184 protein-coding genes, 7 tRNA genes and 3 riboswitches (1 of these 194 only partly in view) are annotated in these 230686 nt (G+C 43.4%); of the genes, 50 read left to right on the top strand and 141 right to left on the bottom strand.

Features of this window, described 5'->3' with window-relative positions; genetic code table 11:
- Positions 1–49: 49 nt before the first annotated feature.
- The 13 genes from C6Y06_RS14855 to C6Y06_RS14795 all read right to left on the bottom strand — a co-directional run bounded on the left by C6Y06_RS14855 (position 50) and on the right by C6Y06_RS14795 (position 8174).
- A tRNA-Leu gene (locus C6Y06_RS14855) sits at positions 50–133 on the bottom strand.
- A gap of 48 nt (positions 134–181) precedes the next feature.
- Positions 182–264: transfer RNA gene (locus C6Y06_RS14850), tRNA-Leu, on the bottom strand.
- 7 nt (positions 265–271) lie between these two features.
- A tRNA-Lys gene (locus tag C6Y06_RS14845) sits at positions 272–347 on the bottom strand.
- 31 nt (positions 348–378) lie between these two features.
- Positions 379–453 (bottom strand) — tRNA-Gln (locus C6Y06_RS14840).
- 20 nt (positions 454–473) lie between these two features.
- Positions 474–545 (bottom strand) — tRNA-Glu (locus tag C6Y06_RS14835).
- Between the two features lie 9 nt (positions 546–554).
- A tRNA-Ser gene (locus tag C6Y06_RS14830) sits at positions 555–645 on the bottom strand.
- Between the two features lie 4 nt (positions 646–649).
- A tRNA-Asn gene (locus C6Y06_RS14825) sits at positions 650–724 on the bottom strand.
- A 211-nt stretch (positions 725–935) separates the two neighbouring features.
- The gene (locus C6Y06_RS14820; protein ID WP_106037130.1) at positions 936–2783 is read right to left on the bottom strand and encodes a sigma-54-dependent Fis family transcriptional regulator; all 1848 of its coding nucleotides are present in this window, start codon (positions 2781–2783) and stop codon (positions 936–938) included.
- 108 nt (positions 2784–2891) lie between these two features.
- A complete protein-coding gene (lpdA, locus tag C6Y06_RS14815) occupies positions 2892–4271 on the bottom strand; it encodes a dihydrolipoyl dehydrogenase (RefSeq protein WP_106037129.1) in 1380 nt (459 codons plus the stop codon).
- Positions 4272–4289: 18 nt separating this feature from the next.
- Positions 4290–5420 (bottom strand): dihydrolipoamide acetyltransferase family protein, encoded by a 1131-nt coding sequence (locus C6Y06_RS14810; protein ID WP_106037128.1) that lies wholly within the window; start codon positions 5418–5420, stop codon positions 4290–4292.
- Positions 5421–5437: 17 nt separating this feature from the next.
- Positions 5438–6475 (bottom strand): alpha-ketoacid dehydrogenase subunit beta, encoded by a 1038-nt coding sequence (locus tag C6Y06_RS14805; RefSeq protein ID WP_066031289.1) that lies wholly within the window; start codon positions 6473–6475, stop codon positions 5438–5440.
- A gap of 20 nt (positions 6476–6495) precedes the next feature.
- The gene (locus C6Y06_RS14800) at positions 6496–7473 is read right to left on the bottom strand and encodes a thiamine pyrophosphate-dependent dehydrogenase E1 component subunit alpha (RefSeq protein ID WP_060595598.1); all 978 of its coding nucleotides are present in this window, start codon (positions 7471–7473) and stop codon (positions 6496–6498) included.
- Positions 7474–7700: 227 nt separating this feature from the next.
- Positions 7701–8174: a SprT family protein gene (locus C6Y06_RS14795; RefSeq protein ID WP_106037127.1), complete on the bottom strand. Its 474-nt coding sequence runs from the start codon at positions 8172–8174 to the stop codon at positions 7701–7703.
- 99 nt (positions 8175–8273) lie between these two features.
- Here C6Y06_RS14795 and cmpA point away from each other — a divergent pair, with 99 nt between their 5' ends.
- The gene (gene cmpA, locus C6Y06_RS14790) at positions 8274–8408 is read left to right on the top strand and encodes a cortex morphogenetic protein CmpA (RefSeq protein WP_095286213.1); all 135 of its coding nucleotides are present in this window, start codon (positions 8274–8276) and stop codon (positions 8406–8408) included.
- A 19-nt stretch (positions 8409–8427) separates the two neighbouring features.
- On the opposite strand, the gene C6Y06_RS14785 is transcribed toward cmpA, so the two are convergent.
- The 14 genes from C6Y06_RS14785 to acpS form a co-directional block, all read right to left on the bottom strand.
- A complete protein-coding gene (locus C6Y06_RS14785) occupies positions 8428–10587 on the bottom strand; it encodes a Tex family protein (RefSeq protein ID WP_106037126.1) in 2160 nt (719 codons plus the stop codon).
- Positions 10588–10663: 76 nt separating this feature from the next.
- Positions 10664–11263 (bottom strand): PP2C family serine/threonine-protein phosphatase, encoded by a 600-nt coding sequence (locus C6Y06_RS14780; protein ID WP_034663944.1) that lies wholly within the window; start codon positions 11261–11263, stop codon positions 10664–10666.
- The gene (sigB, locus tag C6Y06_RS14775; RefSeq protein WP_012009000.1) at positions 11263–12051 is read right to left on the bottom strand and encodes an RNA polymerase sigma factor SigB; all 789 of its coding nucleotides are present in this window, start codon (positions 12049–12051) and stop codon (positions 11263–11265) included. The genes C6Y06_RS14780 and sigB overlap by 1 nt, the downstream gene beginning before the upstream one ends.
- Positions 12017–12505 carry an anti-sigma B factor RsbW gene (gene rsbW / locus C6Y06_RS14770; RefSeq protein WP_060595595.1) on the bottom strand — a complete coding sequence of 163 codons (489 nt, stop codon included), beginning with the start codon at positions 12503–12505 and terminating at the stop codon, positions 12017–12019. The genes sigB and rsbW overlap by 35 nt, the downstream gene beginning before the upstream one ends.
- Positions 12502–12831 carry an anti-sigma factor antagonist gene (locus C6Y06_RS14765; RefSeq protein ID WP_060595594.1) on the bottom strand — a complete coding sequence of 110 codons (330 nt, stop codon included), beginning with the start codon at positions 12829–12831 and terminating at the stop codon, positions 12502–12504. The genes rsbW and C6Y06_RS14765 overlap by 4 nt, the downstream gene beginning before the upstream one ends.
- Before the next feature lie 59 nt (positions 12832–12890).
- Complete coding sequence (locus C6Y06_RS14760) at positions 12891–13898, bottom strand: PP2C family protein-serine/threonine phosphatase (protein WP_060595593.1); 1008 nt, start codon at positions 13896–13898, stop codon at positions 12891–12893.
- 10 nt (positions 13899–13908) lie between these two features.
- A complete protein-coding gene (locus tag C6Y06_RS14755; protein WP_060595592.1) occupies positions 13909–14310 on the bottom strand; it encodes an anti-sigma regulatory factor in 402 nt (133 codons plus the stop codon).
- A 2-nt stretch (positions 14311–14312) separates the two neighbouring features.
- Positions 14313–14681, bottom strand: a complete 369-nt coding sequence (gene rsbS, locus C6Y06_RS14750; RefSeq protein ID WP_003214235.1) for an RsbT antagonist protein RsbS — start codon at positions 14679–14681, stop codon at positions 14313–14315.
- Positions 14641–15516, bottom strand: coding sequence for an RsbT co-antagonist protein RsbRA (locus C6Y06_RS14745; protein WP_045210228.1), 876 nt, complete (start codon positions 15514–15516; stop codon positions 14641–14643). Before C6Y06_RS14745 ends, rsbS begins: the two co-directional genes overlap by 41 nt.
- Positions 15517–15633: 117 nt before the next feature.
- A complete protein-coding gene (gene ndoA / locus C6Y06_RS14740; RefSeq protein ID WP_003214169.1) occupies positions 15634–15984 on the bottom strand; it encodes a type II toxin-antitoxin system endoribonuclease NdoA in 351 nt (116 codons plus the stop codon).
- A gap of 4 nt (positions 15985–15988) precedes the next feature.
- Positions 15989–16270 carry a hypothetical protein gene (locus C6Y06_RS14735; RefSeq protein ID WP_012008995.1) on the bottom strand — a complete coding sequence of 94 codons (282 nt, stop codon included), beginning with the start codon at positions 16268–16270 and terminating at the stop codon, positions 15989–15991.
- 293 nt (positions 16271–16563) lie between these two features.
- Positions 16564–17745, bottom strand: a complete 1182-nt coding sequence (gene alr / locus C6Y06_RS14730) for an alanine racemase (RefSeq protein ID WP_106037125.1) — start codon at positions 17743–17745, stop codon at positions 16564–16566.
- 136 nt (positions 17746–17881) lie between these two features.
- Positions 17882–18898: a LolA family protein gene (locus tag C6Y06_RS14725; RefSeq protein WP_106037124.1), complete on the bottom strand. Its 1017-nt coding sequence runs from the start codon at positions 18896–18898 to the stop codon at positions 17882–17884.
- A 160-nt stretch (positions 18899–19058) separates the two neighbouring features.
- Positions 19059–19424, bottom strand: a complete 366-nt coding sequence (acpS, locus tag C6Y06_RS14720; RefSeq protein WP_034663960.1) for a holo-ACP synthase — start codon at positions 19422–19424, stop codon at positions 19059–19061.
- A gap of 94 nt (positions 19425–19518) precedes the next feature.
- Here acpS and C6Y06_RS14715 point away from each other — a divergent pair, with 94 nt between their 5' ends.
- Positions 19519–20124, top strand: coding sequence for a rhomboid family intramembrane serine protease (locus tag C6Y06_RS14715; RefSeq protein ID WP_060595589.1), 606 nt, complete (start codon positions 19519–19521; stop codon positions 20122–20124).
- A 56-nt stretch (positions 20125–20180) separates the two neighbouring features.
- Here the strand turns inward: C6Y06_RS14715 and C6Y06_RS14710 are convergent, their stop codons facing one another.
- From C6Y06_RS14710 to C6Y06_RS14680, 7 genes are all read right to left on the bottom strand, one after another.
- A complete protein-coding gene (locus C6Y06_RS14710) occupies positions 20181–21680 on the bottom strand; it encodes a PH domain-containing protein (protein WP_066031292.1) in 1500 nt (499 codons plus the stop codon).
- Complete coding sequence (locus C6Y06_RS14705; RefSeq protein WP_003214135.1) at positions 21670–22149, bottom strand: PH domain-containing protein; 480 nt, start codon at positions 22147–22149, stop codon at positions 21670–21672. Before C6Y06_RS14705 ends, C6Y06_RS14710 begins: the two co-directional genes overlap by 11 nt.
- Positions 22150–22259: 110 nt before the next feature.
- On the bottom strand, positions 22260–23750 hold the full coding sequence (cshA, locus tag C6Y06_RS14700) for a degradosome RNA helicase CshA (RefSeq protein WP_142395341.1): 1491 nt from the start codon (positions 23748–23750) through the stop codon (positions 22260–22262).
- 165 nt (positions 23751–23915) lie between these two features.
- On the bottom strand, positions 23916–24254 hold the full coding sequence (locus tag C6Y06_RS14695; RefSeq protein WP_034663966.1) for an avidin-fold protein: 339 nt from the start codon (positions 24252–24254) through the stop codon (positions 23916–23918).
- 127 nt (positions 24255–24381) lie between these two features.
- Complete coding sequence (locus C6Y06_RS14690; protein WP_034663968.1) at positions 24382–25074, bottom strand: alpha/beta hydrolase; 693 nt, start codon at positions 25072–25074, stop codon at positions 24382–24384.
- A 27-nt stretch (positions 25075–25101) separates the two neighbouring features.
- Positions 25102–26466, bottom strand: a complete 1365-nt coding sequence (locus tag C6Y06_RS14685) for a UDP-N-acetylmuramoyl-tripeptide--D-alanyl-D-alanine ligase (protein WP_106037122.1) — start codon at positions 26464–26466, stop codon at positions 25102–25104.
- An 81-nt stretch (positions 26467–26547) separates the two neighbouring features.
- The gene (locus C6Y06_RS14680) at positions 26548–27630 is read right to left on the bottom strand and encodes a D-alanine--D-alanine ligase (RefSeq protein ID WP_106037121.1); all 1083 of its coding nucleotides are present in this window, start codon (positions 27628–27630) and stop codon (positions 26548–26550) included.
- 184 nt (positions 27631–27814) lie between these two features.
- Here C6Y06_RS14680 and C6Y06_RS14675 point away from each other — a divergent pair, with 184 nt between their 5' ends.
- Positions 27815–28135: a thioredoxin family protein gene (locus C6Y06_RS14675; RefSeq protein WP_034663973.1), complete on the top strand. Its 321-nt coding sequence runs from the start codon at positions 27815–27817 to the stop codon at positions 28133–28135.
- A 350-nt stretch (positions 28136–28485) separates the two neighbouring features.
- Positions 28486–28635: a Fur-regulated basic protein FbpB gene (gene fbpB / locus C6Y06_RS14670; RefSeq protein ID WP_106037120.1), complete on the top strand. Its 150-nt coding sequence runs from the start codon at positions 28486–28488 to the stop codon at positions 28633–28635.
- Between the two features lie 103 nt (positions 28636–28738).
- On the opposite strand, the gene C6Y06_RS14665 is transcribed toward fbpB, so the two are convergent.
- The 8 genes from C6Y06_RS14665 to C6Y06_RS14630 form a co-directional block, all read right to left on the bottom strand.
- A complete protein-coding gene (locus C6Y06_RS14665) occupies positions 28739–29074 on the bottom strand; it encodes a hypothetical protein (protein ID WP_003214381.1) in 336 nt (111 codons plus the stop codon).
- Between the two features lie 117 nt (positions 29075–29191).
- Complete coding sequence (locus C6Y06_RS14660) at positions 29192–29959, bottom strand: ABC transporter permease (protein WP_066031294.1); 768 nt, start codon at positions 29957–29959, stop codon at positions 29192–29194.
- Positions 29937–30863 (bottom strand): ABC transporter ATP-binding protein, encoded by a 927-nt coding sequence (locus tag C6Y06_RS14655; protein ID WP_106037119.1) that lies wholly within the window; start codon positions 30861–30863, stop codon positions 29937–29939. The genes C6Y06_RS14660 and C6Y06_RS14655 overlap by 23 nt, the downstream gene beginning before the upstream one ends.
- A gap of 126 nt (positions 30864–30989) precedes the next feature.
- Positions 30990–32231 carry a dicarboxylate/amino acid:cation symporter gene (locus tag C6Y06_RS14650; protein WP_060595581.1) on the bottom strand — a complete coding sequence of 414 codons (1242 nt, stop codon included), beginning with the start codon at positions 32229–32231 and terminating at the stop codon, positions 30990–30992.
- Between the two features lie 77 nt (positions 32232–32308).
- Positions 32309–32442, bottom strand: a riboswitch (cyclic di-AMP (ydaO/yuaA leader).
- Positions 32443–32506: 64 nt separating this feature from the next.
- Positions 32507–33529: an AI-2E family transporter gene (locus C6Y06_RS14645; RefSeq protein ID WP_034663979.1), complete on the bottom strand. Its 1023-nt coding sequence runs from the start codon at positions 33527–33529 to the stop codon at positions 32507–32509.
- A 211-nt stretch (positions 33530–33740) separates the two neighbouring features.
- Entirely contained in the window at positions 33741–35009 is a 1269-nt protein-coding gene (gene dctP, locus C6Y06_RS14640; RefSeq protein WP_034666695.1) for a C4-dicarboxylate transporter DctP, read from the bottom strand.
- Between the two features lie 124 nt (positions 35010–35133).
- Positions 35134–35817: a response regulator gene (locus tag C6Y06_RS14635; RefSeq protein WP_060595580.1), complete on the bottom strand. Its 684-nt coding sequence runs from the start codon at positions 35815–35817 to the stop codon at positions 35134–35136.
- Entirely contained in the window at positions 35814–37433 is a 1620-nt protein-coding gene (locus tag C6Y06_RS14630; RefSeq protein WP_066031785.1) for an ATP-binding protein, read from the bottom strand. Before C6Y06_RS14630 ends, C6Y06_RS14635 begins: the two co-directional genes overlap by 4 nt.
- 67 nt (positions 37434–37500) lie before the next feature.
- Between C6Y06_RS14630 and C6Y06_RS14625 the strand changes: the two genes are divergently transcribed.
- Entirely contained in the window at positions 37501–38598 is a 1098-nt protein-coding gene (locus C6Y06_RS14625) for a DctP family TRAP transporter solute-binding subunit (protein WP_034663982.1), read from the top strand.
- Between the two features lie 24 nt (positions 38599–38622).
- On the opposite strand, the gene C6Y06_RS14620 is transcribed toward C6Y06_RS14625, so the two are convergent.
- A complete protein-coding gene (locus C6Y06_RS14620) occupies positions 38623–39453 on the bottom strand; it encodes an EcsC family protein (protein WP_106037118.1) in 831 nt (276 codons plus the stop codon).
- A 157-nt stretch (positions 39454–39610) separates the two neighbouring features.
- Between C6Y06_RS14620 and C6Y06_RS14615 the strand changes: the two genes are divergently transcribed.
- The 4 genes from C6Y06_RS14615 (at position 39611) to C6Y06_RS14600 (ending at position 42375) form a co-directional block, all read left to right on the top strand.
- The gene (locus C6Y06_RS14615) at positions 39611–39871 is read left to right on the top strand and encodes a GlsB/YeaQ/YmgE family stress response membrane protein (protein ID WP_034663984.1); all 261 of its coding nucleotides are present in this window, start codon (positions 39611–39613) and stop codon (positions 39869–39871) included.
- Between the two features lie 224 nt (positions 39872–40095).
- Positions 40096–41373 carry an Nramp family divalent metal transporter gene (locus tag C6Y06_RS14610; RefSeq protein WP_106037117.1) on the top strand — a complete coding sequence of 426 codons (1278 nt, stop codon included), beginning with the start codon at positions 40096–40098 and terminating at the stop codon, positions 41371–41373.
- Between the two features lie 70 nt (positions 41374–41443).
- Positions 41444–42013, top strand: a complete 570-nt coding sequence (locus tag C6Y06_RS14605) for a GNAT family N-acetyltransferase (protein WP_034663987.1) — start codon at positions 41444–41446, stop codon at positions 42011–42013.
- Positions 42014–42111: 98 nt separating this feature from the next.
- Positions 42112–42375, top strand: coding sequence for a hypothetical protein (locus C6Y06_RS14600; protein WP_034663988.1), 264 nt, complete (start codon positions 42112–42114; stop codon positions 42373–42375).
- A gap of 39 nt (positions 42376–42414) precedes the next feature.
- On the opposite strand, the gene C6Y06_RS14595 is transcribed toward C6Y06_RS14600, so the two are convergent.
- The 15 genes from C6Y06_RS14595 to C6Y06_RS14520 form a co-directional block, all read right to left on the bottom strand.
- On the bottom strand, positions 42415–42639 hold the full coding sequence (locus tag C6Y06_RS14595; protein ID WP_003214145.1) for a hypothetical protein: 225 nt from the start codon (positions 42637–42639) through the stop codon (positions 42415–42417).
- A gap of 82 nt (positions 42640–42721) precedes the next feature.
- Positions 42722–43423, bottom strand: coding sequence for an endonuclease V (locus C6Y06_RS14590; RefSeq protein WP_106037153.1), 702 nt, complete (start codon positions 43421–43423; stop codon positions 42722–42724).
- A gap of 10 nt (positions 43424–43433) precedes the next feature.
- Entirely contained in the window at positions 43434–43883 is a 450-nt protein-coding gene (locus C6Y06_RS14585; RefSeq protein WP_106037116.1) for a toxin-antitoxin system YwqK family antitoxin, read from the bottom strand.
- Entirely contained in the window at positions 43873–45579 is a 1707-nt protein-coding gene (locus C6Y06_RS14575; protein WP_411265987.1) for a T7SS effector LXG polymorphic toxin, read from the bottom strand. The genes C6Y06_RS14585 and C6Y06_RS14575 overlap by 11 nt, the downstream gene beginning before the upstream one ends.
- A 235-nt stretch (positions 45580–45814) precedes the next feature.
- Positions 45815–47536, bottom strand: a complete 1722-nt coding sequence (locus C6Y06_RS14570) for a pyruvate oxidase (RefSeq protein WP_106037115.1) — start codon at positions 47534–47536, stop codon at positions 45815–45817.
- A gap of 70 nt (positions 47537–47606) precedes the next feature.
- Positions 47607–49433: an APC family permease gene (locus tag C6Y06_RS14565; protein ID WP_106037114.1), complete on the bottom strand. Its 1827-nt coding sequence runs from the start codon at positions 49431–49433 to the stop codon at positions 47607–47609.
- 112 nt (positions 49434–49545) lie between these two features.
- Positions 49546–49690, bottom strand: a riboswitch (cyclic di-AMP (ydaO/yuaA leader).
- Positions 49691–49756: 66 nt separating this feature from the next.
- A complete protein-coding gene (locus tag C6Y06_RS14560) occupies positions 49757–51847 on the bottom strand; it encodes a cellulose biosynthesis cyclic di-GMP-binding regulatory protein BcsB (RefSeq protein WP_106037113.1) in 2091 nt (696 codons plus the stop codon).
- 4 nt (positions 51848–51851) lie between these two features.
- On the bottom strand, positions 51852–53075 hold the full coding sequence (locus C6Y06_RS14555; RefSeq protein ID WP_249117116.1) for a glycosyltransferase family 2 protein: 1224 nt from the start codon (positions 53073–53075) through the stop codon (positions 51852–51854).
- Positions 53076–53112: 37 nt separating this feature from the next.
- Positions 53113–54828, bottom strand: a complete 1716-nt coding sequence (locus tag C6Y06_RS14550) for a DUF2334 domain-containing protein (RefSeq protein ID WP_106037112.1) — start codon at positions 54826–54828, stop codon at positions 53113–53115.
- Complete coding sequence (locus C6Y06_RS14545; RefSeq protein WP_106037111.1) at positions 54818–55669, bottom strand: GGDEF domain-containing protein; 852 nt, start codon at positions 55667–55669, stop codon at positions 54818–54820. The genes C6Y06_RS14550 and C6Y06_RS14545 overlap by 11 nt, the downstream gene beginning before the upstream one ends.
- A complete protein-coding gene (locus tag C6Y06_RS14540; protein WP_066031303.1) occupies positions 55650–56732 on the bottom strand; it encodes a glycosyl hydrolase family 8 in 1083 nt (360 codons plus the stop codon). The genes C6Y06_RS14545 and C6Y06_RS14540 overlap by 20 nt, the downstream gene beginning before the upstream one ends.
- A 197-nt stretch (positions 56733–56929) precedes the next feature.
- Positions 56930–59116 (bottom strand): DNA topoisomerase III, encoded by a 2187-nt coding sequence (locus C6Y06_RS14535; protein ID WP_106037110.1) that lies wholly within the window; start codon positions 59114–59116, stop codon positions 56930–56932.
- Positions 59117–59188: 72 nt separating this feature from the next.
- Positions 59189–60244: a tartrate dehydrogenase gene (locus tag C6Y06_RS14530; protein WP_066031305.1), complete on the bottom strand. Its 1056-nt coding sequence runs from the start codon at positions 60242–60244 to the stop codon at positions 59189–59191.
- 99 nt (positions 60245–60343) lie between these two features.
- On the bottom strand, positions 60344–61276 hold the full coding sequence (locus tag C6Y06_RS14525) for a DMT family transporter (RefSeq protein ID WP_060595572.1): 933 nt from the start codon (positions 61274–61276) through the stop codon (positions 60344–60346).
- Entirely contained in the window at positions 61266–62093 is an 828-nt protein-coding gene (locus tag C6Y06_RS14520) for a helix-turn-helix domain-containing protein (RefSeq protein WP_060595633.1), read from the bottom strand. The genes C6Y06_RS14525 and C6Y06_RS14520 overlap by 11 nt, the downstream gene beginning before the upstream one ends.
- Positions 62094–62247: 154 nt before the next feature.
- On the opposite strand from C6Y06_RS14520, the gene C6Y06_RS14515 reads away from it, so the two are divergent.
- Together C6Y06_RS14515 and C6Y06_RS14510 are read left to right on the top strand one after the other, a co-directional pair.
- Positions 62248–62922 (top strand): GntR family transcriptional regulator, encoded by a 675-nt coding sequence (locus tag C6Y06_RS14515; protein WP_060595571.1) that lies wholly within the window; start codon positions 62248–62250, stop codon positions 62920–62922.
- A 136-nt stretch (positions 62923–63058) separates the two neighbouring features.
- Positions 63059–63355, top strand: coding sequence for a DUF3817 domain-containing protein (locus C6Y06_RS14510; protein WP_034664017.1), 297 nt, complete (start codon positions 63059–63061; stop codon positions 63353–63355).
- Between the two features lie 76 nt (positions 63356–63431).
- Here the strand turns inward: C6Y06_RS14510 and C6Y06_RS14505 are convergent, their stop codons facing one another.
- Positions 63432–65681 carry a hypothetical protein gene (locus tag C6Y06_RS14505; protein WP_223251456.1) on the bottom strand — a complete coding sequence of 750 codons (2250 nt, stop codon included), beginning with the start codon at positions 65679–65681 and terminating at the stop codon, positions 63432–63434.
- Positions 65682–65840: 159 nt separating this feature from the next.
- Here C6Y06_RS14505 and C6Y06_RS14500 point away from each other — a divergent pair, with 159 nt between their 5' ends.
- Complete coding sequence (locus tag C6Y06_RS14500; RefSeq protein WP_060595569.1) at positions 65841–66059, top strand: hypothetical protein; 219 nt, start codon at positions 65841–65843, stop codon at positions 66057–66059.
- Between the two features lie 13 nt (positions 66060–66072).
- The gene (locus C6Y06_RS14495; RefSeq protein WP_106037152.1) at positions 66073–66255 is read left to right on the top strand and encodes a hypothetical protein; all 183 of its coding nucleotides are present in this window, start codon (positions 66073–66075) and stop codon (positions 66253–66255) included.
- Positions 66256–66734: 479 nt separating this feature from the next.
- Here C6Y06_RS14495 and C6Y06_RS14490 read toward each other — a convergent pair whose 3' ends face one another.
- The gene (locus C6Y06_RS14490) at positions 66735–67157 is read right to left on the bottom strand and encodes a pyridoxamine 5'-phosphate oxidase family protein (protein WP_034664024.1); all 423 of its coding nucleotides are present in this window, start codon (positions 67155–67157) and stop codon (positions 66735–66737) included.
- A 293-nt stretch (positions 67158–67450) separates the two neighbouring features.
- A complete protein-coding gene (locus C6Y06_RS14485; RefSeq protein ID WP_034664026.1) occupies positions 67451–68320 on the bottom strand; it encodes an SDR family oxidoreductase in 870 nt (289 codons plus the stop codon).
- 155 nt (positions 68321–68475) lie between these two features.
- Between C6Y06_RS14485 and C6Y06_RS14480 the strand changes: the two genes are divergently transcribed.
- Positions 68476–69087: a class I SAM-dependent methyltransferase gene (locus C6Y06_RS14480; RefSeq protein WP_060595568.1), complete on the top strand. Its 612-nt coding sequence runs from the start codon at positions 68476–68478 to the stop codon at positions 69085–69087.
- A 17-nt stretch (positions 69088–69104) separates the two neighbouring features.
- On the opposite strand, the gene C6Y06_RS14475 is transcribed toward C6Y06_RS14480, so the two are convergent.
- The 3 genes from C6Y06_RS14475 to C6Y06_RS14465 all read right to left on the bottom strand — a co-directional run bounded on the left by C6Y06_RS14475 (position 69105) and on the right by C6Y06_RS14465 (position 73124).
- Complete coding sequence (locus tag C6Y06_RS14475) at positions 69105–71192, bottom strand: BglG family transcription antiterminator (RefSeq protein WP_106037108.1); 2088 nt, start codon at positions 71190–71192, stop codon at positions 69105–69107.
- 130 nt (positions 71193–71322) lie between these two features.
- Positions 71323–72405: a C45 family autoproteolytic acyltransferase/hydrolase gene (locus C6Y06_RS14470; protein ID WP_106037107.1), complete on the bottom strand. Its 1083-nt coding sequence runs from the start codon at positions 72403–72405 to the stop codon at positions 71323–71325.
- Positions 72406–72494: 89 nt separating this feature from the next.
- Positions 72495–73124, bottom strand: coding sequence for a GDSL-type esterase/lipase family protein (locus tag C6Y06_RS14465; protein WP_106037106.1), 630 nt, complete (start codon positions 73122–73124; stop codon positions 72495–72497).
- A gap of 403 nt (positions 73125–73527) precedes the next feature.
- On the opposite strand from C6Y06_RS14465, the gene C6Y06_RS14460 reads away from it, so the two are divergent.
- Positions 73528–74163 (top strand): FMN-dependent NADH-azoreductase, encoded by a 636-nt coding sequence (locus C6Y06_RS14460; RefSeq protein ID WP_034283819.1) that lies wholly within the window; start codon positions 73528–73530, stop codon positions 74161–74163.
- 45 nt (positions 74164–74208) lie between these two features.
- Here C6Y06_RS14460 and C6Y06_RS14455 read toward each other — a convergent pair whose 3' ends face one another.
- The 8 genes from C6Y06_RS14455 to C6Y06_RS14420 form a co-directional block, all read right to left on the bottom strand.
- The gene (locus tag C6Y06_RS14455; RefSeq protein WP_106031653.1) at positions 74209–74970 is read right to left on the bottom strand and encodes an IclR family transcriptional regulator; all 762 of its coding nucleotides are present in this window, start codon (positions 74968–74970) and stop codon (positions 74209–74211) included.
- A gap of 14 nt (positions 74971–74984) precedes the next feature.
- On the bottom strand, positions 74985–75998 hold the full coding sequence (locus tag C6Y06_RS14450) for a 5-oxoprolinase subunit C family protein (RefSeq protein WP_060595563.1): 1014 nt from the start codon (positions 75996–75998) through the stop codon (positions 74985–74987).
- A complete protein-coding gene (pxpB, locus tag C6Y06_RS14445) occupies positions 75995–76741 on the bottom strand; it encodes a 5-oxoprolinase subunit PxpB (protein WP_106037105.1) in 747 nt (248 codons plus the stop codon). Before pxpB ends, C6Y06_RS14450 begins: the two co-directional genes overlap by 4 nt.
- A gap of 18 nt (positions 76742–76759) precedes the next feature.
- Complete coding sequence (locus C6Y06_RS14440) at positions 76760–77551, bottom strand: putative hydro-lyase (RefSeq protein ID WP_095285971.1); 792 nt, start codon at positions 77549–77551, stop codon at positions 76760–76762.
- Positions 77552–77556: 5 nt separating this feature from the next.
- Positions 77557–78774, bottom strand: coding sequence for an NRAMP family divalent metal transporter (locus C6Y06_RS14435; protein WP_066031313.1), 1218 nt, complete (start codon positions 78772–78774; stop codon positions 77557–77559).
- A gap of 26 nt (positions 78775–78800) precedes the next feature.
- Entirely contained in the window at positions 78801–79559 is a 759-nt protein-coding gene (locus C6Y06_RS14430) for a LamB/YcsF family protein (protein ID WP_034664046.1), read from the bottom strand.
- Between the two features lie 175 nt (positions 79560–79734).
- The gene (locus C6Y06_RS14425; protein WP_370876201.1) at positions 79735–80514 is read right to left on the bottom strand and encodes a Cof-type HAD-IIB family hydrolase; all 780 of its coding nucleotides are present in this window, start codon (positions 80512–80514) and stop codon (positions 79735–79737) included.
- A gap of 103 nt (positions 80515–80617) precedes the next feature.
- Positions 80618–80887 (bottom strand): excalibur calcium-binding domain-containing protein, encoded by a 270-nt coding sequence (locus C6Y06_RS14420; protein WP_080769491.1) that lies wholly within the window; start codon positions 80885–80887, stop codon positions 80618–80620.
- Between the two features lie 184 nt (positions 80888–81071).
- Between C6Y06_RS14420 and C6Y06_RS14415 the strand changes: the two genes are divergently transcribed.
- From C6Y06_RS14415 to C6Y06_RS14405, 3 genes are read left to right on the top strand one after another with little or no spacing between them, the layout of a single operon-like run.
- Entirely contained in the window at positions 81072–81452 is a 381-nt protein-coding gene (locus C6Y06_RS14415) for a VOC family protein (RefSeq protein WP_106037104.1), read from the top strand.
- Positions 81453–81476: 24 nt separating this feature from the next.
- Positions 81477–81770, top strand: coding sequence for a DUF5316 domain-containing protein (locus tag C6Y06_RS14410; RefSeq protein WP_106037103.1), 294 nt, complete (start codon positions 81477–81479; stop codon positions 81768–81770).
- Between the two features lie 25 nt (positions 81771–81795).
- Positions 81796–82035 (top strand): DUF2651 family protein, encoded by a 240-nt coding sequence (locus tag C6Y06_RS14405; protein WP_106037102.1) that lies wholly within the window; start codon positions 81796–81798, stop codon positions 82033–82035.
- Between the two features lie 32 nt (positions 82036–82067).
- Here C6Y06_RS14405 and C6Y06_RS14400 read toward each other — a convergent pair whose 3' ends face one another.
- The 5 genes from C6Y06_RS14400 to C6Y06_RS14380 form a co-directional block, all read right to left on the bottom strand.
- The gene (locus C6Y06_RS14400; RefSeq protein ID WP_106037101.1) at positions 82068–82460 is read right to left on the bottom strand and encodes a RidA family protein; all 393 of its coding nucleotides are present in this window, start codon (positions 82458–82460) and stop codon (positions 82068–82070) included.
- A 228-nt stretch (positions 82461–82688) separates the two neighbouring features.
- Positions 82689–84437 (bottom strand): methyl-accepting chemotaxis protein, encoded by a 1749-nt coding sequence (locus C6Y06_RS14395; RefSeq protein ID WP_106037100.1) that lies wholly within the window; start codon positions 84435–84437, stop codon positions 82689–82691.
- A gap of 98 nt (positions 84438–84535) precedes the next feature.
- On the bottom strand, positions 84536–85657 hold the full coding sequence (locus C6Y06_RS14390) for a mannitol-1-phosphate 5-dehydrogenase (protein ID WP_106037099.1): 1122 nt from the start codon (positions 85655–85657) through the stop codon (positions 84536–84538).
- Between the two features lies 1 nt (position 85658).
- Positions 85659–86093 (bottom strand): PTS mannitol transporter subunit IIA, encoded by a 435-nt coding sequence (locus tag C6Y06_RS14385; protein WP_106037098.1) that lies wholly within the window; start codon positions 86091–86093, stop codon positions 85659–85661.
- Positions 86094–86189: 96 nt separating this feature from the next.
- The gene (locus tag C6Y06_RS14380; RefSeq protein ID WP_034664061.1) at positions 86190–87632 is read right to left on the bottom strand and encodes a PTS mannitol transporter subunit IIBC; all 1443 of its coding nucleotides are present in this window, start codon (positions 87630–87632) and stop codon (positions 86190–86192) included.
- A 507-nt stretch (positions 87633–88139) separates the two neighbouring features.
- On the opposite strand from C6Y06_RS14380, the gene C6Y06_RS14375 reads away from it, so the two are divergent.
- From C6Y06_RS14375 to C6Y06_RS14365, 3 genes are all read left to right on the top strand, one after another.
- Positions 88140–89774 carry a copper resistance CopC/CopD family protein gene (locus C6Y06_RS14375; RefSeq protein ID WP_106037097.1) on the top strand — a complete coding sequence of 545 codons (1635 nt, stop codon included), beginning with the start codon at positions 88140–88142 and terminating at the stop codon, positions 89772–89774.
- Between the two features lie 16 nt (positions 89775–89790).
- The gene (locus tag C6Y06_RS14370; RefSeq protein ID WP_034664065.1) at positions 89791–90405 is read left to right on the top strand and encodes a YcnI family copper-binding membrane protein; all 615 of its coding nucleotides are present in this window, start codon (positions 89791–89793) and stop codon (positions 90403–90405) included.
- Between the two features lie 198 nt (positions 90406–90603).
- A complete protein-coding gene (locus C6Y06_RS14365; RefSeq protein WP_060595549.1) occupies positions 90604–91200 on the top strand; it encodes an NAD(P)H-dependent oxidoreductase in 597 nt (198 codons plus the stop codon).
- Between the two features lie 48 nt (positions 91201–91248).
- On the opposite strand, the gene C6Y06_RS14360 is transcribed toward C6Y06_RS14365, so the two are convergent.
- The 3 genes from C6Y06_RS14360 to gabT are packed head-to-tail and all read right to left on the bottom strand — an operon-like array spanning position 91249 to position 95344.
- Positions 91249–92643 carry an NAD-dependent succinate-semialdehyde dehydrogenase gene (locus C6Y06_RS14360; protein WP_106037096.1) on the bottom strand — a complete coding sequence of 465 codons (1395 nt, stop codon included), beginning with the start codon at positions 92641–92643 and terminating at the stop codon, positions 91249–91251.
- A complete protein-coding gene (locus C6Y06_RS14355) occupies positions 92618–94006 on the bottom strand; it encodes an APC family permease (RefSeq protein ID WP_034664075.1) in 1389 nt (462 codons plus the stop codon). Before C6Y06_RS14355 ends, C6Y06_RS14360 begins: the two co-directional genes overlap by 26 nt.
- Before the next feature lie 21 nt (positions 94007–94027).
- The gene (gene gabT / locus C6Y06_RS14350; protein ID WP_106037095.1) at positions 94028–95344 is read right to left on the bottom strand and encodes a 4-aminobutyrate--2-oxoglutarate transaminase; all 1317 of its coding nucleotides are present in this window, start codon (positions 95342–95344) and stop codon (positions 94028–94030) included.
- 108 nt (positions 95345–95452) lie between these two features.
- Here gabT and gabR point away from each other — a divergent pair, with 108 nt between their 5' ends.
- Positions 95453–96877 (top strand): MocR-like transcriptional regulator GabR, encoded by a 1425-nt coding sequence (gene gabR / locus C6Y06_RS14345; protein WP_095285966.1) that lies wholly within the window; start codon positions 95453–95455, stop codon positions 96875–96877.
- Positions 96878–96906: 29 nt separating this feature from the next.
- Here the strand turns inward: gabR and C6Y06_RS14340 are convergent, their stop codons facing one another.
- Entirely contained in the window at positions 96907–97218 is a 312-nt protein-coding gene (locus C6Y06_RS14340) for an ArsR/SmtB family transcription factor (protein WP_034664461.1), read from the bottom strand.
- A 478-nt stretch (positions 97219–97696) separates the two neighbouring features.
- On the opposite strand from C6Y06_RS14340, the gene C6Y06_RS14330 reads away from it, so the two are divergent.
- The 4 genes from C6Y06_RS14330 to C6Y06_RS14315 all read left to right on the top strand — a co-directional run bounded on the left by C6Y06_RS14330 (position 97697) and on the right by C6Y06_RS14315 (position 102573).
- Positions 97697–98563, top strand: coding sequence for a TetR/AcrR family transcriptional regulator (locus C6Y06_RS14330; RefSeq protein ID WP_066031326.1), 867 nt, complete (start codon positions 97697–97699; stop codon positions 98561–98563).
- A 16-nt stretch (positions 98564–98579) separates the two neighbouring features.
- A complete protein-coding gene (locus C6Y06_RS14325) occupies positions 98580–100013 on the top strand; it encodes an MDR family MFS transporter (RefSeq protein ID WP_106037094.1) in 1434 nt (477 codons plus the stop codon).
- A gap of 173 nt (positions 100014–100186) precedes the next feature.
- Positions 100187–101563, top strand: a complete 1377-nt coding sequence (locus tag C6Y06_RS14320) for an aspartate kinase (protein ID WP_034664088.1) — start codon at positions 100187–100189, stop codon at positions 101561–101563.
- A 164-nt stretch (positions 101564–101727) separates the two neighbouring features.
- A complete protein-coding gene (locus tag C6Y06_RS14315; RefSeq protein ID WP_044140502.1) occupies positions 101728–102573 on the top strand; it encodes a GAF domain-containing protein in 846 nt (281 codons plus the stop codon).
- Between the two features lie 54 nt (positions 102574–102627).
- On the opposite strand, the gene C6Y06_RS14310 is transcribed toward C6Y06_RS14315, so the two are convergent.
- The 8 genes from C6Y06_RS14310 to C6Y06_RS14275 form a co-directional block, all read right to left on the bottom strand.
- Entirely contained in the window at positions 102628–103962 is a 1335-nt protein-coding gene (locus C6Y06_RS14310; RefSeq protein ID WP_106037093.1) for an MmgE/PrpD family protein, read from the bottom strand.
- On the bottom strand, positions 103953–105101 hold the full coding sequence (locus C6Y06_RS14305; RefSeq protein ID WP_162839384.1) for an amidohydrolase: 1149 nt from the start codon (positions 105099–105101) through the stop codon (positions 103953–103955). The genes C6Y06_RS14310 and C6Y06_RS14305 overlap by 10 nt, the downstream gene beginning before the upstream one ends.
- 42 nt (positions 105102–105143) lie before the next feature.
- Positions 105144–105890 (bottom strand): amino acid ABC transporter ATP-binding protein, encoded by a 747-nt coding sequence (locus C6Y06_RS14300; protein ID WP_106037092.1) that lies wholly within the window; start codon positions 105888–105890, stop codon positions 105144–105146.
- A 12-nt stretch (positions 105891–105902) separates the two neighbouring features.
- Positions 105903–106577 carry an amino acid ABC transporter permease gene (locus C6Y06_RS14295; protein WP_060595532.1) on the bottom strand — a complete coding sequence of 225 codons (675 nt, stop codon included), beginning with the start codon at positions 106575–106577 and terminating at the stop codon, positions 105903–105905.
- Positions 106578–106601: 24 nt separating this feature from the next.
- Positions 106602–107393: an amino acid ABC transporter substrate-binding protein gene (locus C6Y06_RS14290; RefSeq protein WP_034664099.1), complete on the bottom strand. Its 792-nt coding sequence runs from the start codon at positions 107391–107393 to the stop codon at positions 106602–106604.
- 22 nt (positions 107394–107415) lie between these two features.
- On the bottom strand, positions 107416–107919 hold the full coding sequence (locus C6Y06_RS14285; protein ID WP_095285964.1) for a GNAT family N-acetyltransferase: 504 nt from the start codon (positions 107917–107919) through the stop codon (positions 107416–107418).
- 17 nt (positions 107920–107936) lie between these two features.
- On the bottom strand, positions 107937–109262 hold the full coding sequence (locus tag C6Y06_RS14280) for an LLM class flavin-dependent oxidoreductase (RefSeq protein WP_106037091.1): 1326 nt from the start codon (positions 109260–109262) through the stop codon (positions 107937–107939).
- Between the two features lie 200 nt (positions 109263–109462).
- On the bottom strand, positions 109463–111247 hold the full coding sequence (locus C6Y06_RS14275) for a right-handed parallel beta-helix repeat-containing protein (protein WP_066031332.1): 1785 nt from the start codon (positions 111245–111247) through the stop codon (positions 109463–109465).
- A 263-nt stretch (positions 111248–111510) separates the two neighbouring features.
- Here C6Y06_RS14275 and C6Y06_RS14270 point away from each other — a divergent pair, with 263 nt between their 5' ends.
- Positions 111511–113004 carry a peptide MFS transporter gene (locus C6Y06_RS14270; RefSeq protein WP_060595527.1) on the top strand — a complete coding sequence of 498 codons (1494 nt, stop codon included), beginning with the start codon at positions 111511–111513 and terminating at the stop codon, positions 113002–113004.
- Between the two features lie 44 nt (positions 113005–113048).
- Here the strand turns inward: C6Y06_RS14270 and C6Y06_RS14265 are convergent, their stop codons facing one another.
- A complete protein-coding gene (locus C6Y06_RS14265; RefSeq protein ID WP_081311447.1) occupies positions 113049–114482 on the bottom strand; it encodes an amino acid permease in 1434 nt (477 codons plus the stop codon).
- A gap of 325 nt (positions 114483–114807) precedes the next feature.
- Here C6Y06_RS14265 and tcyA point away from each other — a divergent pair, with 325 nt between their 5' ends.
- From tcyA to C6Y06_RS14240, 5 genes are all read left to right on the top strand, one after another.
- On the top strand, positions 114808–115623 hold the full coding sequence (gene tcyA, locus C6Y06_RS14260; protein ID WP_003213831.1) for a cystine ABC transporter substrate-binding lipoprotein TcyA: 816 nt from the start codon (positions 114808–114810) through the stop codon (positions 115621–115623).
- A complete protein-coding gene (locus C6Y06_RS14255) occupies positions 115610–116302 on the top strand; it encodes an amino acid ABC transporter permease (RefSeq protein WP_106037090.1) in 693 nt (230 codons plus the stop codon). Before tcyA ends, C6Y06_RS14255 begins: the two co-directional genes overlap by 14 nt.
- A 12-nt stretch (positions 116303–116314) precedes the next feature.
- Positions 116315–117058 (top strand): amino acid ABC transporter ATP-binding protein, encoded by a 744-nt coding sequence (locus C6Y06_RS14250; protein ID WP_106037089.1) that lies wholly within the window; start codon positions 116315–116317, stop codon positions 117056–117058.
- Between the two features lie 144 nt (positions 117059–117202).
- On the top strand, positions 117203–117847 hold the full coding sequence (locus C6Y06_RS14245) for a YczE/YyaS/YitT family protein (RefSeq protein ID WP_034664112.1): 645 nt from the start codon (positions 117203–117205) through the stop codon (positions 117845–117847).
- A 184-nt stretch (positions 117848–118031) separates the two neighbouring features.
- The gene (locus C6Y06_RS14240) at positions 118032–118724 is read left to right on the top strand and encodes a 4'-phosphopantetheinyl transferase family protein (protein ID WP_106037088.1); all 693 of its coding nucleotides are present in this window, start codon (positions 118032–118034) and stop codon (positions 118722–118724) included.
- Here the strand turns inward: C6Y06_RS14240 and C6Y06_RS14235 are convergent.
- Complete coding sequence (locus C6Y06_RS14235) at positions 118721–120058, bottom strand: aminotransferase-like domain-containing protein (RefSeq protein ID WP_060595525.1); 1338 nt, start codon at positions 120056–120058, stop codon at positions 118721–118723. The two genes, C6Y06_RS14240 and C6Y06_RS14235, sit on opposite strands and share 4 nt — an antisense overlap.
- Before the next feature lie 130 nt (positions 120059–120188).
- Here C6Y06_RS14235 and C6Y06_RS14230 point away from each other — a divergent pair, with 130 nt between their 5' ends.
- The 6 genes from C6Y06_RS14230 to C6Y06_RS14205 all read left to right on the top strand — a co-directional run bounded on the left by C6Y06_RS14230 (position 120189) and on the right by C6Y06_RS14205 (position 125010).
- On the top strand, positions 120189–121103 hold the full coding sequence (locus C6Y06_RS14230; RefSeq protein ID WP_060595524.1) for a DMT family transporter: 915 nt from the start codon (positions 120189–120191) through the stop codon (positions 121101–121103).
- Between the two features lie 370 nt (positions 121104–121473).
- Positions 121474–121773 (top strand): hypothetical protein, encoded by a 300-nt coding sequence (locus C6Y06_RS14225; protein ID WP_034664121.1) that lies wholly within the window; start codon positions 121474–121476, stop codon positions 121771–121773.
- Positions 121774–121840: 67 nt separating this feature from the next.
- Positions 121841–123262: a hypothetical protein gene (locus C6Y06_RS14220; RefSeq protein ID WP_106037087.1), complete on the top strand. Its 1422-nt coding sequence runs from the start codon at positions 121841–121843 to the stop codon at positions 123260–123262.
- Positions 123263–123270: 8 nt separating this feature from the next.
- Positions 123271–123960 (top strand): ABC transporter ATP-binding protein, encoded by a 690-nt coding sequence (locus tag C6Y06_RS14215; RefSeq protein ID WP_034664125.1) that lies wholly within the window; start codon positions 123271–123273, stop codon positions 123958–123960.
- Positions 123917–124450 (top strand): stage II sporulation protein M, encoded by a 534-nt coding sequence (locus C6Y06_RS14210; RefSeq protein WP_060595522.1) that lies wholly within the window; start codon positions 123917–123919, stop codon positions 124448–124450. Before C6Y06_RS14215 ends, C6Y06_RS14210 begins: the two co-directional genes overlap by 44 nt.
- Before the next feature lie 20 nt (positions 124451–124470).
- Positions 124471–125010, top strand: a complete 540-nt coding sequence (locus C6Y06_RS14205; RefSeq protein WP_060595521.1) for a hypothetical protein — start codon at positions 124471–124473, stop codon at positions 125008–125010.
- A gap of 28 nt (positions 125011–125038) precedes the next feature.
- Here the strand turns inward: C6Y06_RS14205 and C6Y06_RS14200 are convergent, their stop codons facing one another.
- The 12 genes from C6Y06_RS14200 to C6Y06_RS14145 all read right to left on the bottom strand — a co-directional run bounded on the left by C6Y06_RS14200 (position 125039) and on the right by C6Y06_RS14145 (position 177986).
- Positions 125039–125779 carry a thioesterase II family protein gene (locus tag C6Y06_RS14200; RefSeq protein WP_106037086.1) on the bottom strand — a complete coding sequence of 247 codons (741 nt, stop codon included), beginning with the start codon at positions 125777–125779 and terminating at the stop codon, positions 125039–125041.
- A gap of 6 nt (positions 125780–125785) precedes the next feature.
- Positions 125786–133981 (bottom strand): non-ribosomal peptide synthetase, encoded by an 8196-nt coding sequence (locus tag C6Y06_RS14195; RefSeq protein ID WP_106037085.1) that lies wholly within the window; start codon positions 133979–133981, stop codon positions 125786–125788.
- Positions 133982–133994: 13 nt separating this feature from the next.
- Complete coding sequence (locus tag C6Y06_RS14190) at positions 133995–144125, bottom strand: non-ribosomal peptide synthetase (RefSeq protein ID WP_106037084.1); 10131 nt, start codon at positions 144123–144125, stop codon at positions 133995–133997.
- Between the two features lie 63 nt (positions 144126–144188).
- Positions 144189–148022, bottom strand: a complete 3834-nt coding sequence (locus C6Y06_RS14185) for a non-ribosomal peptide synthetase (protein ID WP_106031581.1) — start codon at positions 148020–148022, stop codon at positions 144189–144191.
- Positions 148023–148066: 44 nt separating this feature from the next.
- Positions 148067–158761 (bottom strand): non-ribosomal peptide synthetase, encoded by a 10695-nt coding sequence (locus tag C6Y06_RS14180; RefSeq protein WP_106037083.1) that lies wholly within the window; start codon positions 158759–158761, stop codon positions 148067–148069.
- A 20-nt stretch (positions 158762–158781) separates the two neighbouring features.
- Positions 158782–169488, bottom strand: coding sequence for a non-ribosomal peptide synthetase (locus C6Y06_RS14175; protein ID WP_189288370.1), 10707 nt, complete (start codon positions 169486–169488; stop codon positions 158782–158784).
- 144 nt (positions 169489–169632) lie between these two features.
- Positions 169633–169725, bottom strand: a riboswitch (cyclic di-GMP riboswitch).
- Positions 169726–170094: 369 nt separating this feature from the next.
- Positions 170095–170898, bottom strand: a complete 804-nt coding sequence (locus C6Y06_RS14170) for an ABC transporter permease (RefSeq protein WP_106031578.1) — start codon at positions 170896–170898, stop codon at positions 170095–170097.
- Entirely contained in the window at positions 170891–171760 is an 870-nt protein-coding gene (locus C6Y06_RS14165) for an ABC transporter permease (protein WP_034664145.1), read from the bottom strand. The genes C6Y06_RS14170 and C6Y06_RS14165 overlap by 8 nt, the downstream gene beginning before the upstream one ends.
- Positions 171760–172851: an ABC transporter ATP-binding protein gene (locus tag C6Y06_RS14160; RefSeq protein WP_106037081.1), complete on the bottom strand. Its 1092-nt coding sequence runs from the start codon at positions 172849–172851 to the stop codon at positions 171760–171762. The genes C6Y06_RS14165 and C6Y06_RS14160 overlap by 1 nt, the downstream gene beginning before the upstream one ends.
- An 8-nt stretch (positions 172852–172859) precedes the next feature.
- Positions 172860–173945, bottom strand: coding sequence for an ABC transporter substrate-binding protein (locus C6Y06_RS14155; RefSeq protein ID WP_034664150.1), 1086 nt, complete (start codon positions 173943–173945; stop codon positions 172860–172862).
- Complete coding sequence (locus tag C6Y06_RS14150) at positions 173942–175927, bottom strand: hydantoinase B/oxoprolinase family protein (RefSeq protein ID WP_106037080.1); 1986 nt, start codon at positions 175925–175927, stop codon at positions 173942–173944. The genes C6Y06_RS14155 and C6Y06_RS14150 overlap by 4 nt, the downstream gene beginning before the upstream one ends.
- Entirely contained in the window at positions 175917–177986 is a 2070-nt protein-coding gene (locus C6Y06_RS14145) for a hydantoinase/oxoprolinase family protein (RefSeq protein WP_106037079.1), read from the bottom strand. The genes C6Y06_RS14150 and C6Y06_RS14145 overlap by 11 nt, the downstream gene beginning before the upstream one ends.
- 367 nt (positions 177987–178353) lie before the next feature.
- Here C6Y06_RS14145 and C6Y06_RS14135 point away from each other — a divergent pair, with 367 nt between their 5' ends.
- From C6Y06_RS14135 to C6Y06_RS14125, 3 genes are all read left to right on the top strand, one after another.
- Positions 178354–178782, top strand: coding sequence for a NucA/NucB deoxyribonuclease domain-containing protein (locus C6Y06_RS14135; protein WP_060595509.1), 429 nt, complete (start codon positions 178354–178356; stop codon positions 178780–178782).
- Positions 178783–178908: 126 nt separating this feature from the next.
- Positions 178909–180606, top strand: a complete 1698-nt coding sequence (locus C6Y06_RS14130) for a methyl-accepting chemotaxis protein (RefSeq protein ID WP_106037078.1) — start codon at positions 178909–178911, stop codon at positions 180604–180606.
- A 120-nt stretch (positions 180607–180726) separates the two neighbouring features.
- Positions 180727–181113: a competence protein ComJ gene (locus tag C6Y06_RS14125; protein WP_066031345.1), complete on the top strand. Its 387-nt coding sequence runs from the start codon at positions 180727–180729 to the stop codon at positions 181111–181113.
- Between the two features lies 1 nt (position 181114).
- Here the strand turns inward: C6Y06_RS14125 and C6Y06_RS14120 are convergent, their stop codons facing one another.
- Positions 181115–181921, bottom strand: a complete 807-nt coding sequence (locus C6Y06_RS14120; RefSeq protein ID WP_095285948.1) for an AAC(3) family N-acetyltransferase — start codon at positions 181919–181921, stop codon at positions 181115–181117.
- 28 nt (positions 181922–181949) lie between these two features.
- Positions 181950–182366: an Lrp/AsnC family transcriptional regulator gene (locus C6Y06_RS14115; protein ID WP_034664465.1), complete on the bottom strand. Its 417-nt coding sequence runs from the start codon at positions 182364–182366 to the stop codon at positions 181950–181952.
- Between the two features lie 114 nt (positions 182367–182480).
- Between C6Y06_RS14115 and C6Y06_RS14110 the strand changes: the two genes are divergently transcribed.
- Positions 182481–183245 carry an MBL fold metallo-hydrolase gene (locus C6Y06_RS14110; protein ID WP_060595506.1) on the top strand — a complete coding sequence of 255 codons (765 nt, stop codon included), beginning with the start codon at positions 182481–182483 and terminating at the stop codon, positions 183243–183245.
- Positions 183246–183294: 49 nt separating this feature from the next.
- Here the strand turns inward: C6Y06_RS14110 and C6Y06_RS14105 are convergent, their stop codons facing one another.
- Entirely contained in the window at positions 183295–183624 is a 330-nt protein-coding gene (locus C6Y06_RS14105) for a YckD family protein (protein WP_106031600.1), read from the bottom strand.
- Positions 183625–183805: 181 nt separating this feature from the next.
- Between C6Y06_RS14105 and C6Y06_RS14100 the strand changes: the two genes are divergently transcribed.
- On the top strand, positions 183806–184678 hold the full coding sequence (locus C6Y06_RS14100) for a transporter substrate-binding domain-containing protein (RefSeq protein ID WP_106037077.1): 873 nt from the start codon (positions 183806–183808) through the stop codon (positions 184676–184678).
- Between the two features lie 12 nt (positions 184679–184690).
- A complete protein-coding gene (locus C6Y06_RS14095) occupies positions 184691–185368 on the top strand; it encodes an amino acid ABC transporter permease (protein ID WP_034664171.1) in 678 nt (225 codons plus the stop codon).
- 46 nt (positions 185369–185414) lie between these two features.
- Here the strand turns inward: C6Y06_RS14095 and C6Y06_RS14090 are convergent, their stop codons facing one another.
- The 5 genes from C6Y06_RS14090 to C6Y06_RS14070 all read right to left on the bottom strand — a co-directional run bounded on the left by C6Y06_RS14090 (position 185415) and on the right by C6Y06_RS14070 (position 191604).
- Entirely contained in the window at positions 185415–186713 is a 1299-nt protein-coding gene (locus C6Y06_RS14090; RefSeq protein ID WP_106037076.1) for an arsenic transporter, read from the bottom strand.
- 113 nt (positions 186714–186826) lie between these two features.
- Complete coding sequence (locus C6Y06_RS14085; RefSeq protein ID WP_034664173.1) at positions 186827–188059, bottom strand: PucR family transcriptional regulator; 1233 nt, start codon at positions 188057–188059, stop codon at positions 186827–186829.
- A gap of 125 nt (positions 188060–188184) precedes the next feature.
- On the bottom strand, positions 188185–189732 hold the full coding sequence (pruA, locus tag C6Y06_RS14080; protein WP_060595502.1) for an L-glutamate gamma-semialdehyde dehydrogenase: 1548 nt from the start codon (positions 189730–189732) through the stop codon (positions 188185–188187).
- Between the two features lie 23 nt (positions 189733–189755).
- On the bottom strand, positions 189756–190673 hold the full coding sequence (locus C6Y06_RS14075; RefSeq protein WP_034664177.1) for a proline dehydrogenase family protein: 918 nt from the start codon (positions 190671–190673) through the stop codon (positions 189756–189758).
- Between the two features lie 160 nt (positions 190674–190833).
- A complete protein-coding gene (locus C6Y06_RS14070; protein ID WP_095285952.1) occupies positions 190834–191604 on the bottom strand; it encodes a nucleotidyltransferase domain-containing protein in 771 nt (256 codons plus the stop codon).
- A 90-nt stretch (positions 191605–191694) separates the two neighbouring features.
- Between C6Y06_RS14070 and C6Y06_RS14065 the strand changes: the two genes are divergently transcribed.
- Complete coding sequence (locus C6Y06_RS14065; protein WP_106037075.1) at positions 191695–192009, top strand: hypothetical protein; 315 nt, start codon at positions 191695–191697, stop codon at positions 192007–192009.
- Positions 192010–192044: 35 nt separating this feature from the next.
- On the opposite strand, the gene C6Y06_RS14060 is transcribed toward C6Y06_RS14065, so the two are convergent.
- Positions 192045–193001: an acetylxylan esterase gene (locus C6Y06_RS14060; RefSeq protein ID WP_106037074.1), complete on the bottom strand. Its 957-nt coding sequence runs from the start codon at positions 192999–193001 to the stop codon at positions 192045–192047.
- A 234-nt stretch (positions 193002–193235) separates the two neighbouring features.
- On the opposite strand from C6Y06_RS14060, the gene C6Y06_RS14055 reads away from it, so the two are divergent.
- Positions 193236–194021: a carbon-nitrogen family hydrolase gene (locus C6Y06_RS14055; RefSeq protein WP_060595500.1), complete on the top strand. Its 786-nt coding sequence runs from the start codon at positions 193236–193238 to the stop codon at positions 194019–194021.
- A gap of 45 nt (positions 194022–194066) precedes the next feature.
- Here the strand turns inward: C6Y06_RS14055 and C6Y06_RS14050 are convergent, their stop codons facing one another.
- Positions 194067–194966 carry a LysR family transcriptional regulator gene (locus C6Y06_RS14050; RefSeq protein ID WP_106037073.1) on the bottom strand — a complete coding sequence of 300 codons (900 nt, stop codon included), beginning with the start codon at positions 194964–194966 and terminating at the stop codon, positions 194067–194069.
- Positions 194967–195082: 116 nt separating this feature from the next.
- Between C6Y06_RS14050 and C6Y06_RS14045 the strand changes: the two genes are divergently transcribed.
- Positions 195083–195856, top strand: a complete 774-nt coding sequence (locus C6Y06_RS14045; protein WP_106037072.1) for a class I SAM-dependent methyltransferase — start codon at positions 195083–195085, stop codon at positions 195854–195856.
- A 37-nt stretch (positions 195857–195893) separates the two neighbouring features.
- Here C6Y06_RS14045 and C6Y06_RS14040 read toward each other — a convergent pair whose 3' ends face one another.
- From C6Y06_RS14040 to C6Y06_RS14015, 6 genes are all read right to left on the bottom strand, one after another.
- On the bottom strand, positions 195894–196451 hold the full coding sequence (locus tag C6Y06_RS14040) for a shikimate kinase (protein WP_060595498.1): 558 nt from the start codon (positions 196449–196451) through the stop codon (positions 195894–195896).
- Between the two features lie 164 nt (positions 196452–196615).
- The gene (locus tag C6Y06_RS14035; RefSeq protein WP_060595497.1) at positions 196616–197992 is read right to left on the bottom strand and encodes an MFS transporter; all 1377 of its coding nucleotides are present in this window, start codon (positions 197990–197992) and stop codon (positions 196616–196618) included.
- A 120-nt stretch (positions 197993–198112) separates the two neighbouring features.
- On the bottom strand, positions 198113–199120 hold the full coding sequence (locus C6Y06_RS14030) for a LacI family DNA-binding transcriptional regulator (protein WP_060595496.1): 1008 nt from the start codon (positions 199118–199120) through the stop codon (positions 198113–198115).
- 77 nt (positions 199121–199197) lie between these two features.
- Positions 199198–200145, bottom strand: coding sequence for a dihydrodipicolinate synthase family protein (locus C6Y06_RS14025; protein ID WP_060595495.1), 948 nt, complete (start codon positions 200143–200145; stop codon positions 199198–199200).
- Between the two features lie 329 nt (positions 200146–200474).
- Complete coding sequence (gene nadE / locus C6Y06_RS14020; RefSeq protein ID WP_034664190.1) at positions 200475–201296, bottom strand: ammonia-dependent NAD(+) synthetase; 822 nt, start codon at positions 201294–201296, stop codon at positions 200475–200477.
- 198 nt (positions 201297–201494) lie between these two features.
- Positions 201495–202091 (bottom strand): DUF1989 domain-containing protein, encoded by a 597-nt coding sequence (locus tag C6Y06_RS14015; RefSeq protein ID WP_060595493.1) that lies wholly within the window; start codon positions 202089–202091, stop codon positions 201495–201497.
- A 79-nt stretch (positions 202092–202170) separates the two neighbouring features.
- Here C6Y06_RS14015 and C6Y06_RS14010 point away from each other — a divergent pair, with 79 nt between their 5' ends.
- Positions 202171–203523, top strand: a complete 1353-nt coding sequence (locus C6Y06_RS14010) for an amino acid permease (protein ID WP_106037071.1) — start codon at positions 202171–202173, stop codon at positions 203521–203523.
- Here the strand turns inward: C6Y06_RS14010 and C6Y06_RS14005 are convergent.
- The 6 genes from C6Y06_RS14005 to C6Y06_RS13975 all read right to left on the bottom strand — a co-directional run bounded on the left by C6Y06_RS14005 (position 203518) and on the right by C6Y06_RS13975 (position 209916).
- Positions 203518–204276 carry a YqcI/YcgG family protein gene (locus C6Y06_RS14005; RefSeq protein WP_106037070.1) on the bottom strand — a complete coding sequence of 253 codons (759 nt, stop codon included), beginning with the start codon at positions 204274–204276 and terminating at the stop codon, positions 203518–203520. The two genes, C6Y06_RS14010 and C6Y06_RS14005, sit on opposite strands and share 6 nt — an antisense overlap.
- Positions 204277–204717: 441 nt before the next feature.
- Entirely contained in the window at positions 204718–205347 is a 630-nt protein-coding gene (locus C6Y06_RS13995; RefSeq protein WP_034664197.1) for a LysE family translocator, read from the bottom strand.
- A gap of 111 nt (positions 205348–205458) precedes the next feature.
- A complete protein-coding gene (locus tag C6Y06_RS13990; protein ID WP_106037069.1) occupies positions 205459–206652 on the bottom strand; it encodes an MFS transporter in 1194 nt (397 codons plus the stop codon).
- A 54-nt stretch (positions 206653–206706) separates the two neighbouring features.
- Positions 206707–207753: a Gfo/Idh/MocA family protein gene (locus C6Y06_RS13985; protein ID WP_060595489.1), complete on the bottom strand. Its 1047-nt coding sequence runs from the start codon at positions 207751–207753 to the stop codon at positions 206707–206709.
- Positions 207750–208616, bottom strand: coding sequence for an HAD-IIB family hydrolase (locus C6Y06_RS13980; RefSeq protein WP_060595488.1), 867 nt, complete (start codon positions 208614–208616; stop codon positions 207750–207752). Before C6Y06_RS13980 ends, C6Y06_RS13985 begins: the two co-directional genes overlap by 4 nt.
- A complete protein-coding gene (locus tag C6Y06_RS13975; RefSeq protein ID WP_060595487.1) occupies positions 208591–209916 on the bottom strand; it encodes a DegT/DnrJ/EryC1/StrS family aminotransferase in 1326 nt (441 codons plus the stop codon). Before C6Y06_RS13975 ends, C6Y06_RS13980 begins: the two co-directional genes overlap by 26 nt.
- A 109-nt stretch (positions 209917–210025) precedes the next feature.
- Between C6Y06_RS13975 and C6Y06_RS13970 the strand changes: the two genes are divergently transcribed.
- Positions 210026–211015, top strand: coding sequence for a LacI family DNA-binding transcriptional regulator (locus tag C6Y06_RS13970; RefSeq protein WP_060595486.1), 990 nt, complete (start codon positions 210026–210028; stop codon positions 211013–211015).
- 238 nt (positions 211016–211253) lie between these two features.
- On the opposite strand, the gene C6Y06_RS13965 is transcribed toward C6Y06_RS13970, so the two are convergent.
- The 3 genes from C6Y06_RS13965 to C6Y06_RS13955 all read right to left on the bottom strand — a co-directional run bounded on the left by C6Y06_RS13965 (position 211254) and on the right by C6Y06_RS13955 (position 215511).
- The gene (locus C6Y06_RS13965) at positions 211254–212876 is read right to left on the bottom strand and encodes an L-lactate permease (RefSeq protein ID WP_060595485.1); all 1623 of its coding nucleotides are present in this window, start codon (positions 212874–212876) and stop codon (positions 211254–211256) included.
- A gap of 39 nt (positions 212877–212915) precedes the next feature.
- On the bottom strand, positions 212916–213863 hold the full coding sequence (locus tag C6Y06_RS13960) for an L-lactate dehydrogenase (protein WP_060595484.1): 948 nt from the start codon (positions 213861–213863) through the stop codon (positions 212916–212918).
- Between the two features lie 217 nt (positions 213864–214080).
- Complete coding sequence (locus tag C6Y06_RS13955) at positions 214081–215511, bottom strand: YfcC family protein (RefSeq protein ID WP_060595483.1); 1431 nt, start codon at positions 215509–215511, stop codon at positions 214081–214083.
- A gap of 153 nt (positions 215512–215664) precedes the next feature.
- Here C6Y06_RS13955 and C6Y06_RS13950 point away from each other — a divergent pair, with 153 nt between their 5' ends.
- Positions 215665–216792: a M20 peptidase aminoacylase family protein gene (locus tag C6Y06_RS13950; RefSeq protein WP_066031361.1), complete on the top strand. Its 1128-nt coding sequence runs from the start codon at positions 215665–215667 to the stop codon at positions 216790–216792.
- Positions 216793–216840: 48 nt separating this feature from the next.
- On the opposite strand, the gene C6Y06_RS13945 is transcribed toward C6Y06_RS13950, so the two are convergent.
- The 13 genes from C6Y06_RS13945 to C6Y06_RS13885 form a co-directional block, all read right to left on the bottom strand.
- Positions 216841–217563: an SDR family NAD(P)-dependent oxidoreductase gene (locus C6Y06_RS13945; protein WP_106037068.1), complete on the bottom strand. Its 723-nt coding sequence runs from the start codon at positions 217561–217563 to the stop codon at positions 216841–216843.
- A 123-nt stretch (positions 217564–217686) separates the two neighbouring features.
- Positions 217687–218442 (bottom strand): alpha/beta fold hydrolase, encoded by a 756-nt coding sequence (locus C6Y06_RS13940; RefSeq protein ID WP_223251454.1) that lies wholly within the window; start codon positions 218440–218442, stop codon positions 217687–217689.
- A 106-nt stretch (positions 218443–218548) separates the two neighbouring features.
- The gene (locus tag C6Y06_RS13935; RefSeq protein ID WP_034664219.1) at positions 218549–219430 is read right to left on the bottom strand and encodes a glycine betaine ABC transporter substrate-binding protein; all 882 of its coding nucleotides are present in this window, start codon (positions 219428–219430) and stop codon (positions 218549–218551) included.
- Positions 219430–220275, bottom strand: a complete 846-nt coding sequence (opuAB, locus tag C6Y06_RS13930) for a glycine/proline betaine ABC transporter permease subunit OpuAB (RefSeq protein WP_034664471.1) — start codon at positions 220273–220275, stop codon at positions 219430–219432. The genes C6Y06_RS13935 and opuAB overlap by 1 nt, the downstream gene beginning before the upstream one ends.
- Positions 220276–220285: 10 nt before the next feature.
- Positions 220286–221554, bottom strand: a complete 1269-nt coding sequence (gene opuAA / locus C6Y06_RS13925; protein WP_034664221.1) for a glycine/proline betaine ABC transporter ATP-binding protein OpuAA — start codon at positions 221552–221554, stop codon at positions 220286–220288.
- Positions 221555–221953: 399 nt separating this feature from the next.
- A complete protein-coding gene (locus C6Y06_RS13920) occupies positions 221954–223048 on the bottom strand; it encodes a toxic anion resistance protein (RefSeq protein ID WP_003217200.1) in 1095 nt (364 codons plus the stop codon).
- A 14-nt stretch (positions 223049–223062) separates the two neighbouring features.
- Positions 223063–224679, bottom strand: a complete 1617-nt coding sequence (locus tag C6Y06_RS13915; protein WP_106037067.1) for a YceG family protein — start codon at positions 224677–224679, stop codon at positions 223063–223065.
- 70 nt (positions 224680–224749) lie between these two features.
- Positions 224750–225565, bottom strand: coding sequence for an HAD family hydrolase (locus C6Y06_RS13910; protein WP_066031364.1), 816 nt, complete (start codon positions 225563–225565; stop codon positions 224750–224752).
- Complete coding sequence (locus C6Y06_RS13905; protein ID WP_066031365.1) at positions 225562–226671, bottom strand: cysteine protease StiP family protein; 1110 nt, start codon at positions 226669–226671, stop codon at positions 225562–225564. Before C6Y06_RS13905 ends, C6Y06_RS13910 begins: the two co-directional genes overlap by 4 nt.
- Positions 226664–227995 carry a phosphoribosyltransferase family protein gene (locus C6Y06_RS13900; protein WP_066031366.1) on the bottom strand — a complete coding sequence of 444 codons (1332 nt, stop codon included), beginning with the start codon at positions 227993–227995 and terminating at the stop codon, positions 226664–226666. The genes C6Y06_RS13905 and C6Y06_RS13900 overlap by 8 nt, the downstream gene beginning before the upstream one ends.
- Positions 227985–229175, bottom strand: coding sequence for an HpcH/HpaI aldolase/citrate lyase family protein (locus C6Y06_RS13895; protein ID WP_106037066.1), 1191 nt, complete (start codon positions 229173–229175; stop codon positions 227985–227987). Before C6Y06_RS13895 ends, C6Y06_RS13900 begins: the two co-directional genes overlap by 11 nt.
- A 94-nt stretch (positions 229176–229269) precedes the next feature.
- Positions 229270–230049 (bottom strand): TerC family protein, encoded by a 780-nt coding sequence (locus C6Y06_RS13890; RefSeq protein WP_106037065.1) that lies wholly within the window; start codon positions 230047–230049, stop codon positions 229270–229272.
- Positions 230050–230189: 140 nt separating this feature from the next.
- Positions 230190–230686, bottom strand: partial view of a TerD family protein gene (locus tag C6Y06_RS13885; RefSeq protein ID WP_034664245.1) — the 3' portion only. Its footprint extends 82 nt past the window's final position; 497 of the gene's 579 nt are visible here — the last part of the coding sequence; the start codon falls outside the window, past its right edge; the stop codon is at positions 230190–230192.

Raw genomic sequence — 230686 nt, 5'->3', positions numbered from 1 at the left:
GCACAAAAAAATAATACCAAAGGTGGTTAAACCCTTGGTATTATTGGGATGCGGCCGAGAGGACTTGAACCTCCACGGGTTATTCACCCACTAGGCCCTCAACCTAGCGCGTCTGCCATTCCGCCACGACCGCGTGTATGATGTGCTCATATATTCATAAGTGCACTGTTTGAAAAAACAATGCGGGTGAAGGGACTTGAACCCCCACGTCATAAAGACACTAGATCCTAAGTCTAGCGCGTCTGCCAATTCCGCCACACCCGCGTGACAATGGTGAGCCATGAAGGACTCGAACCTTCGACCCTCTGATTAAAAGTCAGATGCTCTACCAACTGAGCTAATGGCTCATCTGCTATGCAGAAAAACATATATAAAAAATGGCTGGGCTAGCTGGATTCGAACCAACGCATGACGGAGTCAAAGTCCGTTGCCTTACCGCTTGGCTATAGCCCAACGAATCAAAAAACAAAACATGACCCGTACGGGATTCGAACCCGTGTTACCGCCGTGAAAGGGCGGTGTCTTAACCGCTTGACCAACGGGCCATACAATAATGGCGGAGAAGGAGGGATTTGAACCCTCGCGCCGCTTACGCGACCTACACCCTTAGCAGGGGCGCCTCTTCAGCCACTTGAGTACTTCTCCATTATGGCTCCGCAGGTAGGACTCGAACCTACGACCGATCGGTTAACAGCCGATAGCTCTACCACTGAGCTACTGCGGAATAATAAGACATGTTTCATTATATATATGCCAGAAAAATGTGTCAAGAATTTTTAAGCGTTTCATTCCTGGCCCATTTGCGACGGCTTTTATAATTTAACATATACTAATATAACAGTCAAGCCTTTTTCCATGCCATTTGTTTAACTTGGCAGAAAGCCCCCGACCTCTTCACGTAGACCAAGGGCCTTGATGCAGCCTTCCTCAGGAGACTAAGACAGCTTAAACTTTCGCATCCACTTATAAAAAGTACTTCTTGGCACCCCTGCTAACTTCGCTGCTTCTGACACATGACCTTTTGTTTTATGCAGTGCTTCTATCACTGTTTGCTTTTGAATGCGCTCCCTAAACGTGAGTTCTTTTGGAATCTCGGTACACTCTGCTGGATGCAGCTTCTGCTTTTTCTGATCAATCGTCTCTAATACTGAAGCATATTGCGATTCACCAATCCATCCGCCTTTCGGAAAGAGGACCCTTAGATGTTCAAACAGATTAAAAAGCTCTCGTATGTTTCCCGGCCAGTGGTATTCCTGCAATGTCTGAAAAAATGATTCAGGAAACGCCGCGTTCCAGTGGTGCTTCTTTTGGTAATAACGATATAAATCATGAATGTCTTCTTTTCTTTCTCTAAGCGGCGGGATGTTGATTGGATAGACATGAAGACGGTAATACAAGTCTTCTCGTATTTTTCCTTCCTTCATCAGTTCGTTCATATTACGGTGTGTTGCTGTAATGATTCGAATATCCAAAGGGATTTCGTGTGTCCCGCCGAGCGGAACGACTTTCCTTTCTTCTATCACCCGAAGAAGTGCTACTTGCATCGCATATGGGATTTCGCCAATTTCGTCTAAAAAGAGTGTTCCTTTATGAGCTTGTTCAAATTTCCCTTTAGCTCCGTGACGTTTTGCCCCTGTAAAAGCCCCTTCAGCATAGCCGAATAATTCGCTTTCTAACAGGCTTTCAGGAATGGCTCCGCAATTAACAGGAATAAACGGTCCTCTATGCCTTTCACTGGCTGAGTGAATAGCTCTAGCGGCCAGTTCCTTCCCTGTACCTGTTTCGCCCCAAATATATACATTGGCATCTGTTTGTGCCGCTCTCTTCATCTCACTGAGCGTCTGTTGAAACACCTTACTTGTTCCAGATTCCCCGGGAAATTGAGCAAAGGAAACGGTGATGCTGCTTTTCGCTGCTTCTTCAAGGGAAAGGGACATGCCCAGCATCTTTCCATCTTGCTCTGATTGAATGATCTGCGTTCCCCGGATAACAAATGGATGACCCTTAAGCCGCTCGACTTCCATTCCGTACCAGTCAGAAAATCGTTCTCTAATCGACCGGCTTGCAGAAACAATTTGCTTTTTTTCATTACAGACCACATACGGTTCGTCTGCTTCCACCTGCTGGAGACAATGAGTGATCAGCTCCATCTCTCTCCTTTTTTGCTGGACTTGAATTTCTCTCTCTATGGCATAAGCAACCGTTGAAGCCATTCCAAGCATAAAAGGGTGCTTGTTATCCGCCATACAGGAGATATCAATCACCCCTATGATCGTACCGTCTGCATCACGAATAGGAGCGGCTGAACAACTCCAATGGTGAGAGGCGACAGAAAAATGCTCAGTTCCGTTGATCGTCACAGCTTCCCCGATGACGAGTGCCGTTCCAATAGCGTTCGTCCCTACATCTGTTTCGGTCCAGCGCGACCCCTCCATAAAATTAATTTTTCTTGCTTCCAACATCGTTCTTTCGCTTCCTGTCAGACTTAGCACATAACCGTCTGCATCGATAAGTAAGGCCAGCATGTCAGATTCTTTTAATTGCTGACTGATTTTATTTAAGTAAGGAAGAGCAGCATTGAGGAATAATGAGTATTTCTTTTTTTGGGCACTGAATAATTCCTTTTCTAACAACGACTGTCCTTTATCTAAATACGGATTAACATTTGCCTGTTTACACCTGTGCCATGATTCCATCACTCTCTTATTCAGACGAGACTGATCAAGCAAACCTTCACGAACAAAACGTTTCCACGTATTTAAATAACAAGGCGTCGGATTCATTCCATCCTCTCCTCTGGGGGCTTTTTATTCATTATAGATAATTATAAAAGCGCTTTCAATTAACATTGGCTAACCCAAGAAGTCAATCGGATAGAAATAGAGTCTTTTTCAGCAGTGCACCGCTCGTCCCATTGTTTGCAGCAAGGCTTCGTGTATCGCCTCTGAAAGTGTCGGATGTGCCGCAATAAACTGCTCTAATGTATCAGCGGTCAGCTCTGTATGCATCATCACCGCCGCTTGTCCAATCAGTTCTGTTGCATTCGGTCCAATGATTGATACACCTAAAATTTCTTGATATTGCGGTTCTACAATGACCTTTACTTGACCGGCTGGTTGATTTAATATTAACGCTTTTCCATTTGCAGAAAATGCACATGTCCCTATCCGAATCTCCTCATATTGTTTTCTAGCACTCTCTTCATTTAAACCAACACTGGCGATTTCTGGAGAGGTGTAGAGGCATCTTGGAATCACTTGTTCATTGACTTTTACATGTTCACCTGATGCATGGGATGCCGCAACCGTTCCTTCATGAAAAGCAGTATGAGCAAGCTGGACCCCACCTGTCACATCACCGCACGCATAGATATGTGGGAGATTGGTTTGCATATGTTCATTGACGTAGATTCCGTTTCTGTCAAATTCAATGCCGACCTGATCAAGATTCAACTCTCCAAGCTGCGGAGTTCTGCCAATTGCCACTAAGCAACGATCAGACTGGATTTCACACTGCTCTCCTTGATTTTTCTCTACCACTACTTTTCTTGAAGAAGAATCAAGCTGTTTGACTGCGGCGGACGTCAAAATGTCTACACCCGTTTCTTCGAGTTGCTCGTGAAGACATTGTGCTATATCACAATCTTCTTCAGGTAAAATGTGCACTGCCCGCTCAACCATGACAACTTTTGTCCCCATTCTGCTAAATATGCTTGCAAACTCACAGCCGATCACCCCTCCCCCAATAATACAAAGCGAATCTGGTATCGAAGAAAGTGACATGGCATCCTTGCTGTGAATGATCCATTCCCCATCAAAAGGTGCAAAAGGTAAAGCAGCAGGCGCTGCCCCTGATGCAATAATGATTTGTTTTGCTTGAATGATTTCAGACTTCCCTTCACTTTCTACCAATAGCTCGTGTGCCGATAGAAATGACGCCTTCCCATTCACCACGCTGATTTTGTTTTTATTCATCAAGTAGCGAACGCCATCAGTCAGCTGTTTGACGACAGACTGTTTCCGTTTTTGGACGGCATCCCATTGGATGATAGGCTCATGTTCTGGAAGCTCAATTCCAAAATGTACAGCCGATTTCACATGCTCAAACATTTCGGCGCTATGCAAAAGTGCTTTCGTCGGAATACAGCCTTCATTGAGGCAGGTACCCCCCAGCTGACCTTGATCAATTAACACAACCTTCCTGCCAAAACGGGCGGCTGTTATGGCCGCCACATAACCTGCTGGTCCGCCTCCTATAATGACCAGTGTCATGATACTTTCACCTTCTTCCTATAAAAGAATGGATATTGGTTCTTCTAAATATGCTTTGACCGTTGATAAAAATGCGGATGCCGGCGCTCCGTCCAGCACGCGGTGATCAAACGTAAGACTGAGTGGCAGGATGGTCCCTTTGCACAATTCATCCTCTCGATAAACAGGGGTTTCATACATTGTTCCGACGCCAAGGATACCGGCTTCCGGCGGATTCAAAATCGGAGTGAAATGCTCTACACCATATGCACCTAGGTTAGTGATCGTAAAGGTAGAGCCTTCGATTTCATCGTGAAGAAGTTTGCCTTCACGTGCTTTTTTGCCATACAATTTGATGGTCTTCGCTAGCTCAATGAGCGCTAGTCTCTCCGCATGTCGAATAACTGGCACAGCTAAGCCGTTTTCTAAAGCAGCAGCTATCCCAAGATGAACATACTCAAAAGTTTCCACTCTTTCATTTTGATATTGACTGTTCATCGCAGGGTGTTCGAGTAATGAAAGGATCGTTGCTTTGGCTACAAAATCGGTCATGGTCAATTTTGTATCGTGACGGGCTATGGCTGTTTCATTAAGCTGTTGTTGTAAGTTTGTAAGTTTTGTCACGTCCGCTTTCATCGTAATGGTTAATTGTGCACTTGTTTGCAGGCTTTCCATCATTCTTGAGGCAATTGTTTTCCGCATCGTGTTAACAGGTTGATGCTCTGTCTCATTTTGTTTTTTCTCTGCCCGTTCTGGAAGCGCATGAAGCACATCCGCTTTCGTAATTCTTCCCCCCGGTCCTGTCCCCACCAGCGTATCAATGTCTAGGTTTACGCTATTCGCAATTTTACGAGCAACAGGGGAGATTTTCTTTCTCTCTTTCTTTGGTTTTGACTGGACGTCTCTTTCTTTCTTTTCCTCCACCTGTTCATTTCCTTCACCGATATAGCAAATGACCGTGCCAGGCGGTACACCTTCTCCCTCAGACACTTTTATATCCAATATGGTTCCTTCAGCAGGTGATTCGATCTCCATTTCAATTTTTTCGGAGTTGATGCTTGCAATGCTTTCCCCTTTATTTACGGTCTCACCGACCTCCTTATTCCAGACAGATACCGTTCCTTCTTTCATCGACATACCCAATTTAGGCATCACAACTTCGACAGCCATCTCCCTCTCTCCTTTCTTTAGTTCAAGATCTTGTCATGACTCTTGCCAATCATCTCTAATACGGTGTTCACAATCTTATCAGGTGTCGGCAGATATATATCTTCAAGAGGTGGTGAAAATGGTACTGGTGTATGAGGAGCCGTCACTTTTTTGATTGGAGCGTCAAGTAAATCGAATCCTTTATCTGCAATCAAAGAAGAGATATCTGCGGCAATTCCGCACCTTGGATTTGCTTCATCCACAATGACAAGCCGATTTGTTTTTTCTACCGAAGTCAGAATGGCCTCTTCATCGAGCGGCGACAAGCTTCTTGGATCAATCACTTCCGCTTCAATACCTTGAGCAGCTAACTCTTCTGCCGCTTCGAGTGCTGTATGCACTTGTTTGCCTACTGCAAAGATGGTTACATCAGAACCCTCTCTCTTCACATCTGCTTTACCAAGCGGCAATGTGTAATACCTCTCCGGCACATCTCCTGTGATATTGTAAAGCGTCTTGTCTTCAAAAAAGATGACAGGGTCCTGATCCTCGATGGCTGCCAGCAGCAGCCCTTTGGCATCATAAGGTGAAGAAGGCACAACTACTTTCAATCCAGGGATGCTTGTAAATAGCGCATACAAACTTTGCGAATGCTGGGCAGCTGCTCTAAAACCCGCCCCATGTGTCGTTCTAATCGTGATCGGCACCTCTGCTTTTCCGCCAAACATGTATCGAAATTTTGCGCCTTGATTCAGCACTTGGTCCAGACAAGTACCGATAAAATCATTAAACATGAGCTCCGCAATTGGTCTTAGCCCTGTTGAAGCAGCTGCCATGGCCGCGCCTACATAGCCAGCTTCACTAATCGGTGTGTCTAGGACACGCTCACGTCCAAACTCCTGTACGATTCCTTTTGTTACTCCAAGAACTCCGCCCCATGCTTCATCATCCTGTAAGTGATCTACATGAGCGCCTCCCGCAACATCTTCCCCCATTAAAATGACATCTTCGTCTCTTCTCATTGCCAGTTTAATCGCTTCATTCAAAGCACTAGACATGCTGATTTCTCTTGTCATTTTCCTCTCCCCTTTCTGATTTATTGATACGAAACATACACATCGGTCAGTAATTCGGTATGATCTGGATATTCACTTTCTTCACTGAATCTAACGGCTTCATCTATCGCTTCTGCTACAGCCGCTTCAATACTTGATATCTCCTGATTCGTCAGCAGCTGCTTCTTTAATAATTCATTTTTAAAAAGAGCGATGGCATCTTTCTCTTCTTGGTGTTCTGCTTTTTCTTGATTTGTTTTGTAGCGCTGGGCATCTCCTTCAAAATGTCCATAATTCCGATATGTCATGCATTCAATCAATGTCGGACCTTCTCCATTTTTTGCTCGTTCTATCGCTTGTTCTGCTGCTTGATAAACGGCTGTCACATCTTTTCCATCTACTTGAATACCCGGAATGCCATAACTGGCGGCTCGATCCACGATCGATTTGCAGCTTGAAGCATAGGAAAATGGCGTCGCTTCCCCGTAACCATTGTTTTCTGCGATGAAAATGACAGGCAGTTTCCAGATGGCGGCGAGATTGATTCCTTCGTGAAAAGTCCCTTGATTGTTTGCACCATCCCCAAAAAAGCAAACGCTTACATTGTTTGTCTTTTTATATTTAGCCGTGAGGGCTGCCCCGCACGCAAGTGGAAAGCCGCCTCCAACAATTCCGTTGGCACCGAGCATTCCTTTATCAAAATCTGCAATGTGCATGGATCCACCTTTTCCTTTACAAAGACCTGTGGCTTTTCCATAGATTTCTGCCATCATTCCTTTTAGATCACAGCCCTTAGCGATACAATGGCCGTGGCCGCGGTGTGTACTTGTAATACTGTCTTGTTCATTCAGATGAGCGCAGACTCCTACAGCAACAGCTTCTTCGCCAGCATAAAGATGGACAAAACCTGGTAAGATCCCTTTTGTAAAAAGCGTGTGTACTTGATCTTCAAATTGGCGGATTTCCTGCATTTTTTGATACATCCAAACGGCTTTTTCTTTTGTGAGTGCCATTTCCATATGGTAAAACCTCCTATCTTTTTTTGCTTGCACTTATATACAAGCAAAAAACGTGCCAACATCATGGCACTTGAAAACTTAGGTTTTGAACGATTCACACCGATCAAAAAAGAGACAAAATGAGACTTGCGTCTCTTTTTGTCTCAATATGTCTACTTCATCTCCTACATATCACGATGATCAGTTCCATTGGACACAAAAAAAAGCATCCCATAAAGGAATGCTTTTCATTCTGTATCGATTGTACGCTGCCATTTTAATTTTCCTTTGCAGACGCCGCATACATAGCGAGAGGTATCAAATCGTCTTTTCCTGATAAAATACTGACCGCATCCTGTGCAGACATATTCATGACGTTTCTGTACACGCCGTTTATTTTGTACCGTCTTTAGCGGTGTACAAAAACGCGGGGCTCCTACTTGTTCTAATAACTCTTTAAAGGAACGGTCACGATGCTGATAGCCCTTTCCCTCAAGGTGCAGATGATAATGACACAGTTCATGCTTAATGATACCGATCAATTCGTCTCTTCCATGCTCCTCTAAATATCGGCGATTTAACTCAATATTGTGTGAACCAAGCAAATATCTTCCGCCTGTCGTTTTGAGACGGTCATTAAAAACAGCTTGATGGCGGAATGCCTTACCAAAGAACTGCTCAGAAATATGCTCTGTTAACTGCTGTAACTCCCTCTCCTTCAATCAAGATCGTTCCTTTCTATAAAAACCTCGAACGGGACAATTTCCCCTTTGCATACATTGAAGGTACACCCACTGTTTCGATCAAAGGAGGAATGGGCGATGCCCAACTGGCTGAAAAATCAGATGCAGAAGGCATTTTTTGAAAAAAATCATTACCAAATCAAATTGCTGAATCAATGCTGGTACTTCTACAGAAAAAAACATTCAGTCACATCAAGGCACACCCCATCCTAAGGTGCGCCTCGTTTTTTGTTTACTCTGGTTTCAGCATGGAGAGGGCAACGCGGCCTTTTGCCTGGTCAACGGAGTCCACCCATACAGTTACAATGTCACCAACTGATACAACGTCAAGCGGATGCTTCACAAAACGGTTGCTTAGCTTTGAAATATGTACAAGCCCGTCCTGCTTTACACCAATATCAACGAATGCGCCGAAGTCTACGACGTTTCGCACCGTTCCTTGCAGCTCCATTCCTTGCTTCAAGTCCTCCAATTTCAACACATCTGTTTTCAAAAGAGGTTTTGGGACTTCATCGCGCGGATCACGCTCAGGTCTTGTCAGCTGATCGATGATATCCTGAAGTGTAATGATACCAATATCAAGCTGCTCTGCTGCTTCGTCCAGTTTGACCTCTGCAATTTTCTCCTTTAACTGCTCTGTGCCAAGATCGTCTGGCGTCATCTTGATCATGCGTAAGAATTGTTTTGTTTCTTTATAGCTCTCTGGGTGAATGCCTGTACGATCAAGTGGATCTTGTCCGTCTGCGATGCGGAGGAAGCCGATACACTGCTCATAAGTCTTAGCACCAAGTCTTGGAATATCCTTGAGCTCTTTTCTGCTTGTGAATCTCCCAATCTCTTCGCGGCGCTTGATGATATTTCCTGCGACAGCTTTTGAAAGACCTGACACATATTGCAGCAGCGCCTGTGAGGCCGTATTGACGTTCACACCGACTTGGTTGACGACAGTCTCCACCACGAAGGTTAACGAGCTGTTTAATTGCTTTTGGCTCACGTCATGCTGGTATTGGCCCACCCCGACAGACTTCGGATCAATTTTCACAAGCTCTGCTAAAGGATCTTGTAATCTTCGAGCGATGGAAATGGCGCTTCGTTCTTCGACTTGCAGGTCTGGAAACTCTTCTCGCGCCAGTGCAGACGCAGAGTATACACTTGCTCCTGCTTCATTCACGATTAAATAGGACACCGGCTGATCCAGCTCTTGAATCAGGTCTGCGATGAATTGTTCGGTCTCTCTTGAGGCTGTTCCATTTCCAATCGCAATGACTTCAATGTTTGATGATTGAATGATCTCTTTGACTTTTTGTTTGGCTTCCGCTTTTTTCTGCACAGGCGGGTGCGGGTAAATGACGCCAATATGATAGACTTTGCCCGTATCATCCACGACGGCTAACTTACAGCCTGTACGAAATGCAGGGTCGACTCCTAGTACACGCTTCCCTTTCATCGGCGGCTGAAGAAGCAGTTTTCTTAAGTTTTCAGCAAAAATATGAATCGCTTGCTCTTCTGCCTTTTCTGTCAGCTCTTTGCGTATTTCTCGTTCGATTGAAGGCTGAATGAGGCGCTTATAGGCATCATCAATTGCCGCTTCAATAAACGGTCTCGCCGTCGTCTGCTTGCCTTTTATGACTTGCTTGTCGAGATAGAAACGAATATTTTCAGCAGGTGGTTCGATGGCTGCCTTTAAGATGCCTTCTTTCTCTCCACGATTGACCGCTAGTACACGGTGGGGCACTATCTTTTTGATGGGCTCTTGATAATCGTAATACATTTCATAGACGTTTTTCTCATCGCTCTCGATGTCTTTTCCTGATGTGACCAGACTGCCCTTTTGGTACGTTTCACTGCGAATCCATTTCCGCATATCAGGATCATCAGCCAGCTGTTCAGCAATGATGTGCTGCGCGCCTTCAAGTGCCTCGTCTACACTTCTTACTTCCTTTTCTTCGTTGATAAAAGAAGCAGCCTTCTTCTCGATCTCATCGCTTGGCAGCACGAGTACATATTCCGCCAGCGGCTCGAGCCCTTTTGCTTTGGCTACATTCGCCTTTGTTTTACGTTTTTGTTTGAATGGCCGGTATAAATCTTCGACCTCTTGCAGTTTATGAGCTTGTTCAATTTTTTGTTTTAATTCATCCGTCAGTTTGTCTTGTTCAGCGATTAAGCGAATGACTTCTTCTTTTCGGTTCATGACATTTTGGATATATGTATAGCGCTCTGAAATGGTTTGAATTTGCACCTCATCCAGTGAGCCTGTCTGTTCTTTCCGGTAACGGGCAATAAACGGGACGGTGTTGCCATCCTCTAAGAGCTTGATGACACTTTCAATTTGTTTTGTTGAAAGCTTTAATTCTGTTGCAATTTGTTTCAATAAAAAGTCAGATGTCTTCATACTTTGCATCCTCTCACTGTGTCTTCTCTTTTAGTGTATCAAAAAAACCGGCAAAACAGAAAAAAGGTCAGCTATTTTACATGAGCTGACCAAGTACATAGGTGAGATCGTCTTTCTTGTCTTGTGTGTATGTTTCAAGCTGTTTGGCAATGTCTGCAACTGAATGACTATGCTTTAAACACATTCTCATGTTTGGCACATTCAGTCCGTCTGAATACATAATGAATGTCGATCCTTTTTCGTAGGAATAGGTGTAAGTTTTATATTTTCTAGGTTTCCCTGATAAGTATCCTGATGTCGGAAGTGGATAAATATAGTCGCCAGAAGGGGCATTCAAGATAAACCGAATATTACCAACCGAACAATAGGTAAATTGCTGCTGGGAAAAATTCACCTTTAAGATCGCAACTGTGGCCCCGCGTTTATTTTTCATAGCCTGATTGCATCTGTCGATGAGGGTCGTCATATCCTCATGTCCATATTCTTCGACAATTTCGCTGACTAAAGAAGATGATTCATTGGCGAACTGACCGCTGCCTAATCCGTCTGCCACAGCACAAATTAGTTCTTCATCATCTGCTTTAATAAAAAAACTGTCCCCGCAGCATGATTTCCCTTCTTTATTCGATTGATAGATAATAGCATTCACATGCTCATGCTGTTCAATCTGCTTCATTACCCTAGCTCCATAGACGCATCTTCTGATAATGCATCTCGTAGCTTTTTAACTGCCTTCCGTTGCAGTCTCGATACATGCATTTGGGATATCCCGAGTAAATCGCCTGTTTCTTTCTGACTCTTATTTTGTAAATAAGTCAGATTGATAATCTCTTTTTCTCGATCTGTCAGAACATGAAGCACACTCTCAAGCATCATTTTTTGGTTTACACGTTCGTAGCCCTCTTCTTGTGAGCCGACAACGTCTAAAATGGTGACTGTACTTCCTTCAGAATCAGCCTCTACGCCTTGGTCAACAGACAGCGCTTGATAGCTTTTGCCCATCTCCATGGTTTCCAGTACTTCTTCCTCTGTGACATCTAGGTATTCTGCAATTTCTTGAACTTTAGGTGACTTTTGCGTCTCCGTTGTCAGATGATCAACTGCCATCTTGATTCTTGGTCCAAGCTCTTTGATTCGCCTTGGTACATGGACACTCCATGTTTTATCTCGTAAAAAGCGTTTGATTTCTCCGATGATGGTTGGAATGGCAAAGGCTTCAAATGATTTACCGACGAGCGGGTCATATCGCTTAATAGCGCCGAGTAAACCAATCATTCCAACTTGTCTGAGATCTTCATGAAAGCTTTTTCCTTTGGAATATTTTTTTGCCAGCATATCGACCAAGTTTGTATAGCATTCGACCAGCGTGAGCTGCGCCTGCTCATCTTGATTGGATTGATAGCTTTGGATGAGACGATCCACTTCATCTTTAGTTAGTTTCATAGTTTTGGATGGTTGTGTCATGGTCAACTCGCTCCCTGTTTAAAAACTTTGTCATCGCAACGGTAACTCCGGAGTTTGCTTGCACCTCGACTTCATCCATCAATGTTTGCATTAAGTATAAACCAAGACCTCCTTCTGCCAATTGATCGACCGTATGAGCAGATGTGTACGGTCCTAGGTCTTCCTGCTTTTGCTTAAAGTCAAAGCTACCGCCTTTGTCCGCGACAATGATTTCTAGACGATCCTCGTAGACAAGAAAGCGAACAGCTACCTCTCCATCTTCGCCATGTTCACCTTTGTAGGCATGCTGAACTGCATTTGTACAAGCCTCACTGACGGCAATTTTTAAGTCTTCAATCTCTTCGTAAACATAGCCCATTCGACTTGCTACGCCTGAAAGAGTCAGGCGAATGATGCCTACGTATTCTGGTTTCGCTGGGATTTTCATCTCGATTAGATCTACTGATTCGTTCATTGTACCCCACCCTCTGTCTTTGCAGAAATGTCAATGATGTCCTTTAGTCCAGTAATTTCAAACAACCTTACAAGCCGATCTGACAAGTTCTCAAGCTTTAATGTTCCACCTGCTTTTTGAGCCGCTTTAAACAGCCCAACAAATACACCTAATCCTGTACTATCCATATACGTAACATCCTTCAAACAGATTTCAAGATGCTCTCCCGCCTCGGCTTTAGGCATGAGCGTTTCTCTTAGCTCAGGTGCGGAGTACACATCGATTTCTCCGCTGACACTAATTTTCGTTTTTTGATCTATTTGATGCTCTTTCACTGTCATATTCATTATGCATTCACCTCGAAATTCTTGTTTCCTAGAATTTTATATACCCGCATCTTCACTTTCTAAACCTTTCTTTTGAGCACAAGTAAAGTGAAGTCATCGTGAAGCTGAAAATCTTGCAGCTTGAGTAAGCTGGCATAGATGGCATCGACCATTTCCTGAGCTGAGTAGGATAGGTGCTCTGCTATAAGCGCTTTGATATCCTCCCGCTCTAAGAAACCGTCCTCTGACTTAGATTCTGTGACACCATCAGAGAATAAGATCACCATATCTCCTGCGTCCAAGTGCTTCTCATACTGCTTGTAGTCAAAGTCTGGTGCGATTCCAAGGACAAGTCCTCTAGCATCTAAATCGTAAAATTGATTCTCTTTTTTGCAATAGAAAAAGCCCGGCTCATGACCAGCCGATGCGTATTTAAATTCATGTGTTTCTGTATTATAGCTGCCATAGAACATGGTGATAAACATGCTTGGGTCTACGTTTTGTTCGACAACACGATTAAGGGTTTTTAGGACCTTTGTTGGGCCGCTCCCTGACTCCGGCAAGGAATCCATCGCATACTTAATCATCGACATACAGAGCGCAGCCGGGATGCCTTTCCCAATCACATCTGCGATCGCGATATTGATTGTATCGTGATCGGTGACAAAGTGAAAATAATCTCCACTCATCTGTTTTGCCGGCACACTAATGGCACCAATATCAAAGGTGTCACCTTCTGGTATTTTCGTTTCCAGAAGGGTTTGCTGAACATTTGCAGCAATTTCAATCTCTGATTTAATTTCTTGCTGGATGCCTCTGAGTGTTAAATGTTCCTGGTAGGCAAGTCCGTACCCAATCATGACTTCAATTAAGAAGTCTAGTGAATGAAAGACATCTTCCGGCAAATCAGGGTATAGCTCCTGAATCACTTTTCGGTGAACACTCACTATTTCTTCAGGAGGTATTTGATGCTCAATGGTTTTTCGGCTAAATTTTTGAGCTTGATAAAGCGATGTTTCAGTTAGATCACTGATATAACGACTGAGCAGCTGATGATACCGCTGCTCCATTACCTCCTTAAAATCCATGGTTTCCCTCCTAGCGAAGCCACTTGACAGCTTGTATCTCCGTTCCTTGTTCTTGTGTAGAATCTAATTTAAAATCATCCATCAGTCTTCTGACTCCCGGAAGACCTGCTCCGAGTCCGCCTGATGTAGAAAAACCGTCTTCCATCACTTTACGTATATCCATGATGCCAGGTCCTTCATCGGCTGCAATGATTTTGAGTCCACGCTTTCCGCGCTCCATCACTTCTTCTATACAAATCTGACCTTTACCAGCGTATAAATAGATGTTTCGTGCTAATTCAGAAATAGCCGTCGTAATTCTTGCTTGGTCAACTGTTCCAAAGCCTAATTCTTTAGCAACATTTCGTCCCAGTTGTCTTGCCGCAACTATGTCCCATTCCGTCAAAATTTTCACACAGGATTGGTCTTTCATATCTATTCCCCCAATTCCCGCTTCAATGTCTCAAGCCCTTGTTCAAGATCTAATGCTGTCTGAATTTCTTCCAGTGATATACCAAGTTCAATGAGTGTTACAGCGACTGCCGGCTGTATTCCTGTTAATACAACTTTTGCCCCCATGAGCTTTGACATCGTGATGACATCGCCTAATACTTTTGCGATAAATGAATCGATCATATCAACAGATGTTAGGTCAATGACAACGCCGTTCGCTCCTGTTTCATGAATTTTATTCAGCAAATCTTCTTGAAAGTGAAGGGCTGTTTGGTCATCAAGCTCCCACTGTATCGAAATTAGAAGACAATTATATAATTTTAAGATTGGAATCTTCGGGTGATTTCTCACTGGGTTTCCCCTCCAATGAAACAATTTTTCGATTTGTCATTTCTAAAGCAGTTTGAATTCCTTTTTGAAGGGTATTCTTTGTTGTAACTTGAGATAAATCAATTCCAAGGGTGACGATGGTTTGGGCGATTTCTGGACGAATACCGACTAATAAGCATTTTGCACCTACTAATCTCACAGCCTCTGACGCTTGAATGATATGGTGTGCCACCATTGTATCGACGACAGGTACACCGGTGATGTCGATTAAGACCACCTGTGACCGATGCTTCACAACGCCATTTAACAGATTCTCCATGATCTTCTTCGCACGGTCTGTATCAATTGTTCCGACAAGAGGCATGACAGTGATGTGCTCAAACACCGGAATCAGCGGAGCAGAAAGTTCTTGTAACGCAATTTTTTGAAGGTTGACGGTTTTCTCCCATGAGATGGAGTAGTGATTCAATATTTCGTTATGAACTGGTGAGATGAACCGATCAATTTCCCATATGAGCTCATTACTTCCTTGTTCAGTATTTTTGTCACTGTTCATTTTGTGATATAAGTGTGAACGGATTTCCGTTAGCCCTTTTGCCAGTAACTTAAGTGATATACCCATTTGTACAATTTTTAAAGCAAAAGATTGCACTTTTTCTTCAAAATCCTCAGCATTCGCCTCTGAAAGGGATGCTAGAATAAGCTGGACATATTCGGAACAAATCGTTTCATACATTTTATCGTTTAGCATCATGTCCGTTTCTTCTTCTCCGAGTCGTTTGAAGATGTCAGTCCATTCTTTTTCTAATTCCTTTTGGTGCGCTCTCGCAAAAGCTAACACGATATGATTCGACATATTTTACCCCCTACATACATAAAAAACAATAACTTTCATTCTCTCTCCATTATAGCCTTAATAAAAAATGAACACAAAAAAAAGTTGCTCACAGGAGAGCAACCAAATATCACCATATTAAAAATCAATAAGAGCCAAACTAACTTGTAAGGCTTCATCAACCTTCTCCATCATCTCATCATCAAGATGTGTGATTTTATCTGTCAATCTTTGTTTATCGATTGTACGAATCTGTTCCAAAAGAATGACAGAATCTCGTTCAAAGCCGTAGCGCTTTGCATTGATTTCGACGTGAGTCGGTAATTTCGCTTTTTGTATTTGGGCTGTTATGGCTGCAACGATAGCAGTCGGGCTGAAGCGATTTCCAATGTCATTTTGAATCACCAATACTGGGCGAACCCCGCCCTGCTCGGAGCCAACAACAGGAGATAAATCAGCAAAGTAAACATCACCGCGTTTAACAATCAAATGTTTAACCCCCGCTGACTAATCGCTCAACTGTATTCTCAGCCTCAAACTCTGCGTATTGTGCCTCTGAAGAGATATTCAGATTAATTTTCGCCATCTCCATGTAGCCGCGTCTCATCGATTCACGATTTTGTCGAATATTACGTTCACGAATATACGTTTTTGTCGCTCGGTAGATCAATTCATTTCTTGTTACCTTATCCTGCTCTGCTACTCGTTCGATCTCAGACATTAAAGTCTCCGGCAGTCGAATCTTCATTTCGTTTGTTGCGCTGGATTCAGACAAAAAACATACACCTCCACAAAACTTACGGATACCGTATCGATCCATTCCAAGACTAATCATACCATTATTCAATGCACAAGCAAAGCTGTTTTTTCATGATTTCTTATTAGAACATGAAGCGGCTCGCCACCCGTAAATCAAGATGATAATGGAGTTCCTCTTTCCCATTATACGCTTTTTTCCGAAAATCATACGGTATTTCCAAAATCTCTAAAAAAGGGAGAATGTTTACCCTACTTTTGTCGAATAAAAAAGAACGAAGTCAGTTTGACCATCGTTCTTTTGAACACTGTTTATAAAAAGCTTGGCCCGCTTTGAAGCAGCGGATTCCGTACATGCACTCTTTTGCCGTCCTCCATATATACTCTTGGGATGCGGTGGCCAATCGAGCAAGTGACTTCATAGTTAATGGTTTCAAGCCTTTTTGCGATTTCATCGACTGATACCATGTCTCCCCCTTGCTTACCAATTAAAACGACCGGCTCCCCTACTGGAAGATTGTCTTTCAGTTCAATCATGAATTGATCCATGCAAACCCTTCCTGCGATCTTCCTGCGCTTTCCGCCAACGAGCACTTCCGTTCCTGCCAGCTTCCTGATCCACCCATCTGCATAGCCGACTGGAACCGTGCCGATCCACGTATCTTGATTGGCTGTATACGCCGCCCCGTAGCTGACACTCTCACCCTTTTGAATGTGCTTCACATGGGCAAGCTTTGTATGAAGAGACATGGCTTCTTCCAGCTTGAAAGGCAATTCATCCTTGATTTCTTCTGACGGTGACAGCCCGTACATACTGATGCCGAAGCGAACCATATTAAACAAAACGTCTTTAAACCTTAGACCTGCTGCACTGTTGGCGCAATGAACGAGCAGCTTGTCCGTATGAAGCGGCTCGAGCAATGTTTGAAAGGTATCGACCTGCCGATCAAAGTAGGCCTCATCCTTTTCATCTGCTGTCGCAAAGTGAGTAAATACGCCTTCCAGCTGTAAATAAGAGTGTTCACTGACAAGCTTTTTCACTTCGTTCACTTGCTCTATCGTTTTCACACCTAATCGGTTCATTCCGCTGTCTATTTTCAAATGAAAACGTATAGGTTGTCCCATCTGCCCTTTCATCATTGTGGTGACTTCTCTCAGCCAATCGATGGAGTAAGCGGTCATGATGACATTGTATCGAACGGCGGCTTTGACATATTCCGGCGGTACGGCGCCGAGTACAAGAATCGGTGCTTTGATGCCTTTATTTCTTAAAGAAACGGCCTCATCTAAAAAGGCTACGGCTAATAAGTCTGCTCCTGCTTTGAGGGCAGCTCTTGCCACTTCTATATCTCCATGTCCATATGCATTGGCTTTCACCACAGCCATCAGTTGAACACTTTGACCAATATGATCTTTCATATGTGAAACATTATGCTTAATTGCTGTTAAATTAATTTCTGCCCATGTGTCTCTATAAAAGGCATTTGTGTCCATCCGTCACACTTCCCTATTGAATGATTCAATACCTTCATTATGATACTAAAAATCAAGAATAATGTGAAACAAATCAAAAAACATCAGCCCTTGCATAGGGCTGATGTTTCATTTCCAAGGCTCTCGCCTGAGATATTTATTTAGCTGACTGGCCTTCTACACTCTTTGCAACCATCAAGAGCTCTTCCTTCGATAGATCACTTGAAGAAATCAAGTAGTCCACTCCGTCAGATGTCCATGAAAGGGATTGATCTGTGAGAACCCCAACTGTCATGCCAAGGTCGACTGGCTCGCCGTTCATCGTCACAGGCGTAGATGCTTCAGCTACTCTCGCTTTTTCCTGAATGAGTGTGAAGGATTTCTTACCGCCATACGTCATCACATAACGTTTCCCAGCATCTGTCATCATTTCTTTCTCTTCCATCTTCTTCACGCCCTCTGGCATATCAACTGGCGTTTTCACCGCAAAGCTGTCAGATGAGTCTGCACTTGTGGCTACATCCATTTGAGAGAGTGTCATGTTTTTCTTCTCATCAAATGCATCTTTGTCAAAGGATTTATTGAATTCAAAGTGAGAGAATTCCACTTTCACCATTGGCTTTTTGTCGCTATCCAGTACTTTCACACTGGCAGGCGCCATTGTTTTTTTATGAAAGGTAATCTCTTGGGTAGGCAGCATTTGGTTGTGCTGATAATTGGTTTTGGTTTCGAACACATACTTTGAATCTTTCGCTTTGAACTGAGCTGCACTGTCATTTTTAATGTCCTTCACGAGTGACTCAAATAAGTAGACCTGACTGCTATTATTTGGCCAATCACTGTGGAAACGGAAGCTCTTGTTCAATGAAGGTGTCAGCACAAACACACCATTGCCATTTCTTAAAATGACTTGACTCTGATCCTTTTTCGGATTTTCTAAATAGACACGGTAAAGTTCCGGCTTCTTGTACCAAATTTCTACTCGATACTCCTGCGGGTCATTTCCTGTCTCAATGGTCATTTTTGCTTTGGCTTTGTATGATGTCATTTCCTCTGCCTTTTTGTTTAAATCTCCAACGATATCCTGCTGAGATTTTTGACCGCATGCGGAGAGAATCAGTACAAAAAGGATTCCCGTTACAAGCAAAACAAAGCTTTTTCTCACCCTTTTCAACCCCTTCGTTAATTGTGTTAAAAGGAAGAAACCGCTTGTTTGACTTTAACAGTACGCCTCAAGAGTTAACTGCGTACCGCGAACCATCAAAGCCTGTTAGCAACTCGCCCTTCCTTATCGCACTACCCAATATATGAAGGGGGGACAAACAATATGCAGACTAGCTTGACAACCTTTCAATTAAAACTTGTGCAGCAGCATATTCTTTCGTGTGAGTGATGGACACATGAACCTGGTCGCCCATCGTTTTCTTGCTTTTGATGAAAGGTTTTCCATGTTCGTCTTTCTGGATTTCCAAGTCATGAAAGCTTAAATGCCGGCCGATTCCCGTTCCGTAAGCTTTAGCGAAAGCTTCCTTTGCTACAAACCTTCCCGCCAAAAATTCCAGCTGCCTCTTTTCACTGAGTTCGTTAAAGATGTCTTGTTCACTTAACGTTAAAATTCGTTCTGGTAAACGAGGCTGTCTGTTAAGCACTCGCGCGAGCCGGTTGATTTCTACAATATCAATGCCTATTCCTTTAATCATGAGGTACCTCCTATGATACTCGTACTAATTTGGATGTTCTCTTCATAAACGTGTTACTATAAACTTACCATTATCTAGTCAAAAGGGGTTTGTTATGTTTATTCGAACGGAGAGCTTTCAACAATTTATTAGATCGTATCCAATCGTAACAACGATCCTTGCTTTGCAAATTGGTCTGTGGCTTATATTTGCGATTCCTATCCCTCTTATACAGCTTGGTCACGACCATCTCGTCGGTTTCAATTATGGGGTAGCTGCCGGAGAATGGTGGCGGCTCGTCACACCTATTTTCCTTCACGGAAGTCTGACCCATATTTTGTTCAATTCTATGTCCTTGTTCTTATTCGCTCCAGCGCTTGAGTATTTGCTTGGGAAGGTTCGATTTCTGATCATCTATCTTGGTGCAGGGTTCATTGGCAATCTCGGAACCTATTGGGTAGAGCCTTTAGAGTATGTACATGTCGGCGCTTCTGGTGCCATCTTCGGTTTGTTTGGCGTTTATTTATACCTTGTTCTATTTAAACCGCACATGATGGACCGCGGCAATTCTCAGGTGATCATAACGATTCTTGCAGTCTCTGTCATCATGACTTTCGTTAACTCAAACATCAATATTATGGCTCACTTATTTGGATTGATCGGCGGCATGCTCCTAGCACCTCTTACGCTATTTTTCCATTCAAAAAAAAGACGCTACTAACCTCATAAAAAATGTCGATCACTCCTATGAACGGGAAGCTGATCGACATTTTTTGTTTAAGAAGATTTATTTTTTTCATACGAATACCAATCCATTACACGTGCAGCATCTTCTTCCTCAAGGTGATGCACACCAAAGGAATCAAGCAGTGCAGAGGATTTCACAAAGGTGTGAATACTCGCCAATCGGCCTTTCTTTTGGAAGAAAGATTGCGTCATCGTATAGTTTTGCATTCGTTTTCTCAAGACAATGCCAGTGGTTTTGCCAATGCCTCTTGATGTCAGTTGAATCAATGGATCTTTGATCGTATAGCCTGATTGTTTATAAGCTAAATAGCCAAAAACCAAAGCAATAGGAAGCGGAATAAGTGCCAAATACCCCCATGGCGGAAAACGTACAGATAGGATCACGCCGACAAGTAATGGCACAAAACCGAAAGAGATCAGGTAGCGTTTGAGTGAACGCTTTGGCACCTTTTTCAGTTCAGCTTCTGGCGCCAAGTGATAATGATCTGTGAATTGAGACAGCAGTTCGTTGATTTTTTTCTTCCGAATAAGCGGAAATAAGACGGAAGAGGTTTCTTTTTCTGTAATAGAACCTCCTGCGCTCACAAGCATCACCGTCGCAAAGCCAAAAGGCTCACGGAGAATATTTTCTTTGATTTTCACTGCTTGAATTCTCGCAAGTGGAATGGTCATTTGATGCCTCTCGATGAGCCCTCTTGTGATGATGATGTCTTTCCCTTTTCGTTTTGCGGTAAAATTCGCATATTGAAGGGCTGTTACCCCAACACTAAGAATCCACGCAATCAATACGGCAAGAAATATGAGAATCGCATAAATCTCAACACTCGCATGACTTAAAAAAGAGAACCGCTTAAAGAATCCGTCCAAAGGAAGAATTTCATCTATTTGTGTGTAAATGGCAAGACACCCGGAAATAATGACTCCGATTCCGCTTGAAGTGGTCGCAGCCAAAAGCAGCTCTGGTACACCCATCCGATAGGAAACATTCATTTCTTCTTCTACAGGTTGTTGCGCTGTCAGAGGATCATGCGGAACATCCCTATTTTCATCCAACACCTCTTCTTGCTGCAAGCTTTTCTTCCGGTTGAAAATTGATTGCTTTAATTGTTCCGCTTCTGCTTTTGTAATCGCCGTCAGGCTCACTTCCGGACCGTCCGTTCCGCCTGCTGTTTCGATTTGGACCCGCACCAAGCCGAAAATCCGCTGGAAGATACCTTCACTTGTATTCACCGTTTGAATTCGTTCTAACGAAATATATTTTTTCTTTTTTGTGATGACGCCGGATTCCACGCGAAATTCATCATCTTCCATCCGGTAGGTGAATCGCCTCCATGCTAAAACGGTTGAAACAGCTTTCCATAAAAGAAGCACACCAAGAATGATAAATGCATAAAAACGAATGCTCGAATTCGAGTTCACAAAAATAAGCACGAAAAAAGGGATAATGAAGTTTTTGATCATGGATACGGCATCTGATATAAAATCAATGAACATCGAGATTGGATGTACACGTTTTGGTTCAGACATCATCTTCCGTCACCCTTGCTAAACGAGATATGTAATCACGAAGCTCATCTGCTTCTTCTAATTCTAGCGCCGGTATATCATGAACTGTAGCAGCAGTCGATATTTGAACAGATGCCAAACGGTAGCGCCTTAAAAGCGGTCCTTGCGATGTATCGACATGCTGGACTCGCACCATCGGCACAATCACACGTGTGACACGAATGAGTCCATGCTGAATTTCAATTTCATTTTCGAATACTTCGTAGCGCCAGATGCGATGACGGATTTTCGGTATAAGCCAAATGCCAAAAATGACCTGTAAGACCCATAAACCGGCGAGGATGGCGCCAATCCAATATGGCCATTGAAGATAATAACTAGCAACAAATACCCCAATGATGATGAGTAAGAAAATCAATGAGATAATTCCATTTTGAAGACGCCATACCTTTAAACCATTTAAACTAATTTGACGTTGCGGCTGTTTTCTCACATTCTTCCCCCATTCTCTTACTTTTCTATCAATATATTACGAAACAAAGCCTAAAAAGTTTCAACAAACCTGTTAAAAAAAGCGAATCCTGCAAAGGATTCGCTCTTGAATTAGTTGTTATAAGATTTCTTTTGACGACGATCGTTAGAAGAACGATTGCGGTCATTTGAAGAACGCTTTTTATCACCGTAAGATGAACGGCTTTTCCCGCGATAGCCGCCTCCGCCGCCACCGTCTCTACGTTTAGAAGAGCTGCGGTTGTTACGATTGCGTTTTGAAATCATTGGTGCTTCATCTGTCAAACGAACAGGCGTTGCATCTGGCTCTTTTGTCATCATTTTGATGGCAGCCGCAACCACTGTGACAGAATCATGATCTTCTAGCAATTCAGCAGCAGCTGTCATGTAGAAGTTTAAGTTGTTTTCACTGATGATTGTGCGCAGACGATCAATGGTTACTTGCTGTTGACCTTCAATTGCTTCATCTAGAGTTGGTTCTTTCATACGTTCCATTTTACGTTTAGTCGTTTGCTCAATCGCACGAAGCATATCTTTTTCACGCGGTGTGATAAATGTCACCGCCATACCTGTACGTCCAGCACGTCCTGTACGTCCAATACGGTGTACGTAGCTCTCTGGATCTTGTGGCACGTCAAAGTTATACACGTGTGTTACGCCTGAGATATCAAGTCCACGTGCTGCAACGTCTGTTGCTACAAGCACATCGATTGAACCTTCTTTGAATTTACGAAGCGCAACCATACGTTTTGCTTGTGTCAGGTCACCATGAATTCCTTCAGCTGTATAACCTCTAAGGTTAAGCGCTTCTGTCAATTCGTCAACACGGCGTTTCGTACGGCCGAAGACAATTGAAAGCTCAGGTGATTGAATGTCAAGAAGACGAGTCAATGTGTCAAACTTCTTACGCTCGTGGATATCCAAGTAGAACTGTTGGATGTTAGAGACAGTCATTTCTTTTGCTTTTACTTTTACATGTTCTGGGTTTGTCATGAAACGCTCTGCAATGCGCTTAATTGGTGCAGGCATTGTCGCAGAGAATAAAAGTGTTTGGTGTTCACTTGGTACATTTGAAAGGATCGATTCAATGTCTTCGATGAAACCCATGTTTAGCATTTCGTCTGCTTCATCAAGCACAACTGTTTCAACATTTTGAAGACGCATTGTACGACGGTTAATGTGATCGAGTAAACGTCCTGGAGTCCCTACGATGATATGAGGATTTTTCTTGAGCGAACGGATTTGGCGGCCGATATCTTGTCCACCGTAAATCGGAAGTACGCGCGCACGCTTGTCTTGGCCAATTTTGTATAGCTCTTCAGATACTTGAATCGCTAATTCTCTTGTTGGCGCAATGATAATCGCTTGGATATTTGGAGACGCTGGGTCGATTTTTTCTACAAGAGGAATACCAAATGCTGCAGTTTTTCCTGTTCCTGTTTGTGCTTGTCCAATGACATCTTTATTCTGAAGACCGAGAGGAATTGTTTCCGCTTGAATCGGTGTTGCTTCTTCAAATCCCATGCGGTTAATAGCTTTCATGAGACTTTCGCTTAATTGAAAATCTTGAAACGTTATAGTCAAATTATTCAAACTCCTTCTAATTGCTGTTTCAGTAATCTCGTGAATGATCATTAAAAACTGCCCTTTTCCGAAAGGACAGGTCCATTATATACAAAGCCCGAATTACCCTACCTTATATCTTACCATTACACTATTTGTTTTTCAACAAGACAGAAATGGATATATCTACTGTTCCACAATGACAGATTCACCATCACTTTGATCTCCATCCATCCATTTCCACTTTTCGAACAGTTGAATTTTTCCGTTATCCAACTGCTTAGGTGTAGAATTGCAAGACCCGCTTCTCATGCTGCCGTCTTTGCTGACATGGTGGTACCTAAAATGAAGTGTTCCATCCTCATTCACAGTTCCTACAAGTACACCAGATACAATACTGCCGCCTTGATATGTGCCCGTTAATATATTCCCGTCCTGACGATATTGAAATATGGTTCCTGCCGATACTTCTCCGTTACTCGAATTAGACTGCGGGACAAAGGTTTTTCCGTCATAATGAAACAACCGAATCAACCACCTTTTCTTTCCTATTGTACCATAGGCTTGTCACTCATTCGACAAAAATGATGCAATTTTTAACAAGTGGGATTCAATTTATATTAGTTTAGCCACATTTTCGCTTTTCTATAGATTAAATTGTTTTTTTTAGAAATTGCTCTACTTTTTCAAACAATTGCTGTGCACATGGCTCGTGACAAACATGGTGTTTACAATCAGGTAAATAAAACATTTCTTTCTGACGAGACGGGATTTTATGATCAATAAATTCTGCACTTGAAGCGGGCACAATCCCATCACTTTCACCTTGAACAATTAACACAGGGAGGTGAAGCTTCTCAAGGGAGCTCTTCGTTTGCTTCACCAGCTTCATAAATTCTACAGCAGCTGACAGCGGCGTGCTCGTTAGCTTATGGCGGTATCTATCATACAAAGGATTCGTATCAATCAGCCCAGACAGTGATTCCTTCAACATCTGCCTTGTGTCTTGAATCATTTGTTTTGGATTCACATATTTAGCCGCAGCACTTAAAAGAACGAGACGAGCAACCGGATACTTCGCTGCTAGATAAGAAGCAATCATTCCCCCCATGGAAAAGCCGATCAAAAAAATGGTGTCGCATGTTCGGTAAAGAGATAGCAGTTCTAATTCAGCTGTTGCAATCCATTCTTGATAGAAAATGCCTTTGAGCTGAAGCTCATCTCCATGCCCCGGAAGCGTGACTGACTGAACGTTCCAATCTGTCTTCTGCTTTAAATATTGCGCCAGCGGTTCCACTTCATAGGGCGCGCCAGTGAATCCATGTATACATAGACAGCCAATCATTCTGTCACCTTCTTTGCCGCTCACTCTTTATAGTGCAGTAATGACTTCTTCTAATCTCATGCCGCGTGAGGCTTTGACTAGAACAACATCGTCAGGACCTGCTACGTCAGCAAGTTTTTTCTTCAGTTCCTCTTTGTCCATAAATGAGGACACGCGCGCGTCACTGAATGATTTCTTTGCTCCTTCAGCGATGAATGCACCTAGGCGGCCATACGTCATCACATGATCAATAAATTCAGGCTTGATGTAGCGGCCTAGTTCATAATGATACCTTTCTTCTTCGCTGCCCATCTCGAGCATGTCTCCAAGGACAAGAATGCGATTAGCGAAGCCGTCCATATCTCCTACAAGATCAATTGCAGCTTTCATGGAAGTAGGACTTGCATTATACGCATCATTGATAACAGTGATTCCTTTCTCTGTTTTAAACAGCTCAAGACGCATCCCTGTCAACTTTGTTTGCATGAGTCCTTGGGCGATTTGTCTTTCATTCAGTTCAAAGTGCTGGCCTATGGCAATTGCAGCAAGGGCATTTTTTACATTATGTTTCCCTAATACAGGAATGAGAAACCCCTGGGCATACCCTTCGACTTGAAATTCAGTTCCTTCTGCAAGCTGGTTGATATGCGTTACCTTGATATCGCAGTCTTCTGCTTCTCCAAAGGTTTTCACACGCTGCGAAAGTGCAGTCGCTCTCTCGCGCAGCAAGGGTTCATCTCCTAAGTAATAAAAGATGCCATCCTCTTTTAATCCTTTTGTGATTTCACATTTTGCATCAGCAATGGCTTCTCTTGATCCCAAATCTTGCATATGAGATTCTCCAATATTGGTGATGACTGCTGCATCAGGCTCAGCGAGTTTTGACAAAAACTCGATCTCACCTTTTGCACTCATCCCCATCTCCAACACAGCAATATCTGTTCCTTCCGGCATTGCAAGAATGGTGAGCGGTAGACCGATATGATTATTAAAGTTACCATCTGTTTTATGAACTTGATAAGCCGTTTGTAAGACGGAATGAATCATGTCTTTCGTTGTGGTTTTCCCATTACTTCCTGTAATACCGACAACACGAGGTTTTTCTTCTTTCAAGTATGATTTTGCCAGCTGTTGTAGTGCTGCCAGTGTATCCTCTACAAGAATGACAGGTACACCGAACGGTGGATTGGCTTCTTTTTGATTCCAAAGAACAGCTGCGGCTCCAAGCTCCACTGCTTTAGAAGCAAATGTGTGACCGTTAAAATGTTCTCCAATTAGGGGGATAAACAATGCACCTTTTGATACTTTTCGTGTATCTGTTGTCACTCCGTGAATTTGCTCTTCGCCAAAAGCTTGATTAGATAGTGTCCCACCAGCCATTTGGGCGATTTGTTTCACTGTACGTTTGATCATGATTTTTTCGCCTCTCTTTCTCATTTCACGTTTGAAGGAAAAGAGACACTACCTAAGGATAGTGTCTGCTTGTTGCTCACATTAAAAAGTCGTTTTAATGGTTTGTTTTTCTTGATGGCGTTCAATTGCAAGTGACACTAGCTTTCCAATCAGCTCTGGATACTCTACACCAGTGTGTTTCCAAAGCAGCGGGAACATACTAAATGGTGTGAATCCAGGCATTGTATTCACTTCATTGATCAACACTTCGCCTTTTTCTGTGAGGAAGAAGTCTGCACGTACAAGACCAGATCCATCGAGGGCTTTAAATGCCTTAATCGCCATATCATGAATCGTCTTGTATTCATCCTCTGACACGCTTGCAGGAATGATCAAATCTGTATCGCCATCTTCATATTTTGCTTTGTAGTCATAAAAATCTGTTTTAGGTGCAATTTCACCAACGACAGAGCATTTCGGCTCGTCATTTCCTAATACACCAATTTCGATTTCTCTTCCAACGACGCCTTCTTCGACGACCACACGACGATCATATTGGAAAGCCAAGTCGAATGCGGTTTGCAGCTCTTCTTTGCTGCGGCATTTGCTAATTCCAACACTTGACCCCATGTTGGCAGGTTTCACAAAGCATGGATAGCCAAGTATTTGTTCCACCTGTTCTAAGCTGTCTGGTGTGGCCTTTTCATAGTCTTTTTTATTGAAGGAAAGGTGCTTTGCTTGTGCAAGTCCTGCTTGAGCAAAAACATCTTTCATCATGACTTTATCCATACCCGCGGCAGAAGCAAGAACGCCGTTGCCGACATACGGGATATTTAGCAGTTCAAGTAATCCTTGCATCGTTCCATCTTCACCATTTGGCCCATGCAGCAATGGGAAGACAACATCAATCTTCTCATCAGCAGATGCAGGCTGCGGGAACATGCTCTCATTTAAAGAAGTTGGTAAAAACGTCTTTGCGTTCTGTTCAAATTGAAGCATTTTGACGTTTGAAACTGGTTCAGTGAGTTTTTCTCCTCTTAGCCATTCGCCCTCTTCTGTAATATAAATTGGATGTATATCGAACTTCTCAGTGTTAAGTGCTTTTGTAACTGCAAGGGCTGTTTGCAGTGATACATTATGTTCGGCTGACTTTCCGCCGTAAATCAATCCTAAACTTATTTTCAATGGATACTCCCCCCACTAAAATTCATCTTTACTATCTTATCACTTTCAAGCAAAAATGCTCTAATTAATTTTTGTTGTTACGGAATTGAAATGATTTGTAAAGGTTGTAAGCGCCTCCCGAGCATTTGTATGTCATTCGCCATTATTTTATATTAAAATGACATTGAAAAGGAGTTGTGACAAATTGAAAAAAATCACAAGTACTGAACAATTCAATGAAATCATTCAATCTGACAAAGAAGTCATCGTTAAATTCTTTGCAACATGGTGTCCTGACTGTACAAGAATGGACATGTTCATTCCAGACATCTTAGAGGCTTATGCTCACCATGAATGGTTTGAAATAAACAAAGATGATTTCCCTGAATTAGCAGAAACGTATCAGGTCATGGGTATTCCAAGCCTGTTGATTTTCAAAAATGGCGAAAAAACAGGTCATTTACACAGCGCAAACGCAAAATCACCTGAAGAAGTGACAGAGTTTCTTCAAGGGCACGTTTCTTAATTGGTTAAACGAAGGACATCAGCAAACGCTTGCTGGTGTCTTTTTTCTTCCCCATCTCTTACATCAAATCTCTCCATAAGACGAGTTGCACATCCAAAACGTTTCAATGAGCAAAAGAATGTTTTATATAGATGTTTCACTTACGACAAGAAATGACAGGAATTATTTCCTGGGAAAGAATGAGCGTCGATTAGGCTTCGAATTTGTCGGTTACGTGAATTTTCTGAATAGATTCTTTACTTCTGACATTTTGCTTTGTATAATAGAGTTGCTAATTGATAATGATTATCAATTTCATCTATATGAAATCCTATAGACGTCTATACTTATATAAAGGAGCGATGAGTCACATGTCTAAGAAGAAAATCAAAACATATCAGCAATTGATTGAAGAGAACAAGAAGGCCATCATGCGCGACCCTAAAATGATGGAAAGTATATACGAAACAATCGACAAAAAGCATCAGGAGCAGCTTGCAGCTGCTGGACGTGAATCATAAACATAAGACGAGCAGTCACAGCTGGCTGCTCGGCTCTTTTGTCTTTTTCAACAAAAAGAAAAAAGCCGATAAAATCTATGATGTGATTTTATCGGCTTTTGTTTTAATGTGATTTCGCTACACGGTCCTGCTTCATTCCTAAATAAATGAGCATATATGTGAGATAACCCATTGTCATTGTTAAACCACCGAAGAAGAACTGAGAAAAGACAGGCTCCTCAAAGGTTGTGACGGCAGCAAGAATGATCCAGCTCGCATATAAATAAACCATGAACCATTTCATGTTTCTTTTAAGTGTATACAGAAAGAAAAGACCCGCTAACGAAAAGATCCCCAGCGCTAGTCTGAAATAAATAAGATGATCAAACTGGAAGGCAAAAGACACAAACGAAAACGACAGCAACAACAAAATGGGTAAAGCCGTAATGAAATTTTTCACGATAGTGCCACCTCCAAGACTCCCTCTTATTATAAGACAAAATCAGCCGGTTATCGTGAAATGCAGACTCGTTTTCACAAAGATGTCACGAATTTTTCTTGTTATTTGACACAATTTTTACACATTTACATCACGCTTCCAAAAAAGAACCCAAGCCGTGCCAACAAAGAAAACAAAATGCGCCCCTACCATAAATAGAGAAAACAAAGGACTCATGCCATGAAAGGGCGGCGGTCCTTGAAAGCTGTACTGAGTAAAGTCCGTATTAGCAAAAAGCAGGATTTTCCCCCACTGATTTTCTAAAAGAGACATAATAGGCACAAGTGATTTCGCCGCATATAAAACAAAAAACGAGGTCACAAGCGCAACGAGGCTGTTCCTAAACAAGCTGGAACACATAAAAGCGAAGCTTGCCATCATCATCACTTCCACCCACTGAGATCCGATAACAGCAAACGTATGCTGAAATAATCGTCCCGTACTTTCATCAAATTCAGTACCAAAGAAAATAAAGCCAAATAAAAAAGCTAATAAATAATAAAAAACAAACAAATATATGACCGTCAGCACAAGTGTGATGTATTTTGACAGAAAAATTTGCAGCCTTGTTTTGGGCCGGATCAATAAAAACTTGATTGTTCTTTTTTGAAATTCTGTTGAGATCAAGGTCGCGCCAATGACAACTGCGAGCACCTGTAAAATAAATACGACATTCGTGGAATAAGCAAAATAGTTGGCGACAGTGTCTTGTCCACCAAAGCTGGAAATGACTCGTTTCAACGCTAGAGCCATCGCCAATTGAAACACAACGATCAATCCAAGAGCAATGAATGTGATCTTTTTCCTCATCATTTTCTTATGCTCATTCTTGATGAGTTGAAGCATCTGCCGTCCCGCCTTCCGTCCATTTCATAAATGCCTCTTCAATTGATGGCTTTTGAGGCGTCATTTCAAGTACATCAAACCCAGCCATAACAAGCTGTTTGTTCAGCTCAGGCACTTGTTCTTTGTTCAAATGAAGTAATAAACGCGCTCCATTTCGTTCATATGTATAGGCCTGCGTGTCGAGCCACGAAACCGCCTTTTCCACTGGCTGAATATTCATGAGTATCTGTTCTTTCCCCTCCATGTCCCGGAGCTTCGCACTGGCTTTGATCTGTCCTTTTTGAATGATGATCATGCGGTCACATAGCTCTTCTACCTCATGCAATAAATGTGTGGCAAATAACACGGACGTTCCTTCTTCTCGTACGAGCATTTGCAAGTGCTCCCTGAATTCCTTCATACCTGCAGGATCAAGTCCATTTGTCGGTTCGTCTAAAATCAGCAGGTTCGGCTGATGTAATATGGCTTGTGCAATCCCAAGCCTTTGTTTCATCCCCAGTGAATACGTCTTCACCTTCTGATGAATGGCGTGCTCCAGACGAACTCTTTTCACCACTTCCTGCATGCGTTCTTCCGTCACTCCATCGTGCATCGCCGCATATAGTTCAAGGTTTTCAAAGCCTGTTAAATAAGAATAAAATTCGGGATTTTCTATGATCGCACCAACAGATGACATTGCGTGTAGAAAATCCTCATCCTGTGAATATCCATTGATCATGATTCGGCCATTGTTTTTTTTCATCAAACCAACGATCAAGCGAATTAAGGTTGTTTTTCCAGACCCATTTGGTCCTAGTAAGCCGACGATTTCTCCTTTCCCTATTTCTATAGATATATCTTGTAAGATCAATTTCCGGCCAATTCGTTTATCGACTTTCTCTACTTTTAGAACAGCAGACTGCAAAGTGTTTCCTCCTTCTGATGTAAAGCCTATGGCGGCAAATAAGACCGCTCATTCTTTTAAAAGTATATCACGCAAGACAAGAGGCCCATGAAAAAAAGGGCTGATCGAGTCAGCCCTTCTTTTACATTACATGGATAGGTTCGGTGATGCTGCGTCTTTCTCGTGTTTTTTCTCAGTTTCTGTCACAATCACCGCACATGCGGCGTCACCTGTAATATTGACAACGGTTCTTGCCATATCTAATAAGCGGTCTATGCCAAGGATGAGCGCAATACCTTCAACAGGAAGCCCAACCGAGTTCAAGACCATTGCGAGCATGATCAAGCCTACTCCCGGTACGCCGGCTGTCCCGATACTGGCTAATACGGCGGTTAATACAACTGTGAGCATTTGCATCAGCGTTAACTCCACACCAAACACTTGTGCAATAAAGATGGTTGCAACCCCTTGCATAATGGCTGTCCCATCCATATTGATCGTAGCGCCTAACGGCTGCACGAAACTAGAAATCGGCTCAGGTACTTTCAGTTTCTTTTGAGCGGTTTCCATTGATACAGGGAGAACCGCACTACTGCTAGACGTACTAAAGGCTACGACCATCGCAGGCGAAAAGTCTTTAAAGAATGTAAATGGATTTCGTTTTGCAAATAAAGCCAAGGTTGAGCCATATGTGAGAAAGAAATGCACCAATAGTGCTACTAACACCACTGTAAAATACAGTCCCATGGCTTTAATGGCATCAAGACCTTGACTCCCAATAGCCGTCACAATTAAGCCAAATGTCCCGTATGGAGCAAATTTCATGACCACTCCTACAAGGTACATCATGAGTTCATTGCCTTGTTCTAATATTTTGAGTAATCCTTCTGTTTTTTTGCCTAGCACTGCAATTCCTAGTCCTAAGAATACACAGAAAACAATGATTTGCAGCATATTTCCTTCAACTAAAGATTGAACTGGATTTGATGGAATGATGTTTAATAAAGTGTCTGTCGTAGATGGTGCTTCTTGAGGTTCGTATTCTGCCCCTTTTGTATCGAATGAACCAAAGGAACCCGGTTTAATTAATAATGCTAAAGACATCGCAATGATAATAGCGAAGGTTGTGGTCAGTAGAAAATATAAGATGCTTTTTGCTCCAATACGGCCTAGTTTTTTTGGATCTCCGAGGCCTGCCACACCAAGTGTAATGGAAAAGAAGACGATTGGCACAACCAGCATTTTGATTAGATTTAAGAAGATTTGACCTAGAGGTGTGAATAGATAAGGATCTAACACTTTGAATACATTTGGAGCGAAAATGTTAAGCAAAAGTCCCGTGATTGCACCTGCAATAAGGGCAATAATAATTTTTGTAGCCAGCTTCAATAAAATCTCCCCTTCCTCGTCAAAAAGACCCACGAGAGAGTTTTCTCGTGGGTCTGCGTGTCCTTACATATACCACCGTTTACTCTCTTCACGCCGATGAGGTTAGCTGACGGGTTAGGACGAAGAGATGTCCTTTTTTCTCAACAGAGAAAAATTCACCCCAAAATAGTGGGTCCCCCATTCCTTTAGAAGGATTAAGCGTGTGGTTATTATGATATTTTCATACTATTTATACCTTATTTTTAGAAAATTGTAAACAGGTTCAAATGAACTTTTTAACTACTTTCCTCCTTGTTGGTGACCTCCAAAATATCTAGGATAAACACAAAGATTGGTATACCAATAATGAGTCCCCAAATCCCGATGTAGTGTTCAGAGAAGATCAGCACAATAAATGTGAAGAAAATAGGGAGTTCTGTTTTTGCTGACATGAGTTTCGGGTTTAAGAAGTAGGCTTCAATGGCATGGATGATGACGATCACCAGCACAATATAAAGGACATACATGCCGCCTCCAAGGGTATACGCAATGATGCTGAGTGGAATAAGTGAGATGACCACACCCGCTACTGGGATTAAGCCTAGCAAAAAGACCATGACCGCTAATCCAAATAATTGCGGGAATCCCATAATGCCTAGCGCAATGGTTGTTAAGACACAGTTAACGGTTGCAATAATAAACTGTGCTTCGAGTACCTTTCCAAACGTTCTGGAAAATTTACGTCCAAAGAAGGCTATTTCATGATAGAACACTGAGATTTTACTCGTTTTGAACTTGTTCATGAATTGAATGAGGCGTTCCTTTTCGAACAGGAAGAACATGCTTAATATTAAGGACATAATGACCTGGATACTGAACGTGCTGAAATCTGTTAAGTATGTATAGAGGAAATTAAACCCTTTCTCAAAGTAAGCTGATATTTTAAAATCTCCGAATACGTTGGTGATGACATCAAAGAAGGGTAAATCTTGTGGATGATCTGCAATTTTCTTTCCTAAATGAAATAGCTGCTCCACCTGTTTGGCGATAATTGGCACAAACACGAATCCGCCAAACGTCAATCCACCAGCCAAAAGAATATACAAAATGGTGATAACCGATTTCTGTCCTATTTTCAGGAAGTGACTTAAAAAACCTCTAATGACCTCTTCTAACCGATTCATCAAAAAGGTGAATATGAAGGTCAAGAGAATTAAATTCATCATTCCTCTTAATAGATATAAGGCTGTGGCTAATACTACAAATACAGAAAACCGCTTAACACCGGGTTTTTCGAACAATTTAAAAAATGCCGCCATTACGTTACACACCTGCCAGGACTAAAGTCTATTTTTCATCGGATCTGATATACATTATATCGGATCTTTCTGTAAATTATATAATAAAAGGTCAATAAGGTCTTACGATTCGTTTTAATTTTATCAAGCTTTAATGTTTTTTCTTTTCAGCACAAGAAAAAACCGAACCCCATGTAGAACATAAGGTTTCGGTTTTTAGGTTGTTTTTATACTATACAGCTTGCTTCATATTGCGCATTTCTTGAAGGGCTGTTTTACTCTTCGCTTCGTCAAATTCACCTTCACTTTTCGCAACAACAATTGTTGCAATTCCATTTCCAATAAGATTTGTAATGGCTCTTCCTTCGCTCATGAATCGATCTACCCCAAGCAGCAGTGCAAGCCCCTCTAGCGGAATGACTTGTAGTGCAGCGAGTGTAGAAGCCAGCACGATAAATCCGCTTCCTGTCACCCCAGCCGCTCCCTTTGAGGTGAGCATCAGGACAAGGATGATGGTGATCTGCTGACCGATGGACAAGTCTACACCAAACACTTGTGCCAAGAAGACCACAGCCATCGATAAGTAGATCGAGGTTCCATCTAAGTTAAAGGAATACCCTGTTGGGATGACAAGACCAACCACAGACTTAGAGCACCCGTAGCGTTCCATTTTATCCATCATTCTTGGCAGCACGGATTCTGATGAGCTTGTGCCAAGAACAATTAAAATTTCATCCTTGATGAACCGCAGGTAACCGAACAGGCTGAAGCCATACATTTTACAAATGATGTTCAGCACAACGAAGATGAACAGGAACATGGTCATATATACGGAGAGCATCAGACTCGCTAGCGGTTTAATCGATGCCAAACCAAAGTGTCCGATCGTATAAGCCATTGCCCCAAATGCACCGAGCGGCGCAGCACGCATGATATATCCAATGATTTTAAAGAAAACAAGTGACAGCTTATCAAGCCACTCAATGATTCCTTTCCCCTTCTCGCCAAGTGCAGCAAGCGCAACACCGAATAAAATAGAGAAGAATAAGACCTGTAAAATATCACCCTTTGCAAAAGCATCTACCATATTAGATGGTACGATGTGTGTGACAAATTCCATCCAGTCGATACCCTGTCCCCCATTTTGGGTATACTGTGAAACATCCCCTTTTTCAAGCTTGCTATAGTCCAGACCTGCACCCGGCTTCATGATATTTACCACAAAAAGACCGATGACCAAAGCAAGCGTCGTGACGACTTCAAAATAAATAAATGCTTTTCCCCCAACTTTTCCAACCTTTTTCATATCCCCCATCTTGGCAATACCAAGAACAATGGTTAAGAAAATGATTGGCGCGATGACCATTTTAACGGCATTGATAAAGGTGTCACCAAGCGGCTTCATTTCTTTTCCGACGTTTGGCCAAACCATCCCGACAATGATCCCGATAATGACAGCTGCAATCACCTGAAATGTCAGGTTCTTCAAAAGCCTCTTCATAAAAAATCAACTCCCTCACCCTTTGATGTAAACGCTTAACTGTTATCTGTAGCTAAATGATAGCGATTTCACCAAAGGCTGTGAAGCTTATGGACATATCGTACATTTTGGTCTTTTTGGTCTCTTAGTCAGAATGTACGATATATTTATTGACAGGCCGGCCAACCCCGCCATATTGCATATCTAATTTCAGCTCGCCTTCTTTCACTAAGAAGTCTAAATACCGGCGTGCCGTGACACGGGCAATGCCGAGTGCATTGGCAACTTCCTCTGCAGACTGCGGGCCTTCCTGCAAGCCCATATAGGCTTTAATTTCATTCATCGTATGCACATTCAGCCCCTTAGGGAGCCAAGTATCCTCCTGCTTAACAGCAGGCTTTCGTATGATATCATCCAGCATCTCCTGAGAAAATTCTGCTGCTGTGCGAATTTTAGATTTAAACGCTTTATAGTTTTCAAGTGATTCTTTCATACGTTCGAACTTAAACGGCTTGATGATATAATCTCGTGCGCCATTTTGAAGCATGATGCCAATGGTCTCTTTGTCCTTTGCCGCAGAAATAACGATCACATCCACCTGTATCTTTTGCTTTCTAATGTCTTGAAGCGTCTTCACGCCATCTTTTTTTGGCATATATACATCGAGGACAACAAGGTCTGGACGAATTTCTTTGATCAGCTGGATGCCCTGCTCCCCATTACCTGCGACTGCCGCAACTTGAAAGCCAGGAACACTCTTAATGAATTCTTTATTCACTTCTTGCACCATCGGGTCATCTTCAATTAATAGCACCTTAATCTGAGTCATCTGTCTCTCTCCTCTATTGTCATTGGGAATTCGATTGAGAAGGTGGTACCAATGCCGATGCTTGATGTGACTTCTACATTTCCCATTCCTTTGTCGATAATCGTTTTTACAATATACAGGCCATAGCCTGTTCCGCCTTCTTTGCCGTGTGTGAAACCTTTATCGAAAATATAAGGAATCATTTCCTCTTCAATCCCGGAGCCATTGTCTTCAATTAACATCGCGAGGACATCCTCGGTTTGATCAATACTAATAGAAATGCGTTTTGTGTTTCTTTCTACAGTATCATACGAGGCAAAGGCGTTCTCGATCAGATTGCCAAGCAGCTTCGTCATATCATGCTGATCTAGACGCTCAGGGAAATCACGCAGACAGCTATGTTCGTCTACTTCGACCTTTATGCCTAGCTCCTTGCCCCTTCTGATTTTGCTCATCAATAATCCCGCAACGGCATCATGCTGAATGACGCGGTGAAGAAAGTCCATCACATGTTCCTGTTCTTCCGTCGTTTGAAAGGCTAGATCGAGCGCCTGATCGGGTTTACCAAGCTGAATCAGCCCGGCAATCGTATGAAGCTTGTTCATATGCTCATGGTTTTGCACCCGCAGACCGTCAACAAAGTTCTTGACTCCGGTTAACTCCTCTGCCAATTTTGCCGCTTCTGTCCGGTCCTGAAAAATGGCGACCGCTCCGATAATTTTCTTTTTCATGACAATCGGAATCCGGCTGCTCATAATCCGCTTTCCACTCATATGAATTTCTTCATTGTAAACGGGTTCAGCGCGATCAATGATCTCAGGGAGTCTTGTGTCAGACAGCACATCCCAAATATTCCGGCCTACGACATCCCCTGTCACACCAAAAATTTGCTTCGCCTTTTCATTAAAAATGGTGATCATGTGCTGATTATCAATGGCGATGACCCCTTCATTAATAGAGTGGAAGGTTGCGGTGCGCTCCTCTAGCATTCTGACAATCTCATGCGGCTCCAGCTTAAACATTTGCTGTTTAATATGACGGGCGAGCAAAAATGAGCCTACAAGCCCAAAGCTGAGCGTCAGCAGAAGGATCATGAGGATATCCCGCTTCATTTCTCCTAATATATCGATCATACTTGGCAGCGTTCTCCCTACAAGGACAACCCCTGTTTGATTAAATTGATCATCCTTCACTGGATAAAAGGCTCTGATGGCTGTCCCAAGCTCTCCCTCTGCTTCTGAGAAATAAATATGCTCTGCAAAAGCAGGCTCTTCATCTGTCCCCTCCGAGCGCTGACCAATCCTTGTTTTTACTGGATGCGTTAATCTCACATGATCCATATCCATGACGACAATGTAGTCAGCATCTTGAATAATCCGAATCTCTTCGATGGCATGCTGTAATCGGTTACGTTCCTTTGTTTGATCAGCTAACGCCTGCTTCACCTCATTCATCTCAGCCACTGTTCTCGCCGTGTTCATGAGCCTTTTTCGAAGCTCTCGTTCCTCTGTTTGCTGGATTCCCCCAACAAGGACAATTCCTCCGATTAAAAGGGCGAAAATGACAACGAAATATGTGAGAATGGTGAGCTTCCATCTAATAGATAATTGTTGTAATTTCAATCGATTTCTCATCATTTTTTCACCTGTATCTTTACGAATTCTTCCTCGGTCAAGTATGCTTGACATAAGGGGGATCGGACGCATGAAGAATTTACTCGCCTATACACTATTGCTCATAATCGGTTTTGTAACCGCTTTATACTTTGGTTTTTATCATATGATGCCAAAATCAGCGACGACCTTTGATGATGAACAGACAGGGCTGAAGGATCAGCTTGTGTTCAAATTTAGCCATGTCGTGGCAGATAATACACCAAAAGGACTTGCCGCAAAGAAATTTGCTGAGCTTGTGCACGAAAAATCCGATGGGAAGATCAGCATTCAGATTTTCTCCAACGGGAGTCTTTATTCTGATATAGAAGAAATTAATGCACTTAAAGAGAATCAAGTTCAATTTATCGCCCCGTCTACCTCGAAGCTCGGCATGCTGTCCCCTGAGTGGCTGGCTCTTGACCTTCCCTTTGCTTTTTCTAATTATGATGCGGTTCAAGAAGGCTTGCACGGTGCAATTGGCCAAAGATTGTTTGGCACCCTGCAAAAAGACGGGCTAAAGGGAATGGCCTATTGGACAAATGGCTTTAAGCAAATCACCTCTAATAAAGGTCCAATCAAACAGCCTGGTGATTTAAAAAACCAATCTCTCCGCATTATGCAAAGCGACATGATTGAAAAACAATTCAAACTTCTTGGCGCAAAGCCCTATCAGGAATCGTTTAATTCAACGTTCCAGCTATTAGAGACAAAAAAAGTAGACGGTGAAGAAAATACCATTTCAAATATTTATTCAAAAAAATTCTATCATATACAAGACTATATGACGATCAGTAATCACGGGTATTTGGGCTATGTGGTCTTAACAGATCAATCCTTCTTTGAACGCCAGACACCTGAAACGAAACGAATTTTACTTGAAGCCATGGAAGAAACAACAGCTTGGAATGAAAAACATGCAGAACAGATGAACAAAGATCAGCTAGAGGACATTAAACGGGAATCGCCGATTGCCATTCATGAATTGACGCCAGCAGAAAGACAAAAATGGGTGAAAGCCCTCGATCCTTTGTATGAGGAAGCCGAAAAAACCATTGGTTCCACCCTAATCAAGCAGATTCGCGAGCTGCGTGCGCGTTATGAACATTCTCCTATCCATGCTTTTCAAGATGAGGATGAGACCAAATAAAAAATCCCTTTGAGAAAGGGATTTTTATGCACCAGATTCACTCTGTTCTTGCTGCGTGAGCTCTTCTAATCTTGTGACAATTCTTCGCTTTCGGTATTGCATCATGCCTGTTTCGGCAATACCTTTTAGTTGTGAGCGGTTGGAGACTGCGCCAAACAAAATGCCTGCTATGGGAACAAGCTGAAACAGTTTCTTCCAGCCAAACGAATCCCGGTAATTATACACCACTTCACGCCACCCTTGGATTTGGGAAATCATGTTTTCGTGCTTTCCTTCTGAAGCTTGATAGCTCCTCAGCTCTTTTAATATAGATTTCTTCCCCACCACATCAGCAGAGTTCAGCTGTAAGCATTTTATGATGAAGACCCGCTCTTCCTTGTTTTTAGGATCATAGCCATAGGTGACGGCAATATCCTGTAATGTTTTAAGGGAAAGACCCAGTACCGCAGGAATATCTGCTGCCAGCGTAAACATACCGCCGACACCAGTTGTCGCACCTTGTACCGTGGCGAGGTTCGTCCTGTTTTTCCCCATATGTTCACTAATGGCATCCATGATTTCAATAGGAGCTTTTTCAATATCTTCTATGCGCTGAATGGAATCATCAGCACATTTCTTTTGAAATTGATGGATGATGCCTTTTTCTGATGTCAAATAGGCACCGCCTGATTGAATGTAATGCCCCATTTCATCTAGCAGTACACCAATTTTTTTCTGAATAAAGGCAGGCGTCAGCTTGTCCAGCATTTGAAATGGAAGGCGGCTGAGTTTCTCCCAAAACCATACCTTTTGCTGGTCTTTCTCCCACTGTTCAATCTCCTTTAATTGTGCTTTTAGCCACTCTCTTTCCTCCATGCCATTTGCCTCCTTAGATGCCGCTCAAGTATTTGTTTGTTATTATACACAATCCTTGTTCATCATACGTATAGAACATTGAAGCGGTTTCGAAAGGTTTGAAACTTTTTCAAAACGGTTATTGCTTAATACACAAACAAAAAGAGGAGTGATCAACATGTTAGGATTTCTGATTTCATTAGTTGTGGCGATTGTCATCGGCCTTATTGGCAGTGCACTCGCTGGAGGTAGTGTACCAGGAGGATGGATCGGTTCAATGATTGCCGGGCTTGCAGGTGCTTGGATTGGTCATGGATTACTTGGAACGTGGGGTCCTAGTCTGGCAGGCTTTGCGATCTTTCCAGCAATCTTAGGAGCAGCGATCTTTGTCATTATCTTAAGCCTGATCTTCCGTAGTGTGGGATCAAGGGTATCTTAAAAAAAACGAATAACAGAGGAAGCAGTAGGGACACCGTCTAAGAGGCGGTGTTTTTTATGTGATGGATTGACAAGGTATCTATTTTTTTCACTTACATATGATAAACAAACCTATTAGTTCAGATAGTTGACTTTTCATGAAGATGGGCATATGATGATTAAAAATTGCATCAAGGAAACTTTTTGTGCCAAAGCAAAACTTTTGTAGAATCTAGGTGATGACATATGACAAACAAATACATCGAGGCACAGGCACACATGTCAGCGGCAGCTGAGCGTGCACTTGAAGGAAAGGTCAAAGGATTTAGAAGGCTCCTTCCTTTTCTCGGCCCTGCTTTTATCGCAGCCATTGCATATATTGATCCAGGAAATTTCGCCACCAACATTGCGGCTGGCTCCAAATACGGATATCTCCTTTTATGGGTCATTCTCATATCAAATCTCATGGCTTTGCTCATCCAGTCCTTATCCGCAAAGCTTGGAATCGCGACAGGTAAAAACTTACCTGAAATCGCACGTGAAGAGTTTCCAAAACCCGTTTCAATCGGTTTATGGATTCAGGGAGAGCTCGTCATTATTGCCACGGATTTAGCTGAGTTTATCGGGGCGGCACTTGGTTTATACTTGCTTTTTCGAATCCCTCTGCTTGAAGCATCTATTATCGCCGCTATCGGTTCATTTGCGATATTAGAGCTGCAAAGACGAGGCTATCGAGCATTAGAAGCAGGTATTACAGGCATGCTGTTCGTTGTCGTGATCGCTTTCGCTGTGCAAACCTTTGTCGCCAAACCAGATATCGCAAGTGTCGCTGGCGGACTGTTCATTCCAAAATTTGATGGCGCAGACAGCGTGCTGCTTGCAGCTGGAATTTTAGGCGCCACTGTGATGCCTCACGCAATCTACTTACATTCAGCTTTAACCCAAAGAAGAGTCGTCGGCAGAACGGAAAAGGAGAAAAAGCAGATTTTCCGCTTTGAGTTTTTAGATATCCTCATTGCGATGATAGTCGCCGGGGCCATCAATGCCAGCATGTTGATTGTGGCAGCCGCTTTATTTTATAAAAATGGTCTCTTTGTTGAAGATCTGGATGTTGCGTTTCAGCATTTTGATACACTCGCAGGGCCTGTATCAGCCATCTTATTTGGTGTAGGTCTGCTTGTAGCCGGACTATCCAGCTCTTCTGTTGGCACACTGTCAGGCGATATCATTATGCAGGGATTTATTCAATACCGAATCCCGCTATATGTCCGCCGGCTGATTACCATCATTCCCCCTATTGCGATCATTGCATCTGGGGTGAACCCGACCTCCGCGCTTGTGATGAGTCAGGTCGTCTTATCCTTTGGTATTGCCTTTGCTTTAATTCCGCTCATTTTATTTACAAGTAAAAAGCGAATTATGGGCGAATTAACGAATGCCCGCTGGGTGACAGGAATATCTTGGGTGATAGCAGCTCTTGTTGTAGCACTTAATCTTTTCTTAATTGTAGATACGTTTATGTAAAAGACAGTGTTGAGCTGTCTTTTTCTTTCCATTTGGTTATGGTAGAATTCCCCTGAGAGGATGTGGGTTCATGTTTGTTTATCAGGATCAAGAGATATCCATGCGGCTGCTTGAGCCAAGAGACGCAAGAAGTCTGTATTTGCTCATTCAGCGGTCGAGAGAGCATTTACGTGAATGGATGCTTTGGGTGGATTCAACGCAGACAGAGGAAGACAGTATGGCGTTTATCCAAGGCGCCATGCAGCAAGCGATGCAGAACAACGGTTTTCAAGCGGGCATCTGGTCACATGGAGAACTCGTCGGCATCATTGGCACCCATCAAATTCATTGGATCAATAGGACCGTTTCAATCGGCTATTGGCTCGGAGAAGGCTATCAAGGAAAAGGCATCATGACAAAAGCCTGTCAAGCGGTCATTCGCTATTTATTTGAAGAGTGCGGACTGCACCGTATTGAGATTAGGGCTGCTGTTGACAATCAGAAAAGCAGACGCATTGCAGAGAGATTATCCTTTTCGCTTGAGGGAATATTAAGGCAATGTGAATGGCTGGGCAATCGCTTTACCGATCATTGTGTGTACGCCCTTTTACAGCCTGAATATATGAAACAAAAAACGTATTCGATGAATCAGCCTACTTAATTGTGTCGATTGCATGAATTATTTTACAAAGTGAAGCTTTGTAGTATCCGTTGTGATCGGCATCTGATAAAATAGAAGGAAAAATCGAGGTATGATGTATGTCTCTTATTATTTTATTTTACTTATGGATTGTCCCTTTGGTATTTGGTATTTTCTTCTCATTCCTAACAAAGAAAGCCACCTACAAACGCCGCTTTGTCCCATCCTATAGCATGGTAGGACTCAGCATCGTTTTTCTCATTCTGGCACTCGTCTTTTCAGCCAGCCATTTTCTATTTATTTGCGGTATGTTCCTATTTGCCACAACCCTTGTCGGCACAGGCATCCCTTTATTCTTAGCCTTTGGAAAAACACCATCCTAAACAAAAACCACCTTTTCGCGATGAAAGGTGGTTTCTTTTTTATTGAAGTGGCATTCGGTATGTCATCGTGGCATTTGGATGTTCTTCAATCGTCTTCATCATGTCTTGAAGAATCTCGGCTGCGCGATCATTTGAGTCATACTTGCCGAGCATCTTTGCCCAAGAAGTACTTCCCAAGATCATCCCTTCAATTTTTTTGCCGCTTACTGAGACTTCTTGGACATGAATCAGAGTTTGCTGGTTTTGTGTGAGGATCCATAGCATGGTTTTTTCTCCTTTTTTGTGGTGGTTGGTGTCTTTGGTACCTTTTCAATAAAGCTATAGAATGTGTATTTTCACAATTTCTCTATTCTTTTGCTAATAATTCTTTTCGAATAGCATGAGTCTCAATATCTGCAAATCTTACAGGGGTTGGCAATCGGCTGTTCTTATCAATAAGTTTCATAACAATTTCTGTAGTTGTATCTAAATCGATCCAGTTACCACATGAAATAAAAATAGGCTTAACATTCACTCTAGTTCTGAGGGCTCTCCCATATATTTCATTATTTATAACAATATCTGTGTATTCATTTTCTTTATTTTGAGGCATGGTAAAATCTATTCCATTAATCTTCAAATAACTTTTTGCCACACCGATGGTAGGCTTATTTAAGAAAAAAGAGGCTTGGGTAGCAATACCCATATGTCTATAATGTAAATAACCATTTCCATCAAACATGTAGACATCCACTTGTTTCGTTAGCTTTTTTACTGCATCTTTGATTAATGGCATTTCACGAAAAGCAAGAAAACCTGCTATATATGGAACCCTTATTTCTCCATGGCTATGCACTTTTTCTATCACTTGTTTTTCTATCAAATCAAAGACGACGATACAACAAACACCATTTGTTTTCCCTTTAATATCAAAATAAGCTACATCTACCCCTGCAATATACCTTATGTTCTCTAGTTGAAAATTATTTTTTAATTGCACTTTAGGCAAGAGAGCGTTTTGTTCACTTTTAAATCTTTCTAATAACTCATTCATTTCCTCACTATTCATACAAACCACATTATAAATTGTTGAATTTTTCGGCATATTTCAAGTCGGATTCATTAGGTTCTGCTTTTTCCTCTAAAACATTTCCATTCTCGTCATACTTTATATAATTCATTTCTCGACCGGCAACACATTCAGATTCATACTTTTTATTTCCATTCTCAAAAAACTCAACTTGATATCCATCTGCGGCATTTTTACTTAGATGTCCTATTTTCTTGACATTTCCGTTCGGATAGAATTCAACATACTTCCCTTGTTTAACTCCTTGTTCTACATAGAAGTAACTCTCAATATTCCCGTTTTCATATATATCATAGGCTAACCCCGTAAACAGTTCTTCTTTACCATCCTCAGTGTATCTCACTATTGCTAGTTCGTAAGGTCCTCCATATTCTAAGCATTCTTCAAACTCAGTGCCGTTTTCTAAAATAAAATCTTTTTGCAATATATCATTTAACATTTTTGGGAACCTCCGTGATAATTTTAGACCCATCTGTAAGGTAAGCACAATGAGGGCACCTTGGAAACATCATTCCCGCCGGTTTCACTCTACTTTGACCTGTTCTAACAACATTCAATATAAAATTATCCAAACTAGCGCCTGGGTTAGCCTTTAAGGCATTATTCAATGCGATCACCTCTGCATGTGACCCCGCACCTTTTGTAAAGGTATATGAATCTATAACCTCTTTTGGCATTTTATCATATTTGGCATTTATTAAGGGGTGTAACTCTGGTAACTTTCCATCATAATCATTTATTGCATATGAGTAATTCCCAGTCTGTTTATCATAAACTCCAGCAAAGGCGGGTCCCATTTTCTTTTTGCTAATACCACTATCTTTTAATTTATTTAGTTCTTTTATCGTTTCTCCACGTAAATTAATTCTTTCATTTAATTCTTTGGAATCAATCTTCCCATATTTATTTCTCAAATAGTCGATGCGCCTTTTCTCAGTCTCTTTTATCCCCATCTTCCCATGAAACCCTTTCGCCCCAAACGGCAAAAGCATTCCCAGCGCCGCGTTCATGCTCGCTTCCTGCTGTTCTTTCGAGACCTTATTCCCAAACATGTCTCTACCTGTAATTGCTTCGCTGAATCCGTTGGTGGCGGTGAGGCCGTATAAGCCTTTTTGCGATGTTTTTAAGGCGTCAAAAGACTTTTGCGATGTCTTGTAAATATCGACTGCTCTGACTGCGGCCGAGGTGGCTTGAGTTGTTTTATAAACAGCTTTTCCGCCTTTGAAAATGCGACCTGCCCAGCCGACGATTGGGATATAACCCGCTGCTGCCATGCCGCCTGCGGCGACGCGCTGTCCTGCGGTAAGTTCTTCGCCTGTGATCGGGTCAACGCCCGTTGCGGCGCGTTTTGCATCGTTTACTCCAGTCAGTTCATTCACGATATTTCCACCATAATCAAGTGCTTTTTCATACCAAGGGCGGTTGGCGAGTGCTTCTTGTTCCTTTGCGATTTCTCTAGCTTCTTCTTGTTCTTTTTTGATTTTGAGATATTCAGAAGTTTGCTTCTCAATATCGCTTTTTGCCTTGTAGATTTCGCTATTTTGATACGCTTTCTTGTCAAAATTCATAGGCGAAATCGCTTTTCCGTCATTTGTGGCATTCATCATTTCTGCGTACAATGCCAATGTAGCCTGCTGCTCCGTCTCTGACAAAGCATATTCATCTTTTAAATTTTGATCAAGCTCTCTTAGGTCTTTTACTGTCTTTTTTCGTTCATCTTCTGCATTTGCAATTTTTTCATCAAAGGTTTTGCTGTCAAATACCTCTAGAGAAATGAGGTCATCAATGTCCTGAAAAATGGTTTTAAGTGCCTTTTTTTGATCCTTTACAATGCTTTTGGCGTTTTTGATGCCCATATGTACTGCGTTGTCTAAAAAGTGTTCTTCTACGAAGGTATCGCCGCCAAAGTTTGTATCATCGAGTGTCCCAGAAACACCTTCATGAAAGGCCTTTTGCTTATCAATGAAGCTGATAAACATGTCTACATTTCCAGCGAGCTCTTTGTAGAAGCTTTTAATGTTATCGGCACCTTTCCCAGTGAAGTCGTCACCGAGATTAGAAACACCTTGTAATGCTTTTTTTAAATCTACCATTTGTTCGCGGAGTTCCTGGTAGTGTTTTGCCCTTGTGTCCATGGCACTTGTTAGTGCTTTTGCATCAAGTATCTTGCCCAGAAGAAGTCACTCCCTCCATTATTGATCATAAAGTCTATTTTACCTTTATCAACGAATTGGAAAAATAGGCTTTAAGTTACAAAAATAATATCCTTTAATTTCAATAGAGATGAAAGCAAGTGACAATTGAAATGATTTCCCCTAATCATCACAAAAAAAAGTCAGCCTTCTTTTCAGAAGACCGACTACCTTGTGTTTAGAAAAAGCGTTTGAGGCTTTTCTTGAGTGGAGGGATATCCAACTCACCTTTTTCAAAGAATTTTTTCAATAAATATTTACTGAAGCCTGCTGCTTGGGTGTAAGTGATTTTCCCAGGTAACGGGGGTTCATTGGCGACAGTGACATCAATAATAACTGGTTTATCAGATTGAAGGGCTGTATCAAAGGCTGGCGCTAATTCTTCATGTGATGACACAGAGATCCCTTTGCCGCCACATGCTTCTGCAAACTTAGCAAAATCAATATCCTCCAGCTCTATACCATAATTCATGTTTCCTTTTACCTGTTGCTCATATTCAATCATTCCTAAATTGTTGTTGTTTAAGATCACGACAACAATCGGCAGCTTATATTTTACAGCTGTCACAAAGTCTTGCATGACCATTGTGAAGCCTCCATCACCACAGACAGCAATGGCTTGTCGGTTCGGTTCATTTAACTTAGCCGAAATCGCACCAGGTAAACCACAGCCCATTGTGGCAAGCCAGCTGGAGATAATGAAATCCTGCTGTTTCATTTCGAAATGACGTGCCATCCAGACCGTCACATTACCAACATCAACTGAAAGAATGGCGTCGTCCTCGACTGCTTCTTCTAGTCTAGCAATGACTTGCTGTGGTTTAATCGGTGAAGTAGCAACGGATTTTTCCTTATCCATTTCTTCTCGCCACTTCATCATATGCTCTGTACAAGCTTCAAGAAAACCACGCTGCTCTTTATATTCAATGTAGGAAGTCAGTTCATGCAAACCACTCTTGCTGTCGCTCACGATTCCCACATCTACCGGATATCTTTTACCGATTTGATCTGGTTTAATATCCAGTTGAATGGCTGGCGTGTCCTCTGGTAAGTAGTCTCTATATGGAAAGGAGGTTCCAAGCATAATTAAGAGATCACATTCTTCCATCGCTTCATATGCCGGCTTCGTTCCAATTTGACCTAGGTTACCTAAAAAGTATGGATGCCTGTCTGGCACAACCCCTTTTGCAGGGAGTGTGATGACGATAGGAGCAGCTGCCTTTTCTGCAAATGAAAGAAGCTCTTCTTTTGCATGTCTTAATCCTTTACCTGCTAAGATGACTGGCTTCTTCGCATTGTTAATCAGCTGAGCTGCCTTTAGCAGTTGATCTTTCTTTGGCCGTACTTCTCCCTCCACATAAAGAGGAGATGTATAAACGGGTTTACGCTTAATTTTTTGAGAAAATAAGTCATCCGATACGGTGAGAACTGCCACACCTTTATGGGTATAAGCTGCTTTGATGGCTTGATTCAATAAGTCAGGCAGCGCTTCTGCCGTCTGTACCTGCTGATTAAAGACAGCGACATCATCAAACATCCGCTCTAATTTGATTTCTTGAAATGCGCCTCTGCCTACTTCGGCCGAAGCAACCTGTCCTGCAATTGCTAAAACTGGTGCACCATCTGCTTTTGCATCATATAGTCCATTTAATAAGTGGACAGCACCCGGCCCAGCGATTGATAAGCAGACACCGAGTTTACCTGTTAGTTTGGCATCAGCCGCCGCTGAAAGTGCTGCCACTTCTTCATGTCTCGTTTGTATAAATTGTATTTGGCTTGATTCATGCCTAAGTTCTTCAATCAATTCGTTTATGCTGTCGCCGGGCATTCCATAAATATGTTTCACGCCCCACTCTTCCAGTAGCGCTGTTACTTCTTTTCCTGCGGTTCTTTGCGGCATGTGAGAAAACTCCTTTTTTCTTACTCCATACCACCGCATCCTTTTAATCAAACGTTTCAACTTGCTTTTGCTACTTTTTAAAATGATATGGGAGGGTCGCCACCACAATATCACGCTTCCATAATAGGCGGAATCTTAATAAAAAGGCAGATTGATTATGCAAAATGGTGTGCCATCTTTTTTTCGGGATAAATTGAGGCACGAGCACCATCACTTTATATTGATGCGCATTTGCTTTTGCCTCAATGGTTTCAAGAAATTTATCAAGCGGGTGAATGAGGCTTCGATAGGAAGAATGCAGCATCACAAGCCGTACACCGCTGTTTAGTTTTTCCCAATCCTCTTCAATTTTCTTATCCTTTTCTTTATCAAAGGATACATGAACCGCTATGACTTGATCTGACAAAGACCTTGCATATTGGACAGATTGTTCGACGACACGTGTTACACCTGCTATCGGTACGATGACCACATTCCCTTTAATCTCAACAGGCTCTGTTTCATTCAATAAACGCAGTTGTTCTCCAACAGACAGGTAATGCTTTTTAATGGAATGAAAGATAAATAGAACAATAGGCATGAAAACAAATACTGGCCATACGAGATGGAACTTGGTCAAAATGAGAATCATGAAAACTGTAAAAGAAATCAGTGCTCCGACGATATTGATTGGCATTTTCGTTTTCCAACCCCGCGGTTTTTCACGAATCCACTTCACACACATGCCGGTCTGCGACAGAGTAAATGGAATGAAAACACCGACAGCATATAGCGGGATAAGGTGTTCTGTTTTTCCATCAAACAACCAGATGAGCAGCATAGAGGCTACGCCTAGAAAGATAATGCCATTAGAGTAACCAAGCCGGTCTCCTCTTACAGTAAACATACGCGGCATATACTTATCCTTTGCTAAATTGACAGCCAATAACGGAAAGGCTGAAAAGCCGGTATTTGCCGCTAATATTAAGATTAGCGCTGTGACTGCCTGTATCACGTAATAGAAAAACGTACGCCCAAAAGTGTCTGATGCAATTTGTGATACAACCGTTTCTTCTGGCTTTGGCGAGATGCCGAAACCAAACGCAAGTAATGTGACTCCCACAAATAAAACAGCTAATAATCCACCCATCATCAATAATGTTCTTGCTGCATTTTGAGCAGCCGGTTTTTTAAAGGATGGAATGGTATTTGAAATGGCTTCTACTCCAGTCAGAGCAGAACAGCCAGATGAAAAAGCTTTTAATAACAGAAATAATGTAATGCCTTGTACGTGCGTGCCTACCGCTGTATGCTCAGGTGCTGGTGGTACGCCTCCTGTTAATAATTTGAAGCCACCTACTCCAATTAAGATAAGGAGTGAAAATACAAACAAGTATACAGGATAAGCCAGGATAGATGCCGATTCTGTCAATCCACGAAGGTTGAGCACCATAATCACGATGACCAATACAATTGAGATCAAAACATGATATGGATATAGTACTGGAAAAGCCGATGTGATGGCATCAGTACCCGCTGATATGCTCACTGCTACAGTCAAAATATAGTCTACAAGCAATGACCCACCAGCGATCAATCCTGGTTTTTCACCTAGGTTTCTGCTAGAGACGACATATGCCCCGCCGCCTTCTGGATAAGCATAAATGATCTGGCGGTAAGATAGAATTAACGCCATTAAAAGAATTAATACACAACCTGCAATCGGGAGTGAGTACCAAAATGCTGCTGCACTAACGACAGAAAGAACAATTAAGATTTGTTCTGTACCGTATGCAACTGATGACAATGCGTCCGATGACAATAATGCCAACGCTTTGATTTTTGATAGTTTTTGTTCTCCTGCTGCTTGTGATTTTAATGGTTTACCAATTAAAATACGCTTCATCAAACTGTACATGTGATGCCCGCTCCTTTAGTGTCAAACGATTTAAGTTGCAAAAGATGGATCGCCAAAAAGACACAGAGGCAATAGAATGCCCCTGTGCCTATTCTTTAGATCACAGGTTGGTCTTTGCTCTCTTTAACGCTTACGAGGTTAGCTGACGGATTCGGGCGCATGAGACTTTGCCCTACCTAAAAAGGATTCACCCCACGTGGTGCCTTGCACCACAATTGGTTCCCCCGCTCATCGAAATGATTCAGCGATTGGTCTTTTATAAAAGAGATCATACTCCCGTTTGACACCAAAGTAAAGAGATTTTTTCGAGGTCTTTTGACCGTTTATTCATCAGTCTTTTTGCGGTTTTTTCGTACGAAATAAACAATCATCAAAGCGACAAAAATGATCAGTACAGCGATACAGGCAAAGTAAATCCAAGACTCACCGCCGCCTTGCTTTTCACCTTTTTTAAGATCATTTTTTGCATTGCTGACTGTTTGATTGTTAGAAAACATATCTTTGTTCTTGCTTTCTATTGCAACTGTTGCGGTCTCCGTATTTGTTTGAAGGAAACGTATCACTTCATTTGATACATCAGCGTCAGCTGCCGTCATTCCTGCAAAAACGGTCATGGTTTGTTCTTTATTCCATACAGATGGCTGCGTCCATACAATACGAGCTGTTGTTTCGTTGATCATGCCAAATGAGGATACATCATATTGACCCTTTTTCGCCGGAACGATGAGATCGTCTGCTTTTTCTTTTAAAAGAGAGAATGTCTGGATGCCCCCGATAAAAATGAGAGAGTTATTTTTCAATTGTTCATTTGTCACATTCGATGCTTCGACCAAATGATATTGAGCAGCTTCCGGCTGACTAAATGATTCTGTCAGCATCGCCATTTGATTGATCGTTGCTTGATTGATTTGATCTGGCATAATGATCAATGTGTTTCCTTGCTGCGTTTTTGAAGTGTAAGGAAGCGGCCATGCGGCTAAATCCGGTGTATCACTATTTGTTCCTTCTGGTATTTGAAGAGAGCTGTTTTTGTCAATGTAAATCCAGCCTTCTTCATCCGTATGTCTGCACGATTCCATGCTTTTAAAACCCGTTGTGACAAATTGCAAGTCCACATACTCGTTCTTTTGAAGTACTTGCGAGTCTACTGGAATGGACACATGATAGAATCCATTCTCATCTTTGTTTCCTAGTTTTGTTAACGGTATGTCGTGCGGTTCGTTATTGATCATCACTGTTAGACGTTCCGCTTTGTTCGCTGGATCCGATTTTTTAAATGATAGATTTAGTTTTGCACCTGATTTTTGTTGAGCGATTAATGCTTTCGGATAATAGTAGTGATCAGATGCCGTCTTTTTGGTTCCAACTGTGACATCATCTCCGCCAAAATCTATTAAACGAATATGATGCGATGGCTTAGAAGCATTAGCTGTCACCTTTTGCAGCAGCAAGTCGGTACCAGTGAGCTGACCCGTCAGTTCTGGTTGAGTCAGGACATTGATTTTTTCAGCAATTGTCCTTGGCTGTTCAGCAGAGACAAATAAAATGGGCTGTTCTTTTTTCTTTGCTGTCAGGGTTCTCACCGCTAACGTAAGTTGATTGCTTTCTGTTTTAATGCCCGCAGCTTGCTCGATCGATTTCATACGTCCTTTCCAGCTTCCTTTTGCTCCCACAGCAATGGTTGGATGCGCAATTTGCTTGAGGTCCTTTTCTTGAACGAGTTTGAGGTCTGCTAGACGGTCTTTGTTTTTCAACGTACGATAGATTTTCATAGCCGCTTCTAATTCAGCCGCTTCCGGTGTATTTGGAATCACAATATCTGTTTGTTCTTTCTGCTCACCTGATGGAATAAAAGGTGAAGGGAAGCTGTCTAACGTCACGTCTTTCGTTTGAGCTCCTTTGAACGCCAGCTCACTTTCAGGATATACTTTCAGCCAATTGGCAGGTGTCTCTTGGTTGATACACACACCTTCTTTTAACACACCATAAAATGCGAGCTGAATTTGATGAGATCCTTTTTTCAATTGCGCTTTGTTCAATTTGATTTGAATCGATTTTTTTTGGTTTTTCCCTGATACAGGGATTGTCTTTTCAATCTCTCCATCGATCATCACTGTGAAAGACGATGGCGAAATGAGTAATGGTGAAGCCTCTATATTTAATGTAAGAGTGCTAGACTCTACTTTTTCTTTCTCCATTTGATAGGAAAATTCAGTGCGGTCTTCTTGTCCATACAAGGTCACCACATCTTCTGATAGATGCTGCGTTTCTGTTTGACTTCCTTTTGATGAGCGAACCCAATCGTCTTTCACTTGTACTCGATTGGATTGCGCCATTGCTTGACTTGCCATGAAAAAAGGCTGAATGGCAAGGGATAGCGCTAATATAAAAATCATCCATTTGACCGATTTCAATTTGTCACCCGCTTTTCTTTTGTTGTTGATCGTAACGCTCCGTTTTGTACCATTTCACTTCTTGTTTCAATAATCGGCTCTTCACCTCTACACATAAGGAGTACACGACAAGCGCAATCCATACTTGAGAATAGGTGAAGTACATGAGGACCACAATGAGAATGTTTTGTTTGGTGAGCTCTGTTTTCTCAATACTTAATGTAATCATCACTTCTGTTAGAAAGAGGAAGAAGGCTAATCCCCACAGGATCAGTGCGACAGCCCCTACAGATAAGTGAAGGTCAACAAATAGGTTCACAATAAAGATGCCATTTGAGAGCAGAACACCGAAGAAAAATAAGAAATACGTAAAGAAGAAATAAAACAAATCGAAAATCATTCGTTTTCGTTTCAGCTTCATAAACTGTCTTAAAAATTTGAGTACAACATATTGATTACCTCTAGCCCAGCGCGTTCTTTGCCGCCACCAGACCTTCCATGTCTCAGGCTCTTGTTCCCATGTGATCGCAGCTGGGAAAAATCGAATCACATATCCAAGGTTATACACACGGATCGTTAATTCGGTGTCCTCGGCCAAAGCTTGGACATCCCAGCCGCCGAGTTCTTCTAAAATGTGCCTGCGGATAGCGAAGTTGGTGCCTGGTATTGTCGCAATCCCAAACCACTTCCATCTCCCGCCCTGCGCCATCCATTGGAAGCAGATGGTCTCAATATTAATAAATTTGGTCAGTAAATTTTGGGCTGCATTGATCACTCTGAATTTCCCGACAACGGCGCCTGCTTTTGGATCATTCAATAACCCAAGAACCAAATGATAGACAGCCTTTTGTTCCGGCATGTTATCTGCATCGTATACGCAAATCACTTCTCCTGTCGAAGCCTTCAATCCTTCATTCAGTGCAGTAGATTTTCCCTTCCCTGCAAATGGCGGCTTCGTTTCAATCATATGGACATGATCATATTGCTCACTGAATGATTGCACAATATCTCCTGTGCGATCAGAGGAATTGTCATTAATCACAATGATTTCAAGGAGGTGTTTAGGATAAGATAGCTGGACCATCGCTTTTAACGTCTGCCGAATGACAACTTCTTCATTATGAGCAGGAATCAGGATACTGACGGTTGGCAGCTCTTTCCCTTGTTTTGTCCATTTAGGCAGCACTTTTTCATAGGTGAGGTAATGCTGAAAGCCGCCCTGCATGAGAAACATGTGGTATAGGAGCATAGTCCAAATCAGTAGTAATGAAAGATAAAATAAGACATCAGCCACCTAATTTTCTCTCCTTAAAAATTCGTTTTTTCATTGTCAGTCTTAAATACAATGTGTATAAAGCAAATGCCGCAATAAATAGCATCACCACGACTGTAAGAATTCGCAGCATATTTTCCATGCCGCTTCGTTTGATTGTTTTTGTTTCGGCGATGTTGGATTCCTCTACTTGAATATGTCCATTCCGTGATGTTTGGATTTTTACATGTGCAGTTTGGACCGTCTGTTTTGTTTTTTTTACATCCAGCCATTCGCTAGAAGGGATTGCCTCCATCTGTGTGATCAAATCCTGTAATCCTGCTAGCCCCAACTCCATGTCATAGGACAGGCCCATTGCGGCTGATTGCAGATGCTGCACGGATTGAATCGTCTGTTCAGTTAAAACATTTGAACCTTCTTTATTAGACGCTTGCTCAACTTGCTGCTGAGGATATAAAGTCATGCCATGTAACATGGCAGGAGACGTCACAAGCGGCGATGCGCTGACTGATTTCCAAGTGCGGTCTGACAGCTGCACCTGTCCAAATAGACTGGACACATGCTTTGAAATTACTTCATACCCTTGTTGTGATATCGCATCATGCGGCACCTCAAACGCAAGAGGATATAAGCCTTGCCTAGCAAGAAGCTCAATGCCCTTTGTCAGTTTTTCTTCTGTATAGGCGATTTCTTGCTGCTGATACGATTTGGTATACGTATGAAAGTCTTTTTCATTTGGGAATTGGCTTTTACTTTGTTTCTTCTCAGCTTTTTTGGGGTCATTTGACGCGATGGGCTGATCATATTTTGCATCCCAGAACTCAAATCCCTGACCAGATTCCTCCGTTCGATACGTACGGCTAAAGCCATGAAGAATGATACTCGCTCCATTTTCTTGCATTTGTTTTAACACATTCACGAGCTTCGGGCGGTCACTCAGTGTGACTTCATCACCTGTTGCTCGATCTATCCAAACAGGGGTCACTGCAATTTGATAAGGAATATGCTGTGCGGATACGTATTGTCCAAGTTCAAGCAGCTTTTTCTCATCACTTGCTGGGCTGATGTTCCCGAGCATTAAGTATTTTGTCGCCATTTGCGCAGAAGATGGCATGTATTTTTCTAGCACTTCTGCAAGAAGCTTGTTGTGCTGCACGACATCTAAGATACCGATATATGCTGCACCTTCTTTTGTTTGAGTCACAAATGGCAGATCAGATTGACGTTTCTTCACTAGAAATTCATTTTCCAAGTCCGCCCCTCGAACCGTTAACACATTGATACTTCTCTCTAGCTGACGGTATGTCTGATCATGTGTATGTTTCAATTGACTGATATGATCTTGTTTGTGAAAAGTAAGCTTGGAGAATGGGCGAAGCTGTTCCGCATTGTATCCAATGGCGATGAATTGCTGTGATTCGTTCATCGCACGAATGGTTTGTTTTGACAAGGTTCTCTTTATTTCACCAAGATAAATGACTTGCTGAAATTCATTGATCCTCTTTTCAGCCAAATGTTCATCGGATACAATCGTCGTCTGTTTTGAAAAATGACCGGCGAGTAGATCCAGCATATGAACGGCTGGAGTCACTTCCCCAGATGGTGTGGAATAAACGATCAGTGTATTTGGCTGCGTGACAAGAGCATCGGCTGAAGTAATGTGTTTAAACGAAAGAATCGTAAAAAGCGTGATCATCAAACAACATTTCATCAAAGAATTACAGTTCATTCATCATCATCTCTTTTTCTAGTTCTTTTAAAAACTGCTGTGGCGTACGATAATCCGAGCTGCTTGTTAAATGACAGACATGAAATGTCAAGGTCACTTCACGACCGTTTAATAGGACATGCGTTTGCAATTTACCCTTTAGCTTATCAAGGACAACTGACACATTTTCTTCTGGTGTATGAGTTAACAGCAAGCCTATTCGCTCTTCGGATAATCGAAATTTCTTATCGGTTTCTCTTACGCTTTCACGAATCTTGAGACTTAATTGCTGAAATAGGTGCTGCATTTCTTTTTCTCCATATAACGATTTGAATTCCGCTGCGTAATTCATATGAAGAAGGATAAAGACAAATGGCTGTTTGTACCGTTCTGCCCGTTTCATTTCCTCAGACAATTCGAGCTTCATCCGCTCAGCATTGTCAAATCCTGTTGTCGAGTCAATCGCCACAAATTGTTTGATGGCCTGCTTTTGTTGTTCAATGATGTGACGCAGCGTATTAATCCGTTCATGCAAGCTTCCCGCTGAAATAGCGAAAAAAAGAAGTGCTACGCCCCAAATCACTACATCTTGCAATGTTTGATTTGAAAAAAGGGAATTTTCATGGCCAAGCTCTGTAAAGAACATGGCGCTTCCTATAAAGAACAAAATCAGTAAGGTGAAAATTAATGCTGGTAGGATACCAAATAAAATACCGCAGCCTAACACGACAAATGTCAGTGCGATGATCATAAAGCTCTCTGCATCTTGTACGTTAAGGTAGCCCATAAACAAAATAAGGCCTGCAAACGTGAGGAGCAGAGAATAGTACAAGCGATACGTGTTACTGAACAACCGATTCATTTAGGAGCTCCCTTTCTGCAATTAGAGGCAATAAGTTATCAAATGAGTGTGTCTCTTTTTCGTTCATGTATCCTCCGTAATAAGGCTTGAGAGGATCTTGGGTTTGTAATTCTTTCATGCGTTGATAGACAGTCTTTGCGAATTTCAGCTCATTTTGTTTAAGGGCATACAAAATGACGAGTGCATATACCGAAGGCGATTCATATGTGACAGATGGCTGCAATGTGCTCAGTTTGTATCTTCCGTACAGTTTTCCTTCTTGTTTAAACGACGTTTTAAGCCATTTCATGATCTCGGACGTATTTACCTTTGCATGGTGTGCATGTAAAGCTGTATAAAGTTGATCGATCATATTAATTTCTTGGTCGAATGAATATGTTTTTTTCTTTATGTCATAGGACTTAGGAAAGAATCCTTTTTTTCTCGGTGCTTGTTTTAGAATGGCTAATTGGTTACTGGTCATTTGTTTCGTGAATATTTGGAGGGATTCCAATTCTTTGATTGCTTTTGGATCTATATAAGAGAGTGTGATTGTGTGTGAAGTTCGATTTGTTGATGCATCATAGTAATCGGACAATATGCCTTTGAACATGTTTTTTTCTTTTAACGCTTGAGCGATTTCTTTTGCTGTCGTTTGATACGCTGACTTCTTCCACAAACGATTTGCCTTTTGAAGTGCCGCCACTACACGTAAATCATCAACTAAAGCATTGGCCTTACTTTTTTGTTCAGATTCAATTTGCCAGCTGAGAAGATGATGGTCTAGTAAAAATTGATCTTGTAAAACACTCAACTGTTGGTCAAATAAATTTTGATCTTTTTTTCGAACAAGATAATCCATCCAAAGTCCAAGTGATTCAGATAAGTAGATATGTTCCTCTGCAAAAGAGGTACGAATCAAGCCTTCATCTGTCATTAAGTGGTGAGTGATAAAATATTCTCCAGGCAAAACAGGCTGTGTTGATACTGGATCAGCTGATTCTTTCTGCTGTTTCCAGGTACATCCGCCTAGTAGAATGACAATGAGTAAAACAATTGCTGTACGATATATGCGTGTATGCATTCGTGTCCCCTTTCAACTCCCCGTTCTCTAAGCATCTAACGATTTATTATAGAGCGTTTTTGTATAAATTTAAATAAATATTTTATACCAAATTACGAGTCTTTTCGCACATTTATTCCCATTTTCAGAAAAACAATATATCGATATGCTCGGTAAAACTAAAAAACCCATGCGTTTCCGCACGGGCTTTTATAAAACTATTGATCTAATTTTAATTTCTTTAATTGTTCAGCTAGTGCATTATTAATTGGTTCTTCCACTTTCTTTTGTTTCTTCAAATATTTAGACACATCGTGCTTACTGGCTTTCTTTTGATTGGATTGAGATTTGCGTTTTTCGAAGACAGACAGTTTTTCTCTATGGCCGCACACACAAGCAAAGATTTTGCCATCGCCTTCTCCGCGCAGCTCGAGCTTTTTATGACAGTTCGGGCAGCGTGCGTTTGTTTTCTTCGCCACATTTTTACGATGGCCGCATTCCCGGTCCTGGCAAACAAGCATCGTTCCATGTTTTCCATTCACTTTCAGCATCAGTTTTCCGCAGTCTGGACAATGGGTGCCAGTGACATTGTCATGCTTAAAGGTCTGGTTCGTCTGTTTGATTTCAGATACGGATTGTTTCGCATATAATTTCATTTCACTCATGAATTGAGAAGCTTTCAATTGCCCTTTTGCGATTTTAGAAAGCTTTTGTTCCCATTCCGCTGTTAACGCAGGAGACTTTAAGTCTTCAGGCACTAAAGAGAGCAGCTGCTTTCCTTTCGATGTGATGAAGATGTCTTTGCCCTTTTTCTCGATTAGGAAGCTATTGAACAGCTTTTCAATAATATCTGCTCTTGTTGCTACTGTCCCTAGACCACCTGTTTCACCAAGGGTTTTCACTAAGTCTTTTTCCTCTTTCTGCATAAATGCCGCTGGGTTTTCCATGGCAGATAATAGGGTCGCTTCATTAAAACGTGCAGGAGGTTTCGTTTCTCCTCTTGTTTCTTTCAGCTGTCGTACGTCTAGTGACTGTCCTTCTGAAAGCAGCGGCAAATGTTGATCCACCTCGGCTGATTCCTCTTCTTCATAGGAATCATCGTACACGGCTTTCCAGCCAGCTGATTGCACGATTTTCCCTTTTGCTGTGAACGTTTCACTGCCTATTTTGGCGATAACCGTTGTTTCTTCGTACTCAAAAGGATTCATGAGTACCGCAAGGAATCGTTTGGCAATAAGGTCATATAATTTACGCTCTTTATCACTTAATGCACCTGGATACAGCTCTTCCTCGGTTGGAATGATCGCATGGTGATCTGACACTTTTGCATCATTGACGAAGCCTTTGTGCGCTTTTACACCTGATTGTAAAATCCGGTTCACATGCTGCGCATATGGTCTGACGTTCATTCCTTTTAAACGATCTTTTAATGTAGGAACGATATCCGCTGAAATAAACCGTGAATCTGTACGTGGATATGTCACGAGCTTATGCTGCTCATACAATCGCTGAAGCGTAGATAATGTTTCTTTTGCTGAGAAGCCATAGCGTTTATGCGCATCACGCTGTAATTCAGTCAGATCGTACAGGCCCGGTGCAAAAGCTTTTTTCGCTGTTTTTTTCAACGCATCAACCACTGCTGGTTTTCCTTCGCATGCTGCCAAGCGCTCTTTGATCACATTCTCTTGGAATGTCCGGTTTTGCTTTGTTTTGGCATCCTGCCAGGTCAAAGTCAGTCCATCTACTTGTGCAATCAATCCATAGAACGGCTTCGGCTGAAATTGCTGAATGTCTTCTTCTCGTTTGGCGATCATGGCAATCGTTGGTGTTTGTACCCGTCCGCAGGAAAGCTGTGCATTGAACTTGGTTGTCAGCGCTCTTGTTGCGTTGATGCCGACAATCCAGTCTGCTTCTGCACGTGCAACTGCTGAGCGATACAGGTTATCGTATTCTCTGCCGTCTTTTAATCGTTTGAAGCCTTCTTGAATGGCTTTGTCCGTGACAGATGAGATCCATAGTCGTTTCAAGGGCTTTTTCACATGTGCTTTTTCAAGAATCCACCTTGCGACAAGCTCCCCTTCACGTCCAGCATCTGTTGCAATGACAATGTCTTTGACATCTTTTCTCGCAAGCTGCGCTTTCACTGCTTGGAATTGTTTTCCTGTCTTTTTCATCACAACAAGCTTAAGCGGCTCTGGAATGATTGGTAAATCCTCTAAACGCCAGGATTGAAATTCTTTTCCGTAGCCTTCTGGATCAGCCAGTGTGACCAAATGGCCAAGCGCCCATGTCACAATGTATTGATCTCCTTCTAAAAAACCATTTCCTTTTTTATGACACTTCAGCACACGCGCAAGGTCACGTCCTACTGAAGGTTTCTCTGCTAATACAACTGTTTTTGACACTAGATTTCACATCTCTTTCTTCTATCCATCCTTTTATTATAGCAGACGTGGAGATGCAGTTCTAATGACGGATTATTTCTTCAATCGTTTGATGATTTCGTTTGTGACTTCTTGTGTTTGATAGGATCCGCCGATGTCCGCTGTTAAAAAGCCGTCTGCTGTGACTGATTCGATGGTGCTGAGAAGGTGCGTACCCAGCTCTTCTTCTCCGAAATGATCAAGCATCAGTTTAGCGGTCCAAATTTGACCGATTGGGTTGGCGATTCCTTTTCCCGCAATGTCTGGAGCTGATCCGTGTACAGGCTCAAACATGGATGGGTATTTGCCATTTACATTGATGTTGGCGGCAGGCGCCACGCCAATACTCCCCATAATGGCTGCCCCAAGATCCGTCAAAATATCACCAAACAAATTACTGGCCACAATCACATCGAATTTTTCTGGTCTTGTTACAAAGAAGGCTGAGAGCGCATCAATGTGCTGAGAGTCTGCTGCCACCTCTGGATAATCCTTTGCTACGTCTTGAAACACTTCATCCCAAAAAGGCATGGTATGGACGATCCCATTCGATTTGGTTGCACTCGTCACATGCTTTCGTCTTTTTTCTGCTAATTGAAAGGCAAAACGCATCGCACGCTCTGTCCCTTTTCTTGAGAACACTGCATTTTGAACAGCAAGCTGATCTTCTCCTTGATAAATACGGCCTCCAATTTCACTATATTCACCTTCACCGTTTTCTCTGACAACTAGAAGATCGAAATCCTTTGGCTGCGTAAGCGGTGAGCGAATGCCGCTCAGCTGTTTTGCAGGTCTGACGTTTATCACCTGTTCAAATTCCCGCCTAATCTTAATAAGCAGTCCCCAAAGCGATACGTGATCCGGCACTAAATTGGCATCTCCGACAGCCCCTAAGAAAATGCTGTCAAAGGTTTTCAGTTGATGTAATCCATCCTTTGGCATCATCTCGCCATGCTCTAAATAATATTCACAGCTCCACGGAAAATCCTGAAAGGTAAAAGACAAACCGCCATGTAATTCTGACACCGCTTTCAATACTCGTATGGCTTCAGGTACAACTTCCTTCCCAACCCCGTCACCTGGTATCGCCGCAATTGAAACATGCTTCATTCATTTCTCCCCCTTTATCGTCGGTCGACCGTCGACCGTTTAAATTTGAGTTTACTAGAGAGTTCATGTTCTTTCAATGGACAAAAGACGCTTTTTTGATCAAAGCGCCTGTTTATCCTGGAAAAGCATCGAGGGTTTCTGTTTCTTCCTCCCCGCATCTTTTTTATCTGAAAGCAGCAGTCCTCCTAAGGTCAGTGCCGTTCCGAGTACAGACATGAGGGTCAATCTCTCATGAAGAACGATCATTGAAATGACCATCGTAATAATAGGAACGCCATAAATATACACACTCGATTTCACCACACCGAGCGTTTTCACCGAAAAGCTCCATGTTAGAAAACAAATGGCAGATGCGAACAGGCCTAAAAACAGCAAGTGAAAGGCAAACGACGGGTTCGTCAATCGCTCCCAGTCTAAACGAATCTTAAAATGCCAGATCAGGGGAAGCATCCAAAGCAAGCCGTAAAAAAAGACACGCCTCGTCACTTGAATGATATGGTATCCATATTGGTTGATCATTTTCGATAAAATAGAATAGAAGGCCCAGACAATGGTCGCCGTTAATGCTAGCACATCACCGAGTGGATTCAATTGGAACGTCGTCATTCCATTAAAGCTAATCAGCACAATGCCTGTCATCGCGATAAAAAAGCCTATGAAAAATCGGCGATGCAGCGGCTCATCTTTCAATAAAAAATAAGCCAATAAAAATGAGAAGAATGGCACAACTGAACTGATGACACCTGCATTCGAAGCGAACGTATAGGTGAGTGCGACATTTTCTAAAAAATAGTATAAGACCACACCGCATAATCCTGCGAGCGCAAACATCGCTTCATGCTTTTTACGCTGCACCTTCATGGTGACCGGATAGATCATCATCAGAGCCAGATACCCAATAAAAAAGCGAAAAAATAATATCTCTGTGGGAGAAAAAGCAGTTAATAATATTTTGGTTGAGATAAAGGTCGAACCCCATAGAAAAATAGTGAACATGGCCGCTAGATGACCAAGCAGCTGTTTATTTTTCATCTGCTGTTACCTGCTTTGCAAAAATTTGCTGATATTGCCCTGGGGTGAGCCCAATAAATTCTGAAAAGAAATGACTCAAGTGACTTTGATCAGAAAAACCAGCGGAGACTGCCGCATCTACAGGCTTCACTCCTTGGGCGAGAAGCTCCTTCGCATAGTTCACTCTCACTGTCTGTAAATAACGATACGGCGTGATCCCTCTGTACTTTGTAAAAGCACGAAGAAGGGAGTATTTGTTCATAGACACAAGCTCTCCTAAGTCGTCTAACGAAATATTTTCCGTGCGGTATGTTTCAATATATTGCTGTACATCTTGGACTTTCTGTTCGGCGGCATGCGCTGCTGACGCTTTTTCCTCTGATGTATCAGCATAGGCTTCAATCAGCTGCTTCATAAAGAAATAAAACGTTTCCTGTTTATTCAAAGCTGGAGCTTCTTCTGTGATCATTTGATGAAGATCATATAATGGCTTTGTCAGTTCACTTTGTGAAAACACAGGGGCTTTAAAATGTGGCTTGTGCTGAAACATTTTCTCTATGACATCTGCTTCTATATTTAAACAACGATAATCTAGTGTCCTGTGATCAATCTGCTCGCAAGCGTGATTGTCATATGGATTGAAAAGAAGGATGTCTCCCTTTTCAATGATGTATTCTTCATTTTGGCAGATCAAACGTCTTTGACCGTCCTCAATAAATCCAATCACATAGTATGTATGAAAATGATTCGGGAACTTTTGCATGATGCCATGAAAGCGATACGCCTCTATTTGCAAGTCCTGATCAAAATGTACCGTTCGTTCTTCTTGTGTTTTCATGTCGATCCCCTCTTTCACTGAACTGATCATTAGTGTAGCACACCCTTTTTCTCTTGAATTGTACGATATTGACTTTTCCGATGCAGGCTTGCCTAGAGGGAAAAACTTGGATAACATGAGACAAAAGATGATGTGTAAATGAGGGAATGACGGGATGAATTCATTCGAGATGAAAAGACCAGCACCATACCATATGCAATTTTATGAACAGCTGAAGCAAATGATATTTGATGGGCAGTTTCAGCCAGGGGAACGCATCAATGAGACACAGCTTGCCAAACAATTTGGTGTAAGCCGATCACCGGTTAGAGAGGCGATGAGGCTTTTAGAAAAAGATGAGCTCTTGATCGCTGATCATCGGTCAGGCTACTCTGTCTATACGTTAACGGAAAAAGATGTCGAGGAGCTTTATCAAGTTCGAATCGCCCTAGAAACGCTAGCTGTTGAGCTTGCATGCAAGGAAGCCGCGCAAAGAGAGCTGGATGATATTGAGCAGGTCCTCAAGCAGGCAGACGGAGCAATCAAGCAGCAGCTGCCATCTAAAGAAATCGTCCAGTTACATGAAGCCTTTCATCAAAAAATTATTCTAGCGAGTCACAATCACCGCTTATGTAAACAATTGAATCATGTGAATGCACTCATTCATTTTTGCCGTATCTTTCATTTTAGCGGCGGAGCGCGTGCTGAGACGATTCAAAAAGAGCATGCTGCCATTTATTCTGAAATGAAAGAGCGCCGCTCCACAGAAGCCGTTCAAGCGATGACGGATCATTTATTACATGATGTGATGCACTTAAAGCAAGTACTCTCTGAAACAAACAAGGATTAAGTGATTTTTCCTTTTTCCCATTTTTTAAGCATTACATGAACATATTTTGAATTTTTCGTAGATTTTAGCATGTCCAGACGATCTTTCGTTTATATTAGAAGATGAGAAACTAGCTTTTATACAGGAGGATTTGTATATGCATACAAGTATTAGCCGTCTTCGACAGGCGGGTTTTATTGAGGGTATGTCTCTTTTAACCCTTCTTTTAATTGCCATGCCTCTGAAATATTTTGCGGATATTCCGATGGCAGTCACCATTGTAGGCTCTCTTCATGGCGCATTGTTTGTCATCTATATGCTTGTTTTGGCATATGTGACTTTTAAAGTTCGCTGGCATTTGAAATGGTCCATCGCTGGTTTTTTTGCAGCGTTCATTCCTTTCGGCAACTTCGCCTATGATAAGGTGCTCCGCCAGTACGATACAAAGGCTTAATCAAAAAAGGGCTAAATCGAATGTCGTTTTAGCCCTTTGTCTACACGCTGAAGCGTTCTGTTAAAGGAACGCTTTTTTAAATTGATGCATATTTCACAATGGCTGCTTGACGCGTCATTTCGTCATACGCCACCCATAATTCATCACCTGGCAGTACACTAGTCATTGGATCGATTGGCTGTTTCACTTCATACTGCATGCCATCTCTCTCAATCTGAATGATTGCTAGCGGCTGGTTGCCGATGACGCCAGCAAATGCGACATGGGTCACTTTTGCACTTCCTTGTTTCTCTTGCATGAGACCGATTTCTCTATCCAGCTCTTCTTTCTTTGTCTGGATCGTGATTGGAGTTCCTGATGCGACCTGCATATGATCAGGGATGAATTGGCTGACCGTTTTTGTAATAGACTGATCTCCGCTTGAAACCGTCACATCCAGCATGACAGGCTTTTGTCCATGAATCGTGACTGGATATTGCTTCACTCGCTGAATGGTTCCTGTTAACGTCACATCTTTCCCCGATCGATTCCGCACTTCATGGCCATAGGCTGCCATTTTCAACTGACCGCTGATGGCGACGAGATCGGCTTTTTCTCCTTTTCTAAATTCAAAACCAGCGGCTTGAATCATCGGAATGGTATACCTTTTCTGATCTGCTTCAAATGTAAGCGATAAGACAGTGCCTCGTCCTACGGTTTCATATGATTCTATATTTCTTAAAACAGCGCCTTTGATGAACTTTGGCTCACTTGTCTGTGAGAAGTCCCCCTCTTTTAAGAGCATCGCTTTTTTCTTCTTCGGATTGTAGAGAATGGCGATACGCTGACCCGGCTGCGGTATCTGGGTAAAGGATACAACTGTTTTAACCGTCTTCTCGATGTTTTCCCCATCATATTGAAATTGCAGCTGCATTTTGACAAGCGGCTGTTCGTTGATGTAGGTGCCCGTTTCTTTGACAGATACAATATTGGCTTCTAATGTGACACTGTCTTTAATCTTGTTGTTTCTCACCAGTCTCAAAATCGGCGGCAGGAAGATGGCTAGTACAAATAACAGTAGTGGAATAAACAGCCATATCGCCCAGTTGAGAATGAGTGGCCCGCCTTTCATGACATATTGCATAAAGGTGTCAACAGACGTTTGGTGAGCAGGACTCGCGTTTTCGATTGAGATGACTTTTTTCAAAGGAAATTCCTTTAGCTGGCTGCTCGTCGTCTCATATGCACCCGTTAATTGATTGTCGAATGAATAATAGATCCAATCGCTCTTCACATTTTTATTGAAAGTGAGCTCTTCTCTTTGTAAGGATTCATATGACAACGATTGAAAAAGCTTGCTGGCAGACGTCGCCTTATTCGTGCGATGGTTATAAATATATCCAGTCAGTTTGCCTTTTGCTTCGTCCTTTGCAGTAGAGCCTGCAATAAGAACTTCTTCTTCATTAAGCTGGTAGATATAGGTTTGATAAATTGGTTTTGGTGTTGGGACGACTTTCCCAAGCCTTCCCTCTGCATTCACTTTCCTTGCCCTTTTTGGATAATTCGATTCTACGGCGACAGCAAAGTTTTGTGATGATCCAATCTTTTTTTGCAGCCTCTGCTCAACTGTATCTTCAATGAGGCTAAACGGATCAGCGTTTTTGGAGACATAGACACCAAGCTGATGCTTCTCGTTTGAGATACCGCTAACATATGCCTTCTGGTCATTTTTCAAAGTCAATTCAAATATAGGAATAGGCGTCTGCCCTCTAAAGGAATTCATGACGACATCCATGGAGACTGGCCTTGCTGGCAGCTTTAGCTCGTTGAGATTGTGCACATGAAACTGACCATTCTTTAGCTCACCGAGGACTGCAGCGGCGCCTTCCATTTCTCCTGTAAACACGAGCTGTCCATTCCATTGATATGTATTCGTTTTTAAAAATGAGGGGATCAGTAGATTTTGCTTAACGAGCTCTTTCTTTTCTCCACTTGGCGTTATTTTCTCGATCAACAGCTGCCCCTCTTTATTTTTTAAAGCAAGTAAGAGATTGTTACCTTGAATGGATGGAAACATTTCATTAAACGTATCGCTTTCCGTGGTCCATTCACTGATTCTTTTTCCTGATTGAGGATCATACATTCCAAAATGGAGCTGCTGGTCTTTTGATACAGCACTCACCACTCGTTTTCCTTCATCAAATGTAAAAATTCGTTTGACGTCATATTGCGTCGCTTTCCCTGCTGACAAATCATCTTGGTAATGGTTCCACACCAAGACACTAAGAATGATTGCTGGAATAAAGAAGACAATATATCTGAGGGAAATCACTGGTATTCTTTTCACTTGATCGCTTCCTTTCATGAGGTTCCTTTACCTTATACGTTAGTGCAGCGAGAATGTTTCGTGCTAGAAGAATACCATTCCAGCCTTCGAATTCCATATTTTACAAACTTCGTTGTTTGCGATAAAATCCAATCAGATTCAAAAAAGGAGTTTTTCTCATTGGATAAGCTATCTTCTATCTTTCTAGCGGCTTGGCTGCGTGTTCCTCGTTGGTTCAAGCAATGGGTGCTCGTATCCATTTCCATTTTCTTTTTTTATATGTGTTTTGTAAAGGGGCTGACTAGCTGGCATACCTTGCCGCCCATCACTTTGCTTACGTGTGTCATTGCTTCCTTCTTCATTTGGATGTTGTGGCTAAAAGGTCAAAAAAATAAGTGAAATGGGGAAAATCATGAAAGAATCCATCAGTTATTTTGCTATCTCTTTTGTTCTGCAATGGGTTTGGTTTGGCATTGTGCACCCAAATAGAGGCGTGACACTCTTGGACATGTTCGTCTTTTCTATTTTGTTTGCAGTGATGTTCTTTTTTATCGGGCGGATTTGGCATTATCAGAAGAAAGGAAGAAGTGAGTGATCATGAAATGAACCCAATGAAAAAGGCTGCCAAATAGATGGCAGCCTTTTCCTTGCTCTTTTCATGCAAATAAATAATCAATGTGTGATCTCCGTTACGGAGTGTATGAATTAAGATTCGATCATATCAGTGTGTCATATGTGTTCCGAGTGAACCTACGTTTGAAAGTAAACGCCATGGAAGTTCTGGATAACAAGACAACGAAAGCCCTACCTCTCATTCGTCCTTACGGCTCCGAAGCCGTGCCAGTGTGAATTGTAAATCAAAACGTCTTTTTTCCACTCTTCCGCTTTTATAGGGGGCGGGTGCAGAAGGAAAAGAATAAGTTGTTCGCTTTGACAGCGTCTCGTTCTTATCAAGTAGAAGCTCTATTGCTTCTCATTATGTCATAGAAAAAAGAAAGTTTACTTTCTTTATTTATTTGCTTATTTCAACACTTAATATAAAATTATAACACATACCCCCAGCTTACGCAAGTGTTAAAGTGATAATTCTGCTGGCGTACGGCTTCCTTCATTCATGTAACGAATGGAGGTTGGATCAATCTTCAGAATCACTAGATTCGGATCATCTTTTCCTTTAAACCATTTCTCCATCTCCTCAGACCAAAGGCGGTCGATCAGTTCTGGATCATCGGTTAATGTTGCGGTACCTGCGATTTCTGCATACGTGTCACCGAATCCTTCACCTGAATAACCAATGAGAATATGGACATTCGGGTTTTTTTCAATTTCGTCTGCTTTATGTGTTTCTTTGCTCGTTGGTGTATATAATGTCAGCCCTTCATGGAAAAAAGTCATGTAGCGGGTATGCGGCTTATCCTGTTCAACGGTCGCCAGTGTTCCGACCTTTTGTTCATCTAATAGGTTGAGTACCTTTTGTTTTAATTCTTCTTGTGACATATCGTTTCACTCCTTCAAATTTCATCCGTACTCTTAGGTTTCCACGACAATCCATTCATTAAACAAAGAAATGTGTTTTTCATAAAAAGAGATCTTCTGGCTGATGCTATAGAAAACAGGCTCAATGAAGGGAGAAGTTGAACATGCATCATGAAACGATGTTCCATTTGAGTTCACTTGTCATTGCGGCAGTTGTTGTGGGCATTATCGTATGGTCTGTCTCATCTGTGCAGAAGAATCGCAAGAAATACTAAACACACCGCCCAATCAAAGCTGGGCGGTGGCGCTATTGATCATGTATTCATAAAGGAACCGCCGTTGACGTGAAGTGTTTGTCCTGTCATATAAGACGATTCGTCAGAAGCAAGCAGCACATAGCAGCCGACATGCTCTACAGGCTGTCCTGGTCTTCCCATTGGGGTTTCTGCCCCGAAGCTTTCCACACTATCCTCATCAAATGTAGATGGAATGAGCGGCGTCCAAATTGGACCTGGCGCTACACCATTCACCCGAATCCCATCTTTCACAAGCGACTGTGCCATAGAACGCGTAAAGCCGTTGATGGCCCCTTTTGTCGCCGTATAATCAATCAGCACTTTGTTGCCTCGATATGGGTTAATGGATGTTGTATTAATAATTGTACTTCCCGGTTTTAAGTAATCCAGTGCTTTCTTCGTAAAATAAAAATAAGAATAGAAGTTGGTTCTAAAGGTTTGGTGAAGCTGTTCACTAGAAATATCTTGAATCCGTTCTTTCGGATGCTGTTCAGCCGCATTATTCACTAAAATATCTAATTGCCCAAAGGCTTCAACTGTTTTTTCTACCGCTTTCTCGCAAAAGGCTTCGTCACCGACATCTCCTGCAATCGTTAAACATTTAACGCCTTCCTGTTCTACGCGCTTTTGCGTATCCTTTGCATCCTCATGTTCATTTAAGTACACAATGGCGACGTGTGCACCTTCTTTTGCATAGGCAACAGATACAGCACGTCCAATTCCACTATCTCCGCCTGTAATCAGTGCGACTTTCCCTTTGAGCTTGCCAGATCCTTGATATGATTCATCCTCAAAGATCGGCGCAGGATTCATTTCTCTTTCACTGCCTGGCTGCTGATCCTGTGTTTGGCGCGGAATGCCATTTGTTAAGTATTCACGTAAATCCATGTGTAAGCTCCTCCTTGATTTGTTGATGTATCCTTTCATTACCACCTCTTTTTTTTACTCAAACATCCCTAAACTGCACAGATGCGTTTTGTAAATTGGCATGTTTCAAGATGGGAAAAATCGGTTACATGATCATTAAAAAGGAGCGTTCTCAAATGCTGTCAACCATTTCGAAAACCTTTAGCAGACCAAAAGGCTGGCTCGGAAGCATCGCAGGCTTCATTATGGCAAATGAAAATAAAGCATTGAATCAGTGGGCCATCCAGCACTTAGATCTGACAGATAGTGAAAACATTTTGGAAATCGGCTATGGGCCCGGCTACAGCATCAAACATATGCTTAAGCATTATGAAGATCTTCACATTGATGGTCTAGATGCCTCCGCCACCATGCAGGAGCAAGCACAGTCCCGCGTCAGCAAACGGTCAAAAGACAAACAGGTCCGGCTGTATGTAGGGAAAATCGAGAAAACACGCTTGCCCGGAGAGCAGTATGACAAAGTACTGTCTGTCAACAACTTTACGATTTGGGATGATCCAAAGACTGGCCTACTCAACCTTTATCACACGTTGAAACCAGGCGGAAAACTCGTCATTGTGATGCAGCCAAGAGAAAAAGGTGCTGATGCGAGCCGGACAAAAGAGATGGGTGAAAACATATTGAATGACTTACAGTTTGCGGGGTTTGACCATTTTTCTGTTGAGTATGAGGAAATTCGTCCAACACTTGCTGTCTGTGTCACAGCCAAAAAGCCGAGAAGCGAATAAGCTCTCGGCTTTTTTTCTTACCATTTTGCTTCTTTTACAAATTGATAGAACAGCTGATGCAATTTCTGTTCAATCTCTTCCTTTGATCCCTGTCCATAAAGCACCATGCTTTCCTCACTTTCAATGATGGATGAACTGATCAGACTAAACATTTCAGACCCTTCCTTGCCAAGATTTTGCGGCGCCAGCATCATAAGCATTCGTGACATCATTTGCTGCCCGCCGTCCATGCTTTTCACCTCGTATGCCTGATCAAGATCGTAAATATGAAAGATTGGTTCCTTGATGAATACATGCTTTAAATGAAAAAGAGCAAATTCTGTACCAGGAATCCCTAAACCGCCTTGCTGTTCACGTTCCAGTAAGCCGCTCGCTACATCATCCGCATGTGTGATAGATCCTTCTTCTTCAAGCTGACGAAGCAGCTGCCTGATTGTTGCCTCATGCTGCGGCAGCGTCTCTCTATTTTCGATGGTAAAATGGGACAAGATGCTGCGAATCACAGACATATAATTCGTCACCTGCTCTGCAACCGCCATCATATCAACCGTTTCTTGCACAGATTCTTTAACAGCTTCTTTTGTTCTTTTTTTCTCGATCATATAAGGGATCTTCCGTTTAATATGAGCTTTCACACGCATGGCGTCATCCTCGTTTAGGAGCGGACTGACCATGATGTAATCGATATGGTCATATGGGATCGGAACAGTCGATACAATCATGTCATAGCTCGATGCATCAATTTCCTTTAGCTCCATTAAGGAGGATAAATCGAATTTGGCGATCTCCGGTAATTCTTTTTTTAGCCGCGAGGCGAGCATTTTGGAGGAACCAATCCCGCTTGAACAAACGACTAGTGCATGAATGTTTGTTTCTTCTTTTTTGATTTCAAGCACTGAGCCAAAGTGAAGCACAATAAAGGCGATTTCATCCTCTGGAAATTCAATCTCCGGAAAGAAACGCTCGACTCCTTCTTCAATCGCCATAAACAGCAAAAAGTAGTCTTTTTTTATTTGTTGTGTGAGCGGATTATAGATTCTCATCTTTTCCTTTAAACGGTTCATGGCAGGTTCAAGATGAGACACGAGTCCCTCATACAATGAATCATTCTCATTTAAATGGTAGCCGGTTTTATTTGAAATAAAATCAATGAGCTTCTTCGTTCTGATCGCTATATCCAGCTCGATCTCATCAATACGGTATTCTGCCCCAAAGCTGCGATTGGCACTGCGCAGGTGGATGGTCATATATCCGACCTCTGCTTCAGGGATCTCCACATTAAACATGCGTTCAAGTGCTCTTGCGATTCGCTGAGATGATTCAAATTCTTTCGTCCGCTTTAGTTCAAGCAGCTCTTCCTCTTCCATTCGAATGGTTTCACCAAGCTGAATCCGTTCAATGGCATAGGTTAAGTGAACGACAAGGGCAATATAGGCACTATCAGATAAGGAGAGTGACAGTCTATTTTTCAAATGAAAGAGCAGTCTTTCTACCTTAAGCAGCTGCCCTCTGCTGACAACGCCAAACACCTTTTCCGTCGCTTTCGTTCGATGTTTGATATTCATTTCAATTGTTTCTAAAAATAATTGAATATCCAGCCGGTCAACAATGAGGTTCCCGACAATCTTTCGTTTTGCTTCTTCCGGTCCTTTTAATTCAATGCCATACCCGCGTTTTCGGATCAGCTGCAAACCGTAAGGAGCGATCCACTCCGTCAGTTCATCTAAGTCATAGCTGATGGTCGCATTTGTTACCTGCAAATCGGCTGCGAGTGTATATAATTTCACCGGTTCCTTTGCTTCAAGCAGGGCACATAATATTAAGAGCTTCCGTTCGTCAGAGCTATATTCAATTTGATCCTCATTTGACATATGAGCAAGAAGCCGCTGTTTATCCTCTTGTTCACCGACTGCCTTCAAGCCTTTCCCCGGCTGTTTATCTAGTGAAAGATCATAATTCTTTAATATGGGCTTAATCGATTTTAGTTCTCTATGAATGGTTCTTGTGCTCACCTGAACAGAATCGGCTATCTCACGAATGGTGACATAACGATTTTGCTGAATGATGTATTTGATGATCTTCTGTTCTCGTGCCGTTATGTACATGAAATGCCTCCTTCTGCAAAAATAGGTCTATTGTCACACCTTAATATAAAACGCTTTCAACAAACGATGCAATCTTAAGTTGATCTGACTTTGGCAAATGGGCTGTGACAAAATTAAATACAACGTCCGATCATACGTTTCTCCAAAATGACGGTCCATGATCCTTTTGATGAAATTGAACCTTTTGTTCATGAAAAGGCAGTGAACCCCCAGCTTTTAAAGAATACGTCGGGTTGTATACTGGAGAGCCAAAGCAATAATCCATCGTTCCTTCCTCCGGGCGGAAGATGACGGTTCGCATTGTTCCGAACAGCTCCTCATAATTGTGCACAGCCAGACCATCAGGATATTCTGTCTGGAACAGCTTAGCAAGAGAATCACTTGGTCGTCGTTGTTCTAAAGCCTTCATTAACATGTCGTATCTGACAATAGAATGATGTTTTGTCATCCCTTTTGCTGTTTGATCAGCAATCGGATGATTTGTGGCTGCAATATAACCTGCCTCCGGTCTTCTGACCATTTTGCGACCATCAATGATTTCAATCACAGCCGCTTCTCCTTTTCGATCGGCAAGCATGAGGTGAACATTTGAGGAAACGGGCATTTCCTGAATAGAGTGAATGGCTTCCTCAACCGTTCTACAGTTTTCCAGAACAGATCGAATCACATGATACACTTGCAAACCGGCAACTGCTGGAGCCTTTAAACCGGCTTCATTTCCAACCGGCGGACCACAAGCAGAGAATGTGACAGAAAGACCATGCTCATTCATCCCATCAGATCTGCCAAACAAGAGCAGCGACGAGCCTGTATGACATGCCAAGCTCTTCACATGTGTCGTCACAAGACGCATATCATCAAATATCGGGGAGAAATCATAGTTACGCAGCATGACCGTTTGTTGACCGGCCGCCATATTCCCCTGCCTCACGCAGTGGGAACAGCCTGGCTGAAGATGAGATGAATAGAAAAAGGTCAAATAACGCTCATCTAATTGCAGTTCATCACAAAATCCAGCAATCTCTTCTTCTAACTGAGGAAGATAAGGGCGCATCAGCTGCTTCGTTTCCTTCACGGCCTCTTTTTCTAGCGGTTCTGTTCGAATATATTGTGTCTGTAGCAACGGGTTCTCCTTAAGCCAGACAGCCTGCTGCTTTCCTACTTCATAAGCGGTTCCTGTCATTTCATGAAAATATGCACTGATCTCCTCCATGCCTGCACACCTCTTTCGCCTTCGTTTCTTTTATCATATCGAAACCGTCATTTATTGAAAAGGATGAAAAAAACTGCAACCCCAACGGATTACAGTTGTTTACAGGATTGTTGAAACAATGCTTTTGCCATTGCTTCATATCCTTTATGGTTCGGATGAAATTGATCAATCGATAAGTAATCTCTTTCATGTCCCTCAAACGCCCGGTACACATCCACAACCTCTACATGCGGATTTGCAGCAAGCAAGCGAAGCTGATGATTGTATTGCTGAAGCCACCGCCCGGCTATTGGTATTTGCGGAAAAGGATTATATAAATTCATGAGATACACGCAATAGGGCTGCTGCCCTCTTTTGATATGAGCGATTTCTTGAATCATCTTGCTAAAATTCGCTTGGCAATGCAAGGTCGCTTGCAGCAATTTCTTTTCATCTTCACCCTCTTCATACTGCTGAACAGCTTGAACAAGGTCATTCCCGCAGCCTGTGATGGTGATGATGTCAGCTGGTGCAATAGCACGCCTCACATCAGATCGTTTGAACAGCTGTAAAATCTGATCCGTCGTTAACCCTGACTTTGCAAATACGGACAGCTCGACTGACGCCTGTGTCTTTTTTTCAAGCATCCATTGATACCGCTCAGCGAAGCCTCCGCCAAATAAACGTGCCCCCACTCCCACTGTTAAGGAATCTCCAATCGCAACATAGGATCGTCCCACTCTTATCCCTCACTCTCTCCTGCCTTCTCTTATATATACGAAATCGGAGAACAGATGCTTGTAGCAGATGGCTTAGGGGCATTCATCTTTTTTTCATGAGACGTCTTTACAATCTCTTTACTTGTGAGATCGACTGTTTTTTTGTTCAATAGGAGTAGGTTTTTATGATGAAATCCGTATCTCCAAGCGTTTCAGAAAAATTTACAAACTTTTTATCTTGATTTCGAGACTTTATACCTTGACTTCAAACTACATTGTGATTACAATGAAAATATCAGTTTTTATGTAACTGTGCTTGTTACATCTTTTTCATAGCATTCCAATATGATTAAAGATGCCACATATTCAGTGTATCTTTGGGATACACTAAAAAAAACACTGAAATAGAAAGGATTGAATGAACATGGCAAAAGTTTTATACATCACTGCACATCCGCATGATGAAACAGTTTCTTACAGTATGGCTACTGCTAAAGCATTTATCGAATCTTATAAGGAAGCAAACCCAAGTGACGAGGTTGTACATATCGATTTGTACAAAGAAAACATCCCTCACATTGATGCAGATGTATTCGCTGGCTGGGGCAAGCTGCAATCAGGTGCTGGCTTCGATACACTTTCAGCTGAAGAGCAAGCGAAAGTTGCTCGCCTAAACGAATTAAGCGATCAATTCGTTTCTGCTGACAAATATGTATTTGTTTCACCACTTTGGAACTTCTCATTCCCACCAGTTCTTAAAGCATACATCGACTCTGTCGCTGTAGCTGGTAAAACATTCAAATACACTGAGCAAGGTCCTGTTGGATTATTAACAGACAAAAAAGCTCTACACATCCAAGCACGTGGCGGATACTATTCTGAAGGTCCTGCTGCTGAACTTGAAGCAGGCCACCGTTACCTTGGTACAATTGCGAGCTTCTTCGGAATTCCTTCCTTCGAAGGTCTTATCGTTGAAGGTCACAATGCTGAACCTGCGAAAGCAGAGCAAATTAAAGCAGATGCGATCGAACGTGCAAAAGCTTTAGGAAAAACTTTCTAATAAACTGAACGCGAAAAGCCAATGATCTTAACGGTCATTGGCTTTTTATTTGTTTAGATGAAAGCCTAACTCTCTAGAGATACCACTCGCGGCTTTTTTGACCTGCTCAATTAAATATGGAAGGCGTTCCTTTTGATAGCCTGCTTCAAACCCTGCAATGCTAATACCTGCTGCGACTTCTCCAAGGTGATTGAAAATAGGGGCTCCAACCGCAGCGGTATAGTTTTCAAGCTCCGAATAGCTTAACGTATAGCCCCTTTCATTTGATTCATCCAGTATGTTTCGAAGAACCTCTTTATCTGTAATGGTCCCGATTCCGATTTTCCCTAGCTCAATCGAATCAATATAAGCGAGTCTCTCGTGCTCTGGCAAAAAGGAGAGAATACTTCTTGCACAAGCACCCGCATATAGGGGAGAGCGCCTGCCGACGGCGGTGTAGAGACGAACAGGCTGCGTCCCTTCGATTTTATCCACGTAAATGGCTTCGTCTCCTTCACGAACGATGAGCTGTACAGCTTCTCCCACTTCATCCCGCAAGCCTTCCATAAATGGTCTTGCAATTCTCCGAATATCAAGGCGGTCCGCCACAAGCTGACCGTATTCAAGAAACATCAGGCCTAAACGATAAACACCTGAATCATGTTTTTCTAATAATCCCATATCGGCTAACGAGCTCGCCATGCGGTGCACAGACGTTTTCGGCATGCCGGAGAGCTCGATCATTTCATTTAACGTTAATTGGTCACGAGCGATAAACAGCCGCAAAATCTCCATTGATTTCACCACGGTTTTATTTGTATTTTGCATGTCCATCCCCTTTTCTAAACGAATGCTTCCAGCTTGATTCTGGCAGCCAGCTCCTTCAATTCTGCTTCTTGCTTAAATAGCGCCTGCTCTGCGTCCTGATGATCGATTCGCTTAAAATACAGATTCGCCCCAGGCATCGCTTGTGCAATGAGCGGCAGATCGACCGTCGCTACTTCTCCAATACGCGGGTATCCGCCTGTTGTTTGCCGATCTGCCAGCAGAATAATCGGCTGGCCGTCAGGAGGAATTTGAATAGAACCAAAGGCAACCGCCTCTGAAATCAATTCAAGCTTTTCTTTTAAATGAACCGGCTCCCCCTTCAAGCGGCAGCCCATGCGATCTGATTGAGGCGTGACTTGGTAAGGCTGTTCGAAAAAGGTGTGTTGAGATATTTCTTGAAAAAAAGAAAGGTGTCTCCCTGGCAGCACCCGAATCACGGGCGATTTCCGCAGCGGCAAAAAATGCGTATGACTTACAGTCCAATCGGGTGCGCTGTACGCCGCCTGTTTCACTTCGCTTTTGAGCCTATCAGACAATCGATCCGCTACGATTGAAGGCTTTCCAATGGACAGGACGTCTCCTTTTTCAAGCGGACGTCCGTTCAGTCCACCTATTCCTGCTCTCACATAGGTGCTTTTGCTCTGCATGACCGGCTCCACATCGAAACCACCTGCCACAGCAAGGTAAGCGCGGCAGCCTCTCTTACAAGGACCAAAGGTGATCGTGCTTCCTGATCGAACAAAGAGCGGCTTCCATAAAGGGGCTGGCTCTCCATCGATGTCGATTTCCACATCAGCGCCAGTCACTGCAATAAGCTCATCCTTTTGACACGTCAACACAGGACCCGGCCCCATTAATGTCATTTCCAGCACGGCTTCGTTTACCTCGTTGCCTGTGAGAATGTTGGCAATTCTAAGTGAGAGCGGGTCCATGCCGCCGCTCGTTAAGACGCCATACTTTTGATAGCCTTTCCGCCCTTTATCTTGAATGGTTGTGAACATTCCTGACTTGATGACATGAATACTCAACGTTCTGCCTCCTTCATGCTGAAAAATTCCTTTTCAGACATTTGGACAAATCTGACCTCGTCCCCTGCTCTCAATAGACTTGGGACTTTCTCGTCTGGGTAAAAGAGTGGCAGCGGGGTTTGTCCAATGAGCTGCCAGCCGCCGGGTGTGGAAATGGGGTAAACGCCGGTCTGCTTTCCCGCAATGCCGACAGATCCTTTTGGAATGGACATTCTCGGTGTTTCCCTGCGCGGGGCTGCGATCTTTTCAGACAGCCCGCCTAAAAATGGAAACCCCGGGGCAAATCCAATCATATAAACAAGATACGTCCCTGCGGTGTGAATACGCACGACTTCCTCAGGTGTTAAACGATTGATCCGGGCGACTTCTTCTAAATCAGGTCCCACCTCTCCCCCGTAGCAGACTGGAATATCGATGATGCGGCGCTTCGACTGAATCCCCTCCTGCCATTTCTCTTCAAGAAGTGTTTCAATATAGTTTTTCACCCATTCATACGGAGACAAGTCCTTTTTTTGAAGGTGGGCAGATTGATGAACAGTATAAGGCTCGTAAAAAACAGTCACGTTTGTAAAGGCTTGAACAGCTTCCACATATCCAGCAAATGGATGCTGCTCAATACACGAAAACAGCTGCACAACACGCTCATGAATCTCTTCACATATGTCTGCTCCTGCTTGGATAACGATCGCTGCATCTCCTAGCGGGTGGAAGGTGATAAAATCTTTTATCGTTGAAAATGCCACTTGAGGATCCCTCTCTTTCTAAAGCACACCGAGCTGTTGATCTCTTTGATCTGTGATGAACATATGCCCAGGTGCATGGGTAATCGCAATGTCTGGTTTTGTATGCATGACAATGGCCTGCGGCGTCACACCACATGCCCAAAACACCGGGACTTCTCCTTCTTTGATCAAAGATGGTTCTCCAAAGTCCGGCTGATCCACATTGGCAATTCCAATCATCGCTGGGTCGCCTATATGGATGGGGCCGCCATGAACTGACGGGAATCTAGACGTCACTTGTACACTTCTTGTAATCTGATGCGCCGGAATGGGCCTCATGCTGACAACCATCGGGCCATGAAACACCCCTGCTCTTTCACAAGAGATATTCGTTTGATACATCGGAACGTTATGACCGTTTTCAATATGGCGAACAGGGATATCATTCAGCATGAGCGCATGCTCAAACGTAAAACTGCAACCGATGAGAAAGGCAACCATATCATCCTCCCAATAAGCAGAGATATCTGAAACCTCTTCTTGAAGAATCCCTTTTCGGTAAATACGGTATTTAGGAAAGTCCGTACGAATATCCGCTTGGGGTGCCGACCGTCTCGGCACTGGATCACCCGGCTCCAGTACATCAAGCAAGGGGCATGCAGCCGGATTGCGCTGACAAAACAAAAGAAAGTCAAAGGCAAGTTCCTTTTTAACGATCATTAAATTGGCTTGAGCATATCCCTCTGCTAAACCCGCCGTTGGTCCTGTGATTTCTTTTTTACGAATCAACTCTCTGATCTGTGAAGGCTCATATGTTTGATCAATACTCATTCAAATCAACTCCATAGTTTCGGGATTTCAGTCATAATGGTATATCCGCCCATCAAAGCCATGATGATGACAACCAATGCACCTGACGCTGTCAAAAAGAATGGATGACGGTAATCGCCGACAATTTCTTTCTTATAGGCCGCAACCAGCAAGGTGCCAAGTGCGAGAGGTAAAATCAATGCATTGATCGCCCCAACTAAAACTAATATGTTCACAGGTCGTCCGATCGTAATAAAACAAATAGTCGAGAGGGCAATAAAGCCGATGATAATGCCACGTTGATTTTGCTCAATTTTTGGCGAGAAGGTTTTAAAGAAAGAAACAGATGTGTAAGCCGCTCCAATAACCGATGTAATCGCCGCAGCCCACATAATGATCCCGAACATTTTATATCCAACATTTCCAGACGCTAACTGGAATACAGAAGCAGGCGGATTCGCTGGATCAATCTGTAAACCCTTTGAGACCACTCCTAGCACGGCTAAAAATAAAGCGACACGCATCACAGATGTAATCAGGATGCCGAAAACAGAGCTTTTTGTCACTTGAGGAAGTGCATCCTTCCCTTTAATTCCAGCATCCAATAGACGATGTCCGCCAGCAAAAACGATATAGCCGCCAACTGTCCCCCCGACAAGTGTCACAATCGATAGAATATCAATTTCTTCTGGGACAAATGTTCTGAGTGCTGCTTCCCCAACGGGCGGCGCTGTTGAAATCGCCACATACAGCATCAGGCCGATCATGACAAAGCCTGCTACCTGTGTGAAACGGTCCATCGCTTTTCCAGCCTCTTTGATCACAAAGATCAGAATGGCAATGACAGCACTGACCCCTGCTCCGATTCGCGGATCGACTCCGAAGATGACCTGAAAACCGAGACCAGCACCAGCGATATTTCCGATGTTAAAGGCAAGTCCCCCAATGACAATCAAAAAGGCCAGCACATAACCGAGCCCCGGCAGAACCATATTCGCAATATCCTGACCTCGCTTTTCTGACACGGCGATGATGCGCCATACATTCGTTTGTGCAAAAATATCCAACAAAATAGAGATGAGAATGACAAACCCAAAGCTAGCCGCAAGCTGCTGTGTGAAGACAGTCGTTTGTGTTAAAAATCCCGGTCCTATTGCGGACGTCGCCATTAAAAAGGCTGCGCCCATCAGCATAGAACGATTCCCCTTTGGTGCCTTCGTGTGCTTGACTTCCTCTTTTTTCATGCTGTTTCCCCCTTTGATGACGATTTTTATTGAAAGGCTTTGAGATGAATGCTCGCTTCTTTTAGTTTTGATGTAATGGTTTTGGCAAATTGAAGCGCATGACTGCCGTCTCCGTGAATACAGACCGTATCTGCTTTAAGCAAAATATCTTCCCCTTGAACGGTACGAACCTTCCCTTCTCGCACCATACGAACGACCTGCTGAACTGCCCGTTCATCATCTTCAATGAGTGCATGTGGTTCGCGGCGGGATGTCAGCGTCCCGTCTGCTTGATAGGTCCGATCAGAAAATACTTCATGAGCCACTTGAAGGCCAATTCTCTCACCTGCTAACGCAAGTTCACTGCCTGAGAGACCGAATAACACAAGACTTGGATCGACATGATACACAGCCTTTGCAATCGATTCAGATAATTCAGTATTTTTAGCCGCCATGTTGTAAAGGGCGCCGTGCGGCTTGACATGCTGCATCGTGCCGCCTTCTGCCTTGAGAAAGGCTGATAGAGCGCCAATTTGATAGACGACGAGATCATAGGCTTCCTCTGCCGAGATCGCCATTGGACGTCTGCCAAAGCCGACCAAATCTTGCAAACCTGGATGCGCACCAATTTGGACCCCTTTATCCAGCGCCATTCTGACCGTTTTTCTCATGACCGTTGGATCTCCTGCATGAAAACCGCAAGCAATGTTGGCTGACGTGACATATTCAAGAATTTGTTCGTCCGCACCGATTGTGTATTGACCAAAGCTTTCTCCCAAATCACAGTTGATATCCACTTGATACATAGGATCCCTCCTTGTTGTTCCGAATAACGGAATATAAAGTCCGAATATTCGAATTTATATTGATTATATCAATTTTGGATAGATTGCACATGACATTGTCAGAAAACATAACAATAGAACTAGGAGAAATTAAAAAAGCGAGAGGATATCGCCTCTCGCTTTTTCATCATGTTCTTTATTTAGATAGCACCCAATGTTGGATGGCTTTTGCTACACCATGTTCTGTGTTAGGAGCTGTAATCCAATCAGCGGCTTCTTTCACCACTTCTTGCGCATTTCCCATCGCAATTCCTAATCCGGCTTCTTGAATCATGGCCATATCATTTAGGCTGTCGCCAAGTGACATGACATTGTCCATCGTACAGCCAATGCGTTCTGCTACTTTTGCAAGAGCCGCAGCTTTGTTAATCCCTGCCGCATTGACTTCGATATTGGTCGGACTTGAATTTGTGATCTCTAGATGCTCATTTGCTTTCAATGTATTAAGTACTTCCTCACGAACGTCATCATCATGAATATCAAAGCCAAATTTCAACCATTCATGGTCATGAATTCGTTCTGGGAATTCACCTCTCCACACTTTCTCCACAGTGGAAGCCCAGTAATCGGTTTCGAACCTATTTTTTAGATCCCACATCATTTGGACGTGATCAGGATGCAGCAGATCTCGTTCGATCAGTTGGAAGTTTGAATCCCAGATTTCACTTCCATTTGCTGTCACAAGGTAAGAAGACAGCTTAAGCGGCTCAACCAGCTCTCGGCATGTCATCAGCGTCCGCCCTGTGCTAATCACCACATGGACCCCTTTTGCTTCAGCATCTTTAATGGCTTGTTTATTTTCCTCTGGAATGACGTGTTCACTGTTTAACAGCGTGCCATCCATATCAATGGCAATCAATCGGATGTCTTTCTTATCAGCTTGTATGGACAAATTGAGTACCCCACTTTGTATCATTTTTTGTAACTATCTTTATTTTAATATAAAGAGGAAGCTGGCACAAAGGGACGAGTTTGATCCCATAGAAAAAAGACCTTGTTACAGGTCTCTTTGCATTGGCTTAGCGTTCACACGCAATGCCGTCTTTATCACGGTCAAGTCGCATATTTTTTTGGTAAAGTGCTTTTGACACATACGGCTTGTACTTTGTTTTGCCGCCTTTGTTTTTCGTGTTTTTGCTTTTTGCCACGCCGCCTTTATAGACTTTGTTCAGTGCTTTGCAGTTTTTGTAGGACTTGACCGTTTTTGCATCTGCAGTGTGGGTGTCGACTTGTGTAAAGCTTAGTAAAAGACCTAATGACAAGACAGCCACCATGATTTTTTTCAACATGTATGATCCCCCTATTTTTTCTATTTTTACATTTTTATCATATGTCACCACTTTTTGTTTTTCAAGACTATTGTGCTTATAAAATAGATTTTTTTGGAATATAAAGTGCTTTATCTCCTATATGGTACAATGAGTGGGGAACCTTTCCTTTTTTGACACGTATATGAAGAGAGGAGTTTTTCACATGAAAATGAAATATACCATTCTATATGTAAACGATGTTGAGGCAAGTATTCATTTCTATCAACATGTACTTGGCTTTCCTATGAAACTCAGGGTTGAATCCTATGTTGAGTTTGACACGGGGGACGTGACATTATCAATTAATTCACGCCAGGATGTCAAAGATGCACTTGGATTGCCTGTCCCTGAAGCAAATCAATCCTCTCAAACGTTTGAGATAGGGTTTGTTGTGGATGACGTGGATCAAACCATTGCATCAATGAAGGAAAAAGGGGTTCTTCCGATCATCAAAGAACCTGCAAAGAAACCATGGGGTCAAACCGTCGCTTATGTCGCTGATCCTGATGGGCATTTCATTGAAATATGTGATGCCATCTCCTAATCTCCTTTGAAGGGAGTGAACAACATGAGAAAAAAACATGCCTTTTTCGCCGGAGTTTGCTCAATGATTGTGATTTGCAGTGCCGCTATTATTTTGCAGCACCATGAGTGGATAGGGTGGATCAGTGGTGGAATCTCTATTATTGGCGTCATGATGTCTGGACTTCTAATGGGGGCTTGGACAAGCGGGGAAGAGACGCGAGCAACCTATCATTCTGAAACAAAAGAGCACCGCATATGGCGTCTTGATACGGCCTTTCTCATTATGATCTTTGCACTTCCGCACATGGCAGTGTCGATCTTTTATGTTTTGATGTAAACACTTGTTAAAAGGAGTTCGTGATATGGCTGTTTTTGTCTTATTCGTTGTATTTGGCTTCCCCATTATTTCCGTGCTGATTGGCATTTTTGGCACAATACTTTTGAAGAATGTTTGGATGCCAACTTTGATTGTCCTGTTAGCCAGCGTCATTCTTATGTACACATACATTGGCGGGGATGAATCCTTTCTCATTTGGGTCGTCATCTACACCGTCTTTACGTTGATCGCTGCATGGATGACAAAGCGGTTTCGATTCAAGTAAAAAAGAACAGTTTGCACTGTTCTTTTTTTTGATCATATATCGGCGCACCATAGCTCAATTTCAATTTTCAGCTCGGGCCATCCTAAAGCTGATACATAAGCAACCGTCATTGATGGGTAAGCTGTTTTAAAGATCGTATCCCACTGAGGATATAGATGGTCCCAGTCGATTTCTTCCGTTGCCCATATATTGACCTTGATGACATGCTCTTCGTTCAATCCTTCTGATTCAAGGATTTTTTTGATATTTTCAAACGTATTGGTTACCTGGTCGTTTAAACTTGATGGTACCTGTCCAACCATATCTGTTCCGACTTGACCCGATGTAACAAATAATCCCGCGCCCTTTGGTACTCTTGTGATATGACTATAGCTGCCAACGGGCTTCGGCATACTTTCTGGGTTTTTTCTCGTGATTTTTTCCATGTTATATCCCTCACTCACTTTGATTTTTCTGCTAGATTCTTCCTCATGTAGACAGACTTCACCAATTTCTATCTATTCTAAAAGAAAACAGCAGTGGAGTATCCATAGCCACAAGGTAAGAACATCAATATTTTCTTTTTCATGACCGGTACACTCCTTTTGATTGCGTGAGCAAGGTTTTTAGATTAACTACATAGTACCTGACAAGTGACACACAGTCAAAATGATTTATAGACGATAACGTGCAATGTCCTGATTCAATCGTATGCTTAGTTCATTGAGTCTTTCTGCTGCTTTTGCCACATTGGAGATGGCTGTCACTTGTTCGTCTGTGGATGCGGTGATCTCTTCGGTCGCAGCGGCATTTTCTTGAGAAATATGGGCTGCGCCTTGCATGGCTTTTGTGATGAGGTCGTTTTGCTCCAGCAATGCATTCAGCTCTTTTGCCATTGCGTCTGTTTCAACGATGGTTTGTGAAATCGACGTAGAGATGGCATTGAATTCATGTTCTGTGGCATGTACCGCTTTATCTAACTCAGCAAAACGATCCATTGTCTTGGACATCATACCGGCTGTTGCCGTCGTTTCTTCTTTAATGCCTTGTACCATTTGCTGAATTTGAACGGCTGATTGCTTTGTCTGCTCAGCTAAATTCCGCACTTCACTCGCCACAACCGAGAAGCCTTTGCCGTGCTCTCCTGCACGTGCTGCTTCAATGCTTGCATTCAGCGCTAGTAAATTTGTCTCATTTGAAATGCTTTCAATCGTATCTGTAATTTTAGAGATATCCTGTACTTTTGTACTTAGCTGCTCAATGCCTGCTCTAATGCCTTGAGACGCTTGTATGGATTGTTCATTTGATTGTTTTAATTGCTGAACAATTTGCTGGCCCTGCTGCGATGATTGACTCGATTGGTCAGAGATTCGTTTAATTTGATCGCTTTGTTCTTTGACATTTTCGATGGATTGATTGAACTGGGTCATTTGTTGATTGGCTGCATCAAGGTCAGATGCCTGATGAAGCGTTCCGGTCGATATGTCGCCAATGGCTCGGCCAATTTCTTCACTGCTGGCTGAGGTTTCTTCAGATATCGCCGATAAATCTGTCGCTGATTCAACAAGCTGGCTGCTCGTTTCCTGTAGACCGCTCACAAGTGTCCTGAGTTCTCCTGACATATGATTAAAGCCTTTTGCCAGCTGTCCAATTTCATCTGTTGTTTCTTTTAAACTCGTGCGTTCAAGATTCCCCGCCGCAATTTCTTTTGAAGCAGCAGTGACTTGCTTGAGCAGCCTGACTTTTCCTCGAGCAGCTAAATAAAAGACGCCAAGACTGAGAAGAGCAACACCTGCTGTAATGAGCATGATATAGAGCTTCATCTGCTCTAATTCTTTATAAAATTCATCCTGAAAGACGGCGATACCGATACTCCAATTCCAGGGCGTGAACTGACTCATATAGGCAAGCTTTTGTTTTTCTTCCCCGGTGGCATCGTCCTTATCTAAATAGGTCACATAGTGTGCATCCTCGCCTTCTGATTTGGCTCCAGCGACCATTTTTTCACGATTAATCGTATTATCTGGAATGACGCCAATGTCATTGACAGGATGGACTTGAGAGGAATAATCTGCTCCATATGCGACGAGATAGCCTTTATTTTTATAAATAAAATCTGATTTTTGAAATTGGTACCCTTTCCTGTTGTCATTTTTAGGCCCGCTCAAGTAAATACGGGCTTGTTCCTGTGCCTGTTCAAGCGTCAGTTCTTTTTTCTCTACACGATCATTCAACTGTGCAAGTGTAGCCATTGCTCCGCTGACGATGTGCTTTAAATCTGCTTTCCCGGCATCAATTAAGACATGTTTCGCTAACAAATACCCCGTTGTGCCTACAAGTCCGCCGGTTAAGATCGTGATCACGATAATGGCAGACATTAATTGAAAAAAGACACTTCTTGACGCAAACGTTTTCTTTTTCATATACAAATTCCCCCTTACATCATATATCGTCAAGCGGGGAAAACTATTAAAAAAGTCATAAAAAAATCCCTTTCACTCGTTGGAAAGGGATTTTCTGATTATCGAGCTGTTTCTTTCAGAATGGCTTGATAGAGATCGTCTGTTGGTGTGAGGCCACATACTTCTTCCAGCACACCTTCAATTCCTTTTTCTTTTCTTAATGCCTGCAAACGAACCGCTTCTTCGTCTTCGACAAAGTCATAAGCGAGAGCTGCAGCGATGCCTTTGATTAAGTACACTGGCTGTTTGATCTTTTTCGCTGGACCGATTAAACGGTCGTCTGCTCCCAGCTTTCTAAGAGGAGATCGTGCGACACGAGTGACTTCGTCGGAGATAAAAGCATTTTCGAATCGTTTGATGATTTTTTGAATATACGCATCATGTTCTTCTTTCTGAAAGCCATATGTGTCGATTAAATAACTGCCTGTTTCATGAAGTGCTCCTTCAATAACTCGGCGAATCTCTGGTGTATCGACGGCTTCTTTAATCGTTTGAACGCCTTGCTGATACCCGACATAAGCAGCTAGTGCATGCCCTGTGTTGACAGTAAAGAGTTTGCGCTCAATATACGGCGTCAAATCTTTTACAAAGGTTGCTCCTTCAATCTGAGGAACGTCACCAATAAAGCCAGTCTCATCAATGACCCACTCGAAAAAAGGCTCGACTGATACTTTCAGAATGTCCTCATGGTGCTGAATCGGAACAATGCGGTCCACAGCAGCGTTTGGAAAACCAACTGTTTGTGACAACGCTTCTTGTTCCTCTTCTGTTATATGAGAGAAAACGGCTTCTTTTAAATGAGAGCTGCCTCCAATCATATTTTCACATGCCACGATGTTGATGATATGGTCAGGCTTTTTCTGTTTTAATCCTTCAGCAATCGATGAAGCTATGATCTTCAAAACGGCTGGTCCAACAGCTGTTGTAATTAAATCGGCTGATGCGACGGCCTCTGTTAATGCCGCTGTGTCTTGTGCAGAATTGATCGCTGTCACAGGGCCGACCACTTCTTGTTTTTGACCTGGCGCTGCGAGTTCAACCGTGTATTCTCCTCTTTCATTCAGCTCGTTGATGACCGCTTCATTTACATCGGTAAAGACAAGCTCAAAGCCTGATGTTTTTAACAAAGATCCGATAAACCCTCTGCCGATATTTCCTGCTCCAAAATGAAGTGCCTTCATGTTAGTTCACCTCGTTAAAGATGGCGATCAGTTCATCCTGATCCTTTGCATGGATGATGCGTTCTACATTTTCTTCTTCTGAACAGACAATCGCAATTTGAGAAAGAATATCGAGGTGTTCGTTGTTTTTACCAGCGATGCCAAAGACAACTTTGGCGATATTTCCTTCTCCGTATTCAACACCTTCTGGAATTTGAATGATGGAAATCCCAGAATGAAGGACAGCCGCTTTCGCATCCTCTGTTCCATGAGGAATCGCAATCCCGTTGCCCATAAATGTAGATGAGATATCTTCTCTTTCAAACATTTTGTCAACATAATCACTTGTGACATAGCCGTTTGCCACTAGGACCTCGCCCGCTTTTTTAATGGCTTCTTCTTTTGAGCCTGCTTGTTCGTTTAGAAAAATATTGTCTTTTGAAAGTACTTGTTTCATGAATGATCACACACCTTTTTTAGAATGGAAAATCAGAAAAACAACCAAAACGGGGAGTTCAATAAAGAAAAATTGAACTCAACCCGTTTCGTCATGTTATTTTTTCAATTTCTCAATCAGCTCATCGTATTTCGGGCTGTTTAAGAAATTATCAACTGAGATATGCACAGCGCCCGGCAGTTTCGCCTTGGCTCTGTCTGTTAAATCTTTATGAGTAAAGACCACATCGGCGTCATCTGGGATGTTGCTGATGGATGTGTTTGTCACATCAATATCAAGCTCTGCCTTTTTGACTTTATTCTTTAAGATGGATGCGCCCATCGCACTTGAGCCCATTCCTGCATCGCAGGCAAAGATGATTTTGTTCACGTCATCTGGATTGACATCACTTGGAGATGCTGCTTGCTCATTTGCTTCAGCATCTTCTTTTTGAGCTGTAAGAGCCGCGGCTGCAGCGCTTTTCTTCCCTTTCATGTCCTGCATCTTTTCTGTTGCTGCTGTTAGATCCTCATCAACAGCTTTTGAAGCCTTCAAAATCACAGAAGCGACAAGGAATGATACGACGGCTGCCACGACAACACCTGCAAGAACGGCAAGGTGTCCGCCTTTTGGTGACATCAGCATGAGGGCGATAATACTTCCTGGTGACGGCACAGCCTTTAAGCCTGCATTTAACAGGGTAAAGGTCAGAACGCCGCTTGCTCCCCCTGCAATAACCGCCAAAATGAGCTTTGGTTTCATTAAGATGTACGGGAAGTAAATCTCATGAATTCCTCCTAGGAATTGAATGACAATCGCACCCGGTGCAGACTGTTTCGCATTTCCTCTACCAAAGAACATGTACGCAAGTAGAACACCTAACCCTGGTCCTGGGTTTGTTTCAAGCAAGAACAGAACGGACTGCCCTGTCTTTGCCGCTTGCTCCACCCCTAAAGGACCTAAAATTCCTTGGTTAATCGCATTGTTTAAGAACAAGACTTTCGCTGGTTCAATGAAAATACTTGCCAGCGGAAGCAAATGTGCATTCACAATGATATCTACACCTGCTGCAAGGGCTTTATTTAGACCAAGTACCACTGGGCCGATGGCGTAGAAGGCAATCGCGACAAGAATGGCACCTAGAATCCCTGCCGTAAAGTTATTCACAAGCATCTCAAAGCCCGATTTGATTCGATCTTTGAACAGCTGATCAATTTTCTTAATCAAGTAACCGCCAAGTGGTCCCATGATCATGGCACCTAAAAACATTGGAATGTCCGAACCGACAATGACCCCAATCGTCGCGGTTGCACCGAGTACCCCGCCTCGGTGGTCGTATACGAGCTTACCGCCTGTGTAACCGATTAAGAGCGGCAGTAAGTAGTTGATCATTGGACCAACAAGTGAAGCTAATTGTTCATTTGGCAAATAGCCACTCGGAATGAACAATGCCGTAATGAGTCCCCAAGCGATAAATGCTCCAATATTCGGCATAATCATGCCGCTTAAATAGCTTCCAAAGCGCTGTACTTTTACGCGGAATCCGCTTTTTTCCTGCATCTATGAAAACTCCTTTCTTCTCTCCCTTTATTCAGGGCTTTATAGGTCAAAAGATATAAGAACAAGTGTCAGTGAAGCCCTTAACCTTATCGTAAAACGCTTTCACTTTCCCTTCAATTGAAACTAAATGTCACTTTGTCACTTAGTGTGTGACAAAATTGAAATATGATGTGAATTCTCTGTCAGAGCATAGGACAAATGGAGTAAAAAGGTTGACGCGCCGTGGTTTTGATGCAAAATTCATTGGAATTTCACAACTTTCAAATAGTCTCTTCTTGTTTCCTCTTCTTAAATCGACTAGGCTTATACATGATCAAACCTATTCAATCAAGAAATGTCTGCGCAGACATGACACAGAAAAAGTGAACCATCTTGCTGTTTGTTTCGTTTACCTTTTAGAGTGAGCGGCACAATAGGAGGAGCGGTTTTTTCTGTGACTCACAGTTTACTGCCGCTTTCTTTCTGATACATGAGACATTTTCATAGGTAGAAAGGCGGTTATTTATCTTGTTGAAACATAGTAAGTGGATTCTGCTCCTTATCGTCACGTTCGCTTTTTTCATTCCAAAGGAAGCAGTTGCTCATGCATACGTCGTCAGCTCAAATCCAGCGGCAAATGAAGAGCTGGAGAAGCAGCCTCCTTCAGTCTCTATCACATTTAGTGAAGGAATCGAAAGTGGATTTCATGCCATTAAGGTGCTAAATGCAAAAGGTGATCGTGTGGATAAAGGAGATACGGTCATTAAAGATCAAAAAATCATGGAAGCTGCTTTAAAAAAGGATTTACCAAAGGGGATTTATACCATTCAGTGGAATGCGGTATCAGCAGACGGACACTCTGTCTCTGGCATGATCCCGTTTAGTATCGGCAAAGCGGGTGGCGGTTTTGACCAATTAGATCAAGGTCAAACGAATGAATCCATCGATGTAGCCTCGACCATTGATAAAGCCTTACTTTATACGTCGTTTAGCTTATTTCTCGGGACCATTTTGTTTGGACTGTTTTGGTTTAAAACAGCCATTTCTCCTGTATTAGTGAAACGAATGAAACGGCTTTTGACTTTGTCACTGATCATGATGGGCGGAGCACTCGTGTTCCAGCTGCCAATTCAAACAAAATCAGCGGCAGACGTGTCCTTTTTGGGGGCATTTCAACCATCCCTCTTACAAGAAACCATTGCGTCGACTTCTGGCGGTAGTTTGTGGATGATGCTCATGGTGTCATTTGTTCTTCTGACCATTTGGAGCATAGTCGCGATGAAAAAAGGGGATTTCACATCTTTTCGGGTCTGGTTGTTTCCACTGCTCTTATTCGCAGTGCTTCTCTGGCTGAAGGCACAAATCGGACATCCAGCAGCAACCGATAATAAAATACTGACAACGTCACTTGATTTCATCCATCTCGTTTCTGCATCGATCTGGGTCGGTGGTTTAACAGCCATTGTGCTTTTATTGTTGAAGAAGCTGCCAAATGAAGATCAGCCGCTCATACGGAGTACGTTAACAGCGTTTCACCCTTGGGCGCTGCTCTCTGTTGGACTCATTGTGTTTTCAGGATTTGTGAATGCCATCTTCATTTTGCAATCGTTTGATGCTCTTTTCGAATCAGCGTATGGACGAACCTTTTTAATCAAGCTTGGTTTATTTATCTTGATGGGCCTTCTAGGACTTGTCCATTACTTGATGCTGAGATGGGAAAAGAAACAGAAACAAAACGTTTCGTTACGAGCTGAGTGGATTATCGGAATCGCCATTTTGTTATTAACGGCTGTGTTTACCAATATTCCGAGCCCTCCTCCGCCTGCACCTGAGCCATTCTTCGGCGCAAACCAAGTGGAGCATCGTGACATTGTGTCCATGAGCATTACCCCGAATGCTCCGGGGAAAAACACATTCGAGGTCGCATTTACGAAGAAGGATGGACAAACGATTACAGATATTCAATCTGTGTCAGCCAAGATCCATAAAGTCGCCTTATTCGGGGAAGAGAAACCGAGTGAATTTCAGCTGAAACGATTAAAAAATGGTCATTTCTCTGCTGAAAACCTCTTGTTAAATGAAAAAGGTACTTGGAAAATTGAAATCCATGCATTAACTGGTTCTTTTGAAAATATCGATACCACATTTATTAGAAGAAACTAAAAGGAGTTCATACCATATGAAAAAATACGTTAAAGCTTTATTACCAATGCTTCTCGCTTCATTTTTATTGGCGATTCCTGTGAGTGCTCATGTCACAGTCAAGCCTGATACGTCTGCGACAAATGCGTGGGAAACCTATACGTTAAAAGTTCCTTCTGAGAGTGACAGTCCAACCACTAAGGTTGTCGTGACAATACCTAAAGGTGTAGAATTCCAGCAATATGAGCCAGTCCCTGGATGGAAAACGTCAACTGAAGAAAAAGATGGCAAGGTGACAAGAGTGACTTGGGAAGCAACGGGTAAAGGCGTGCTTGCCGGACAGTTCCAGCAATTCGTTTTTGTAGCGAAAAACCCTGAAAAAGCAGGTGAAGCTGCATGGGATGCATATCAATATTATAAAGATGGAACGGTCGTTGAATGGACAGGCGATAAAGATGCTGATAAGCCGCATTCCATCACAAACATTGTGGCATCTAATACGGTAACGGATTCACATGGACAAGAAAAACCAAAAGAAGAAAAGGCATCTGAAACAGCCTCCAACTCTTCCTCACCACTTGTGCTAGGGTTGTCCATTGCTGCTCTAGTCGTAGCACTGATTGCACTGGGACTTGCTTTTAGAAAGAAATAATTGATTCGTAAGCGATCGTTTTCACGGAAACGATCGCTTTCATTTCTATCCACCTTATTTGAACACGAGATGCAAGGCTTTGCCTGCAAACTAGGACGATCAACTTCCATTTCCCCAACCTATTATTACCAACATAGGATTGAATAGGGTAATGGTGCATGCCATAATGAGACACATGACCACCTAGGAGGCTATAAGATGAACCATCTAATTATATTTGCTCATCCCCAGCAAAGCTTAAATCAAACCTTATTAGATCTTGTTGTCAGCACTCTTTTGAACAATGGTCATGAAGTGACTGTTCGTGATGTCTATGCTCTTGGTTTTTCGCCAGAGCTAAGCATGTTGGAAAAGGCTGCGATCAAACGGGGTAATGTCCCAATTGCCATTCAAACAGAGCAGAAGCTGATTCAGCAAGCAGATGTCCTAACGTTTATTTTTCCCATTTGGTGGACAGGCTTACCCGCTATGCTAAAGGGCTATGTAGAACGCGTTTTTTCTGAGGGCTTCGCTTATCAAATCAATGAGCAGGGGGCTATTGAAAACCTGCTTCGGCACAAAAAAGGTGTCATTATCAACACGCACGATGCTCCAAGGACCTTTCTTGACTCTAAGCGGATCATTTCCGCCTCCCATCGCATGACAACAGATACAGAAGTCTTCAATTTTATTGGTGTTGAGCCTGTTGAACGACTTTTGTTCAGCAGCATGGAGCAGGCACCAGCAGATTACATCCACGAAATTCTGAAAGAAACAAAAGAAACAGTGGAGCAGCTTTTTCCGCCGGCTGTTTAACATAAAAAAGACTGCCGAGATTCCTTCTTCGGACAGTCTTTTTCACGTTTATTCGTCTAAACCAATGGATACATATTTGGTTTCTAAATAGGGTTCGATGCCTTCGATGCCGCCTTCACGGCCAATTCCGCTTTCTTTCATTCCTCCGAATGGTGCTTGAACAGCCGATGGACCGCCATCATTCCAGCCGATTATCCCGTAATCAAGATTCTCTGACATGTAAAGTCCGTTTCGATAATTTTCTGTAAAGAAATAAGCTGCAAGACCAAAAGGTGTATCGTTCGCTAATTCAATCGCTTCATCTAGCGTTTTGAACGTCGTAATCGGCGCCACTGGCCCAAAGGTTTCTTCATGCATAATGTTCATTGAAGGGTCTACATGTGTGAGAACCGTTGGCTGGACAAAATAATACGACTTTTCATCATCGAAATGCGTATCTCCGCCGACAAGAATTTTCGCTCCTTTATCGACTGCATCTTGAATTTGACCGACAATTTTATCAAAGCCGCGCTTATTGATAATTGGGCCGATGGATGTGCCTTCTTCAAAGCCATTTCCCACTTTCAGCTTTTCTACTTCTTTGCTGAAGCCTTGAGCAAATGCTTCATGAATGTCTTCATGTACAATTAAGCGGTTGGCACAGACACAGGTTTGTCCTGCATTACGGAACTTAGATGCCACTGCTTGTTTGACAGCTAGTTCAAGATTGGCATCTTTGTCTACGATGAGCGGAGCATGACCGCCAAGCTCCATTGATACGTGCTTGACTGTACTCGCACTGTTTTTGATCAGATGCTTTCCGACTGGCGTTGAGCCTGTGAACGTGATTTTGCGAATCAATGGACTATCTGTGAATATTTCACCGACTTCTTTTCCATCTCCAACCACCCATTGCAGTGCATCCTCTGGAATTCCAGCTTCGTGGCCTAATTTCACAAGTTCAATAGCCGTCATCGGCGTGTCTTCAGCAGGTTTCACAATAAACGTACAGCCCGCTGCAAGTGCTGGTGCAGCCTTTCTCGTGATCATGGCTGCTGGGAAATTCCACGGTGTAATGGCCGCAACAGGACCAACTGGCTGCTTTGTGACAAAAAGGCGTTTGTTCGTCGTATGTGACGGAATGGTTCTGCCGTATATCCGTTTGGCTTCCTCTGCGTACCATTCAATGTATCCAGCTGCATAGACGATTTCGCCTAATGCTTCTTGATACGGCTTCCCGTTTTCTTCCGTGATGATTTTCGCGAGCCTTTCTTTATGTTCAATCATGAGGTCAAACCACTTGCGAATGATATTGGCACGTTCATGCGCAGACATTTTTGCCCATGCTTTGAATGCTTTGTGTGAGCGGGTAATGGCGTCTTCGATCTGTTCTTTTGTATGCTGAGCAACTGAAGCAATTTCTTCTCCTGTTGCAGGATTATACACTTTGAGTTCGTTTGTCATGCTCTACCGTCTCCTTCGTTCTTGGATTCATTACATATAGTATATACCCAATGAGTGCCCAACCTAAAAGCAATATCCATTCAGCTGGCCATGATAAGGAGGCCGGCATTCCTGGAAAATAAAATGAAAGAAAAAGGAGACTCAGCCCGATAGCTAAAACGCCTGTCGTCCGCCAATACTTAATGCGGTATGGACGCTCAAGCTCTGGTTCTGCTTTTCGAAGTCTCATAAAGGCAATGGACACTATTAAGTACCCAACGATAATTCCGACACCGCCCGCATTGACAATCCACACGAGGGCAGGACGCCCTAGTAATGGAGCAAAAAAAGCCAAAGCACCAAGAAATAAAATGGCATTTGTCGGCGTTTTATACTTTGGATGAATATACGCAAACCATTTGGAAATCATGCCTCTTTCCGCCATCGCATATAGAATACGGCTTGCACCGATGATAAAAGCATTCCAGCTCGTCACAATCCCTGCTACACCGCCAATGACAAGCACTGTTCCAAACGCCTGATGACCGAGCAGCTGCACCATCGCATCTGCTGTCGCCAATGAAGAGGCTTCAAGCTGTCCTTTTGACAGCCCCGCAGCTACCCCAAAGACAATAAGCAGATAAAATACGACCGCACTCACGATGGAGATAATTAATATTCTCCCAATGATTTTCTTTGGCGCATTAATCTCTGCTGCTACTTGCGGAATCACATCAAATCCAACGAATAAAAAAGGAATCATGACTAACACGGCCATAAGACCGCCAACCCCGCCTTGAAACATTGGCTCAAGGTTTGCAAAATCTCCATTAAATGTCGCGCCACCTAAAAGGAGAAAGCCTGTCAAAATAATCGCTACAGTGAACACAGACTGAAAAATGGCCGCAGGCTTTGCCCCAATGTAATTCAGTGCTGTTAAAAACAATGCACCACCAGATCCAATCAACACCCATGTGAAATAAACGTCCCATCCCCCTATATTCCATAGGAAGCCAACATGCTGTGTTGGAATGACATAATCAATGACAGTCGGCAAGGCAACAGCTTCAAACGTAATGACGGACACATAACCAAACAATACGCCCCATGCTGAGACGAACGCTGATTTCATCCCAAATGCCCGCTGGACAAAGACGAGCCCTCCTCCCGTCTCTGGAATTGCAGACGAAAGCTCAGCATACGTGAGTCCAATAAAGATGACGAGAATACCGCCGATGACAAAGGCGATGACACTGCCTAAAAATCCTGCTGTTAAAATCCAATCTCCCGAAAGTACAACCCAGCCCCATCCAAGCATTGCACCAATGGATAAAAACAGTACGTCAGACTGCGACATGGTTTTTGCCATTTGTTGTTTTTGCATACAACCATCCCCCTTTGTTGTTTAGCGTGCTTTGAAGGCGTCCTCGATGATCCCTAGTCCTTCATTCAGCAGCTCATCTGTGATGACAAGTGGTGTTAAGAAGCGAATAATATTCCCATTAATCCCTGCCGTTAATAAGAGCAGCCCGTGCTCATTTGCATATGCTGCAATCGCTGCGGCTGTTTTCTTATCTGGTGTACGCGTTTTTTGATCTTCCACAATTTCAATCGCCGCCATTGCCCCTAACCGGCGGACCTCCCCAATGAATGGATACGTTGTTCTCCAATCATTTGCTTTCTCCTCAATAACTTGTCCGATCTGTTCAGATCGTTGATTCAGTTGTTCTGTTTCAATAATATCAAGAACCGCTAGCGCTGCCACACACCCTAATGGACTTCCTGCATAAGTTCCCCCGAGCTCACCTGGATCTGCCGCATCAAGCATTTCCTTTCTGCCTACTACACCGCTTAGCGGCAATCCAGCGGCAAGAGATTTTGACACCGTGATTAAGTCCGGCACTACATCAAAGTGCTCAATGGCAAAATATTTCCCTGTTCTCGCAAAGCCTGTTTGGATCTCATCTGCCACAAACACAATTCCGTGCTCCTGACAGAATGAAGCAACATGCTGAACAAAACGCTTCGATGGTACAATGAATCCGCCCTCCCCTTGGACTGGTTCCATGACCACACATGCAACGGTTTCTGGTGCAACGGCTGCGACGAAGAATTGATTGAATTGATCAATGATGTACTCATCGTAGGCTGCATCGCTTAATCCTTCTGGCTTTTGATAGTAATAAGGGTACGGTGCTTGATACACCTCTGACGCAAATGGTCCGAACCCAAATTTATATGGCTTGACCTTGCTCGTCATGCTCATCGTCATATTCGTTCTGCCGTGAAAACCTCTTGTAAACGACACAACGGCCTGTCTTTTCGTATATTTACGTGCAATTTTCACCGCATTTTCAACAGCTTCTGCACCTGAATTGAGAAAAATGGCTTTCTTGTCATGATCGCCTGGTGTGAGGCGGCATAGCTTCTCTGCCAATTCAATATACGATTCGTACATCATGACGTTGAATCCTGGGTGAATCAGACTGTCTGCCTGTGCTTTGACGGCTTCCACAACCTTTGGATGTGAATGGCCTACATTTAATGTACCGATAGCGCCTGCAAAATCGATAAAACGTTTCCCATCGATATCGAACAGCTCGGCTCCCTTCCCCTTCGCTGCAAGATGACGGTTGCCATTACTCACGCCTCTTGCGACGTATTGGTCTCTTTTCCCCTGCCATTCTTCTGTTGAAAAACGGTTTGTTGTCGTTTGACTCATTGTCATCCATCCCCTTTATGTCTTTTTTATTATTCTGAATATTTTTTGGTATGATAGAAAGTACCAATATCATTTTTTTCATGGTACCAGAGAGGATGGAATGACGAGATGCTGACAATTCAACTAGATCAAACAGGGGCAAACGGATTTATTTATCATCAAATTTATACGAAAATTAAAGGTGAAATTTTAAATCGAAACCTTCAGCCGCACGATCAATTACCCTCTAAACGAGAGTTAGCAGATACATTAAACGTCAGCGTGAATTCAGTGAATGGCGCGTATCAGCAGCTGCTTGCTGAGGGATATTTATATTCGGTCGAACGCAAAGGCTTTTTTGTGGAGTCATTAGAAACGTTTCATGAGTCAGGTCAGCTGAAACCCTCGTCCCTTCCAGCAGATTTAAAGGAGGAGCCGATTGCACGGGACGACTGGTATTCCTTTTCACATATCTCTGTTGATACAGCCAATTTTCCATTTAAAAGCTGGCTGAAAAGTGAACAAAAGGCGATCAGCCTCCATCAAGAAGCGTTTGGTGAGCTTCCGCATCCACAAGGTGTGTACGAGCTTCGGGAAACGATTGCCCGGTTGATCGGGCTTGCGCGAGGGGTCAAATGCTACCCAGAACAGCTCATTTTAAGCGCAGGCACGCAGTCACTTATCCATTCTTTATCAAGCATTCTTCCAGCCGATCAAGTATACGGATTAGAAAACCCTGGCTATCGCCGGCTCTATCAAATGCTGAAAAACAATCATCACCGAATTGAAACGATTGGCATTGATCAAAAAGGGGTGCGGATGAGTGACATTCACAAAAAACAGCCGAATGTCTTAATCATTACCCCTTCACATCAATTCCCAACAGGGGTAATTATGCCGATTTCCCGGCGGATTCAGCTCTTAAACTGGGCAGCCGATCATCCCGGTCGTTATATCATTGAGGATGATTATGACAGTGAATTCAAGTATGGTACAGACAGCATTCCAGCGCTGCAAAGTTTGGATCGATATGACAAAGTCATTTATATGGGGACCTTTTCAAAGTCATTGCTGCCAGGCTTAAGACTAAGCTACATGGTGCTCCCGCAGCATTTATTGAGACGCTATAAGAAAGAACAGCACTTCTTCATTCAAACAGCCAACCTTTTTACACAATACACCCTTCTTCATTTTATAAAAGATGGGGCGTATCAGCGGCATATTAAGAGGATGAATGGTTTATATGAGGAAAAGCGGAAGCAGCTCATTGAAGAGCTCGACACGGTTTTTACTGACAATGTACGGATTATTGGGGAAAATGCTGGACTTCATTTTATCGCAGAGTTCCGCTCAAACCGCACGCAGCATGAGATTTTACAGCGAGCCAAAGAAAGAAAGCTTAAAATGTACGGGATGGACCGTTTTACCCTTGATGAGCAATTGCCGGGGCATCAGGAAGGCTTTGTTCCACTCGTCCTCGGCTTCTCTCATATGCGGCCAGAGGATATTGAGCCGGCGGTGAAAAGGCTGTATGAGTCGATTTATGGGAAATAAAACAGCCAGCTGCTTTACAGACAGCTGGCTTACCACCGCTCTTTATCTACGGCTAAAATGGATGACACGAGTCCAGGAAAAGCGGTCTCGATGTCTTCTTTTCTTAAAGAATAGTAGCGGTGTTTACCGTCAATTCTCACTTTCACGACGCCTGCCTCCCTCAGCACTTTGAAGTGATGAGAAAGCGTAGATTTGGCAATATTCATCTCATACGTACCGCATGTCCTCTCGCCCGCTTCTGCTAAGCAGCGGACAATTTCTAACCGGATTGGATCAGCCAATGCGTGCAGCACAGAAATCAGTCTTATGTCTTCTTGAGTTGGATGGATTGGATTATTCATACGATAAATGTATCGTATTTTGTGCCAACATACAATCTCATGACTCGCCTCATACAAAGTAACGATACATCCTTTGGAAACGACTATGACTATATAAAAGCTGTCTTGAAGGGAAGGAACTGTCTATCAAGCAAATGTAGATTGGACCCATCAACTAACCGTCACTAAAGATCAGCAAGTAGGTGTCATTCAGAAAACAGCTGCCAAGAATTTTGATCACGGCACAGCTTCCAGGTTAAAAAAAGGGAAAGCTATATACTGTGTAAAGCAGCGAAAAGACCTTTTGATCGTCGAACTTAACGGACAGATCATCATATATGCCGCACATGCGGAAGGATAAAATACCTGTCATATAGATAGGTATTTTTTAAGTTTCTTTTCTTGTCATGGGTCATTGGTTTTGTTATCATTGCAAAAGTGACCACTCGGTTTCCATTGTGACCATATGGTTTTACCGATTCGGAAAGGACTTATGAAGATGAACGAAAAGCAAGAAGAGATTTTGCGGGTTTCAAAGAAATTATTTTCTCAAAAAGGCTATATGAGTGTCTCCATGCAGTCAATTGCCGATGCCTGTAAAATATCAAAAGCGTCCATTTATAAACTGTTTGATTCAAAGGAAGCTCTTCTATTAGAACTGATTAAATACAATCAGTGCAAAATGAGAGAGATTTCTCAGATCATTCATTCAGAAACGACGCTGTCCAAGAAGGAAAAATTCACAAAGAAGATTAAGCTTGAGCTTGAAGAGTTTAAAGAGAATCATAAATTTTTGAATATGCTGTCCTTTGAAGCTTTTTCGCAGCATTCGCCCATTGTCATTAAGCATTTACGTGAGACACGCTCCATTATCATGCAGCGGCACAGAGACATTATTTTAAGCACATATGGTGAATCTGTTGCGCCTTATGTCTGGGATCTTGTGATCGTCCTCAACGGATTAATGAGAGAATTCATCTTAATGCTGGCGATTGAGCACAAGAACATCCAATTAGAAAATGCCGCCGAAATGATTATCGGCGTGATGGACCGTGTGTCGAAAAAGCCTTGTTCCATTGAGCCTGTGTTAACAGATCAGCTGATGGACTCTTATTTGCTTTCTTCACAGGACGAATATGATGAAGAAAAGCTTGTCATCTCGTCCTTAACGAAGATCAAACAAGAGCTTCACGCACTGCCAAACGGAGAAGAAAAGGACGATCTCCTCTCTGCGTTTGAGCTGCTGAGCCAAGAATTATCAAAGGACCAACCGAGAACCTTTTTAATCAGCTCATTGCTCGATTATTTAGGTAAAAACAGCGTTTTATCACAAAACGTGTCACAGCTGAAAAGCATCATTCTATAGATAAAGAAGGGATAACATGAACCAATCAACAACATCGTATAATCGATCTGTGATTGTGGGGATTTTCCTCGTTGGGGCATTCGTCGCGATTTTAAACCAAACGCTGCTCATTCCAGCGATCCCACATATCATGGAGGAATTCAATATTGATGTCAGCAAGGGACAGTGGCTCACCACAGCCTTTATGCTGACAAACGGGATTCTCATCCCGATCACGGCTTTCTTAATCGAGAAATTTTCAAGCCGTTCTTTAGTTTTAACGGCGCTTAGCATCTTTACAGCCGGTACAATTCTTGCCGCATTTGCAACGAATTTCCCTGTATTACTTGCAGCGCGTATTGTGCAGGCAGCCGGCGCAGGGATTTTAATGCCGCTGATGCAAACGATCTTTTTAACCATTTTCCCGAAAGAAAAGCGCGGGCAGGCGATGGGCATGGTCGGTCTTGTCATTTCGTTCGCACCAGCGCTTGGGCCGACACTTGGCGGCTGGATTGTTGATTCCTTCAGCTGGAAGTTCTTGTTCTATATTGTTCTGCCAATCGGTATCATTGATCTCATTCTTGCTTTCTTCTTAATGAAAAATGTAACGCAGCAAAGAGAGACACGTATTGATGTTTTATCAGTCATCTTGTCGTCCTTCGGTTTCGGCGGGCTGCTTTACGGATTTTCTAGTGTCGGAACATATGGCTGGACGAGTGCCACTGTCCTCATATCGCTGATTGTCGGCGCTGTGAGCTTGTTCTTCTTTATTCTGCGCCAGTCGAATTTGACAAGACCGATGCTTGAATTTGGTGTCTTTAAGTTTGCGATCTTTAGCTTAACGACCTTCCTTGGGATGCTTGTCTTTGCTTTATTGATTGGGACAGAGACGATTCTGCCGCTCTATACGCAAAATGTCAGAGGATTGTCTGCTCTTGATACAGGACTGATCTTATTGCCTGGTGCTCTCTTTATGGGGCTCCTCTCACCAATTATTGGACGGATTTTTGATAAAGTCGGTGGAAAAGGGCTGGCATTAGGCGGGTTTACGATACTTACTGTTACTACCCTGCCATTTATGCTGCTCACCCTTGATTCATCCATCGCCCTCATTACGGTCGCCTACACGCTTCGCTTAATCGGGGTTGGGATGATCATGATGCCGCTGACAACAGCAGGTATTAACTCTTTACCGCCTCATTTGATCCCGCATGGGACAGCGATGAATAACACGATGAGACAAATGGGCGGCTCCATTGGGACGGCTGTGCTTGTCTCCATCATGAGCAGTTCTGCTGCAAATGCAGAATTAGCCAGCCCATTAAAATCAGCCGTTCACGGCATGAACACATCATTTATCGTGTCTGGTTTGATTGCGGTCCTTGGACTCGTCCTCTCTTTTTTCTTAAAGGAAAAACGCGAGAATAAAGTGATGAAGCAGGAGCTATCTTCCTCCTCATCTTCTTCATAAGAAAAGAGCTCGGCATATTGCCGGCTCTTTTTTCATATACTCACGCTATATCGTCCTCTCCAAAAGGACATTTGTATTTACAGCGAAGAAAAACCTTGATAATTTAAAGAAAAGAGTTGATAATAGGAACTATTCAATTTGTGAGAAAATTTTTACTATAGGAGATGTATGCATTGAAGGTCGTTAAATTTGGTGGCAGTTCACTTGCATCTGGCAAGCAGCTGCAAAAGGTATTTGACATTGTAACAGCAGATCCAGCTCGAAAAGCAGTCGTTGTTTCCGCACCAGGAAAACGGCATTCAACGGATACGAAGGTCACCGATCTATTAATTAGCTGCGGTGAGCAATATTTACGTTTAGGCGAAGCACACGATTTACAGGAAGCCGTCATCGAACGGTATGCCTCCATTGCGGATGAACTCGGATTAAGTCATGACGTGATTGACACCATCAGGCAAGATCTAGACGCCCTCTTACAGGCTGATTCGTCTCGTCCAGAGCGATATCTTGATGCCATCAAAGCAAGCGGTGAAGACAATAACGCAAAGCTCATTGCCGCCTATTTCCGCCATCAAGGTGTCGAAGCTCACTATGTGAATCCAAAGGAAGCTGGTTTATTTGTGAGCGATGAGCCTGGCCAAGCGCAAGTCCTTCCGGAGTCATATGATCATTTGTACAAATTAAGAGGGCGCTCTGGCATCATCATATTCCCTGGCTTTTTTGGCTTTAGCCTATCGGGAGATATTGTCACCTTTTCTCGCAGCGGCTCCGATATTACCGGTTCCATTTTAGCAAACGGTTTGAAGGCAGAAGTGTATGAAAACTTTACAGATGTGGATGCTGTTTACGCTGTTAATCCAACGATCGTTCATGAGCCGAAGGAGATTACAGAGCTGACGTACCGGGAAATGCGCGAGCTGTCCTATGCTGGTTTTTCTGTGTTCCATGATGAAGCACTCATTCCAGCCTTCCGTGCAGGCATTCCTGTGCAAATTAAAAACACCAATAATCCCTCGGCAAAAGGCACAAAAATCGTGAACCAGCGAGATCATACAAATGGACCCGTTGTCGGAATCGCCTCAGACAGCGGATTTTGCAGCATTTATATTAGCAAGTATTTGATGAACCGAGAAGTCGGTTTTGGACGCAAGGTGCTGCAAACACTAGAGGAATATGGGCTTACGTATGAACACGTCCCTTCTGGCATTGATGATATGAACATTATTTTAAGACAGGATCAGCTGGAGGAGCAGCATATTGAACAAGAGCTGCTCGACCGCTTGAAGCTCGTGCTTGATGCAGATGAGGTCGTTTTAGAGCCGAATCTCTCACTCATTATGGTTGTAGGAGAAGCGATGCGTCACAATGTTGGAACCACAGCAAGAGCGGCAGAGGCGCTGTCAAAAGCGAAGGTCAATATTGAAATGATCAATCAAGGCTCTTCAGAGGTCAGCATGATGTTTGGCGTCAAAGCGGCTCAAGAAAAAGAAGCCGTGCAAGCGTTGTATGAAGAATTTTTCTCTATGTCTACCGTCCCTGTCTCCCTTTAATAAGCAGGCTGCCAGATCTCAGGATCGGCAGTCCTTTTTGTTCTCGCCAGATTCACATGGATTTGCGCATTAAAATATATCTATTTCTCGTTTCATTTTGTATGATAGAGACAAACCAACTATTGTTCCGGCCTATGATCGGAGCTACAAGGAGTCCTAAAACAATGCCTCGTCAACAACTATTAAAACAGTTTCGCAATTTTCATGATGCTTCTACGAGTATTTTAAATATGATGAGTCAATTCACTGATGTAAACACACTGTTTATTGCTAAAAACGATCAAACCACCAATCAGATTGTAAAGGTGCTGAATCATGATGAGCAGCTTCTTGAAGAAGGAGAAGAAATTCCTTACGAGAAGACATTTTGCAAACTGGCGGTCGATCATCAGGATACGCTTGTGATTCCTGATATATCATTGGATGATCGTTCTAAATACTTAGAAGTCACGAAACGTCTTCAAGGCGGATCATTCATCGGAGTGCCGATTAATTTTACAGATGGCACAAACTACGGAACGATTTGCGGGCTTGATCTAAGGCCGCAGCAATTCACAGAAGAGCATGTGCATATGTTTGAAACGATGGCTTCTCTATTAAGCTACGTCCTCGAACTCGACCGTGCCAACCGGCAGATTCAGCAATTATCTGTACCGATCGTCCCAGTTGTTGACGGTGTCGCCGTGCTTCCTCTCCTAGGTGATATCGAAGAGACACGTGCTCAGCATATTTTAGAAACCATTTTACAGGAAAGTTACAGACTGTCGCTCTCTCATTTGGTCATTGATGTATCGGGAACAAAACGCCTGAATGAACAGAGCATTCAATATTTGGTCAGCTATGCACAAACGCTGAGACTTTTAGGAATTTCGGCTGTTTTAACAGGGATTAAACAAGATCTTGCTCTAAGTGCGATTCAGTCGAATATTTCATTTAAAGACATCACCATCCGGAAAGACTTGCCGCAGGCACTTGCTCATATTGGCTTGACGTTTACTAAAATGGAATAAGAAATGATACACAAAAAGGGCTAAATAAATTTTAGCCCTTTTCTTCTTTTTAAATCATGCCAGCAGCTGCAAATAAGAAGAATCGTTTCCGTCTTCAATAACTTGTAAAATCTGCTGTGCATGCGATGTGTCTGTGATACTGTTTAATTTTTGCATGATGTCTTCTTTCGATAGTGCATGGCCTGGTGCGCCCCGCGGAAGATCGACTCGTTTGCTAATGATGGTGCCATCAGATAAGGTAAGCTTCACAATCGTAAAGCGACCTTTTGGGACAGCCTCTGGATGGGGTTCTGTCGTTTGATCATATTCTCTGCTCACCCGCTTCATCCATGTGCGCATGTCTGATGGAATGGTTTTTTTCGTAAAGGCATCCAGCGTAAGCGTCTGTCCAAATACGGCAAGTGCGATGACATATTCGACACTGAATCGTCCTTCTTCGCCCGTCAAAGGTGTCCGCTCAATAAGCGCTGCATCTCCATCAGGCGGGAATAGGACCTCTGCTTGTTTCACCTGATCCGATAAGAAAGTATACTCTTTCATTAAGGATAGAATCGCATCGGCTGCATGATGCGCAGCTGAGCAGAACGGGTATACTTTGAACCACAGCCCCGGCGAGACAATTCGCCACGTTGTACCATATCCCTCTAGTAAACGACTTTCCGCGCGCTCCTGATCTCCATAGAGAGAAAAGAAACCAAGCGTACCATCAAGAACCGATTTATTCCCGCCAAAACCTGAACAAGCTAAGTCCATAGACCAGACGGCTGTTTTAGCCGCTAAGCCGGCTTGTAATGGTTTCATATCAGAACCGAACTGCTTTCTCATTCCGGCTGATTGCGCTCCGGCAAAGCCGATTGCCTTCGCCAGCTCTTCCTGCGAGACTTGTTTTAAATACCCAATGGCACATACTGCTGCAATGGCTCCGAGGGTTCCAGTATTATGCCAGCCCCGCTCATAATGCGCCTTGCCGATGGATTCGCCAAGCCTTGCCATCACTTCAACGCCTGTAATGTAGGCTGCTAAAAATCGATCACCATACCCTTTGCTGTCTGTCAGCTGTGAAAGCAATGCTGGGATGATCACCGCACTGGGATGTCCTCTCACATCTGAGTGCACATCATCATAATCAAGGGCGTGGATCAAGTAGCCGTTCAGCATGGCTGCGGCTTGACGGCTGACCTTCTTCCCTTGTCCAATGACAGGAATTTGAGCGGCTCCGCCTTCTTGTTCCACAAGTGCCATGAGCTTTTGAATTCCTTCATCCTCTTTCGCAGCAAGCGCCGCCGCCGCAGCATCTAACAGACCATTTCGAGCCATTTCTACCGCCCGCTGATCTTGAAGTGGATCAGCTACAAGCACAGCCTCTGCCAATTTTTTTGTTAGTTCCATGATCGTGACTCCAATGCCTGAACAGCAAGCTCGGAAAAGAAGGCAGCGGCAACAGGGAGTGCTTCTTCATTTAATGTAAAGGCAGGGTGATGCCATTCCTCGGTACCGCTTGTCCCCATCCATACGAAAAAGCCTGGAATGTGTTCTTGATAAAGGGCAAAATCTTCTCCGCCCGGTGACTGCTCTGCCTGAACTACTGTGAGATCCAGCGCATCTGCCGTTTCTTCGACCACCTTTGTCAAACGCTCATCATTCAACACAGAAGGCAAATACGGATGCCATTTCACTTCGCCTTTTGCCCCAAATCCTTCGGCAATCCCACTCACGATTTGTTTCATGAGATCTGGAATCATCGCTCTCACTTCAGGCTCAAACGTCCGAACGGTTCCTTCCATCTCAACACGATCAGGAATCACATTCCATGAAGTACCGCCTTGAATGCGTGTGATACTGACTACTGCATGATGCAATGAGCTGATGCGGCGGCTGACGATTTGCTGAAGAGCACTTGTGATCTGCCCGCTGATGGCAATCGGGTCCACCGTGTGATTCGGAATACCTGCATGGCCACCTGTTCCTTTAATATCGATTTCAAATCGGTCAACACTTGCCATTAATGCTTTTTCTCTAATACCAATGGTGCCTACTGGCAGATCAGGTTTGTTGTGCATACCAAAAATCGCATCCACTCCATCTAATACGCCTGCCTCTATGACGTGTTTCGCTCCTTGCGCGACTTCCTCAGCCGGCTGGAACAAAATGCGGACCGTTCCTTTGATCTCGTGTTTCCGCTCTTTCAATAAAAGAGCCGCTCCAAAGATAGAAGCTGTATGGAAATCATGACCGCATGCATGCATTTTCCCAGGTACCTTTGAGGAAAATGGTTCGCCTGATGCTTCTTCAATCGGAAGTGCATCAATATCAGCTCTCAGGGCAATCGTTGGTCCCTCTTGTTCTCCTTTGATTTCACAGACGATTCCTGTTTGAAGAGCTGGAAAATCGAGTACGGTGATCCCTTCCTCTTCTAACCAGCTGCGCAGTTTTTTTGTCGTTTCATATTCTTCAAATGCCAGCTCTGGATGTTCATGAAGCGCTCGGCGAATGTTAATTAAACGTTTGTTTAAAGCTTCATTTCCTATTGATTTCACTGATACTCACCCCTCTAAAGAGTAAAAAGCAGCTTATGCTTCTTCAGCCGCTGCTTCTTTTTGGATAAATCGTTTTGTCCGTTCATTCTTCGTTTCATCAAATAACTCAGTTGGTGTGCCCTGTTCAATAATATGACCATTCGCCATGAAAATCACATGGTCTGCCACTTCTCTTGCAAACGCCATTTCATGTGTGACGATGATCATCGTTGTTTCTTGAATCGCAATGGATTTAATAACTTGAAGTACACCTGAGACAAGCTCTGGATCAAGCGCTGACGTTGGTTCATCGAGTAAAATGGCATGTGGATCAACCGCTAACGCACGGGCAATTCCAATTCGCTGCTGCTGTCCGCCAGATAACGTGACTGGATAGCTGTCAGCCTTTTGCTCTAATCCTACCTGCTTCAGCAGCTTCATCCCAATCTCATTTGCCTGCTGCTTCGTCATTTTTTTCGTCACAAGCAGTGATTCTGTGATGTTTTGCAGTGCTGTCTTGTTTTTAAATAGATTATAGTTTTGAAACACCATGGCCGTTTGTTGACGCAGATGATGGGCTTCTTTACGTGTATACTTGGACGCATCGAGCTTCGCATCGCCAATTTCAATCATGCCTTCATCTGGTATTTCTAATAAATTTAAGCAGCGCAGCAAGGTGGATTTACCGGAGCCAGAAGGTCCGATAATGGCCACAACCTGCCCTTTTTGCACGTCGAGATTGATTCCGTCTAAGACAACAAGATCGCCGAATGATTTCTTCAAATTGGTGAGCTTGATCATGTCCACACCTCCTTAATTCCGGTAAGGTTTGCTGATTTTTCGTTCAAATAGGTCTTGAAGGAAGCTATAAATGATGGTCATCACCCAATACACAATCCCTACGGCTAAATAGGTTTCAAAGTATTTATAGTTCGCGGACGCAATCATCTTTCCTTGTGCAAACATTTCTGCCACCCCAATGGTAAAGGCAAGAGATGTTTCTTTTAAAAGACCGATAAAGGTATTCCCCGTCGCTGGAATCGCATTTCTGACTGCCTGCGGGAAAATAATTCTGACGTAAGACTGCCATCTTGTCATGCCGACAGATAGACATGCCTCTAGCTGCCCTTCATCTACAGAATTGAGGGCCGCTCTGAAAATTTCTGCTAAGTATGCTGAGTTTTTAATACTTAATCCGATAATGACCGCTGTTAGGGCATCCATTGAGGTCATCGCAGGGAATAGCTGCGGAAGACCAAAATAAATGAGAAAGAGCTGAACCAAGGTTGGAACCGCTCTGAAAAAAGAAATATACAGCTTGGCAAATTGGTATAAAACAGGTATCCGGTTTTTCGTAATGAGAGCGAATACCACACCAATGATAATGGCAAATACCATGGAGACAATCGCCATGAAGATCGTTATCGGCAAGTATTGAATCAATGTCGGAAAAACCGTCACCATATACTGCCAATCAATTTTGTTCATGTCTGCTCTTCACCGCCGCTGTCGTTATTTTTTAATTGGCACTGTGACATCGTCTTTGAAATACTTCTCAGACAATTTCTTCAGTGTCCCGTCTTCTCTTAATTCTTTGATCGCTTTGTTAAATTCTTCTCTTAGCTTGTCATGCTTTTTATCTTTGGCAAATGGGTAGCCTACTTCTTCATACACAATTGGGTTGCCAACGATTTTGAGCGGCAGACCTGTTTTTTCAATTTGAGCAAGTAATACACTGCGTCCGTTGACATAAGCATCTACGCGGCCATTTGCCACTTCATTTAATACACCGTCTTGCGTTTCATATGTTTTAATATTGATTTTTTTGTCCGGGTCTTTGCTCTCTAGGTTTTTGGCGTGGTTAGAGCCAAGAACCGCCGCCACTGTTTTTCCTTTTAAATCATCAAGACCTTTGATGTCGTTGTTGTCCTTTTTCACGATGATTTGTGTTCCTGCGTAAGCGTACGTATCTGTAAAGTTAAACGTTTGTTTACGCTCATTTGTGACTGCGACTTGGTTTGACACTGTATCCAGCTTACCAGATGTCAGCTGTCCCATCAGTCCGCTGAATTCACTCAACTGCCAGTCTAGTTTGTAGCCGAGTTTTTTTGCGATGGCTTCAGTTACTTCGACATCGAAGCCAACAAGCTTGCCATTGTCTTTATAAGCAAACGGATAGCTTTGTCCTGTGGCGCCTACTTTTAACACTTTTTCTTTGCCTTCACTCTGATTGTTGCCGCCGCAAGCTGCTAAAACTGCCATCATTGCTGCAAATAGAACGACTAGCCACTTTTTGTTTTTCATGTTCGTAAACCCTTCTTTCTTCTTATAATTGTGTCATATCTGACCTTAGTTGTTTTTTAAAATAAACCGTGATGTGACCCTTGCCTAAATCCTTTTCTCCTGCTCTGACGTAGCCTTTGCGCTCATACATGTCCATGAGCCACGGATGCTTATCAGCTGTACCTAGAGATACGTATGGCACCTTCAGGGTATCCCTTAGCACTTCAGTTTCCACCCATTCCAGCAAGACAGAGCCTGTCCCTTTTTTGGCGGAAGGCTCTGAAGCAAACCACCAAATGTGAGGGACGCCGAACGGTCCTGGCTGCTCTCCCCAAGGCATACGGAGCGACAAGGTGGAGAGAAGTTCTCCGTTTTCTTCCATCACATAGCAAAGATTCTTTTGTACATTTTTCTGCACGAGAGCGAAATCAGCATGTGCTGCTTGGAACTGGATGCCGAGCTCACGAATTGGCTCATAGGCTCTTGTTGTCAGTTCAAGCAGCGCCTCTATATCTGCCTCTGTTGCCAGACGAAATGTGTATCCCAACGTTAGTCACCTCACCCTTATGTCGTGTAGCGATTTTTTGGCTGTGTTAATCCTAGATTTTCTCGTAAGGTTTGTCCTGTATATTCTGTTTTGAATAGACCTCTTTCCTGAAGGATTGGGACGACGCGGTCTACGAACACATCCAGCCCTTCTGGCAAGAGCGGCGGCATGACGTTAAAGCCGTCTGCTGCTTCTTCATTGATCCATGTTTCCATCACATCTGCTAGCTGCTCTGGTGTTCCAATGAAAATATTATGACCACGAGAGCCGGCAACCGATTGATAGAGCTGGCGAATGGTCAGGTTATCCTTTCTCGCCATATTCATCACAAGATCAAAGCGGCTTTTCACCGCATTTGACGTGCTTGGATCAATCTCTGGAAGCGGTCCGTCTAAAGGATACTGAGACAGATCAATCCCACCTAAGTAGTTTTGCAGAATGCTCAGCCCAATCTCAGGAACAATCAGCTCCTGTAATTCTTCATATTTTGCTTTGGCTTCTTCCTCTGTATCAGCAATGATCGGGAAGATACCCGGCATGATGCTGACGTCCTCTCTAGCACGACCAGCAGCCTCAACTTTCTCCTTCAAGCTTTGATAAAATTCCTTCGCTTTTTCGAGATCGTTTTGTGCAGTGAAAATGAGCTCAGCTGTTTTCGCTGCAAGCTTTTGACCATCTTCGGATGATCCTGCTTGAATGATCACTGGCTGCCCTTGAGGCGTGCGTGATACGTTGAGAGGACCCCGTACTGAGAAGAACTCACCTTTATGCTGGAGCTCATGAAGCTTACTAGATTCAAAGAATTCTCCCGTTGCCTTGTTTCTGACAAGGGCGTCTTCCTCCCAAGAATCCCAAAGACCTTTCACGACCTCGACAAATTCTTCTGCTCGCTCATACCGTTTATGGTGTGCTAAATGCTCTTCTCCGCTAAAGTTTTTCGCTGTTTCTTCAATAGAAGATGTGACCACATTCCATGCCGCTCTTCCGCCTGATAAATGGTCAAGGGAGGCAAACTGTCTTGCAATATGGAAAGGCTCACTGTATGTAGTAGATGCTGTTGCTGCTAAACCAATTGATGAAGTAGACTCAGCAATGGACGAAAGCAGGGTGAGCGGTTCAAATCTCGTGAGTACATTCGGATGAGAGGTTTGATTAATGGATAAGCTGTCGGCTAAAAAGAGCAAATCCAACTTTCCTTCCTCTGCCTTTTTCGCTAATTGTTTAAAATAATCCAGGTTCATGGCTGCATCTGATACGGCGTTCGGATGTCTCCAAGAGGCAACATGATGTCCAGTTCCTGCGATGAATACGCCTAGCTTGAGCTTCCTTTTCGGCTGTGACACTTGTTCTTCATCCTTTCTATATCCTGCTGTATCAAACTGAGGTCCTCAGAAGATACATTTTTCTGATTGAATTAATCGGTTTTATCAATAAAAAAAGGGCAAATGTTGCGAAAAATGAAAAATAATTATTACTATATGCCCTTTTTACAGGATTGTCAACCGCCTTCTGAACCTCCAAAATTAGGGATTTCACCCGTTCATCATGGTGTGTCGATTTCAATATTTCCGATGAGCCGGTCTGTGGTATGTGTGACCAATTGGCTGCGTTCCAGCATGTTATGGGCGATCACGGAATGAGTGGAAGATATAGTGCGGACGGCAATCGCTTTTTGAGGAGATAAATTAATGATGTTATTCCGCAGCACACGGGCTGAGGCGGCTTGATCGATAAAGATCGCCGTCGGCTGTCCGAACGAACGATTTAAATAAAAGCGGTTATCTCCAATTTGCGGTGAACCATTTTTAATATACATCACCACATATAAAGATGTTTCTTCAAAGGAATTATCTTTAATTTCTAATGGACCCGTCGTGCTGCTGTATAAGGCGTAATTTTGGTAGTGCTTAAAGCGATTCTGCCAGATGAAAGCCTTTGCACTCCCAGTGATACTGATCGTATACGAAGACGCAAGCTCTGGGTGTCCTTCTTGAATAAAGTGGTTGCCGTTGATTCCAGTTTCCCCTTCCTGCACCCATATCCCTCTGCTGAAATCTTTGAATTGATTGTGCTGGATCAGGATATTCGTTCCTCTCACCATCGCCCCATCGATCACCGAGTAGATTGTATTGTTTGAAAAGACGACGCTATCCGATTGATAGATACGCAGCGCTGCGCTTCTTTGCCCTGTATTCGTCCCCGATTCAATATGATTTCCTTCTATTAGAATACGATTCGCCATATAAACGGACACAGCCGCATCTTCAAATAGACTGATCTTATTTCCTGTAATGTGAACGCTGTCGCCCCTCACATCAATCCCTTTTTCAAATCCCTCAATCATATTGCCAATAATGATCACATTGTTTTCCGTTTGACCAAGAGAGACACCTAAGCTCGTAATTCCTGCTTTTGTAACGCCTCCTCCCACTGCACGGATCAAATTGTTGGCAATGATTGTTTCGGTGGCAAAGCCATAGGAGATACTGCTGTCTGTATGATTGCCTTCAATGATGACACCATAGCCGTTGAAATTATAAATGGAACTTGCAGCACCACCTCTTACAATGTTGTTTCGAATTTGAATATTCAGCGGTTCTTCCATATTAACTGCTTTTTCTCCGTAGCCTTCAATATCAATACCCATTCTCGGCTCGACTCCGTTTACTCCTGCTCTCTCCAGCAGACAGTCCTCCACAATGACCCCATCACAGCCTGTAATCGAGATATTGTTTCGTCTTGAATCTGTGATGTGGCAGCCAGAAATATGAATAGATGAAGCAGGCGAGTACGATTCAGCTTGTGATAATAAACCGTGGGGACTGACAATGATGCCGTCTCCCGTACAATTCTTGATTTGCACACGATTCACTTCCACATGGGAGGCCCCTTCAATACATATCCCAAAGCCCCACTCATGGGTTTTTCGTTCAGGGGGAAGCGACTTGTACACATGCTCATGACGATCCCCTTCGATTCGCCCGCCCCTGATGGTCACATGCTGAACCTTTCCTATATAAAAGGCCGCATATCCCCACGAATCATTTGGTTTTACCTTAATCACGGCATCCGGCGCCATCTCAATGTACATATGACTTGGCACCCGTATGCCTGCACCTCGGAAAGGAAAAAATCGATCACCTCTGTACACTGCATCGATTACATACGTGCCGCTCGGCAGCCAGACGTGGGAATACCCCTGTGCTTTCGTCCATTCTAAGCATTCATTGAGCCTCGCTGTACAGTCCGTTTCCCCATCCGCAATCACACCAAAATCTTGTACATTGACAACAGGTTTTTTTAGATCAGATTCATTCAATTCCCCCAACCTAAATCCCTCCTTTTCACACAAGTCCTCTTGTCATCCTATGCATGTGTAAAAGGTTTGCTTGTACAATTCTTCAAATTTTAAGTAAATTCTTCCGATATAACTTTCTGACCATTCTCACTTGAAAGAATGTTTCATTTTTTTGAGTCTTTACGCCTATTGAACTAACATTTTCCTGTTTTAGAATAGTTTTATATTGACACAAGAACTATACAAGAATATCATTTTTCTCATATCTCTTTTTTTAAGAAAGGATCTATGCCATGTCTACAATTGACCACGATAAAATTGTTAAAAGTGTTCCTCAAAAAGGGTTTTTTGGACATCCTAAAGGACTTTACACACTGTTTTTCACTGAATTTTGGGAGCGTTTCTCTTATTACGGCATGCGTGCACTGCTTATTTATTATATGTACACAGAGGTGACAAAAGGCGGTCTTGGTTTTGATCAGACGACAGCCAATTCGATCATGTCTGTCTACGGTGCGCTTGTCTATATGTCAGGCATTATTGGAGGATGGCTCGCCGATCGAGTATTCGGTTCGTCCAGTACGGTCTTTTATGGCGGGGTTTTCATTATGCTTGGACATGTCATTTTAGCTTTGCCAAGCGGAGCAACAGCGCTCTTTATTAGTATGGGACTGATTATTATTGGGACGGGCCTTTTGAAGCCGAACGTTTCAAACATTGTTGGCGACCTGTATACCAAAACGGACCCTCGCAGGGATTCTGGCTTTAGTATTTTCTACATGGGCATCAACATGGGTGGTTTTATTTCCCCATTAATTGTCGGAACACTCGGTCAAAAAGTGAACTTCCACCTCGGATTCTCACTTGCTGCCGTTGGGATGCTTGTTGGACTTATTACATTTGTGATCACGAAAAAACCGAACCTTGGTCTTGCCGGCACTTATGTGACAAATCCGTTATCAGCTGCTGAACGCAAGAACTTCAAAATTTTCGGAACATTGATCATCATTGTGCTCGCTGTTTTTGTTGTCATTGGCATTCAAACAGGCGCACTCACGATTAATCTATTCACTTGGTTTGTCAGTGTGCTTGGTGTGCTCATTCCGATTGTGTATTTCATCGTCATGTATTTCAGTAAAAAGACGAGCTCAGTGGAGCAATCCAGGGTTCTCGCTTATATTCCATTGTTCCTTGCTGCGGTGATGTTCTGGGCAATTCAAGAACAAGGCTCAAACATTTTAGCCACATATGCAGATCAACGAACAAACTTGAATTTCCTAGGGATGACACTTGCCTCTTCGTGGTTCCAATCATTGAACCCAATCTTTATTGTGCTGCTGTCTCCTGTGTTTGCTTGGTTGTGGATTAGGCTTGGAAAGAAACAGCCGTCTACCCCGATTAAGTTCTCACTTGGCCTTCTGTTTGCAGGATTATCCTTCATCATCATGATCATTCCTGCCTACATGTCTGGTCCGAATACACTTGTGAGCCCATTATGGCTCGTTCTGAGCTTCTTCCTTGTCGTGATCGGAGAGCTCTGCTTATCACCAGTTGGGCTGTCAGCAACAACAAAGCTTGCACCTGCTGCCTTCTCAGCGCAAACGATGAGCCTTTGGTTCCTTTCAAATGCGATGGCACAGGCGATCAATGCGCAAGTGGTCAAACTGTTTGATAAAGTGCCAGAAACCGTCTATTTCGGTATCATCGGAATGCTTGCCATCGTTTTATGCGGTGTGATGCTGCTCTTAACACCAGTGATCAAGAAAGCAATGAAAGGCATTCATTAAATGAAAAAAGAAGCCTCCCGATTGGGTTGGCTTCTTTTTCTGGTTTAAAACCGGATCTCATCATCTCCATGGATTTGCAGCTTAAGCGGTTCACTTTTCGCCTGATGCTTTTTCACATAGCGGTGATAGACGACATACCCAATGATCATGAGAGGGACGCCGACATATAACCCAATGCGCTGTTCCTTATCAAAGGCAAGGCTGATTAAAACGATTGTGTTGAGTGTAATCGCAATAATTGGCAGAACCGGATAGAGAGGGGTTTTAAATTTTAAGTTTTCCAGCTTTCCGCCTGCTTTAAGATATCTTCTGCGGAAAAGCATCTGTGATAATGTAATGGTGATCCAGCCAGTCTGGGCACTCATGCCGGCAATGGACACGATCCAGGCAAATACTGTTTTCTCTGCAAAGAACCCGGATAATAGCGAAATCCCTGTAAACAGGAATGTGAGCAGTAAGGCATTCATCGGAATACCGCGCTGATTCACGCGTCTAAATGCTTTTCCTGCCATTCCTTCCTTCGATAAGGAATACAGCATTCTCGTCGATGCATACAAGCCAGAGTTGGCAACAGATAATAAAGCGATGATAATGACAAAGTTCATGATGTCTGCCGCAAAAGGAATTCCCGTTCTCTCAAATACAGTAACAAATGGACTTTGCAGCACACTCGCTTCCTTCCAAGGCACCATACCCGCTAAGACAAAGATGGATAAGACGAAAAAGACGAGTGTACGCCAAACCGTCTGATGAATCGAACGAGGAACGGTTTTTTCAGGGTTTTCACTTTCCCCTGCCGCAATCCCGATCAGCTCTGTTCCTTGGAATGAAAAGTTCACGGTGATCATCGTGACCACAACGGCGAGCAATCCATTTGGAAACAAACCATCACTCACAAAATGACTGAAGTAAGGGGCAGGTTCACCGCTCGTTGTTTCAATAAAACCAAACATCGCCGCTCCGCCTACACCTATAAAGAGTAAAATCGCAATAATCTTAATGGTTGAAAAGAAAAACTCCGACTCCCCGAACGCTTTCGCCGACCGGGCATTTAATAAGAAAAGACACATTCCAAATATGAGACACCAAATCCACACATCCACTTGCGGGAGCCAGCGCCTCATCAGCTGTCCTGCTGATAAGAATTCTAGGGCGACCGTTGCCGCCCAGCCAAGCCAATAAATCCAGCCGACAGCAAAACCCGCTGCAGGGCTGACAAATTTCGTCGCATACGTATGAAACGACCCCGACACAGGAAGTGCGACCGACAACTCTCCAAGACACAGCATGGTTAAATACATAATCAATCCGCCCACAATATAAGAAAGAACGGCTCCAACTGGCCCTGCTTGTCCAATCGTATAGCCCGTTCCTAAGAAAAAGCCTGTCCCAATGACACCGCCAAGTGAAATCATAAATAAATGGCGGGAGGTCATCGCCCTTTTCAGTTGTTCGGGCTGATTTTGTCCAACATCCACAATGATGCCCTCCTTCTTCTAAGATGCTCAGTTATCAAAACATGTCTCCATGTGATTCATTCCATTTTCAAAACAACCTACTAATTATACATCTTTTATAATAAATATTCTTCCTTCTATGGTCACTGTCTCAAAGTCTTTATTTTAGTAATGTTCGCACAAATAAAAGATGATAGGCTTTATAGACGTTAGAGGTTTGAAAGAAATGGGTTGCGGGCATAAAGTTGGTGAGATTCGCTCAAGCTAGTTTCAAATGCTTTACTTTTAGGTTGCTTCTCTGTAAGATCATATGTTGTAAATACCAACAAGAAAAGTGGGGAATAAAATGAAAAAAATGTTCTTTGCCATTATGTTAGGCGCTTGTGTTGCATTGATCACGGCATGTGGATCTGGTGCAAGCGACAACGCGAATAAACAATCTGGGTCTAAGGAATCAGGTGACCTTTGGAAATCCATTCAGGATAAAGGTGTTCTGACGATCGGAACAGAGGGTACTTATGCTCCTTTCACATTCCATGACAAAAAGACAGATAAATTAACTGGCTACGATGTAGAAGTCATCACAGAAGTAGCAAAACGTCTTGACTTAAAACCTGAATTCAAAGAAACACAATGGGACAGCATGTTTGCTGGACTGAATTCAAAACGTTTTGACGTGGTAGCGAACCAAGTTGGTAAAACTGGACGTGAAAATCAATATGAGTTCTCTGATAAATACACAACGTCTCAAGCCATTGTTGTGACAAAATCAGATAACAACGACATCAAGAAACTATCTGATGTAAAAGGCAAAAAAGCAGCACAATCTTTAACAAGTAATTACAATAAACTAGCTACAGATGCTGGTGCTAAAATTGAAGGCGTTGAAGGCCTTGCACAATCGATTCAATTGATTCAGCAAGGACGTGCTGATCTGACGTTCAATGACAAGCTGGCTGTATTGAATTACTTGAAAACAAGCGGGAACAAAAACCTAAAAGTTGCATTTGAAACAGGAGATCCTCAAGAAACTTACTTTGCATTCAGAAAAGGCAGCGGCGAAGTCGTTGACAAAGTGAATGGCGCATTAAAAGAAATGAAAAAAGACGGTACACTTGCTAAGATTTCTAAGAAATGGTTTGGTGAAGATGTTACAAAGTAATACCCTGGGAGTCGCCATTCCTTGGGATCTTCTTCAGCAATCTTTTTGGCCAATGGTGATGCAGGGGATTTATTATACAATTCCCCTCGCCATCATTGCCTTTATCATTGGTATTTTTATCGCGCTTGTGACAGCTCTTGCTAGAATGTCTAAAATCAAAGCCCTCAGATGGATTTTCTCCATCTATGTGTCGGCCGTTCGCGGAACGCCGCTTTTTGTGCAATTGTTTATTATTTTCTATTTCTTTCCGACATTTAATATCACACTGGATCCATATCCAAGTGCCATTATTGCTTTTTCATTAAACGTAGGTGCGTATGCATCGGAAATTATTCGTGCATCCGTCCTGTCTGTTCCAAAAGGACAATGGGAAGCTGGTTATTCGATCGGGATGACGCATCGTAAAACACTCGTCCGCGTCATTTTACCGCAGGCTGTGCGTGTATCGATTCCGCCGCTATCTAATTCATTCATTAGTTTGGTGAAGGATACATCTCTTGCCTCTCAAATCCTCGTGGCAGAGCTTTTCCGTAAGTCTCAGGAAATTGCTGCAGCGAACTTGGATCAGATATTGTTCATTTATATGGAAGCAGCCCTGATCTATTGGGTATTCTGCTTCATTCTATCGCTCGTTCAGCATCAAATTGAAAAACGACTTGATCGATATGTCGCAAGGTAAGGAGGGAACGACATGCTAACAGTCAAAGGTCTTAAGAAATCCTTTGGTGAAAATGAGATTTTAAAGTCAATAGATTTTACGATCAACAAAGGGCAGGTTGTAGCCATTCTTGGCCCATCAGGTTCAGGAAAAACAACGATGCTTCGCTGTTTAAATGCACTTGAAACACCAAATGGCGGCTCCTTTACCTTCGATGATTTCTCGATAGATTTTTCGAAAAAAAATAAATCAGCTGACCTGCTGAAGCTTCGCCGAAAATCAGGAATGGTGTTTCAGGATTATCACCTGTTTCCACACCGCACAGTGCTTGAAAATGTGATGGAAGGTCCTGTTCAAGTACAGCGCCGTCCAAAGGAAACGGTTCGAAAAGAAGCCATCCAGCTCTTGCAAAAGGTCGGTCTTGAAGATAAAAAGGATCTGTATCCATTCCAGCTCTCAGGCGGTCAAAAGCAGCGTGTCGGGATCGCCCGTGCACTTGCCATTCAGCCAGAGCTCATGCTTTTTGATGAACCAACCTCTGCACTTGACCCTGAGCTTGTCGGGGAAGTCTTAAAGGTCATGAAGGATCTAGCGAAAGAAGGCTGGACCATGGCAGTGGTCACACATGAAATCAAGTTTGCCCAAGAAGTGGCAGACGAAGTGATTTTTATTGATGGCGGCGCCATCGTCGAACAAGGCCCTCCGGAAGAAATCTTCAAACGACCGAAGGAAGAACGAACAAAACAATTCTTAAACCGGATTTTGAATCCAGTATGATGAAAAAAGGCTGTTCTCACGTGATGAGAGCAGCCTTTTTTCATATTTTTAAAAGTAAGCGATTACAATTGAGCAAAGCCATTTAAAGGGGCGTGGGAGTATGTTACGATTGAATTCGAGTGTTTAAGAAAGAAGGGAATGCTTTTGAAGCGGGAACATCTTTTACGTTGGTTTTTTTATTTTGTTGGATTGATCGTACTAGCTTTTGGATTATCGCTGACAGTGAAAGGAAAGATTCTTGGGATTGGTCCTTGGGACGCTTTCCACTACGGACTGTTTCAGCACTTTGGACTCACGATTGGACAGTGGTCCATCATTATTGGTGCACTGATCGTGACACTGACTTCTGTTTTTACGAAATCATTTCCAAAGATCGGCGCATTATTGAACATGGTGCTGATTGGCGTGTTTATAGATTTCTTTAATGCGGTATTGCCTGCACCACATGGGTATTTACCCGCTTTATATGTGTTTATTACAGGCGTTGTGGTATCAGGGTATGGTGTTGGCATTTATGTCTCAGCCAATCTTGGCGCCGGGCCAAGAGATTCATTAATGCTGCTCATCTCAGCGAAAACAGGATTGAACGTGCAGTGGGTTCGAAATGGCATTGAGTTAACAGTGCTTTTATTTGCATGGATGCTCGGCGGACCGATTGGCATTGGCACGATTCTGACTGCTATTTTTACAGGTATCGTCCTTCGTTTCTCCTTGCCGCAGTCTACACGGCTCCTGCAGCTGCTTATTACTAAAACAGCAGAGAAACCTGTTCAAACGCTTATCAGATAAGAACAAGCCATTCTACAAAAAGAATGGCTTTTCTTGTGCTGAAATAAATAAACAGATTTCTCTTATATTCATAAGATGAAATAAGCCTACATCTGTCATTTTAGGCTTTCAGTGAAAAGGAGGCTGTTTCCCTTTTGTACGGCGCTCACCAATGTTACAATCAATGTAAAAAATTGAGGTTCTTATGAAGATATTTGCTATCCAATTACTACACTTAGATGAAATAGGTGCACGACAACAAATCGATTGCCTGAAACCCTTTGTATCACCTGCAAAGCGTGCTGCGGCTGAGCGCTTTCGTTTTTTGGTCGATGCAAGAAGGACCCTGTTAGGTGAGGTGCTGGTTCGTCAAATGATCCATGATATGTACGATCTGCCTATTGATCAAATCGTTTTTGCAACAGAGGGCAATGGCAAGCCTGTCGTCCGGCACATTCCTTCTTTTCACTTTAATCTTTCTCACTCTGGTGATTGGGTCGTATGCGTAATAGATGATGCACCTGTAGGTATTGATATTGAGGAGATCAAACCGATTGATCTAGCGATTGCTAAACGATTTTTTTCAGCAGATGAGTATGAGGATTTACTTTCACAACCGGCAGAACGGCAGGAAGCCTACTTCTTTCATCTATGGTCAATGAAGGAGGCCTTTATCAAGCTGACTGGAAAGGGATTATCTTATGGTCTTTCGTCCTTTACAGCCCGTCTGTCAGAGGATGGACAGGCGACGTTGACATTACCTGATCATGAAGCGCCCTGCTTTGTTCAAACATACTCACTCGATCCTGCCTACCAAATGGCGGTGTGCACACGAAAACCTTCTGCGGCTGAACGTGTTGAGATACTCTCTTGCAAAGATGTACTGTCCCGTCTTTAATATCGCCCAATTTGCTGAAGTGCTGTCTTTAGCAATTCGACTCCACGTGTGATTTGGTCTTCTTTCACATGCCAGATGTTCAGCTGAAGAATGGGGTCTTTTTGATGGGTCGACAGGTAGTGGCGGCCGATTGACTGAACGGAAACAGATGCCTTTTTCAGCTGCTGAATGAGCTGATTCATCGGAATTGATCGATCGACACGAAGATGTGTATGGGTAGCTGGCTCCTCTTCTCCCAGTTGATAAGCGATTTGATCATTTTTCAGACAAGTCACCAGCTGTTTGGATCGGTTGCGATAGGTTGTCTGCATTCTGTCTCGATGCCGTTCAAACATCCCGCTTTTTAAATATATTTCTAAGGCTGCCTGTGACAGCATGGAGCTGTCGATGTCAATGAGCCGTTTGTGTTCACTAAAAGGTCCAATCAGTTCCTCAGGTAAAACGACTGCTCCTGTTCGAAGTCCTGGAAAGATGATTTTGGAGAAGCTTTTTAAATAAATGACCTTACCCGCCTGATCATACGAATAGATCGGGTCTCTTTTTGCGTCGAATTCTAAATCGGCTATATAATCATCTTCAACGATATAGACATCATATTTCTCAGCAAGGGCTGCAATCGCTCTTTTCTCCTGTTTTGACAAGCTCGTTCCAAGCGGGTTTTGAAACCTTGGCATCGTATAGAAAAAACGAATCTCCTCTTCTCGAAAGATACGCTCCAATTCCTGAAGATCAATTCCCTTTTCCGTCCGCTGAATCCCCCGCACAGGCAGTTGATTTTTCTCTAAATATTGGAGATATAGGTGATAGCCAGGCTGTTCGACTAGTATGGTCTGTTTTCCATTCGGAAAAGGGATGGTGCTTAAAATGGATAACGCCAGCTGAATACCAGAGGTCATGACGATCTGTTCTGGATTTGCAAATACTTGATAATCCATTAATCGCTTAGAAATGACTGGCAGCAGCGATGGTAAGCCGTTGGCTGTGCCATAAATAAACAAGTCATTTTGATACAAATCAATCGCTTGGTTGATGCAGTGCTGAAAATCGACATATGGAAACACAACGGGATCAGGTGCAGATGAAGCAAAATCAATCCATGTGCTATCCTGTTTACCCGCTGACTGCTTCGTTTTCACGACATAATAGCCGCTTCTTTCTACAGAATACAGCAGATGTTCACGTTCTAATGTGTCCAGTGCTTTGATGACAGTGCTTTTACTCACTCCATATTGAGCCACTAAATGACGAATGGAAGGGATCTTCATGCCAGCACTGTATTCACCAGACGCCATTTTCTCTTTTAAGCTGAGAATAAGCTGATCATATTTCCTCACACCGCTTCCTCCTTGTACCGGTACAGATAACATGTTCTCTTATTGTACACCTTAGATGATCCGATTACGATAGAAGAACAGAACCGGTCAATTCAACTGAAGCATGCATGCTCGTGTAAGGAGTCAACTTGTGAACATTTCAAAACAGAAAGCGTATGCTGCCGCGATAGGCTACGCCACGATTATTGGTTTTTCATTTTTGTTTGTCAAAATTGCATTAGAATCAGCAAACCCGATCGATTTATTGGCACACCGCTTTACGATTTCTTTTGCAGCCGCACTATTGCTGTATCCATTTTTACGAAAGAAGAACCGCTTCTCCATTCAATGGCGTGACCTTCTCTACATCGTACCGTTTTCCTTGCTTTACCCTGTGTTGTTTTTTGCTTTTCAAGTATGGGGGCTGATGTATACTTCTTCGTCAGAGGCTGGTATTATTCAGGCAACGATTCCCATTCTGACGATGGTGCTGGCCGCGTGGTTTTTAAAGGAACGCGCGACATGGATACAAGTACTGTTTACCCTTCTTTCTGTGTGCGGGGTGATGCTTCTCTTTGTCATGAAGGGAATTGATGTAAAGCATTCACACATGATCGGCTATGTGCTGATATTGCTTTCAGCCTTATCCTCCAGTGCATATAGTGTATTTGCCCGGGTGATTACACGGCGCTTCCATGTGATTGAACTCACCTTCGTGATGACATTCTTTGGGTTTGTCTTCTTCAATGCCGCTGCGCTCATTCGGCATTCGGTTAACGGGACAATGCCGCAATTTTTCAGCCCATTTACACAAGCATCCTTTGTATGGTCGATGCTCTTTTTAGGCATTCTTTCTTCACTTCTCACGGCATATTTATCAAACTATGCCCTCTCTCAGCTTGAAGCGGCAAAGGTCAGCATCTTTAACAATTTATCTGCGTTTATTACGGTCGCCGCTGGGGTTCTCATTTTACATGAAACAATCGATTGGTATCATCTCATCGGAGGTGTGCTGGTCATTGGCGGAGTGATTGGTGGGAATGTAGTGAAGAAGCGGAATTCATAAGAAAAGCGGTCTCTCAAACGAGGACCGCTTTTTTTTAATGTCTGATGAAGTGTTGATTGCTTGTCAGGTCAATGCACCTTCCTCTATTTATCCAAGCGAGAAATATTGTAACAAAATAGTTAGAATTACATAATGGTTCTATTTACTTCGCACTTCATAGATAGTTACTGAAGTATTATCATTATCAAATTAATAAAATACAAGTTTATGAGGTGTTATTTTCTGAATAAATTCGCCATCAGTCCTGTTATTTCATCAAAATAAATCTGAATATTCCATTATATTGGAAAATACAGTACAAAAAACCCATTTATCTAAAATCCTTTTTATGTATAATATGGGTATATAAGCAAGGGGGGAGGTGTTAAATATGGAAATGGGTTTAAAAAATAGATTGTTCGCAATCCTAGGCTTGAGTCTTATTTTCACTTTAACTTTAACAACTATGATTTTATTGACTCTTGAACCAGTCACACCTTTTGCAAATCTAGCAGCAAACTATCCTCAAATACCTACTTGGGCATTAACTTCTATTAGTGCAATTCTAAATGCTGCTGGTACAGTTGGTGCTATTGCTGCTGTCCTAGGTACTTTTGGACTTGGTGCTATTGCCTCTCTAGTAATTAGTTATGCTAGGAAATATGGGGTTAAATACGCTATTGCTTTCTAAAAAATGAATTTTTATAGAGAAGGTGTAAACGCCTTCTCTTTACACCTTTAAAATGGAAGTGTTGTAAATGCATAAATATTTAACATACACAAAAATCTTGTTAATCAATGATTTAAGAAGACATCAACGTAATAATGCTCTCATTTTTGTATTTTTTTCTTTCTTATACATAATTACTCCCCTATTACTAGGTGTATTAACTACTTACTTAGTTAAAAATTTATCAATAATCTATCTATCGTTGTTTATATTAATGTTCACAGTAAATATTGATAAGAGTTTAATGAGGATACTTTTCTCTTCAGATAAAAAACAGATGGCTATTTTAAAACTCCAGCTAGATCAATATATTTTCGGTAAAGATATGAGTAAGTTTTTTAGTATTATGGTTGGATTATTATTCTTCATTCTAGGTTCTTACTTAACAAATTTAAGTATACATGGGTTTCAAGGATCTTTAACACTAGCAGCTCTGGCCATCACTTCTTTCATCTTAGGTTACCTACTTAGATTGCATGTATTGTTACTACTTTCAAACCCCAAATTTTTCGCAATTTCATCAACTATTGGATATATAACTACAGGTCTCATTGCACTTTGGGTATTCACTGTATTCAAATTCAATTTATTAAAAAGTTCTTTATCTAGCTATTCAATATATATTATTTTAGGCTTCACATTCATTAGTATACTTTTAGTGATTTATTGGAGAAGAAACGTTCGTAATGTGCCAATTTTCCATTTCCAGAAAAAAGCGAAAGAACAAAAAGGGACATCTAGAAAATTTAATCATATATTGTTTTATGAAATTACACTCCTCATGAGAAATCCCCCTATTCAATGGTCAGTATTATTATTTATATTAACAATATCCGGGGGACTGTTTGGTTTAATTCTTTATGGTGTTAATACGAACCAACTTGAAACATTAAATATAGAAAATGATTTTTTATTTATTTTTAGTGTTATTTTTCCTATGATTTTTATATCAAATGCAATACAACCGTATGTTTCTTTTGATATTGACGGTCCCATTCTCCCTTTAAAACGAAAATTACCTAACTTAGTTAAAAATAAAATCAAAAATAAGGTTATTTTATCTATCATACTACATTTGTTGTTTTGTATTTTATACACCATTTTTTCAAGTTTCACAATAAAACTAGATGAGCCTGTATACGTGATAATCACTTTAGTAAACACCTGTATACTTGTAGCTATTTGCACTGTAGGTTCTACTGTCGTATTTCCATACTTCAAGTGGGAATTTGTTTATCAAGTTCCTAGTTCCCTTAGTAAATTGACTTTAAATATTTGTTATGGTTTCATTTTAGCTTTATCAGTAATTTCATCCTATAGCACAGTATATTTTATTGTAACAAATATCGTTATGGTCACTAGTTCACTTATTATTATATTTTTAATAATTAGATTTTGGGATAGAACAATAAATAAAAACTACAAATCATTTAAAACATTATTTGAGTGAGGGATTGTATGTTATCACTTCATAATCTAACTAAAGAATATAAAGATTCTAACTTTAAAGTTATGATTTCTGAGATGCATTTCAAAGAAGGTTCAATAATTGGCTTATTAGGTAAAAACGGTGCTGGAAAAACTACTATTCTAGAAATGATAGCTGGGTTAATACAACCTGATGAAGGCCAAATATTGATAAATCATAGCAAGCAAAATTTCTCATCTATAGGATATATGGAAGACGATCCAACTCTATTTGAAAACTTAACTTGTTTTGAATTGGTAAAATATCAATCTATGCTTGTAGAACAACCTTTAGAAAATGACCAGATCAATGAGATGTTGCGTAACTATGGATTAGAAGAGCAAACACATCGGCGTTCCTCTTCTCTTTCAAGAGGAATGAGACAAAGAATGTCCTTTATTCTAACAATATTACATAATCCAAACATTATTTTATTAGATGAGCCATTTACAGGTTTGGATCCTACAAACATGGCTGACATGAAGAAACATTTAAGAAATTTCAAAGAAGCCAACAAAATCATTTTGCTCTCCACTCATATCATTCAATTTGCAGCAGACTTATGCGATGAAATCCTTTTTATTGATAATGGTACTATTATTCACTCAGAAAAAAAATCTTCAGGAGTGACTTTTCATGAAGATCAACTCGAAAAGAAATTTTTTGAAAAATTATCTTAAAATTTTTTTGGTTTTTATTATATTTTTTTTAGGAGGTTTTAGTTTAAGTGTTTTTGCTTCAACATTTATAGATAGTATTGATTTTAAAAACAACATAAATATTGACAGCTATCAAGAAATTTTCTTTAATAACCTTTTTGTGTCAATTCTTATATTAGTTTCTGGAATAGTTAGTTTAGGCTTGTTATCTAGTATTATTATTTTTTTAAATGGGTTTTTCCTAGGTGCATTTTTCATATCGTATACGTATATATACGGAATTGACATAGCACTATACTATATTATTTTCCACTCTCCGGTGGAAATTGTCGGGTTGTTTCTTTTTTATTTTGTCTCATTTGATATATCAAGGCAAATTATGCGGTATATACTATCTAAAGACAAAATCTCTTTTAAAACAAAAGGGAAAATCTATTTCAGTCAGCTCATAACCGGGGTTTTCTTTTTATTTATTGCTTCTATTATTGAATTTTATTTCATAAAAATTTGATATTGTTAAAGGGTGTTATTATGAAAAAACACATTTTATTAGTATGTATGCTCTCTGGTATTATAGCTTTTATCCTTTCTATATTAAAAATGGATGAAATAAATAAAAATCTACTTGAGCTGCAACTTGAAGGAAATCAAGATATAATTGAATTTAGTAAGTGGATAGGTATTTCTCTTGCTGTTATTGGAGAAGTATTCAAGCCTATAGTAGAAGTTTTATTTTTTTCATTAATCATTTTTCTAAGCTTTATAATTTTTGGAATAAAAGATTCCTATAAAAGTATATTTAAAAGAGGGGTATTATCTTACTATTTCATCTTAATAGGTAACTTGATTGTCATTATTTTATACCTCTTTAATGTACCTAATGCTGAACACACGATCACAATTCCATTTTTGTGGAATATTAATATTTTTGTTATAGTCTCATTTAGTGTATGGTGCTATTCCTACGTGAAAAATCAAGAAAATAGAAGTTATAAATTTTACATCCCATTCGTATTATTATTCTTATTTTCTTTGGCCATATCAGCGTTTTCAAGTATTATTCCTCAGTAAAAAACGACCCAATATGGGCCGTTTTTTCTTATTTCTTTATCAATTGTTGTTTGACTGCAAGGTCAATCACATGTCTCATCTGTTCTGCGAAGTGCTCGAGGTGTGTGTTGATGTACATGTGGCCTCCATCGAAATTGGTGCGTTTGATGGTCTTTGCCCATGGCAGCCAGCCGTTTGCATCTTGCATGCATTTTTCATCTTGTGTTCCATTGAATAAATAAACCGGTGTTTCGATGACGGATTGATCTTTGTGCTGGAAGGTTTCCAGCGCCTGATAGTCTGCACGTAAGGACGGCGTAAAGTAATCCATCATTGGTTTGTTCTCTAATAATTCCTTTGGAATCCCGCCCATTTCGGCAATATGCTGAACAAATGCTTCATTGGATAAATGGGTCAGGATCTGCCGTTTTGTTTGCGGCGGCTGAATGGCCGAGATCACAACTGCTGCCGGATAGACCCCTTCCTTTTCTAGCAGCTGCGTCAGTCTATACACGACAAGTCCTCCCATGGAATGTCCGAACAGGATAAATGGGCGGTTCAGGTTGCCTGTAAGCCCTTCTTTGTACAGCTCAGCCAATTGGTCAATGCTCGTTTCGAGCGGCATGAGATTGGTTCCATGTCCTGGGGGCTCTGCTGCTGTTACTTCGGCAGAGCCTTTTAGCTGTTCAAAAAGTGGACGGTACGAGGCGGAATAACCGCCTGCAAAAGGAAAACAAATAAGCTGAATAAGGTCTGATTTTTTTTCAAAGGTTTTAAATAACTGATTCATACGTCCTTACCCCTTTATAATCGTTTGAAGAATCCGTGCCAGTTCATCTGCCTGCGGCCTTTTCATCATGGTGACATGGTCTCCTTTGATGTGATAATACGAGCACGTTCCTTTCGTATAAGCCTCCCAGTCTGAGAACTTCTTCTGGAAATCGATGGCGTGATCACTGCTTTGTACAATATAAAACGGCACAGGGAATGGTTCTTTTTCTAATTCAATGGCTTGTGACATGATCGTATTATGCGTTTGCATTTGCAAATATTTATCTAAATATTGATCATTCATAAATTGATGAACCACTTCATCCTTTTCTGCCTCTTTGAGTATTGTCTGTTTCACTTCTTGGAAGCTCAGCCCTTGTAATGCTTCTGGCTGGATGCCGACGAGATTTCCCATTCCAAGGACAAGCGCAAGCATTTTCACTTCTTCTTCGTTCATATCGGCATGGAGCGCCTGATCTGCCTCATCTCTTAGCACGGGCACCGTATCTAAAATGATCAATCCTTTCGGCGCTTTTCCTGCATGGCAGAGCCGCTGATTCATTCCGTAGGCAAGATGCCCGCCCATTGAATGCCCTGCTAGATAGTCAATGCCTGGTCGATAGAAGGTCTCAATGGCTTCAATAAAAATGGTGACAAGCTCTGTGTAATGAAGGAATTGCGGTTCTTCATCCTCATATAAGCCAGGAGACTGCATGGCATAAACAGCGCCTTGATGTGTCATCAGCTTAGCAACATCGATATAGCCCATGACCGTTCCACCGGCAGGCGGTGCAAAGAATATTCTCGGTTCAGCTGGATCGCCTTTTTTCAGCTCAATCACATAGTCCTTCGGAGACCTTTCGACATGCTCCCCGGCCTCTGGCATTGCGTCTACATGTGCGGCTAGCTGAGCCGGTGCTGGATGCATGAAAATCCATTTTGGATCAACACGAATCCCCTTTTCTTTTAATTTGGCAACAGCCTGGATACTCATAATCGAATCGCCGCCTAAATCAAAGAAGGAGTCATGCATGCCTACTTGTTTGACACCAAGCACTTCCTTGAAAGCTGTGACAATCCGCTGCTGCGTTTCGGTGATTGGTTTGTCATCACCCTGGGAAAGAGAGATCGTTTCTGTCGGCTCTGGCAGTGCTTTTTGATCAACCTTTCCGTTCGTTGTGACTGGCATTTCGTCCATTACAATAAAGTAACTTGGAATCATGTAGCCTGGCAGGCTTTCCTGCAAAAATGCTTTCCAGCCCGGAACAGGATTCTCCCCGTCTGTGACAAGGTAGGCTGCCAGCCGTTTAGAGCTGCCATACGTTTTGGCGATGACTGTACATTCCTTTACTTGCGGATGCTTGAGGAGAGCTGTTTCAATTTCCCCACATTCAATCCGGTAACCTCTAATTTTTACGAGGTTGTCTTTTCGGCCGAGATATTCAATGGTGCCATCTGAACGCCATGTACCAAGATCACCTGAACGATACAGCTTGTCTCCCTCTAGTTCAGGAAATGGATTGTCAATAAAACGCTCCTGCGTCCGCTCTGGATCATGAAGGTATCCTTTTGCCAGCCCTGTGCCGCCGATATAGATTTCTCCTTTGACGCCTGCTGGCACTGGGTTGAGCGCTTCATCTAGTATGACGACAGTTGAGTTCGATACCGGAACACCAATTGGAACTGATCTTGCACCCTCTGGCATGTGCGTGACTTGATGTGTTGTTGCTAAGGTCGTATTTTCTGTTGGACCGTAAGCATTGATGAGCACACCCTCCATATGTGGGAGTACCTTTCGTGCATGCTCACTAGACATCGCTTCTCCGCCAACAAGTAATGTGCGGTAGCCTGCTACACTTTTTGGATCGTGCTCCACCAGCCGATTGAATAATGGGGTTGGCAGACAGTTGGCTGTCACTTGATGCGTTTTGATCAACCGTGATAATTCATCCATATTCAGTGCGGCATATTTTGGGATCAGAATCAGCTGACCGCCATTCAGCAGCATTCCCCATAATTCAAATGTAAAGGCATCAAAAGCATAGTTTGAGAGCTGAAGCATCTTGTCATCTGGACCTAGTTCAATATAGTTTGTTTCTCTAACCAGGCGGACAACTCCTGCATGAGGGAGCATCACGCCTTTTGGTGTACCTGTTGAGCCTGATGTGTAGTTGACATAGGCCAGCTGGGCTTCCCCTATGATCGATTGTTCTCTTTGATACACTGCATCTGTTTCTGATAACGGCTTGTCCATGTTAATCTTTGTACCTGTAAAGCCTACTAGACGACTCGCAAAATGAGACTGAGTGATGATCACATCACTTTGCGTATCGCGAACGATGAGGCGGATGCGTGCATCTGGATATTCAGGCGACATCGGAACATACGCAGCACCAGACTTGACGATACCTAGCACCGAGACAATCATGTCAAAGGAACGATCAAAAAGCATCGGTACCAGTGAACCTGGTCCAACTCCTTTAGACTGCAAGTAAGCAGCAAGCTGTGTCGCCTTCTCATCCAACTCTTGATACGTCATGTGCTCTTCCAAATAGGACAAGGCAATACGGTGCGGATCACGCTGCACCTGTTCTTCAAACAGCTCTTGAAGGGTCCGTTTTGGATATGATGTAGCCGTTTGGTTTTTTCCTATGATCATGGCGGCCTGTTCCGCTTTGTCCATTAAGCAATAGTCAGAAAATGTACGTTCAGGCTGAGCCGTCATACCATCTAGCAGATGAAGATAATAATTCATATAACGATGGATGGTCTCTTGATCAAATAAATCTGTATTGTATTCCACATGGATCGACAGCTGATCTCCCTGTTCAAATACATGCAGGGTGAGATCAAATTTAGACACTGTATGATGGACCATCACATGTTCACTTGTCAGCCCTTTGAGGTTTACATTGAGCGAATCTGTTACATACCCCATGGCCACTTGGAAAATAGGCGATCGACTTAAATCTCTATCCAACGAAAGATCATCGACAAGCTTGTCAAATGGATAACGCTGATGCTCAAATGCTTTTAACGTCAGCTCTTTCACGTTTTCCATGACATCAGCAAACGTATCTGCTGTGGAGATATCCTGCCTCAGCGCAAGTGTATTCACAAACATCCCAACGAGCTTCTCTGATTGTTTGGCATCTCGCCCTGCGATCGGCGAGCCAATGATGATATCTGTCTGTCCGGACAGCTTGTGAAGCAGGACGTAGTATGCTGACAGCATCGTCATGAACAGCGTTGTGCCCTGCTGCTTGGACAAAGCCTGCAAACGGCGGATAAGCGGTTCTTCCAAGACGATTTGCTCTGTAGCGCCGTTAAATGTTTGAACCGGCGGACGAGGGCGGTCAAACGGCAGCTCTAGCACTGGAAGTTCACCTTGTAAGGTATCGAGCCAATAGGTTTGGTCTGCTTGATGATGCGTTAGTTGCTCATTTTCCCAATGAACATAATCTGTCCATTCGATTTCCAACGCCGGGAGCTGCGGCGATTCATCTGAAAGAAGCCCGTCATATGCCACTTCTAACTCCTGAATGAGCAGGCTGAGCGACCATGCATCTGAAATGATGTGGTGCTGCGCGCAAAGAAGATAAAATTCCTCATTGCCCATATCCACAATCGTCCACTGCGCAAGAGGTCCTCTTTCTAAATCATAGACGCGGTTTGCCTCTTGCTGAATAAGCTGCTTGAGTCTTCTCGTTCTCGTTTTTTCATTAAATAATGAGAAATTCGCAACTGTGACGGATGGCGGAAGGTCTTCACGTATCAGTTGAACTGGCTTGCCGCCAAGCGATTTAAATGTTGCACGCAGTGCTTCATGACGTTTCGTTAAGAGACCAATCGCTTTTGTTAACGCTTGAATGTGCAGTTGTCCTGTCAGCTTCCAAGCACCTAATATATTGTAATGATGGCTCTTTTCTAATGTGGATAAGAACCAAATGCGCTTCTGAGCATGTGACAGCTCATAGCTTGTTCGCTTTTCAAGCTTTGGAATCTTGGCTTCCTGAACAGCCGGTGCCCCTTTGATGTCATCAACCATTTGCGCCAGATGGGCCAGATGCTTACTTTCAAATAATATTTTTAAAGGCGCCTTGATTGAACATTCATGATTGATCCGAGAAATAGTTTGAGTCGCCTTTAATGAATGCCCGCCAAGGTCAAAGAATTGATCCTCTTTGTACACACGATCTACGTCTAAAATGTCCTCCCATATGGCAGCAAGAATTTGCTCTGTTTTCGTTTCTGGCAATTGTTTTTCAAGGGGTTGTCCATTTTTGTGATGATTCAGCTTGAGGGCTTCATGATCAATAGAGCCATCTTGTTTTTTCGGTATTTCCTGTACTTGCTGAATATCCCAGTCACCTTTTGTTACGCCTGCGATATCTTCAAGATGCACTTCTTTGCCAGACTGAACCGTGTAAAAAAGCTTTTTCTCAAAAGTCGGTATTGGTGCTGGCTGAAGATACTCAGCGATTTCTGGATTGGCTCCGTCTAGGCCGATAAATAGATGCGCTTCATTCAGCCGGGCACCTAGACATAATGAATGGAGACCTTGCTTCTTTCCAATCAATTGAAATCCCTTGCGAACGGTTAGCGCTGCGCCGGTATGTCCCTTAGACAAACCAAGATTATCCCACATGCTGAAGTTCAAAGAGATCGCCCGTCTTCCTTCTTGAAAGGTGAGAGCGTGCGCAAGTCCATCTAAAAAGCTGTTGGCTGCAGAGTATGCCCCGAATGTTGTGCCGCCAAAAAAGCCATTCACCGATCCAAAAAAGACGAGTGGTACTGCCGGGTCATGCTTGAAGGCTTCCTGCAGGACAAACGCTCCGTCTGCTTTCCCTGACAGCTCCTTTGTGAAATCCTCTTCTGACGTATGAGCCAATGCATACTTATCCGCATGCTGAAAATGCTCTGACACATTGCCAGCCCCAGCTAAATGCAGCACGCCTCGGATCGATTGACCAAAATGTTTTTCTGCTTTGTAAATCGCCCGCTCGACATCAGCTAAATCGGTCACATCCGCTTGTACATAGATGACGTCACCGAAGTCTTTTAGCTGTGAGAGCGCCTCTTTCTTTTCCAAGCTGCCTTCCAGAGATGTCCTTCCAATCAATACGAGCTTTAGGCCAAATTGGAGCATCTGCTTAGACAGCTCAAATCCAATACCGCCAAGACCTCCAGTCAGCAAATAAAGACCTTCATATTCTAAAAACCCTTCTGTTTGAGGTGCTTTCATCATATTGACTTTTTCCAGCTTTGGTACGAACCTGTGCCCGTTTCGGTATGACACCTCCGCTTTTATATGAATCGCTGACAGCTCTTCAGCAATGTGCTTTGCATCCTGTTCCACATGCTCCGCTTCAATATCAATATGGGACACCTCTGCTCCTTCCCATTCTTGCAGGATGGTTTTTAATAAACCAACGAGCGACGTTTTCTCCACATGAAGATCGTCTTCAGGGCTTACAAATTGACCACCCTTTGTCACTACGACAAGCCGGATCGGCTCTTTGTTTTCTTGTCTCCATGCTTGATACAAGTACAAAATAGATTGATTGGAACTCGCATGCATTTCTTTGAACTGCGCAGGCTCAACGCTGGCTTCTTTGTCTGTCACATTCCACAGGTGGAGCACCTGCCCGGTCTTTAATTCATCTGCTTCAAGTGCTGCAGCGAGCCTGACATAATCCCCCTTGATTCTCGGGTTCATTTGATACATTCCTTTGGACAGACGCAAAAATTCATGCCCTTTTTTCACAGAAACATAGGACTGATTTCTTTGTTCTAATTGTGCGTAAAGCGATTGGTACAGCCCTTTTTCATCCTCGAAAACGAGTACATGATCAGCAGAAGGCTGAGACGGACCAATATGCTCCTTTGCCCAAGTGCGTTTGAAAAACCAATCTGGGAGTGTTTGTTCATTTTCAGAAGCAAGATCCAGTGCCCTTTCAATGTCACGGAATACTCCCTCTTTTAGCGCTGCACCTAACTGGGCACGTTGGATTTTCCCACTCTCTGTTTTCGGAAATTGGTCTTTTTTCACCGGAATGATGTGATCAGGCTCTATCCCGATTTTTCGGATGATGGCCTCTCTAATCTGCTGAATCATCGTGATTTGTTCCTCTATCGAATCTTTTTGCGAGACAAAAAAGACGGCAAGCGTGTCGTTGCTTGATTCGGGATTGTAAATGCCGTACGCAGCGGCAAAGGTGACTTCAACCCCGTCCACCTCTTCCACAACCGCTTCAATTTCGTAATTCAAATAGTTGGCTCCGTTGATGACGATGATGTCCTTTTCCCGGCCTGTCAGAACAAGACGCCCTTCGTGAATAAACCCTAAATCCCCTGTGTGAAACCAGCCATTTTCCGCAAATACCTCTTGATTGGCTTCCTCATTTTGATCATAGCCCATCATAATCGTTGGACTCTTCACCTGTAAGCGCCCGACCTGATCTTCTGGCAGCACATGATGATGCTCGTCTACAATCCGAATCCATACAGACGGAATAGGTACGCCGACTTCTGTAAACGTCATTTTGTGCGGATGATCTTGCTCCACGTATTGGATCTCACCTGTTAACGAGGTCTGATCAATCGTCAGCTGTCCATCCTGATCATCATGCCGCATGAATTTCTTTGATTGAACAATGGCTGAGGATGTTTCAGACATGCCGTACGCCGGCACCATCGCATGGCGGCTTAATCTGTGCTGACCCATGATATGCATGAAGCGCTGCGTCACTTTTGGAACAACCGCTTCGGCTGCATTCATAATATAAGTCAGTGTGGAGAGATTCCAGCTCCCCTTGCGAATGTCGTCCTCATATTCATTCATCATGGCAAAAGCAAAATTCGGTGCCCATGTCCTTGTGACGCCGTATGTTTCTACCCAATCCAGCCACACCATCGGCCGCTCGATAAATTGATCGATGGATGGACTAATCTGCTGGCAGCCAAGGTAGACGTCATGCACATGAAACATGACAATGCCTCCTACATGATCAAGCGGCATCCAGTTAAGCGACACATCCTCATGCGTAAAGCCATTTGTCTGCTCAAAGGAGATGATCCGAGATAAAATACTTTGATGGTTGTGACGGATACACTTAGGCACACCCGTACTTCCTGAAGAGAGCAGCTGAAGCACAGGCTCATCCGGCTCTGGCTCATAATGCTGTTCATCCGGTTCACACGAGAGCAATGTTTCGATTGTTAAAATAGGCATGTCTTTTGCCTCAAATGCCTCACGCAGCCCAGCAATGTCTTCAGCACTTGCTTCGTTTGTAATAATAAACGGTTCATTTTGCAGCTGAAACACGCCCTTGAGCTTGTTCACTCCTTGATTCATCTCATCATAAACAGGCGGCACAGAGACTGGAGTCGGAATGATGCCACCGAGAATACAGCCCCAAAACACAGTGATGAAATCGTGATGATCTTTTAATTGAAGTAACACTTGATCGCCGTTTGTCAGGCCTGCTTTCCTTAAACCAGACAGAACCCGTTCTGCGTTTGTGAGTAACTCAGGATAGGTTTGGGTCAACGTGCGCCCGCCTTCTTTGATATAGATCACCCCGCGGTCAGGTGACATAAAGGCTGATCGAATCAGCACCTCTGTCAGTGTGACAGGTGTGCCTGGTTTTTTGATGACATCCCCGCCATACACAAGTGCTGGCGGCTTTTCATGAGCGGATGCTTGCTTTGTTTCGCCCTCTTCATTCTTCGAGATCGATATGTTCCCTTGCGCACGCTGCCGATTAGGAAACAGATCATCTAGGTGATAAGGCATTTGTTTTTCTGTCTGACTTTCAATGAGAGCGGCCGCTTCCTCCACTCCATCTATGGCTTTCGTACGCTCTTCTATCTTTCTTAAACCCTCTTCATCAATGATGTCGATCGAAAGCAGTGCTTCTGTATCGATGGCTCCACTTTCTGCCCTTGGCAAGGAAGGCAATAAGACGAGAGCGGCTGGTACTTCATGAGGATGAAGCGGGCCTTTCATCAAGTCCTCTCTTGTCAGCGAAGGGTCCTTCGCCTGTGCAAATAGCACAAGCGAGAGGCTGCCTTCTTGATTTTTCTTAGGGATTAACACACATTCCTTTAGCGGAAAATGAAGCATCATGACTTGCTCTAATGCTTTCAGATCGATTCGTTTTCCGTTGATTCTGACGATATGATTTGCTGCATGTCCTTTTCGTCTACTAACTAACATCGTTCTTCTCCTCCTACATCCAATCCAAAATCTGAATCTTGTTTTTTTCAGTCCAAACGCCGACATCCCCTGTCGGATAGAGGTATTCGCCTGTTTGATGTTTGAATGGATGCGGAATTTTATGCGTCTCCATCCAATCGGCAAGCTCCCCGCAAAGTGCTTTGATATTCTTCGCGCCGATAAAAATATCTCCAGAAAATCCTACCGGCATGAGCTGATGCTCTTCGCTTAGCACAAATATTTCCGTCTCACAGGAAGGATCGTGCACACCTGAGTAGACCTCTTCTTGGTCTGGGTACAGCACGCTGACTTGTGCGTTTTTCGACCAATCGGTGATCATCCGCTCTTTTTCTTCATTTGTCACCATCGTGAAATCAGAGAGTGGTGTCTCCACTTGTTCTGTCATGGCTTCAAGTGTGTGGATCAGCTGCTGCATCAGCGATTGTATTTGTTTTTCTGTATATTGATTGAAGCGGTATGTGACTCGAAGCTCCAGCGTATCTCCTGGGACAGCCACAAGGGTCAGGTCATAGTTTGTTTCTTCATGACTTGCAATGTCTAATATCCGTACACCATACGGCTCTACAGATTCAATCGGATAGTTTTCAAACACGACAATGCTGTTAAACAATGATTCTCCATTCGGGATTTGGGTCATCTGCTGAATATCTGGCAGTACGGTATACTCAAATTCTCGCATGTGAAAAACCGTTTCCTGCGTCTGTGCCAGAAGCTCGGCAATGGTCCTGTCTGGTGTGATCGGCAAACGGAGCGGCAAGGTGTTAATAAAGAGCCCTGTCATGCTTTCAACCTCTGGTAAGTCCGCCGGCCGCCCAGATACTGTGACACCGAACACGACATCCTCTGAGCCTGAATGAAGGTGCAAGAGCAGCCCCCATGCCGCCTGAATCAGTGTGCTCATCGTGACCTTCTGTGTGCCTGTCATCCTCTCCAGCTTCTGCTGCATTTCAGGCGTCAGTTTGATACTAAATTGATCAATACCTGCTCCTTCATTCGAAGTCTGCTCTCCGTCCCCAGGAAGTGGTGTGGCTTCCTCCACTCCTGACATATAATGTTTCCAGAACTCTTGCGCCCTCTCTTGATCCTGCTTTTGCAGCCATTCGATAAAATCTTTATACGGACGTACAACAGGAAGGTTTATCTCTCGTTCATCCACAAGAGAGCGATACATTGAAAAGGATTCCTCAATCAAGCCGAACAGGCTCCAGCCATCGATTAAAATATGATGAAAGCTAAAAACAAACGTGCATGTTTTCTCGTCACGATGGAATAAAGCGATACGAATGAGCGGTTCAGCCGCATCCTCTAATTCGAAATCCTTTGAACGATCGGATTGTAAATAACGCTCAATGGTTTTCTTCTGATCCGTTTCACTCAGGTGGCGCACATCGTGCTGAGTGAGGTGAATGCTTCCTTCTGATTGAATCAATTGGACAGGCTCCTTTAGCCCCTCCCAAGCAAATCTTGTCCGCAAAATCGAATGACGTTCTACAAGCAGATTCCATGCTTTTTCATAGGCTTCGCCGTCCGTTAAGCCTTCGAGCGTCATATGCACCTGACCAAAATAAGCCTGTGACGCTTGATCTAACAGTGCATGAAACAGCATCCCTTGCTGCATCGGAGATAGTGGATACACATCCACCACATGATCTGGAAGCTCATCTATTTGCTTTTGCGTCAGCTGGACCATTGGAAAATCAGATGGCGTAAAGCCGCCTTTTGTCTCTACACAATGCGTCAGAATGTCCTCCATTTTTTCTTTGAACCGTTCAGGTAAATGACGCACCTCTTCATGCTGAAGCAGTTCACGATTGATCATAAAATTCATCTGAAGCTGACCACTGACAACGTATCCGTACACATCGATTAAATGCTGTCTTTCTGCTTTTGGATCATGTACATGTCCATTTCGTTCATCTGCTAAATACAGATTTGCCTCACCATCTATTTGATCTAACTGTCCAAGGTAATTAAAGCTCATCTGCGGCGCTGCCGTTTTGAGTAAGCGAGATGCTGTCATGTATTGAAGCAAGCCATAACCGATCCCCTTTTGCGGCACAGCTCTTAAGGTTTCTTTGACATCTTTGATTTGTCTCTCCACATCGGTTTGAATAAAAGGAATAAAAATAGGATAAGAGCTTGTAAACCAGCCGACTGTCCGTGACAAATCCATCTGTTCAAATAAATCCTCGCGTCCGTGCCCTTCTAACGTGATCAATATTGGCTTTCCAACAGCTTGCGCAAGTCCTGATAAAAGTAAATCGTTGACCTCAGTTCGGTACGCTTGTGATGCGTGCCTTAGTAAAATGTCTGTTTGATCCTTCGTCAATTGAACAGTCAGGATCTCTGCATGTTCTTCTATATTGAAAAGCGCAGGTGTTTGAAAAGGAGAACCTTCTTCCTCTTGATCCATGATCTTTTGCCAAAAAGGAACCTGCTCTTGTAATTGATCGGTTTGTGCATATTCATAGAGTGCATCTGCCCACTGCTGATAGGAAGCGGTTTTCTTTGCAAGCGCGATCTCCTGCCGTGCCGCAAGCTGCTTCAATCCATTTAATAAATCTTCCTGTATGATGCGCCACGATATTCCATCCATCACAAGATGGTGGGCTGCGATAAAGAGTTCAGACGTACGATCACTTGTCTGAAAAAGAATGGCTTTGATCACTTCTCCCCGCTCTAATGACAATGTTCCTTGACAAGCGCTTGTCTCCAAACGAATTTGCTCCAGCGCTTCCTCGTGAGAAACATCCGTCAAATCAAAGAATGTGACACAAGGGATGATGCCAGGCGCACGAATGGTTTGAATCCATGTGCCGTCTGCTGCTTTTGTATAAATGGCTCTCAGCATATCGTGATGGTCGACAAGCTTTGAGAGAACCTGTGACAACTGTTCGGCTTGTACGGATAGCTTGAATTCAATATGCGCTGATAGATTCCAATAATCTTGGTTTGTCATCGATTGCTCAAGGAACCAAGATTGGATTGGAAGCAGACGAGCTTCTCCTGTAACAGGCGATTGATCATAGGACACAGACACATCCGCTCTTTTCATAGCGCGTGCCAGCTGTGAAATGGTCTGTTTTTCAAATACATCTCTTGGCTGAATGATGTAGCCTTCCTGTGCTAGGCGTGCCACCATTTGTATGACAATAATGGAATCTCCGCCTAGTTCAAAGTAGTTATCATGTACATCAATTGAAGGAGTGCCAAGAAGCTGAGTCCACACTTTTTCCAGCACTCGTTCTTCCTCACTGAGTGCCTTATCTGCTGGTTTGTCTGCTTCTTCCTGTCTCCACTCTGGCGGCGGGAGACGCTTTTGGTCTACCTTGCCGTTTGGCGTGAGCGGCAGTTCCTCTAGCTCTATGAATAGACTTGGTACCATATAATCTGGCAGCATGTCTTTCAAGGCGCCGCGAATGTCTTGCTGGGTCCATGCACCTTTTTGGACAAAATAACAGATGAGCCGCTTATGACCACTTTCGTGCTGATGCGGAATGACCGCACATTCTATGATGTCTTCAACACTCAGCATAGCGGCTTCAATTTCTCCGCATTCGACGCGGTGTCCGCGTATTTTCACTTGATGATCGATTCTTCCAAGGCAGTCGATAATACCATTTGGGAGCCAGCGGCCCATATCGCCTGTTTTATATAAACGCGCTCCTTTTTGGAAAGGATGCGGGATAAATGATTGCGATGTTTTTTCTTCATCTCCAAGGTAACCGAGTGCCAGCCCTGTTCCGCCAACGTAGATCTCTCCAATAACACCCTGCGGAACCGGCTGCAGCTGGTCGTCTAATACATAGGCTTGTGAATAAGCAATTGGCTGACCGATAGGAACTGTCGCCTGCCCTTCGTCTAATGAGCGAATGTGATGCACACAGGAGAACGTCGTATTCTCAGTTGGTCCATAGCCGTTTAAAAGCCCTTCAGGTAAATACGGCAGTGCCTTGCGGATATGAGCAGCTGAGAGCGCATCACCACCAACCAATAATGCATCGAATCCAGATAAGGCTTCAGGATGTTCCTCTGTTAACCGGTTGAACAGCGGCACCGTCAGAAATCCTGTTGTGATCTTGTATGATGTCAGCGTGTCAGCCAGCGTATCCATTGATAAAATCGTATCTCGATCGGTCAGGATCAGCCTTCCCCCATTTAGCAGGGCTCCCCATATTTCATACGTAAAGGCATCAAAGGAGAAGCTGGCGATTTGTAAAATACGCGTATGTTCATCAAGGGTGACATAATCTGTTTCACAAACAAGCCGGATGACTGCTTGATGCGGGATCAAAACCCCTTTCGGCTGTCCAGTTGATCCTGACGTGTAATTGATATAAGCGAGTCCATCAGGTTTTAGGGCAACAGGTATGAGTTCTGCTTCTGATAAAAACTCTTCATATCCCTCATCAAGACAAATGAGTTCGGTTTGACTGATTGACACCTTTTTGAGCCATTCATTTTTTGTTAGTAACAGCTTAATACCTGTATCCCTCAGCATATAATCAATCCGTGTATCTGGATATTCAGGATCAATTGGCACGTAGGCGCCTCCTGCTTTCACAATCGCCAGCACCCCAAGAATCATTTGAGGCGACCTGTCGATGAGCAGCCCTACTGGTTCATGCGGCGTCACACCTCGCTGCTGCAGAGAAGCAGCAAGCCGGTCGACTTTCTCTTGTAACACACGATACGTCCACTGCTCTTCCCCGAATTCGAGAGCAATCGCATCGGGTGACTTTCTCACCTGCGCTTCAAACCGTTCCGTGATGAGAAGCGGGCCTGCAGGCTGATTGGTTTTACCGCTCCATTCATAGAGCAGCTGATGCTTTTCTTTCTCTGGCAGGTAATTCATTTGTCTGATCGGCTGTGCTGGATTTTCACAAATACACGCAAGCAGATGCTCGTAGTACCGAAGGAACCGATCCATCGTGTCGTCAGAAAATAAGTCCACATCATACTCCAGTTTTAATTGAAGACCCTCCGCCCCTTCAAAAACAAACAGGGATAGATCAAATTTGGCGGTATCGTTATCTTCAATGGCTAAAACGGATGTCGCCTCCCCCATCGGAGAAGCTTCAAGCGGTAGGTTTTGCAGAACGAACATGACCTGAAACAGCGGCTGCTTGCCAGCCTCACGTACAATATTCAGCTCATCTACGACCATCTCAAACGGCACATTCTGATGCGCATAGGCGCCCATTGTTGTTTCTTTCACCCGCTCTAATAGTTCAGTGAAAGCAGGATTCCCGCTATGATCGATCCGAAGTGCCAGCGTATTTACGAAAAATCCGATGAGATGCTCCATCTCCGTCCGATTTCTCCCAGCAATGACTGATCCAATCACAAACTCATTCTGTGAAGACAATCGATGCAGCAAGGTAGAAAAGGCAGTCAGTAACGTCATATAAAGGGTGCTGTCTGTCTTTTTAGAAAGGGCAGCCAGCTGCTCAGATAGCGACTTCGACAAGTGGTATTTTTTCGTTTTTCCCTTGTAGGATTGAACGGCTGGCCGCGGGTAGTCATACGGCAAAACCAAATCTTCTACAGGAACCGCAAATTGCTCCTTCCAATAGGAAAGCTGCTTATGCAGCGTCTCTCCAGTCAAATACTCCTTCTGCCATAGTGCGTAATCCGCATATTGAATCGGCAGCGGCGAAAGATCAGGCGCTCTCTTGTCAATCATCGCTGTATACCACTCAGACAGCTCTCTTGCGGCAATCCCAACCGACCAGCCATCTGACACAATGTGGTGAATGGACATCAGCAGCAAATGATCTGTTTCCGACAGCCGAATCAGTTTCACTCGAAAGAGCGGATCATGTTCTAAGCGGAAAGGTGTGCCCGCCTCTCTTTTTGCCCATTCAGCCGCTTTTTGTTCTTTTTCTTTCTGTGCTGTCAGATCTGATAGATCCACCACTTCAAGCTCTGGAAGAGTCATATGCTCATGTATGATCTGCACTGGTTCATCGCCGCTCATGGTAAAGGAAGTTCTGAGCGATTCATGCCTTTGCACCATTTGCTGCAGACTCCTCTGAAGCACCTTCACATCTAAAGGTCCATTCATCCGAAAGGAAATTGTATTATTATAAAATGGCAGATCGGGCTGTAATTGATAGAGAAACCACTGCCTTTGCTGGGCATAAGACATCGGAATCTCCTGACCCTTTTCCATTTTCCGCATCGGAACCGCTTCATCCACTTTTGCATGCGAATCGATCCATTCCGCTAATTCCCCAAGTCTCGTATGCTCAAAAAGAACAGCGAGCGGCACGTCAAATCCCATTCTTTGTCTCACCGCAGACAGCATTTGCGTTGCCTTGAGCGAATGACCCCCGAGTAGAAAGAAATGATCACCGCAGCTGACATTTGAGACATCAAGCAGCTCGGACCAAATGTTTGCCAAAAGTTTCTCCGTCTCCGTTTGAGGCGCTCTGTCCTCTGCCTCCTGTCCACTTTCCTCAATGAATGCTTTGAAATACGCTTCATCCGGCATGCCATCCTCTGATTCTTTCCAGTATTCCTCAGGAAATAGATGTACGGAATATTCACCAGATAGATGAGACTGCAAACACGTATAAATGGACTGATACAGCCGTTCTTCAATAGCCTTTGTTTTGTCGGTTTTAAAAAAGACATACATGGCTTGCTCTGTTTGCCTCTCCGCTTGGCTCATTTCTTGAATGTCCTGCTTTGACCGATCTAATCCCATATAAATGAGTGGCGCATCTGTCATCAAACATGACAGCATTGTCTGGAAGCCCGCCCGCTTCGGAATCGGGAGATAGCCTCTTTCTTTTAACATGCCTTTGATCATCGAACCCTCGCTCATGCCGACCTCATCCCACATGCTAAAGCTAAAGCAATACGGCTTCACTGTAGATGTCAGCCTTTGATAATGAGCAAATTGTTCAACGAACTCATTGGCAGCGCAATAAGCGCCGACGGTCATCCCGCCCTTTAACGTTCGTGCAGACGAGCTAGATAGAAATAAGACGTTCTGCCGTTTAGAAGCCGCTTCATGAAGCGCAATCGTGCCATATACCTTCGCTTCGTACATCGCATGTAAGGACGCAGACGTCATGTCAGCAAGCAGCTCCTCTTGAATGATGCCAGCGAAATGAATCACGCCATGCAGCCTTTTTCCTTGAGCCGCCTCTTGTCTTGAGATGAGCGCTTCAATGTCTTTTGCGTCCGTCATGTCCACTTCTTCATAAAAAACTGTGCCGCCATGGTCTTTCGCTTGTTTCTCAAGTGAGGTCAAAACGTCTTGCTGCTCCGCAGATAAAGCCTTTCGTGCTTTTCTTCCAAGCAGCACAAGATGCGCTTGATAGGACGTCAGAAGGTGTTCACTCAGCATCCGCCCAATGCCGCCAAGCCCTCCTGTCATCACGTAAAGCCCAGATGATTCAAATGGCGGTTTCTTCCTCTTTTGATCTTTTTCCAGATGCAGCGGTGATAAAAGAGGAATATAACGAACACCTTCGCGGTAAGCAGCGATATGATGGCTTGTGTCATGTGTAAGCTCTGTCATGATCGCTGATGCATGAGAACGGTCAGCCGGTTCTGTTAGAGAAAAATCAAGACATCGCACCTTGATAAACGGCCATTCATGCTGTACAGCTGTCATCAATCCTGTTGTCGTTGCTTTTTCCACATGATGCGTTTGATCTTCTGGCAAATTCATCGCATGAGCTGAGACAAAGGTGATCTCTACAGGTTCCTCATAGGTGGCAATCGCTTTTGTTACATATAATGCACTCATGCTGCCAGTTTTCTGCGCTTCCTTCGCCATTGCCGCTTGAAGTGTGTCTTCCTTGTTTGTGTAGTTCCAAAGGTGAATGATTTGTTTCACCGAAACGCCATACGAACGGAGCGTCTCAAAGAGTTGTTCGTAGTCTGACGGCCGATTCGGGTGGATGATGAAGTGAGTATGTGTGAGTTGTGTGAATGCTTGACCCGGTTCAACCGTAATATAGGTTTGTTCATTGTTTGAGAGGGATCTCAATTGATCTGCCAGCCCTAATGCATCTGCAAAGATCACCATGTCCCCTGCTGTTTGCTTTTCAGTTTCATGAAGCGGAGCAGGTGTCCACTTCTTTTGATAACTCCAATCAGGCAAGGTGTGTTCATTTTCAAGTCTGATGTCCAGTTCCTTGATGATTTCGTCGAATTCACCTTCCTGCCACCTTGTCTTGAGCTGTGCCCTTTCTATTTTTCCAGAGCTTGTTTTCGGAAAGGCATGCTTCTGGACAGGGATAACCTTTGATGCAGACAGACCCATTTTTGTCGCAATATGGGTTTTAATGTGCTGGCTAGCCCTCATGATATAAGCAGGCTCATACAGCTTCGGTGTAAAAAAGAGAATCAGTTCATCGGATGCAGATGCCTCCATCCGAACGGAGCAAGCAGCCACAAAGCTCGTTTCTACGCCTGGTACTTCCTCAGCCATGGCTTCAATCTCATAGTTGTGATAATTTTTCCCGTTGATGATGATCATGTCTTTTTCTCTACCGGTTAATGTCAGCCTTCCTTCGTGCAGAAAACCTAAATCACCCGTGTGAAACCAGCCCTCTGTTTGAAAAACCTCTTGATTCGCTTCGTCATTCTTGTAATAGCCCTTCATTGTCGTCGGCCCTTTGATTTGCACGCTGCCAATATGATCTTCGGGAAGAAGCTCATGCTCATGGTTGACGATACGAATCGTGATACCCGGAATCGGTTTCCCCAGCTCTGTAAAGCTGACGGTTCCTGTCTCACGTGCCTCCGCTGGTCTTAGCTGCTCTGTCAGCGACGTTTCCTCAAAGGTCAGAACCCCGCTGTTTTCATCTCCCCGCTCAATCGCAAAAGAGAAGACAACGGCTGATGAGATTTCAGACATGCCGAAAGCCGGTCTGATGACGTCTCCCTTTAAGCCGTGCGGAGCGAGCAGGTGTAAAAATCGGTGAATCGTCTTCGGTACGACCGCTTCTGCCCCATTGATCATGCACGTCATGGCAGAAAGATCCCAGGATCCTGAAGAAATGTCTTTCTCATAATCATTGATCATCGCAAATGCGAAGTTAGGTGCCCACGTCTTCGTTGCACGATAGCGTTCCATCCAGTCAAGCCAGCGCAGCGGCTGAGCGATGAAGTCATCTGTCCTTGCCCGAATCTGTTCACAGCCTGTGTACACATTGACAAGGTGGAACATCACAATGCCGCCAATATGATCTAATGGCATCCAGTCTAACGAGACATCCTCTTGTGTAAACTGATTGGCTGCCACTGTCCCTTTGACATTCGCCAGCACACTTCTATGAGAATGCTCTACGCATTTAGGCATCCCCGTACTTCCAGACGTTAAGATAAAAAAGACTGAATCATCAGGCGTGACTGGATGTGCTTCTAGATCTCTTTCTAAAGTGAGCATCGGTTCAACGGCTGCCACACGTAATTGATCTGTATGCCACAGTAAAGCTAAGCCTTGCACCTCATCAATCAGCGAGTCATCCGTGAGAATGAGCGGGTGTTCCAGCAGGTTCCAAGCGTGATGAAGCTTCTTCACTGAGGCATTCATTTCCCGATAGGTCGGGGCTGCCGATACAAGTGTTGGGACAAATCCGCCTAACACACATGCCCAAAAGGCCGTGACCATCGCATGATTCGATGAAAATTGAAAGAAGACAGGATCACCTGGCTCAAGCCCTAGTGCCCTTAAACCCGTCAGAACCCGTTCGGCATCCTCCTTTAACTGTGCGTAGGATTGCGTGAGTTCATTTTCACTATTGATGATATAAGTCAGCCCGTTTGTCGTTTTGGCTGCCTCAGTTAGAGCGTCCTGCAAGGTTTGAGCTCCTGCACTAACATCTATATCCCCCCCATAGGAAATGGCTGGGGGCATGTCCGCTAAAATAGGCGAAGCCATTTGCGTCTGTATCCATTCAACTGCGGCCTCCTGCTCCATGTGATGGTCGAGAAATAAATGAGAGAGGTGATATGGCCGAGGTCGAATGGTTTTTTCACGAGAAAAAACAGCGAAGCGTTCGATTTCGTTGGTTTGTAAAATGGTTTTCTGTACATCTTGTAAAATCGTATCCATTGATTCATGTACATTCGATTGATTGATGGTTGATGGTTTCATATGAGTTCCTTTCCTTTTTTGTCAGGCAGGGCTGCCAGTGTGCACCCCTGCCTAATCTAAAGTTTACAAGACTGCTTCTCTATTTTTATGATGGACTATCTTTTGGATCAGCTGTGCATTTTGAGCGGCACATTCTTTGTTTTTGAACATGTCAGCGTGCTGACCATAGCCTTGATATTGTCGATAAGCGCCGGTCGTCGCAGCTTCCCAATTTTCCATCCAGTCTGGTATCGCAATTTGCTCTTCGGATTGGATGAAGTCAATGTCTGCTTGTATCTCTCCTTGGTTCACCCCCTTAACAAAAGTTTCATAGTAGGCTCTCGTTTTTTGAGCCAGCGCGTCTTGGATGAGCTCCGCTTGGGCAAGTTCACTTTGCTGCGACTGATGGACGATCGCTGCTATATCGTCATCAATGGATCGTCCTTCTAAATCACTTTCTCCTATTTTCTTATAGGAATCGATCATGATGACCTTTTCGACGGTCCGCCCTGCTTGTTCGAGCGATTGAACAAGCTCAAAGGCTAGGTAGCACCCGCCAGAGTATCCCATCAAAGTCAGCGGTCCTTCAGGCTGAAGGTGCTGGATATGCTGAACATATTGCGAAATTCGATGATCGGCTTCAATAAAGTCAAAGGCGATCAAACGAACACCATCAAGCGTTTTTGCGGCTTCCTGATAAATAAAGCCATAGCCTGGTAATGGCGGGAGAGCAAAGACTGTTGGCGTTTGAGATTCATTGAACACAAGATAGCCTGCGGCTTCCTGATCCTGCTGTTGAATATAACGGCTGATTGCTTCAATGGTAGGCGTCTCAAACAGCAAATGAATGGGCACCTGAACATCGAATTCCTTCGACACCTTGGATAAAAGCGACATCGCTTTTAATGAATGCCCGCCAAGCTCAAAGAAATGGTCATCTGTGCTGATATCATCTCTTTCAAGCACTTCCCTCCACATCACAAGCAACTTTTGTTCTACCTCATTTACTGGAAGCTTCACATGGCGGTTTCCTTGAGGCGCCTCTGGCTTTGGCAGCTGACGTTTATCAACCTTTCCATTTGGCGTAAGCGGCATTTTCTCAAGTCTGATCAGCTCATGAGGCTGCATGTAAGCCGGAAGTTTTTCCTTCAGCCCTGACTTGATCACATCGAGTTTGTCCTTCCACTCCTCCTCACACGTCATATAGGCGAGCAGCCTTGTATGCTGCGTGTTATGCTGATCAGCTATAAGGGCAGCTTGCTTTACGCCTGGATGCATGAGAAGGTGGGCTTCAATTTCTGTCAGCTCAATTCGATGACCGCGAATTTTCACCTGGTCATCCACTCTGCCTGCATACTCAATCAAACCGTCTGCTCGAAAATAGGCCAAGTCTCCCGTACGATACAGCCTTTCTCCCGCAGCAAATGGATGGGCGATAAAGGCTTGTTTTGTCAGATCAGGACGATTCAAATACCCCTTCGCAAGCCCTTTTCCGCTCAGGCATAGTTCTCCGACCATTCCAATCGGCTGAAGCTGTCCGTGCGGGCTCAATATATAAGCACCCGTCTGGTTGAGCGGCTTTCCGATTGGAATCGAACGCGTCTCTACCGGCAGAGCCTCATCTACTGGATAATAGGTGGCGAAGACCGTTGATTCGGTTGGACCGTAGACATTGATCAGTCTGTCTTTCCCCATGACATCAAAGGCTTTCCTCACATGCTGTACCGATGCCCGCTCTCCTCCGAACAGCACCTTGCGCACACTGCGCATCCAGTCGGTTTCTTCATCAACGAGGAGATTAAATAATGCCGTCGGAACAAACATGACAGAAATGTTTTCCCTTTTAATCAACCCCGTCAGCTCGCCCATGTTTAAAATGGTCTCTTTTTTCGGCAAGACAAGCTTTGCTCCGTTTAAAAGTGCGCCATATACATCAAATGTAAAGCCATCAAATACGCTGTTGGATAGTGACAGCAGTGTATCTGTTTCTGAAATGGTTAAGTAGTTCGTATTTTTGACCACCCGGGCAATATTGGAATGGGTCGTCATGATGCCTTTTGGCTGACCTGTTGTACCAGATGTATACATGATGTAAGCCGTATCGTGTAAGCCTGCTTCTAGCAGAAGATTCTCTGAGCTCATCAGTGAAATTTCCTGATCATCCGCAAACAGATACGTACCATCAAACGCAAGTGCCTTCGCCTGACCGATAAAGGATGAGTGAGTCAGAAGATGCGTTGCCCCGCTGTCTTTAAGCATGTATTGAATGCGGCTTTCTGGATAATCGGGATCAATTGGCACATAGATTGCGCCTGCTTTTAAGACAGCCAGCAGGCTGACAATAAGTTTAGGCGTGCGGTCGGCTAAAATGGCGATGACCGTTTGATGCGTGACCCCATTTTTTTGCAAATGCCTTGCCAATCGATTGGCTTGTTCATTCAGCTCCGCATATGTCATCGTGTGCTCACCTGCTGATAATGCCACTGCATTCGGCTGTTTGCGGACATTATGCTCAAACCATTTCGACAAATACAGCTGGTCATGCTCAAGCTCAGGCGCATTCCATTCCTCAAGAATCAGCTGCTTTTCCTGTTTCGTGACGAGTGTAAGTGTATGAACCGATTGATCAGGATGCTTGATCGCCTCGCTCATCAATAGACTCAGCTGCTCCTTTAACCGGTGGACAAATTGAGGATCAAATGCTTTTTGGTTAAAGGCCAGCTTCAATTGCAATTGTTCTCCTGGTGATGCCAGCAAATTGAGATCATAGTTCGATTTTTCATACACATTCATGTTTTCCACAGTAAACCCTAATCGCGCCTCTTGCTCGTCCTTCTTTGCGGCTGGGACGTTTTCAAACACGACAATATGATCAATGAGTGGCTGCTGACCTGTCTTTGCCTGAATATCATAAATCGGAATATATTGGTGCGGCTCGGCTGCAAGAGACTGCTGCTGAGTCTCTGATAGAAGAGAACGGAATGTCATGTCATCTGTCAGCTGAATTCTTCTTGGGATGACATTGATGAACAAGCCAACCATTCTGTCAACACCAGCCAAATCTGCCGGACGTCCCGACACAACCGTGCCAAACAACACATCATTTGAACGCTGATATCTGCTCAACAGAATTGACCACACCGATTGAAGCACGCTGCTTAACGTGGCATTTTGCTGCAACGCTAACTCTGATAAAGCAGCCGTTTCTTCTTTGCTCATCGACCATTCCATTTCGCCTAATTCATGTTCATTCGTTTGTTTTCTCTGTTCTTTAAAGGTTGATTGTCCATCAAACCCGGCTAATGATTGCTGCCAATATTGAAGTGATGCTTGTTTATCTTGTTTTTCCAGCCATTGAATATATTCTTTGTATGGTTTAACCGGTTCCAGCTTGTAAGGGACGTCATGCAAAAGTGCATGATAAATTGCAAATAACTCCTGCACCACAAGCCCAAAGCACCAGCCATCAAGGAGGATATGGTGATAGCTCCATATCCAGCGATAGCTGGCAGGACCCGTTTGGAAAACGGATGCCCGCATGAGAGAATCCTTCGAGAGATCAAATCCTCTCAGCTGATCCTGTTGTTTAAATGTCTCAATACGTACAAGCTGTTCGTCTTCAGAAAGATCCTGCATGTCCACCACATCAAGCGTAAAAGGGCGTTTCTTCAGCACAACTTGGACAGGGCGCTTCACTTTTTCGTGGAGAAATACGGTACGAAAAATATCGTACCGTTCCACGATGACATTCATGCTTTTCTCAAGTAAGTCATGACGCAGTGTGCCCTTTACGTTCATATCCATTTGCTCTACATAAAAGCCCTTTTCTTGATGATGGAGGGTATGAAACAGCATTCCTTCTTGCATCGGTGACAGATAATACATGTCTTGAACTTGATCCCTTTTAAATGAACTCATCTATTTCATCCTCCCTTCCCGTTTGTATGACTGATCTCGTGTTGTTAGGTCAATTTTTCCTCAAGCATGTCAAAAATGTCGTCCATTTCATCCATTTCAAGATCAGCCGCAGAGAAGTCACTTGGCGTAAATTCTCTTTCGTGCTGCGCTAAACAATGGGTAATGATGGATTGGATTTTTTCTTTCAACAATGCCATGAACTGCTGTATCGTTTGTTCTTCATATTCATCTGTACAATAGGAACACGACAACATGAATCGATTGTGTTGAACAAGACCACTGAGGTTCAGCTTATAGACAGCTTCTGAATCAGGGCTTGCTTGTCGTCCCATATCATAGGTGGACGGTCCAAAGAGTTCTGTCGTCACTTCCTGATCGATCTGCCCAAGATAGTTCAAGCTGATTTCAGGATGTACGTGCTGTCCTGACGGCTCAGTGGCTGTCATGTATTTCAAAATCCCGTAGCCAATTCCTTTATTTGGCACACGCCGCAGCATCTCTTTCGTTCCTTTAATAGCATCAGCTATGGTCTGATCCGGCTTTGCTTCAAGAACAACTGGATACATACTCGTAAACCAGCCAACCGTGCGGGAGACATCCAGCCCTGATAAAATATCCTCTCTTCCATGACCTTCAAGCTGCACATGTACATGGGACTTCCCTGTCCACTCCTGAACGGCAAGCCCGAGAGCACATAGAAGAATATCGTTCATTTCCGTTGTGTACGGTAGATGAATATCGGTTAAGAGATGCTCGGTTTCGGACTCTGAAAGCTGCATCTGTACTGCTTTTGTTTGAGCAACTTTTCTTTTCGTTACTTCATGATCAACAGGTAAAGTGGTCAATGGCAGAGTGTCAATCTCTGTCCAGTACTCACTTTGGCTTTTTAACGGCTTGGACTGTGCGTATCGTTCGATTGCCTCTGCCCATTCTTTAAAGGAATGGGTTTTTGGCGGAAGGACGAGCGTTTGTCCTTGAGCTGCCTGCTGATAAAGAGACATAAAATCCTCTAGTAAAATTCGGCATGAGACACCGTCAATGACAAGATGGTGTGTCACGATGAGTAAGTGATCGCCATCTTTTGCACGGAAACAAATCACTTTCATGAGTGGACCTGTTTCGAGGTTCAGCTGACGCTGATACTCGTTGGCATATGTGGAAATGGCCTTTTTCACGTCGTGCTCTTTAGAGACATCATGAGAAATAATCGCAATCGATTCCGTGAGCTCCCGCTGATTGTATTGCAGAATGTCATCATGCTCCTGCCTGTATACCATACGCAGTGCATCATGATGTGAAAGTAATTTCTGCATCACTTGTTCTGTAATCGAAAGGTCAAATCCGTTTGGCGCATGAAGCATCATCGAGAGATTCCAATGGTGCTGGTCACTGAATGCTCGCTCAAAGAACCAGCGTTGAATTGGAGTCAAAATGACTTCCCCTTCAACTGGTGATTGGTCAGCTGTCAATTGATCGGCTTCTTCGATATATGGGCGCAGCTCCGCAATCGTTGGGTACTGGAATAATAGCTTCATATCGAGCTTCCAACCCGCTTGCGTGAGTCTGCTTGCCATTTGGATGCCTTTAATTGAGTCTCCACCAAGGAAGAAGAAGTGGTCGTGAATGCCGACTTGGCTCACGCCAAGGACATCTGCCCAAATATCGCAAAGCAGTGTTTCAACTTCGTCTCTTGGCGCTTCGTATGCCGTTTGGTTTGCTTCCATATCAGGCGCTGGCAATGCTTTTAGATCGACTTTGCCATTTGCCGTCATCGGCAGTTGGTTAAGCTTGATGATGGATGATGGCACCATATAGTCTGGCAACGTTCGTTTTAGACTTTCTTTCAGGTCGGTCGTTTCTTCATCGGTGATGACATATGCCACAAGCGAATTTTGTTCGCTGGCATCTTTGACCGTTGTCACGACTGCTTCTTTGACTTCCGCCAGCGCAAGGAGCTGCGCCTCAACTTCTGACAGTTCAATACGGAAGCCTCGGATATTGACCTGATGGTCTTTTCTGCCGAGATAGATCAGCTCGCCATCCTCTGTCCATTTCACTAAGTCGCCTGTACGGTACATGCGCTCACCTGGATAAAATGGATCTGGGACAAATCGTTTCTCTGTTTCCTCTGGAAGATTCCAGTACCCTCTTGCCAGTCCTTTTCCTGCGATCACGAGCTCACCCGGTACGCCTGGCGGCGAGAGGTCGTATAACGAACCCATGATGTAGAAACGAGTATTGGCAATCGCTGTTCCGATCGGAAGTGTGCCTTGATCTGGGTTGATGATCCCGCTGGTCGCTACGACTGTGTTTTCTGTTGGGCCATAGTTATTGACGAGTTTATATGGAACAGGCTTTACCTGTTTCAGCTTGTCTCCGCCAGTCAGTAGGTAGCGCAGTGAATGATTGTCCATTGACATAAACTGCTCGCATAACTGGGTCGGCAGGAACGCAATGGTGATCCCTTTTTCATTGAAATACGTATTGAGCTTGATCATATCGAGACGAATCGCTTCATCGATGATGTGCAGCTCTGCGCCGGCGATCCATGACGGGAACATTTCCCAAATGGAGGCGTCAAAGCCAAAGCCGGCATATTTGGCGGTTCGATCCGCATTTGTCACTTGGAAGGCATCATTGTGCCAGAAAGCAAGATTGACAAGGGACTGGTGCTCGACCATGACACCCTTCGGCTGTCCAGTCGTTCCCGATGTGTAAATCATATAGGCGAGATCCGTTGGTTTCACATGTACCTGAATTTCTTGTGCTTCTCCTTCTACCGTATCTTCTATCAACAGAACATGACCTGTGAAAGAAGTTGGTGCAGTCAGTCCTTTTTGCATCAGAAGCACCTCTGCCTCGCAGTCCTCTAGCATGTACGCAATACGCTGAGCCGGATAATCCGCATCAATTGGAACGAATGCCGCACCTGCCTTCAGGACGCCAAGGACAGCTGCCGTCATGTCAAGCGATGGACGGGTGAGTATGCCGACGCGATCTCCGGGTTTTGTGCCAAGAGAGATCAATTTCTGAGCAACTACATTCGCCCGATTGTTCAGTTCCTCATATGTCCAGCTCGTTCCGCAGAATGTCGCCGCCTTTTGGTGAGGCGCTTTGTGCGCATTAGCTCCAATTAGTTCATGGATCGTTTGATCTGACGGAACGTCTAGGACAGGACCTGACCATTCATTGATCAGTTCTCGTTTTTCCTCTTCAGTTAAGATCGATAGCGCTGAAATTGGCTGATTGAGCTTAGCCAGCATTTCGTCTATGATTTGTTCAAAATATTGACTCCAACGCTGAATGGTCTTCTTTTTAAACAGTGCCGCTGCATACTCAAAACGCAGGCCCACTTGGTCTTTTTCTTCAAATACACCGAGCGTTACATCAAATTTTGCTTGAACTGTCTCTTGCTGTTTTTGCGAAAGCTTGAGTCCATCCAGATCCGGTAACGTCAGGTCTCGGTCATCCGTTGTCAGCATGACACTAAACAATGGATTGCGGCTCGTGTCTTTCGGAAGATCTAACTGTGCCGCCAATTCCTCAAACGGGAAATCTTGATGTTCATAGGCTGATAGGCTGCGATCTTTCATTTTTTCAAGCAATTGTGCTGTCGTTTCCTCCAGCTGCACTTCATGTCGAAGAGCCAGTGTATTCACAAACATGCCCGGAACCCGTTCCATTGAAGCATGCGTACGTCCTGCTGTCACAGCGCCTATAACGATATCTGTCTGCCCAGTTAATTTGGAAAGGAAAATGGCAAATGCCGTTTGCATGACCATGTTCAAGCTTACACCTTTTTCAGCCATGAGCGTTTTAATGGACTGCACCTTTTCAGCAGATAACCATCTATCGACTCGGTCTCCTTCAAATGACTGAACATGAGGGCGTGGAAAATCAAGTGGCAGCGCCAAATCTTCAGGCGGCTGAGCGTATTGCTCTAGCCAATATTGACGCTGTTTCTCGAGCAGCGCTTGCTGCTTTTCTTCCTGCTGCCATACCGCATAATCCTTGTAGTGCAGCTGAATTGGCGGTAATGTCTTTTTCTCATACAACTCTGCCAATTCTTGAATGAGCAGACTGCGTGTGACACCATCTGCGATGATATGGTGCATATCCATCATGAACACATATTCTTCATTAGAAAGCTTCGCCACCTTTGCCCTCATTAATGGTGCTTGATGTAATGAGAATGGGGTGATGAATGCGTCTATGACAGGCTGCTCATGACCTCTCTCTACTTCAACAACCTCTAACGTAAACGGCATTCGGCGATAGACTTTTTGAACTGGTACGCCGTCAATTTCTACAAAGGCTGTCCGCAATGATTCATGTCGTTCGATCAAGGCTTGCAGCGCTTCTTCTAGCAGCTTCTCATCAAGGCTGCCTTCCATCATCAAAACAACTGGCATATGGTAAGTAACTGCTTCTGGATGCAGCTGCTGTAACACATACATCCGCTTTTGAGCGGAAGAGACAGGATAGAAATCTTGCTTCTCCGCCGGATGAATGGATGTGATGTCCGAAGAATCCACTTCTTCCAAATAGGCTGCCATCGCCCGTATCGTTGGCTTTTCAAAAAGGACTTTGAGCGGCACATGCTTGTTCAGCTTGGCTTGTACCTTCGAAATGAGCACCATGCCTTTGAGAGAATGACCTCCCAATTCAAAGAAGTGATCATGAACACCTATTTGTTCAACCCCAAGTACTTCTGACCAAATGTCACACAGCGACTGCTCAAGTGCCGTTTCTGGTGCTGCATGCACCGCGCGGTTCATATGCACCTCGTGCGGAAGCGGCATAGACTTCACATCTACCTTTCCGTTTTGTGTGAGCGGAATGTGGTCGACTTTGACAAAGTACGTTGGAATCATATAATCCGGCAGTGTCTCCGCAAGCTTTTCTCTAAACGTCAGTGTTCCAATTGGCTCAGGCGCTGTGTAATAGAGTGCAAGCTCCGGTAAACGGGACATGTGAATTACTTTGACATACACCTCTTGAATGGATAATCGTGCACGCGCGGCATGCTCAATTTCCTGTTTCTCAATACGATAACCGCGGATTTTCACTTGATCATCTATTCTTCCGAGAAACTCAATGTCTCCATTTGCATGCTGTCTGACCAAATCCCCTGTGCGATACATTCGCTCCTGAGGATAATATGGATTTTCAAGAAAACGCTCTGCTGTTAATTCAGGCTGATTCAAATACCCTCTCGATACACCTTCCCCCGATATATAAAGCTCTCCAGGTGCGCCATAAGGGACAAGGCGCTGCTGACAATTGAGTGCGAGCGCTCTTGTGTGAGCAATTGGCTGCCCGATCACAGAGCGATCCTTCAAAGCGCCTAGCTCTTGCGGTGTGATCAGCTTGGTCACAGTCCCAATAGTTGTCTCTGTCGGGCCATAGTGGTTCATCACTGCCACACATGGGTGCTGCTCCATAAACGTTTCAACATCCTCAGAGACAATCGGTTCCCCTCCAAGTATCACAAGGCGTAAAGCATTAAATGCATGATCCTTCGAATCTGCCATCATATGAAATAAGGATGGTGTCATTTTGATATACGTCAGCTCTTGTTCATCAATCAAACGCATGAGACGCACCGGGTCTGTATACACATCTTCACGAGACACATAGAGTGTCCCCCCTGCTTTTAAAACAGGGAAAATGCTTGTGTAACCGAGATCGTATGCATAAGAAGAAAGCAGTGCCGTCCGATCGCATTCTTGCAATGTCACCTCATTTGTCAGCCAGTTGACATAGTGTGATAGATTACGATGCGTGAGCTGTACACCCTTCGGCTTCCCTGTTGTACCAGATGTGTATATTACATAAGCGAGCTGATCGGCTGAGCCTTCCGGCAGATCTAGCGAGCGGCTTTGCTGCACTGCTTTTTCAACCTGCACCACCTGAATCGACTTGTGATCTTGATAGGAACCTGCAAGAGACTCATTTGTCACGATCACTTGTGCACCTGAATCTTCTAATGTGTAACGGATACGTTCCGCAGGGAAGGCCGGATCAATTGGTACAAATGCACCACCTGCTTTCATCACACCAAGCATTGAGACGATGACATAGACAGAGCGGTCAAGAATCAGTGCTACAGTCTTTTCTTTCTCGACGCCTCGCACCTTCAGTTCACTGCCAAGCGCATTTGCCATGTCTTCCAGCTCGCGGTAAGTGAGCTTCCGTTGATCATCCATCACCGCAATGGCATCTGGTGTTTCCTTTACCTGACGCGAAAATTGGACATGGAAGGGCTCATGACGATTCGATTGCACTTCGTCTTTTTTCTCCAATCGCTCTATTTGCTCATGCTGATCAAGGATACGGAGCAAGCCGATCTGTTCATCCGGGTGTTGGACCGCTTCACGAATAATCGCTAGAAGATGAGTTCCGAACCTGCGGACCGTCTCTTCTTTAAATAATGCCGCTGCATAGTCAAAGCTCAGCTTTAATGCTCCCTCTCGTTCAAATGCTTCTAGAGACAAGTCAAATTTGACAGAGTGATGCTGAATGGAATAAGGCGAAATGTGCAGATCGCCGAGCATTAGCGCCGGAACCTCCATGTTCTGCATGTTAAATGACACGCTAAAGAGCGGGCTTCGGGTTGTATCACGATCTAGCGGAAGACGTGCAATTAACTCTTCCAGTGGATAGCTTTGATGAGCAAAAGCGTCAACACTCGTTTCTTTTATTTCTTCAAGCAGCTGTAAAAATGTCTTCGTTTGTTCTGGTTTTCCGCGCATCGCAACAGTGTTGATAAACATCCCCGGCATGTCCTGTATATCAGGGTGTGTCCGTCCTGCAACAGGGGAACCAACGATGATATCTTCCTGGCCGCTATAAGTGGCAAGCAGCACTTGAAAAGCAGATAACAAGAACATGTACATGGTCGTATCTGTTTTCTGAAGCAGTTCATGAATCCGCTGAGTCGTCGCTTGATCACAGCCAAACATGAATCGTTCCCCGGAAAAATCACGTTCCGCTGGACGCGGATAATCAGTTGGCAGCTCTAATACCGGCAAGTCCCCTTCGAATTGCTTCAACCAATATGCTTCATGCTCCTTCTGTTTCTCCGTCTCTTCTTCACTTAACTGCCAGACAGCGTAATCTTTATAATGAATGGCTCTTTCTGCAAGAGCTTCTCCATCATAGGCCTTCGCCAAATCTTGAATGAACGTCTTCATGGAGCTGCCATCTGTAATGAGATGATGTGCTTCCAAGACGAGAAGATGACGGTTCTCACTGACCTTCAACAACTGAGCTCGCAATAGAGGCGCAGCTGTTAAATCAAATGGTGTTTGACGTTCAGAAAGGAATGCCTCTGCCTCTTCTTCTTTGATGTCATGAACGGGAAGGTCAAATGCAGTCCATTCATTCACCCTTTGGACGATGTCTTCTCCATTTATATGAAAACTCGTTCTTAAGATTTCATGCGTTTGGATCAACTGATCAAACGCTGATCTGAGCCGCTGATATTCGAGTGCCCCTTCAAGCGTTAAGATGATCGGAATATGATAATTCGTGCTGTCAGGTTCGAGTGTCTGCAAAATGTATAAACGGCGCTGAGCTGGTGATACCGGATATTCGTCCGCCTGCTCTGCTGGTAAGATGGGATGTCCTTTTTCTTCTTGACCATCCTGATCGATATATGCCGCTAATGAACGAATCGTCGGCTTCTCAAAAATCACTTGAATCGGTACTTCCTTTTGAAGCACCTCTTGAATTTTCGCGGACATCATCATTGCTTTGAGAGAGTGCCCGCCAGCCATGAAGAAATGTTCATCTACTCCTACCGTTTTCCCAAGGAGCTCCTCCCAAATTTGAGCGAGTGCCTTTTCTGTCTCCGTCTCAGGCGAAATGATTTCCTTTTTCTCCTGATGCGCTTCGTCCGGCTTTGGTAAAGCTTTTCGATCTACCTTCCCGTTCGATGTGAGCGTAAAAGCATCCAGCTTCATCACATGGTGCGGCACCATATAAGCTGGCAGCTCTTGATTGAATAAATCCCGCACCTCTTCTTCTGTCATTGTCCCTGTGAAGTAAGCGGTGATTTCCTTTTCATCTGAGGAAAACGAATGGACAAGCACAACCGCATCATCTATGCCCGCTTTTTGCTGAAGCACTGTTTCAATTTCACCAAGCTCAATACGGAAGCCTCGAATTTTCACCTGATCATCTGTCCGGCCGAGGAATTCGATCTGGCCATCCGCGCCATATCTAGCCAAATCCCCTGTTCGATACAAACGGCCTGACGGTTTAAAAGGATCTGCCATGAACACTTGATTGGTCAAATCCGGACGATGGAGATACCCTCTTGCGACACCATCTCCGCCAACATACAGCTCTCCTGGCGCTCCAATTGGCTGCAATCTTTGATCATCATCTAAAATATAAGCCGACGAATGGTTGATCGGCTGACCAATTGGGATCGGACCCGTTTCATCTCCTGTTACTTCGTAAATGGTCGAGATGGTTGTATTTTCAGTTGGACCATAGGCATTCAGTAAAACAAGTGCTGGATGATGCTGTTTCACAAGCTCCGCACTCTTCACATTGATGACGTCACCGCCTGTAATTAATGTGGTTAATCCTTCGAACATTTGCGGCCGCTGCTGAGCGAGCTGATTAAATAATCCAGTTGTTAAAAAGAGCGCCGTCAACTGATGTGTTTGGATAAATTGTTCGAATCGATGGATATCCAATAAAGTATCACGGTCAACAGGATAAAGCGTCGCCCCATTTAGCAGCGTGGTAAATATCTCAAAGGTAATAGCATCAAAGCTGACGGCCCCTGTATGCGCCATACGATCCGACTTGGTCAAGCCTAATTTCTCCTGAGAGCAAGCCAATCTCACAATATGCTGATGCTCAATTTGAACCCCTTTGGGCTGTCCAGTTGATCCTGATGTATACATGATATACGCCAATTGAGATGGAGACGTCCGGACTGAGAAATCCACGTGTGAGCGATGAGGCATGCTGGTCACATGTACAGCCTTGATATGTTCATCAACTGGCGGCTGATTGTCAGCATGCAGCAAAATGGATGCGCCGCTGTCTTCAAGCATCCATCGGATTCTCTCCTCAGGCTGGGAAGGATCAATCGGCACATAAGCTGCCCCTGCGTGCAGAACTGCTAAAATGGCGATCACCGCATCTGCTGATCGGTTCATATACACCGCGACAGCATCTCCGGGCTGTACGCCGTTTTCAACAAGACTGCCGGCTAAACGACGGATTTCTTGTCCAAGCTCCTCGTACGTGAATGTTCGATCGCCTTCAACTAATGCCAGATGGTCAGGCTGCGCCTTCATACGTTCATTAAGCAGCTCAGGAATAGACAGATGCTTCGGATAATCTCGCTCTGTCTGATTCCAAGCTTCAATCTGCTGCTTCTCCTCTTCTGTGATACATGTCACTTCATGAAGGCGTACATCAGGGTTCTGGATGATTTGCTTCATGAGATTGGTCAGATGTTTTGATATGTTTTCAATGATCTTTTCTTCAAAAGCTATGGCGTTGTATTTGATTTTCAATGTCCACGTTTCACCTGGATAAACAAGGACATTTAGGTCGAAATTCGTTTGTTCAAATCCGTCCTTTACATCAATGGAAAAACCAAGCCGTGCAGACATGGTATCACCAGACAGCTCCTGATCTAAAGGATAGTTCTCAAACCCAACCAAATGATCAAAGAGCTGCCCTCCAGCAGCTGTCTTTTGCTGAATGTCATAAAGCGGCATAAAATCATAGTTTTCCGCTTCCAGTGCATGCTGCTGAACCTTTTGAAACAACTGTTTGAACGTCTGCCCCTGATCCAATGTCACTCGAACGGGTATCGTATTGATAAACAGCCCTGCCATGCGCTCAATTCCAGATACACTTGGAGGTCTGCCCGATACAACGGTGCCGAATGTGACATCATCAGCTGCATGATAGGTGCCTAATAGAACAGACCAGACAGCCTGAAACAGGTTCGGGGCTGTCACTTGGCATTTTCTTGCTACATTTTGAATGGCTTGTACCGTTTGAGCATCCCATGTAAACGTCCATTCCTGATGGTCGTATTGTCCGTTCGCTTCATTTTGCTGCAGCAGCCCTTGATGCTGAACCGCTCCATCTAGACGCTCCTGCCAATAACTTTCCGCTTCTTGTTTATTTTGCTTTCCAAGCCACTGGATATAATCTGCATAAGGCTTTCCCTGTGAGCGATCCGGCGTTCGATCGTTCCGAAAAGATTCATAGTAATGAAACAGTTTTTTCATTAAAACACCCATAGACCAACCATCCATGATGATGTGATGGTTGCTCCAAATTAGATGCCAGTTTGTTTCATTTAGTTGAAAAACAGCGACCTTCAATAACAGATCATTTGTTAAGTGAAATCCTTGCTTTCTCACTTGCTTTTTATATTGACCCAATACCTTTTGCTGCTCTTGATGATTCAGATGAGATAGATTCTCTCGATACACATCTAGATGACGTTCAGCCAGTACAACCTGACGAGGCTTTTGCAATTGTTGATAGACAAAGGCTGTACGGAGAATGTCATATGTCCGTATGAGCTCATTGAGACTTTTTTCAAAAAGAGCGAGATCAAACTCTCCGCTTATTCCAAGCTCAAGCTGTGTGAAATAAGAGGAGGAATTAGGGTCTAGCATGGCATGATACAGCATGCCCTCCTGCATGGGTGTTAAAGGATATACCTTCTGAATCTTCTGCTTGCTCATATGTCCACCTCTTCGTTTGCTTAAAATATATCCATTAGCTTTTCAAGTTCATCCATCGTGAGATCTTCATCCCCTACATCACTAGGTGTCATCTGGGTTTCCTCCTGTGATACGCAATGTGAAATCAGCGCCCTCACATTCTTTTCAAGAAGATCCTTGAATTGTTCCATCGTACGTTCTTCAAATTCAAGTTGATGATAAGAAATCGTCACATGGAACATGGCTTGTTCGACGAATCCCACAATATCAAGTGCATGAGGTTTCTCTGATTCAGGACTCAGCGATTGTCCTGGATGCCACGTTGAGCGGCTTAACTCACCGCTGATCTGTTCATCAAACTGACCAAGATAGTTAAAGCTGATATCTGGCGCGAGATCAAATGAGATATCGTCCTTCATCTTGTCAGGGGTTAAATATTTTAATATGCCATAGCCGATTCCCTTGTTCGGAATGTGCCTGAGTTCCTCTTTTAAATGCTTGATCTGATAAGAAAGTTCGTCTGCATGCGACATATCCAGTAACACAGGATACATACTTGTAAACCAGCCAATCGTCCGTGATACATTGATTGCAGGGAGGATGTTCTCTCTCCCGTGTCCTTCAAGATGAATAAAGTGTCTGTCTTCACCTGTCCACTCTTTCATGGACAATCCAAGTGCTGTCAGCAAAATATCATTGATGTCTGTTTGATATGCTTCATGTACATCTGTCAGCAGACTGCGTGTTTCCTCCTCAGACAATGTAAAACGAATGGTCTGTGTATGAAGCATCCGCTGATCTTCTGTCACATAATCCTTTTGAATCGGTGTAACGGAATGCGCAATTACCTTTTTCCAATAGGCTCTTTCCGACAGCAACTCATCTGACATCGCGTATTCCGTCAGCTTCTGGGCATATTCTTGGAAAGAGTGTGTTTTTTCAGGAAGTGTCAGGATTTCCCCGCGCTTCGACTGTTCATAAAGAGCCATAAAATCTTCAAGGAAAATACGCCATGACACACCATCGATGACAAGATGATGTACAGCGAGCAGTAAATGATCCCCTTGATCCGTTCGGAAAATAGCTGGCTTTACTAAAGGTCCTTCTGCTAGCGATATACTCGCCTGCACTTCATTTGCCAGCTTTTCTACCTGCAGGATTTGCTCCGACAGTTCCCCTCGTACTTCCATTACATCAACAGCCACCAAGTTTTCTTCGATTTTTCGATGACGCTGGATCACGCGTCCTTCTTCAATCGGATACACCATTCGCAAGGCATCGTGATGGATCATAAGCTGCTCCAACACTTGCTGAGCGATGGTTTCATCCAAACCATTTGGCGCTTGGAGCATAACCGATTGGTTCCAATGGTGCTGACTCGTAAAGTTTCGCTCAAAGAACCAGCGCTGAATCGGTGTGAAAATGACTTCCCCTTCGACAGGTGACTGGTCGGCTGTCAGTTGATCAGCTTCTTCGATATATGGGCGTAGCTCTGCAATCGTTGGGTACTGGAATAGTAGTTTCATATCGAGCTTCCAGCCCGCTTGTGTGAGTCTGCTTGCCATTTGAATGCCTTTAATCGAATCTCCGCCAAGGAAGAAGAAGTGATCGTGAATGCCGACTTGGCTCACGCCAAGTACGTCTTCCCAAATGCCGCATAGAAGCGTTTCGACTTCGTCTCTTGGCGCTTCGTAAGCCGTTTGGTTGGCTTCCATATCTGGTGTTGGCAATGCTTTCAGATCGACTTTGCCATTTGCCGTCATCGGCAGTTGGTCTAGCTTGATGATCCATGAAGGCACCATATAGTCTGGCAACGTGCGTTTTAGACTTTCTTTGAGATCTGTCGTTTCTTCATCCGTGATGACATAAGCGGCAAGGGCATCTTGATCGCTGGCATCTTTGACCGTTGTCACGACTGCTTCTTTGACTTCCGCCAGCGCAAGGAGCTGCGCCTCAACTTCTGACAGTTCAATACGGAAGCCTCGGATATTGACCTGATGGTCTTTTCTGCCGAGATAGATCAGCTCGCCATCCTCTGTCCATTTCACTAAGTCGCCTGTGCGATACATGCGCTCACCTGGATAAAATGGATCTGGGACAAATCGTTTATCTGTTTCCTCCGGAAGATTCCAGTACCCCCTAGCCAGTCCTTTTCCTGCGATCACAAGCTCACCCGGTACGCCTGGCGGCGAGAGGTCATATAACGAACCCATAATGTAAAAACGTGTATTGGCAATCGCTGTTCCGATTGGAAGCGTTCCTTGATCTGGATTGATAATCCCGCTTGTCGCCACGACTGTATTTTCCGTCGGACCGTAGTTATTCACGAGTTGATATGGAACTGGTTTTACCTGTTTTAGCTTGTCTCCTCCTGTTAGTAAGTAACGCAAGGAGTGATTGTCCATCGACATAAACTGCTCACATAGCTGGGTCGGCAGGAACGCAATGGTGATACCTTCTTGATTGAAATACGCATTGAGCTTGATCATATCGAGACGAATCGCTTCATCGATGATGTGCAGCTCTGCGCCGGCGATCCATGTCGGGAACATTTCCCAAATGGAGGCATCAAAGCCAAAGCCGGCATATTTGGCGGTTCGATCCGCATTGGTCACTTGGAAGGCATCATTGTGCCAAAACGCTAGGTTTACAAGGGACTGGTGCTCGACCATGACACCCTTCGGCTGTCCTGTTGTTCCAGACGTGTAAATCATATAGGCGAGATCAGTCGGTTTCATATGAATCTGAATTTCTTGCGCTTCACCTTTTACGGCATCCTCTATCAATAGGAAATGACCTGTGAATGAAGATGGTGCAGTCAATCCTTTTTGCATCAAAAGAACCTCTGCCCCGCAGTCTTCCAGCATGTAGGTAATGCGCTGATCCGGATAATCCGCATCGATTGGAACGAATGCCGCACCTGCCTTCAAGACGCCAAGGACAGCTGCCGTCATATCAAGGGACGGACGGGTGAGAATGCCGATGCGATCTCCTCGTTTTATGCCGTTTGAGATGAGCCTTGAAGCGACTGTATTCGCCCGACTGTTCAGTTCTTCATACGTCCAGCTTGTTCCGCAGAAGGTTGCCGCTTTTTGGTGTGGTGCTTCAAATGCTTTAGCCTCGATCAGTTTATGAATGGTTTGATCTGACGGAACGTCTAGGACAGGACCTGACCATTCACTGAGCAGTTTTTGCTGCTGCTTCGGTGATAATAGCTGCATTTGATCTAGCGATTGATCTGGCGCTGATACCATTTGTTCCAATAAATGAAGGAAAAACTCCTTCCACTTTTCAATCGAAGACTGTTGAAAGATAGAAGTATTAAAATCGAACACAAGCTCAATGTGATCAGCCGATTCGTTTCCAGTTAAGGTCAAATCAAATTTGGCGATATTTTCTTCAAATGGCTCTGGAACGATGTGAAGTCCATCCATCGTTAAATCACGGATATCCGCATTTTCCATCGAGAACACCACATCAAAGATTGGGTGACGGCTAGTGTCTCGAACCGTTTGTACTTGGTCTACCAATTCTTCAAATGGGTACAACTGATGCTCATTTGCCTCTAACACAAGTTGATGAACATTTGACGCAAATTCTGCAGCTGTCAGATGTCCTGCTGGCTTTGTTCTAAGTGCCAGCGTGTTCACAAACATACCAATGACAGATTGAATATCAGGGTGAGTTCTGCCCACAATCGGTGAACCGATGATGATATCTTCTTGTCTTGATAGCTTGCTTAAAAGGGTACTGTAGCAAGTGAGTAGGACTGTATACGTCGTACTGTTGAGCGCTCTGACCAGCTCATCCAATTTCGCTTTAAGCGGCCCATTGATTGTAAATGAGACGCGCGCTCCTGCGAATGTTTGCACTTTTGGTCTTGGCAGGTCTTCCGGCAGTGCCAGTACAGGTAGCTCTCCTTGTAATTGCTCCAGCCAAAATGCCTCTTCAGCTCTTTTTTGTGCAGCAAACGTCTCACTTTTTGACCAAACCGCATAATCCTTATATTGAACAGGTAATTCCTCTAGTTTGTCTCCTCGATACAAGGCTGAAAGCTCCTCAATTAAAATGCCAACAGATGCGCCATCTGAAATGATATGATGCATATCAATCAGTAAATAATGGACATTTATGGAAACAGAAACTAGACCTACTCTGAGTAAAGGCGCCTTTCCTACATCAAATGGACGGATAAAGTCATTCATCAATTCCTGTATGTCTCGTCCGTTCCCTTCGATTTTTTCAATGTCTACAGAGATATTTGTTTCAATCCGCTGAACAGGTTCATTCTGAACGAAATCAAAGCTTGTTCGGAATGCTTCATGACGATGGACAAGCTGTTCAATCGCCTTTTCAAATCGTTTTTCATCAAAGGCCCCTTCCAGCTTTAAAGCAGCCGGCATATGATAGCTTTGCTCCGCATCGGTCATTTTCTCCAATACAAACAGCCTTTTCTGAGCAGATGTCACTGGATAATAGGCCGCTTCTTCTGCAACCTCCACCCGCTTGATCTCCGTTTGATCCGCTTGTTCAACCGCAAAGGCAAACGCCTCTAATGTTGGAGATTCAAATAAAGACTTCAAAGTGAGCTCCACGTGCATCTCTTCATACAGCCTGTTCAGCATTTTCATGCCGCGCAGCGAATGGCCACCGCATTCAAAGAAATGATCGTCCCTGCCGATTCTCGGCACTTCAAGAACTTCCTCCCAAATGCGCGCTACGTGATGCTCTGTTTCGGTTTGAGGAGGGATGTACTCATTTACCCCCTGCTCACTTAGGTCAGGCACCGGTAAGGCGCGCCTATCTACCTTGCCGTTATTCGTCAGCGGAAGCTCGTCTAATTGCATGAAGAACGACGGCATCATATACACAGGCAGTTCACGCCCTGCTTGCTCGCGCAAATCAGTTAATGAGACGGACCCTTCGGCTGTAAAATATGCACATAATGTGTCATTTGGAGCTGCAATGACGACGGCTTCCTTCAATTGCTGATGGCGAAGCAGCTGATGCTCAATTTCTCCAAGTTCAATACGCTGACCTCGAATCTTCACTTGATGATCAATCCGTCCAATGAATTCAATCTCTCCATTTGACAGCCATCGTGCAAGATCACCCGTTTTATACATGACCTCACCAGGGCGGAAAGGATTTTCCACAAATTTTTCGCTTGTGAGTTCTGGCTGCCCATAATATCCTTTCACCAGTCCATCACCAGCGACACATAGCTCTCCCGCAACACCCGGCGGCTGCACATGTCCAAATTCATCTACAATGTAAACAGCCGTTTGACTCACTGGCTTTCCAATTGGAATGGATAACGCCTGCTTCTCAATGTGATTCACTGGATAATACGTAGTGAAAATCGTGCTTTCAGAAGGACCGTACATATGAACAAGCTTGCCTTCCCCCACCGTTTCAAGTGCAGTCATGACATGAGGCACGGAAGCTCGCTCTCCGCCAAACAGAACTTTTCTGACGTTCTTCAGGCTGTCTTTTTTCATATCGATGAGTAAGTGAAAAAGAGCTGTCGTGATCATTAAAATACTGACTTTTTCCTTCTCAATCGCTCCAGAAAGCTCATTCATGTTTAAGATATGATCCTTTGGCAGAACAATCAGTTTCGCACCGTTTAATAAAGCACCAAACACATCGAACATAAAAGCATCAAATACATAGTTTGATAGACTCATCACCGTGTCTTCATGATGAATGGTAAGATAATTTGATTGCTTCACCGTTCTCAAAATATTCCGGTGTGTCACCATATTTCCTTTAGGTTTTCCTGTTGTACCAGATGTATAGGTCAAATTCGCCAAGTCCTCTGGTAAAATACCAACATCTATAGGGCTGTCTGATTGCTGGTCAATTGCCTGATCTTCTGTTTCGATGATGGTTCCCTCGAAAGAAGCGAGTACCGAGCGATGGCGCAGCACTTGATGTGTCAATAAGAATCGCGCACCGCTGTCTGTCAAAAAGTGCTTCACGCGCTCATCAGGGAAATCAGGATCAATTGGTACATAGACGCCGCCCGCCTTAAGTACAGCTAGAACAGAGAGTACCATTTCATTGGATCGTTCAAAGAATAAGGCCGCTTTCATCCCTCTTTCAAACCCATGTTCACGCAAATAATGAGCCAGCTGGTTCACTCGGTCATTCAGTTCTTGGTAAGAAAGAATCACACCTTCACATTGGAGTGCAGACTTATGACCATGCTCCTGCACCTGTGCTTCAAACTGCGTCACAATGGTTTCTTCTGCCGGATAAGGCGTCGGTAACGGATTCCACAGATTCAGTTGAGCTTCCGCTTCCTGTTCAGACAGTAATCGATAGGATCGAATCGCTTCCTCCGGCGATTGGACCATCTGCTCCAGCAAATACATATAATGATGTAGCATTTGCTCGGCTGTACTTCGTTTAAATAGCGCCGTACTGTAATCGAGGACAAAGGATAAACCTTGATCTGACTCCATCGCTTGCAGCGTTAAATCAAACTTTGCAATATGGAAATTGGTTTCTTCAATTTCAACTTGCATCTCTCCAATATGCTGGGCTGCTCCATGATCTGGCATGAGTGTAAAAACGGTATCGAATAAAGGATGACGGCTAAAATCTCTTGGTACATTCAGCTTTTCAAGCAGCCGTTCAAATGGATATTGCTGATGCTCAAATGCATGCATCGTCTTTTCCTTAACTTGCTCGATCAACTGCGACACGGTTCCATTCGGATCAACCTCTGACCGCAAAGCAAGTGTCTGGACAAACATGCCGATCATGTCATCCAGGTCTGCATGCACACGCCCTGCCGCCGGTGTTCCAACCACGAATTCCTTTTGACCCGTGTACTTCGCAAGCAATGTATAGTAAGCAGAAAGCAGAACCGTATACAGTGTCGTGTGGTGTTTTGCCGCAAGCTCCTGCAATTGTTCCTTTAACGTTTCATCTATTTCTTTGATCACACGATCCCCTGTGAAAGACTGGACCGCTGGGCGTTGATAATCGGTCATCAGCTGTAAAGCAGGAAGATCACCCGAAAATTCCTGCAGCCAGAATGCCTCTTCTTTTTGAAAATCTTGTTGTTCTTGCCAAACAGCATAATCTTGATATTGAAGCTTCAATGGTGCTTTGACCGATCCCTCGTAAGCATCTGACAGCTCACGCAGCATTAAATCAATCGAAAGACCATCTGAGATGAGATGATGCATATCGAAAAAGAGCAGGTGCTCCTGATCATGTAATGACTTCAAGCCAATACGAAGAAGTGGTGCACACTCAAGGTCAAAAGGTCTGACAAATTGCTGCATATTTTCTTCCATCGTGCCGCCTGTCAGCTGCTCTATTTGAAATGGCACTGATGGAGCTACCTGCTGACATGGAACACCTTTCAACGTATGAAAAGAAGTACGCAGCATATCATGACGTGTGATGAGTCTTTCAAAGGCTTCAGTCAGCTTCTCTCGCTGCAATGTTCCTTTTAACCTCACAACAGCTGGCATATGGTATGCGGTGCTTTGCTCCAATTGACTCACCATATAAACGCGCTGCTGTGGAGGTGACAATGGATAGTGGTCAGCTGCCGGCGCTTTTGCTATCACCGTTTCAGAAGATGTTTCCGCTTGCTCAATGTAGGCAGCCAAAGCAGCAATGGTCTGCTGTTCAAATAAAATGGAGAGCGGCACTTCCACCTGAAAGTCTCGCTGAACATGTGTGAGTACTGTCATCGCTTTAAGTGAATGACCACCTCGCTCGAAGAAAGAATCATATACACCCATCTTCTCTTGACCAAGGATTTCTTCCCACAAACGCACAAGCTTCGTTTCGAGATCGTTTCTAGGTGCAACATATACAGCATGAACTGCTTTGTCGCCTTTTAAAGCAGCAAGTGCACGACGATCGACTTTGCCGCTGACTGTGAGTGGAAATGCATCGAGCTCTTTGAAATAGAGCGGCATCATGTAAGCTGGAAGCTGATGTTTGATAGCGGCTTGCAGCATGTCAACTGACACACCTTCTTGACGAGCTTGATAGTAAGCACTTAACGCCTTTTCCCCATCCGCTTCATCAACCACAAGTACGACAGCTTGATCGACTCCATCTACCTGCTCCATCACTGCTTCAATTTCGCCTGTTTCTATGCGGTAACCCCTTATTTTTACTTGATCATCCATTCTGCCAAGATAATCAATGGTGCCATCCGGAAGCCATCTGACTAGATCCCCCGTTCGATACATCCGCTCGTGTGGAGAAAACGGATCTGCCGTGAATACCTTCTCCGTTAATTCAGGCTGATTCACATAGCCTCGTCCAACACCTATCCCTGCAATGCATAGCTCTCCAATAGCCCCCTGCACCTGTAATTGATCATGGTCATTTAAAATATAAAGACGGTGATGACCGAGTGGTTTTCCGATCGACACATAACGCTGCTGTTCAGATGATTCGCGCAGCTCACTTAGTTCCAGACGATGAACCGCCGCATCGACACACGTCTCAGTCGGACCATACACATTCCACAAAGTAAAATCAGGCTCACTCATACGAACCGCTTCGATAAGAGAGTGTGCTGCTTTCGCAGGCAATGCTTCTCCCCCAATCAACATGTGTGTCAATGACAGCCCGTCCAAATCCGCTGCAAGTAAAAGCTGCACATGCGCCGGTGTTCCGTCTGCTGCTTCAATTTGATGTTTTTTATAATAAGCCGCTAATTGAACACCATTTCTCGTCGTTTCTCGCGGGATGATATGAAGCGTATGCCCAAATAAAAGAGCAGCAAAGATTTGTTTCACCGATGCATCAAAATGGAATGGTGCAAGAAGCGCCATTTGAAGCTCACTCGCCCCTTGATAAATCTCATGATGCAAGGCATGGACCAAATGATGCAGCTGAAGATGCTCAATCATGACGCCTTTCGGCTTTCCAGTCGTACCTGATGTATAAATCATGTAAGCCAAATCCTCAGGTGCCGACTGATTTACAAGCTCAGGCAGCAGACCATCATCTAATTCGATTTGCTGCTGAACGACCATTTTTTCCGAGAGGGCACGGTATGTTGAAACGAACGATTCCTCTGTTAACACAATGGAAGCACCAGAATCCTCCACAATATATTGAATGCGCTCCTCAGGTAATGCCGGATCAATCGGTACATATGCCCCGCCAGCCTTTAATATGCCGAAGATCGCCACCATAGCATCTGCCTTCCGATCCATTAGGACAGCAACAGGCACATCACGCGAGACACCTTTCATTTGTAAAAACCGCGCCAGCTTTTCTGCCTTTTGATACAGCTCTCCATAAGTAAATGCTCCATTTTCCGCTACAACGGCTGTCCGCTCTGCATACTTATTTGCTGTCTCATCAAACATGTGGTGAACCGGTTTTTCAGCTGGTTTTTCAAACGGGATTCTCTCAGATAGTTGCAGCAGTTCCTTTTGTTCATCTGATGGAAGTAAAGGAAGTGTCCCGATCAGCTGGTCAGGCTGAGAGACCGCCGCCTCTAGTATGATCAAAAATCGATCAAACATCTTACTGATTTCTTCTTCGGTGAATACATCTGTACGGTAGTCCAAATCAATGGTCAATGTATCTGTATCCCAGCGGTCCTTTACATGGATTGAAATATCATTCATTCCGCTCCCGCTAAAAATCGGTTCAGTAATAAAAGACAGATTCTCTTTTTTCTGCCACTGCATGACCTGGTATTCTAAAGAAATATCAAAAAGGCGCCCTGTAAACCCTTCTCTTTCTCGCAAATCATTCATGAGGAGATTGTAAGGATACTTTTGGTGACGCAAGATCTTCATTTGATCCGCCATGACCTGTTTTACGAAATCAAGAAATGTTTGCGACCCCTGAACAGATGCACGCATTGGAATCGTGGAAACAAACATACCAATCATCTTTTTTTCCTTGGCATTCGTTCGGTTGCCCATAAAGGTTCCAAGAACAACATCCTCCATGCCGCTAAAACGATGTAAATATACATAAACAGTGGACATAAACATCGAGAGCATACTGACTTTCTGCTCTTCACAAAAAGCACGAAGTTTCTCCTTCAAAGAATCTGGAATATCCCCCGAAAATCGCTGCGCATGTAAACTCATCTCGTATCCCTTATGCGGTTTTAAAGAAGCGAAATCTGGAATATTGGCAAATTGCTCATTCCAAAAGGCTTGGTCTTTTTGAAAACGTTTAGAAGTTTCATAGCTTTGCTCACTCATGATGTGATCAACGAAGGAAATCTCCTCAACCGGTGAGATGTCTACCCCGTGCAGCATGTCCTGGTATAAGTCGATAATGCGATTGCCCATCAAGATAATCGAGATACCATCCGCCACAATATGATGTGCTTTACAGAACAGCCAGCACTCTTGATCACTGATTTGAAAGACCGTAAATTCAATCAAGGGGCTGTCAATTAACGGCATTGGCTCACGGATTTGCTCATTCGCCCAAGCCCTCACTTCTTCTTCACTCCAGCCCTTCTCCATGCGAATCGGCTGTTCTTCATAAGGCTTCATATATTGAACAGGCTCCTCCTGCTCATGTCGATACACCAGCCTCAAACGAAGGGAGTCAGTTTGGCGAATGTACGCTTGAAGCACGTCAACGACTAAAGATGGATCTAAACCTGATACCGATCTCAATCTGGCGAATCCACCCAAATTAGAAATACTTGTACCTGGATAAAATCTTTCCGTGTAGAATACTCGCTTTTGCGCATGTGTTAAGGGGTAATAAACTGTATTCATTCTTATCCTCCGCCTCTTCTATGTTTTCTCCACCAATGTGACACCCTGAACCCTCTATATCAAAAGAACCAAGTCTATTTGATTAAATAGACGCAATACGGAAAGAAGCCCACCCCGAATAAAACGGAGGGACTCCCATTTTGATTCGGTAACCTGCCGACCATAGTAAAAAAGCAACATTTACCTTAGGACATGGCTTTGCGTCTCTACGTTTCCATAGATTTGCCTTTTTCTTCTTTTCTTTTTAAATATTTTCTATTTACGTCCACTTTATATGAAATTATTGTTTTTTTCACCGAAAAATGGGTGTAAAGATTCATGCGTTATACCGAATGAATCACATGATAATTTACGATATTTACCGAAAATAACTAATAATAGTTGCGTTCAACCGAAAATAATCGACTAAATACCGCAAAAATTTCATGTTTCCCCTTAAAATTTGCAAATATGACCGAAAATGCAGGATAGAGGTCTCCTTTCATTCTCCAAAATTTCTTAAATCTTAAGAACTATATTCCCTGAAAAATTGAAAATATTTACCGTAAAAACAACACAAAAAGAGCTGCCATTTCAAATGACAGCTCCCTTGTTTCTTCATTATATTTACATCACCTTAGACAGGCCAATCGTTTTCTCAATGATGAGCAACGCAATGATAGAAATGATAATAAATATGACAGATATCGCATTGACACTCGGATCAAAGGTTTGCTCAATGTAATTAAACGTCCTGATGGGAATCGTAATGGTTTGGGGAGAGGAAACGAACAAACTGATCGATATTTCCCCAAATGACGTCACAGCTGAAAACACCCCGCCTGCAATAATTCCTGGCTTAATCAAAGGCAGCGTCACTCGAAAGAATGTGCGAATGGGTCCTGCGCCAAGATTCATTGAAGCTAGCTCAAGCCGCGGGTCCAAATTCGAGACACTGACGCCTACTGTTCGAACCACATAGGGAAAGCCAATAATGACGTGACCTATGACAAGCGCCCACAAAGATCCCGTAAACCCCATAGCCGTAAACAAATAAAGCATGGCAATCCCTAACACCACTTGAGGAATCATAAGAGGTGACAAAATGAAGGCTTGGATGGCCTCCTTTCCCTTAAAGGAAAGCCTTGCTAAAGCATACGAAGCCATCGTGCCTAAAAGAACCGTGAGAGGCGTTACGATGAATAGCAAAATCACACTAATACGCAGAGACTCCATCCATTCTGGATTCGACACGACCTCTTGAAACCAACGAACGGAGAACGAAGTCGGCGGAAATTCAGGAAAGGCATTTGGACTAAAAGCAGATAAGACGATGACAAGAACAGGTATGGTTAAAAAGAGATAAACCAATGACCCAGCAGTCCAAATCAGGATTGAAAGCAAGCGGTCACCTAATGATTTTTTACGCATGCATCCTCGCCTCCCAACGCTTCAATAGATAGCTTAATAAACTGACCACCACAAGCACACAAACCAATAACGTAAAGGACATCGCTGCAGCAAGAGGCAAGTTATACACCTGCATGACCTGCTGATAAATAGACAGCGGCAGCAGAGGCTGCATCCTTCCGCCGACTAACAGCGGGGTGATATAGCTCCCAGCCGCCAGTGAAAAGACAATAATAGCTCCAGTCACCATACCTGGAATGGTCAGTGGAAAGGTCACATGAAAGAAGGTTCGAATACGTCCAGCTCCTAGACTCATAGAAGCCGGTCGTAAATGACGATCCATATCGGTTAAGCTCGTCGCGATAGGCAGCACTGCAAAAGGCAGCATGACCTGAACATAAGCAATAATCACCGCATTCATATTCCACAGCATAGAGAGCGGCTTTTCAATCACATGTAAATCTAATAACATGCCATTGACCAGACCATTTTGCGAAAGAAGGACAATCCATGCAAACGTCCGAATCACAACACTTGTCAAAAGCGGCGAGACAAGTAAGATATAGAAAAATGCCCGCAGACGCGGATGAGGTGCCTTGACGAGCACGTATGCTGCGGGGTATGCCATCAATAAACAAATCACCGTTGTCTGCAAGGCTACCCACACTGTACTTCCAATCGCCTTCACATACGCATCTGTCGTGAACACATGAATATATTGAGAAAAGCTATATGTTTGTAATGTATTCATCATTGAATCCACATCGCGAAAACTGAGGACGAACATCATCACAAGCGGCGCTAGAAGAAATACAACAAGAAACAAACACGCAGGCAGCAGCATGAACCAATGAAATCGCTGATTCTTTTTCTTGATACGCATCACGTGTGCACCTTCGAATCTAGGAAAACAATATCTTCAGGCTGCCAATTGATATGAATAGCTTCTCCAGCTTTCGGCAGTTCAGGAAATGCTGCATCAGAAGCATGGACAATCATTTCACCGCTATCGAGCCCCACCACCAAACGTAATGAGTGACCAATATAACTGACATCTGCCAGCACGCCTGATACATGGTTGGGCTGAACGTCTTCCCACTCAGAAGATATGCCGATTCTTTCTGGACGGAGCATGAGTAAATGATTCCCCTTCTTCTCTTGGTGTGCCGCAGCCTTTAACTCAACATGCTGCCCGTTTGACTGGGTTAAATGAGGAACGATAAATGCAGCTTTAGCTTCATCATATACTGCTTCAAATAGGTTCACCTGTCCGATAAATTCAGCAACAAATCGATTGTTTGGCTGGCGATACACCTCTAAAGGCGTCCCAATCTGCTGGATTCTTCCCTCACCTAAAATCCCAATCCGATCAGAAAGGCTTAATGCTTCCTCTTGGTCATGGGTCACGAGGATGGTTGTAATTCCGACATTCCTTTGAATATTTCGAAGCTCTGTCTGCATATTTTTTCTAAGTTTTGCATCTAGGTTACTGAGCGGTTCATCAAGAAGAAGAACAGACGGCTGAATCGCAAGCGCCCTTGCAATCGCTACCCGCTGCTGCTGTCCACCACTTAATTGATGCGGCATACGTTTCGCAAACGCCTCTAATTGCACAAGAGACAAACATTCCATTACTTTCTCTTTGATTTCTGCCTTCTTTTTCTTTTGAACCTTTAACCCGTACGCCACATTATCAAATACGGTCAGATGCGGAAAGAGTGCATAGCTTTGAAAGACCATACCCGTTTTTCTTTGATAAGGCGGTAAAGTCGTCACATCCTGATCACCAATATAGACGACACCTTTTGTTGGCTCTAAAAAACCGCCAATGATGTTTAATAACGTTGATTTTCCGCAGCCGCTAGGGCCAAGAAGGGAGAAAAACTCTCCCTCATTCACCGTAAGACTGACATCGTTAAGAGCAATCTGCTCGCCGAAATGCTGGCTGATATGTTCTAAATGGATTCCACTCATGCGATCACCTATTTTCCTCCGCCTAATACTTCGTTCCATCGATTTGTCCAATTGCCAAGCTCTGAAGTTGCTGTTTCGTAATCTACCCAAGTCAGCTTGCTATAATAATTCTCTCCAACCTTGACCTTCCCCTTAATCTTGTCACCGTATTTCACATCAGAATTCGACATGCCATAATAAGATTTTTCCGAGAAAGCCTCCTGAGCTTCTTTTCCACTTAAATAGTTTAATAGTTTGTAAGCCGCTTCTTCATGCTGACTTCCCTTCGTTAAAGCCCAGCTCGCAACAGCTGCAACAGCGCCTTCTTTCGGATATGAGAAACCAATATCCATTCCTTCTTCTTCAAGTGCAAATACTCGTCCATCCCAATATGGAACTGCTGCCACGTCACCACGTTCTAACAAGGTTTGAATAGACCCTGGATTATCTGGAAAAGCAGCTACATGTCCTTTTAATTGTGAAAGGCTTTTAAAGGCTTTATCAATATCCTTAGGATTTGATTCTGTCCCCCCTTGAGCATGGACAAGCGCAGAGAAAAATTGCAAACCGGCTGAATAAGTCGGAGATGATATCGCCACCTTCCCTTTTAGCTGACTGCTCCATAGGTCTGTCCAGCTGTTTGGTTCCTGCTTCACAAGATCTTTTCGATAAGCAATTCCTAGCTGCCCCATGCTAAAGCCTGCTGCATATTGTTTCCCATCAATAGTGAGCTTCTTTTGGACAGAACGGTAAAGTTTTTTGACATTCGGTGCTTGCTCTTCGTCAATCGGCGCAAGAACATTTGCTGCAATGCCTCTTTGAATCGTATCAGGCTGTAAAATAAGCAGGTCATACGGTGGATTTTTTCCATTGGACGCTTTTAATTTCGTAAACCATTCAGAATCCGCTCCAGAGACGGTTTGGACTTTAATTCCCGTATCTTTTTCAAACTTTTCGAGGATTGGTTTGATATTCTTTTCCCAATCGCCTCCGTATACGCCAACGATCACAGTCTGCTGCTGTTTACCTTGATCCTGTCCATTTCCACCGCAAGCTGTCAGCAGTAGAATCATTGATAGTACACCTGCAAAAATAGTGATTAATCTTCTTTTCATGATTGATTTCCCCCTTTTTGTCCATCCATATGAAGAAGTGCTTGAATAATATCTTTCTTTGTTAACGGCTCATTTCTATGACTGAAATGTTGATGAACTGCATGTTTATAATGCGTACGTTCATTAGCTGGGTAAGAACGCAGCTGCACAGCAAGCTCGCTGCTGGCTTCATCCGTCCATACTTTCTCATAAGCTTCTCTGTGTTCTCCGAAATCCCACATGATATCAGCAGGATGATCAACCTTTTCACGAAGCTTATTCGTTTGCTTTTCATCAATCTTCCATTCATTTTGGTCTAGATACACTTTAACGCCATATTGCTGCAGCGCTCTTTCTTCACTTAATAGACCTGCTTCCACTTCCTGAAGGACTTTTTCTTTATTTCTAGCAAATGGATTTCCCCAGCCGCCTCCACTTGGTGATATTAATTGCACAATATCGCCTTTTTCAAGACGCAGAACATCTATTTTTGGCTGGTCTTGTTTTTCACCTTTTGCTGTGATCAGCTTGACCTCACCAACAGCTCCTGCTCGGCCGCCCATTAACCCCCAAGGCTGAAACTTCATTCGTTCCATTCCTCGTGCGGTCACCATAGATTCAGGCTTGATCATTTCAAATTCCAAACCAATCGCATGTCCACCTCTGTTTTCTCCTGCCCCGCCTGTGTTCGGCAAAAGCTCATATCGGTGAACATGAATATCAATATGCTGTTCTAAACTCTCAATGGGTGTATTTTTCAAAAAGCCAGATGAATGATCAATGCCATCTACTCCATCCGTTCCATTTTGAGCACCGCCGCCTCCGCCTAATGGTTCGACAACAGACATTTTCCTGCCACCTGTTTGATCATCAGGAACAGAGAGAACAACAATAGCAGATTGACCTGCACCTGCTGCCGGCACTGCTTCAGGTAACAGCTTACCAATGGCGCCTAGCACGACATTATACAGCCTCATCGTAATCGAATGCCGAATACCAACAGAGGCCGGGTATTCTGGATGCACCAGCGTCCCTTTAGGTGAAATCACTTCAATTGGATATGTTATTCCGCCATTAATCGGTATAAAGGGATCTTTACTAATAATGTAATTAATCAACCCTTGATATAGGAAGGAATGCTTCTGACCATTAGTGACAAGGTTAAAAGCTGTTTTCACTTGCGGGTCACACTCAGAGAAATCCAGCGTCAGCCGCTTTCCTTTGACCGTTAACTTGATTTTCAATCGGATCGGCACATCCGAGATCATATCATCATCTAAATAATCAGCGAATTCACTCGTTCCATCCGGAATGGCTTCAATGACCTTTCCTGCACGAATCTCAGCTTGCTTCAGCAGGTCCATCATTCCTTGTTTCACTTCATTTTTTCCAAATTTGCCGATCATTTCTTTTAACCGAATTTCTGCTGTATTTACTGCAGCAATCATCGCATTGATATCCCCATCATTTAAATGACTGGCTCGGCTGTTGGCTCTTAAAAAGGTACGAACGACCTGATTCTCTTTCCCGCCTTCATAAATTTTCACTGGCGGGATTCTTAATCCTTCTTGATGGACATCTGTTGCTGTCGGTGAAATACTCGAGGGCACAAGTCCGCCCACATCACTCACATGAACAAAAGACCAAGCATAGCTGACAATTTCACCATCTACGAAAATTGGCTTAATGATATGGACATCCGGCAGGTGAGTCGCTAAACCATCTGTCGTATAAGGGTCATTTGTGATGATAATATCTCCCGGCTGCATCGCCCCGCTCTCTTCAATCGCTTTTTTAAGACTCAGCCCTAAAAAGATCGTTACACCCACTGTCTTCGGATAAACAAAGAAATCTCCAGAAGGCGTGGCTAACGCTGTCGCAAAGTCAGCTGATTCTTTGACGAAAGTCGTAAAAGACGTCCGCTCAATGACATGTCCCATGCCAGACGCAATTGCATTAAAATAACTGCGCATCATCTCAAGCTTTGCTGGATCAGTTCTCATGTAAAGCCGCCTCCCTTGAAATCACCAAGTTCCCTGATTGATCAATGCTGCCTGTCCAATTTGGCAGAATCAATGTTGTCGTATCATCCTGCTCAATAATGGCAGGTCCATTGATGACAGAACCTACTGACAAAGTATCTCTGTAATAAATAGCTGCTTCATGTTCTTTTTCTTCTATAAAGATTCGCCTGTATTCATATGGCTTCAAAGATTGTCCGCTGCTTTCATGAACAGGTGTGAAAGGCAGCGGCGGCGTCTCGCCTATGACTCGAACTCGTAAATGAGTAAACTCGATGTTCGCCTGATCATCTCTATGACCATATTGACGCTGATGCAGTTTGTGAAAGGCTTCAATGAGTTGGTGGATATCTTGTTCTTGCTTCAGCCATTCAGCTGATAATGGTAATTCAATCTCAAAGGCTTGTCCTTGATAACGTGCATCTGCCAATAATAGAATGGATGTCTGTTTAATATGCTGAATGTTCTGCCGACTGAACCAATCAGTCGCTTTTCGCGAAAGCATCTCATAATCTTGTTTTAGTTGATCTATCGAGTAGTCTTGTAAGCATATTTTCTTCGACAGCACCGCATCATGAATAAAATCAGCGGTCAGAGCACCTAATGCACATAATGTTCCTGGACCTGGAGGAACGACCACGTTTTTCGCATGGATTTCTCGCGCAAGGAAATTCGCCACAACCGGTCCTGCTCCGCCAAACGCTAGTAAACTAAAATCTCTTGGGTCAAACCCCTGCTGCTCCATGACATTGCTTAATTCTGTGTACATATTGGCGACAGCTACTTGAATCAGCTGGTCAGCCGCTTCTTCTACCGTTTTGTTGAGCTGGTCAGCAATTGGCTGAAAGGCTTTTTCCGCCGCGGACAGCTGTAGTTGTAAATGTCCTCCGGCAAAACGCTCTTGATTGAGATAACCGCATATGAGGAACGCATCAGTTAAGGCGGCTTTCTTTCCCTTACCATACGAAGCTGGTCCCGGCTGTGAGCCAACTGATTCTGGTCCTGCTTTGAGAAGCCCGCCCTGATCAATCCACGCGACAGAACCTCCGCCTGCCCCTATTGAATACATTGCAACAGATGGAAGAATGATAGGGAAACCTGAAAGCTGATTAGACTGAGCCATTGTAGGCTGCCCCTTTTGAATAATGGAGATATCTGCACTCGTCCCCCCTACATCAAAAGTGATCAGGTTGGATTCGTTTGCAGAGGCTGCGATTCTTGCCGCACCAATGACACCAGCTGCTGGACCAGAAAAAAGTGTTTTAACAGGTGAGGTTGCTGCACTTTCTGCATCCATTAAACCACCATTTGATTGTGTAATGTATGGAGAAATTGGTACACCTTCTTCTTTCAAACGGCTTTTCAATGTTTGTAAATACTGTTTTACCTTTGGTTGAATGTACAAATTGACAACAGACATCACAGTACGCTCGTATTCTCTCATTTGAGGCCATAATTCAGATGAAGTAAGAACTTCTAATTGCGGATAATGGTGTTTGATATAGGCTTTTGCCTGTAATTCATGAACTGGATTTTGATAACTATGTAAAAAAGAAATGACAATACCTGCTAGCCTTTTAGACATGACCTGCTGGACAGCATGATCTAATTGCTGCAGATGGAGAGGTTTTTTGATCGTACCATCGTGTATCAACCTTTCAGAGATTGGGTATACATGCTTTCGTGGTATCAATGGTTCCGGCAAACGAGAATTGAAGTCATAAGGAATGGGTAATCGTAAACGTTGTAGTGATAATATGTCTTGAAAGCCTTCTGTCACAAAAAGGGCTAAATCTGCTCCTTTCCGCTGCAATAATGTATTAAGACCGATTGTCATTCCATGTACGAGATATTGGATTTTAGATAAATCAACGCCTCTGTCTTTTAGAAGTTTTAGCCCATTGATAATTCCCTGGGCTGGGTCGTCAGTCACTGTGGGTGTTTTGAGTTCAGTCAGCGCCCCTGTTGCTTCATTCATCAGCGATAAATCAGTAAATGTTCCTCCTATGTCTATACCAAGCCGATAAGAGACATCCGCCATTTGTACTCCCCTCCTGCAATGTAAATAGAATCATATTTTGATAAATTACGACATTTTTTGATATTTGACTCCATATTATTAAAGCATATCGGTCTAGTCAATTTTATTTTTTTAAAATTTCTGTGTGTTAAATTCTTGAAATTAGCCCAAAAAGCAATGATAAAGCCATTTTGATAAAGCATAATCTTTTTTTGACCAGCAAAATTAAAATTTTTATGAATTTTTACAAATATAAAAAGCAAGAAAACGGATAAAAACCGTTTTTCGAACTTTAAAAGGCGTTTTTTCAAAACCAGGAGAAATTGGTAAGTAATTCTGCTATACTTCTGTTTACAAAATACGCAAACAAGAAAGAGAGCTAGCATCTATGAAACTTCTTAAAATCATTCTCTTGCTTTTACTAATCGTCGTTGGTGTAACAACAGGCTATATTCAGCTGGAGCAAAGTAAACAAGAGACGACGAATTCATCTTATGACAAAACCATTCACTTCCCATCAGATCGTTACCCAGAAACCGCGAAGCACATAGAAGAGGCAATTGATGAAGGCCATTCATCCGTATGTACGATTGACCGTAAACATAGCGATGAACAGAGAGACCAATCACTTCATGGCATCCCAACAAAGCGCGGGTATGATCGGGACGAATGGCCGATGGCGATGTGTAAGGAAGGAGGAACAGGAGCTTCTGTCAAATATATCAGTCCTTCAGATAATAGGGGAGCAGGCTCATGGGTCGGTCATCAATTATCGGATGATCCTGACGGCACAAGAATACAATTTATCATCGATTAACGCCATTTCCTTTTTCTATCTAAAAAAATTTTCTCGTAACTGCATACAGGTATTTCAAACATTTTTTTCATGCCGATAATCCTTAAGGAGGTTTAACCTACCTTATACCTAAAGGAGTCAAAAAGCATGAAGAAAAAGGGAAAACTGAGGCTTGGTGCCAAAATTTTGCTGATCTTTTTAAGTGTCCTCATCATCTTTTCAGCAGTTGTTGGTTATGTGGTGAATCGTGAAATGACAGAAAACATCAAGCGCATGGCCACTGAAAAAGCAAAAGGTGATTTAAAGCTAGGCTATGCCTACCTAGATGAAAAAGTGGCAGGCTCGTGGCAGATAAAAGATGGCAAGCTTTATAAAGGGGATACCCAAATCAATGATCATGATATATTGGTTGACCAATTAGCTGAATATACCGATGATACCATCACAATTTTCCAAGGGAATACCCGTGTCGCGACGAATGTCATGTTAAACGGAAAACGAGCTGTCGGTACAGAAGTCTCACCTGAAGTGAAGACAGCTGTATTAGATAAAGGAGAAGACTATTACGGCACAGCAAATGTTGCCGGGAAAGACTATCAAACGGCTTATATGCCGATCAAAAATGAAGCAGGCAAAACGATTGGTATTTTTTATACGGGCGCCAATCAAAGCATGATTTCACAAATGCTTCAGTCATTCTATATTCAATTTGTCATTGTTCTGTTGTTAAGTTTAATTGTTGCAGTTATCATTATTTCTATTTTCACAAAGCGGTTTCAGTCACGCCTCAAGTGCATAGCTTCTGCCATTAAAAGTGCAGGCGAAGGAAATTTAACCATCAATGTGTCGGATACGGCAGGCGATGAACTGTCTGACCTGGCTGGTCATTTCAATAAGATGCGGGAAAAATTAAATCAAACCATTCTTAATGTCATGAACACATCTGAATTAGTGGCCACCTCATCTGAGCAGCTTTCAGCTAGCGCAGAAGAAACAAGTGCAGCATCAGAAAAAATCACCCACAGTATTCAAGAAGTAGCTCAATCATCAGAAGAACAATCAGCTCAAATGACAACAAGTGAGCACACGATGATTCAAGTATCTAACGAGCTGGCAAACATCACGGAAAATGCGGAACAAATGGCTTCAAGAAGTCAATTTGCACAAGAAATGGCCCTAAAAGGTGTACAGAATATTGGGGAAGTAAACTCACAAATGACATCTATTGCAAAATCAATCGAGGAAAATGGGACAGCCGTTCAAGCATTAGAAACACGTTCAGCTGAAATTGATCATATTTCCAATGTTATTACAGACATCGCTAATCAGACAAACCTGCTTGCTCTTAACGCAGCAATTGAAGCAGCACGAGCAGGCGAGCATGGAAAAGGTTTTGCGGTTGTCGCAGACGAAGTGAGAAAGCTCGCTGAAGAATCTCAAGCATCATCAAATATGATTTCCCATCTCATTTCTGAAATCCAAAAAGAGATGACTCATTCGACGAATGCCATCAAACGAGTAAAAGAGGAAGCGGCTCAAGGGACTGTACTTATTTCTCATACAGAAGAATCATTTATTGATATTCAACAGTCAATGAGAGAAATGGCAGATGGCATCAAACATTTATCTAGTGCATCACAAAAAATCGCAGCTTATACAAACGATGCGAAACAATCCTTTGCCACTATCACAGAAGGCGTTAAACTAACGAGTGAACATTCACAGCAAGTAGCCGGTTTAACAGAAGAACAATTTGCCTCAATGGAAGAAGTAACAGCATCATCAGAAGCTCTTGCCCATTTAGCAGGAGATTTAAAAGCAATGGTTTCGCAATTTCACATCTAGATTCCTCAAATAGAAGCGCAAGACGGCGACAATCGTCTTGCTGCCTAACATTCTCTTCAAGAATCATTCTTTCAACCATTCACATTCCAACGAAAATCTATGTATAAAGGAGTTTTTTAAATGAATAAGTTAAACCAAGCCTATTCCCTATCTATCTCTTATCACCAAATCACCGTATACACCGGAAGCAAAACACCACCTGTGATTGATTGGTCAGATGATGACATTCTTCAAGGATTCGCCATGGGAGATCAGGGTGTGTCCTTTGAAGGGATCAACAACGGAAAAGCATCTGTTACCGTAACTTTAAATAGCGATATGCCCCCAGCCTCGGCTGACAGAATAGTTACAGTGCCTTTTACGCATGCAAGCGATCAAGTTTATATCACAAGCGTCATGGCTCAGGTGCTATCTTTCCCTATTCCAAAGGGAGACTATCAGCTCACCTGCTATACCTCACAGCAGCCTGATCAAGACCTTTATCATATAAATTTCCAAACTGTGTAGATCACGACTGATCGTACAAATCAAGCCACTTTTCCGCAAAGTCTACTGATTCTCTCACCGGCAATAAATATGAACTGGCAAGTCCGATTTGACCGTGATCATGAGTGCCTCCTGATTGTAGAAAATCACGACCGATCTGCTCAAATAGTTCTTCTCTTGTGATAATATCTTGGTACTCTTTCCATACCCTCCATCCATTTTCTAAGATGGGAGCTCCTCTTGTCATGAGGTCTTGCTGAGGGATGCGATATTCAGCAAGATGGAAAGCTGTCAGGCTCTCAAATGACGTACCAATCAGCAGCACCTGAGCCTGAAGATCATACATGCGGGCTAGAGGCGAATGTTCTCCTAATCCAAAAGAAAGTGCGTGGTGTTTCAGAAGCTCATGTTTCCTTTTGCCCCAGGCTGTGAATGAAAAATGAGGATGATTGCTTCTCGCCACGCCTGGGTATTTCCAAAACGTTTCCGCTACCTTTCCCATTGCTGTTGGCGTCGTGTATGCTGGATCAAATGCAGGCATCGTCTCTTTGATCGATTTCCACCACGAAAAAGGAACAGGCGGATTGATCCAATCAGCGGGATCAGAAAGCTCTAACGTTTGTGCCGGCATGATCAGTGTCCCCTCTTCTGATAAGGTTTCCATCAATGCTTGTATGAGGGCAACAGCGCCTCCGTTTACCCAGCCGATAGATGATAAAGATGAGTGAACACATAAAATCATGCCTTTTTTCACACCAAGTTGAACCAAGTCTGCTTTGATTCTTTCCTTTGTCATCGGTTCAGCTTGATTTTTGATTAATTTTTTCATCGTTCCTTTTCCTCCTGCGTCTCTTCTATTACTGATGAATGAGACGTTTAACCGCAATAGACAGTTTATAATTTGCGTAATTTGTCAGCTCCGTTAAAAACAGATCCAGTTCATCATGACTGGAAAAATGGCCTTCAGCCATATAACAGCCCTCACCACTTATTTTAAACAAGTTCTTGATCTCTTCCTGTTGGTCGAGAAACGACAGAAGTGGTTCGTGATGATGACTGCGGGTATAGAGCTGCATAAATGTTTGGATGGTCTTTTGAGTCCGCCAGTCAATCGAAATGGTATATGCTTCAATCACACCCTCTTCTTCAAGCTTTAACACACGATTTGCAACAGCTTGACCGGTTAAATGAACTTTTTCACCTAGCGCTTTCATGGTCAATCGACTGTTTTTAGAGAGCTCTTTTAATATATCCATATCGGTTTGGTCTAACATTGACTCACCTCTTTCAAAAATCAAGTCCTTCTGCTGAAAGACTTTCATTACCCTCTGTCATATGGAACTCTTTTAATATACTGTAAACTTAATCAGAAAAAAAGGAGGCCTTTCATGAAAATCACGCTCATTCGGAATGCTACTTTATACCTTCAATATGGTCAGGCAACTTTCTTCATTGATCCCTTTTTAGCAGCAAAAGGAACATATCCACCGTTTCCTCATACAGCCAATCAACATTTGAACAATCCTATTGTTGATCTGCCTGTAAACATTGACTTAGACAACATGTTACACCCAGATGCTGTCTTACTCACTCATTTGCACGTGGATCACTTTGATGACGAGGCAAAACAAAAATTAGCTCAAGACCAGCCCATTTATACGCAATCGGAGAATGACAAAAAAGAAGTTGAAGAAGCCGGTTTCCAGCATGTCACATGCATTGAAGATGAAATAGACATTTGCGGTGTTCATATTAAGCGGACAGGTGGACAGCATGGGACAGGAGAAACTGCGAAGCGGATGGGACAGGTCAGCGGTTTTGTTTTCTCTCACCCTGATGAACCTACCCTTTACATTGCAGGTGATACCATTTGGTGTGATGAGCCGAAGGAGGTTGTCAATACATGCAAGCCAGATGTCATTGTGGTTAATAGCGGAGCTGCTCAATTTTTAGAAGGCGATCCGATTACCATGACGAAGGAAGATATTTTAGACGTTCACCGTTCTCAGCCAAAAGCACAAATTGTCGCTTGTCACCTTGAGGCAGTGAACCATTGCTTGCTAACAAGAGCTTCTTTACAAGCTTACATTCAGGAGCATCATGCAGATCAAGCCATTTTTGTCCCTAAAGATGGTGAAAGTCTCACCTTCTGAAAAGATTCATAAATAATAAAAAACCGGCACCTCGCTGCCGGTTTCATCATTATGGTCGATGGTGCTGTGGTTTTTTCAGCAATGGAACAAATCCGTTATTTTCCAAATGATTGTAATGCTCATCCATTCGTTTGGTAATATGTGTACCTTGTTCCTTTGTTAACACACCATATTGAACGTATTTCTCAATCACTTCTTTTCGTTTAGAAAGAATTTGCTGCTCAAGCATTTCAATTTGTTTTTGTTGTTCTGTCGTTAATTTTACTTGATGCGTTACTGGACGCTTTTCCATTTGGGGTGTTTCACCATAAGCTGTTTCCATATAAAAACCAGACAACAGCATCATCGATAATATGATTAAGCCACTTACTTTTTTCATCATTGTTATTCCCTCCTTTATTCGCAATTATTTTGTACGCACTTTCCTTTTTTATACATTATTTCACCACGCAAATTGCACATAATATTCTTACTTTTTCGCTTTTCTTCTGAAAACGTTGTCCTAACAGAAAAAGCGTGCTATGTTTTGTTTTGTATAAAAAATAGAGGAGGATTCTTAAATGAGTCGTTTTTATCATAGAAAATCGATATGGTTGATGCTTGTTGTGTCTGCTTTCATACTTGTCATGTCTGCTTGCAGTCAATCAAGCTCTTCTCAGTCTGGAGATTCAAAGTGGGATGAGATTCAAAAGAAAGGGAAAATCGTGGTTGCTACTTCAGGCACCCTTTATCCAACGTCATATCATGATACATCTAATGGCAAGGATCAATTGACTGGTTATGAAGTGGAAGTGGTCAAAGAAGCGTTTAAACGCCTTGATGTGAAAGTAGAATTTAAAGAAATGGGCTATGATGGCATGCTGAGCGCCATTAATTCTGGTCAAGTGGATGCCGCTGCAAACGACATTGACATCACAGATGACAGAAAAGATAAGTTTGCCTTTTCAACTCCTTATAAATATTCCTATGGCACGGCGATCGTACGAAAAGATGATTTGTCTGGCATTAAGAAGTTAAAAGATTTAAAAGGAAAGAAAGCAGCTGGAGCTGCCACAACGATTTACATGGATGTCGCTCGCAAGTACGGTGCGAATGAAGTCATTTATGATAATGCGACAAACGAGCAATACTTAAAGGATGTCGCTAATGGTCGTACAGATGTCATTCTAAATGATTATTACTTGCAGACACTAGCTCTTGCTGCATTCCCGAAATTAAATATTACGATTCACCCTGACTTAAAATACATGCCAAACGAACAAGGTTTTGTGATGAAGAAAGACAACACAGAGCTTCAAAAAGAATTAAATCGTGTCTTAAAAGACATGAAAAAAGACGGAACCATGAAAAAGATTTCCGAAAAATTCTTTCATCATGCAGACGTCTCAAAGAAAATAGATGCTGATGTCGAAGATGTCGACATTTCTAAATAAGGAGCCGCAATCGTGGGAGATATTCATTTAGAATATATATTTAATCCTGCACTGGCAAAGGCGTCATTTCCATTTGTCATGAAAGGCATCTGGCTGACGCTGCTCATTTCCTTTGTGAGCATGTTTTTTGGTACAATTCTTGGCTTTTTTATTGCGCTTGCCAGAATGGCGAACACGTGGATGCTTCGCCTGCCTGCACGGTTGTATATCTCATTCATGCGAGGCGTGCCCATTCTGGTGATTTTGTTTATTCTTTATTTTGGATTCCCTTATATCGGGATTGAGTTTACAGCGGTCACCGCTGCCATTATTGGGTTCAGCTTCAATAGCGCTGCCTATATTGCAGAAATCAATCGGGCGGCCCTCTCCTCTGTTCCGAGTGGACAGGTGGAAGCTGCCAAGTCACTAGGTCTCAGCTATTGGCAAACGATGCGCGGTGTCATTTTACCTCAATCCGTCCGCATCGCACTGCCGCCATTGACCAATGTCATGCTCGATTTAATCAAAGCCTCCTCACTGGCTGCGATGATTACTGTACCGGAGCTCTTCCAGCAAGCAAAAATTGTAGGTGGACGAGAATTCGATTATATGACCATGTATATTTTGGTCGCACTCATATACTGGGGCATTTGCAGCGTAGTCTCATTGCTTCAAGACTTTTTAGAAAAGCGCTATGCGAAATATCTGTAATAAAGGAGAGCAGATCTCATGGATCTGCTCTCTTTTGTATTTAGCTTTAATGTATCAGCCATAACCACACATATAACCCTAGTAAAGTAAGGATCAAGGTTGGGATGGTCAGGATGATTCCGGCTTTCATGTATGCACCCCAAGAAATATGGACGCCCTTTTTCTTGAGAACATGAAGCCACAGCAATGTCGCCAATGAGCCGATAGGGGTCATTTTCGGACCAAGGTTGGAGCCGATGACATTGGCATAAATCAGTCCGTCTCTCATGACGCCTGCTGTATCTGTATGACCGATCGCAATCGCATCGATTAACACAGTGGGCAGATTGTTCATGACAGAGGACAGCACTGCGGCAAGCACGCCCATAAACATCGTTCCCCCAAGCAAGCCATGCGATGCGCCTTGTTCGATCCATGCCGCCAATATTTCTGTGAGACCGACATTCTTCAGTCCATATACGACGACATACATGCCAATTGAGAAAAAGACTATGGACCACGGTGCTTCTTTTATGACGCGTTTTGTCGCCACTTGCGGACTTCTTCTCGCCAGCCACAAGAAGACAAGAGCAATACCGCCCACAATGATGGAGACCGGAACCCCAATGAGTTCCCCTGCAAAATAACCGACAAGCAGACAGCCAAGCACATACCAAGACAAGCGGAACATGCGGATATCTCGAATAGCTGATGCCGGCTCTTTCGCTTGTGACAGATCGTATGTTTTTGGGATGAGCTTCCGGTAAAACACATAAAGCACTAGCATGCTCGCTCCAAGCGACACAAGGTTTGGCACGAACATGTTCGCTGTATATTCTAGAAATCCAATATGAAAATAGTCGGCTGATACGATATTAACCAAGTTACTAATCACAAATGGCAAGGAGGTTGTATCTGCAATAAAGCCGCTCGCCATCACAAAAGGCAGGATCATCCGCTCATCCAGCTTTAACGCTCTCACCACAGACAAGACGATCGGGGTCAAAATCAGTGCCGCTCCATCGTTCGCAAAAAAAGCAGCCACGACAGCGCCGAGCAATGTTAAATAAATAAACATGCGGACACCGTTCCCTTTTGCGGCTTTTGCCATATGCAGTGCAGCCCATTCGAAAAACCCAATTTCATCTAAAATTAACGAAATAATAATGATGCCAATAAACGCAAATGTCGCGTTCCATACTATATGCGTCACTTCCCACACATCGCCCAGATGAACGACACCAAAGACAAGTGCAAGAATGGCGCCTCCACATGCTGACCATCCAATGGTTAAACGTCCTGGCTGCCAAATGACAAGGACGAGGGTCAGGATAAAAATCAAAATGGCCAAGGTGACTGCTCCCAAAGGTGGCCCCCCTTTCATAAAATCCTTATCTATCATACAACGTAACGCAGCAGTTGTATGCCATTTTCACATGAAAACCCGCAGGTGATCCCGGGCACCTGCGGATTCGATGACTATTGATCTTTTTTCATCAGCATCAATTCAATAAATAACTCACATCGCTGGCTGAAGTGACTTAAATCGATTGAGGTCATATCAAAGATTTGTTTCATTCGATAGTTTAATGTATTTTGATGAATAAACAACTGCTCTGCAGCAGGCTTTAGCTTGCAGTTATTCAATAAGTAGACTTCAAGCGTTTTTAAAAAAGAAGTTTGGCTGTCACGGTCTTTTTCCTTCAAACGTAACAAATCTGGATTGAAATCATTTTTCTTTTTTTGATGGCTGTAAATCGAGTCTAAGAACCGGAAAACCCCCAGATTCTCGTAATCATATGGAATCAGCTCTTGTCCCCCAACAATTTTCACAGCCTTCACGACCTCTATCGCTTCAAATCGACTTGTACTCATTTTCATGACATCTCGATACTCTCTTCCCATCCCGATATACAGCGGCGAAGGATGGGCATGCGTTTTCGATTGCAGATGAGCGATGACGTCGGCAGCAGTTGCTTTCGGTGAGTGCCGGTCTGACAAGCTGCCCAATATCACGACAATGTCGGCTTGAACGGAGTATACGTGATTCACCTTATCTTCTAGCTGCAAATACGTTCGAATGACATCCTTCACGTCTTCTGCCGTCTCACTTTTGTTATCGGCAGCATGTACGACCATGACAGTAAATACTGCCGGCAATGGGATACTTAAATTCTCAGCCTCCCACTTCAGTTCTTCTTCTGTATAAAAATGATCATCCATGACCTTTTTGAAAAATTCTTCAATCTTGCCTTCCTTTTTCTCCAGCTGTTTCTTATTCTTATAAATCACTTTTCCCACTTGAAAGGAAGCTTCGTGCAAAAATTGCAGCTCCTCCTGAGAGAGGGAATCCTCAATGTCCTGCACCCAAATAAAGCCCACAACTTCTTGTTTATGCTTGGCGCTCACAGCCACCCGCCGATTAAACCCGAGCTCGTCATGACCGCTCACATAAAAAGGCTTTGAATCCGTGTGAAGTCGCTCGATGACCCCTGTTTTCTTTAACCAATCGACTACAGACCCCGGGCATTCCTTTGAGAAAATCGTTTGCTGGTTGACTGGGTCAAACTGCTGAATGCTGTAAGAATTATAAGCAAGGAGCTGGCACTCTGTGCTTTCTAAAATGACTGGTTTTTTTAAATACCCGCTAATAAATGCAATTAACTTATCGACATCAAAAAATGTATGAAGCTTTTCTAATATCTCTTCCATCCCGATTGCTCCCTGATTAAGTAATACATTTATCATACTTCTTTCCGGACAGATTTGTATAGAAACAAGTCGTAGACAAGCAAAAAAAGCATGAACCCGTGTGCACAGGTTCATGCTTTTCCATCTTAAAACATTTCACTAATCGTTTTCGCCTGCATGTGTAGAGCTAGGTAATCTGGACCGCCTGCTTTTGAATCGGTTCCTGACATTTTGAATCCGCCAAATGGGTGGTATCCCACGATGGCTCCTGTGCAGTTACGGTTAAAGTAGAGATTCCCTACATGGAACTCCTGCTTCGCACGGTTGATGTGATCACGATTATTGGTAATGACAGCACCTGTCAAACCATATTCCGTGTTGTTGGCTACTTCAAGTGCCTCATCAAAGCTAGACACTTTCGAGAAGGCCAAGACTGGTCCGAAGATTTCTTCTTGCATCAAGCGAGATGTTGGCTCAAGATCTGCAAAAATGGTTGGGTGAATGAAGTATCCTTCCGAATCATCACTCGTTCCACCAGTCACTAAACGGCCTTCCTCCTTGCCCACCTCGATATAATCCGTGATCTTGTCAAAGGACGCTTGATCAATGACAGGTCCCATGTAGACATCCGCAGAAAGAGGATTCGCTGTTGTTTTTGTTTCTGTGATTTCCTTCACTCGCTCGACCACTTGGTCATACAGCTTCTCGTGGACGACAGCCCGAGATCCAGCCGAACATTTCTGACCTGAAAAACCGAAGGCTGATGTGAAAATGGCATTAGCCGCTAATTCGACGTCTGCATCCTCATCTACAACCACTGTATCTTTACCGCCCATTTCAGCAATGACGCGCTTTAAATGCTGCTGACCTGGCTGTACTTTTGCCGCGCGTTCAAAGATACGTGTCCCTACTTCTCTTGAGCCAGTGAATGTAATCAGGCTTGTTTTCGGATGATCGACTAAGTAATCTCCGACCTCTGCTCCGCTTCCTGGTACAAAGTTCACCACACCCTTTGGAAGACCTGCTTGCTCAAGCTCTTCCACAAAACGTGCCGCAATCACAGGAGTTGCACTCGCTGGTTTTAAGACAACTGTGTTCCCTGTAACGATTGGTGCTACTGTTGTTCCTGCCATAATGGCAAACAAGAAGTTCCACGGCGGAATGACGAGCGTCACGCCAGTTGGTGTGTAAACATATTGATTGCGTTCCCCTTCGCGGCTGTTCACTGGTTTGCCTTTCGCCAGCTCCAGCATTTGACGGGCATAGTATTCAAGGAAGTCGATTGCTTCTGCTGTATCTGCATCCGCTTCGTTCCAAGGCTTACCTGCTTCTTTTACAAGAAGGGCTGAATACTCATGCTTTTTACGGCGAATGCTTGCCGCAGCACGGAATATGACGCTGGCTCTTTCTTCTGGAGACGTATAGCGCCATGTTTCAAATGCTTTCGCCGCAGCTTGAACCGCTTGCTCTGCCTCTTCTTTCCCGGCCTTTGATACGGTTCCAACGACTTCATCCTTTTTCGCTGGATTGATCGAGATAATCTGGTCTTTCGTTTCGATTCTTTCTCCATTAATCACGAGCGGATAGGTTTGACCAAGTGATTCTGTTACCTTTGCTAATGCTTGTTCAAACGCTTTGCGGTTTTCTTCCTGGCTAAAATCCGTGAATGGTTCATGTTTGTAAGGTGTTGTCATCTTTGTCACGCTCCCGTTTCAAATTATTTTCTCGTCATCCCTTTTAAAGCAAAGGCAATGTTTGCCGGCCGTTCTGCAAGACGTCTCATGTAGTAGCCATACCACTCTCGTCCATACGGGGTATAGACCCTCATTTGATAGCCCTCTTTCACAAGTGCCTGCTGCGTTTCTGACCTCATGCCATACAGCATTTGAAATTCGAACTGACTTGTCGGTATATTGTGTTTTTTCACAATATTTTTCGTAAACTCGATCATTTGATCGTCATGTGTCGCAATGGCTGTATAGTTCCCTGTGAGTAATTGCTTTTCGATCAGCTTTTGATAATTCTGATCGACGTCTTTTTTGTTTGGATACGCCACTTCAGCGGATTCCTTATAGGCACCCTTTACAAGTCTTAAAAATGGCTGAAGCTCATTTAGGTCATCAAGATCCTTTTCTGTTCTGTACAAATACGCCTGCAGGACCGTACTGACATACTCATATTGAGATTTCATCTCTTTAAAAATGTCCAGCGTTTTTTGACAGCGCTGTTCATCCTCCATATCGATTGTCACCATGATACGGTGTTTCTCTGCCGTATCTAAAATGCTTTTCATATTGCGATACACAAGGTCATCGTCAATATCCAGGCCGAGTGATGTCATTTTGAGTGACACGTGGGAATTGAGTCCCGCCTCAGCAATCCGCTGAATGGTTTGAATACACTCATTCGTCCGCTCATTTGCAATCTCTGCCTTTGTGACAAACTCACCAAGGTGATCAACTGTTACAGCCATCCCTTGATCATTTAATCGTTTGATGACAGAGATAGCGCTCTCAAAATCCTTCCCACCGATGATTTTCTTAGATGCAACAGCACTTCCCCAATTACGAGCAATATGGTTCAAGAGACTGCTCTTTGACAAAAACAAGAAGAAATTTCTTGTGACCGACTCCATAAAGGGCACCTCCCACTCTTTGTAAGCTATGTCTTTATTGTAAGGCTCATAAGCTGTCCGCTACAATATTTGAAGATGACAAAAATTCTGACTTTTTTTGTGGTTTTATCACAATAAGAGTTAAAAAAGAGCCTGCCGCTATCCGGCTGGCTCTTCCCTCCTACGCCCACACCTCATCAAGGGTAGACTGCAGCAGCTCATTTAATTCTTGCGTGAGATTGTCTTTCGGCTGATTGTAGCTTTTCACCAATTCATCAAAACGCGCCAGCTCTTTGTCGATGAATGGATGGACATAGGCGAGACGGTTCTCTACATCCATTTCCTCTCCGTCCATTTTACGTTTGAGCAGCTCGTGAATTTCTGTTAAAAGCGGGCCTTCCTCCACTAGCTCCTCGAGCAGTTCATGAAAGTCCATCGGCGGAACCGTCCGGTAGCGTTCAATCCACTGACAGGCAAATAGCGGACGAAGCACATAGAAATACTTCTTGATTCGCACCTGCTCCCCTCGTAAATGCCGGCTTTCATTCCGCTTCGCCATATTGAGGTAATGATACATCAATGCTGCAGGATAAAACGCTCGATCCTTTAATTCTCTTAGCTGCTTTGCTAAAGAGAAAGATTCAGCATAGATGATGTCAGAAGATAGCCATTCCATGATGGATGGATTTGATTTATTGAATAAGCGAAGTGCCTTTCTAAGCTCCCAGCCGCTGATATCAAGCACGTCATCAATCGGCCGTTCAATGACATCACGATGCTCTTCCATCGCCCAATACCATTCTTTCCGGGGAACATATAAAAAACGAACATCATAATCACTATCAGTCGAGGGAAATCCCCATGCCCTGCTGCCTGATTCAACGGCGAGGCAAATCTTTACGTCATACGTTTCTTCGATGATTTTCAGCTCTTCCTTGATTCTCTCTCTCAACATCCATCAACTCTTTCTATAGAATTCTGCATGACTTCTTCACGTTTTGGGAAAATACGAATAAGACATATAAAAAAGGAGTTGGATCTGATGTCTATATCTCGCATTTTGAAATGGATCACCGGGATTTTTGAAGCCTGCCTTGCCATCCCTGTGATCGGAGGTCTATTCGTTATCAGCAATGGCTATTCACCGCTCATGGTCATGCTTATTCTGCATATTATCACACTCGTCTTATCGAAGCGAGACCAGGGACCAATGATTGGAAGCATCATCGGAATTGTCACATCCTGCCTTGCTTGGATTCCAATTCTCGGATTCATTCTTCATATCATCACTGCCCTTGCTCTCATTATCACCGCGTTAGTGCCTGATGAAAAAACGAGACAGAATACGAGCTATTAAAAAAGAGGCCCTCCTAGCGAGCGGCCTCTTTTCTTTTAATTCGTTAAATGCTTTTGTAAGAAGGCAAGCTTCTCTGTTTGAAAAGCCGGGATGTACTCGTGTCCAAAGTAGCGATACACTTTTAAATCTTTATCTGTTTCTAAATGGTTGTATACTGCAAACACAGTAGATGGCGGGGTGATTTGATCGATCAAACCGATGGCCATTAATGTGGGCTGGTTCACCCATCCGGCTAAATTGATCAAATCAAAATAGCTTAACGTTTCAAATGCCTTTTCTTCCACTGCTGGATCGCTGTTTCTGCGAAAGTATGAATTGATTTCTAAATAAGGCTGCTCCAATGCCACATCTACTGCACGTTCGAAATTCGATAAGTACGGATAATCTGCCACGACGACCTTTGGAATGTCTGAAAGTGCTGCAGCTGCAACCGCTAGTGCACCACCCTGGCTTCCACCCACCACGCCGATACGGTGTTCATCCACTTCCGGAAAGGACTGAATAACGTCGAGTGCACGAACCGCATCTAAATAAACACCTCGATAATAGTAGGTCTCCTTCGATAAAATGCCTTTTGTCATCCATCCCAAAGCCTGCCCGTCTGGTGTCACTGTCTTATCTTCACTGCCGCCTTGACCGCGGACGAGCATACCAAATGTCGCATAGCCATGCAGTGCCCAGTTGACGATGTCGTGAATGCCGCCGTCATAGCTGGCATTATAGCCATGAAAACGAACGAGCGCTGGATGCGGACCTGTTTGATCTGGTACCGCATACCAGCCTTCAATTCGAGAATGACCAAAGCTTTGATACGTCAGGCGGTACACCTTGACGCCTTTCACTGGATAATCATAAGGTTCAAGTGCTGGCTGAGCCTCCACTTGGCGCAGTTCTTCGAGCGACGCCTTCCAAAAGTCTGAGAAATCAGGTCGTGCTGTTTTCTTCGGTTTATATACTTTTAGCTCTTCTAGTGGTAAATCGAACAATTGCATACCATACTATTCCCCTTTGTTTTATTAGTTATGAGTATCATATCACTGTTTTCTTGACTTAGAAAGTCATTTTCACTACAAAAGACAAAACCTTCTGACATTTCTATTGGCAAAGAGGATTGAAACCTTTATGATAAAGAAACTGGCTTGAAGACTAGATGTTCTCAGGCAAAACAAATCGATAGACATTCATGGATTTTCACATTTACACCATCGAATAAAGGAGGAACCTGTATGAAAATCGCCCTTGTCCAAATGGACGTACAAATTGGAGAACCTAATGTGAACTTTCAAAAAGCAGAAGCGTTTTTAGAAGAAGCCATCCATCAGCAGCCTGATCTGATCATTTTACCCGAAATGTGGAATACCGGTTACGATCTTGAACAAGCCGAGCAGCTTGCAGATGTAAACGGTGAACGCACAAAACAGCTCTTCTCTTCCTTTGCCCGCAAACACCAAGTGGTTCTCATCGCAGGAAGTGTATTGAACAAGCGCACAGAAGATGACAACATCACCAACACGATGTATGTCTTTAACCGCCAAGGTGAGCTCTTAGTGGATTATGATAAAATTCACTTATTCCGCTTAATGGATGAGCACAACTATTTAACAGCTGGTGATCAGCTTGGTTTATTTGACTATGATGAGGATGTGAAGATCGGTGCGATGATCTGCTACGACCTTCGCTTTCCGCAGCTTTCCAGAACACTTGTAAACAAAGGGGCGAAAGTGCTCATCAATACGGCGCAATGGCCGTCAGCAAGAGTGGATCATTGGCGTTGCCTGCTCATCGCAAGAGCGATTGAGAACCAGTCATTTATGATTGCTGTTAACAGAACAGGCACAAGCAGAGACACTGAATTCCCTGGCCACTCCATGGTGATTGATCCACTTGGCCGTATTCTGCTTGAAACAAGCCATGAGGAAGACATTTATTATGCGGAAATTGATCTTCAGCTAGTGGATGAAGTGAGACAGCAAATTCCTGTGATGACGGATCAGCGTCTGGATATCTATTAGAAAGCAGGGTGCTCCCCTGCTTTTTGCATTTAATTAAACGTTTGTTTAAGCTTGATTCTGGTAAAGGTCCATTAGGGCTTGAGCGGCTTTCGTTAAATACCTTTCTTCCACATATGCAAACACAAGAGTGCGGGTTGGGCATGAATCAATTTTCAAATAAGTGACTTCGTTCCTTTCCTCTTGTGCCACCATTTTCGGCACAACTGTCACACCTAGTCCATTTTTGACCGATGCCTGCGCTGTTTGAATATGACTTGTTTCAAAGGTAATCTTCGGCTGAAAACCATGATGAAGACATAGTTCCATGACCACTTGCCGAAAGCCATATCCCTCTTTCAACATAATAAATGCGGCGTCTTCCAGAAGGCGAAACGGAACAGACCCTTTCTGATCTGCTTGATTGATGATTTCGTTCAATTCATCTGTTGACCAGGGCTGGGCAGTTTGCGGAACTGCGAGAAGAAGCGGCTCTGTCAGCATGTGTTTCGTTTTCAATGATTCATGCTCGACAGGCATAGATAAAATAGCCAAATCCAGCTTTCCAGCCAATAGAAGTTTTTCTAGCTCACGAGGTGATTCTTCTATTAGTTGAACGTGAACATGAGGATACGTTCGACAAAAGGTTTTTAATAAACCGGGCAAGACATAGCCCCCTGTGACTGCTGGCGCTCCAATGTTCAGCTCTTTCCCCACCTCATAAGCTGCTTCTCCCATTTCACGCAGCAAATCATCTCTTTCCTTCAAAATGTTCTCAGCCCTTTTAATGAATCGACTCCCTTGAGGTGTGGGCGTGACTTGTCCATACTTTCGAATAAAGAGGGGTGTGTCTAATTCCTCTTCCAGCTTCTTCATTTGTTGGCTTAAAGAAGGCTGTGCAATGTGAAGTTGATCCGCTGCTTTTGTAAAACTTTTCTGCCGGTACACTTCCATGACATATTCCATCATTCGTATATCCACTTTCATCACCTCATAGGTTTTAACTATTCATGTCATATCTTTTATGTCTTAGACAAATAACAAAATGAATTTTACGATAAAGAGACAACAAAGGGGGAGAAGAAATGAATCCATATGCTAAAGCCGAAAACCAATTCTCACAAAATGCCGAGAACTATCGAGATTCACCTATATTTGCAGCCGGAGAAGAGCTGGAATGGATGAAAGCAACAGCCAATACGAAGGGTCACGAGCATTTACTTGATATCGGCTGCGGGGCAGGACATACCGTTTTTTCCTTTTCAGATATCATTTCTAAAGGAATCGGCATTGATGTCACGCAAAAAATGATCGAGGTTGCAGCAGCACTTGCGGAAGAACGCCAACTGAAACATATTACTTTTGAGCGGGCAGCCGCAGAAGCACTGCCCTTCGCTGATGAATCATTTGACATCGTGACGTGCCGCTTTGCCGCTCACCACTTTCCAAACCTGCCGGCAGCTATGTCTGAAATCAGCCGTGTCTTAAAAAAAGGCGGCACATTCCTGCTCGTCGATCATTACGCACCCGAAAACACTGCACAGGATTCATTCATTAATCACTTAAATAGACTCAGAGATCCTTCTCATGTGCGAGAAAGCTCGTTATCAGAATGGAAAGAGCTCTTCGCTGCCAACCAACTGACTCAAAAAGAAAAGCGTTACTGGGATCTGCAAATTGATTATCAGGACTGGATGATGCGTGGACGCACACCAGAGAATGTTCAAAAAGAGATCGTTTCCCATCTTCAATCCGCAGACCCTGATACAAAGCAGCTGTTTCAACTTCAATTCGATGCACAGCAGCAGCCTATTTCCTTCTGTTTAAAAGCTGCACTCATTCAAGGAATGAAGAATTGAACTTATAGAAAAAGTCTACCCTCGTTGGTAGACTTTTTTATTTCGAGTATAAATCCCAGCCAAGCTTGAGTGTGTCCACAATATAATTGGCGACTTCCTCAGCTTCTAGATGATCTGTTTCGACTCTTGAGTTATGAAGGGCATATATTTCCCGGCGCTCTTCAAACAGCTCTTTCATCTCATCGAGCGTCCGGTTGTGAAGAACAGGGCGGTTTTCAATTAAAATATCCAGCCGCTGTTTCCAATTCTCCCAGGATAAATCAAGGAAAAGAACCGTACAATGCTTCAAGCAGGCGCGTTTGATTTCTTCCTGTTTGAATGCACCGCCTCCAAGAGAAACGATCTTTAGCTGCGTATGTTCACATAAATCGACGATATAATCTTTTTCAGCCTGCCTGAAGAATGCTTCTCCTTTTTGCTGAAAGATCTCAGGAATCGTCATGTTATACTTTTTCTCAATCTCCTGATCCACATCAATAAAATCTCTATATAGCTTTTTGGCAACCAGCTGCCCAATGGTTGTTTTCCCAACACCCATAAAGCCAATGAGGACAATATTTCGCTGTCTCACAGGGATTTCTCTATTGTTTTTCATATTCGTGACACGTCCTCCTTACGACAAGGAATGCTACATAATGTATCTATTATATGATAAATGGCGCGCGAAAAGATAGGCAATTTGAAAAATTGTACGTAGATCATCTGCATAGAAAAAAGAACCTACCCTCTTTGGAATAAGTTCTTCACTGCGTGCGTAACTCACGGTGCAATATCCTCTAATACTTTCTCGCGCGTTTCGATCATTTTAAAAGCAAGAATTGCTCCCACTACAGTCACACTTGCGAAAAGAATAAAAATAGTTGAAACACCGCTTACCTCTAAAATAAAGCCTATCATAATAGGAGCGATCGCTGAGGCCAGCCTAAGCCACGCTGTAGCAAATGCCGTTCCAATCACCCTCATACGTGTTGGATAAATTTCAGGTGTATATAGATAGAGAAGAACTGTAATTGTCCCCATCATTCCGTAAGCAGCGGACCCTAAATATATAACACTTTCTGGAGAATTAGCTCCGCTGATCCATAAAGCAGTTAATAAAGCACCTGTTACAATAAATGCAATGGTTGCCCAGCGCTTTCGTCCTACTTTATCAATTAAAAATGCACAAGCGAATACCCCTATGGTCTGTAAAATATTTGTTAGAGATGCTGCCCTTAATGAATCTCCAACTGGCAAATTGTAAACAGTATTATAAAGACTCGGTAACCAGTTATTTAAACCATTCGAAACAAAGTAGGCAGAAAACCATAGTCCCCATACGATCAATGTTCTTTTACGATAAAAAGTTGAAAAAAGCTCTTTCCAGTCGCCTTTTTCAGTACTGCTAGATACTTGCTTTGCTACAGGCATTCGTTTGTCAGTACTAGCTTCAATTTCTTCAATAATTCTTTCGGCTTCATCTAACCTGCCTTTCGAAATAAGCCACCTTGGAGATTCGCGCAACATGAAAAAGAATACAAAGACGATTAAACCTCCAATGCCCCCAATCAAAAACATCCACTTCCACCCAAAGCTAGGTACAACAAATGCGCCTATTTGAGCTGAGATCATTAATCCTAAAGGAAAAATCATCTCATAAAGCATAAAAAATCTGCCTCTCCCTTGAGCCCGGGACAGCTCATTGATATATGAGGCTGCTACCGGCACCTCTCCTCCTACCCCAATCCCTTGTATAAAACGAAAAATAAACAGGGCCATAAAATTACCTGAAAACACGCATGCAATACTCATGACGGACATGAGGAGTACAGTCCACTTTGCACTAAATACACGGCCGCGCCTTTCTGCTAACCAGCCAAAGAAAATAGCACCAATCGCTTGTCCTATATAACCAGACCCAATAAGAAGACCAATTTGAGCAGGTGATAAACTCCACATTCCGATGAGAACTGGGAGAACAAACGCTAAAGATAGAGCATCAAAAGCATCAAAAAAAGTAGCAGATCCCATAATGATACGAGGTTTTAAATGCCATCTAGAAAAAGGTACACTTTCCATCCTAGTCAATAATTGTGAAGCTCTATCAACAACTTCTCCATCATGAGAATTTGAATTTCCGCTGAATTCTAACGTCATGTTATCTCCTCCTTATTAGAGGAAATGATGCAAAAGTACATGCCAAAGAGCGCTAAAGAAATCGCTTACATTTTAAACCAAGAGACATTCTAAAGCGTTCATACGAGTTTTCAGCATCTATCATTTCTTTTTTGGCGTTCCCGTGGTGCCCCGGTCTATATAGTACATAGGGAAGATATGTTCCATCGCATCTAACTGTTCTCCTTCCAATAACTGTGTTAGTAAAGAAACAGCTTTTCTTCCCATTCCAACTAAATCAACATGAACTGAAGATAAAGAAGGGGTTAGAAAACTTGCAATGGGCACATCATCGGCACCAACGACAGACAAATCATGAGGTATTGACACATTTGCGTTATTTGCCGCTTTCATGACCCCCATCGCCAAAAAATCTGAAGAGCAAACAACTCCAGTCATGTGCTGGTTTCCTTGGAGAAATTGAGAAACCACTTCTACTACTTTTCCCCCATCAAATTCATCTAACTCAAACACAAGTTCTTTGTTTATTGTTAACCCTAAATTTTTAAGTGTGCGCTCATATCCCTTGTAATACCTCACACTATGCATCGAACTCATTGGACCATTGACCAGCCCAATGGTTCGATGACCTTTATCAAATAAGGCCGTTATTGATTGACACACACCTTCTTCATCATCTGGCCTGACACATGGAAATGGAGAATCCTCTAGATAACTTCCGACAACTATAATGGGAATGGCTAAACTTTTTAACCAATCCATGCTTAGTTCTTCATTTCTTGGTGAAAATAGAATGGCTCCATCTACTGCCTGCGTTTCAAGTAATCGCTGCTGTTGTACAGATGTAAACGACATCAACATATTGAATTCCGTCTCATCTAATTCCTTCGCTATTCCATCTAGAATCGTTGAAAAAAATGGATTATTCAAAATATATGAACCACGCGGAACCACTACAGCTATATTCCCAGTCTTCCTTTTGACGAGCCCTCTAGCTCCTAAATTAGGACGATAGCCTAATTCATCAATTACTTGTTTGATTCTTTCAGCCGTTTGAGCACCTACTCCTGGTTTACCACTTAATACTCGGGAAACAGATGCTATAGACACTCCAGCTTTCAATGCTACATCTTTAATACTTACTGACACATTTCATACCTCCGGGAGTCTGTTGTTTTGTCCTCTATTATAACCTGACTCACCTTCATCATGAAATTAATGGTCTGTTATCTACTGACGTTTTCCTTAAGCAAACCAACACTTTGAAGGCCCTGGCGAATCTCTTCTTTCTCCTTATGAGTTAAAGGTAAGACCGGCTTCCTAGCAAGCGAACTACTGATTAGACCTCGCTGGTACATCGCTTCCTTCATTCGCAGATGAGAGGTAGATGAAGGTTCATCCATTTTATACACAGCATGCTTTAATTCGAAGATTCTATCGTAAACTTTATTGGCCGCTACAAGATCTTTTTCTTCCACACATTTCACAAGTTCAGCGATCAAATCTGGCACAAAACAGCCGAAACCTACAAGTGCTCCATCAATCCCTTGAATTAATGTTGGCAATAAATATTCATCGTGACATGTGAGTAACGATACATCTGGTGCATGTTTTTTCAATGCCCGCACATCGACCTCGTATTGTGCCATGTCTCTTTGACCAATTTTAAACGAGACAACATTCTCAATTTCCGACATTTCTAGTAATTGATTGGTTGTATATGAGGTTTTTGTCCAAGTTGGATATTGATGTACGATGATTGAAATGTCAATCGCTTCTGCAACTTCTTTAAAGAATTGGACAGGTGACTCAGGCTGCATACCGAATCTTAGCCATGAATGTGGCGGCATGAGAAGTATACCTTCTCCGCCAGCTTCTTCAACGGCTTTTGCATGTTGGATCGCTTCAATTGTCCCTTCAGCAGAAACCCCAGAAATGACAGGTACTTCCCCTTTTAATTCGTCGGCTGCAATGCGCACAGCCTCAGCTCGTTCATGTGGCAGTAAAGTCATAATCTCGCCAGTATGTCCATTGACAACGATACCGTTAATCCCTTTGTGCTCCGCCACCCAACGGACAAGCTTACGAAAAGCAGGTTCATCAATTGAATAGTCATCTTTAAAAGGAATTAAGACAGCCGGGAATACACCGCTCCATTTTTCTTTATTTTTCATCAACAAATTCCTCCCCTTTCGATTATAGTAAACGTTTACGGTAAGCGTTTACGTAAACAATCATAAAATGACATAACGGAGATTGTCAACTAAATTTTTAGAAAATTTTTATTATTCAAATAAAAATACAATCAATTTCATTTTTCTAGTAAATAATATAGGTTTGTTTTATTTCTTAAATGATTAAGCAATATCTGCTGGTTAAAGTTGCTGATTATCATCCTAAATACATATTCAATAAGAGACCATTATAAATAATTTTATATTTTCCAAACAGTATTTTTACTATAAAAAACCTCTCCATCACAGGAGAGGTCTCTTGCATTTTCTTATTTCCACCAGTCATCAAACATGGAAGCTGGTACTTGGCGTTTATGCTCTGATTGAACATAGCGCTTTTCAATCGCTTCTGCTGCTTGATCTGACACTGGCTTACCTTCTAAGTAATCATCAATTTCATTGTACGTAATGCCAAGTTCTGTTTCATCCGTTTGCTGAGGTTTGTCATCAAGCAGATCCGCTGTCGGTTTCTTTAAGTATAGGCGCTCAGGTGCTTGCAGCGCTTCTAGCAGCATCCGGCCTTGGCGTTTCGTCAGACCTGTGAGCGGAAGAACATCTGCACCGCCATCGCCATACTTCGTGAAGAAGCCGGTTACTGCTTCAGCTGCATGATCTGTACCGATGACAAGCAATCCTTCTTCTCCTCCGACAGCATACTGCGCGATCATTCTCATACGTGCTTTGACATTTCCTTTATTAAAGTCAGACAACGGGCCGCCTGTGTCCTTTTGATATTGTTCACTAAATGCCGTCACGGCAGGCGCAATATCATATTTCCACGACTTGTCCGGCTGAATAAATGATAAAGCGAGCTGTGCATCATCTTCATCCTGCTGCACACCGTGCGGGAGGCGCACCGCAATAAAGACTGCCTCTTCTTTTCCTTCTTGACGCAGCTCAGATGCAGCCAGCTGTGCAAGACGGCCAGCGAGCGTTGAATCCTGTCCGCCGCTAATGCCGAGGACGAATCCTTTTGCGCCAGTTTTTTTCAAGTATTCCTTTAGAAATCCAACCCGCTTTTCGATCTCTTGCTTTGGGTCAATTGAGGGCTGCACATGCAACTCTTGGCTGATCTTTTTCTGCAAACTCATACACTTTTCCTCCTAAGCATCCTCTACATGAAGAGAACAGGTTTTACTCTGAATTCATTGGTTTGACAACGTTTTTTAAGTCTTCATTATACCATGTTTTCAGGAAGAACATTTTGTTAGACGTTCCCCTATTTCATTAATGATCAAACATTCACAAAAGAAAAAGACCATGTCTATATGGACTGGCCCTTTTCTTTTTCAATCAATTTCTACCCGTATAGATGTACAGCTTGCGCCATTACAATTCCCAATATCAGAAGGACATGCGGATACGGCCACAATGAGATCCATTTCGGCTCGCAGACGAATGTAATCACCGGGAAGAGATTTTGGGAGCTCCACAGACAGTTTTCCTTTTTCATCAATGACTGTATTCATAAAGGCATTAAAAGGATAGTACATATCCTCCTTAGGAATCCCAAATGGCTCAAAGGCAGTCCGCAAATTATCGTAGCATGTATGCATGACCTCTAAATGCGTCCGTCCGTATAAAAGCTGATACATTTCTTGCCGGCAGGCGGGCATGTATAAATCATGGCATTCGACTGTGTCTTCAATGACCGTAAACATCGGTTTATATAAATTAGAATAGAGCTTATCCCCTTTTTTCACTTTTGACGAAAATAGGCTGTCCATTGTCGCGCCTTGGTCAAATTTTTCATAAAAATCCTTTTCATGATAGGCCATGACATCTGCTACTTGCTGACCTTCAATATCAACGACCCGCATACATTGGCCTTTTCCTAAGCGAAAGCCGTGTCCATCCTTTGGTAAAATGACATATTCTCCGTTCATCACATGCACTCCTTTCCATGTCAGTATGCCCAAAACGTCCCCTTGATCATGTATAAAAAAAGACGGCGGTCACAAGCTAATGTCATTGAAATCGAAAGGTGTTGCACATGCTTTGAAAGAAGAACAAACTTTATCTTGGTGGCAGCTTTCTCTCATCGGAGTCGGCTGTACAATTGGCACTGGTTTCTTCCTTGGTTCCAGCATTGCCATTACAAAGTCCGGTTTTTCCGTCTGCATTTCTTTTTTGCTTGCTGCGGTCGGAACCTATCTCGTCTTTAAACATTTGGCTGCGATGACAGCCGATAACCCTGATAAAGGGTCATTTTGTTCCTATGCTCGTAAAGCATATGGACGCTGGGCAGGGTTTAGCAATGGCTGGGTGTATTGGTTTGCAGAAATGTTGATTACGGGAAGTCAGTTAACAGCGATTTCTCTTTTTACCCGCCACTGGTTTCCATCTGTTCCGCTCTGGGTGTTTTCTGCGATTTATTCCGCTCTTGCCCTGCTCGTGATTATCATAGGGCTTTCTTCTTTTCAAAAGACAGAAAATGTCCTTGCAGTACTGAAGACAGCGGCGATTTTTCTATTTATGATCCTTGCTGTGCTTGTGTTATTCGGCATTCTGACAGATCATAAACCGACCCCGCATCTGCCAAACAAAGATCACGAATGGATGCCCCTCGGTCCGCTTGGTCTTTGGAATGGATTGATTTACGCGTTTTATGCATTTGGGGGAATTGAAGTCATGGGGCTGATGGCGGTTCATTTAAAGGACCCGAAGGATGCGGCAAAGTCTGGACGCGTCATGCTGATCATTCTAGCGGTCATCTATATCGTCTCAATTGGACTTGCTCTCTTGCTTGTCCCAGTAACAGCCTTTGACAAGAACAGCAGTCCATTTATTACATCATTGGAGCCGTTTCATTTATCGATCTTTCTTCATATCTTTAATGGCATCTTCATTATTGCCGGCTTTTCGACATTGGTTGCCTCTCTTTATGCGGTCACGACACTGCTTGGCTCAATGTCGGAGCATCAAGATGCACCTGCTTGTTTTAAACAAAAAGACCCAACTCATGTCGGATGGCCTTCGATTATCTTAACTGCTGCTGGCTTAATTGTCTCGATTTTGCTTGCGCTCTTTTTGTCTAAACACATCTACGAGCATCTCACAACAGCAGCCGGCCTTACCCTTCTGTACACATGGGTATTCATTCTGTTCTCAAGTAAAAAGCTATCAAAGCCATCCACTCGCCAAACGTGCGAAATGATTCTTGCGCTTCTCTTGATTGGAGCCGCCATTTCAGGCACTTTAACAGAGGCAAGCGGACGACCTGGCTTTTTTATCAGCCTTGGGATCATTGCAGTGATTGCCATCATGGTGCTATTTATGAGAAAAAAGTGGAAGCAGCAGGATCAGACCGCATCATAATTTCATCATGTTTTTTAATGCAGTAAAAGGACATTTGGCGGAGGCTGGTTTCTCCGCCTCTTCATCTGGGAGAAAGTATTGCTTCCATTCATGATTGGTCGGATCACCGTACCATTTTAATGATGGGTGAACGCTGACCTCATCATACGCTTTGAGCCGCTTGCGAACGAGCTGGCTCATTTTTTGACCAAACTTGGTCGATCCATTCAATTTCTCAAACACCCATCTAGGCTGAAATGCCATCAAGACATAAGGGAAGTGGCGGCTTTTTCTGAGCTTATGAGCCGGTGTGGAGCATAAAATAAAATACGCTTCCCCGTGAAAGCAATACTCCCACTCATGATGATGAGTATCTAGTGGAATATCCTCAGGCCATGGCACTTCATCTTTCTGGTGCAGTCGTTGAAGCAGTGACCAAAACTGCTGCTCAAACTGTTCAAGTGAACTTTCTTTTAAATCCTGCGGTGTTTCAAAAAAACAAATAAATGAAGCATATTGACCCGTTTCTTTCGCACAGCTTTGATATTCTCTCAGCAGCTGGGCTAATTCATCAACCGCTTCCTCTTTCCTCGGATCACCAACAAACCCATAGCGTAAATGATCGAGAAAAAACCCCTGTCTTCCCGGTACACAAGGGAATGTATCTGCCTCATCTCCTACCATCTCTCCAAATTGAGTAAAAGCATCCTGCTTCCATTCTTCTAGTGATCGTAGATTTTGATCAAGGCAACTTTTTGCATACAACTGGGCCATTTCTTCCACCTCGTTTTAGCGTCTTCTCCATAGCCTATGAGAAAAAAAGGCTGTGGTGACTGTCCTTCAACGACTTTCCTTGCGCACGCAAGAGGTGGATATTCTCGTTCAAATTGAGCATGTATGTGTGTCTTTCACTCCATGATGCATGAACAGACAAGTGTATGCAGCCGTCAAACTGCTTCTTTTAATAGAGCGCTTTTGTATCATTCCTATGATCTGTTCTTCATCAAAAAGACAGAATCAAGCACCCAATAAATGAGGGCTGAGCAAAAGCTAAATAGATAGACAATGTTGCTGTGATAACTGATAAGATCAGCATGCACACATAGTTGAATACTGGAAGAAAAATACGGATGGCAATATCCCACCATTATTCAAGAATGTGTTATGTCTGTCAATCCTTACAAAAAAACAGACTGAATGTATCAGTCTGTTTTTCTACCCAATCAACGCCATGATCCCTTGATACCCAAAATAGGCGCCGAAACCAAGTAAAGATAAGCCTGCAAGAACGGATAAGCCATGTAAGACACGTTCACTTAAATAGCGCCTAAACGAACTAGCAAGAAGCGCCATACTGAAATCCCAGATCAGCATGCCGATAAAAATAGCCATGCTGTACATCAGCATTTGAGATGCCCCATACTTTTCAATCGTATTAGCCAAAATACTGCCGTAGATGCCAAGCCAAAATAAAATACTGAGCGGATTGGAAAGAGAAATGAAAAACCCCGTCATGAACGACTGACCAACCGAAGTGTTTCCACCATCCTTTTTCGGGCTCTCCTGCAAATTGATTTTACGCAGACTTTCAATGCCCGTATAGGTCAGAACAAAAAAGCCGAACAGCCACAAAAAGGTTTTCACTAGAGGTGCAGTCAAAAGCTGGGCGACACCAAAATAGATGAGGAGCATATAGACAATATCCGCGGCCATCGCCCCCACACCAAAAATCCACGCGTGCCAAAATCCACTTTTAATCCCTCTGTCGATTTGGGCTGCATTGACTGGCCCAACAGGCGCTGAAAGTGACAACCCTAAAAAGATATAACCAAAAAACACCGCCACATAGACGTCCTCCTTTTGATGCTGACTTGTACATATTATTCAAACGTTCTGTGTTTTAGTACAAGTCCTTTGTATCTTTTCAGGTGGACTCAAGGAGACATTGGATATTGCTTACCGATCGGCTTTCAGCGCCGATTGCTGCGACAGAACCGTATCCTTTTTCTTAGCACGATTCATTTGAATCGCAGCTGCAAACAGAAGAACAGCTAAGAAGGCGAAAACAAAGACGGCACTTGCTGCTCCTGCCCATTCAAGACTAAAGCCAATCAAGAAGGACAAGCAGGCTCCGCCTAAACTTGCGGCTGCAATAAAGTAACTCGTTGCCTCGTCGATGGCATTTTCAATCATTAATGCAGATGCAGTCAGTGCGATTGGGAACATGCCAGCTGCGCACAGGCCGATGAAAAAGATGAGAAGCAGCTGCGCGGCGATGTGGGTTGTCAGGGCAAATACAACGAGCAGCAGAATCATGAGTGCTGCGCTTAGCTTTAAAAAACGCAGCGGATGCAGCTGATCAGCTTTTCTCGCAATGACAGTTCTGCCAATGACGATCGCTGTCCAAAAGGTAGAAACCGCAAAAAGACTCCAGTTGTCTCCCCCTTTTTCCAGCATGATCGACGGCAAAAAGTTCGCAAAGTTCGTTTCAATCCCTGCGTAGAAAAAAGCAAAACAGATCATGAGCACCACAATCATTCGATTGTTTCGATCAACAAGTAAGGACGGTTTTCTCATCCTATTGGAATTGGAAGAAGAATCCATCTGCCCACGAGGCAATTTGTTCATAAAGGCAAGCCAGAGCATAAGAAAGAAAGTCAGTGCACCGACTTGAAATAAAAACACATAGTGCCACGTCTGTTCAGTGACAGTGAGCAGAATCACAAGTGGAAATAACAGCGCTCCTAACCCAAAAAAGACCTCCATGATGCTGATTCGCTTCGCACTGTTTGCCATCGAAATCACATACGCTCCGGCTGTGGTCTCAAGACTGCCTGCACCGCTCCCAAGAAAAAAACCTGCCAGTACAAGTGTTGTCCAGCCCGGCACCAAAAGCCCAAGGAGAAGTGACGCGATCATCAGCAAAAGACCCATGGTCAGAACAGCGCCATAGCCTTTTTTCCTCACAAGAATGGGGGATAACAGAACACCTGTCAAAAAACCAATAAACTGAAAAAAGATTAAAGAAGATAATTCCCCGGGACCCTTATCGTAACTTGACAGTAAATAAGGAGTTAAGCTGCCAAAAAACACATGAATGGTCCCAATAAAAAAATAAAAGACACAGCCAAAATAAAATACTTTTTTCATCTTTTCACTTCCTCTAAAAAGGAGCGGAGTCATGACATCCTCCGCTCCACCTCTTTAATATGCCCGGGCAGACTTGACAGCCTCTTCCCTCTCGAAGCATGTATTGAGCGCAGCCTGTGCGCGATACCCATCTACAAAATCAGCCACTTTCATATGACATGGATATGGATCAGTATTCACCCAGTGCATTAGCTGATCACGGAACGTATCAGACCATCCGTAAAATTCATTTGGCGGATCTGTCAGCAGGGTTTGCGGCATTTGATGACGCTCCACACACAATCCATCACTGATCTCATATTCGTTTTTCATGTTCGTATGGTATTTGAATACCTTGTCATGACCAACGACTTCTACACTAAATCCGCATTCCTCAGGCTGCGTGCTTTTGGATGTGACCAAGTGAAAGAATACTTGATTCTCCATCTGACCGAAAATTTCTGTATGATCATCCACCTGCACCTTTTTCTCTTCTTTTTCCTTTACATGTGTCAGCATCTTGGTATTAAGTGATTCTTTCTTCATGTCACTGCCAAATAAGTACCACAGCATATCAATTAAATGAATACCAAGATCCCCTAATGCACCGCTCGTGCGCAGACTCTCACCGCCGTCTCTCCATGAAAATGTCTTTCTTCTGAGGGCACTGTTTTTCTTAAAATGAGTCCTGACGGTCAAAATGCGGCCTAATTCACCATTGGCAATCAAGTTCTTCAAAATATTCACAAAGGATAAGTAACGATAGTTAAAGCCCATACTGGCTTGAACCTGGAACTGTTTGGCTGTCTCCACCATTTCCTTCGCTTCCTTCAGCGACACAGCCATCGGCTTTTCACATAAAATGGGCTGTCCTGCTCTTAGTGCCTGAAGGGCATGGTCTTTGTGACAAAAATTAGGGGAGGCAATGATCAACCCATCAGATGCATCTGCTAGTGTTTCGATACTTGAATACACACGTCCGCCGTACTGTTTAATGAATCCCTGTGCAACTGACTCGTGCAAATCATAGACACCGGATAACTCTGCACCTTTGATTGTTGATAATGCTCTTGCATGAGCTTTTGCAATATTCCCTGCTCCAACAATTCCAATTTTCTTCATGAATGTGCCTCCTCATGTTTATACATCACTGTTTTCAGTGTTTCATAGATTCCTTTTGCATACCCATGATGACAAATCTGATGATGGTGCCGCTTGGCTTCGGCCGTCGCATTTTGGACGAGGAAACCATGCGTGACGGATTGAAGCATCCGCAAATCGTTCCCACTATCTCCAAAGGCAAAGCCTTGATCTTTTGATAGATCATATTGGTTCAGCATAAAGCGGACAATTTCATCCTTCCCTGTGCCGACTGGTAAAAAATCGACATCATAGCAATCCGCAGGGTCTCCTGCGAGCGGATTGCATTTGTTAATGTTGACCGCCACCCCGCGCTCTTTGGCAAGTGTTTGGATGAATGATAGATGATGAAGATCTGTCCGTTCATCCTGCTCCTGATAATAGAAATTCTTCTTATACCCTGAGCTGCCCAGCTGCGTTTGCGGTCTGAGATGAATTCCCTTTTCACGTACGGTTTCCAGGATGTCTTCAATTTTTTCATCTGAAAAGCCCTGCGCATCCAGCCGCTTCATCCATTCCGCATCTGGCTGTCCAAAACGGGCTTCCGATGTATACACAATTTCAGTTCCTAAGTTCGACGCAATGAAATGCGGGAATTGATGAAAACCTCCTTTTTCCATTTTACTTGTGACAGAATCGAGGCTGCTTCCCGTGACCCAGCCAAGCATGAGCTGTCCTGCTTCGCTCTTTTCTGCCACAAAGGCTTCCAGCCGCTTTACATCCTCTCTCTGCTCATTGGTCATTCCGTGAGAATAATAGGTTTCATCAAAGTCACAGAAGACGATCCACTTCGGATTTTCCGGCTGATTCAGCAGCTTTTTATTGAATGGAAGACTTGATAACATGATGAACCCCCTCGATGACCTTCTCCTGATCTTGCAGCGGCATGCCTGGATACAGCGGCAAGTGAAGTAATTGCTGTGCTGCTTTTTCCGTGTGTGGAAGTGTCGTACGTTTATACTTTTGAGAAACAAGATTTGTTTGATGCTGATGCGATAGAATCGGGTAATAAACATCTGTTTCTATGCCCATTTCCAGCAATTTCGCTGCAAGCTCATCTCGTTCGCCCTTTAGCACTCTGATCGGGAACAGATGCCAGACATGATCATCCGTCAGCTTCGGAAGCTTCAAGTATCCTTCTTCCTCAAGCGTTTGCAGCTGGTCAATGTATCGCTTTGCTAAGTAAAAGCGTTTAAAGTTTTGTAATCCTAAATACTTCATGCGTTCGAGTCCGATCGCTGCCTGCAAATTATCAATTTTAGAATTAAATCCATAGTCACTGCGTTTGACATTTTTCTTTCCTACTTCAAAGCCGTGATAGCTGATCTCCATGCATTTTTCCGCTAAGGCTTCATCATTTGTGGCGATAGCCCCTGCCTTACCGCAGACGCCAAGGTTTTTGTATGGATTAAAGCTGAGAACAAGTCCATCTCCATATGCACCAAGGCCGCTGCTGCCGATCGCCTGACAGCCATCTTCAATGATTTTCAACCCATGCTGTTTCGCAATCGCCGAAATGGCCTTCATATCCGCTTGCTTTCCATATAAATGAACCGGAAGAATGCATGCCGTTTGATCTGTGATATGCTTCTCAATTTCACTCGGTGCCAAGCAGTAAGTATCTGAATCAATATCGGCATAGACCGGAACAGCCCCAATCGCAAGCACTGCATTTTCTGTTGCAGCAAAGCTATTCGCTGGCAAAATGACCTCGTCTCCCGGATGGACGCCTGCTGATATGAGGCTGATCATTAGGGCATCTGTTCCACTTGACGTGGCAATGACATATTTCTTCCCTAAGTACTCAGCGAGCTGCTTTTCAAACGCCGGAATATATGGCCCTGAAGTAAAACGGCCAGAACTCAATACTTCTTTCAACACCTGCATGATATCATCGATCTCATCCTCTGAAATCAGTTTATCAACTGGCAGAAACGGTATCTTTTTTTCCTTATTTTGTTTATAATGGAAGAGAATTTTTTCCAAGCCTGTGCGCCCTATATCTTGCTCAAGGAACGTCACCAGCTTTTCATTTGCTAGGTGCTTCTCAACTGAATCAGACTTTACTTGAACACCTTGATTGATCATATCCAGCAAAGGAAGATAATCCTTGCTTTTACCTGATATCTTCGTCAATATTTGCATTCCATTCCCTCCAATTAATCAATTCCATTTGTTAATATTTAACTTGTTTCACATTGTAAATGATGTTATCGATTTCAGAACAATAACTTTGTGTAAAGGATTTGTTAATATGTGTACAATTTATGAAATTGCCAAACGCTGCGGGGTTTCAACCACCACCGTTTCCAGAGTGCTGAATCATCATCCATATGTGTCAGAGGAAAAGCGTCAGCTTATTTTACAGGTGATGAAAGAAATGGAATATACACCAAGTTCAGCGGCTCGCACTCTTCGTTCACATCAGACAAAAACCATTGCTGTGTCTGTCCCGGCTGTGGACCATCCTTTTTTTGCACAATTGATTAAAGGCATATCAAAGGAAGTACTGGATCAAGGTTATAAAGCCATCGTGCTTCAGACGTTTTATCAGGAATCGTTAGAGCTTGAAGGGCTTCAATTATTAAAAAAAAGAGAAGTAGATGGGGTCATATTAGGGGCATTAGAAAATCCGTGGGAAAAGATCGAGCCATTTTTAACGAACGGCCCTATTGTCATGGCGAACGAATATCATCAAACAGCAGACATCCCGATTATTGGATACGATGAGCGGGAAGCCGCCTATAAAGCGGTTGACTACTTGATTCAGTCAGGGCGAAGATCGATTGGGTTTTGCTTTGATACTGAAAGCAGTGAAGCACAAAAACAAAGGAAACAGGGCTATCTTGATGCACTTTCTGCACACGGCTTGCCGCTGCATGACGATTGGCTTTTTGGGGAGGCCTTCACCATTGAAGACGGTTTTCGCTTAATGGATGTCATCCATGACATGAAGAATGCACCTGATGCCATTTTCACGGGTAATGATCAAGTCGCAGCAGGGCTCATTAAACAGGCCATTTCATACGGTTATCAAATCCCTAAGGATCTAGCGGTGATCGGCTATGACAATCAAGACATTTGCGAGGTGACAGCTCCAACAATCACCACAATTGACATCCCGATCGTAGAGCTTGGCCAGCGGTCTGTGCAGCAAATAATCGAGATCCTGCAAGACCAAAAACCATTACAGCGTGAACATATCCATCTGCCTACCCGGCTTGTGACAAGGGAATCGACATAAACAAAAAAGACTGAGAGCTGTCTCAGTCTTTTTTGTTGACAAAGGGCTAAAATGATCTTTGTTTTAGCCCTTTGTCTTCCTTCTTGCAGCGTGATAGAAAACCTTTGCAGTCTAGGAAAGGCGAGCACCGGAGCGGAGCGAATTTTACATTCGTGAGCACCGGAGCACAGACCTGACAAAGAATGCGAGGGTTTATCTACACGCTGTGACTGAGAGCTGTCTCAGTCTTTTTTTAAACCTATACAAATTGAGCAAGAATGAATGTCCATATACACACAATAACGAGCAGGATGAAGCTGTACTTCACAGTCTTTTGGAAGAGCTCAGATTCTTTACCTGTTTCTCCAACAGCTGCTGTAGCTATGGCAATGGATTGTGGAGAAATTAATTTTGCCATGACCCCGCCAGTTGTATTTGCCCCGATTAACAAACCTGCCTGTGAGCCGATTTGAGAAGCAGTGACCGCTTGAAGGTTGCCGAATAAGGCGTTGTTACTCACGACAGATCCTGTAATAAACACCCCGATCCAGCCAAGCACCGGGCTGACAAGCGGGAACAAATCGCCTGTTTTGGCAAGTGCAAGCCCAATGGCTGAACTTAGTCCAGCGAAGTTCGCCAAGTTGGCAAAGCCCATGACAAAACAAATGGTAAGAACAGGTACCCAAAGCTCTTTCACTGATGCTTTTAAACAGGCAGCGCCTTCTGTTAATGTAATATGTCTGCTAAACAACCCTGTCAGCATCACCGCAATCAGAATGGCAGTACCCGTTGCACTGATGACATCAATTTTAAAGATTGCATCAATGGGTGTTTCTGTTTGTGCAATTGGTGGCAATTTCACAATTTGCTGATGCAAAAACGGCATCTTCACTAAAATCGTCGTCCAGTTGAGCGGGCCTCCTGCAGCAAACAATGCTTTAAATGCTGGCAGACTCCATACCGTAATAACGGCGGTTAAAATATAGAACGGAGACCATGCTTTCAGCACTTCAATGCCGCGATACGTTTGTTTCTGTTCAATGGCTGGTGCTCCTTCTTCACGATAAATGTGTTTCGGCTGCCATTTTCGAAGAAATAAAGCCAAAATGCCCATGCTTGCTAAGGCTGAAATAATATTGGCAAGCTCAGGACCCATTGTCACCATTGTGACAGCTTGTAAAATGGCATAACTTCCACTTACAACAAGCAAGGCAGGGAGCGTTTCTTTAATCCCTTTGAATCCGTCCACAATGAGAATGAGCAGGAACGGAATACAGAATGAAATAAACGGAATCGTATACACAAGGGTTTGAGATAACGCAAGCGGCGTCATATTGCCCATTTGCGCCCCTGTAATGACTGGGATACCCACAGCACCAAATGCGCCAGACGCAGCATTGGCAATTAAGCAGAGCATCGCAGCTTTCAGCGGTTTAAACCCAAGCTCTGTTAAGAGAGCAGCACTGATCGCAATCGGTACACCAAACCCAGCGGCTCCCTCTAAAAATGCATTAAAACTAAAACCAATTAATAATAGCTGAAGACGTTGATCTTGAGAGATTCCTGCAATACTAGAACGAATGACATCGAATTTACCAGATTTCACAGCAATTTTATAGAGCCATACCGCCATGATGACGATATATCCAATCGGCCACAGCCCATTAGATATACCGAGCAGCACAGCAGATAATGCCTTTTCAATTGGCATATGAAAGAAGAAAACAGCTGTTACAAAGCTGACGATTAAGGTAAAACAAGCGGCTAAAACACCTTTTAACTTAAATACAGTTAATGCAAGTAGGAAAAACAAAATTGGGAGCATTGCTACCAATGCACTCACGAACTCATTACCAAACGGATTATATATTTGCTGCCACATAGTGATTCATCCTTTTCTGCTCAGATAGGTTGCTTTTGATTAAAAATGAGGAGCCAAAATCTCTTTTAACACATTCACACTGTGTGCGAATTGTTCTTTTTCTGTATCATTAAGTGCAAGCTCCATCACTTCTGTTGCGCCATTTCGATTCACAAGGGCAGGTACACCAATGTAGACATCTTCTGCTCCATACTCTCCATCTAAGTAAGTGCTGACGGTCAAAATACTGTTTTCATTGTGCAGGATCGCTCTTGTAATGCGGGCCAAACTCATCGCTACGCCGTAGTAAGTGGCGCCTTTTTTCTCAATGATTTGGTAAGCGGCATGGCGGACATTTTCCATCATCTCATCTAAATCTTCTTGTTTGTATTGATCATTTCTCTTCATTAATTCTGTAATGGGTACACTTCCGATATTCGCATGACTCCACACAGCAAGCTCTGTATCCCCATGCTCTCCAATGATGTACGCATGCACATTGTGTGCCGCTGCTTCAAAGTACTCACTGAGCATGTATCTAAATCTTGCAGTATCAAGTGTGGTTCCACTGCCAATCACTCGCTCTTTTGGCAGGCCACTGAATTTCCAAGTGGCATATGTCAAAATATCAACAGGGTTCGTGGCGACTAAGAAAATACCATCGAATCCACTTTTCATCACATTGTCTACAATGCCTTTAAATATATTTAAATTTTTCTCAACAAGGTCAAGTCTCGTTTCACCTGGCTTTTGGTTCGCACCAGCACAGATACATACAATGTCTGCATCCTTACAATCCTCATAATCTCCATACCATGTATTCACAGGATGCGGAGCAAATGCTTTCCCGTGGTTCAAATCCATGACGTCACCCATTGCTTTATCTTGATTTAAATCGATGACAACCAATTCATCTGTGATCGCTTGATTTATTAATGTAAAGGCATAACTGCTGCCTACAAAACCTGCTCCAATAAGTGCTACTTTGTTTACTTTTTCGTTTGTCATTTATCTCATCCTCCTGAGTAAAACTAGGTTGTTTTTCGTATGTGAAGTATTTCACATTCTTATTGTGCAACACTTCACAAACTTTTGCAAGGGGGTTGCTCAAAAAAAATATGTAGCGAATTTGTGAACACACTTATTGTGCTTTCAAAGCGCTGTCTCCATGCATATTTCCACAAGAAAAAAGCTGCCAAACAATTGTCAGCAGCTTTATACATGTTTAATAAGGTCCCCAGTTGATCATAACGCCGATACAAATAAAGACAAGACCAATGACAAACCAAATGAGCGCAAGCGGCACCATAAAACGCAGCCACTTCACATAAGGAATACCACTTGCAGCAAGCACAGCCATCAACACACCTGACGTCGGATTGATACAGTTGACCACCCCTTCGCCAAGCATAACCGCTTCAACAGCTACCTGTCTTGTGATGCCCATTAAATCAGCCAGTGGCGCAAGAATTGGAATAAAGACAACCGCTTCTCCTGATCCTGATGAAATCAAAAAGTGAAGAAGTGCACTCGCAATATACATCCCAATCGCACCAGCAATTGGACTAAATCCTGTCAGCATACTCGCCAAGCCATTGACCACTGTATCAAGCAGCTTACCGTTTTCTAAAATGACAGAAATGCAGCGTGCCATTCCGACAATGAGTGCGCCGTACACAAGGCTTTGACAGCCGACAATAAATGTTTTCGCAATATCATTGGCTGCTAATCCGCCAAGCAATCCAGCAGCAATGGCCATAAAAATGAACACACCTGCCATTTCCTTATCGGTCCAGCCAAGCTGAAGCGCGCCATATAAGAAGCCCCCAAGAGACAATCCGCACACCGCTAAAATCAGCTTATGTCTGCCGGTAAATGCAGGCTTGTCCACAGATTCTGCATCAGATCCGCCAAGCCCCTTCGCAGGAAACCATTGATCACCAAGAAGGCTTCCCTTTTCTTTATTCTTCAGGCGTCTTGTATATAAATAGATGTACACAATACTAGATATAAGAAAGCAAAGATAAATAATGACACGCAGGCCAATGCCAGAAAAGATCGGCAGCTCTGCAATCGTTTGAGATAAACCTAGTGGAGATGGAGACAAAATGGTTGCGTTAAATCCAGCATAACAGCCGATGTAAATGACCGCTGCTCCTGCCACAGCGTCCCATTTCAAGGACCTTGCCACAATAATCCCGATTGGAATAAATCCTATAACAGAATTCACGACAATGCCGGTCGTTCCAAGCACCGAAAATAATCCTCCAACAATACAAATAAACAATAATTGCTTCGTTTGAAACCTGCTGATGACATGGTGAATCATTCCGTTAATGGCACCTGTTTTCTCCAAAATGGCAATGGTTCCGCCAGTAAATAGAATGAGAAAAATAATAGAAGAGGACCCTACCATCCCTTCCTGAATGGCTGTAAAAAAGCCAACGGGACTTACGGGTGATTGATCAATGCGGTGATAGCTACCAGGAACAGCTGTTGTGATTTCCCCTGATGTCTTTCGGTCAAACTCACCCGCTGGTACAAAATACGTTGCAATGGTACAAATGAGCGCAATGATAAATAAGAGAACATACGCATCCGGCATTTGAAGTTTTCGTTTTTGTTTCTCTGGTGCTGATACTGCCGCTGTTTTCATGTGTCAAAACCCCTTTGTCCCGATCGGAATTTCACTTAATTTTCAGAATAATCAAATGATGTGTTATATTATAAACACTGATGATATTTAAGATCAATATTATTTCACTAAAAGAATGTTTTGGCAGATTTTCTGTCAGCAAGGAGGCTACTCATGACAACTTTGACAAACGAAATGCAACAGACCGTGACAGACATCTTTGAACACCTGCACGCCCACCCAGAAATAAGCTGGGAAGAAACGAATACGACGGCTTATCTTGAAGGCATATTAAAAAAAATGGGCTGCAAGACTCGAACATTTGACGACTGTACAGGAGTGATTGGTGAAATTGGAGAAGGCGCACCAGTGGTCGCTGTGAGAGCCGATATTGATGCACTTTGGCAGGAAGTAGATGGTGAGTTTCAACCCAATCATTCATGTGGTCACGATGCACACATGACAATGGCTCTCGGCGCCTTCATGGCATTAAAGGAAAAGGAGCTCCCGAACGGCACCATCCGCTTCATTTTTCAGCCTGCTGAGGAAAAAGGCGGCGGCGCGCTGAAAATGATTGAAAAAGGTATGTTAGCAGACGTTGATTACTTATACGGAGTGCATGTGCGCCCAATTCAAGAAACATTAAACGGACGCTGTGCACCTGCAATTTTACATGGATCGAGTAATCATTACATCGGCACAATTATTGGAGAGGAAGCCCACGGTGCACGCCCGCATCTTGGGGTCAACGTCATTGAAGTGGCTTCTACCCTCGTGCAGAGACTCGCGCATATCCATGTCGACCCAAGAGTTGCACATTCTGTAAAAATGACCAACCTACATGCTGGCGGGGGCAGTTCAAACATCATCCCTGGCAAAGCTTCTTTTACATTAGATGTCAGGGCACAAACAAATGATGTGATGGATGAACTAGAAAAAGAAATTGAAAGAGCCGTACATGCTGTAGCGGATGCCTTTGGCGCTTCCATTACACTTTCAACCGATCACCGTCTGCCTGCCGCAACCTTAAATGAGGAAGCTGTCCAGATCATGTCTAATGCAATTGAACAGATTTTAGGCAAAGAGCAGCTCGATCCCCCGATCGTCACGACAGGCGGAGAGGATTTTCACTTTTATGCAGCAAAGGTTCCGCATATCAAATCCACGATGCTTGGTTTAGGCTGTGATCTAGAGCCCGGTCTACATCATCCATATATGACATTCGACCGCTCTGCTATCTTTACCGGCATTGAGATCTTGACGGAAGCTGTCTATCAAACCCTTCAGCAGCATTCATCATAAAATCAAAAAACCACCCGTTTTTTCTTTAAACGGGTGGTATGCTTTATATTATGCATTCAAATCTGTCATGGCTGGGACGTTGATTTCTTTTACACAGGATACCCTTGATAAATGAATCACACATCTCGCAAGCTCTACAATATCCTGTACAGGGATTCTCGTTTCACCATATAGAATGATGGCTTTTTCGGCTCCATCTTCATATGGAACCTCTGCCGCCAGCTCTCCTGGATTGATACAGGTGACGGATATTTTATCTTTTCTCACATGTTCTCTCAGTGCATTCACAATTCCGCGCAGGCCAAATTTAGAAGCGACAAAAGAAACCTGCGGCAGGTTTGTATGATCTAGTCCCGCCGTTGAGCCAATCACGATGATTTTTCCATTCTCCGATTTCCTTACGTGCGGAAGCAGTGCTTGGATGTAAGTAATCGTAGAGGTGACATTCACATTGATTAAATGAGCGATATCCTCTGGCTGATCGTGATCGAATGAATAATCATCTTCAAAGCCTCGTTTTTCCCATAAACCAATGTTATAGATGAGAACATCAATGGTTTGATTCTCCAATGCTTCGAGCATAAAAGGGATGTGGGTTTGGCTTGATAAATCAATTTTCAGCCAAATTCTATGTACACCGTCATCTATGTTCAAACTGCTCGGTTCACTTCGAGACACAATCCAAACTGTATCTCCTCTTGAAGGAAGACCTTTTACAAAAGCATCCCCTAAGCCTTGACTCGCACCGAATATGATATAGTTTTTACTCATAGCTCCTCCTTCTACAGCTCATGAGCTTTCAGTCAGACTGCAGCTCATCTGTAAGCGTTTTATGCCTATATCATATAGGTTCTAAGATCTAACTGCCTCTTTTATGCCTGTCTTCACTTTCGGCTACTTGATTTCCTTTAATTCCACTGGTAACGCACGCTCTTCTATAAAGGATTGAATCATATCAATAAACAGTTCTTTCTTTTCAAACGTAAATGTATGTCCAATATCAGGAACGACGACACCTGCTGCCTTCGGATGTGATGTCGTTATTTTCTTTGCTGACCGTTTCATGATACCTTTTTCCTTTTCTCCCACTGTGACAAGAATCCGTGCCTTCGCTTGTTGAAACGTGTCTGGGAGCTTGTAATGGAGATTTTCTTGAAACATCGTCAGAAGGGTTTTCTTCTGCAAACTCTTCGAATCCGACGCATAGTCATTCAGTACATCGTTTGGAAGCCCCATCTTTTCAGCTTGGAGCTGGATAAACCAATCTTTCTTTAATAATGGATACGTAAGAGGTAAAAGAGGTCTCACCATCAAGTAAAGCCACGGCAGCGGCATCACAAGAGCGCTGTTGATGACGGCTATGTCTACGATATCAGGCTCATTCGATAACACTTCAACGGCAACCTGTGCACCTAGAGAGAATCCAATGAGTATCACTTTACGGCCGTGCGCATGCTGCTTGAACCACGAGATGACTTCAAGAGCGCTTTCTCGCATGGAAAATGACTGTTCATTTGCTCTTGTCCCATGACCAATCAGATCAGGCGTATAGCATTCATACGCTTCCTTGAATGTTTCCATCTGCTCCTGCCACATCCAGCTGCTGACTCCTCCGCCATGCAGGAAAATCATGATTGGCTTATCCATCATCGACAACTCGTCCACCATCCTTATATAAGAAAAAAGCAGCCGCTTTTTGAGCAGACTGCTTTTTCATATGCTCCCTTCTATTATAAGGGAACCTCATCACTATAGGCTATTTTTTCAAATCCTCAATCGAGTTGACGTTCTTCATATATGTCGGAACAACTAGCCCCATGCGAAGACCTTTCATACTTGTGCCTAGATCATCATATTTCCCTTTAAACTTCGCTGCATACGTTTTATGCGTATTTGGCAGCCAAGCAGATAATGAGGCATCCGCACTTCCAGTTGCAATTGCTGTCCACATTGGACCTGCTTCCACCTGAGTCAAGGTCACTTCAAATCCGAGCTCACGCAGTACTTCTGCAGCGACATTGGTACTTGCAATCTCACTATCCCACGCAACGTAGGCAAGATTAACTTTGTCACCATTCGACTTTTTCACGCCTTTTGTCCATTTCGCTACTTGGTCTTTATGTTTCTTCACATATTTAACGGCGGCATCCTTTGGATTGATACCATCTTGGATATCCATCATGACTTCGCCCATGTCATCTTGAGACCATTTAAATTGACTAAGCATTTTGGCTGCTTCCGGCTGATCTTTTGCAAAACCTTTACGTGAAATCGTATGAATCTCTTCCGCTTCACCGTAAGATTTCTTTGGATCCTCTAAATATTTTAAATCATAGCGAGTAAACATCCAGTGTGGATTCCAGCCAGTGATAATAATTGGCTTTTTACGGTCGTAAGATTTCTTGAGCGTTGCGGTCATAGCTGCACTTGATGCAGACACAACCGTCCAATCCTCTAAGCCGTAATCCTTTTTCGCTTGATCCGTTAGCGCCATAATCCCTGAACCCGGATCAATGCCGATAATGGTTTTATTCACCTGCTGTGCTGCACTCGCATTTGAATCTGACTTCACGCCACAAGCGGCTAGTAAAAAGACAAGCAGGGCGGTCATCCCAATGTAGAGAGACTTTTTCCACATTAAGCATTCCCCCTGGTTTTTTTCGTTTTAATGTTTTGTGTAATACGGTCGAGTGTAATCGCCACAATCACAATGGCAATACCTGCTTCAAAACCAATTCCTGTTTTCAGCTGCGTTACCGCACTATATACTTCTGAACCAAGTCCTGGAGCACCTACCATTGCCGCAATGACGACCATTGATAGAGCAAGCATGATACTTTGGTTAATACCAGCTAGGATGGTTTTTGTTGCAAGTGGAAGCTGAACTTTGAATAAACGCTGGAATGTCGTTGAACCAAATGCTTCTGTTGCTTCAATTAAATCAGCTGGTACTTGTTTAATACCGAGAATCGTCATACGAATCGTTGGCGGCATGGAGAAAATAACTGATGCCACAACCCCAGGCACAACGCCAATGTTAAAGAAGAAGATTGCTGGTAAAAGATAAACGAATGCAGGCATTGTCTGCATTAAATCTAAAATAGGTGTTACAATCTTACGCACAGTTTCCTTCTGTGATGCCCAAATACCGATCGGAACCCCGATCACGATGGAGATGACCACAGCTGTCAAAACGAGCGCAAGTGTTTGTAGCATTGGATGCCAGTAGCCTAAATAGTCGATCAGCAAAAATCCAATAAGTGTGAAAAGAGCAACTCCTCTTGTACTGATCCACCAGGCAATGCCGGCAAAAATAAGGGTTAAAATAATAGATGGAATCACACCAAGTGCTGCCACAATTCCATTTACTGTGCCTGCTAATCCATTTGTGATGCCATCAAAGAAACCACCAAACGTTAATGTTAACCAGTCAACAAATCGATCAATGTAATCCGCGAACTGAATTCTAGGTAAATCACTCATACTAAACATCTTATTCTACCTCCTGTGCAGAAGGCTCTTGTGTTTTAATTTCCTCAAGTTTGTTAGAAGACATGTTGATATACTCATCATTACCTGATAACGCACCAATTAATGCACCTCTGACCACAATACCCTTCATTCTGTTTTTCTCATCGACAACGGCAATCGGAATGTTTGCTGCATCAGACACTGCGTCAAAGATTTCTGTCAAATACGTAGATTCCAATACTGTCGTGAATTCTTTATCGAGAACTGTTTCAAGCGACGCTCCCATTTCTGCTGCCTTTTTCGCTGCTTGTGCAGAAATAACACCTAATAAATGCTTTTTCTTATCTACTGCATAGATAGACGAAATCCCAAGGTTTTTCATGAGCGTGAGCGCAACACGTGCCCCTTTGTCGATCTGAATTGTTTCTGCACGTTTCATAATATGACCAGCGGTTAATACTTTAGAAAGGTCGACATCTTCAACGAAACGTTCAACATATTCATTCGATGGGTTCATCAGAATTTCTTCTGGTGTTCCGATTTGAACGATATTTCCGTCCTTCATGAGCACAATGCGGTCGCCAATCCGAAGCGCCTCATCTAAATCATGGGTAATGAAAATGATCGTTTTTCCTACAGATGTATGAAGCTCAAGCAATTCATCCTGCATATCTTTACGAATTAATGGATCGAGTGCGCTGAATGCTTCATCCATTAATAAAATATCAGGGTCATTTGCTAATGCACGTGCCAATCCAACACGCTGCTGCATCCCGCCACTTAATTGGTTTGGGTACTGTTCTTCAAAGCCTTCAAGTCCAACAAGCTTTAAGGATTCAAGCGCTTTTGAGCGGCGCTCTTCTTTGTCTACACCTTGTAATTCAAGACCGTACTCGGTGTTCTCAAGAATCGTACGGTGGGGGAACAATGCAAAGTTTTGGAAGACCATGCTGATCTTTTTCCGTCTGACTTCACGCAATTGATCCTTTGACATATTTGTTATCATATCCCCATCAATAAATATTTCTCCGGAGGTTGGTTCGATTAACCTATTTAGCAGCCGCACAAGTGTGGACTTTCCGCTCCCTGATAGCCCCATGATGACAAATATCTCGCCGTCATACACATCAAAATTTGCTCGATTGACACCAACTGTTGCGCCGGTCTCTTTTAGAATCTCTCTTTTTGTTTTCCCTTTTCCAAGCATTTGAGATGCTTTTTTAGCATTTTTACCGAAAATTTTAGATACATTATTTATCTTGATTTTGATAGTTCTCTCTTCAGAATTCATATTTTCCCTCCAAATTAGCATCTTTATAACCGTAACATAAGCGTTATGATGCGAACAATCTTTAGAATTCGCTTATTTCCGCACAATATGTATGAATTCCATATAGAGGTCTGGTGATTAGAGTTTATACGCCGTATTACTCGTAAATCCTATAGAATGCTTCATAAACTACATATTTTACGGGGTATTTCCTCTCATCAGACAATATTTTACTGGAAATTCCTAATTGTGCTAAAAAATAACTCGAATCCTCACCGTAGCGGACTTTTTCAAACATGGGCGAACCATTCCCCTGAACAGGATTTACCCGAAAATGGTCACATAAAAACCTTTTTTCTTCAAATTTTAATAAAATTCATGAGTAACTGCCTGCAACTTTAGTTACAGACAGCTTATTTTTTAGGACTCTAGGGCAGCCCGCTTAATATTATCTTGCAATTCAAGCATACGTTTTGTTCCATCTTCGCGTAATCGTTTGTTTTCTTCTTCGATCTGTTTCGTCTCTTTCATCCCTTGTACAATCGTATTAAAGGAAGATTCGATCGTTTCAATGTCAATACTTGGACGTCCAGACAATTTGGCAATCTCCACACTTTGACTTGAGATGTTTTCAGCATTTCGTTTCAGCATTTCATTTGTTCTTCTATCCAGCTCACTCATTGAATCAGCCACAAGCTTTTGTCTTTTCGCTGTAACAGCTTGAATGATCCCATTTTTAAAAATTGGAATGGTGATGATGAACGCTGAGTTGATTTTACCGATTAATTTCGTATTCCCACGCTGCAGCAAACGAATTTGCGGTGCCGTTTGAAGAGCCACCATCCGTGCCATATCAAGGTCATATACACGCTCTTCCAATGCTTGAATGCCGTTACGAAGTGTATCAAGCTCCATTTGTGCCAGCTGGTTTCCACTAGCCGCTTTTTCTTCATAAGAAGGAACCAATTGCTTTAATTCTTCGATTTTCATTTGACCTGCAACAACATACTTTTCAAGCTCCATATAGTATTGAATGTTATGCTCATACATTTCTTCAAGCGTCACAGTCGATTTAGTCATTTCGTCTTTATATTTACTGATTTCTACATTAATTTTTTCAATCTCTGCACCGAGCGTTTGATATTTACTGAAAATCTTTTCAATCATGCTGCCGCCGCGCTTAAAGATTTTTGACAACAAACCACCCTTTGGCTCGTCAAAATCATTTTTATCAAAACGATCCATAATTTTTCCAAGCTGCGTCAGCATCGTTCCTGAGTCAGTGACACTTGTTGAACGCATCATCGAAAGAATACGATCAGAGAACTTAGAGATTTCAACGGCCGGCTGCTTTCCGTATTCAAGCAGCTCCAGCTGATTTTTCGCATCGATCTGTCTCGCAATATTTTGCACTTCTGGTTCATTTCGAAGCTGAACGCGGATATCGTCTGCCTTCTCAATGGAGATTTCCTCTTTATCAATTGAAATGATGTCATTTCCGTTTGTATTTGTCATAAGCTTTGATCTCCTTATCGATTTTTAATGGATTGAAATAACTTTCTGACGATGGATGGCTCTTTAAACTCCTGATTCATGACCATCTCATCAAGCCAATGGGTATCAAATAATTGGTCATCTATATACCGCTCGATACACTGGTATCCCGCCGGATGATACACGAAGAGATCCACCCCCATTTCGTTTAGGAAAATGAGGGCAGCCGCATCAGAACGAGTCAGCTCACCATTATATTCCGTATGGTATAAAATCACTTTCGGTACGGTTTGTGCATAATCAAAGGTTTGAATGAGTTCAATGAGCTCCTGGCCGATATGCAGTATCTGTTTGAATAAATAAATACGGACATCTAATTCGGTCTCATTGCCTTCTTTTAATAGCTTTGGATGCTGACAGATTCGAGATATCGCCTCTGCTATCGCACGCTGCGCGCCCTCATATAGATGAGAAAACTGCCATACATTGCTTTTCATTAATAATTCAGGATCAATCTCTCCAGCAGAAGAAAGGGCATGCTGATAATGAAATTGATAATTCGAAGACACTTCTTTCGTAAAAGGAAAATGGCGAATGGTCTTCGTCTCTTTCCCTTCCATTAACGTATGGATACGATCCCAGTATTCACGCTTGTCTCGTGTGATCCCCATCATTTTCGCAAAGAGATTCGGAATCTGTATCGTGTCCCGTTCTGCTTGAAAATTAGGGCGAATAAAGGAACGTTCCTTTGCAATTAAAAACAGCTCATCATACGTTGTCTTCAGCGTAATGGAATGAGGGGTATGATCTCTGAATTGCCACGGCTTATACAGCATTGAATCTTCCGTGTGGAGCACCTCTTCAAGCTCTCTTGTCGAGCGGTACGCCACCGTTGATTTCCTCTCAGGCTTTTCAGTAGGGAACGGTTCAAGCTTTGAATTTCCCGGATACTGATCAATAAAAGTCAGCTTTTCTTCTGGATCTAATTCGCGGAACGAATCCTCGCCCTCTGGATGAAATAGCACAACATCACAGCCAATCAGCATGACATAGTAAAGAAAATAAAGCTGACTTTTATTCGCCTCTCCATACCAAATGACAACCGGCATTTTTTCTTCTATATTGACTTCCTTCAGCCATGGACCTAGATGATTATTTGAAAACTTCACTACATCCAGGAGAACCCGGCGGAAATCGGGATGCTGAAATCCACCCTCATGCATCTGTTTGAAATGCTCAAACACCTTGATCAATGAAAGGCGGATATGCCGGTTCATCACAGGGTTTGGATGGCGTACAATCAGCTGTTCACCATCTAAAAAAGCCACAAAGCGATTCACGGACAATCCCTTTTCTTCTTGGTTAATCAAATGAATGCGTTGAAGCGCTTGAAAATGCTCCGGCTCAATATGACGATTGAGCGTTTCACTTAAAATATGAACACCATCTGTTTCATATAATTCATGTAAATAAATAAAATAATCGGTTGCATCATGCGGAGTTCCAAGGACCCGGGCGGCGAGACGCGGCAAGGACAATGTATGCTCGTCCTTTACATAACCGTCTCTTTCAGGGAGCGGCTTTTTCAGCACGTTTTTCCAGGCTTCCTGCTCCGCCCGTGTATGGTTGACATCGATTTCTTTATAACTCACGCCGCTCCTTCCTTTCTCCTATATTTTCTCGAAAGCTACTACTATCATATCATTCACCCTTCTACTTCTGCTATCGAATCGAAGGCTTTTTTACGGTCGTCATCTGCTTCATGACACAAGCGGTGATTTCATCTGCTGCTGCCATGCCAGATGCTGCTGTCGGCTCAAGTAATGGGTCAAAGTCAAGCACTTCCCCATGCCTCGGGGCAAAGCCCATATCCGCCTGACGAATAAGACCTGCATCTAAAAGGGAATCGCCTGCACCATATACATATTCAAGCTCCAGCCGTTCCTTTAAAAAAGCAACAGCATCCCACTTATTAAGCGGCTCCGGAATAAAATAAAGCTTCCGTCCTTGAAGAGAAACCTGCCAGCCTCTCTCCTCGCCCCACAGCTTCAATTCAGCAAGTGGAATGTGAGACAAATACTCATCTTTCATAATCAAATAAAGAAATTTCCCCTCTGCTGTCCGGGTACGCTTCACCCATGCCGCAACTGGAAGGTCGGAGATGGCTCTTAGCATCTCTCTGACTGACATACACGCTTTGAGCCTCTCATCAACGATGGCCTGCCAATCCTCAAGCGGCTTGCCGTGATGAAGGATACAGCCCCCATTTGTCGTGACGGCATACTCCGGTTGGAGCTCTTGCTGAAAGAAGGTGATCCGTTCATACTGAGCAGTCGTTCTTGTCGTCACTGGAATGAACCAGCCTAATTGATGAATTGTCTGCAAGGATTTTTTCGTTTCAACCGACATATAGGAAAGCGGTCGTTCGTCCAGCACCTCAACTAAATCATAATCTCCTTCATACTCATACTGGTCCAGCACTCGATGTGAGTAAATCAGCGTCCGGTCTAAATCACTGGCAAACGCACATGTCTTCATGACGTCTGTTCCATCGGACGAATAAGTCCACAGCACGTATAGGACATATTGGCATATTCAATGACAGGAACGCCTCTGTCCTCTGCCAGAAGCAAAATATGCTTCAGCTTCTCCTGAGACCCCGGCTGAATCAGGATTTTCCAAGGGATTCTTCTAAGCAGCACACGGGTCGTCTCACCAACACCCGGCTTAATCAAATGGGTATTTTTAATTTGAAACTCCTGACCGATCGCTTCAATGGAAGCCATCCCCCGCCAGTCCGCAGGCATTCCCTGTGTGAGGATGGTCTCTGCTTTCTCTCGTACATTTGGTTCGAGGCTAGAAAATGCTTCTTCAATTGTATCCACATACAGGTTGGACACATCCTCATCAAGCAGCTCTTCATAATACTTCGCCCCATGGAAATCATCGGCATTGATCCAGCGGTTGTTTAGTACCGTTCGACTGACAAGTCCTGATACCGTCGAATTCAGGCAGGCACTTGGAATGAGAAAGTCCTCTCTCGTTCCGTAGACATTTGTACAATAGCCTGGATCAGCTAGTACAGCCAGTTCACTAGAAAGACGAATATCATACTTTCTTTCAAAATCAATCACAGCTTTTTGGAGCTCTCTCGAAATCGCACCTTTTCCGGTCCATCCATCAATAAAGGCAATCTCAAAGCCCGGATGTTCCTTGAGCATATAATGCAGCGCATTCTCATCTATTCCTCGGTCACGAATAATAGAGATGCTGTAATGAGGCAGTTCAAGACCATATGTCTTTCGAATATATCGTTTGATGAGCACCCCGATCGGCGTTCCCGCCCTAGCCAAACTGCAAAGAACCGTTTGGAAGCCTCGCTTTTTCACAATCTGTTCTGCTACCACAGCTACTGCTTCTGCTACCTTTTCCTTACTTTCTTTCAGAGATTGATAGAATAAATCCATATAAGATTCCGTTGGTTTATACTCAATCGGCAGCATTTCTGAATAATGCGCACCGCTCTGAATCGAACGCTCCCGCTCTTCTGTACTTTTCTCCATCTCAATGGATGATAAATCTTTGAGTAAGAAGGTTACATCCTGCTCTGGATAGCTTCCCATCTTTGTATACACATTAGCCATTCACCTTCACCTCGTCTGATAAAGTCACAATATGCACATGCTTCACATGCCGCTCGGCAAATAAGTGAACAAGCGGACGCAATGCCTCCTGAGAGACCTTTTTCTCAAAAAAGAGAAATACATCATCGTATTGATCTTTTGGTATGTTGTACACGTAGTGCTGAATTCGGGCATCCTCTGGACTCACAAAGGTAAACCCATTTTGAACAGCGTATCCATCCTTTTCAACAGGGTGAATTGGGCTTCTCGTCGTTGAATGAAAGAGAACGCCTTCTCCCATATGTGCAGCCAGTCTCATTGGCACATACATCAGCTCACCTGTTCCTAAACAAAGTGTCTGCTTTCCTTTACGTTCCTTCTTCAGTTTCAGCCCAGCCTCTGCAGCTGCTTGGTCGATGGCTGCCGTATCTGCTGCGTTTAAACCAAAACGGCCCGTTTCATGTATATATGGCGAATGACCCGCCGAATTTGCTGCATGAGAAAGTGCATACGGCTCGTGCTTAAAGAAAGATTGAAGAGAGTGAACAGAGAGACTTGGCAGATCCTTTTGCTCAGCAATCTCATACGAATAAGCTGGCTCATCCAGCGTTTTGCCCCGAAAGACCATTTGCCCTTTTAATAAAGACAATGATGTGATGTGAATACCAAGCTCCTCTTCAAGCTCACACATGGCTTTCTCGTGCTCCTCAGTCCGCCAGTCCAAAATAGAAAGAATCGTGTAAGAATGCCGCGGATGCTTTGCATGAAGGTCCCGAATGATATTGATATTCGTACGGCCTGTCGTGACTTCATCATCTACTAGCACGATGGGACGGTCTGTGCGAAGTAATGCTTCGTCTGCATAACAAAGCTGATCCGTTGCATGCGAATGCTCTTCTTCAAATACCAATGAAGGATCAAGGTCCAGCAGCTGTTCACGTGTCGTATGGATGTAAGATGCTCCTTCTATTACGTCATACACACCATGACCCAGTGCTGTTGCTGTTTCTGCAAAGCCGATCACGATCGGCTGTTTTCCTGATGAAAGCTTCTCTTTTTTGAGTGCTTCGTAGGCTTTAGTTAATGCCGTGTGGTCATCCGTCTTGAGTGCTTCTACTAAAAGGTCTTGATGCGGAGACGTCTTGCCTGTTTGCTCTTGTGCATACGCCATGGCTAAAAGACCCGAGACAAGAAGCGGTTTTACTGGATGAACAGGAATATGCTTACCGAGCACCTTACTAACGAATAAAAAGGCTCTTTTTTTGTTCACTCTTGCTGCCATGTCAAAAAGATGCTCTTTTTCCAGCTGAAGCGCACCTTTTTTGAGATCAAGCTCAACTTCCATATGTTCCAAGATGCTCAGCGTATGCGGCTTGTGCTTCTGTGAGTATGTCGATATAGCTTCTATTTTCATGAAACACCCCGTAAATATCTGACTTAATTAAAATGTGCTCTGCCCACCGGTAATGCGGCTTCGTTTCATTCATTTTATTAGAGAAGGTACTCTTCATTACGCCAACTGTACCGTCTGCATGTTCAAGAATGCTTAATGCATCCATATACTCTTCCTTCGTCACAACATACATACTTTGCACCGGCTTAAGATGTGTTGGATGAATGACCGTCTTTCCATGAATGCCGTTAGCCACATCGAGTTTTGTCTCCTTGAGTAAACCTTGTACGTCATCAAATTCAGATAAAGACGGTTCACCGCTCCTATGAGAAAGCGCACGGATGAATGGCTTTTGTTCCTTTCGAGCAGGGCCAAAATGCTCCCACACAGCCCCAGAAATTACAAAGGAACGCCCAAAATAATTGATGATATCTGTGATTAAATCTGCAATCAATTTGATCTCATAGATGGTCGTGTCACGATCACGGCGAATACCGTACAAACCGCAAAGATCCGTTGCCCCAATGCGAATATTCAAAATATATTCTTCATCATTCAGCAAGATCTGCTTTAACTCAGACAACACCGTATATCTTGTTTCTTTTTCTAATAAATCGGGTGTTTCCAAAATGGGCATCCCATAAAGTGTTGTCCGCGTTTGGGACGATGCCTGTTTCAGACTGTCCAAATAATCCTTCGCATTATGAACTGAACACTTCGGGAACACAAAACCGGTAAGTAATTGAAGAGAGGAACCGAGCAAGTCTGCCATTTTAAGCAGCTGTTTCGGCGAACGAACTCGAATAAATAAAAGAGGCAATTGTTCAGCCGTTTCAGGAGCATGCGTTACTTTCTCTTTGAGACTGGCCAATTGTGTCACTAGATTCTGTTCGGCCATGTCCACTTCTTGATCACCGATGGCATCCTCCAAGCAAAATACAACAGAGCAAAGCGCTTCATATTTCTGCGACAGCAGCATATCTGCTATATCTTGTCTTGTCGCAGGCATATACAAAGTAGCACCTAATGCATGCGCAAGTACATGCCTCGGTGTCAGTGAATGCATCGCCCCTGGCCGCTTGAAAAAAAGATCGTGCTGCCTCGCCTCTGATAAAAATCGAAAATACCGCATGCTGTGCCACCTCCTGTTGTTTAGAGAAAATAAATGACCTGATGATTCAAAAAAGGATGGAGCCGCTAGTCAACTCCATTCCTTTTTGATCGTCCTATTCTTCTTTTGAAGCCGCAGCTTCGTTTGTCACATCTTGATGTTTCTTCTTATTGATTTTATGAACAATAAACGTCCCGATAAATGCTAGGATAATAATTGCAAAGAATGCGACATGCGGAATTTCAATATGAGCAGCACTTAAGCCCATTTTGATGGCAATAATTCCAATGAGAATAAACGCTGTATTCTCAAGCTCTGGAATACGGTCAATGAGGACAAGGAATAACTGTGCCACTGTACGCATCATGAGAATTCCAAGCATTCCGCCTAATAGCAGAATCCATACTTCCTCAGATACAGCGAATGCCGCAAGAATACTGTCCACCGAGAAGGCAAGGTCCATAATTTCCACAGAAATAACAGTTGCCCAAAACACGCCAAATACACGAATCATCCAGCCTTCTTTTTTCAATTCCTTCGCTTCGTCATCGCCGTCACCTAACCAGAAGTGCTTAATGACAAGCCATGCTAAATATGCAGCTCCGAGGACCTTAATCCACCAGAACTTAATAAGCAGCATCCCTACGCCAATGAATAGAAAACGGAAGAAATAAGCGCCAATTAATCCGTAGGTTAATGCCTTTTTACGCTGCTTTTCTGGTAAATGTTTCACCATGACAGCTAATACAAGCGCGTTATCTGCTGATAACAATCCTTCAAGCACAACAAGGGTCCCAATAAGCCCCCAAGAGACAGGGTTTGTTAATACCTCTGCCCACATATGCCAATCAAAAAACGAGGCATACGTGTCCAACATATGTTTCAAAATATCCAACTGGTTTTCCTCCTATAAGTGTAGAAGCATCAGCAGGCTTTCGCCTGCTGTTATTCTTGACCGCTGTTTCTTTCTCACTTTGGAAAAGGCCCTCATATGAGTCATTGGCAGCGCCACTTGAATCGATTTGTTTCTATCGTTTACACTTCTAACCCATAATTTTGACAAAGAGCTGCAAGTCCGCCAGAGAATCCGCTTCCGATGGCGTTAAACTTCCAATCGCTTCCGTGGCGGTACAACTCACATACCACAACAGCTGTTTCAATTGAGAAGTCTTCCCCTAAATCAAAGCGAATCAATTCTTCCCCGCCCTCTTCATTTACAACACGAACAAACGCATTAGAGACTTGTCCAAAATTCTGGCTGCGCGTCTCTGCATCATGAATCGTAACTGTAATTCCGATACGATCAATGTTAGCAGGAATTTTTGAGAAATCAACGAGAATTTGCTCATCATCTCCATCTCCTTCGCCCGTCCGGTTATCACCTGTATGAGTGACACTGCCGCTTGGGTGCTGAAGGTTATTATAGAAGACAAAATCTGTGTCTTGCTGACAACGATTGTTTGCATCGACTAAGAAAGCCGAAGCGTCCAAATCAAATTCGGCTCCACCAGAATATTTATTCGTATCCCAGC

Source organism: Bacillus sp. MZGC1 (assembly GCF_002998605.1).
Classification (GTDB): domain Bacteria; phylum Bacillota; class Bacilli; order Bacillales; family Bacillaceae; genus Bacillus.
Note: the sequence above shows the minus strand (reverse complement) of the source record. Positions and strands in the feature narration are given on the sequence as shown.

Coding starts and splice junctions, on each gene's coding strand:
- C6Y06_RS13950 (WP_066031361.1), top strand. CDS start 215,665: ATGACAACTTTGACAAACGAAATGCAACAGACCGTGACAGACATCTTT.
- C6Y06_RS14515 (WP_060595571.1), top strand. CDS start 62,248: ATGAATTCATTCGAGATGAAAAGACCAGCACCATACCATATGCAATTT.
- C6Y06_RS14330 (WP_066031326.1), top strand. CDS start 97,697: ATGAACGAAAAGCAAGAAGAGATTTTGCGGGTTTCAAAGAAATTATTT.
- opuAB (WP_034664471.1), bottom strand. CDS start 220,275: ATGAGTGATTTACCTAGAATTCAGTTCGCGGATTACATTGATCGATTT.
- C6Y06_RS14475 (WP_106037108.1), bottom strand. CDS start 71,192: ATGTACATAACGGCACGAGAACAGAAGATCATCAAATACATCATTCAG.
- C6Y06_RS14510 (WP_034664017.1), top strand. CDS start 63,059: ATGCATACAAGTATTAGCCGTCTTCGACAGGCGGGTTTTATTGAGGGT.
- C6Y06_RS14710 (WP_066031292.1), bottom strand. CDS start 21,680: ATGATGTCTGAACCAAAACGTGTACATCCAATCTCGATGTTCATTGAT.
- C6Y06_RS14490 (WP_034664024.1), bottom strand. CDS start 67,157: ATGTCACAAGAAGAATTAAAACAAAAGGTACTCAACCTATTAGATGAA.
- C6Y06_RS14410 (WP_106037103.1), top strand. CDS start 81,477: ATGAGAAAAAAACATGCCTTTTTCGCCGGAGTTTGCTCAATGATTGTG.
- sigB (WP_012009000.1), bottom strand. CDS start 12,051: ATGACACAACCATCCAAAACTATGAAACTAACTAAAGATGAAGTGGAT.
- C6Y06_RS14600 (WP_034663988.1), top strand. CDS start 42,112: ATGTCTCTTATTATTTTATTTTACTTATGGATTGTCCCTTTGGTATTT.
- C6Y06_RS14405 (WP_106037102.1), top strand. CDS start 81,796: ATGGCTGTTTTTGTCTTATTCGTTGTATTTGGCTTCCCCATTATTTCC.
- C6Y06_RS14760 (WP_060595593.1), bottom strand. CDS start 13,898: ATGGATTTTAAGGAGGTAATGGAGCAGCGGTATCATCAGCTGCTCAGT.
- C6Y06_RS14585 (WP_106037116.1), bottom strand. CDS start 43,883: ATGTTAAATGATATATTGCAAAAAGATTTTATTTTAGAAAACGGCACT.
- C6Y06_RS14785 (WP_106037126.1), bottom strand. CDS start 10,587: ATGAAGACATCTGACTTTTTATTGAAACAAATTGCAACAGAATTAAAG.
- C6Y06_RS14460 (WP_034283819.1), top strand. CDS start 73,528: ATGGCAAAAGTTTTATACATCACTGCACATCCGCATGATGAAACAGTT.
- C6Y06_RS14480 (WP_060595568.1), top strand. CDS start 68,476: ATGCTGTCAACCATTTCGAAAACCTTTAGCAGACCAAAAGGCTGGCTC.
- C6Y06_RS14645 (WP_034663979.1), bottom strand. CDS start 33,529: ATGGCGGCATTTTTTAAATTGTTCGAAAAACCCGGTGTTAAGCGGTTT.
- C6Y06_RS14435 (WP_066031313.1), bottom strand. CDS start 78,774: ATGAAAAAAGAGGAAGTCAAGCACACGAAGGCACCAAAGGGGAATCGT.
- C6Y06_RS14620 (WP_106037118.1), bottom strand. CDS start 39,453: ATGGAGGAAAGAGAGTGGCTAAAAGCACAATTAAAGGAGATTGAACAG.
- C6Y06_RS13955 (WP_060595483.1), bottom strand. CDS start 215,511: ATGAAAACAGCGGCAGTATCAGCACCAGAGAAACAAAAACGAAAACTT.
- C6Y06_RS13980 (WP_060595488.1), bottom strand. CDS start 208,616: ATGTTATCAAGTCTTCCATTCAATAAAAAGCTGCTGAATCAGCCGGAA.
- C6Y06_RS14455 (WP_106031653.1), bottom strand. CDS start 74,970: ATGCAAAATACAAATAAAACCGTGGTGAAATCAATGGAGATTTTGCGG.
- C6Y06_RS14525 (WP_060595572.1), bottom strand. CDS start 61,276: ATGAAAAATAAACAGCTGCTTGGTCATCTAGCGGCCATGTTCACTATT.
- C6Y06_RS14605 (WP_034663987.1), top strand. CDS start 41,444: ATGTTTGTTTATCAGGATCAAGAGATATCCATGCGGCTGCTTGAGCCA.
- alr (WP_106037125.1), bottom strand. CDS start 17,745: ATGGACACAAATGCCTTTTATAGAGACACATGGGCAGAAATTAATTTA.
- C6Y06_RS14240 (WP_106037088.1), top strand. CDS start 118,032: ATGAAGATATTTGCTATCCAATTACTACACTTAGATGAAATAGGTGCA.
- C6Y06_RS14805 (WP_066031289.1), bottom strand. CDS start 6,475: ATGACAAGAGAAATCAGCATGTCTAGTGCTTTGAATGAAGCGATTAAA.
- C6Y06_RS14050 (WP_106037073.1), bottom strand. CDS start 194,966: ATGATGGAATATGTCATGGAAGTGTACCGGCAGAAAAGTTTTACAAAA.
- C6Y06_RS14120 (WP_095285948.1), bottom strand. CDS start 181,921: ATGAAAAAATTAATCAAAAATCAAGCTGAACCGATGACAAAGGAAAGA.
- C6Y06_RS13900 (WP_066031366.1), bottom strand. CDS start 227,995: ATGGAAGTTGAGCTTGATCTCAAAAAAGGTGCGCTTCAGCTGGAAAAA.
- C6Y06_RS14255 (WP_106037090.1), top strand. CDS start 115,610: ATGTTACAAAGTAATACCCTGGGAGTCGCCATTCCTTGGGATCTTCTT.
- C6Y06_RS14215 (WP_034664125.1), top strand. CDS start 123,271: ATGTTATCACTTCATAATCTAACTAAAGAATATAAAGATTCTAACTTT.
- fbpB (WP_106037120.1), top strand. CDS start 28,486: ATGTCTAAGAAGAAAATCAAAACATATCAGCAATTGATTGAAGAGAAC.
- C6Y06_RS13905 (WP_066031365.1), bottom strand. CDS start 226,671: ATGGCTAATGTGTATACAAAGATGGGAAGCTATCCAGAGCAGGATGTA.
- C6Y06_RS14065 (WP_106037075.1), top strand. CDS start 191,695: ATGTCTATATCTCGCATTTTGAAATGGATCACCGGGATTTTTGAAGCC.
- C6Y06_RS13975 (WP_060595487.1), bottom strand. CDS start 209,916: ATGCAAATATTGACGAAGATATCAGGTAAAAGCAAGGATTATCTTCCT.
- C6Y06_RS14015 (WP_060595493.1), bottom strand. CDS start 202,091: ATGAACGGAGAATATGTCATTTTACCAAAGGATGGACACGGCTTTCGC.
- C6Y06_RS14250 (WP_106037089.1), top strand. CDS start 116,315: ATGCTAACAGTCAAAGGTCTTAAGAAATCCTTTGGTGAAAATGAGATT.
- C6Y06_RS13985 (WP_060595489.1), bottom strand. CDS start 207,753: ATGAAGAAAATTGGAATTGTTGGAGCAGGGAATATTGCAAAAGCTCAT.
- C6Y06_RS13960 (WP_060595484.1), bottom strand. CDS start 213,863: ATGACAAACGAAAAAGTAAACAAAGTAGCACTTATTGGAGCAGGTTTT.
- C6Y06_RS14565 (WP_106037114.1), bottom strand. CDS start 49,433: ATGTACAGTTTGATGAAGCGTATTTTAATTGGTAAACCATTAAAATCA.
- C6Y06_RS14210 (WP_060595522.1), top strand. CDS start 123,917: ATGAAGATCAACTCGAAAAGAAATTTTTTGAAAAATTATCTTAAAATT.
- C6Y06_RS14190 (WP_106037084.1), bottom strand. CDS start 144,125: ATGAAACCATCAACCATCAATCAATCGAATGTACATGAATCAATGGAT.
- C6Y06_RS14225 (WP_034664121.1), top strand. CDS start 121,474: ATGGAAATGGGTTTAAAAAATAGATTGTTCGCAATCCTAGGCTTGAGT.
- dctP (WP_034666695.1), bottom strand. CDS start 35,009: ATGAAGAGGCTTTTGAAGAACCTGACATTTCAGGTGATTGCAGCTGTC.
- C6Y06_RS13945 (WP_106037068.1), bottom strand. CDS start 217,563: ATGAGTAAAAACTATATCATATTCGGTGCGAGTCAAGGCTTAGGGGAT.
- C6Y06_RS14325 (WP_106037094.1), top strand. CDS start 98,580: ATGAACCAATCAACAACATCGTATAATCGATCTGTGATTGTGGGGATT.
- rsbW (WP_060595595.1), bottom strand. CDS start 12,505: ATGAACGAATCAGTAGATCTAATCGAGATGAAAATCCCAGCGAAACCA.
- C6Y06_RS14200 (WP_106037086.1), bottom strand. CDS start 125,779: ATGAATCAGTTATTTAAAACCTTTGAAAAAAAATCAGACCTTATTCAG.
- C6Y06_RS13990 (WP_106037069.1), bottom strand. CDS start 206,652: ATGAAAAAAGTATTTTATTTTGGCTGTGTCTTTTATTTTTTTATTGGG.
- C6Y06_RS14550 (WP_106037112.1), bottom strand. CDS start 54,828: ATGAACTGTAATTCTTTGATGAAATGTTGTTTGATGATCACGCTTTTT.
- C6Y06_RS14615 (WP_034663984.1), top strand. CDS start 39,611: ATGTTAGGATTTCTGATTTCATTAGTTGTGGCGATTGTCATCGGCCTT.
- C6Y06_RS14035 (WP_060595497.1), bottom strand. CDS start 197,992: ATGACGTTAGAATTCAGCGGAAATTCAAATTCTCATGATGGAGAAGTT.
- C6Y06_RS14755 (WP_060595592.1), bottom strand. CDS start 14,310: ATGAAAGACCAATCCTGTGTGAAAATTTTGACGGAATGGGACATAGTT.
- C6Y06_RS14005 (WP_106037070.1), bottom strand. CDS start 204,276: ATGGCCCAGTTGTATGCAAAAAGTTGCCTTGATCAAAATCTACGATCA.
- pruA (WP_060595502.1), bottom strand. CDS start 189,732: ATGACAACACCTTACAAACATGAACCATTCACGGATTTTAGCCAGGAA.
- C6Y06_RS13940 (WP_223251454.1), bottom strand. CDS start 218,442: ATGATGGATAAGCCAATCATGATTTTCCTGCATGGCGGAGGAGTCAGC.
- C6Y06_RS13895 (WP_106037066.1), bottom strand. CDS start 229,175: ATGCGGTATTTTCGATTTTTATCAGAGGCGAGGCAGCACGATCTTTTT.
- C6Y06_RS14370 (WP_034664065.1), top strand. CDS start 89,791: ATGAAAAAATACGTTAAAGCTTTATTACCAATGCTTCTCGCTTCATTT.
- C6Y06_RS14045 (WP_106037072.1), top strand. CDS start 195,083: ATGAATCCATATGCTAAAGCCGAAAACCAATTCTCACAAAATGCCGAG.
- C6Y06_RS14135 (WP_060595509.1), top strand. CDS start 178,354: ATGAAACTTCTTAAAATCATTCTCTTGCTTTTACTAATCGTCGTTGGT.
- C6Y06_RS14205 (WP_060595521.1), top strand. CDS start 124,471: ATGAAAAAACACATTTTATTAGTATGTATGCTCTCTGGTATTATAGCT.
- C6Y06_RS14495 (WP_106037152.1), top strand. CDS start 66,073: ATGAAAGAATCCATCAGTTATTTTGCTATCTCTTTTGTTCTGCAATGG.
- C6Y06_RS14590 (WP_106037153.1), bottom strand. CDS start 43,423: ATGAATAGTGAGGAAATGAATGAGTTATTAGAAAGATTTAAAAGTGAA.
- C6Y06_RS14130 (WP_106037078.1), top strand. CDS start 178,909: ATGAAGAAAAAGGGAAAACTGAGGCTTGGTGCCAAAATTTTGCTGATC.
- C6Y06_RS14400 (WP_106037101.1), bottom strand. CDS start 82,460: ATGGAAAAAATCACGAGAAAAAACCCAGAAAGTATGCCGAAGCCCGTT.
- C6Y06_RS14125 (WP_066031345.1), top strand. CDS start 180,727: ATGAATAAGTTAAACCAAGCCTATTCCCTATCTATCTCTTATCACCAA.
- opuAA (WP_034664221.1), bottom strand. CDS start 221,554: ATGAATTCTGAAGAGAGAACTATCAAAATCAAGATAAATAATGTATCT.
- C6Y06_RS14415 (WP_106037104.1), top strand. CDS start 81,072: ATGAAAATGAAATATACCATTCTATATGTAAACGATGTTGAGGCAAGT.
- C6Y06_RS14180 (WP_106037083.1), bottom strand. CDS start 158,761: ATGAGCAAGCAGAAGATTCAGAAGGTATATCCTTTAACACCCATGCAG.
- C6Y06_RS14025 (WP_060595495.1), bottom strand. CDS start 200,145: ATGAAAAATAAAGAAAAATGGAGCGGTGTATTCCCGGCTGTCTTAATT.
- C6Y06_RS14075 (WP_034664177.1), bottom strand. CDS start 190,673: ATGGAGTCGGTCACAAGAAATTTCTTCTTGTTTTTGTCAAAGAGCAGT.
- C6Y06_RS14610 (WP_106037117.1), top strand. CDS start 40,096: ATGACAAACAAATACATCGAGGCACAGGCACACATGTCAGCGGCAGCT.
- C6Y06_RS14295 (WP_060595532.1), bottom strand. CDS start 106,577: ATGAACAAAATTGATTGGCAGTATATGGTGACGGTTTTTCCGACATTG.
- C6Y06_RS14055 (WP_060595500.1), top strand. CDS start 193,236: ATGAAAATCGCCCTTGTCCAAATGGACGTACAAATTGGAGAACCTAAT.
- cmpA (WP_095286213.1), top strand. CDS start 8,274: ATGCCCAACTGGCTGAAAAATCAGATGCAGAAGGCATTTTTTGAAAAA.
- gabT (WP_106037095.1), bottom strand. CDS start 95,344: ATGAGTCAAACGACAACAAACCGTTTTTCAACAGAAGAATGGCAGGGG.
- C6Y06_RS14290 (WP_034664099.1), bottom strand. CDS start 107,393: ATGAAAAACAAAAAGTGGCTAGTCGTTCTATTTGCAGCAATGATGGCA.
- C6Y06_RS14390 (WP_106037099.1), bottom strand. CDS start 85,657: ATGAAGGCACTTCATTTTGGAGCAGGAAATATCGGCAGAGGGTTTATC.
- C6Y06_RS14040 (WP_060595498.1), bottom strand. CDS start 196,451: ATGAAAAACAATAGAGAAATCCCTGTGAGACAGCGAAATATTGTCCTC.
- C6Y06_RS14800 (WP_060595598.1), bottom strand. CDS start 7,473: ATGGAAATGGCACTCACAAAAGAAAAAGCCGTTTGGATGTATCAAAAA.
- C6Y06_RS14575 (WP_411265987.1), bottom strand. CDS start 45,579: ATGGACACAAGGGCAAAACACTACCAGGAACTCCGCGAACAAATGGTA.
- C6Y06_RS14100 (WP_106037077.1), top strand. CDS start 183,806: ATGAGTCGTTTTTATCATAGAAAATCGATATGGTTGATGCTTGTTGTG.
- nadE (WP_034664190.1), bottom strand. CDS start 201,296: ATGAGTTTGCAGAAAAAGATCAGCCAAGAGTTGCATGTGCAGCCCTCA.
- C6Y06_RS14545 (WP_106037111.1), bottom strand. CDS start 55,669: ATGAATCGGTTGTTCAGTAACACGTATCGCTTGTACTATTCTCTGCTC.
- gabR (WP_095285966.1), top strand. CDS start 95,453: ATGCTGACAATTCAACTAGATCAAACAGGGGCAAACGGATTTATTTAT.
- C6Y06_RS14195 (WP_106037085.1), bottom strand. CDS start 133,981: ATGTTAGTTAGTAGACGAAAAGGACATGCAGCAAATCATATCGTCAGA.
- C6Y06_RS14520 (WP_060595633.1), bottom strand. CDS start 62,093: ATGAAAACACAAGAAGAACGAACGGTACATTTTGATCAGGACTTGCAA.
- C6Y06_RS14360 (WP_106037096.1), bottom strand. CDS start 92,643: ATGACAAACGAACTCAAAGTGTATAATCCTGCAACAGGAGAAGAAATT.
- C6Y06_RS14155 (WP_034664150.1), bottom strand. CDS start 173,945: ATGAAAAGAAGATTAATCACTATTTTTGCAGGTGTACTATCAATGATT.
- C6Y06_RS14105 (WP_106031600.1), bottom strand. CDS start 183,624: ATGAAAAAAGTAAGTGGCTTAATCATATTATCGATGATGCTGTTGTCT.
- C6Y06_RS14715 (WP_060595589.1), top strand. CDS start 19,519: ATGTTTATTCGAACGGAGAGCTTTCAACAATTTATTAGATCGTATCCA.
- C6Y06_RS14635 (WP_060595580.1), bottom strand. CDS start 35,817: ATGACTCAGATTAAGGTGCTATTAATTGAAGATGACCCGATGGTGCAA.
- C6Y06_RS14690 (WP_034663968.1), bottom strand. CDS start 25,074: ATGATTGGCTGTCTATGTATACATGGATTCACTGGCGCGCCCTATGAA.
- C6Y06_RS14165 (WP_034664145.1), bottom strand. CDS start 171,760: ATGCGTATCAAGAAAAAGAATCAGCGATTTCATTGGTTCATGCTGCTG.
- C6Y06_RS13910 (WP_066031364.1), bottom strand. CDS start 225,565: ATGAAGACATGTGCGTTTGCCAGTGATTTAGACCGGACGCTGATTTAC.
- C6Y06_RS13920 (WP_003217200.1), bottom strand. CDS start 223,048: ATGACAAATACAAACGGAAATGACATCATTTCAATTGATAAAGAGGAA.
- C6Y06_RS14110 (WP_060595506.1), top strand. CDS start 182,481: ATGAAAATCACGCTCATTCGGAATGCTACTTTATACCTTCAATATGGT.
- lpdA (WP_106037129.1), bottom strand. CDS start 4,271: ATGACACTGGTCATTATAGGAGGCGGACCAGCAGGTTATGTGGCGGCC.
- C6Y06_RS14555 (WP_249117116.1), bottom strand. CDS start 53,075: ATGCTCCTATACCACATGTTTCTCATGCAGGGCGGCTTTCAGCATTAC.
- C6Y06_RS14660 (WP_066031294.1), bottom strand. CDS start 29,959: ATGCTTCAACTCATCAAGAATGAGCATAAGAAAATGATGAGGAAAAAG.
- C6Y06_RS14430 (WP_034664046.1), bottom strand. CDS start 79,559: ATGTATCAAGTGGATATCAACTGTGATTTGGGAGAAAGCTTTGGTCAA.
- C6Y06_RS14270 (WP_060595527.1), top strand. CDS start 111,511: ATGTCTACAATTGACCACGATAAAATTGTTAAAAGTGTTCCTCAAAAA.
- acpS (WP_034663960.1), bottom strand. CDS start 19,424: ATGATTAAAGGAATAGGCATTGATATTGTAGAAATCAACCGGCTCGCG.
- C6Y06_RS14395 (WP_106037100.1), bottom strand. CDS start 84,437: ATGAAAAAGAAAACGTTTGCGTCAAGAAGTGTCTTTTTTCAATTAATG.
- C6Y06_RS14175 (WP_189288370.1), bottom strand. CDS start 169,488: ATGAATACAGTTTATTACCCCTTAACACATGCGCAAAAGCGAGTATTC.
- C6Y06_RS14470 (WP_106037107.1), bottom strand. CDS start 72,405: ATGGAGGAGATCAGTGCATATTTTCATGAAATGACAGGAACCGCTTAT.
- C6Y06_RS14540 (WP_066031303.1), bottom strand. CDS start 56,732: ATGCATACACGCATATATCGTACAGCAATTGTTTTACTCATTGTCATT.
- C6Y06_RS14145 (WP_106037079.1), bottom strand. CDS start 177,986: ATGGCGGATGTCTCTTATCGGCTTGGTATAGACATAGGAGGAACATTT.
- C6Y06_RS14380 (WP_034664061.1), bottom strand. CDS start 87,632: ATGCAGGAAAAAAGCGGATTCCGCGTAAAAGTACAGCGCTTTGGAAGC.
- C6Y06_RS14310 (WP_106037093.1), bottom strand. CDS start 103,962: ATGGAACTAACAAAAAAATTGGCAGAGGCTGTGCTTGTAGCTGATCCA.
- C6Y06_RS14365 (WP_060595549.1), top strand. CDS start 90,604: ATGAACCATCTAATTATATTTGCTCATCCCCAGCAAAGCTTAAATCAA.
- C6Y06_RS13935 (WP_034664219.1), bottom strand. CDS start 219,430: ATGTGGAAAAAGTCTCTCTACATTGGGATGACCGCCCTGCTTGTCTTT.
- C6Y06_RS14315 (WP_044140502.1), top strand. CDS start 101,728: ATGCCTCGTCAACAACTATTAAAACAGTTTCGCAATTTTCATGATGCT.
- C6Y06_RS14440 (WP_095285971.1), bottom strand. CDS start 77,551: ATGAGTATTGATCAAACATATGAGCCTTCACAGATCAGAGAGTTGATT.
- C6Y06_RS14340 (WP_034664461.1), bottom strand. CDS start 97,218: ATGAATAATCCAATCCATCCAACTCAAGAAGACATAAGACTGATTTCT.
- C6Y06_RS14170 (WP_106031578.1), bottom strand. CDS start 170,898: ATGCGTAAAAAATCATTAGGTGACCGCTTGCTTTCAATCCTGATTTGG.
- C6Y06_RS14530 (WP_066031305.1), bottom strand. CDS start 60,244: ATGAAGCATGTTTCAATTGCGGCGATACCAGGTGACGGGGTTGGGAAG.
- C6Y06_RS14595 (WP_003214145.1), bottom strand. CDS start 42,639: ATGCTATGGATCCTCACACAAAACCAGCAAACTCTGATTCATGTCCAA.
- C6Y06_RS14745 (WP_045210228.1), bottom strand. CDS start 15,516: ATGTCGAATCATATCGTGTTAGCTTTTGCGAGAGCGCACCAAAAGGAA.
- C6Y06_RS14150 (WP_106037080.1), bottom strand. CDS start 175,927: ATGAGAACTGATCCAGCAAAGCTTGAGATGATGCGCAGTTATTTTAAT.
- C6Y06_RS14355 (WP_034664075.1), bottom strand. CDS start 94,006: ATGCAAAAACAACAAATGGCAAAAACCATGTCGCAGTCTGACGTACTG.
- C6Y06_RS14765 (WP_060595594.1), bottom strand. CDS start 12,831: ATGAATATGACAGTGAAAGAGCATCAAATAGATCAAAAAACGAAAATT.
- C6Y06_RS14780 (WP_034663944.1), bottom strand. CDS start 11,263: ATGAAGCAGATTGAACAGCATGAGCATGTGAATGCTATTATCTATCAA.
- C6Y06_RS14220 (WP_106037087.1), top strand. CDS start 121,841: ATGCATAAATATTTAACATACACAAAAATCTTGTTAATCAATGATTTA.
- C6Y06_RS14115 (WP_034664465.1), bottom strand. CDS start 182,366: ATGTTAGACCAAACCGATATGGATATATTAAAAGAGCTCTCTAAAAAC.
- C6Y06_RS14060 (WP_106037074.1), bottom strand. CDS start 193,001: ATGCAATTGTTCGATTTACCACTAGAAGAGCTAAAAGTATATAAACCG.
- C6Y06_RS14010 (WP_106037071.1), top strand. CDS start 202,171: ATGTCATTGAAATCGAAAGGTGTTGCACATGCTTTGAAAGAAGAACAA.
- C6Y06_RS14425 (WP_370876201.1), bottom strand. CDS start 80,514: ATGATACAAAGTGGGGTACTCAATTTGTCCATACAAGCTGATAAGAAA.
- C6Y06_RS14160 (WP_106037081.1), bottom strand. CDS start 172,851: ATGAGTGGAATCCATTTAGAACATATCAGCCAGCATTTCGGCGAGCAG.
- C6Y06_RS14810 (WP_106037128.1), bottom strand. CDS start 5,420: ATGGCTGTCGAAGTTGTGATGCCTAAATTGGGTATGTCGATGAAAGAA.
- C6Y06_RS13965 (WP_060595485.1), bottom strand. CDS start 212,876: ATGTGGCAGCAAATATATAATCCGTTTGGTAATGAGTTCGTGAGTGCA.
- C6Y06_RS14485 (WP_034664026.1), bottom strand. CDS start 68,320: ATGGATTTACGTGAATACTTAACAAATGGCATTCCGCGCCAAACACAG.
- C6Y06_RS13970 (WP_060595486.1), top strand. CDS start 210,026: ATGTGTACAATTTATGAAATTGCCAAACGCTGCGGGGTTTCAACCACC.
- C6Y06_RS14685 (WP_106037122.1), bottom strand. CDS start 26,466: ATGATCAAACGTACAGTGAAACAAATCGCCCAAATGGCTGGTGGGACA.
- C6Y06_RS14630 (WP_066031785.1), bottom strand. CDS start 37,433: ATGATGAGAAATCGATTGAAATTACAACAATTATCTATTAGATGGAAG.
- C6Y06_RS14185 (WP_106031581.1), bottom strand. CDS start 148,022: ATGAGTTCATTTAAAAGGGATCAAGTTCAAGACATGTATTATCTGTCA.
- C6Y06_RS14385 (WP_106037098.1), bottom strand. CDS start 86,093: ATGAAACAAGTACTTTCAAAAGACAATATTTTTCTAAACGAACAAGCA.
- C6Y06_RS14625 (WP_034663982.1), top strand. CDS start 37,501: ATGAAGAATTTACTCGCCTATACACTATTGCTCATAATCGGTTTTGTA.
- C6Y06_RS14300 (WP_106037092.1), bottom strand. CDS start 105,890: ATGATCAAGCTCACCAATTTGAAGAAATCATTCGGCGATCTTGTTGTC.
- tcyA (WP_003213831.1), top strand. CDS start 114,808: ATGAAAAAAATGTTCTTTGCCATTATGTTAGGCGCTTGTGTTGCATTG.
- C6Y06_RS14420 (WP_080769491.1), bottom strand. CDS start 80,887: ATGTTGAAAAAAATCATGGTGGCTGTCTTGTCATTAGGTCTTTTACTA.
- C6Y06_RS14085 (WP_034664173.1), bottom strand. CDS start 188,059: ATGGAAGAGATATTAGAAAAGCTTCATACATTTTTTGATGTCGATAAG.
- C6Y06_RS14820 (WP_106037130.1), bottom strand. CDS start 2,783: ATGAATCCGACGCCTTGTTATTTAAATACGTGGAAACGTTTTGTTCGT.
- C6Y06_RS14570 (WP_106037115.1), bottom strand. CDS start 47,536: ATGCCGCAAAGAACCGCAGGAAAAGAAGTAACAGCGCTACTGGAAGAG.